This is a genomic window from Chitinophaga sp. SVR4-12A (genome assembly GCF_056754765.1).
Map to the genome: position 1 here is coordinate 1,268,774 of NZ_JBPGWP010000001.1, position 230,686 is coordinate 1,499,459.

The window sequence follows — 230,686 nt, forward strand, 5'->3', positions numbered from 1 at the left end:
TCTCGGAAATACTTTTACTGATCTGATCAGGAAATTTGATTCCTGGCAGATGATGAGGTAGATGGAAATCAGCCTTCAGCTATTAGCGCCTGGCTATTAGCAACAATCCTAACTAACTGAATACGAAGCACTAACTATTAACCTTTAACTAAAACCAACATGCTACCAGCATTTAGCTAAATGCCAACAGCTAAAAGCTAATAGCTTTCAAAAAGCCCTATACCTATGAAAACCGGTCTACTATTCAAACTAGCATGCCTGCTTATCGCAGCAATGGTCCTGTTCGTGCACTTAACCCGTAAAAACCTGGCTAAGTTGCGCGTGAAAAGCAAGTAATTGAGTGAAGAGTTACATGCTGTTCAATTACGCTGAATGCATAAGGCTGCATGCCGAACGCTCTCCTAACGGCGTTTAGCACTGGGCATTAAGTATTTGGCGTAATTGTTTTACCTGTTGTAGTACTTGTTGACCGCGTCTGTACGGCTTCTTACGTGCAGTTTTTCGTAGATATTGTGGACGTGCCTTCTCACCGTTTCTATGCTGATATAAAGATTGCTGGCGATCTCCTTATACAGGAAGCCTTTGGAAAGTTGGTCCAGGATCTCTTTTTCGCGGGAGGTCAGCGCCTCCAGTGCAGGGTTGGGTTTTGCCTGCTTCTGGAAATAAGCCACCACGCGGCGGGCTATCTGTGAGCTCATGGGAGAGCCGCCCTCATGAATTTCGCGTATCGCTTCCAGCAGTTCGCCCGGCGAGGTCTTTTTGAGAATGTACCCACTGGCGCCAGCTTCCAGCGCCTGGAAGATCTTGTCATCGTCCTCATACACCGTCAGCATCATAAATTGCATATCGGGAAATTCAGCCTTTAAGCGGGCGATACATTCAATGCCATTCATCCCACCGGGGAGGTTGAAGTCCATCAGGGCAACATTGGGTAACAAATGGGGGATTTGTTCCAGCGCAGTCTCTGCATTATTAAAGGCTCCGACACAGGCATAACCATCAGAACCATTTATCAGCAACTCCATGGCCGTACGGATATCATGGTTATCCTCCACGATGGCTACAGAAATAATATCCATACTGTCCTGGGATTTCTTTTTTGAGTACACAGTCATTGTCTTGGTCTTAGCGGTTACTTACACGAAAATGTTATTACGCAAAAGTAGATCAATTTAACGGGATATCTAGAAAAACTATCGTCCCGTTCTGGGAGGTGATATCCGCCTGGCCGCCTACCGCCTGCATCCGCTTCTGGATGTTCTTCAGGCCGTTGCCGAACAAACGTACTTTCTCCTGATCAAATCCTTTGCCATTGTCTTTTATCAATATGGTCATACTATGCTGCTGCATGGTCACCTCTATCATCACTTCAGACGCCTGGGCGTGCTTCACTACATTGTGTAGCGACTCCTTTACAGCCAGGTAAATATTACGGCGCGTTCCGCCGCTGAGTTTAACGTTCGGTATACTTTCGGGTATGGAAAACTGGTGCGTGATATGGGCATGTTCCAGGAAATCTGCTGCAAAACTGCGCATGTAAGCAATAAGGTTTTCCAGTGAGTCATTGGAAGAGTTCATAGCCCAGATGATCTCGCTCATCTTGTCTATCATCTCCCCCGCTGCCTCGGAGATACGTTCTATTTCGCGCGCCTGGGAAGGGTCTATCTTTTGCTTGGCAATTTCGCTCAGCAAACGTATGGTCGATAAGCCGGATCCGAGATCATCATGCATATCGCTGGAAATGCGCGCCCGCTCCTGGTCTACCGCCTGCTCCTTTTCCAGTTTCAGCTTCTCATGACGTATTTTGTAATCAAGATACAACGTAGAAAAATAATATGCAATGCCCAGTAACAGTAACAGCAATAAAAATCTGAACCACAATGATTGCCAGAACGGTATGCGTATAACAATCTCCAGCGTAGTGGGCGTTGCATTCCAGCGGTCGTCATTATTCGACGCCCTCACCTGGAAGGTATAAGTGCCCGGCCGCAGGTTGGTATAACGCGCCATTCGGAATGTACCCGCCTGTACCCAATCCTCATCCGCTCCTTCCAGCTTATACTGTACCTTGTTTTTCAGGGGATTGGTATACTCCAGCGGCACAAATTCTATAGCGATCGTGTTCTGGTTATAAGGTAATTCAATATGATGCAGCAGGGAAATGGCAGTATCAGATTCATAAGGCTTATCCAGTACCTCCATCCTTTTAATGATCACCTTGGGAACAAAAGGATTGTCCCTGAAATTGCGCGGGTAAAACCCATTCACGCCCCGGATACCACCGAAGAAAAGCTCACCGTCTACCGATTTAAAATAGGCGCCGGTGTTAAACTCATTGGACTGCAATCCATCTTCATGATTAAAGGTGGTAATGGTGTTGTCCACCGGGTTGATCTGCGACAGCCCCTTGTTATGGCTTACCCAGATACGGTCTTTATCGTCCAGCAGCACACCGTAGAAGTAATCATTTACAAGCGCCGGAAAATCATAGCTGTTGTAATGCTGCAGCTGGTTGTAATTGGCATCCAGTATAAACAGGCCCCTGGTAGTAGCCACCAGCAGCTGTTTATGGGCATTCTTATTAATGCTCTTTACCACGGTGCCTGTAGGCAGCGGTACGATCTTCCACCGCACATTGCCTACCTCTTTGGCGTACAGGGTAGCCTGCGTACCTACATACTGGTTACCCATGTAGTCTTCATAATAGCAGTTCAGGATCTCTCCCGGAAACCGGTGCACCAGCGAGGCCTTATACCCCTTGGTATCAGGACTGATAGACAAAAGGTACTCTCCATAATTAAAATACACCTCCCCGTTCACCCGTCTGAAAAGGAAAGGAGAGAAATAATCCCGCTGTTCCGGTAACCCCAGGCTGTCTACCACCGGTGTCAGGTTCTCAAACTTTTTGTTCTGTACGTTGAACAGGCCCAGGTATTTGCCCTCGAAATGCATCCACAGGTATTTGTAGTTTTCCCTGCAGATCGCATCGATGGTATTGACGGTGAAATGGTTCTTATCCGCAAAGTCGGAGATCCGTTCCAGGAAACGGCCGCCCTCTTCATATATATCCAGCCCGTCGCGCCAGAGGCCTACATACAGCTTACCGTCGTCATGCTTGTACATAGACCGCACCATGTTATGCGTAATGAAAGGGGAACGGTACAGGTTAAACACTTTCTTGTGCGGAGAATATTTCTTGATGCCGTCGCCATTGGTGCCTACCCACATATTGTCTGCCGCATCGCGGTACAGGTAGCGCACATTGTTCAGGGACCGGGTCTCAAATGTATTGAAAGTAGTGATGTGCTGCAGGATCTCGTTGCGGCGGATGCTGTATATCAGTACACCGTCGCTCCCCCCTATCCAGATGTTCCCGTCATGATCCTCTTCCATTACCACCGGTTCAAAGGGCTCTCCCTTGTCTTCAAAGGGAAGGTCGGTATACTTATGCTGTTTTTTATTGAATACTACGATATGCCCCGGACTGGCAATGATCATGGAATCGGCATTCAGGTTACGCATCACGGGGTACTCTCCGATCACCGGCAGACAATAGGTGGCCAGCCGGAGGTTTTTCGTGTTCAGGGCCAGCAGCTCTCCCGGCTCAAAGTTCATCCAGATCTGCGAGCCGTCCATAATAATATCCCGGGGCACCAATCCGCGTTTAGACACCTGCGGCGGATACAGGATGATCCGCTTGATGGCGTAGCTCCGGTTATCCAGGGCGTATAAGCCCTTCAGCGGGCGCCATACCCACAAGCTGTTGCTGGCGGTATCCTCCCCGAGGATCTTGAATTTAACGCTCCAGTCGCGCTCCCGCTCATTAATATAGGAGCTGTCTTCCAGTACCATACGAAAGGTGTTACGGTAAGGATCATATACGCTGAGGCCGTTATTATGGGCCAGCAATAACTGCTGGCGGCTGTTCTTAAAAAAACTGTAGCCCTTATATCCCTTCAGGTCAAAACGGTTGATCACCGCCCTTACCCCGCTGGAGCTATTGGCTACCAGATTGCCTTTACCCTCTCCCTTATTGTTCTGTTCGCTGGTTTTGAAGCGGTATTCATTAAATACATAACCATCGAAACGGTTCACGCCGTCGCGGTTGGCTATCCACATAAAGCCTTGACTATCTTGGATAATATCGCTTACAAAACTCTGAGAAAGACCATCATTTACGCTATATGCATCGAAATTATACCGCCCCTCCTGTGCGAATAGGGAGTTCATTGCAAAAACAAATACACAAAGCAGCTGCAGTCCTTTTCTTATCTGGGATGGTAAATAGCGCACTGATGCAGGTTAGTTATTTGCAAATATATAAATCCGCATCACACTTTTGAATGATTTTGTAATTTTCTTGCTCACTAACAGACTGTATATAAATGAGCAAGACAGGCTTCCTTTATCTTTTATTCTGCTGCGGTGCGCTTTTATCGTCACAAGCTCAACAGAATCAATACCAAAAGTATAGCATTCACGAGCTCAGCAGGGGGCATCTGAAAAGTATCCGGGGCATGAGTGTGGTGTCTGAAAAACTGGTTTGGGTGTCCGGTACAGGGGGTATGGTGGGTAAAAGCAGGGATGGCGGACAGCATTGGCAATGGACCCAGGTACCCGGCTGCGACAGCTGCGACTGGCGGGATATTGAGGCGTTCAATGACCGGGAAGCCCTGGTGATCAATGCCGGGGAACCAGCCCATATCTTCCGCACGACAGATGGTGGAACCACCTGGGAACGGGTTTATTTTAACGATACCAAAGGGATTTTCTTTGATGGGATGGATTTCCGTAACACGAAAGAGGGTTGGGCCATCGGCGATCCGCTGGAAGGGCGGTTCACCATTATTTATACAAAAGACGGCGGCAGGCACTGGACGCCAGCTACGGATGCCCCGGCGGCCTATAAAGGCGAAGCGATCTTCGCTGCCAGTGGCACCAGCCTCCGCTCCCTTCCCGGGCAGGCAGACTGCTTTGTAACCGGCGGCGACACCGCCCGTTTCCTGAAATACCAGCACCAGCAATGGACCTCTTTCGCGCTGCCCATGATCCAGGGCAATGCCAGCTCCGGGCCTTTCTCCCTGGCTTTCCTCGACGCCCGCAAGGGTGTAGCAGTGGGTGGCGATTACCGCAATGATACCCTGCGCAGGCAGAACTGCTTGCTCACTTCAGATGGCGGTCAAACCTGGACCTACCCTATTGTACCACCTTCCGGCTTTCGTTCAGGCCTTAGCTGGGCGGGTACGCGGCTATTGATAGCTACCGGCACTTCGGGAACGGATGTTTCTGCGGATGGTGGGCTTCACTGGCAGCTGATCAGCAAAGAGGGGTTTCATGTAGTGCAAAGTGACCCTAAGGGCAAGGCGGTTTACCTGGCAGGATCAGATGGACGTATAGCACGTTTGGTGGGTGTGGAGTAACATAATATTATTTTCGCTGCCTTCTCCTTGCTCTCTCCATGCTTTCTCCATGCTTTCTCTATGCTTTTGGTATGCTTCGAAGCTTTTGGGTAAAATAGTATCATATTGGCTTAACCGACTGTCTTCCAGGCTTCCCTGGTATAAGTATAGCACGAAATATCCAAACTAGGAATATTATAAATTAATTATCTATGCAGTGAATTTATCAGAAACAAAAACGGTGCACAGGACATTGTGCACCGCTTACTGAGGACAAATAGGTTAAAGCAAAAAAGTACGTTTCGAAATAAATTTAACAAGTATTTGATATTTTTCCGGGCAGATTTAGCCAACACATCATTTTAACAGGTGAACGCCGGATTAACCATGTCCAACGTGAAAAAGCTGTGGTCACATCTTTTTTTTTAATTTAGATGATGTGTGCCAGGGCTACGAAGAAAGATTGGATTTTTTAAAAGCGAATTATGCAAGTTACCAGCTCGTCGAGTAAATATTCCGTTAAACACTATCCTGACGCAGTCAGGAAATGGCAGAAAGAAGGCAACTACTTCTATTTTCATACAGCAGAAACTATTTTGGAAGTAAGGATCATTTCAGACAAAATTGTCCGCTTCCGTTATGCCGCCGACGGCAAATTTCAACGTGATTTCTCCTACGCTATCAATCCCCGGATGGATGAGTCGCCCGTTAATTTCGGGATCCGTGAATTTGAAGAGGTGTTTGAGATCTATACCGATGCCATCCGTATCTGGGTGGCGCGGGACAACCTTCGCCTGACCATCACAGATATAGAGGGCCGCATCATCAACCAGGACGAAATGGGCTTCCACTGGCAGCATTACCTGCTGAAAGGCGGCAAGATCGTTTACTGCAGCAAGCAGATCCAGGAAGGCGAATGCTTTTATGGACTGGGTGATAAGCCTACCGACCTCAACCTGCGGGGCAAACGCCTGGAGAATTACGGCACGGATGCATATGGCTTCCAGAAAGACACCGATCCGCTGTACCGCAATATTCCTTTCTACTACGGCCTTCACCACGGTATCGGGTACGGTATTTTCTTCGACAATACCTTCCGCACCCTGTTTGACTTTGGCCACGAAAGAGAGGATGTATGCAGCTTCTGGGCCAGGGGCGGCGAAATGAACTATTACTTCATGTACGGTCCGGAGCTGTTGCAGGTGGCCGAAGCTTATACCAAAATAACCGGTACGGCAGAGCTCCCCCCTTATGGGCTTTGGGTTATCAGCAATGCCGCTGGAGCTACTACCCGGAGAAACGGGTACGTGAGATCGCCGCTGAATTCCGCAAAAGGCAGATCCCCTGTGACGTGATCCACCTCGATATTGACTATATGGACGGGTTCCGCTGCTTTACCTGGAGCAAGGAAGCATTCCCCAATCCACCGGCCATGATCAAAGACCTGGATGCCCAGGGCTTCAAGGTAGTAGTGATCATAGATCCGGGCATTAAATCAGACCCGGATTATGATATCTATAAACAGGGCATGGAACGCGACTTCTTCTGCAAACGGGCAGACGGCGCCCTCATGGAGGGCGATGTGTGGCCGGGCAAATGCGTGTTCCCTGACTATACCGATCCGAAAGTACGTGAGTGGTGGAGCAGCCTTTTCAAAAGCCTTGTAGAATCAGGCGTAAGAGGGGTGTGGAATGATATGAACGAGCCCGCCGTATTTGAAATGGGCACCTTCCCGGAAGACGTTCGCCACGACTATGACGGAGAGGATGTGAGCCACCGTAAGGCGCACAACATCTACGGTCACCTCATGAGCAAGGCTACGGCAGCCGGTTTACAGAAATACCTGATGCCTAACCGCCCCTTCGTGATCACCCGTTCCTGCTATGCAGGCGCCCAGCGCTGGGCTTCCGTGTGGACGGGCGATAACGTGTCTGAATGGGATCACCTGTGGCTGGCTAACGTACAATGCCAACGCCTGTCGGTATCCGGGATCTCCTTCGCGGGCAGCGATATCGGGGGCTTTATTGGCGAGCCGGATGGCGAGCTGTATACCCGCTGGATCCAGCTGGCCGCCTTCCATCCGCTGATGCGCACCCACTCTGCCAGCAATGAAACCGGCTTTAACCAGGAGCCCTGGAGCTTTGGCAGCAAATACGAATTTATCTGTAAACGCTTTATACAACTGCGGTACCGCCTGTTGCCCTACCTGTATACCACTTTCTGGCAATACCACCAGTATGGCACACCTATGCTGCGCCCACTGGCCTTCGTAGCCCAGCAGGACCCGCAAACCTATAACCGCTCGCATGAGTTCATGCTGGGGGATGCATTGCTCATCAGTCATGTAGACGCGCCGGGTGTAAAAGAAAAAGAAGTATACCTGCCTGCAGGGCGCTGGTACTACTTTTTCAGCGACGAGGCCTATGATGGCGGGCAGCTGATCAGGATACCCACGCCTTTGGATGAAATGCCGCTGTTCGTAAAGGCAGGTTCCGTGCTGCCCAACTATCCTGCTATCCAGTATGTAGGCGAAAAGCCGATCGACGAGATGATCCTGAACGTTTACTACAGCGATCAGCACACCAGCAGCACACTCTACGAAGACGCCGGAGACCACTACGGTTATAAGAACGGACAATCCAATATCATCCGCTTTAAACAGGTGTCTGACAAACAGCAATTCCGTCTTAAGAAGCGATTCTCTGGCGATTTCCAGGCTTCCTACAAAAAGCACCGGGTACAGGTGCATGGCCTGCCCTTCCAGCCTACAGAATGTGTGGTAGATGGCAAGGTATACAAGCTGAATGCGCGCAACTTCGCAGTAGGGATCGTGAAAGTAGTGGTGGAAAGAAAATTCGAGGAACTTATTATAAGATAGTTGTCAGTTGTCAGTCGTCAGTTGACTGTTATCAGTTGTCAGTTGACAGTTATCAGTTGACAGTTGTCAGTACCGGTTACTAGTGACTGATGGCTGACAACTGACAACTGATAACTGATAACTGTCAACTAAAAAAAAGGGCACTAACAGATGGATATCTTAGTGCCTTTTCATAACCTATGCCAACTTTAGAGTTTCGTCAAAAGTAAGTTGATTCCCCCTACAGGCAAAGCTTTGCAGCCGTCAAAGGCTAAAATGAATAAAATGAACAGCGTGAATAGTGGAGAATGGAAAATGGATAATGAACAGTACAGACCATGGCTCCCTCACCTATTCTTTATCAACTATAGCGCCAGAGCTATCAATCCGGGTACATAGTACTAATAATGCCACAACAAGGTGTGGATATTTTCTCTACACTGTAGAACCAGATACCCGGTATACCCCCCTCCCCATTCTTTCTCTATATATAATACCACCTTACAATACGAAGTCGTCCATGGCACAGTCCTTGTTCCCCTACTCCCGGTAAGCGCTTATATTTTTCTGTGAACGGAAACTATTTTCAAAAACATTAAAACTTGATGTTATGACAATGCAAAGCAGCCACTCGGCCCAGGAAGCAGCAACCTGGCAAAACGTTGTCGCCAATGAAGACCCCCAGGTACAGGACAACAACACAACTGAATCGGAAAAAGACACACAGCAGTCTGGCCGCCGTAAGGGTTTACGGGGTTTTGCAGCTATGGACGGCGAAAAGCAACGCGCTATCGCCAGTATGGGGGGCCGTGCCGCTCACCAGCAAGGGGTTGCCCATGAGTTTTCTTCAGACGAAGCTCGCATGGCTGGAAAAAAAGGTGGTGAGGCTGTAAGCCGTAACCGCGAACATATGGCTGCCATTGGCAAGAAAGGCGGTGAAGCAGCCCACGGGCGCAGACGCCAACGCCAGGAAAGCCAGCAATCAATGTAATAGTCACCCATTGAACCACTGAAAGTTTAAGGCCACCAGGTCACAAAGTTCGGATCAGCAGATCACGGGCCTTGTGATCTGTTGGTTTTTGCATTTATATCTGTCCGGTAACCGGTAAAAAAAGAGGTACAGGACCAATGCCCTGTACCTCCTGTAAAGTGAACGGATGATATTGTCTTATTTCCTGAGGATAATTTTTCCTAATTCTGTATTCCTGTTACGTTCTACGGTGATGTTGGTGAGCGTAGTATCCTGGTAACCATTGGAACCATTCACAAATACCTTATAAGTGCCGGCTTTCAGGCCACGTACCTTAAACTGTCCGTCTATCCAGGGCAGCGCAAATCCGGTATCCTTGTCGTTATACACGCTGATCACCGGCCACGCAGCCATCGGGCTAACCTTACCGGATACACTACCCGTCGCTTTCAGGGTAAACACCCTTATCACCGGTTTCAGTATGAACTTGCCATCCCATACTTTTACGATCGAACGATCCAGGTCAAAGTCCAGCCACAAACGGAAATCACCGCTGGCCAGTTCATCCCAGTCGTCGCTACGCAGTTTGATAATGATCTTCACCTGTCCGGAAGGTGATTTCAGCGGATATTTAACGCTGTCTTTCACCAGCGAGTTATTGTTGCCCAGCGTAATACGGATCTTCTTTACAACGCCTTTGGGAACAAAACCACCGGCCAGTAAAGTATCAGCACCATTTCTTAAAGAGAGGATATCATACACGCCGGGACGAATACCCAGCGAGTCCCAGGCCTGACAGGAATCCCGGTCATCACGGCGGTCTTCACCCCACCAGCAACGGCCCGCGCCACTCCAGTCATCATGATCATCATCATCATTTTTATCCCGGGCACAGGTGTCCACCAGTACTTCTACTTTGCGGATATCCAGGTATACGTTATCAAAAAACCCTGGATTGTCCGACATGTAGATGCTCAGCTTTTGCTGGTTGCCGGAAGGGTCTGGAGTAGAATTGTCTTTATTACAGGCATATACTACGAAGGCAATCAGGGCCAAAAATACCAGCGGCCATCTCAGGTTCCGGAGGTAGCTCTTCATAAATGAATGGTTTTTAGTGATTATTGAATTTATGTGTTTGGAAAGCGTACTTGGCAAGCATACACATTAGATATGGCGCATATAAAACGATCCTCCCCGCTATTATTTCATCTTTGAAACGCGCTATACTTGGATGGGAACTGTTAAGGAAAGTTTAAAGGCGGTAAAATTTTTTCGGGGAAGAGGGAGGGACAATTATAGTCGTAAGTCGTAAGTCGTTAGTCGTTAGTCGTAAGTCATTAGTCGTTAGTATAAACCGAATCTACTAATGACTAACAACTTACGACTAACGACTTACGACTAACGACTTACGACTAACGACTTACGACTATTAAACCTCAGATCTGTTTTATAACACTTATGCCTAATGGAGGCACTCTTAATGTAATAGTATATTCTTTTCCGTTATACTCCTGTTTATTAGCTACTATCGGCGCGGTGTTCACTACACCGCTGCCGTAAAAGCGCGGATCATCACTGTTCAGTATCTCTTTCCAGGTACCGGGTATGGGTATGCCCAGTATATATTCTTCCCTTGCCACGGGCGTCATATTCAGCACTATGATCAGGTTATCGGCGATAGTAGCGCCCTTACGCATATAGACCAGCACACTGTTCTCATAATCACTGGCATTGATCCATTCAAAGCCCTCGGGGTCAAACTGCTTCAGGTATAATGCCGGTTCGGATCTATACAGGTGGTTCAGCTCTTTTACAAACCGTTGTGCACCCAGATGGGTAGGATGCTCCAGCAGATTCCAGTTCAGCTCCGACTTGAAATTCCATTCCTGCGTTTCTCCAAACTCGTCACCCATGAATAAGAGCTTGGTGCCCGGGTGCGTGAACATATAACCATACATCAGGCGCAGGTTGGCAAATTTCTGCCAGTCATCCCCCGGCATCTTATACACCATTGGAGATTTTCCGTGCACTACTTCATCATGGCTCAGGGGCAGCATGAAATTCTCGCTGAAGGCGTACATGATGCTGAAGGTAAATTCATCCTGGTGCCACTTGCGGTGCAGCGGGTCTTTCTTGAAAAACGACAGTGTGTCGTTCATCCAGCCCATCATCCACTTCATACCAAAACCAAGGCCTCCCATAAAAGTGGGGCGCGATACCCCGTAGAAAGAGGTAGACTCTTCCGCGATGGTCTGCGTATCAGGGAACAGGTGATAAACCCTTTCATTCAGGTGCTTTAAGAAAGCGATTGCCTCCAGGTTCTCCCTCCCCCCTGTTCATTCGGCATCCATCCCCCGGCATTACGCGAGTAATCCAGGTGAATCATGGATGCCACTGCATCTACGCGCAGGCCGTCCAGGTGGTATTTATCCAGCCAGTAAATAGCGTTGCTCAGCAAAAAGCTCTTCACCTCGTTACGGCTGTAGTTGAAGATATAGCTGTTCCAATCCGGGTGGTAGCCCTTGCGCATATCCGCATACTCATACACATGCGAGCCGTCAAAGCGGTACAGGCCGTGTGCATCATAAGGGAAATGTGATGGCACCCAGTCCAGTATCACCCCGATGCCTTCATGATGAAAGGCATCCACCATCGCCATGAAATCCTGCGGCGTACCGTAGCGGGAAGTAGGGGCATAATAGCCGGTTTGCTGGTATCCCCACGAACCGTCAAAGGGGTGCTCCCCTACTGGCATTAATTCAACATGGGTAAAGCCCATCTCTTTTACATAGGGCGCCAACATCGCTGCTATTTCGCGGTAAGAATAGAACAGCTCATGGTTATTGGGATCCGGGCGCCGCCAGGAGCCAAGATGTACCTCGTATACGGAAAAGGGGCTTTGCAGGCTGTTGTGCTGGTGCCGCTTTTCCATCCATTTCTTATCCTTCCAGTGATAATCCAGCTGCCAGGTAATGGAAGCCGTTTTGGGCCGCTGTTCCCAGTACAGGGCAAAAGGGTCTCCTTTGAACAGCTCCTCTCCAGACTTTGCGCGGATGAAATATTTGTACAAAGCGCCCTTTTTCACCTCGGGAATAAATCCCTCCCAGATACCGGAATGGTCCCAGCGCGGTAACAGCGTATGAGAATACCGGTCCCAGTCGTTAAAGTCGCCCATAACAGACACGTAGGCGGCATTGGGCGCCCATACGGCAAAATAAGTTCCCTGCACCTCTTCGTACTCCAGTGCATGTGCACCGAACTTTTCATATAGGCGTTCATGTGTGCCTGCCTGGAACAATTCAATATCTTTCGCGGAAAACAGCGAGAAAGCCACAACAGGTGACAGTGAGCGGTTTGGTTCTGTAGACATCAGCTTACCGGATTACAGTTTTTCAGTTTGGGGAAATAGCCGTTATTTTCAGATGGAAAATAACGAAAAAGTCCTCCCGGCTACACCAGGAGGACTTTTTATTTTTCTGTGTCCCTGTCAGGGGATCAATATCTCTTTTTGAAACCAGGCCTGGGCGCACTGCTGTACCTTCTGCCGCCTTCCTCACGGGGAGGGCGACCGCCACCGCCACTACGGCGTTTATCTCCATCCTGCGACATTTCGATACGTACGCTGCGGCCATTGTATTCAGCTTTTTTAAACACTTGTACAAATTTCTCCACCACATCATTCTCCACTTCGAAGAAGGAATATACGCCTTTCAGGTCAATACGGCCTATCTTATTACCCCTAACTCCGCTGGTGTCACACAGGTATCGCAACATATCGCCGCGGGTAAAATCATCCACAGAGCCCAGGTTAATGAACAGGCGGGTGAATTTACCGGTACCGCGGTTGCTCATTGTATTTCCCTCGTAAGTACGTCTTTCCTCTTTCACATTCAGGTCAGGTGCATCCTGGTAGTATTCCAAAAACTCGTTGAATTCCAGCGAAGCAAAGCGCTTGATCAGCTCTTCCTTGCTCATAGCTGCAAATTCTTCGTATATACGCTCCAGGTAGGGCTCGATCTGTTCTTCGTTAACCGTCACATTGTGGATCTTGTGCACCAGGCCAAACAGCTGCTTTTCACATACTGCAAAACCATCCGGCACCTCTGCCTTTGTGAACTTCTTGCCGATCACTCTTTCTATCTGCCTGATCTTTCCAATATCCCTACCGGTAATGATAGCAATTGATATGCCTGATTTACCAGCACGGGCTGTACGTCCGCTGCGGTGGGTGTAGTTCTCTACATCATCCGGCAGTTCGTAGTTGATCACGTGCGTTACATTGTCCACATCTATACCGCGTGCAGCCACATCGGTGGCTACCAGCACCTGTATGGACCTTTCACGGAAACGCTTCATCACTTTATCACGCTGCTGCTGGGTAAGGTCGCCGTGCAGTGCATCGGCATTATAACCGTCGCGGATCAGGGATTCTGCGATCTCCTGTGATTCTATTTTGGTACGGGTAAAAATGATGCCGAATATCTCCGGGTTGTAATCCACAATACGCTTCAGTGCGGCATATTTTTCACGGGGGCGTACCACGTAATATTCATGTTCAATATTGACGTTACCACTGTTCTTGTTACCCACGGTCAGCTCAAAGGGATTGGTCATATAGTTCTGCGCTATACGGCGAACCTCCTGCGGCATGGTGGCAGAGAACAACCAGGTGGTCTTGCCTTGCGGGGTTTTTGATAAGATGTTATTGATATCTTCCTGGAAACCCATGTTCAGCATTTCATCCGCTTCATCCAGTACTGCGTAGCGCACCTGGTCAAAATTGATAGCGCCGCGTTCTATAATATCCAGCAGCCTGCCCGGGGTAGCTACCACAACATGCGCGCCTCTTTTCAGTTCGCGCAGCTGCTGTACAATGCTAGCTCCGCCATAAACGGCTACCACGCTAAGATCTCCCAGGTACTTGCTGAAATTCTTCAGATCATTGGTTATCTGCAGGCATAGCTCGCGGGTAGGGCATAATATCAGCCCTTGCGGTTGCCTGCGTTTAATGTCCAGTTGTTGCAATAAAGGCAGGCCAAATGCTGCCGTCTTCCCGGTCCCTGTTTGTGCCAGGCCCACAAAATCCCTGTCGCCGGACAGTAATACAGGTATCGCTTTTTCCTGTATGGGCGTAGGTGCAACAAATCCCAGGTCCAGGATTCCTTTCAGAATGGGCTCTTGTAAGCCCAGTGATTCAAATGTAGTCATTGATTTGCTTTAACAGGCTCCGTCCGGAGCCCTTGTATTTTTTTGTGCTGAACGCTCAGTGCTTAACGCCAAACGCTCTGTGTGTTTTCCATATACTGCAGCAGCAACGGACCGCCTCAGCGTTTAGCGTGCTGCTTTCAGCGTTTATACTAATTCTCCTTCAAGGTCGTAATCAAACGCCTTGGTGATCCTTACGTGTACAAAGTCGCCTGGTTGCAGACGCTTGCTGGTATTGATGATCACTTCGTTATCTACCTCTACGGAGTCAAATTCAGTTCTTGCCAGGTAACGGCCGGATTCTTTCTTATCCACGATCACCTTAAAGACCTTGCCGATCATTTCCTGGTTCTTTTCGTAAGATATTTCCTGCTGTACTTCCATGATCTCCTGTGCCCTTCGCTCCTTTTCCTCAGCCGGTATATTATCTTCCAGGCCATAGGCGCTGGTGCCTTCTTCATGGCTGTAGGTAAAGATACCTACGCGGTCAAAGCGCATGGCTTCCAGGAAACGTTTCATCTCTTCCACGTCCTCCAGCGTTTCGCCGGGGAAACCGGTAATGAGCGTGGTACGCAGACAAATACCCGGTACCTTTTCACGGATAGCATGGATAAGGTCTTCCATTTCGGTGCGGGTGATCTGCCTTTTCATGGCTTTCAGCATATTATCAGCTGCGTGCTGCAAAGGCATATCCAGGTAGTTGCAGATGTTGGAGTGCTCACGCATTACGTCCAGCACATCCATCGGGAACTTGTGCGGGTATGCGTAGTGCAGCCGGATCCATTCCAACCCGGGTACTGCGGCCAGCGCCTTGAGCAGCTCGGCCAGCTTGCGCTCCTTATACAGGTCCAGGCCATAATAGGTCAGCTCCTGTGCGATCAGCATCACCTCTTTGACGCCGAAACGCACCAGCTTCTTCGCTTCCTCTACGATCGCTTCAATTGGCTTGGATACATGCCCGCCCCGCATCAGGGGAATGGCGCAAAAAGAGCAGGTACGGTTACAGCCCTCGGATATTTTCAGGTAGGCATAATGCGCAGGGGTACTTAAAAGGCGTTCACCCAGCAGCTCTGCTTTATAGTCCGCGTCAAATTTCTTTAGTATCAGCGGCAGTTCCATTGTTCCGAACCAGGCGTCTACACCGGGTATCTCCTGTTCCAAATCGCCGCGGTAACGTTCGCTCAGGCAGCCGGTCACATATACTTTGTCCAGCCGGCCCCTTTGCTTCAGTTCCACCTGCTCCAGGATGGTGTTGATAGACTCTTCCTTGGCCTTGTCGATAAAGCCGCAGGTATTCACCACTACAATGTTATGGTCTTTCTTTTCACTTTCGTGAACCACATCAATGTCATTGGCTATCAGCTGTCCGCTGAGGACCTCTGAATCCACCATATTCTTGGAACATCCTAATGTAATAATATTGACCTTGTCTTTCTTTAAAGTTTTTGTCTTCATTTGCCGGTTGGGTTACCGCCACGAAGACAATTAAGACACGAACAAATAAAAACAGCAGACTTACTGTATGTGACTTAGCCTTAGTGGGGGCTTATATGAGAAGGTGCAAAATTAACAAAAAAAATTCACAATTAATAACTAATAAAGAATAATCATTACATAAAGACATCAGCGTCAGGCAAGACGCCCTTCGGGCCTCACAATGACGCGACTTCCATCAATTTGTTAACTATTCGTTACTAATCGATTCCAGCAAACGTTCCGCCTTGCGGTGGGCAGCCCGGCGCTTGTAGTAATACCACCATTGCGGCGCCAGCTTAATGAGGAGGTTATTCATTCCCCGCAGTCCTACGATGTGGTACAAGCCGTTCAGCTTCCCGCTGAGGCTCTGATCAAGCGCCCGAAGGCTCATGGCAAAGCCGCTATCCATATACTCCATGTGGTGCCAGTAACCGCCCGGCATAAAAAGCGTATCCCCATGCTCCAGGATGGCCGTATAACCGTTGGCGTATTCCAGTGCCGGGAACTGTTGCGTGTCCAGTGCCTGGTGCCAGTTCACAAAACTGGCTGCGCTTTCAACGGTGAATGGCATGCGGTAAATGTAGGGCGACTGCTTGTTCTCCAGCAGCAATACCCGTTTGCGGCCCAGGAACTGGGTGTGAAAGATGTGCGAAAGGTCAATGTCATAATGCATATGGGCTACCGAACCGGCGCCGCCCACGAAAAGCATGGGGTACTTTTTGAGCAGGCCTTTTACCAGGTGGTCTGGCCAGGTAAAATCCTTTGTGATCTCCGGGGCATGCTGGAAGATATTGAAGAGAAAGATGCGCAGGGTCACCGGTCCCCGCTGTATCATATCCAGGTAGTCGCCAAACCTGATGTAATCGTCCGCCCCGTTTACCGGCGTACCGGCGCTGGCCCTTTCATTGTTGTAAACTCCTACTGTTTGCTGGCCGACAATGGATTTAAAGTAATCCCAGGTCCATTTCTCCCGGGCAGGCCACCCGGCACTTAAGCTGGTAATGACCACTGGTTTACGTGGCTCATAATACTGCTTTCTGAATGCTTCCGGTGTTATCTTTTCAACTCTGTCTATAGTGGTAATATGCATATAAACGAATTGTGATGATATAAGCGGGTAAGGGTAAAACAAGAACTACGATACCAAATTTATAAAAAAAGGAGTTACAGTAAATAATACAAAGAACTTAGGCCCAACGCCTTATAACGTTGAAACCACTTTAATGGAATTTACATACAGCAACGGCAATATTGCTGAAAATCAGCCTTTTATGTTGAACAGCGAATCTACAAATTCCTCTTTATCAAAGATTTGCAGATCTTCCATTTTCTCGCCGATGCCAATGTATTTTACAGGAATTTTAAACTGGTTGGCGATGGCCAGTACTACCCCGCCTTTAGCGGTGCCATCCAGTTTAGTGATAGCCAGGGAAGTTACTTCTGTAGCAGCTGTGAACTGTTTTGCCTGTTCCAGTGCATTCTGACCCGTAGAGCCGTCCAGCACCAGCAATACCTCATGGGGCGCATCCGGCACTACTTTTTTCATAACGCGCCTGATCTTGCTCAATTCATCCATCAGGTGGGCCTTGTTATGCAAACGGCCGGCAGTATCAACAATGATAACATCCACATTCCTGGCCACTCCGCTCTGTACGGTATCAAAAGCCACTGCACCGGGGTCAGAGCCCATCTGCTGCTTTACGATCGGTACCCCTGCCCGCTCGCTCCAGATAGTCAGCTGGTCTACCGCCGCCGCCCTGAAGGTATCCGCAGCGCCTAACAATACAGATTTCCCTGCCTTTTTGAAATTATAGGCCAGTTTTCCGATGGTGGTGGTCTTACCAACACCGTTTACACCTACCACCATGATCACGTAGGGTTTCTTACCCTCCGGCAACTCGAAATCACGGAAACCGCTATCAGGCGCATCCACCAGGATTGCTGCAATCTCTTCTTGCAGTAGCCTGTTCAATTCACTGGTTCCCAGGTATTTATCTTTTGCCACGCGTTGCTCTATCCGCTCTATTATCCGTATAGTAGTATCTACGCCAACGTCTGCTGACACCAGCGCTTCTTCCAGGTTATCCAGCACCTCGGTGTCTACGGTTGACTTACCCGCGATAGCTTTACCTATCTTGGACAGAAAGCTTTCTTTGGTCTTCTGTAGCCCCTGGTCCAGGCTCTCTTTCTTCTCCCGGGAAAATAGTTTATTGAAAAAGCTCATAATAATAGTTTTGATCCACAGTCTATAGTTCCAGATCCATGCTATTCCTTTATATGAAAATAATACAAAGGCGCTGCAATTTACATATTAATGAGGAAACATATGGGGTTATACCGGTTATGGACTAAGCACAAACACAAAAAGCTGTCCGCCAGGAACGGAACAGCTTCTTGCAGTATAATTTAGTAAAGCCGAATTACTTTTGGTTCATGTACTCCTGCACTTTATCCTTGTGCACAATAGCTTCTTTAAAAGTATAGGCGCCGGATTTCGGAGAACGTACCGCTTTGATCACTTTGGTCCACACTTTTGCTTCAGCAGCAGCCTTAGCATCTTTTTTGATCGCGGTCTTAGCTTGTTTTGCCATTGGTTTATTGGTTTATTGGTTTAATTGTGCTTACTGGTGTGAAACAGTTGCATACAACAACCATTTCGCCATACCGACAATTCAACAAAATTATTTAATTTCTTTGTGTACAGTCACCTTCCTCAGGATAGGGTTGTACTTCTTCAACTCCATACGTTCGGGAGTGTTCTTTTTGTTCTTGGTGGTGATATAACGGGAAGTACCCGGCTGACCGGAAGTCTTATGCTCGGTACATTCCAGAATAACTTGCACCCTGTTACCTTTCTTTGCCATTGTATATACAATTAGTGAATTCCGTAATTAAATTTCCTGTCCGGCTGCACGCAATTCCTTCACTACTGCATACAAACCTCTTTTGTTAATAGTCCTTAAACCGTCCGCAGACACTTTCAAGGATATCCAGCGATCTTCTTCCGCCAGGAAAAAACGCTTTTTCTGCAGGTTAGGCAGAAATCTTCTCTTTGTTTTGATATTAGAGAAGGAAACATGGTGACCTGTTATCGGCTTCTTTCCTGTCACCTGACATACTCTTGCCATGATCTTAAAAATTTTGGACTGCAAAAGTCCACCTTTTTTATTTATTTCGCAAATATTGTTGCGTAAATTTATTAACATTATCCGAATGTGCAAAAAGTGTAAATGCACCGACTAATAAAAACCGCTTAAAATCAATTGTTTAATTCGGTTCACTTCAACTTTTCCACATCCTCCAGTTTTAAGCAATACTATTTTACCAGGTTCTTTCCCAGGCTTCTCATAGGCTTCACCCAGGCTCATCCTTGCTCCGGGGCATTTGTTAAAATAATACCGCCAGGCTCCTCAGCACTGCTCCCAGCCTTACGGCGTCCAGCACCCGCTGTTGCTCAGTACCATGTTTCAATACTGCTTCCTCGTGGGAGGTAACACACATCTCACAGCCGTTCAGGGCAGAGATCACCAGGCTTAACAGCTCAAAGAACTCTTTACCCAGCACCGGGTTGGCCATTATGCTCATCCGGATACCCGCAGGTGTGGTGGTATAGAACTCCTTATTAACAAAATGCCTGAAACGGTAAAATACGTTATTGGCGTTCATCAGGGAAGTACAGCTGATGGCTTCCGCAATTTCCTTGTCGTTAGCCCCTTCCTGCTGCGCCAGCTTTTCAAAAGCCGCCTGCAGCACTGCGTGTTTTTCGTTCACCGCCACGGCTACCCCGATCAGGTAAGCTTCCTTTTTGCTCAGGGTGGCTGCGCCCAGCGAATTGGTAACGTTCAGTTTCAGATCTTTCAGGTAACGGGCATCCGTAGTGGCGAGGGTCTGCAGGTTCACCGGCAGGGTGGTGTCGGTAATGCCTACCGTCTGTAAAAGCTGGATGGCCGTATCATTATTAGTTGTAGCAAACATAGTCTCTTAAGTTTCAATGATTTGAAAATTTGAGGGTTTGAAAATCTGAAGGTGAACGTGTCAAACCTTCAAACCCTCAAACCCCCGGGATGTTAAAGCGTTTATTAAGCAGTCAGCGTAGCTTCGCCTTTCTGCCAGTTGCAAGGGCACAGCTCGTCGGTCTGCAGCGCATCCAGTACACGTACCACTTCTTTCACGTTACGGCCTACGTTCAGGTCGTACAGGGATACCCAGCGTACAATACCCTGGGGATCTACGATGAAGGTAGCGCGGTAAGCGATCTTTTCGTTAGCTTCCAGGATACCCAGTTCTTCAGCCAGGGATTTGGAAGTATCTGCCAGCATCGGGAAGTGCAGGCCACGCAGGTCTTCGTGGTCTTTTCTCCAGGCTAGGTGCACAAATTCGCTATCAGTAGAAGCGCCGATCAGGATAGCGTCACGGTCAGTGAAGTCCTGGAAGTGCTTGTTGAATTCTGCAATTTCGGTAGGGCACACAAAGGTGAAATCCTTAGGCCACCAGAACATTACCATCCATTTGCCGGAGTTTTTGATCTCTTCAGAAGAAATCTCATAGAACTCTTTGCCTTTTTCTAAGGAAACAACTGCCGTTTTCTTGAACTCGGGGAACTGAGACCCTACGGATAAAGTGACATTTTTCATTTGTATTGCTGATTTTTAATTTACATTCTCTTTTTGCCAAGCTTTGCGTAACATCCACGCATTTTAAGAACAGGTGCAAAGTTCTTCGTCTGTGTATAATAAATCAAATAGATTTTCAAGATGAGGTATTGATATTTTCTATAGCCCCCGCCTTAAACTATAGACAAGCCATATAGGCCCCCGTCCAGTCCGCAATCCTGCACACCTCCGCTAAACGGCCTTTTAGCAGGCAACCTTTTGACACCCGTATTCGTAACATTTTGGCACGTTATTTAGTTATTATTAGAGAAAAATTAAAAATTTGGCAGGTATGAAACTTAAGCATGTACTCTTGGTAATCATTACGGTGGGCCTTGCTTTGATTCCGTTTATCAAAAACAGTCTCAACAGACAGGATGAATTTGACGCTACCCAGGATCTGTTCATCTAGCGCCCTCGGATAACTTCACACTTAAAACTGCCCTACCCCAGGGTCAGGAACCCATTTGTCCCTTCTCTCATAATGTTTCCAGATAATCCTTGATACCGTCCGCAGCAGCTCCCAGGCCTCATTATCACGGTCCCAGCGCTGATCCAGGTTCTCCTTGGTAATAATGCTGTATACATAGTCCCCATGTGGGGCATTTACCATCACCACCTCCGAACGCGATGCATCGACCGCCCCGTTCTTCGACGCCGTTCTTACCCGTGGCGGCACCTGCAGCAATCCTTCTGTATCCCAGTAATTACGGCAAAGGTTGCGGTACATCCGCTCGCTGGCCGCCTTGCTGATCACTTCTCCCTTATAGATCATTTCCATCAGCCGGGCCATTTCCCCCGGCGTGGTCTGCCCCCAGCCATACTGGCTTCGGTTGGCCTCCCTGCCGGGCGTACGGCTGTTCACCCGGGTGCTCACAAAACCATGCGCCGCCAGCCAGGCATTGATCTGCTGCCCCCCTCCTGCCAGCGACTGTAGCCAAAGACTGGCGGTATTGTCGCTCATCGTCAGCATCAGCATCATTACCTTATCCAGGTCAATTTTATGCCCCTCCTTAAATGCTCCTAAGATATCCTCCTCACCCGGGTACAATAATGAATCCTTGTAGATCAGCGGCTGGTGATATTGCAACTCCCCCTTTGCGATCTTGTCAAAGATGCCTATCATGATAGGTACCTTGATGGTGCTCGCGGTAGGAAACACCGTATCCGCATTAATAGCCACCACCTTGTTTTGCTTCAGGTGATGCACATAAATGCCCGCTATACCGTGATGCTTCTCCAGGTAAGGGCGCAGCAAAGCGGCCAGGCGCTTGTCCTCCTGTTGGGAGAAAACGGTGCTGCTGATCAGCAGCCCAAAAAGTAAAAGGAAATATCTCATGTACAGTTGTCAGTTACTGGTTGACAGTTATCAGTTGACAGTTGTTAGTTGACAGTTATCAGTTGTCTGGTATCCGTTGAAAGTTGTCATTGATCTCAGCGAACATCCGTTTGATACTGTTTACTTTCAACTGACAACTGTCAACTGATAACTGTCAACTGTTTATCATGTAACCTCGTTGATCAGGTCTGCAAAGCTCCTGATCCCTACCGCCTTGGCGCTGGTATAGCCCTCCGCATACTCTACGCCTACCATTTTGCCCAGCATTTTGGCACGGTAGATCACACTTTCAAAGAAGGATGGGGAAGATATATAGGTTTGCAGGTTTTCATGCTGGGGCGCCAGGAACTGCGTCTTGAAGCAGCGGATGGCGTCCAGCTTCTTTTCCATCATAGGGCTGATGTCTACCACAAAATCCGGCTCATGGTACCTGTCCTGTAAAAAGTGGAATACCTGCTTCGGGCGCCAGGCTTGCTGCAGCTGTCCGTTAAAGGTGGTTTCCACTCTGCGCAAGCCTGCCAGGAAGCAGCTGTCGGCCACCAGCTTCGCCGCCCTGCCATGATCCGGATGACGGTCATCTATGGCGTTGGTCAGCACAATGTCAGGCTGGTATTTTCGTATAGCCGTAATAACGGCCAGTTGTTCCATTCTTTCATTCTTGAAAAACCCGTCTGCCAGCTCCAGGTTGTCCCTTACCGCCAGTCCCATCAGCGTTGCCGCCGCTTTTGCCTCAGCGGCGCGTGTTTCAGGTGTGCCACGGGTGCCCAGCTCTCCGCGGGTAATGTCTGCCACACCCACTTTCATCCCCTGGGCGGCATGTACCATCAGGGTGCCGGCGCAGGAAAGCTCCACATCGTCGGGATGGGCTGCAATCGCAAGTATATCCAGTTTCATGGGTGCAAAGGAACGTAAAAAGTTCGAAAGGATAAATACGCGCCCCGCGGCTATAATATAAATCCCCCTCTACGCGTATATACATTAAAACAACCCTGATGAAAACACTATTCAGTACCCCGCTGTTAACCGTTACGGCCGTATGCCTGTTCAGTTTCGCCTGCAAAAAAGATGCTGCACAGCCACCCGCTCCGCCGCCTCCGCAAGACACGATAAACGTCACTCCCGAAGCCAAGACCGGTCCCCTGAACGTGGTCTATATTGAAGTGAACAATAACAACTTTGCCAATGCAGGTTGCTATACCCTTAAAACAGGCGGACAAGCCTTCTTCGATATCGCTATCATATTTGCCGCCAATATCAACTATGATACCCAGGCCAGGAAAGCCGTGCTCTATAACAATCCCAATGTAAGCACGGTGCTGAACAACCGCGCGTCCTATATTCAGCCCCTGCAGGCTAAAGGCATTAAAGTGCTCCTTTCCGTGCTGGGCAACCACCAGGGCGCCGGCTTTGCTAATTTTACCAGCCGTGCCGGAGCAAAAGCCTTTGCCCAGCAGCTGAGCAGCGCCGTTACTGCTTACGGCCTCGATGGTGTCGACTTTGATGATGAATATGCAGAATATGGCAAGAACGGCCTGCCCCAGCCTAACGACAGCTCCTTCATCCTCCTGCTGGATGAGCTGCGCAAACTGATGCCCACCAAGACCATTACGCTTTACAATATCGGTCCGGCCGCAGCACGTTCTTCCTGGAACGGTAAAAAGACCGGCGATTTTATCAACTATGCCTGGAATCCCTACTACGGCAGCTACGCCCCTCCCACCTTTGCAGGTATGACCAAAAGCCAGCTGGGGCCTGCCGCCATCTGGATCAACCATACGTCCCTGTCAACCGCTGCCAACCTTGCACAAAGAACCATGAACGACGGCTACGGCGTAGTATTATACTACGACCTGCCACAGGCAGATATGAAGAACCACCTTTCCCGCACATCCCTCATCACACAAAAGGACAGTGTAAGAACCACCCCGGGATGCCTGCAGGCAAAATAAGGTTTGAGGTTTGAAGTTTGAGGTTTGAGGTTCCGGAGAAAGTGCGTCTACCTGGCACATGCATGCTGTCCCTGCCACTTCCAACGAACCTCAAACCTCAAACTTCAAACTTCAAACTTTTAAAAGTATCTTTCCTCCCCTTCGGGAGTAAATATGAAAAGAGTATCCCTTAAAGACGTAGCAAAAAAAGCCGGCGTGGCGCCTTCTACTGTTTCGTTGGTGCTGAACGGTAAAGCCAAACAAAGACGTATCAGCGACACACTGGCCGCAAAGATCGAGAGCCTGGCCAAAGCAGCAGGTTATCAACCGCATCCGGTAGCCGTCAACCTCCGCACCGGGCAATCCAGGATCCTGGGATTGATCGTGGAAAGCATCTCCGGCAGCTTCTTTGCCGCACTGGCCCGTACAATTGAGGAAGAAGCAGAACGCCATGGGTATAAAGTGCTCTATTGCAGCACAGAGAACAATCCCCGGAAAGGAAAGGAAATGATCGAGATGATGCTCAAACAACAGGTGGACGGTTATCTCATCACGCCCGCCCCCGGCATGGAAACAGAGATACAACAGCTGATGCAGCATCACCGGCCCCTTGTGCTGATGGACAGCTACTTCAAAGATGTAAGCACACCCTACGTGCTGGTAGATAATTACAAAGGCATGCGCTCCTGTGTAGATCACCTGCTGGAAAAAGGATACCGCAATATCGGCCTCGTTACGGCCGATCTGGATCTTGTGCAGCTGCAACAACGGGAACAGGCCTACCGTGATGCCTGCAAACAATACAACATCACTGCAGCTAAACAGCATGTGCTCAAATTAAAATACGATACACCGCAGGATGCCATCATCCGCCGCATCAGCACTTTCATTAAAAGTAAGCGTCAACCCGACGCGCTGGTCTTTGCTACCAACTACCTCGGTGTAGCCGGCCTCGAAGCAATTGATCGTCTTGCCTTGCGTATCCCCGAACACCTCGCAGTAGTTTGCTTTGATGACCACGACGTCTTCCGGCTTTACCCTCCCGGCATCAGCGCTTTTGAACAACCTATCGCCAGCATCGCTAAAACCGCCATCGCCTTATTGATGGAACAATTGAAGAACAGCAGCGCTGATAAAACAAAAAAACCATCGCAACAGATCCTGCTCGAAGGAAAATTGATCATGCGACGCTCTACCTGATATCAGTAAACGATATGATTGATATTATTTTTTACACATCCATTTTGGATTGTGAAAAAGAGTACTATTTTTACGGCGAAAGTTTTTTATTGATAAACCGTTAAGATTCCACATCATCACGGGAACTGAAGCGAACTAAAATTAAAGCGAACTAAAACTTGTAAACTAAAACCTTAAACCACGATATCAAGCATGTAACATGTACTGGCTGAAGATCCGGAAGGGTCTTTTTAAATAACCAAATGCTAAATCGATTTTGCTGTTAATGGGGAGGGACGCCCACGTTATGGTGCTGCTTTGCTATAAAGCCATCATATCTCTTTTGCCGCGCAAAGATAGCGGTATTTCTATTCTTTATTCGTCCCTCTCATTTGTGCTGTAACACTGCAGAGTCGATGTCATTCCACCTTTTAAACAACCTAAAAACCAAAGCGTATGAAGAAAACAACCTTTCTTATGCGAAGTGGCCTCCTAAGCACGTTATGGATATTTATGTGTTTAATGGCCTTTTCCCAGTCCAGGAAAATTTCCGGACAGGTAACTGACGCCAAGGACAAAAGCCCCTTACCGGGCGTGACCGTTCAGGCAAAAGGTACTGCTGTAGGTACCCAAACTAAACCTGACGGCTCATTCTCCCTGGATGTTCCCAAGGGCGCCAACGCCCTCGTATTCTCCTTCGTGGGTTACTCTACCCAGGAAGTATCACTGGGTAGCGGTTCAGAACTGAACGTTACACTCTCCTCAGATGTACGATCACTGCAGGACGTTGTAGTAGTAGGTTACGGTACGCAGAAAAGATCCGACATCACCGGCGCCGTAGCTACCGTTAAAACAGCACAATTACAGGAACGCCAGGTGCCTTCCGTGAACCAGGCGCTCGCCGGCCGTATCCCGGGTGTGAATGTAAGCGTAAACTCAGGTCGCCCAGGTGGCGCCACCCGTGTACGTATCCGCGGTTTCAGCTCCATCAACACCACCAGCAACCCGCTGTACATTATCGATGGTGTGATGCTGCCCGTAGGCACCCAAACACAGTTCTCTAACGCGATCGACTATATTAACCCGTCTGATATCGGGTCTGTAGAAGTACTGAAAGACGCTTCTGCGACGGCTATCTACGGTTCACGCGGCGCCAACGGCGTAGTGCTGGTAACTACCAAACGCGGTACCAAAGACGGTGGTCATATCAATTATGATGTTGACTTCAGCGTGCCTACCATCGGCCCGCATCGCGTAAAAATGCTGGATTCAAAAGAGTTCCTGTGGGTAGAAGAACAGGCGTATAAGAACGCACAGACCTACGATCCGGAAGGCTGGGCCAAAGGCAACTATTCCGATCCCGTAGTAAAAAGAAGAGACTACCTGGTAGGCAATACCCTCGGCAATCCTGAGCTGTTCAAAGTGGGCGCCGACGGTAATCCTGAGCCGCTGTACAATACAGACTGGCTGAAGGAAGCTACACAAAGCAAACTTTCCCAGAATCATCAGCTGTCTTTCACCAACGGTACGGAGAAAGGCTCCTATGGCGTCTTCCTGGGCTACCGCGATGATAACGGCCTGCTGCTGAACTCTTACCTGAAACGTTATTCTGCCCGCTTCACTTTTGATACAGAACTGAAAGACTGGATCTCTGTAGGCGGTAACCTCAGCTATAACAACCAGAAAGAAAATTTGGTGGATATCGGTACCGGCGGACTGAACTCCGTGCGTATGATCACAGAAGGCCTGCCTATCCTGCCGGTTAAATATACCAGCGGTAAATATGCAGGTACCTACGCAGGTAACTGGCAGTACAAAGGCATGGAAGGTGGTGAAAACCCGGTGAACATCATGAACAACCGCTTCTATGAGCTGTATACGCAAACCCTGCTGGGTAACGTGTATGTAAACCTGCACCTGGCGCCGGGACTGGAACTGCGCTCCGTATTAGGCGCTGATGTGGTTACACGCCAGCGTAACGAATACAGCGGCCGTAACCTGAACCAGATCTCCCAGGGCCAGAAAGGCCGTGCTGTGCTGGATGACAACCGCGAAACTTTTTATTCTTCAGAAACTTATCTGACCTATAACAAGAAGTTTAACGAGATCCACAACTTTACCGGCATGGTGGGCGCCTCCTGGTATGAAACCAATGTGAAAGGTTTCACTACCTACGGCGAAGGCTTCCTGACAGACTACTTCAAGTATAACAACTTAGGCTCTGCCTCCACTTTACCAACACCCGAATCACGCAATACCAGGTTCGCCTTCAACTCTTACTATGGCCGTATCAACTACGGTTTGATGGATAAATACCTGGTAACGCTGACCGGCCGTATAGACGGTTCTTCCAAGTTCGGTGAATCCAATAAGTATGCGTTCTTCCCCTCTGCAGCATTTGCCTGGAGAGCGTCTGAAGAACCTTTCCTGAAAGGCAATCCAACCGTTTCACACCTGAAGCTGCGTACCAGCTATGGTCTCACAGGTAACTCTGAAACCAGTCCCTACGCTTCACTGGGTGCGCTCGGTCCCCGTTATACCGGCTTCGGTGGCGGCGCCAACTTTGACTATACTGCTATCTTCAATGGTAACAGGGCTACCGGTATCGGTATCAACCGCCTCTCCAATCCTGACCTGAAATGGGAAAAAACCCAGCAGGCAGACTTGGGCCTCGAGCTCGGCCTGTTCCACAACCGCATCTCATTTGAAGCCGATATCTACTACAGGAAAACAACAGACATGCTGCTCGAAGCGCCCCTGCCCTTCTCCAGCGGTTATTCTGTAGTAGTCAGCAACGTAGGCAGCATGGAGAATAAAGGTTGGGAATTAGCGCTGAATACTATCAACATCGACAGCAAAGACTTCACCTGGAATACCACCTTCAATATCGCCGGCAACAAGAACAAAGTGCTCTCACTGGCCACTCCGGCGCCTATCTTCAGTGGTAACCCGAACTTCACCAACTTCACCGGTATCATCAAAGTGGGCGAATCTGTAGGTTCCTTCTGGGGCCTGAACCGCATCGGTACCTGGAGCGACAAAGACGCAGCTGAAGCAGCTAAATTTGCCAGCTACCGTTCCAGCAAGACCATCCTGCCCGGTGACATCAAGTATGAAGATGTGAATGGCGACTACCAGATCAATGATGCTGACCGTAAGATCATCGGTAACAACAACCCTGATTTCTACGGTTCATTCATCAACTCTTTCCGTTATAAGAACTGGGACCTGACACTGGACCTGCAGTTCACCTACGGCAACGACGTGCTGAATATGACCAAACACTCCGGCGAAGACCGTGTGGCCATTGCCAACAGCTATAAAACAGTGCTGAACGCATGGACGCCGCAAAACCAGAACACCCCCATCGCTGCTTTACGCGATACCAGGGCTGGTTATGTAACCAACGTAGATACCCGTTGGGTAGAGGATGGCTCCTTCCTCCGTGGCAGGAACCTGCTGCTGGGATACACTTTCAAAGAAGGCACACTGAAAAGATACCACCTGAGCAAACTCAGGATCTATGGTTCTGTGCAGAACTTCTTCCTCGTAACCAGCTACAGCGGCAACGATCCGGAAGTAAGCACCTACGACCAGGCATTTACGCAGGGTCAGACCTTCTTCGACTATCCCAAGCCCACCACCTTTACACTGGGCCTGAACGTTGGACTGTAATTCATTGCTAATTAAAAAGATTATTATCATGCAACTGACAATAAAACGATTCTGTCTGATACTGGTTTGTGGGGCGATGCTCGCAGTGTCCGGTTGTTCGAAGTTCCTGGAAGAGGAGGATCCCTCCACCCTCACACCGGATAACTTTTATACACTGCCCGAACATGCTGATGCAGCAGTGGCTGCCATCTATGCCAACCTGCGCTTTATCGGCAACGGAACCGGCATCTTCTCCAACAACTATCAGCTGCTGGAAGCGCCTACAGGCACTACCACTTCCGAGACCGGTCAGAACTCCGATCTTAATAACCTGATCAACCTCGCTTACAACCCGGATAACCTGCACGTAAGACAATGGTGGCAGAACCTGTATCTGAACATTGCCAACTGTAACCAGGCAATCGAGAAGATCCCGGGCATTCCTACCTTTACTACCACAGATGAAAACCTGAAGAAAAAGTGCCTCGGTGAAGCGCGCTTCCTGCGTGCACTGCACTACTTCTGGCTGGTAAGACTGTGGGGAGATGTGCCGATGGTGACAAGACAGATCCAGAGCAACAAAGATCCTGAACTGTATCCTAAACGTGCTTCCCAGGATAGCATCTATTCCCTGATAGTAAGCGATCTTACCGCAGCAGAAACCGCTGGCTTACCGCAGACAGATGCAAGCGGAAGAGCATCCCTCGGCGCCGTTAAATCACTGTTGGCCAGCGTATATCTTACTATGGCAGGAGAACCGCTGAAGAAAGCCGGTTATTACAAACTTGCTGCAGACAAAGCAAAAGAAGTGATCGACAATGGTAGCTTTCAGCTGTTTGCCAGCTACGATGCGCTGCACGACCCTGAAGATCAAGAACACCGGTGAGCTGATCTTCGAAGTGCAGTATGCGCAAGGCATCGTAAACAATCCTTTCCAGGAAAGCATGTTACCTAACTTTGGCGGCATTTCCGCCTATGGTACACAGGTAGGCAGCACCATTCCTACAAGGGCCTTCTACGATTCTTATGAAGCAGGAGATAAACGTGTACAGGAACAACAATTCTTCTACACCAAATATTATGTAAACGGATACGAATCCACCGTAAAGGAGCTGAACAAGCCCTACATCTTCAAGCATTTCGACAAGGTGGCTAACGGTACGCTGGGTACAAAAGGTACCTCCCAGAGTGGCATGAACTGGCCCCTGATCCGTTACGCAGAAGTACTGCTTACCTATGCTGAAGCGCAGAACGAAGCAGACGGCGCACCGAATGCCCAGGCTATCGCCGCGCTGAAAGCGATCCGCGACCGCGCCGGGCTAACCACACCTGCTACTTTCACGCAGGCCGACTTCCGCCTGGCTGTATGGCGCGAGCGTTGGCACGAGCTGTGCTACGAAGGCAAAACCTGGTTCGACATGGTACGTCTTCGTAAAGCATATAACGAAACAACCAACAATTTCGACAACTTCGTAGGTCACAAGTTCAACTACGGTACCGCTAACGCGCCTACCCTGCAGGAAAAGCACTTGCTGTTCCCGCTGCCTACGCTGGAGTATAACAACAACCCGAACCTGCGCCCGCAGAACCCGGGATACGTGCAGTAATTAACCATACCACATAAAAAAAACCCAGGAACGGTAATCGTTCCTGGGTTTTTTATTTCTGCTTTATGACGTTTTCTTTTGTCTTGATAATGACCCTTACCTCCTCCTCCCTTATCTTCGACACCTTCTTGGCGGATGCCTGCTGTCCCCCCTCTACCCTGATCTCCGCTATATCCTTCGGCGCTAAAGTAGCCAACTGCGATTCCCGGTTAATGGTCAACACACTGTCACCTATGATATACTGAAAGCTGCTGTCGCTGCCATAACGCTGCAAGGCAGCCGCATAAGCAGGCGAAAGATCACTGAACATCCGGTTATAACGCTTACGTGCAAACGCCTTTGTTTCTACATAAAATACTCCGCTGGCGGCCCGCTCCCCGAATTTCTCCACCGTCTTCTTTCCCCGCGCGATGGTGATCATGGCGATCTGGTCAGGGCTTAGCCCGTTCATCGCTTCAGCCCCTACTTCCACACTGTCAATTATAAATACCTGTATCGGCTCGTCTGTTTCTTCCTGCGCCAGCGCCGCCATTCCCGGCAGCAATAAGAATAATAGCGTTATCAATGGTTTCATACCATCAAACTTAACCAATAATTCAACAGGAAAAATAGAAGGAATGTTAAAATGAGGGGTTAATTATACGCTCTGTAATACCTGTACATCTCTATCTCCTGCACAATCTCCTCTATATCATGATCTTCCTCGGTATCATACTCGCTCTTCAGGTTTCCGCCAAAGAAGAACGCCACCGTCTGCCATAAACGGGCGTTAAAACCGCCTTTCAGCTCCTTGATGATCTCGTAACAATTCTCACCCGTTTCGCGGTCTATCAGTTTCATCAATACCTTTCCCTGGTAAATAGAGAGATTTTCCAGCTTATCCCCGAACTCGGCCTTCAGCTCCTTTTCCTTGGTAGCCAGGTAAGCCTTACGTGCCTTTTTATTATCCAGGGAGGCCAGGTGCCCGTTCACATCTTTCAGTATGCGGGCGGCTGATTTTGCATAGGGATACGTTACATATACCGCATTCCGTAAACGCGTCCAGCGCTCCCGCTGTTTGCGCAGCTTACGCGGCAGCTTTTCCGTTATCTCAAATATCTGGAGGGTAATGGAAGGAAGGGTATCCGTGCCGACGATCACCGCTCTCACCTGCATACCTCCCTCCTGCGCAGTTTGCGCCAGGGCATCATTCCGGTATAGGAAAGTGCACATAAGCATGGTGAGGAATAAAGTGATCTTAAGACGGCACATGTAAACTTTAACGAAATTTTATTTATTAAAGTTACACATTTCGCGTAATGAATGGCATTCCGGGGGCAAATTCATTTCACTTTCCATCTAAGGGCTTTAATTTCAATACCTGTTCAGAAAAATTAAAAATAGCCCGCTCTACACCCGGCACATCATGCGATACCAGTGAGCTTCCCAGCACATGGGCGCCCGCCCCCGGTATAGCTACTGCCGCTTTCCGGTCTTCCGGCGTGCCTAGCTCCTTTTCCATGTTCAGGATAGCAGCTACCCTTACAGTGGGGTCCTGGTGCTGCTCGTCTTTATAATAATAGAGGTTCAGGATGGGTTGATGTATTTTCCTGAAAGTGGAGCTTGTCATGGTGGTTTCCAGCAGGTTCTGTAATTCAGACACTGCTTCCAGGCGGTAGGTCGTATTCCAGTATCTGGACACCTGCGGGTCGCCGGCGCCGCTGGTGTGATTATACAAGCCGCCTTTTACCTGTCGCGCCAGTTGCAGTCCCCAGGGATTATTGGCCAGGAAAGCGAGGCGGTCGTTGATCTCAATATTGGGCGACATATTGATCAGGGCATATACCTCCTTCGGATACTCCGCCGCCAGCTTCAGCGCCAGCGTACCACCGGTGGAAGTACTCATTACGATCACCTTATCACCCAGTGCACGCCCGATGCTGAGCGCTTCCCGGGCATCCCGCCACAATCCGGCGGCGGTCATGGTCAGCAAAGGTTCGGAAGTGTCAATACCGTGACCATCCAGGCGCGTGTAGAAAATATTACAGCCATATCTAGCGGCAAAATCAGCGGCTACCGGATCGCCTTCGCGGCGGCTGGCGGAAAAACCATGCAGGTAAATAACGCTGTAGGGAGTTTTGCGGTGCAGGGAATCGTGCCATACAATGCGGGCCTCATTATCGGGCTTCAACCGGTGACGGCTTTCCCGGGCTGTTACATATTGTTCCAGTCCAACGGAATCAGCCGGTACTACTGGCAGGGATATTCCATACTTTGGTGTAGCTGGTTCAGGGCCAAACCAGTACACGATAGCGAGTATTGCTATAACCGCCAGGGTTATACGCAACCATCTGCGTTTCATAGATAATTAATAATTAAGAATTAACAATGAATAATAGCATTCACAAGTGCCAGGCTTGACACTAATGTACTTATATTATTAATTATTCATTATTAATTATTAATTGCGCAGCCGCACCCGCTGATAGATGCTCATTAAAAATCCCGCTATCATGATCAGTATCCCTATCCACAACACATTGATAAAGGGGAAAATGAACGCCTTCAGCACTATATAGTCATCGAACGTCGCAGATTCCTTCACCTCCAGCTCGATCTTGTTCTCGTTCGGAAGTATCTTGGCAAAACGAACATACAAGGATAACTGATGGGCGGTATCCGGTACGTTATATTGATATGTATTGTTACGGATAAAATATACCGGCTCCAGGGTAGACTGCATGCCGTCCTTGGTATGCACCTGCAATTGCGCGCCTACGGCCAGGTCGCCTTCCTGGGCCGCCGCCTGGTAGTTCTTGTTCTGCGGAGATTTCTGCAGGCCGCTGTACACAATATAGCCGTTGGAGAAGAAAACGGAATCTCCCTCCTTGATCTCATGATGGCTATATTGCGCCGTATCGCTGCCCTCATCCTTACGTGGTACCGCCGTTACATAAGTAAAGATGTCGCGGGTCAGGTAATGACGGGAAGACGGGTTAGGCGTCAGCCCCTCCTGTCCTTTGGTATTGATGAACGCATCCGGGTACAGGGTGAAATTCTCCAGTGGTTGTCCCGTAGCAGGGTCTTTCTTCTCATACCTTACCACGTAATAGGTTTTCGGATCGCCTGCTGCCGTAGAGTCGCCTGCGTAGGTCACATGGTAATCGCCCATCTGTATCGGGAAATTCCTGGGCAGCATCAGGTTCTCGCGCGGGTTCTCCTTGCTTTCCTTGCCAAAGAAACCGCCGTCCAGCATCTTCATACGGTCTATGGAGATCACTTCCCGCTTGGAGGCAGAGATCAGGATGCCCAGCAATACCAGGCCAAAACCGATATGCGCAATTGAAGCACCGGCAGATTTCATCTTGCCTTTCAGGCCTTTGAAAATATATACGCCGTTACCCACTACCGCATATACACTGGCAAACAGCATAATATACAATGCGGTCAGGTAACCGGCCCCGTACAAATTATAATTGATCTTGCCCAGCCAACCGATCAGCACTGTTGCTACCAGTGAGATCACCGTAGGCCATAACAGGTTCTTACCTGCTATCTTACGCGGCGTGTCTTTATATTTCAAGAACTGTACAATAGCGGTGAGCAGGCCCACCACGATCGCCACCCATACCTGGATCTTGTTGTAATGGAACACCGGCTCCAGTGGCGGCGCCAGGTTCAGCTTAAACATTTTGTTCCACACGGGGATGGAAGTAGTGAAGGTGATCTGGATAGCCGCGATCAGCAATACCAGCGCGCCTACAAACATCCAGAACTCGCGGGAGTAAGTGCTTTCCTCTTTCTTCACGTCCGGGATCTCTTTTCTGCGCACGATCAGCATCACAAAAGCCGGGATGGTGAATACCGCCATATATACCAGCAGCTGTCCGCTCATGCCCAGGTCGGTGAAGGAGTGCACGGAAGTTTCTCCCAGCACACCGCTCCGGGTCAGGAAAGTAGAGTACAGGATCAGTACAAAGGAAATAAAGAAGAAGAAGAAGGTAGATTTCAGCGCATGCCCGGTAGACTTGAACGCCAGCAGGGTATGAACGCCGGCTATCAGCGTGAGCCAGGGCACCAGGGAGGCGTTCTCCACTGGGTCCCATGCCCAGTAGCCGCCAAAGGTAAGCGACTCATACGCCCAGGCGGCGCCCATCATAATACCGGTACCCAGCATCATGGCGGCAAACAAGGCCCAGGGGAGGGCTGGTTTGGTCCACTCTTTATATTCACGGGTCCAGAGCCCGCCAAAAGCAAATGCAAAAGGAACGATCATAGAGGCAAAGCCCAGGAACAGCACCGGCGGATGTATCACCATCCAGTAGTTCTGCAGCAGCGGGTTCAGCCCGTTACCGTCTGTGATCCTTTCCAGGTAATTGGGCATGCTTACCCAGGGCAGGTTAATATTCTCCTCCGCCTGCCTTAACAGCAGGAAAGGATTGCTGCCTACACGGTAGCCCAGTATATAGATCCCCAGCAGCATACTGGCCAGGCAGACCTGTGCAAAGGAAAGTACTGTCATTACAGGCGCTTCCCAGCGTTTGGAAGTAAAGATCAGGATGATCCCCAGCACGCTGTGCCAGATGCTCCAAAGCAGGAAACTACCCTCCTGGTCGGCCCAGAAGCTGGACAGCAGGTATTTTACCTCCAGTGTGCGCGATGAGTTGCGCCACACATACTTATATTCAAAGAAGTGATTGTACAGTACGTAGTATAAAATGCCGAATACGGCAAAAACAGAGGCAGCTTCTATGATAAATGCCCAGCGGGCCAGCAGCTTCCAGGAGGATTGCAGCTGTGCTTCCCTGGCCCTGACAACGTTGAAGTAAGCAATGGTGGCTACCAGTGATGCTATAAAAGAGAGTACTGCAAAGAAATGTCCCAACTGTCCGGGCAGCAGGTGTTCCCCTATGTATTTTGTTTCCAAGATGTTACGCTGAATTAGTAATGAATGGTGGCAGCCTACATTTGTTTGGTGCCCATGGCAATCTGGTCGTCTTTATACTTGGAAGGGCACTTCATCAGTATCTTGTTGCAGTGGAACTCCTCTCCCTCGATCTTACCGGTCAGCACCAGCTGCTCGGCCTTCTCGAAATCTGTAGGCTTGGTGCCGTAGAATATTACCTTGCGGGTTTCACCTACCTTATCTTTCACGTAGAATGTGAAATAGTTGGCATCCTTTACAGGATCGTATGTGAGCTGCTGGGTTTTGTCCAGCACCCCGATCACATGATATTCCTTACCTTCTTTTTCCTTCGCCGTAGCAAATGTTTCATAGGTACTGAAATCCCCTACCATTGTAACAATTACACCGATGGCCACTGCGATCACTATCAGTAAGATGATGTTTGTTTTCTTCATAGCTTAAAATTTCGGCCTGCTTCCTGTTTTGTTCTAATCCGTTGATTTACTGTAACCGGTTCGATTTTCAGCGCAAAATTAACGCAAAAACAAGTTCCCTGTCCTTAATTTTTATATAAAAGGCATTTCACAGGGCACAGATTCCTATCTTTGCGCCGGAAATGAAAATGAATCATTAGTATCATGGCCGATCTAACACAATTTGACCCTAATTCGGTAGGGTTACTGTCAAACAACGTATTTGGGCTGCCTTTCAGCGAGGAAGATGCAAAACTGGTGCTGCTGCCCGTTCCCTGGGAAGTGACCGTATCCTACAGCAACGGTACCGCCCGTGGCCCGGAGCAGATCTTTAAAGCCTCTTTCCAGGTAGACCTCCTCGACCCGGATGTAAAGGATGGATGGAAAAAAGGCTTTTTTATGCGGGAACCCGACAAGCACCTCCTCCTCCGCAGCGATTACCTCCGCAAGGAAGCTGAACTGTATATCAAGTTCCTGACAGAAGGCGGCGAGATCAATGAGAATCAATTCCTGAAAAAGACCCTGGTAGACGTTAATACCGGCACCAAGGTGATGAACGAATGGGTCTATAACCAAACCCTTGCCCTGCTTAACAAAGGCAAGCTGGTAGGCCTCGTTGGCGGTGATCACAGTACCCCCCTGGGCTTTTTTAAAGCCATCGGCGAAAAGAAAGGCGATTTCGGCATCCTGCAGATTGACGCCCACTGCGACCTCCGCGACAGCTACGAAGGTTTCAAATACTCCCACGCCTCCATCATGTACAACGCCCTCAATGAGGTGCCCCAGCTGCAGAAACTGGTACAGGTGGGAATCCGCGACTACTGCGAGGAAGAGCTGGATTACATTGCCGCCAGCAATGGCCGCGTAGTTACCTTCTTCGATAAAAATATCAAGGAACGTCAGTTCGAAGGCGAGACCTGGCGCAACATATGCGACAGCATCATCGAAGCGCTGCCGCAGCAGGTATATATCAGCTTTGATATAGACGGCCTGGATCCCAAGCTCTGCCCGCATACCGGTACCCCTGTTCCGGGCGGATTTGAGGCAGAACAGATCTTTTACCTTTTCAAACGCCTGCTGGCCTCCGGCCGCAAGCTGATCGGTTTCGACCTGAACGAAGTAAGTACCTCCCACGATGAATGGGATGCCAACGTAGGCGCCCGCATCCTCTTTAAATTGTGTAACTTACTGGTAAGCTGCAATTGATGTATAAGATCCGGATCCTCCATCCCAATACACTCACCCGCCTGCGTTTACAACCGGTAATGCACGGAATGGCAGGAATATTATTCCTGTTCAACGCCATCGGCGTGTACAACAGCCGCACGCCCAACTGGGCCATGGTGGTATTTTTCCTGGTAGTGGGCTTTATCAGCCTGCTGTTCCCTTTCGTAATACGCCGTATGCGAAATTTCTCCGGCGCCAACAGCATGATGCGCCTGCTGCAGGTATTTGTGTGCTGTAGCGGCGCCCTGTATTTCCTCTCGCATATGCAGCCCCTCATAGGCTTGCTGCAGCTGCTGATAGGACTGGGACTGGCCTACATCGGCTGGGTGGAGCACAATATTTTCAAGCCCGTTTATATCTCCATGGATATCACCGGCATTTCTATTCCCACCACCTTTTCAAGCCGGATAGTGGGCTGGAACCAGCTCAATAACGTAATTTTGCGGAATGACCTGCTGACGGTAGACTTTAAGAACAATAAAATACTGCAGCTGGAAGTGCTGGATAATATTCCGGATATCAAAGAAGATGAAATAAACGGGTTCTGCAGGAGCCGGTTAAATAGCTAAGTAGTTGTCAGTTAACAGTTGTCAGTGGTTAGTCATTAATCATTAGTCGTTAGTCGTTAGTGATTGGCGCGAAGATTATATTCGCTGCATTTACTAACGACTAACCACTAACGACTAACCACTGACAACTGTCAACTGTCAACTGACAACTTTCGACTAATGAAACCATACATATTATACTCCGACGGAAAGGGGAACATTTTTGAGGATACTTCGCTGCACGTCACCGGCCGCAGCGGCTGGGACGCAATGCCTATCCCTGACGAAGAATGGATTGAGCTGCCCGAAGGAGGCTCTTTGTACGAACTGCCCGGCCGCCGTGGCATCGGTATCGATGCTGCTACCGGCGACATGGCGCTGTGCGACAAAGGCTGGGCTGTAGCGGCTTTCATTCCCCCCGCCCACACCGGCTTTTACCTGGCCGCCTACGAAACACTGCCCGATGCCCCCACCCTGCCCTTGTTCTGCTATACCGCAGTAGGCTGGCTGGACGGCAAATTCTATGTGCCCGCCACCCGTATCGAACAGGATATCCGCCAGGAATGTGCGGGTTTCGACGATAAGAAGGTAAAGCAAGGCGTAAAAGACCTGCTGCAGGCGTACCCGCACAACCGCCTGGTAAAGCACCTGGCAGAAAACTGCGCGCTCACCTATCATTGCCCGGCTGCCCGTAACTATTTCATGGGACGCTGGGAATGCCCGATCCCTTCTTCTCCTGCCTGTAATGCCAACTGCGTAGGCTGCATCTCCTTCCAGCCGGAAGAAGAAAGCATCGTTTCCACGCAGGACCGCCTCCGCTTCAAGCCCTCGGCAGAAGAGATCGTGGAATATACCGTGCCGCACCTGGAAACCGCTCCCTTCCCCATCGTCAGCTTCGGACAAGGCTGCGAAGGTGAGCCCCTGCTCATGTGGGAAACCATCCGTGAATCCATCCTGGAGATCCGGAAACATACCCCCAAAGGCAGCATCAACATCAATACCAATGGCAGTAAGCCCGACGCCGTACGCGCCCTCTGCGAGGCGGGGCTTAACAGCATACGTGTAAGTACCAACTCCGTACAGGAAAAATGGTACACGCCCTACTACCGGCCCAATAACTATGCTTTTGAAGACATCGTAGAAAGCCTGAAAGTAGTACGCAGCTTCGGCGGCTGGAGCTCTATCAACTATTTCGTGTTCCCCGGCATGACCGACAGCGTTTCTGAATACGAAGCCCTGCGCAAGCTGATCAAAGACACTGGCTTAAGCATGATCCAGTGGCGCAACTTCAACATCGATCCAGATTGGTACCTGGGTAAACTGGGCATCACCGAAACCGAAGAATGCCTTGGCATGCAACAGCTGCTGGACCTCATCCGCGAAGAATTCCCCCACCTGAAATTCGGCTATTTCAACCCGCCCATGGAAAGGATCAAAGGGGACTACGCAAATGATTTTGCACATTTTTAGTTGACAGTAATAGTCGTTAGTCGTTAGTCGTTAGTCGTCAGTCGTCAGTGATTGGCGCGAAGATCATATTCGCTGCATTTACTAACGACTAACGACTGACGACTAACGACTAAATTAATTACCTTTGCGCTTCCCTTAAACCCGCTGTTCCTTGCTCTCTTTATACAAAAAAGCCTTTTCTGGCCTCAGCACCTCCACCTGGTGGTTATCCGTTGTCCTGCTCATTAACCGGAGCGGCAACATGGTAATGCCCTTTCTTACCATTTACCTCACCCAGCATCAACATTTTTCCATTAGCCAGGCAGGCATCGTTCTCGCCATCTGGGGCGCCGGCTCTATACTGGGCGCACTGCTCGGCGGCCGGCTGGCAGACCGTATCGGCTTCTATCCCGTACAGTTCTGGAGCCTCTTTCTCAACGGGATATTATTCATTGTGCTGGAGCAGATGCGCACCATGACGCAGATCAGCATCTGCGTATTCGTATTAAGCCTGGTGGGAGATGCTTTCCGTCCCGCTAACGCAGCGGCTATCGCAGCGTACAGCAATCCTGAAAACCGCACCCGCTCTTATTCGCTGCACCGGCTGGCCATCAACCTGGGCTTCTCCGTAGGTCCCGCGCTGGGCGGTATCCTGGCTGCCATCAGCTACCGTTTCCTGTTCTGGGCAGATGGCCTTACCTGTATCATTGCCGCCCTGCTCATGCGCCTGATCTTACCTCCGGTAAAAGTGGCGAAACCCGCTGCCGGCGATGGAACCGCAGCTGTTAAAGGCCCTCCTGCCTACAGGGATGGATTGTACATGTTCTTCATCGCACTGGTGTGCATGTACGCGATGTTCTTCTTCCAGCTTAGCTCCCTGGTGTCCTTATACTTTAAAACGGTTGTTCACATGCCCGAGCTCTATGTGGGGATGACAATAGGCCTGAACGGGCTGCTCATCGCCCTGCTCGAAATGATAACGGTTTATAAGCTGGAAGGTAAAAAAGCACCCCTGGATTTTATCTGGAGAGGGGTGCTGGTGAATGGCCTTGCGTACCTGAGCTTTAATCTGCTCCCTGCTTCCTTCGCAGTGGCCATATTGTTCATACTCCTGTTCACCGTCAGCGAAATAATGACCGTGCCTTTCATGAATACCTTCTGGACCAGCCGCAGCGCAGACCATAACCGCGGTCAGTACGCATCCCTGTACACGGTAGCATTCTCAGTGGCGCAGGTGATCTCGCCCACTTTAAGCACCAACATTGTACAATACCTCGGCTTTGCTTACTGGTGGTATATTGTAGCCGGCTGCTCTGTGGTGACGGCAGCAGGGTTCTGGTACCTGAATAAACGCGTTACCGCTGCATAGATCATTCCCCTAAAAACAATATTTTTGCCCCCGTGATAACAACCGACCTCGTCCTGCTCTGCTGCTTCTCGCTCTGCGCAGGTTTTATAGACGCCATTGTTGGCGGCGGCGGATTGATCCAGACACCCGCCATTCTCTTTACCTTTCCGCAATACCCGGTAGCCACACTGCTGGGCACTACCAAAATACCTTCATTTTCAGGCACCAGCATGGCAGCCTGGCAATACGCCCAAAAGGTGAGCTTTCACCGCGGCCTGCTGGCTGTAACAGCTGTTACGGCCTTCTTTGCGGCTATGTTGGGGGCTTCGCTGGTGACTTATCTCCCCAACCAGTTCCTCAAGCCCATTATGCTTTGCCTGCTGGTTGCAGTAGCGATATATACCTGGCTTAAAAAGGATTTCGGTCAGCAAACACAGGAGGCCTTCCTGCCCGCAGGCAATACATGGGTGTGGGGCGCCGTTATTGGAGGAGTAATTGGCTTTTACGATGGCTTTTTCGGGCCCGGAACCGGCAGCTTCCTGATCCTGGCCTTTATCAGCCTGATGGGCTTCGATTTCTTACACGCCAGCGCCCATGCCAAAGTGGTGAACCTGGCTACCAACATAGCGGCCATCCTGTATTTTGCCCTTCACGGGCATATTTTATGGCCGGTAAGCCTGGCAATGGCGGTCGCTAACCTGACCGGCTCATTTTTTGGCGCGCGTTTGGCTATATTGAAAGGCAACAGTCTGGTTCGCAGGTTTTTCCTGCTGGTGGTATGTGCAACGATATTGCGTTTCGCATATGAAATATTTAAATAGTCAGGAAAAATATTATTTTTGATCATTATGCAAGAGCGGAATACTCAGAAGAACTTAACGGCCCTTGGCACAACGATTGGCGTACATGCATTACTGCTTGTTGGACTGCTGTTTGCCGGTTTTTCTGCCCCGCCGCCCCCTCCTGATCAGGACCTGGGCATGGAAGTGAACCTGGGTACCTCCGACGATGGAATGGGTGATGAACAACCACTCAACCCTAACCCGCCCAGCAACGCAGCGCCTGAGGCCTCATCCCCACAAAACCAGCCGGCCCCGTCCCAGGACGCAGCTCCTGCAGAAGATATTGCTACCCAGGACGAAGAAGAGGCCCCTGAGATCACCAAACCGGAAAAACCGGAGGAGAAGCCAAGGGAACACCGCAGGAACCTGGAGCCCAAGCCTGAAAAAACGCCCAGGAAGACAACGGAAGCGCCTCCCGCACCCGCACCGCCTGCTCCCAAGCCCAAAGCGGTATACAGCGGCGGCACTGCCAATAGCGCCAACAGCGGTAACAACGCCAATGGCTCCAATAATTCCACCGGAGAAGGTAATACCGGCCGCCCCGGCGACCGCGGACAGATCAATGGAGACCCTAACGCCAGCGGTTATACGGGTGGCGGATTAGGTGGTGGCCGTAGCGATTTCCGCCTTCGCGGACGATCCCTGGTGAGCAGGCCACAGCCCACTTACGAAGGCAATGAAACCGGCTATATCGCCGTTAATATAAAAGTAGACAGGCAGGGCAACGTAGTAAGCGCCGCCCATAGCCTCCGCGGCTCTACGCTCAATAATCCAACCCTTATCGAGATTGCAAAAAGAGCCGCCCGGGAGATTAAGTACAATGCAAGCCCTGATGCCCCGGAAGAGCAGTTTGGAACCATAAGGTTTTATTTCAAAGTACAATAAGAGGACAATACAACTGTTATATTAAGATCACGATCACAGGAGAGAGCGAACGGTGAAGATGCGTCATAGCCCAGAATAATACTATGCGAAAACTTTTTATTGCCACTTTAGGTCTGCTGCTCTCCTTGCAGTATGCGCAGGCCCAATCTTTTGCCGGATACCATACCAGTCACTATGCGGGCATTTATGGCGTACTTACCAATCCTGCATCTGCTGCAGGATCCAGGTACAAATGGGACGTCAATATCATCGGTGTGGACGTGAAGGCAGGCAACACCTACGCCAGCATTCCTAAATCCAATATCTTCAGCCCGCCCGATAAGTGGGTACGCGACCAGGATTATTTCCTGGACACCGCCTCCTCCAGCCGCCAGTACGGCTGGGCCATGGGCGAAGTGATGATGCCTTCCGTGCTCTATTCTATCGACGAAAAACAGGCGGTCGCTTTTACCTGGCGCGTACGCGGCATCGCCAACGCTGGTAACGTGGAAACCGTGATCGCCAACTTCTTCGGTATCGATTATCCTAACCCGCGCTTCGTGGGAAAGAATTTTTCTATAGACTATGGCAGCGTATTTTTTCACAGCTGGAATGAGATAGGCCTTACCTACTCCCGCGTGATCAAAGACGATGTGACCAGCCGCTGGAAAGCAGGCGTCACCCTTAAATACCTGAGCGGTACCGCCGCGGGTTACGGTGTGGTAAATGACGCCACCTTCATCCTGAACAACCGCCGCAACGCCGCTATCAATACAGGCACGCTCAAATCTGCCTATAACGAAGACCTCGATACCTGGGGCCCGACCAACGCCGGGAACTTCCTCAAACTGACCGGTAGCCCCGGTATAGGAGCAGACATCGGCGTGATCTACGAATACCGCCCCGATGGCGATGGCTTCGGTGGTTACGAGTCCGATTCCTGGAACCCGGATGCGGATACCTACAAGTTTCGTTTAGGAGCTTCCGTTACAGACATCGGCGGTATCTTCTATAAAAAATCACCCGCTAACAGGGACCTCGATCTGCGTACCGAAAGCATTAACCCGGACTCCATCACACGCAAGAAAAATGAAGACCTGCGTGTCTATTACCGCCGCGTGATCCAGAACTTTACTCCCGTCACTACCTATGATGGCTTTTTCATGGCCCTTCCTACCGCCCTCCACCTGAGCGGCGATTATAATATCGACGGCCGCTTTTTCCTGAGTGCCAACGCCGTTATCGGCCTGTTCTCCGGACAAAGCAACGTTAGCAAGAACTACATGATCACACAGCTGCAGGTAACGCCCCGTTTTGACAGCAAACATTTTGGCGCCTACCTCCCTATAACGCTCAACCGCTTCGGCCAGGCCGACGCTGGTGTAGGCTTCCGTGCCGGACCGCTTATCATCGGCTCGTCCAGCATTTTCTCTAACCTCATGCGCGCTAACCTCAACCATGCAGACGCTTTCATAGCCCTGCGGGTAGTGCCCATCCGCTTCAAACGCGGTGAGCGTGACGGCGGCGGAGGTATCTTCCGCAAACAGCGGCGCCAGGTAGATTGTCCTCCTTACTAAAATTCCAAACAGCGGTTCCAATTCCAAAATTGTAGTTCCGGCATCCTCCTTTTATCAGGGTGCATGAATTACTTTTTGGGATTTGAGATTTTCTTTGGAATTTGGATGCTGGAATTTCGGATTTATGAACTATCAGCAAACCGTCGATTACCTCTACCAGCACCTTCCCATGTTCACCAGGGTAGGCGCCGTAGCATTAAAACACGACCTCTACAACACCCTGGAGTTATGTAAGCTCCTTGGCAACCCACAGGATAAATTCAAATCCGTGCACATCGCCGGCACTAACGGCAAAGGCTCCACGAGCCATATGCTGGCCGCAGTACTGCAACAGGCCGGTTATAAAACAGGCCTCTATACTTCCCCGCATCTCAAAGATTTCCGGGAACGTATACGCGTGAACGGTCAAATGGTGCCCGAAAGCTTCGTCGTAGAATTTGTAGAGCAGATGAAGAACGCCGTCAGCACCCTGGAGCCTTCCTTCTTCGAGCTTACCGTAGCCATGGCCTTCCACTACTTCGCGCTGGAACAGGTGGATATCGCCATCATCGAAGTGGGCCTGGGCGGCCGCCTCGACAGCACCAATATCATCACGCCGGAGCTCTCCGTGATCACCAACATCAGCTACGATCACATGCATATATTGGGCAATACCCTGCCCGAAATTGCAGCAGAAAAAGCAGGTATTATCAAGAAAGGCATCCCGGTAGTGATCGGCGAAACACAACCCGAAGTACAGCAGGTGTTCAACGAGAAGGCAGCCGCTATGGAAGCGCCTATCTGCTTTGCAGATCAGCAATGGCTGATCCAGGAAAGCAGCCTGACGCCTGCTAAACCTGCCGCCGGACTGAAACTGGGCATTGTTCCCAAACATAAGCCACAGCAAGACCTGAAGCATATCACCCTCGACCTGGTAGGCCAATACCAGGAAAAGAACGTGATGACCGTATTAAGCGCCATTAAGATCTTACAGCAGCAGCAATGGGAAATATCTGAACAGGCCATCCATGAAGGCCTTGCGCATGTAAGAAAGCTAACCGGCCTGCGTGGCCGCTGGGAGGTGATCAACACCCAACCGCTCACCGTACTGGATGTTGGCCATAACGAAGCCGGTATTACCGAGATCATGCAGCAGCTGCGTCATACCGTTTACCAGAAACTGCACATTGTAGTGGGCTTTGTAAAAGACAAGGCGATCGATAATGTACTGCCCCTGCTCCCGGTAACTGCCACTTACTATTTCTGCAAGGCACAGATCCCCCGCGCGCTGGACGAACATACCCTTGCAGAAATGGCCAGCCGTCACGGCCTTAAAGGACATGCCTACGAAAGCGTACAGCAGGCCTTGCAATCAGCCCGTTTACACGCCCATAAAGATGATCTGATACTGGTATGCGGCAGCTTCTTTATTGTTGCGGAAGCAATGTAGTGTTCAGGTGCTGCAACGCATAGTAGATACAGGTTACATGCAGCGCCTGCCTGATCTGGTTGGCTTTCAGCAGCTGTTGCAGCTCTTCCATGCTGATGATCACGATCTCTATCTCTTCATTCTGATCCAGCTTTTGTTCCTGTACCTTTTTGCCGCCGGTTGCCAGGAACATATAGGTAACATTATTGCTGGAGGCCGGGTTCGGACAAATATCCCCCAGTGGTATGAGCTGGTCAAAAGCATATCCTGTTTCTTCCAGCAGTTCGCGCCGCATAGCTACTGCTGGCGAAGCATCTGCAGGGTCCATTGCGCCGCCCGGGATTTCCAGAATCGTCTGCCCGTAGCCGTGACGGTATTGCCGTACCATGATCACCTTGCCATCTTCTGCAATGGCAAGCGCATTCACCCAGCCCGGATATTCTAAAACATAATAAGGGTCTACTATCTTACCTGCTGGCGTCAGGCAGCGGTCTTTACGTGCAGTAAGCCAGTCACTTTTGTAGATATACTCCGAATGCAGCAGTTTCCAATCTAACGAAGCCATAATTGAGTTTGCTGTTTGATGTTTACCAATTCTCCCGCTCCTTCAGGTTAACCACATGCGCCAGGTGATGCATACTATGCCATGCATACATTGCCGCAATGGTTTTAAGCCCAAAGGTTTTCCCGCTCTCCGGGTGTATGAAGGTCCGCTCCCACTCTGCGGCTGTCAGGTGTTCCAGCAGCTGTACCCAGCGGGCATGCAGGCCATATAGTATTGTAATGGATACATTCACCGGTGTATGGCGCACATCCGGCAGATTAGCCCAGGCGGCTTCATTATAAGGTTTAATGACGGGCGCATCTTCTGTCAGTGCCCATTTAAAACGGGTAACCGCATTCATATGGCTGTCTACCAGGTGATGTACCACCTGTGCTACCGTCCATCCGCCGGGACGGTAAGGCGTATCCAGCTGCCAGGCGTCCAGGCCCTGCACCGCAATTTCTATCAGGTTGGGTAAATGGCGTATATCGTTGATATAGCCTTTCAGTTGAACATCCGTGACAATGTCCGGGGATTTGAACCGGCCAATGGGGTATTGTAAGTCCTCCATCCGTATAAGGTTTATTATTGGAAGCTATTAGCTATTAGCTTTTAGCTTTTAGCTTTTAGCCTTTAGCTGCAGACAGTTGGCTTCGGTCTCCAAACGGCTTCACGAGCTAACAGCTAAATGCTAAAAGCTAATAGCTGTTTATTATTCTTCTCTTAACTCTCTTCCCGTCAGGTGCAAAAACACATCTTCCAGGTTAGCCTTCTTCACTTCCTTCTTGCGCTCAAAGCCTCCTGCCACCAGTTTGTCGATCAGCACATCCGGGGAGTTCAGGGCAATGATCTCACCTTTGTCTACAATAGCGCAGCGGTCGCACAGGAATTCCGCCTCATCCATATAGTGGGTGGTGATCACTACGGTAGTGCCCTGCGATCTTACCTGCTGGATCAATTCCCACAGGTTGCGCCTGGCCTGGGGGTCCAGACCGGTGGTAGGCTCGTCCAGGAAAATGATCTTGGGCCGGTTGATAAGGGTGGTAGCGATGGAAAAACGCTGCTTCTGGCCGCCGGACAGCTCCTTGTATTTCGCATGGGCTTTATCCTCCAGGTTAAAGCGGGCCAGCAGCTCTTTAGCATTTGTAGGCTGGTTATACAACCCGCTGAACAGGGCGATCAGCTCTGTCAGGTTCAGGTTGGGATAATAGCCTGAGCTTTGCAGCTGCACGCCGATGATGTTCTTAATGCTTTCCGGGTCTTTATCCAGGTCAAAACCGTCAACGATCACCTGCCCCGACGTCTTCTCACGCAAGGTCTCAATGATCTCCAGGGTACTGGATTTACCCGCTCCGTTAGGGCCCAGCAGGCCAAATATCTCGTTCTCATACACCTCGAAGCTGATCCCTTTTACAGCCGTAAAATCCCCGTATTGCTTCACCAGGTCGCGGACGGTAATGATGGTTCTCTTTTCCATGGAGAACAAAGTAAAACGTAAAAAAGCAAAAAAACAATTAAAAACGGACATCAGGCGTCCGCAATTGAACAACAGCCTGCTTTAGCGGCGTACAGAACACATTATTTCTCAGCACATTTCGTGAAGGGCTTGGATTGGTAGTATATTTGGTATCACAAGTACCGTCATGAAAACAACTGCAATGAAAATCAAGTATCTTTTCTTTGTTATCCTGTTAACGATCATCAGCGCTAAGGCAAACCTGGCAAAAGCACAAGACACCGTTTGGAGAGTATTCGACGTAGGAAGGCTCGACTCCATCAACTCCGGCATCTTAAACCAGAAACGGCTTTTCCAGGTATTCGTACCCCAGAATTATAAACCGGGAAGCGCTGATAAATACGATGTGCTGTATGTGCTTGACGGCGGTAATTGGAATACAGGCTTAATAACAAAGGTACAGCGGTTTGTAGAAGGAGAAAGCTATATGCCGCCAACCATCATTGTCAGTGTAATGGGCATCGATCGCGTTAAAGACCTCACCCCAACACATATGGATGATTGGAAGACCTCCGGGGGAGCAGCTGATTTCCTTCGTTTTATTAAAGATGAATTGATCCCCCATATCAATAAAGAATACCCCTCTAATGGCGATAATACGTTATGGGGACATTCACTGGGCGGCCTGTTTGTTATCAATGCGTTGCTGAATGAGCCCAAAACCTTTAAATCCTACATTGCAGTCGATCCCAGTCTTTGGTGGGACAACGGCTATATACAAAAGATAGCACCGGATAAATTGCCTGCATTAGCTGATTCAAGCATTACACTTTTCATAAGCGGCAGAGAAGGAGAAGCGGGCGCAGGCATGAAGATCGCTTCCATGGATACCATCCTTCATAAATGGGCTCCTGCAGGCTTAACCTGGAAGCATATTGATTACCCTGATGAAACACACAGTTCAGTAAGGTTTAAAAGTATCTACGATGGCTTGAAATTTTCTTACGGATGGCATAACGGGCTCATTGAATTTCATCCGATGAGTGGTATCGTTTTGAAGAATAAGCCCGTTAAAGTATGGTACTTTGGAGATACGGCAAGGGCCTATTATACGCTCGATGGAACGGAATCCACAGTACTATCTCCGAAAGTGCAGCCCGAGATCACGATTACTCACCCTGCCACGTTCACGGTAAAACAATTTACCAACAGAGCGCGTTACGATAAGGTGAAGACCGCCGATTTCACAGCCGGGAAAGCGCTCAGCCCTTTGTCAAAACAAAAGAATGCCCGGCCCGGAGGTTTTCACTACGCCTATTATGAAGGAAAATGGGATAGCACTGCCAACTTCCGGAATTTAAAACCGGAGAAAGAAGGAACAATAACTGCAGATTTTGACCTGGATAAACTACCCCGGAAAAATGACTTCGCCCTTGTTATTGATGGACTACTGGAGACAAAAGAAGACGGCTATTATATATTTATTCTGGACGCAGATAAAGATTCAAAACTGTATCTTAACAACCAGCTCCTGATACGATGGGAAGGCTCTTACAGCAACCGCACGTATTCCTACATATTGCCCCTGCAAAAAGGATTTTATCCTTTTCGCCTGGAATACCTGCATAAAATTGAAGACTTTAAATTAAAGCTGTCATACCTTACGCCAGGTATCATGGACACTAAAAAACCTATTCCGATTCCTTTAGATCTTCAATACAGCAGCAGCCTGGAACCCAGGTTATCTCATGCAGGAACAACTCCTTAATGGAGGAGTGCAGGCAGTGCTGACTTGGCTTCACAAAGCCCGGGACCTCCTGGAGAAATATTTATCCAAAAAAACCAGTCCCAGCAAAATATTCAAAAAGAGCAGGCTATTAAGGGTGTTATGCGTAAAATACTGGCTGAAGTTCAGTTTCCTAAGCGCTACAGGTGAAATCAATTTGCCCGCTGCAGACCAGTCGAAAGCAACGAGCCCCCAAACCAGGGCCGCCGCGATCAGCAGCAAAAAGAACAGCCCAACGCCATACACCACCCTGCGATTGATATAAGTGCGGGACGGTGGCGCAATACGCACGCCGTCAATTGCCCCCATTACTTTTTTAGAAAAGTCAGGCGAGGGAGCTATAAGCTCCAGCTCTTCCCGCAAATGTTTTTCTATATCAAAATGTTGCGCCATATCAATTCACTTAAGCAGTTCGAACACTAATGTATGATTTCTTTTATCTCGTCTGCAAAATACAATTCCAGTTTCTCCTTTAGGCGTAAGCGCGCCCTGTGCAATTTCACCTTTACAGCATTGGATGTGAGGCCCATGATAAGGCCGGTTTCTTCAATGCTTTGCTCAGCTTTATAGAACAGGGTGATGATCATGGCATCATCCGGGCTTAACAACCCGATCACCTGGTTGATCAGCTGGCGGGTAGAGCGCTGTTCCGTCAGATCGGCGCCATTTCCGGTATGCCCTGCGTTCACCGTTTCAGCGGCCCTGGTAGTATCCAGGGGATCAACAGGTGGTTTTGCCTTCCGTAAAAAAGTCTTCGTAGTATTGATAGCGATAGTATACAACCATGTACTGAACTTCGCAGTCCTTTTAAAATCCGCTAATGAGCGATAAGCTTTCACAAATACATCCTGCGCGATCTCCTCAGCATCCTCGCGGTTGCGGACATAGCGTAGTGCAATGGTAAATACAAAGCGCTGATACCGTTTTATCAATTCCTCAAAACTTTGCTGATCACCTTGTAGTACCTGGTTGATAATCTGAATGTCATCCATTCCAGCGTGCATAGATGAGCAATATGACTACTGTTTTAACGCGGAGGTTACACCCGAATTTAAAATAATTACCGCATTTCCTGTAACCTGGTCTTTTTACCCGTAGTCATAATTGCTACAAACAGGCTAAATTTTAATATTCACAACAATTATTATCATGGGTAGTAATGAAATGCTCACAGCCATCCTGGTGCCCCTGGGCGCCATGGCTTTAATTTTCGGAATAATTTATCTTTTAAGGAAAGAGAACCTGGCAATGATAGAAAAGGGCATGAACCCTAAGGTTCACCGGCCGGCTCCCTATACCAGCCTGAAATATGGCTTGCTGCTGACAGGTGGCGGTATTGGTTTATTACTGGCATACCTCGTAGATGTGGCCTCATCCCGGATCGACGGAGAAGAGAATGCCTCTATATATTTTGCGCTCATAGCCATCTTCGGAGGTATTGGCCTTATTGCATCTTACCGCATCGAAAAAAAGGAAGTACTGGATAGAAATCCTGAATAACCCTTAAAAACAGACTATGAAAATTTTCAATTACCGGGTGCTGCTTGGCTGCATGTTGCTGATACCGTTTACTGCAGCGGCACAGCCTAAAGACAAATTATTGATCATCCATGCCGATGATGCGGGTGTTTCCCACTCAGTAAATGCGGCTATCATCGCCGCTTTTGAAAAGAAAGCCATCAACTCCGCCGCCATTATGGTGCCATGTGCCTGGTTCCCGGAGATAGCTGCCTATGCAAAAGCCCACCCTGAACTGGATTGGGGTATCCATATCACCTTAACTTCAGAATGGAAAAACTATAAATGGGGTGGTGTTTCTTCCTCCAACGAGATCTCAAGCCTCCTGGATAAAGATGGATACTTCTATGCTTCTGTGGAAGAATTTAACAAGCATGCCAAACCCGAAGAAGTACGAAAGGAGATCCGTGCGCAGATCCGCAAAGCAATGGCCGCCGGCATCAGGTTATCCCACCTGGATACACACATGGGTAGCCTCTTTGGATCCCCGGAAATGGTGAAGATATACCAGGAGCTGGGAAAAGAGTTTAGCTTACCGGTCATGATCCCCATGAACCTGATACACATCATGGCCCCGCAAATGCTGCCCTATGTTGACACCGTAAACAACGTGGTCGTCAACCAGTTTATCACCGCCTTTAAAGCCGCTCCTGCCGATAAATGGCATGAGTATTATGATCAGGCATTGCAACGGTTAAAACCCGGGCTGAACGAGATCATCTTCCACCTGGCTTATGATAACGACGAAATGCAGGCCGTTGCCATCGATCATCCCGATTTCGGCTCCGCCTGGCGGCAGAATGATTTCAATTATGTGACGAGTGAAGGGTTTAAGAAATTGCTGGAGAAGGAAAATATACGGCCTGTCACCTGGAAAGAGGCCTCCTCTTCACATTAAGCCTAAGGCTGTCTCAAACCCTTCAAAAATACTATTTATTCGCGTCCCCGCTTTAACCTATATGGATAAATGTGATATATTAGCGCTTGCCATTTAGGGTAGCAAAACCGATCAGATTGTCAGCAAACCGGGGATATAACGAAAGAGAGCTCCTTGCGCGCATAGCGGAAGGGGACGAAGCAGCCTTTTCGATCCTGTTTGAATCCTATTTAGAACGGCTGAAACCCTTTATTGAAAAGCTAACAGCTTCTACAGACGATACCCGGGAGATTATCCAGGAAACATTCGTACGGATATGGCTCAGCAGGGACAAGCTGCAACACGTGGAGCACCCGGCCGCCTATATTTTCCGCATAGCCGCTAACCAGTATCACATGTATATCAGGCGGCGCCTGTCGCAGGAAAGAGCGGTCTCAGGATACGAAGAAACACTGCCGCAGTCTACCAATATCACCGAAAACACCCTACGGCTGAACGAACTGCAACGCCTGGTGCAGGATGCCATCAGCAGACTCCCGGAAAAACGCAGGCTCATCTTTCAAATGAGCAGGAATGAAGGCATGAGCATCCGGGAAATCGCCACCGCCCTTGATCTTTCCCCTAAAACGGTCAAGAACACACTCTCCACAGCCCTCACTACTATCCGCCAGTACCTGGCCGCCGCAGGCGAAGCCGGTTGGTGGCTGATACTATTCCTTTTATTCCGGTAATTTTTTTTTAAACGCAATAGGCCCATGCCTGGGCGAGACGCATCTTCTTATTATAGTTTATGGAAAAACAACGGCTATTTTACCTTTTGTCCGCCTATGCAGCAGGCCGCCTTACTGAAGAAGAGCGGCAGGAGCTTGCTGCCTATGCCATGGATCCGGCGATGTCCGATGAGCTGCAGCAACAGCTGGCCGCCATGATGGAGGATGCGCCTGCGGAGCCCGTAGCAGCCGCTGAAGAGTGGAGGCCGCTGCTAATGGCCGTGATGGATACGGATAAAGCCCCGGAAGCAGATCCTGTCCCGCTTCGCCCTATACCATCTTTTTTCCGCAGATGGGCCTGGGCTGCTGTTTTGATCCCTCTTATAGCAGCAATAGGCATTTATTTCCTGCTGCCTGGAAGAAAAGACCGGCTGCAGCCTCCCGTGCAAGCAAAGGCGGCGGATATTGCCCCCGGCAGGAATGGAGCGGTACTTACGCTGGCAGATGGTTCGCAGGTAGTGCTGGATAGCCTGGGGAACGGTGTTATTGCTACCCAGAAAGGAGCAAAAGTGTTGCTGACAGAAGGCCGCCTCTCCTATACACCCCAGCAGGGAGAAGGTGTGGACTATAACACAATAAGCACCTCCAAGGGCCGCCAGTTTAAGCTGGTATTGCCAGACGGCACAGGAGTATGGCTGAATGCCGCCAGCTCGCTTAGGTACCCTACTGCATTCACCGGGAAAACCAGGCTGGTAGAAGTAACAGGCGAAGCCTACTTTGAAGTGGCCCGGAATGCAAATATGCCATTCCTTGTAAATGTGAACGGCTATATGAACATAGAAGTGCTCGGAACGCATTTTAATGTGAATGCCTATGTGAATGAACAGCACATTAATACCACGCTGGTGGAAGGGCGTATAAAAGTAAGCACCCGGACTGCCGCTGCTGCTCTGGTGCTGAAGCCCGGGCAGCAGGCACAGACAGACAGCCGCTCAGCTACAACGATCAAAATGCTCAGCCATGCAGACATTGAAAAGATAACAGCCTGGAAAGACGGACTATTCAATTTTAATGGCGCCACCCTGCAGGAAGTAATGAGACAGCTTGAACGCTGGTACGATATCGAGGTGGTGTATGAAAAGGGCGCGCCCAACATTACCTTCTGGGGAAAGATGACAAAGGACATTTCCCTGAATGGCCTGCTGATAGGCCTTCAGCAATCGGATGTGCACCTGCGGCTGGAAGGAAGGAAACTGATCGTATTACCATAGGGGGACATCAGCCAAACGGCTATATTGTTAATTTAAAACTACGTATGACTAACTGAAAATGAAAATGTACAAAACAAACATTCCATGTTATCACTATCGGGCAAATACGCCTGAATAAGAAAACGGACCGGCTGATTAAATAAAAAACCGCCACGGGTGACGACCGTGACGGTGGAATGATTTAGTCGCTTCCAAAACAGCTGTCAAACCATTTTTTCAAATCCTAAATCACTTGCAATTTATGCAAAAAAACGACTGTTGGCTGCCCATCAGCCCGGGGGCACATCCATGCCTTCTCCTAACTAAAATGCTAAGGGCTATGAAACTTGCCGTCATCTTACTATTTGTTGCTTTTATGAATGTGAAGGCAGCTGTAGTAGCACAGAATGTTACGATCTCTGCGAAAAATATCAGCCTGAAACAGATTTTTAACATCATAGAAAAGCAAACAGGCTATGTTGTATTTGCAAATGAGCAGCTGCTTGCCAATACTGGCGCTGTATCCGTGAATGTTACGAATGCACGGCTGCAGGATCTTTTAGACCTGGTACTGCGGGACCAGCCCCTGGGTTATACTATACAGGGCAAGACCATATTCCTTTCGCGAAAGGCGCCCGCACCCACCCGTGGGTGGAAGACATTTGCGCTGGCGCCTCCGCCCGCTACCGGCCGCATTGTAGATGCCGACGGGCAACCGCTTGCCGGGGTAAATATCGTCATCAGGGGAACGCATAAAGGCGCTACTACCGCGCCGGATGGCTCTTTCTCGCTGGACGTAAGCGAAGGTGAAGTGCTGCAGATCAGCTTTGTAGGCTTTGCTCCCCTTACCCTCCGTTTTGTAAATGGCTCTTTCCAGGAAGAAGCGGCTGCTCCCGCCACCGGCCAGCAGCATACCAATACCGCCGCAAGGTCAAAGCTGGTGAATGGTGCTGCTTCCGGCGTACTGGTGTCGCTTGCTTTGAGCGCTTCCCCACTGGATGAGATCCAGGTAGTAGGTTATGGAACACAACGTAAAGGCGATGTAACGGGCGCTATTTCTTCCGTGAGCTCAAACGTGCTGAAAGATCAGCCGGTGACCAACCTGCAGGGCGCCCTGGAAGGTAAAACAGCCGGTGTGCAGATCACCCAAAACTCCGGCGCTCCGGGGGCAGGCGCCCAGGTACGCATCAGGGGTTTAACGTCTATCAATAACTCCGACCCGCTGTATGTGGTGGACGGTATTCCGCTTGCATCCAACGATATCAATATTATCGATCCTTCGAACATTGAATCCATCGACATCCTGAAAGACGCATCCGCACAGGCTATCTACGGTTCCAGGGGCGCTAACGGTGTAGTGCTGATCAAAACCAAAAGAGGTCACCGCGGAGAAGCAGAGATCAGCTTCGGCACTTACCAGGGCATTGCCCAGGTGCGTAAAAAGCTGGACATGGTCAGCGCTTCAGACTATGTGATGCTGAATAATGAAGCTTACAAAAATGCCAATCAACCCTCTCCCTTTACAGATCCTCCCTCTGCTTATACCCGCACAACAGACTGGCAGGATGAACTGTTCAGGAACGGATACATACAGAACTATAATCTCGCTATCAGCGGTGGCGGAGAGAATGTCACCTACAGGGTAAGCGGTAATTATCTCAACCAGCAAGGCACCATCGTAGGGTCTGATTATAACAGGATCAACGTGTCCAATAACATTACCTTTAATCCCAAACCAGGGCTTGAATTCGGGGAAAGCCTCGCGTTCAACAGGTCAGTGAGCCATAGCGTGGCAACAGAATTCGGTGGTAACGTGATCAACGATGCCTTTGCAGAAGATCCCACCATCCCTGTAAAGGATGAAAATGGTAACTACACCGCCACAAAGTATTCCGATATCGTAAACCCGCTGGCAAAGATCCACTACCTCTATGGTAACTGGCCCTATACACAATACGGCCTGCTGGGCAACACTTACCTGCAATACAAGCCTGTAAAAGGGCTGACGCTGAAAAGCTCTTACAGCCTTGATCTTAAGTTCTCAGATAACAAACAGTTTACGCCTACCTATAACGTAGCGCCTAACTTTAACAATCCCAACGCGCGCCTCTATCGTCAGAAAGACCAGGTAACAAACTGGACCTGGGACAATACAGCCACCTACGAATTTGAGCTCAGTAATGATCATCATTTCAATATACTGGCCGGTATGTCTGCAGAACGGTTCACTTACAACTATATCAATGCATCCAACCAGGGACAACCGGGAAACGATCCTTATCTCCAGTACCTGGATGCAGGTATCAGTAACCAACAGGTGGGCGGCAGCCAGCAGCAATGGGGTTTGCTGTCCTATATGGGCCGCCTGAACTATAATTTCCGCGGTACTTATTTCCTGACAGCTACCCTTCGCCGTGACGGTTCTTCCAAGTTTGGCTCCAATCACAAATACGGTAATTTTCCTTCTGCATCATTGGGATGGAATATCACCAACGAGTCATTCTTTCCTAAAAGCAACAAGCTTACTTACCTGAAAGTACGGGGCAGCTGGGGCATTGTAGGTAACCAGGCCAGTGTTGGATATTATGATTACTCAGCCGGTATCAATACGTATTACTATGCTATAGGTACACCTGCTACTGCATTTCCTACCGCAGATCCCGCCGGGCTGGCCAATCCGAACCTGAAATGGGAACAGGTGCAGCAGTGGAATGCAGGCTTTGACTACAGCTTGTTTGATGACCGGCTTACAGGCTCTTTCGATTATTATCAGAAGAAAACAAAAGATATGCTGCTCAACCTGAATATCCTGTCCGTGTCGGGCTTTACCCAGAGCCCACGACAGAATGCAGGCACCATGCAGAATTCCGGTATAGAATTCTCTGCAGACTATAAACAAGCTGTCAGTAAAGATTTTACCCTGAGCGCTGGAATACATTTTGCCACCATCCGTAACAGGATGCTGGACCTGCTCAGGAATGGACAAAGGATCTATAGCGGCAATATCAAACCAGGTCAAACCGAGCTGACACAGGTAGGCCATCCCGTAGCCTCCTTTTATGGCTATGTGACCGATGGTATCTTCCAGACGCAGGAGGAAGTGAACAGTGCTCCCAAACAACAGGCGGGCACCGCACCGGGTGATTTCCGGTATAAAGATCTGAATGGTGATAAGGTGATCAATGAAAATGACCAGACCTTCCTCGGATCGCCCATCCCCAAGCTGACATACGGGTTCAACCTGCGCGGTAATTACAGGAATTTCGACTTCAGTATGTTCTTCTCCGGGGTATATGGCAATAAGCTGCTGGCAGCTTATAAGTACTACACCAACGGCTTCTTTATTTCCAACTACAATATGGAAACAGAAGCGCTGGGCAGATGGACTGGCCCCGGTACCAGCAATACCTTACCGCGCCTGATAGCCAGCGATCCGAATAACAACTCCCGTGTATCGGACTTCTATCTCGAAAGCGGCTCTTATCTGCGCCTGCAGAACCTCACAATCGGGTATACCATTCCGAAATCAGCCATAAAGGGCATTAAATCACTGCGTGTATACGCTGCTGCACAGAACCTGCTCACATTTACAAAGTATAAAGGTTATGATCCGGAAATCGGTCAGCAATACAGTGGTTCCGGCGGCACACTTGATATTGGGGTAGACAACGGTACTTATCCCCAGAGCCGTACTTTATCTGCTGGTGTAAACTTGTCTTTCTAAAACAACGTACAAAATGAAATATCAAAATATACTACCCGGTGCACTGCTGATCATCAGCCTTGGTGCATGCAGCAAATTTCTCGATGAGCAGCCTACTGCCCATCAGTCCACCTCCACCTACTATGTAACGGCCGATGATGCAGTAAGGGCGGTTACAGACGCCTACCGTATGCTGAAAGACCAGGCTTACGGCGGCTATTCACCCTCCTCCTTCGGAGATATCATGGCAGACGATGCCAATAAAGGAGGCGGAGGCGCCTCTGACCAGGAACTGATACAGCAGCTGAAACTGTTCACTGCAAAATCGGATAACGGTTATGTATACAATGCCTGGCGCGATAACTATAAAGGCGTATACCTGGCAAACCTGGTATTACAGAAAGTGCCGCCTATTCAAATGGACAACGCCCTCAAAACACGTGTGCTGAGTGAAGCCAAATTCCTGCGGGCTTATTACTACCTGCACCTGGTAAGGCTGTTTGGGCGTATACCGCTTGTAAAGCAACCAATTGATGATGGTAACTACAATGTTCCGCAGTCTGAAGAGCCGGAAGTGCTGGCCGCTATAGAGCAGGATGCGGGCGAAGCGATGGCCGGACTGCCTGAAAAGAACCAGCAGCCCGTTTCAGACCGTGGACGAGCTACTAAAGGCGCCGCGCAGGCCCTGCTGCTGGAAGTATCTATGTGGCAGAAAAAGTGGCCACAGGCACAGCAGATCGGAGATGCTATCATCAGTTCACAACAGTATGCGCTGGCAACAGATGTTACAAAGATCTGGACGATAGAAGGCGAATTTGGCCCGGAATCGATCTTTGAATTGAACTATGAAAACATTCCCGGCAAAAACACAGGAAACCTGCTCAACCTCTTTGATGCGCCCAGGAATACCTGGGGATACGGTTTCGTGGTGCCCTCTCAATCCCTGGTGAATGAATTTGAGCGCGGCGACCCCAGGCTTAAAGCAACCGTCATCTCCAATAATCAGCTTATGCCCGATGGAACCACCGCCAATACCGCTACCAGCGAAAGCGGATACTGGAACAGGAAATATTGGCTGCCTGTTAGCCAGATACCTACCAACAATGGTGGCGGTGCAGGTGACGGACCTACCAATGACAGGATCTTTGGCCTTGCACAAGTAATGCTCTGGACGGCCGAAGCCGCCTTTCATAATGGAAATGTAAGCCATGCAACAGACCTGGTGAACCAGGTCAGGACACGCGCAAGAAATAGCGGAGGTAATACGGATATGACCATCCTGCCCAACCGGGCAACCCTTACCCTGAATGATATCTATCATGAGATGAGGGTGAGAAACGGCCTTAGGCGAGCATCGCCGGTTCTATGAGCTGGTGAGAACAGGCCGCGCAGCATCCGTGCTGCCTAATTTCAAAGCAGGAGTGAATGAGCACGTGCCCATCCCGCTGAATGAGATCCAGTTGAGTGGAGGAGTGCTTACACAGAATCACGGGTACTGATCCGAAGGAAATAAAAAAATAGCCGCAGGAACAAAAGTTCTTGCGGCTATTTTTTTATCTGTTACCTGGAGACACAGACTGACCTGCAGCAGAACTTTCGGTCAATGCTAACGCGATGGGTTTTATAAAATGAAGGAGAGAATACGGAAATTCCATAAATTCACCATCAACACACCATATCAGCATTTCAAAACGCAATAAATGAACTTTGATATCATACAACCAACGCGACCACTTGCTGACTATGTAAAGTTTTTTTGGTTTTTAGAAGCCAATGCTTCCCAGGATAAGCCATTTTCCCATCATGCATTTGCCTATCCCTGTCCGGAGCTTATCTTTTGCTACAAAGGCCAGTTCAGGTATTCATCAGCGTTTGAAGCGGAAAGGATCCTGGTTCCGGGCATTTACGGACAGACGCAAACTTTCAGCAATGTGGCAGCCAACACAGATTTCGGCATCTTTGGGTTCTATCTGTACCCACACGCCCTTCCGCAATTATTCTGCTTACCGGCAAATGAGCTCACCAATCAGTCAGCAGATATTAAAACGCTCTGCGGTAAAGAGGGTGAGATCTTTGAAGAAGAAATAATGTTGGCATCTGACAATTACCAACGCGTTAAAATTGCATCTGCTTTTTTAGCAGCACGCTTGAAAAATGTCAATACAGCATACACAAATATTCATTCATCCATCAAAGCGATCTCGAACTCCTACCAGGCAACTTCTGTAAAAGCATTAGCAAATCATAACTTTTTATCCCTGAGACAATTTGAAAGAAGATTCAAAGAATTTTCCGGTTTCAGCCCAAAATTGTTTTTGCGGATTACAAGGTTCAATTCCCTGCTCAACAAAACTTTCAAAAATAAATCTTTGCTCCAGATCGCTTATGAATCCGGGTATTACGATGAGTCTCATCTCATTCATGATTTCCAAAAATTTTCCGGCCTTAACCCTAAAGAATACTTTAAACAGGGAACGATAGCTGCGAGTGATAGAGGAACGGTCGAATTCAACCAGTAAAATGTCGCGTTTTTACAGTGGTATTGTTTCCCCAGGCAGTAGTTTTGCTCTCAAACAACAAAGTTGTTATGCAGAAATATATTCCGTACATCTTATTAGCCTGGTTAATCACAGGATTTACATGTTTGGTACCCGAAAAAGTATTTTCACAAACAGCTCCAAAAGAAAACGCGACAACATTATCCGGTCAATCTTCACCGCCTGTTAAGGGCATCACCCCCGGACGGGCCTGGGCGCTTGCAGGAGTTGGAGTGTGCTTTTTGAGTGTGGGCATTGGTATGTGGGCAAAAAAACACGCCACCGGCGGAACAGGCAATAAACGAACCGCCGCCATTGTGGCCTTGCTATTGGGAATAATCGGCATTATCCTTAGTGTAGTGCATCTGAGCATCACAGCTGGCGCTGTTTTCGGCTCCGGCAGTGGAAAAGCAGGGGCCATCTTTGGATTGGTGCTCGGCTTGCTGGGTATAACGCTCGCTGGGCTAACGCTCCGTTCCCGTAAAATCAGCTAAGCTGCTGCGCGCCGGAAACGTATCTGACAAAAAAGCCGGAAGATGGTCTTCCGGCTTTTTTCTTTGCTTTATTACTTCTGTATAAACACCTGCGTAAAGAAAATAATATTCCCTTTCCCCTTCGCCGCTCCTATTCCTATCAGATTATAGCTCCCCAGCATATTCCTCCTATGCCCCGGGCTCTTGATCCATCCATTCACCACGCCTTCCGCATCCAGGTTACCATAAGCCACGTTCTCCGCTGCAGATGCCACCCTGCCCAGCTTCTTGCTTACATGGTCTACCCGCTCTTCAAATCCTTCATGCCCAAACCCTGTCCGGCCATTAGCCATATCCTTACTATGATCTCTTGCCTCAACACTGATGATCTCCACCAGTTTCAGCGGAGCCAGCCCTTTAGACGCCCTGAACTTGTTCGTGTAATACAGGATCTGCTCTTCCATGCTTCCACCCGGCTCCCTGGCGCCATCTCCTGGTACGCCCGCCCGATGACAAGCCCATACCTGAACACTCATAAAAAGGGAGCATAATAACAGTACAATCTTACGTTGCTTACTGATAACCATATACTTATTAATAGTGAATAATAAAGACTTAAACCTTAGACTATTTAAAACGCCTCAGGTTTAGCAACTATTGTACCTATTTTTAATTTGTCCTGGCTCCCTGCTGACCGCCTCAAAGACTAATGCAATTTTACCCCGGATCAAGTCCATCTCATGTCCACCTCATGTCCACCTCACCTTCAGTTCTACATAGGTTTTACTGGCCGTTTACATGCCGAATGCTCCTGGTGTTAATTTAGTACCAGCTTAGTAAGAGTTTAGTGAGTACTTAGTAAGGGTATAGTGAATACTTAGTAAGTGCTTAGTCGTACTTAGCAAGCGTTCCATTTGAGCGCCATCTGGTCCTACCTATACTAAAAGCGTATGCCAGCCCGGATAAAAGCGCATCTCTCTAAGATAAAAGCGCATTTACGCAAACTGGCAACCGACAACTAATAACTGATAACTGATAACTGATAACTGATAACTTATTTCGTAACAATTTGCTGCCACGTATCCATCATCGCCTTCGATCCTATAAAAATAGGCACCCGCTGATGCAGTTGGGCAGGCTTCAGCTCCAGCAGCCGCTGACGGCCATTGGCCATCGCTACCCCACCGGCTTTTTCCATAATGAAGGACATCGGATTACATTCATAACAAAGGCGCAAACGCCCGGCAGCAAATTTGCCAAAGGCAGGATACATGAAAATACCGCCCTGTATCAGGGTGCGGTGTACCTCCGCCACCATACACCCTACAAAACGGTGACGGTAGATCTTGTCGTGGTCGGTCCGGGCCAGGAAATGATCAATAGACTTGCGGATCGGCTGGTCATACAGGTGGTAATAACCGATGTTCACTGAAAAGATATCGCTCTCCTGCGGGCATTTCAGGTTGGGGTGCGACAAACAGAACTCGCCGATAGAAGGGTCCAGCGTAAAGCCCTGCACACTGCGCCGGGTAGCATACACCAGCATGGTAGAAGAACCGTAAATAATATACCCTGCCGCTATCTGCTGCGTGCCCGGCTGCAGGAAATCCTCCAGCTCGCAACGGCTGCCGTTGGGGCTCAGGCGGCGGTATACAGAGAAGATAGTGCCGATGGAAACATTCACATCGATATTGCCCGACCCGTCCAGGGGGTCCAGCAGCACCACGTATTTGGATTGTTTGGAATATTCGTCCTCAAAGGGGATAAAGCTCTCATTTTCTTCGGAGGCCACCCCGCAGCAGTAAATGCTGGTCTGCAGGGAGCTGATAAACTGCTCATTGGCAAATTCGTCCAGCTTTTTCACAGATTCCCCCTGCACATTGGTCCTCCCGGCCTCTCCCAGTATATCCGCGATACCGGCCTTGTTCACTTCCACATTCACCCTTTTGGCCGCCAGTCCAATATCCCGTAATAAACCGGATAATTGTCCTGTGGCGCCGGGATAGTTCCTTAGCTCCTGGATAGTAAATTCATCTAAGGTCATTACTTTCTGCTTGTTGTTCATAGCGTTATACGGGTTTGAGTAGAACGAATATAACGTAAATACCAATTTTAACGAAACTGTCATTTCTCATAAAACAGATTTTTAAACAATTTCAAAGTTGCCGTACTTTGCGAAATATTTTTTTAACAGAAGAAGTTTTGCCCTATGAAGGTTTTCAAATTTGGTGGTGCAAGTTTAGAAAGTATTGAACGCATCCGGAACGTGGGTGCCATTGTGCAGTCGTTCCCCGACGAACAGCTGCTGATCGTGATCTCCGCCATGGGCAAGACCACCAACGAGCTGGAGAAGGTGGCCCAGAACTTCTTCCTGCGTAAAAGGGAGATCGCCGCCCAGCTGCTCTATAATATTGAACAACAGCACGTAGAGATAGCCGCCGCCCTCCTGGGTACCCGCGAACATCCCCTCTTCCAGCAGCTGCAGCAGTTCTTTACCGAGGCCGAATGGACCCTGGGAGAAAAGCCCCTGCGCACCTACGATTACTATTACGACCAGCTGGTAAGCCTGGGTGAGCTGCTGAGCACCGCCATCGTAAGCGCCTGGTTTAACCACGCCGGGATCCAAAATACCTGGCTGGATGTGAGGGATATCTTCCGTACCGACGACAATTTCCGTGACGCCAATATCGACTGGGCCTTTACCCAGCGTAACATCACCGAAAAAGTACTGCCCCTCTTCAAAGACGTCAATATCGTGATCGCGCAGGGCTTTATCGGCAGCACCGACCAGAACGAAAGCGTAACACTGGGCCGCGAGGGCAGCGACTACTCCGCCGCCGTATTCGCCAACATGCTCGACGCCGAAAGCCAGACCATCTGGAAAGATGTGGAAGGGCTCAAGAACGCCGATCCCAAACAGTTCGCGAACACCATCAACATACCCGAGATCGGCTATAGCGAGGTGATAGAAATGGCCTACTACGGGGCGCAGGTAATCCACCCCAAAACCATCAAGCCCTTACAGAACAAGCAGATCCCCCTGTATGTAAAATGCTTCCTGAACAAAGACCTGCCCGGCACTGTGATCCGGGAAGATGTGGACCATACCAAGCTGCCCCCCATCATCGTGCTTAAAAAGAACCAGGTGCTGATCACCCTTACCTCCCGCGATTACGCCTTTATTACAGAAGATAAGATCAGTGACATCTATGATATCTTCCACAGCCTGAAGATCAAGATCAACCTCATGCAGAATGCCGCCATCAGCTTCTCCTGCTGTATAGACAACAACCCGGAAAAGATAGAACAGCTGATAAAAGCCATCCACCATGACTTTAAACTGTCCTATAACGAAGGGCTGGAGCTCCTCACCGTACGCTATTCAAAAGACGGCCTCCTGGATGAGCTGAGCAACGGCAGAACGGTGCTGCTGGAACAGAGATCAGCCATTACCGTTCAGCGCATTTTAAAGTGAGGGAGGTCCTCCATCAAACCATCCTTCATAATCCGCTGTTCATCCCGTCCGTACTACATTTTATCACTTTTTTCCGCAACCAGTGCAACCTTTCTTTAACTTGCTCGTCTTTAGTATAAACAGCAAAAAATGCGAAAGGTAATGCTCCTGTTATTGCTATGTATAGTTATCCTGGCATTCAGTACCTGGAGAGATCGCTCTATTCAGTCACCAACCCCTGTCAGTGAAGAGTTGCGCCCCGAAATGGTGCCTTTTTATATGGTCTCTTTCAGCATTACCAAATTCAATTCAATACCTAAAAAATGCAACGGTACCAACACACTTAACAAGATCTGACGACCAACAAGCAATTATCTAAACTGTAGGCTTTATAACATTAAGACATCACTCCTATCATTGGTGAAATTATGACCAGAAGTATACTTAGCGGGCTTTTGCTGCTCCTGACATTCCATACATTGTTTGGGCAGACAAAGCCACAAGGAAAGATCACGATTAAAATAACAGACGACAAGAACGCACCCCTCGCCTTCGCAAATGTGCTGGTACGCCAGGTGAAAGATACCTCACTGGTAAAAGGTGAGCTGAGCGACGAAAAGGGCAATGCCACTATCGACAATATCCCCGCTGGCCACTATTTCGTCCAGGTAACCCTGATGGGATATACGCCCGGAAAAAGCGCGCCTTTCACCATTGACGCATCCCATAAGACCATCGCACTCAACGCATTGCAGCTGAACCAGCAGGCTAAGAACCTGCAGGCAGTCAACGTTACGGCACAAAAGCCCTTCATAGAGCGTAGCGCCGGTAAAACCACCCTTAACGTGGAAAGCAGCGTTACTTCAGCAGGCAACAGCGTACTGGACCTGCTCAGGAAAGCTCCGGGCGTTACCATCGATAAGGATGATAACGTGCTCATTAAAGGCAACCAGGGCGTAACAGTGATGATAGACGGCAAGCTCACCTATCTCTCCGGCGAGCAGCTGGCCAACCTGCTGAAAAGCACACCAGCCGAAACCATCTCCCAGATAGAGATCATTACCACCCCCAGCGCCAAATACGACGCCGCGGGCAATAACGGTATCATCAACATCAAAACAAAAAAAGGACAGCTCACCGGTACCAATGGCACCGTCAACGCCAGCATGGGCTTCGGCAGGTATCCTATCTACAACGCAGGCACCAATCTCAACTGGCGTACCACGAAGTTCAACCTCTTCGGTAACTTCAACTATGGCGACCGCCGCTTCTTTACCCTGCGCGAGCTGTACCGCAATATCTCCGGCGATGAACCGATGCTCTTTCACCAGAATATCTTCCAGCGTAACCGCTTTAACAACCGCAACTTCAAAACCGGTTTCGACTACTTCATCAATAAACAGCATACGGTAGGCGTGCTGGTGAACGGCTATTTCAACGCCTTCCGCAACAGCATGTACAGCAATACCGATATCGGCGATCCTATTGGTAAGGTAGATTCCACCCTCAATACCCTGACCACCAACAACAATCGTTTCAATAATATAGCGGTGAACCTGAACTATAAAGGTCAGCTGGACACCAGCGGCACGGAGATCAGCTTTGATGCAGACTTCAGCCGTTTTAACAACCACCGCAAGCTCAACCTGTCAGACAGCCTGTTCGACTATCACCTGGATAAAATACGTAACCCCAACGGTATCCGGAACGATGGCCGTACGCGGGTAACCATCAAAAGCCTGAAAACAGACCTGGTACTGCCCTTTAATAAGAAGTCTAAACTGGAAGCCGGCCTGAAAGCCAGCTTTGTGGAAACTGATAACAAGCTCCAGTACGACTCCCTGAGAGGAAAGGACTATGTGCCCGCTCCCTCGCAGAGCGATCGTTTCATCTATAAGGAGAATATCCTCGCCGCTTATTCCTCCTACAAGATCACCCTGGGTAAATTCGACGTCGTAGCAGGCCTCCGCCTGGAAAAGACCATCTCAGAAGGTACTTCCGTGAGCCTGAAGAGCACGATCAAACGTAATTACCTCGACTTCTTCCCCAACTTTTCTGCGGATTATAAGTTCACGGAAGATCATAAACTGGGGATCGCCTACTCCCGCCGCATAGAACGCCCGGGATACAACTGGCTCAATCCCTTCCTGTTCTTCCTGGACAAATACACCTATTTCCGCGGTAACCCTTACCTGAAGCCGGAATACACGGATAACACAGAACTTTCATACACCTTTAAGCAAAAGTATATCTTCACCATAGGCTATGCCTATACCCGGAACCTGATCAACGAGATCCTCCTGCAGGACGATAGCACCAAGATTACAACCAGCACCAACCTCAATTTCAACAACCTGAGAAACTATAACCTGGCGCTTACCCTGCCCTTTGACGTCACCAAATGGTGGAACTCCAGTACTAACCTGAGCCTGTTCTACAACGTATACGACCTGACAACAGACAACATTAATTATAGCGGCAACAAGCTGCAGTATTATTTTAACACCACCAATACCTTTACCCTTCCCCACAACATGAAGGCGGAAGTAGGGGGTTATTATTACTCCAAGTTCCTGGAAGGCATCTTCCATGGCAAAGCCCAGTACGACATCAACCTGGGCCTGCAAAAAGAGCTGATGAACAAGAAGCTCACCATCAAAGGGAATGTCAATAACATCATCCGCCGCGGCAGCCAGTTCAACGGCTACGCCCTCTACAACAATGTAGACACCCGGATCAAAAATACCTGGAACACTACTACCTATACGCTCTCCCTCACCTACCGCTTTGGTAACAACGAGATCAAAGGCGCCAGGGAACGGCAGACGGGCAGCTCAGATGAGCTGAAGAGAGCGGGGAATTAATTTGGTTTGAGGTTTGAAGTTTGAGGTTTGAAGTTCGTTCCAGGTTGAATGTCTTGGACGACTGTGCCAGGCAGACACGCCTGTCCGGAACTTTTAACCTTTAACGAACTTCAAACCTCAAACTTCAAACCTCAAACTTTTTTTTATTTCTTGTAAGTATTTTTCCCAATTTCGCTGTCTATAAAAGAAATCCACCTCCCAGCAGGGCTATGAACAGTGCTAACATTCAAGAGTGGCAGCAACAAATTGCACGTTATGGTAACGAACAAGCCTTTTCGGAACTGTTCCGCCATTTCTATGACCGCCTCCTCCGCTTTAGCATGCAATACGTTCACGTCCGCGAAGCCGCCGAAGAGATCGTCTCCGACGTATTCGTCAAGATCTGGAACCGCCGCCAGGCCCTCGAAGAAGTAGCCAACCTGGAAGTCTACCTCTTCATCGCCATCAAGAACCACTCCCTCAATTACCTGGAACAATATTCCGCCCTCCGTATCGCGCCCCTTACCGATACCGGGATCTCCCAGCTCACCAACAGCATCGATCCTGAACGCAGCATGGAATGGAAAGAGATCCTCTTCAAGCTTGACCAGGAAGTAGACCGCCTGCCCGACCAATGCCGTAAAGTATTTAAGCTGATCAAAGAAGAAGGCTTCAAATATAAAGAAGTCGCCGAGATCCTTAACATCTCCCCGCGTACCGTGGAAACACAGCTCTTTCGCGCCATGCGCCGCCTCAATGAAACCATCGGCCCTTATCTCTCCAACAACAAACCCGGCGGAAAAAAAATATTTCCCTTGTAAGTAATTCTTTCAGTTTCGCTGTCCTTCTCATGGTTGCAGTTTGAAGTTTGACGTTTGATGTTTGAAGTTCAGAACAGGTGTGCCTTCATGGCGCTTTGATGCTGAACCTTCAACTTCCAACGAACCTCAGACCTCAAACTTCAAACCTCAAACCAAAAACATCTATGTTAAACGAAGACCCATTCATCACACTCGTCACCAAAAAACTTGCAGGAGAAGCCTCTCCGCAGGAACTGCAGCTGCTCGACACCCTGCTGCAATCCGACGAACATTTACGAGAGCGTTACACCATCCTGCAGCAATACTTTGCAGAAACCGCCCAACGTTCCTCCAGCAATGCCGAACAGGCATTACAACGTACACTGGCCCGGATCCAGCCATCTGCTGCTCCTGTGCCTATCACCCCATCAAAGCACCGCAAGACCTTAAAACGCAGCATCTACATCGCCACCAGCGTGGCTGCCGCCGTAGTGCTCTTACTGGGCGTATCCTGGCTGCTCCGCCGCCAGCAACCCACGAGGCAATACACAGCAGCGCACAACGACACGTCCACCTGGCAAAACCGCCAGAACGGCAAAGCCACCAAAGCCATCCTCGAGCTGACCGATGGCAGCAAGATCTGGCTTAACGCAGACAGTAAGCTCACCTATCCCGAAGTCTTCGCCGGCGCTTCGCGCGAAGTATTCCTGGAAGGAGAAGCTTTCTTTGAAGTGGCCAACAACGAAACAAAGCCCTTCATCATCCACCTGCACAAAGGTACCATCAAAGTGCTCGGCACCTCCTTCAATATACGCGCCTATGAGAACGAACCGGTACAAACCTCCGTTACCACAGGCAAAGTAGCCTTCATTCCTAAATATGATGACAGTAGTAAACACCAGCCTGACACCATTCTCATCACGCCCGATGTAAAAGTGACCTTCACCCAGCAAACCGGCAATATTGTGAAAGAGAACACCACCAGCGAAGATGATAAAGCCTGGACAGAAGGACGCCTGGTATTCCGCAACGCCACACTGGAAAGCATTACCATGGAACTGGAAAGGACCTTCGGCAAGAAAGTAAAGTTCAATGCCGAAACACCGAAACAGTATCGCCTGACAGGTTCCTTCCAGCATAATTCCCTGGAGGAGATCATGTTCTACCTGGCCAGGTCACGCGCATTCCACTACGAAATCACCGACACCACATTGACCATAAACAACTAATTATTCACTGTTCATTATTTATTATTTAATGCTAAAAGTCCACGCTATGAGAGTAAAATCTCTACTTGCACTCCTTTCGCCTTCTATCCGTTCATGGTGCTTACCGCTGGTCACTTGCATGGCATTGCTCAACATGCTCGACCTTAAAGCGCAGGTGGCATATGCTTACAGCATGCCGCCGCCGCACCGCGACCAACAGGAAAAACACAATGAAAGGCCGCTTGAAAGCCGCATCAGCCTTCAGGTAAAGAACGAGCACCTCGCACAGGTGCTGGAAAAGATCGAGCAGCAAACCACCTACGTGTTCGTTTACTCAAACGATCTTGTCAAAACCGCCCAACGCATCTCACTGGATGTAAAAGACAAACAGCTGAGCGAGGTACTGCCCATGCTCCTGTCCCCACTCAACGTGAGCTATGAGCTGATCGATAACAAGATCATCCTCCGCCAGGGAAACGAGCCAGCAGCTGAATTTCAGCAGCAGCAGGAAGTTACCGTCAACGGCCGCGTGGTAGACGATAAGGGAGAAGGTATCCCGGGCGTGAACATCCGCCTGAAAGGCGCTACCATCGGCACCACAACAAACGAAGACGGTTTTTTTACGCTAAAGGTCCCCAGTGGGCAAGCCAATGGTACCTTGGTATGCTCTTCCATTGGCTACACGGCAACGGAAGTGGGGATCAACGGCAGAACTAACATAACCGTGGTATTGGAGTCAGACTCCAAGGAATTGGGAGAAGTGGTGGTAACCGCCTATACCACACAGAGAAAAGGACAGGTAACCGCCGCTATCAGCACGGTGGCCACCAAGGATATCACCAGCCGTCCCAGCGCCAACATGTTCCAGGCATTGCAAGGCCTCGCGCCTAACCTCACCATTCAGCAGAACACCGCTGAACCGGGCGCCGCGCTCAACCTGAACATCCGCGGTGTAGGCAGCCTCACCGGCAACGCGCCGCTCATTATCATCGATGGAGTACAGGCAGGCCGTACAGGCTTACAGAACCTGAACCCTTATGATGTGGAAAGCATCTCTGTATTGAAAGATGCTGCTTCTTCCGCTATCTACGGTTCACAGGCGGCCAATGGCGTTATCTATATTACCACCAAAAGAGGTAAGACAGATCAGAAGCCCAGCGTGCAATACAACGGTATGTACGGCTTGCAGACGCCCACTACCCTGCCCCGCCAGGTAGAAGCATGGGAATACATGACCATGAAGAACGAAGCCCTGGTGAACTCTGGTAAAACACCACAATACTCTTCACAGGATATTCAGTACTGGCATACACGTGGCTCTGAACCAGCCATGCTCCGTGAGCTGATCCGCAACACCACGCCACAGCAAAACCATAGCGTGAGCGTTACCGGCGGCGGTAAAACCAGCAGCTACCTCCTCTCCCTGGGATATGTGAACCAGGGTAATATGCTGCAGAACAAATGGCTGCCGGCCGACCAGGATTTCTACTACAAACGCTACAACGCCCGCGCTAACATAGGCATCGACGTTAGTAAGTATGTAAAAGTAGCCGCCAACATCGCCTACACAAAATCCTACTTCCGTACCCATCCCTTTGATATGGGCATCCTGATGCGCGACGCCATGCGCGTGCCCCGCACCAATCCCGTGAAAGATTCACTGGGCAACTGGGTTGTACCCTCCCTCACCAGCAACAGCGTATTTGCCCAGCTGGCAGAAGGTGGTTACAAACTGAATGAAGTAGATAACCTGATGGGCGGTGTAGATATCACCATCACACCGGTGAAGAATTTCAGGCTGAACTTCAATGCATCCGGCGTGTACAACATCGATAACGAGACCCGCCGCATCAACAGGTTCACTTATGCGCCTTACTATACAACGGCCAACCCGCCACAGTTTGACGAGCTGCATAACCAGGAATACAAAGACCTGAACACCAACGTATACGCTACCGCTGAATACGAGAACACCTTCTTCAAGCAGCATTACGTAAAAGCCCAGGTAGGCGCCCGTAGTGATGCTATCAACGAGAATTACGGCCTGCGTGCAGACCGTATCGGCACCACCAACCTGGATGACGACTGGGCCATCGGCGGCGGCTACCGCCCCAAGCCCGACGGCACTTTCGACTACGGCAGCCTCAATGACTATAACGAGATCCGCAACCCGAACCTCTACGCGCTGAACTCTCTCTTCGGCAGGGTGAACTACGCTTTTGATAACAAGTACCTGGCAGAATTCACCTGGCGCTACGATGGTTCTTCCAAGCTGGCCCCTGGCCACCGCTGGCAGTTCTTCCCTGCATTCTCGCTGGGATGGCGGGCTACCGACGAAGACTTCCTGCAGTACGTAAAGGACAATATCGGCAATGTGAAGTTCCGCTTCTCCTGGGGCCAGGTGGGCAACTCCAACATCGGTGGGTTTAACTACCTCGCAAGGGTGAACCTGAACCAGGGATACTATTCCTTTAACAATGCTCCTGTAACAGGCGCGGTGTTCTCTACCTACAATGATCTGCTGCAGTGGGAGATCTCTACCATGACCAACTACGGTATTGATGCTGATTTCTTCAACGGCAAGCTGACCGCTTCCTTTGACTATTTCAACAAAAACACCACCGGTATCTATCTCTTCCAGACCGTGCCCGGTACCGCAGGCGTAACTACAGACCAGGAAAAGTCTCCGCTGGAGAACGTAGGCACCGTCAACAACAAAGGCTGGGAACTGGCCCTTACTTACCGTACCAACACCGGTCCTGTAAGCCATTCCTTCGGGTTCAACATATCGGATAACCTGAACAAGGTGGTGAAGTTTGGACAGCAATCCGTTCGTGGTAGCGACTATGCCTATATCATCAAAGAGGGCTTCCCGATCGCTTCCTACTACGGCTACAAATCAAACGGCCTTTATCAGAACCTCGATGATATCAAGAATGCGCCCAAAGTGCCTTTTGCTTACAACCAGCAGGTAATGCCCGGCGATATCCGCTACATTGACCGCAACGGCGATGGCGTGATAGATGCCGACGACCGCTACATCTTCGGCAATCCATTCCCACGATACACCTTCGGTTTCACTTACAACGTAGCATGGCATGGCTTTGACCTCAGCATGTTCTGGCAGGGCGTAGGCAAACGCTCCCAGTTCCTGCGCGGCGATATCGTGGAAGCTTTCCACAACAACGAAGACCACGCCTTTGTACAGCACCTGGATCGCTGGACGCCCACCAATCCTGGCGCCAGCTATCCCCGCCTCACCATCGGTACCGCAGATGCCAACAACTTTGCTTATTCAGATTACTGGATGTTCGACACAAAATATCTCCGCCTGAAAAACCTGCAGCTGGGTTATACCCTGCCTCGCTCCATTACAGGCAAGGTCAATATGGAAAGCTTAAGGATCTACTTCACCAGCCAGAACCTGATCACCATCATGCCTAAACGCTTCCGCGAACTGGGTGTGGATCCGGAGTTCACACAATATGATGATAAGCTGAGCAACAGCGCCTATAACCCGATCGCGGGCCGTAACTATCCCAATGCTGCTACATACGCCATTGGCCTGGATGTAAAATTTTAAAGTGTAAAGCATGAAAAAACTACTCATAATATCCTGTTTCGCCTCAACGCTCTTCTCCTGCCGCAAGCTGGACCAGCCGATCACGCGCGAGTTCACCGAAACAGCCTACTGGCGGGATGCAAAAGATGCACAGGACGCCCTCGCCGCCTGCTATGAACATCTCTCCAAAGATGATTACTTCTTCGGCAACGAAGGCCTGAGCGATAACGCCTACGTGAACGGCAGCGGCTACCAGAATGTTACCGCCATTGCCAACGGCGGCTATGACCCTTCCAACGGAAGAGTAACAGATACCTGGGGCTACTATTATACCACCATCCGCAGGTGCAACAACCTGACAGAGAACATCGGCAAAGTGCCTTCACTGGACAGCACGCTCAAACGCCGCATCACCGCAGAGGCCCGCTTCATACGCGCCTACGCATATTTTGAATTACTCAACTGGTATGGGGACGTACCTTTTTTCACCAACGTGATCTCTATGGATGATTCACGTACCATCAGCCGTACCGCCAAAAACCAGGTGCTGCAATTCGTGCAGACCGAGCTGGCAGGCATCCGTAACGATCTGCCCACCAATGATTACAGCGGTGCCCCCGGCGGATACGCTGAATCAGACAGAGGCCGTATTACCCGCGGCGCCGCCATCGCCTTCAGCGCCCGTGTGCACCTTTACGCTGGCGAATGGCAGGCCGCAGCTTCCGACTGTGAGCTGCTCATGAACAGCGCCAGCAACGGCACCTACAGCCTGATGAGCGATTACAGCAGCATCTTCACCGTTGCCAATGAATACAACCGCGAAGTGGTGCTCGACCTGCAATACGGTGGTGGCCGCACTTACGACCGTCAACGCTCGTTCATGCCGCAAACAGTAACGCAGTTAAGGAGCGTGCTGGTGCCCACACAAGACCTGGTGGATGACTACATCATGCTGAATGGCAAAGGCATTAAAGAAGCCGGTTCCGGTTATAACGAAAGCGCTCCCTACACCAGCAGGGATCCCCGCTTCGAAGCCACCATCCTGCATCACGGCTCTACGGTAACAGACTTCACCGGTGCACAGCAAACCATTCTTACACAGCCTGGTTCCAACCCGGCAACTAATACCGTGGATGACCAGGGCGCCTCTCCTACCGGTTATTATTTCCAGAAATATTACGACCGTTCTGCTACGAACTATCAGTCTTCACTCAACCTCATCATGATCCGCTACGCAGAGGTACTGCTTACGTATGCCGAGGCCAAGAATGAGCTGAACCAGATGAACGCAGCGGTATGGAATCAAACTATCCGCGCTTTACGGGTACGCGCCAAATTCACTGACGCAGGCGCTACCGAGTTCAATGCAGCGCTGACGCAGGCACAGCTGCGCGATGTGATCCGCCGCGAAAGAAGAGCAGAACTGGCTTTTGAAGGCCTCCGCATCTTCGACATCCGTCGCTGGAAAATAGCAGACCAGGTAATGAACAAACCTGTAAGAGGCATTAAAGTAACATCAGGCGCTTTCAATAAAGACCCTAACGGGTACATCATCGTGGAGAACCGCGGGTTTAACAACCCCAAACACTACCTGTGGCCGGTGCCCACATTTGAACGCGACCAGAACAATAATCTCGGACAAAACCAGGGTTGGTAACAATTGTACTACTATTAAAATTCCGTTTATGCAAAAACGTTTGATACATACTATCGCTATACTTCCTTTCGTGATGGGCATGCTGCTGAGCGCCTGTAAAAAAGACGACTATAAGCTGAACACAAACCTGCAACCGGTGAGCAGGCTCACTGCGCCTGCAGATAACAAATTTGTAAAGCTGCAGCCCGCCACCAGCGCCACTGTTAGCTTTGAATGGGACCAGGCCCGTGCAGAAGATGGCTCTCTCGTACTGTATGAAGTAGCCTTTGATAAGGAGAGCGGCGACTTCTCCAATCCTATCGCTAAATACACCTCTGATGGCGGAGGCGTGCAGAATAAACTGTCTCTCTCCCACAAAGAGCTGAACAGCATTGCAGGCGCAGCCGGCATTCCTGCCCTGGGCACCGGTAAGCTGAAATGGACCGTACTGGCCGCCAAAGGATATAATGTACAGCAAGCTGCTGCCAGCCGCCTGCTGGAGGTGGAAAGGCCCAACGGCTTTGCCGAGATCCCGGTAGACGTGTTCCTCACCGGTGATGCCACAGAAGCAGGTGCAGACCTGTCCAAAGCTATCCGCATGAAGATGATCACCAGCGGCGTGTTTGAACTGTATACTTCCCTGAAGGATGGTAAGTTCCATTTCACCGACCGTAACACCGGTACGCCTACTACTTATTCGCTGGAAGGCACCGTGCTGAAAGAAGGCGGTGAATCCACCCACACCGGCGGCACCAAAGTATACCGCCTGCGGCTCGACTTTAACAACACCGTTGTTACCGCCACGGAGATCACCGGTATGGGCCTCTGGTTTGCGCCTAACAACCAGATCATGTTCGACCTGACCTACTCCGGCAATGGTACCTTCTCTGCTTCCAACCAGGTGATCACCTTCAAACAGGAATCCTGGGGCCGCGATGAGCGCTATAAGTTCCGCATCAACACCAAGACCGCCGATGGCGCCGACGCACAGGAATGGGTAGGCAGCTCCAATGCTGACAACTCCCGCCCAACTGCCGCTACGCCCCTGTCGTTCTGGAACCTGTATCCCATCACCAACAACGACCAGTGGAACTACTGTTATAAATTCAAAACAGAAGTGGATACAAAGGCCTGCGATGTAAAAGTGTACTTCTATAACGACAAAGCCTATACCCACGAAGTAATAGTTCTTTAACAGTTGCCAGTTGCCAGTTGTCAGTTGTCAGTCGAAAGTTGACAGTCATCAGTGATCCACACTCGCTGCATTTAAACTTACGACTTACGACTTACGACTGACAACTGACAACTGACAACTTACCACTGACAACTTACAACTGATAAACATGAAATATTCTTTTCTAATAGTACTACTCTCCCTCGCCTTCACTTCCTGCTTGAAAGAGCCGAAAGATGAAGGCCCCGGACCGGGCGCAAACAAAGCAGTGTACAAATTCGACTGGCCTGCCATCGCAGATTCAGCACAAGCTTCGCTGACCGGCAACTTTTACAATGCCGGCGGCAAATATTTCAACGCCAACAATGCAGGTAACCTTACCTTCAATTACTGGCCCAATGCACATGCACTGGATGTGCTGCTGGATGCTTACATCCGTACCAACAACGACGCCATTAAAGGCAAAATGAGCGAGCTGCTGGATGGTATGAAAGCAAAGAACGGCAACACCTATATCAATCACTTCTACGATGATATGGAGTGGATGACACTTGCCTGCCTGCGGGCCTATGAAGCCACGCGGGACGACCGCTATAAAGCCACTGCGCAGCTCTTATGGAACGATATCAAAGGAGGCTGGGATGATACCTGGGGCGGCGGTATTCACTGGAATAAAGACAAAAGCAAGAACTACAAGAACACCCCTGCCAATGCGCCCGCGGCCATCATCGCAGCCCGTATGTACCAGGTAACCCACGATGCGGCCGACCTGGAATGGGCCAAAAAGATCTACCAGTGGCAGAAAACCACCCTCGTAGATCCTGCCAGCGGCCTGGTTTGGGATGGCATCAACCGCGAAGGCAACGGGGCCATTGACAAGAACTGGAAATTCACCTATAACCAGGGCGTTTTTATCGGCGCAGGGGTAGAGCTCTATAAGCTCACCGGCGAACAGGCTTACATCAGCGATGCGCTGAAAACTGCCAACAATGCGCTGGGCGGCGATTTCACACAAAATAACATCCTGAAGGCGGAAGGCGGTGGCGACGGCGGCCTGTTCAAAGGCATACTGGTACGCTATCTCATGCTGCTCATCACCGATGGTGACATCAGCAGCACAGACAAAACAAAGTTTGCCAACTTCCTGAAGCTGAACGCTGAAACGCTCTGGCTGCAAGGCACTACCAGGCCGCAGGTGCTCTTTAATACCGCATGGAACAGCACAGCTACCACTACCGATATGACCACGCAGCTAAGCGGTTGTATGTTGCTCGAGGCAGTAGCCAGACTTGAGGAATAGTTGGTTTGAAGTTTGAGGTTTGAGGTTTGAGGTTTGAGGTTTGAGGTTTGAGGTTTGAAGTTCGTTGGAGGTTGCAGGTTCCGGACAAGTGGACCGTCCTGTAACTAGCGCCTGAGCTTATAACAGTTATTGAACCTCTAACTTCTAACGAACTTCAAACCTCAAACCTCAAACTTCAAACCTCTAATCGTTGTTGCCGGCTTTTCATCCATCGAAAACTGTTATTGGTCCCCTTTATGCAGTAATACCCGTCTTTTTTACGATTTTTGGATCGCATGAAACGGGTATTGCTGCATATTTTATTTTGGGTGGTCTACATACTGCAGGACTCTCTGCTGGAATTCCTTTGGGTAGGCCCCGCCCTGCCAGGCCTTTCTGAAGGCGCACGCTTTTCCATGGCCCTGCAGGCCGCTATCTCTGTGGCCATCCTGAAAATGCTGTTTGCCTATTTTGTGATCTATGTGTCCGTGAACCGCCTGCTGGAGGACAAAGCCCGCCTCTGGCAGGAAGTGGCCAAAATAGCGGGTGTCTTTCTCGTTATATTGGTGCTGTACCGGCTTACCTACAATTACTTCATTTACCCGCGCGTTTACAACGGACTGCTGAAAACCAAGCCCCTTTTTGCCATAGCCAGCGTGCTGCTGGGCATTATGGACATGGGCTTTGTGAGCGGCACCGTTGTGACCCTCCACCTGTTGCGCATCCAGCTAAAAGGCAAGGAACGGGAAAAGAACCTGGTAAAGGAAAAGCTGGAAACAGAGCTGAAGTTCCTCCGTAACCAGATCAATCCCCACTTCCTCTTTAACACCCTGAATAATATCTACGGACTGGCCCGTAAAAAATCAGACCATACCGCCGAGATCGTGATGAAGCTCTCCAAGCTGCTGCGCTTCATGCTCTACGAAACAGGCAAAAGCAACATCCCGGTTTGCGATGAGATCAAAATGCTGGACGATTACCTGGAACTGGAAAAGATCCGCTACAACAAAAGACTGAGCGTTACCTTTAATAAAGAAGTGGATAACGGCAGCTACCCTGTAGCGCCGCTCCTGCTGCTGCCTTTCGTGGAAAATGCCTTTAAACACGGCGTCAGTGAATCGCGCATGGATGCTTTTGTTTATATTGACCTTCGCTTACAGCAGGGCGTGCTCACCTTCCTGGTAGAGAACAGCAAAGAGAACGGCAACGGCAATGCCATCACCGATAACATTGGCCTGAGCAACGTACGGCGCCAGCTGGAGCTGATGTACAAGGAATATAAACTGGATGTGCAGGACCAGCAGAACAGGTTCAAAGTGCACCTTACCATAAACCTGGACAGCCATGCAAAAATATAGTTGCATCATCGTGGAAGACGAGCCCCTGGCGGCCGAAGTACTGGAAGACTACATTAAACAGGTTCCTTTCCTGCAGCTCAAAGGCATCTGCAGCGATGCCATCTATGCCATGGATATGCTGCAAAAGGAGAAAATAGACCTTATTTTCCTCGATATCCATCTGCCCAAGCTCAAGGGCTTCGACTTCGTAAAAGCGCTTAAAAACCCGCCCCAGGTGATCATTACGTCCGCCTACCAGGAGTATGCCCTGCAGGGCTATGAGCTGAATGTGGTGGATTACCTGCTGAAACCCATTGAGTTCAGCCGCTTCCTCATGGCGGTCAATAAACTGAAGCAGGCCGCAGCCCCCGTCTCGCCTGCCGCCACAACAGCTGCCAGGCCAGAAAGACTGCACCTCTTCTTCAACGTCAGCAAGAAGAAAGTAAGGGTCTACCTGGATGAGATCCTCTACATCGAAAGCATGAAGGAATACATCCGCATCGTCACGCGCGACAAAACCATTCTTACCAAGTTCCAGATCGGGCAGATCGAAGAGCTGCTGGCCCGTAATAATTTCCTGCGGGTACACCGCTCCTTCATCGTCGCCAAAGACAAGATAGAGGCCTTTACCGCTACCGACGTAGAAGTGAACGGAAAGCCCATCCCCATCGGCAGAAGTTATAAAGAACTGGTAGTAAGTGTATTGGAACAACCCTGAGGCCTATACGATATTACCCTTCCTTTTAAACAAAAAGGTATTATATTTACGAAAAATATAATACAACACATGGACGCGATCACTCCCGAGCGGCTTTTGTCATTAGGCTTTCATTTCCTGGAAGGTAACAAGTACTATAAGATAGAAGTAGGTAAAACCGCCTTTGGCGTAGTACAGAAAGGCGGCACCTGGATGTGCTCTCCCATTCCCATGCAGTTTGCATCACTCCTGAGCGTAACCACTATAGACGACATAGACAGCATTATTTTTCACAATACCGGTATTCATCTGCCCTCCATCAACTGATCAGGGGCGCCCACCTGCTATTTCCAACCTCCCACCGTTGCTTTGCAACGGACCAACGCCGCACAGGGGCTGCAATCCCCCTTATAATACTCCCTGCCTGTTCCCCGTTGACTTGTCTGCATTCCTTGCAGGCCCATCCCTACATTTGTACTGCCAAAATGCTCGTTCAGCCAGCTGCATCTCTCCTTCCGCCGGATGTAAAGTGCTGAATCAACAAACAAGGTATCCTGTATCGCTCATAACAAAATCTGAATCTGTTACGGGAACCATGCCCTTTAAACCTATTTGAATATGCCTTCATTTTCATTCAACATTGTTCTGCGTACCGGCCTTATAGCCGGTACACTGGATATTCTCGCTGCCATCATCGTTTATGCCGTGATCCTGGACAAAGCAACCGCTGTGCAGATACTGCAAGGTATTGCCAGCGGTATTTTTGGCCGGGGAGCTTACGCAGGCGGCACTGCCATGGCAGTCACCGGGCTGCTGTTCCACTACATGATAGCCATGCTCTTTACCATTGGCTACTACCTGGTGTATCCCTACCTGCCCTTCCTGCATAAACAGGCCATCCTGAGCGGTGTGCTGTACGGCGCCATCGTCTGGACGATCATGAACGTGGTGGTCCTGCCGCTGTCCGCCTATAATCGCCCTCCCTTACGGTTCGGCCCTTCCCTCCTGGGTATGCTGATCCTTATGCTCGCCATAGGGATCCCGGTGGCTACCATGGCCGCCAGGTATTTCAGCCGCCAAACCAACGCTCATACATAAATTTATTTTTACAATATGAAGATTTGGTATATTTGTCCAATTCCTTGGGACAATTACTATGAAAAGATATCCCTGTTACCTGATCTTCAGTATCATACTGACAACCAATACGCTAATTACAAACGCTAACCCTGATGACAATACGAACATTACCATCCGGGAGAAAACAGAGAACATACACTTTCACCACGGGCGATGATGAGCACCCGGTACAAATAAGACAGGAAAGCCGTACGGTTTACAGCTGTAATGAGTTCCGAACTTCGGTGCCATACGTAGCTTTCTACGATGATCTGAGCCGGATCGACGAGCTGCGCGTGTATGTGAACGGCAGCCGTAATAAGTACATCAATCCGCAATACCAATACTATTCCGTCGATAACATCTTTTACTCCGACGCGCGGGTCTGCTTCTTCAGCCTGCCCCTGGAGAAAAAGGGCACGGAAAGCGTGGTAGAAATGGAGAAAACCATGCTGGACCCACGCTATTTTACCAGCATCTATTTCAATGAAGCATATACCACCGGGCAGAAAGAAATAAAGCTGGTTGTGCCCCGCTGGATGAAAGTAGAGCTGAAAGAGATGAACTTCGCTGGCGCAGCCATACAGCAACAAAAAGAGTACAACGAAAAGGCCGACGCCGACATCTATACCTATCGCGCATCCGGCCTGAAAGCCCGCGTAAGCGAACCGCAGTCGCCCGGCCCCTCCTACGTATATCCACACCTGTTAATCCTCTCCCGGTCTGCCGAAAATAAAAAAGGTAAACAGCAGTATTTCAATAAAGTAGACGACCTCTATGCCTGGTACAAAAGCCTGGTACAGAAGATCGGTAACGATCCTGCCGCTATAAAGACCAAAGCCCTGGAGATCACGAAAGGCGCCGCCACTGATCTGGACAAGATAAAGATGGTGTATAACTGGGTGCAGGATAATATCCGCTACATCGCTTTTGAAGACGGCATCGCCGGCTTTAAACCGGAGAAAGCACAGGAAGTGCTGCAACGTAAATACGGCGATTGTAAAGGCATGGCCAACCTTACCAGCGAGCTGCTGAAAGCCCTCGGCTTTGACGCCCGCCTCTGCTGGATAGGCACCAATCACATTGCCTACGATTACAGCACTCCCTCCATGGCAGTAGACAATCACATGATCTGCGCCGTGAACTATAACAACAAACGCTATTTCCTGGATGCCACTGAAACCTATATCGGCTTCGACCAATACGCAGAACGTATCCAGAACCGCCAGGTACTGATAGAGAACGGCGACGCCTTCATACTGGACCGCATCCCCTCCGGCAGCTATCAACAGAACCTGCAATATGAAAAACGCACTTTACAGGTTGACGGCGCCAGCCTGAAAGGTAAAGCAGAACAACGCTGGACAGGCGAAAGCAAAGAGTTCCTGCTCACACAGGTACATGGCATCAAGACCGAAAAGCTGCAGGACGCATTGCTGCAATACCTGTCTGATAGCGACAGCAAATACGTGCTGGGCAAGCTGCAAACTTCCGATCTCCACAACTGGAACACTGATATGCAGATCTCCTATGAGCTGCAGCACCAGGACGCGGTTACCAGCTTTGGCAATGAAATGTACATCGAGCCCGATTTCCGCAAAGAGTTTTCGGGGATGGATATCGATACCGCTAAAAGAACACAGGACTGGCTGTTCAGCTACAAATATCATGTAGTGAATGAAACCAGTATTGACATACCTGCCGGGTACAAGATCCAGGCGCTACCGGAAGCACTGCACATCGATCATAATGGCTATGCGTTTTCCATCAGCTATCAGCAGCAGGGCAATAAGATCGTCTATAAAAAAGACCTGTCCATTCGTAATACCCGCCTGCCCAAAGCAGCTTTTCCGCAATGGAACCAGGATATTGAGCAGCTGAAAAAGACCTATGAACAACAGATCATATTCACTAAAAAATAAGACCTATACATTTCATCCGCTAATCATTTCACATGAGATCATTTATACGTTTATGCCAGGCAACAATAGCCGCCTTACTGTTGTTATCCCCCTACCTTGTTTCCGCACAGCAACGGAACAATGAACAGTATAAAAAATACGCTGCCCAGGTACAGAAAGAAGTATGGGCATGGGATATTCCTGCCTTCAAAAAGCCTGACCTGGCCGCTGCAGACAGCAAGGCTTCTGCTGTTATACTGGCCAAACATGAAGAGATCAAAGGCACTACCCAGAAAAAGCTGAGAGGGATCTCGCTCGTCGTGATCAAAGACCTTATTTATATCAGCACCGTAAGGCAAATGGTGAAGATCAATGATAAGGCTGCACTGGACGACTACTCTGAACTAAGCTATCAGCAATTTGAAACTGACAACGCTTATTTCAAATGGCGGGGCGCTACCACCACCGTAGGCGCACGCATCCTGAAACCGGATGGAACGATCAAAGAAGTGAATATAGATGAGGCGGTATCAGTGAAAGATGAAAGAACAGATAAGCAACGCAAGCTCGCCATCCCCGATCTGCAGGTAGGCGATGTGCTGGACTATTTTATAAGAGTGGAAAAACAGACGGATACCTACAACGAAGAGAAAGAGATCTTTGTTTTTGGCGATGATAAACCAATTCAGCATTACTCTGTTCACTGCGAATTCTCTGATCAATATGCCATCGAATACCGCTCCGTGAACGACGCGCCTGAATTCAAGGTAAAACGCAACGACGATGACGATATCATCATGGACATGGAAATGAAGAACATTCCTGCCCGCCCTATCAGCTTATGGATGTCGCCCTACCGCCAGCTGCCCATTGTGCGCATGAATGTGATGAAAGGCGGCGTTGGCAAGAACGGCCGCAAATCCGGTGAAGTGTACCACAACCCGGCGATAGACGAGTTCAAGGATGATGTTCGTCTCGAGCTGGCCTCCAGGAACACCTATTCATTAGCCTCCCAATACCATGGCCCCATAGAAGACCAGATCAAGCTGTATAACCGCGAACATAAAACAAAGCTGCCCAAGGATAGCCTTCCCTACTTTGTATACTACGGGCTGCGTTATATGTTCTTTTACCGCGTAAAGCCGCAGGATCCCATCGTGGTAAACCAGCAGCGCAACTACTGGACGCCTAAAGACAACTGGTTCATCTATTACCTGGCCAGGATCTTTAACGGCTTCGATATCCCGCATGAGATCGTATTGGCTACCTCTAAATATGGCCCTGCCCAAAAGGATGTAATGTCTGCAAATGATTATGTTTACCTGGTAAGGACCAAGACCGATAAACCGGTGCTGATGGGATCTGACGGCGTGTTTACAGACGCTACAGAGATCCCCTACCAGTTCGAAGGACAAAAAGCCCCCACGGTAGATACCAGGCGCTTAAAAGTAGATAAAGAGCACGACAACGAGCTGCCGGTCACTATATCAGAAAGCCAGGCGGCTGATAACATACACACAGAAAAGCTGAGCATCAGCCTGGAAGGCAATATGCAGCAGGCTCTGGTAAAACGTACCACTACCCTGAAAGGTCATATGCGGGAAGACGGCCAGAAAGCCCTGCTGCTGTTCGAAGATTATTACGATGTGGAACGCAGGGCCCTGAGCGTAAAGGAATCTTTCATGGAAGAATTTGCAGACAGCCGGAGGAACAGGAGCCTCGCGGAAGAATATACCAACGCATTTGAGAAGGCTCGTAAAGACGAGAAAGAGCAGTTCACCAGCGAGATCAAATCCCAGTTCGACATTGCGCCTAAAGAAGTAAAGGCCTTCCATATCAGCAAAATGGGACTGCGCCATACCGATCCGGATTTTGAATATACTACTGAATTTACCATGGAAGGCTGGGTAAAGAAAGCTGGCAATAACTACATCCTGGATGCAGGCAAGCTGATTGGCGGACAGCTGCAGTTAAAGCCTGAACAACGTAACCGCCAGGTAGATATCTACATGCCCTTTGCCCGTACATTGGACTACAACATTGAATTGCTGATACCCGCCGGATATAAGCTGGAAGGGGTAGAACAGCTGAACCAGCAGGTGGATAACGACTGCGGCAGCTTTATTGTTACCGCTACTACCGCACAGAACAAACTCTTATTAAACGTAAAGAAAGTATATAAGCATGCCTTTGAGCCGGTGGCTAAATGGCCCGAGCTCCTGAAAGTGCTGGATGCCGCTACTGATTTCGGCAGCCGTAAACTGCTGCTTAAAAAAGCATAATCATGCGATGATGGCGCTGATCATTTGATCAGCGTCATCATCTGCTGTATCAGCTGCATCATGGCGGTGGGATACACCCCCAGCCCTACCAGCAGCAATACCACCAGCCCAAGTGTAATATTACCCGCCAGCGGCAGGGAAGGCTTGATAAAGGTACGTTGTGGGCTCTCCGTTGTACGGAACATCATGGCCACAATACGGATATAATAGTACAGACCAATAACACTGTTGATCACCAGCATCAGCAACAGGAACCAGCGGTTCCCATCTGCTCCCGCCATTACGATATAGAACTTGCCGATGAAGCCCGCCGTCAGCGGGATGCCCGCCAGCGAAAGCAACATCACCGTAAATGCCAGCGCCACCCAGGGATAGCGCCAGAACAATCCGCGATAGTCGTCCGCCGTCTCCGCATCCTGCACGCTGCTGCTCATTACGATCAGCACACCGAAGGCGCCTATACTGGTAGGAAAATAAGCAACGAGATAAAACGCGATGGCCTCCAGTCCGGATTGCTTGCCCGCGAGAAAAGCCACCAGCAAATAACCCAGATGCGCAATAGATGAATAGGCCAGCATACGTTTGATGTTCTGCTGGGTTAGGGCCAGCCAGTTGCCCACAAACATAGAAGCCACGGCAGTGATAGCCAGGATCCACCATAGCATCGTGTACTGCGTGCCGTTCACATCCTGGAAGAAGCGGATCAGCACCACCAGCACCCCGCCCTTGGAGATCGTAGCTACAAACGCTGCCACGGGCAATGGTGCGCCTTCATAAATATCCGGCGCCCACATATGGAAAGGCACAATGCCCAGCTTAAAACCAATACCTATCAGCATCAGCCCGAAACCTGCCACCACGGGTAACGGCACCGCGCCTGCCTGCTGCAGGTAAGCGCCGATGCCTGGGAAATCCATATGCCCCGTAAACCCATACACCAGCGCCATACCAAACAGCAGGAATGCGGATGAAATGGCGGCCAGGATCAGGTACTTAATCCCTGCTTCATCCGAACGCTGCCTGGCGCGCAGGTAAGCGATCAGCCCATAGAGGCTGATGCTCAGCATTTCAAGCCCCAGGAACAGCGACATGAAATGCCGGCTGATCACCAATACCAGGGCCCCCGCAGTAGCCAGCAGCAATAACAGGTAGTACTCTTCCTTCCGCTCCTCCCGCTCTTCAAAATAGTTGTAGGATAACAGTACGATGATCAGTCCCGAACCAACAATGGCCCCGCTGTTAAACAGCGCGAACATATCTATCACCACCAGCGGCGCAATGATATGCGGCAACAAGCTCGCCACTGGCACTACAGAGGCCAGCGCCAGCGCATAAGCCAGTAAGGTAAAGTAGTACACCAGGCGGTGATTACGCCAGATAGCTACCAGCAGCATGGCAATCACCGCAGCGCCGCAGATGTTGAGCAAAGGGCCCAGGCTGAGCAGATCGTCGAAGGTCATGATAAATCAATTTATGGATTACGCGAAACGCTGAATACTGAAGGCGGAACGCTGTTTGTATGATCCGGTGCATTGCGGGCGTTCAGCGTTATGCTTTCAGTCTTCAGCATCTTCAATACCGGTTTCGGATATACGCCCAGCCAGATGATCGCCAGCACCAAAGGCGCCAGCATCACCCATTCCCTGAAACCAAGATCAGGCAGGCCAAACTGCCTTTCTGTTTGCCCGAAAAATACTTTTTGCATGATCCGCAGCGAATATATAGTAGCCACCACTAAACCCACTGCAGCCAATACGGTCAGCGCATGGTTAGCCTGCCAGCTGCCTACCAGTATCAGGAACTCGGCAATGAAATTACCCAGTCCGGGCAGCCCCAGAGAAGCCATCACAAAGATCATCGTCACTGTACCCATCGCCGGCAGCGTGGGCCACAACCCTCCCATCCGGCTCAGCTCACGGGTATGGATCCGCTCGTAGAGAACGCCCGCCAGCATGAACAATGCCCCCGTGCTGATACCATGCGTGATCATCTGCATCACTACACCCTGGTAAGCCACTTCGTTGAAAGCAAAAGCACCGAGCAATACAAAGCCCATATGACTTACACTGGTATAGGCCACCAGCCGTTTAAAATCCGGCTGTGCAAAGGCCAGCTGTCCGCCATAGAGGATGCCCACTACTCCCAACAGCATGGCCCAGGGGGCAAACTCCTGGGCCGCTGCGGGAAACAGGGGTAATACAAAACGTAATATGCCATAAGCGCCTGTCTTTAACAGTAGCCCCGCCAGTATTACACTGCCGGCTGTTGGCGCTTCTGTATGCGCGTCTGGCAGCCAGGTATGAAAGGGCACAGCAGGCAGCTTTACCACAAAGGCGATGAGGAAACCCAGCATCAGCCATTGCGCCAGGCCGCGCGCCATTGGCGTATGAAGAAGGTCGAAGTAGTTGAACGTATATACGCCGGTGTTAGCGGCATGTACAAAATACAGTCCCAGGATAGCCAGCAGCATCAGCAAACCTCCTGCCTGGGTAAAGATGAAGAACTTATAGGCAGCATACTCCCTGCGCTCATGGCCCCAGATACCGATCAGGAAATACATGGGTATCAGCATCACTTCCCAGAAGAAGTAGAACAGGAACAGGTCCATGGTCAGGAAAACGCCTGCGATGCCCGTGATCACAAACAGCAGGTTGAAATGGAAAAAGCCTGTACGCGACCTGATCTCATTCCAGGATACCAGCACCGACAATGCGCCCAGGAAAAAGGTCAGCACCAGCATTACCAGGCTAAGCCCGTCCATTGCCAGGTGCAGGGTGATACCAAAACGAGGGATCCATGGCGCCTGCCAGTTATACAGCCATCCACCGCCTGCATCTCCCTGGCTGACCCAGATGCCCGTTACAATAACAAAGTCCAGTAAAAGGCTGGCTAAGGCGATCCAGCGGCACAGCGTTATGCTCCTCGCTGATACCAGCCAGGAAAGCATGGCGCCTATAAGGGGGATGAGTATAATATATAACAGGATCATGCTGCTGTGTTTTTAAACGTAAACTCTCCAGATAAGTACGCTCAGTATTACTACCGCTCCTATTACCACGCCCATTACATAATAGCGCAGTATACCATTCTGCGTACGGGCCAGTATATCATGGAACCATTGCGTAATAGCGGCGATGGAAGTATAGATACGGTCAACGATATCACGGCGGTTCATGCGGGCGGTCTGCACAAAGGGCTGTACAAACAGGGCATTGTACGCATCATCAAAAGCCCAGCCCTTCATCCAGAACTCACGCAGCCATTGCATAAAAGGCATCTGTGCAAAACGCTTCATACCCTCCGGCTGCCGTATCACCCACAACCAGGCAATATAAATGCCCAGGAAGGTAAGGCCTGCGGCCAGTAGCTGGGAGGTCCACTCCAGCGCTGCAGACTCCTGCAGCAGGTGTACAGAAGGCAACATGGGCTGCAGGAAGTTGCTGAACAGCGTAACATGCCCCAATGTATGCGGCAGCTCTATAAAACCTGCCACCGTGCTCAATACCGCCAGTATGTACAGCGGTATCATCATAGCGGGACCAGGCGTATGCGGATGCTGGTGGTTTCTCGCTGCTCCATAGAAGGTAAGGAACACCATGCGAAATGTATACATGGCCGTAAGAAAAGCGCCTGTAATAGCGCATACCCAGTACAGCGAATGCCCCTGCGCCGACGACCAGGCCAGCCACACGATCTGGTCCTTACTATAAAAACCGGAAGTAATAAAGGGGATAGCCGCCAGCGATGCAGACCCAATCAAAAACACCCAATACACTGCAGGCAATTGCTTTCGCAGCCCGCCCATCTTCATCATATCCTGTTCATGGTGCATGGCCACGATCACAGCCCCCGCGCCCATGAACAACAATGCTTTAAAGAAAGCATGTGTTACAAAATGAAAGATAGCGGCCGACCATGCGCCTACTCCCAGCGCCAGGAACATATATCCTATCTGGCTGATAGTAGAATAAGCCAACACCCGCTTGATATCCCGTTGCACCAGCGCGCTGCAGCCCGCCAGTAATAAAGTGACAGCTCCTACAATGGCAACGCCAGTCTGCGCAGCCGGCGCTAATTCAAACAAAGTATGCATACGCGCTATGAGGTACACCCCTGCCGTTACCATGGTGGCCGCGTGTATCAGCGCGCTCACCGGTGTAGGGCCTGCCATTGCATCGGGCAACCAGGTTTGTAAGGGCAATTGTGCCGACTTACCTACCGCCCCGCCCAATAACAGGAAAGCTATCCATACCACCGTTGCATCGCCCGTTGCCCACAAAGTGGGTGCTTTATCCAGGATGCCCTGGATCTGCAAACTGCCTGTGAACTGGAACAGCATAAACAATGCAATGGCCATCGCCGTATCGCCTACACGCGTCACCACAAATGCTTTACGGGCTGCATACCCATTGGCCGGATCCTTATACCAGAAACCGATCAGCAGGTAGCTGCAGAGGCCAACACCTTCCCATCCGAAATACAGCAACAGCAGGTTATCAGCCAATACCAACATCAGCATAGCCCCTACAAATAAATTCATACATGCGAAGAAACGGCCGTAATCCGCATCTTCTGCCATGTAGCCGGTAGAATATATATGGATCAGGAAACCTACAAAGGTGATCACAAACACAAAGCAGAGCGACAACGCATCCAGCCGCAGATCAGCCCCTGCGCTGAAAGTACCCGCCTGCATCCACTCCCACAAGTGTTGCGTGGCGCTGGTCTGGCCCGATTGCATAAATTCAATCCCCAGCATGATGGTCAGCAATGCGCTCACGCCAATGCTGCCACAACCGATAATGGAAACAGCCGCACGGGTAAAAACACGCCAACCCAGTATGAGCATCAGTGCGGAAAAGAATGGCAATGCGGGTATTAACCAAAGCATAACAAAAAGTTTGAGGTTTGAAGTTTGAGGTTTGAAGTAAGTTCGATGTTTGAGGTTCATGAGAAGTATGTCAACAAGGCAGATATACTTGTGCGAAACATCTAACCTCTAACTAACTTCAAACCTCAAACTTCCAACCTCAAACCAAAATTATCCCTTCATCCTGCTCGCTTCATCACTATCCAGCGATTTCAGCTGATGATACAGCTGCAGGATCAGCGCCAGGCCTACAGACACTTCTGCCGCGGCCATAGACAGGATGAACATAAACATCACCTGTCCGTCGGGTTGTGCCCAATGCGAGGATGCCACGATGAAGGCAAGCCCGGCCGCATTCAGCATGATCTCTACCGACAGCAGCATAAAGATCATATTACGGCGTATGAGTATGCTGATCAATCCCAGTACAAACAGGATCCCTGCCAGCGTCATACCTGCGGTTGTAGGATGTATGTTCATGATACTTTACTTTCAAGAAAACGGTGTAAGATCTTTTTCTTCTGGCGACCCAGGTGATATGCACCTACGATGCCAGCCATCAGCAGCATGGCGCTTAGCTCTACCGCCAGCATATACGGCCCGAACAGGCTGCGCCCTACTTCCTTGGGTGCTATCGGCGTAATCCCGGTAGCAGGCGCTTTATGCTGTGCAATGAGATAGGCCAGCTCTATCAGCAATATCAGGCAAAGAAAGGCAGGCAGGATCCACATACCTGGCTTTAGCCATTTCTTTTCATCGCGTGTGGTCTCCGCCCCCAAATTCAGCATCATTACAAAGAAGATGATCAGCACCATGATAGCGCCTGCATAAATGATCACTTCCAGCGCAGCCATGAACGGTGCGCCATACAGGTAGAAGATTACCGCTATGGATAACAGCGACACGATCAGGTACAGCAGCGCGTGCATGATATTGAAACGCGTGATCACCATCACGGTGGAGAAAACGGCAATAGCCGCAGCTATATAGAATGCAATGCTCATGGCAACAGGCTTTTAATGTCAACCGGCGGTTCTTCCTGTTCGGCTTCCCCTTTGTCTTTCCCCTGGATAGACATACCTGCCACACGATAATAATTATAGCCAGGGTATTTGCCCTGGCTGTTGATCAGCAGGTCGTCTTTTTCATACACCAGGTTCTGGCGGTTGTATTCCGCCATTTCAAAATCAGGTAACAGTTGTATAGCGTAGGTAGGGCACGCTTCTTCACAGAAACCGCAAAAGATGCAGCGCGAGAAATTGATACGGAAGAACAATGGGTAACGCCGCCCGTCTTCTGCTTCAGTAGCCTGTAATGAGATACAGTCTACCGGGCAGGCAGCAGCGCACAGGTAACAACCCACACAGCGCTCTCCTCCATCCGGATCGCGGGTCAGCGCGATACGTCCACGCCAGCGCGCCGGTAAAGGCGCTTTGTGTTCAGGATACTGGTATGTTTCCCTTTTATGGAACATATGCAGGAAAACCAGCCACATACTGCGCAACAAACTAAACATGATCATTAATTTTACAGAAGTAATTTAATAGCTGCCGTTATCATCAGATTGAGCAGCGACAAAGGAAACAGGATCTTCCATCCGTATTCCATCAGCTGATCATATCTTGGCCGCGGCATGGAAGCGCGCAGCAGGATGAACAGCATGATGAACACAAAAGTCTTCAGCACAAACCAGATCACCGGCGGCAGAAAAGCAGGGCCCAGCCATCCGCCGAAGTACAATGTTACCACCATAGAAGAGATGAGCGTAATGCCCATGTATTCGCCAATGAAGAACATACCGAACTTCATCCCGGAGTATTCAGAGTGAAAACCGGCCACCAGCTCGCTTTCTGCCTCCGGTATATCGAAAGGCAGCCGGTGCGTTTCAGCGATGCCTGCTACCAGGAAAATGAAAAATCCTACACACTGCGGCAGGATATACCAGCCGCCGCGCTGTGCCTCCACGATCTCCCGCAGGTTGAAGGAACCACTGAGCACTACTACGCCCATGAGCGACAAACCCATGAACACTTCATAGCTGATCATCTGCGAAGCGCCACGCATAGCGCCCAGCAAGGCGTATTTATTATTAGACGCCCATCCGCCCAGCACAATGCTATATACCCCCATGGAAGACATGGCCAGGAAGAACAGCAAGCCTATATTCAGGTCGGCCACCATCACATTCGGCGCGAAGGGAATGATGGTAAAGCTCATGAGCACACTGGCCACTACCACTGCCGGTGCAAATACAAACACGACCTTATCTGCAAAGGGCGGTATCCAGTCTTCCTTGAAGAATAGCTTGATCGTGTCCGCCAGCACAATGAACAGCCCGAAAGGCCCTGCACGGTTTGGTCCGTAACGGTCCTGCCACAGGGCCAGGGCCCTGCGTTCCAGCCATATCAGCCCGGCTGCGGTGTTCAATATTACGAACAGTACGCCGCCAATAACCAGCCAGTATTGTCCTGTGCTCATAATTTATAGTTTGAGGTTTGAAGTTTGAAGTTTGAGGTTCATGAAGCGTTTGAAGCCCAGGATAATTGTTCCAGGAAGATACACTTGTCAGGAACCTTTAACCTCTAACTAACTTCAAACCTCAAACTTCAAACCTCAAACCTTGTTATACCTTCGCCATTTGCGGCATATCTACTATCCCCGTTCCCGGCAATCCTGCCGGTAAGCCTGCCATGCCGCGTTGCAGGGCGGGGTTGATCTTCACCATGAATGTATATGGATGACCATCGATCGCGATCTGTAGCTGATGCTGCTCTGCCACCTGGTAACGCTTCGCGTCTTCAGGGCTCAGCATGATGTAAGGCGCAGGCATCCGTTCTGCAATACCCGGTGTGTGTACGCTCAGCTCTTCTGATCCGTAGATATGATATAAGGGCACTAATTGCAGGTGCCCGGCGCAGGGCACAAAATGGCCCGGCACTTCGGTAAAGAAGGTAAGCTGACCATTGCCGCCCGGCTCTATCAGTCGCAGACCAGGGTCACCATCATGCAGGGAGCCGCCTATCTCTTCCTGGAATTTGTTAATAGCCTGTACAGAGTTCCATCCCGGCCACCAGAAGAAGGGGATCACCGAAGAAGGGGGTTCTCCGCGATATCCCTCCATCGTGAAAGAAAGCGGCGTATCGCCATCTACCGGCGGCTTGGGCTCACTCACATTGATGTTGGCCAGCATGGCGGTCCTGCCGCTGTAGCGATGCGGCTCACGCGGTATTTTTTGTCCGGCGATCCGGAAATCCGCCGGAGGCGTCAGCTTGTCTATCCCTGCAAAGCAGCGTACCTGTTGTGTCAGCGCGTGGATCACATCATCAAGGAACTCCATCTTCCGCAACCTTTCACAGTTGGTCACCCGGCCCACTTGCAGCAGCCAGCGCCAGCTTTCCTGGATCCCGGAAGTAGCAGGCGCATATACCTGCAGAAAGCGTTGTGCCCTGCCTTCATTATTCACCATCGTGCCGTCTGATTCTGCAAAAGTGCCTGCAGGCAGCAGTACCGTTGCCTTTTCAGCAGTAGCGTTATAAAGGTGATCTATCAATATTACTTCTTTGCAGCGGCGGAAAAAGTTATCCGCCACATGTTTATCCAGCTTCCGGTAAAGATCGTTCTCCAGTATGATCACGGTATCGGCCTCTCCGTTCATCACCACGTTTACAGCAGAATCCAGGCGAAGGCCGCCCAGCATTTCAAGTCCCATACTGTTACATTCCGGGGTGGTGAGCACCAGCATGGAAGGTTTTGCATGTTGATGCAGCGCTTCGCAGATATTGGACGCCGCGCGCAGCACTCCTTCGAAGGCGCTGCCGTAACCGGCGATGATCAGTGGACGCGCAGCATTCATCAATGCAGCTGCCATCTGGTCTACCAGCTGATGTTCTTCTTCTGTAAGGTTGTTGATCTCAGCAAGTGGCGCACCCAGCTGACGGGCCAGCGCAAAGCCAATGCGGGCAATAGTTTCCGGCGCGGTATAGTAGGTCCTGGTAGCCAATTCATCCAGCTTGGTAGGCTGTACGTTCAGAATAAAACAGGGACCGTGCTTGTCCTGCATGGCCTCCCGCAGGGCCGCATCCTGCCAGTCCATTACGTGGGCAGTGTTCATGGCTTCCTGTGCGGGCTGGCGGTTCACGGCCTGCCTTACAGACAACGCCATCATCGGCGCTGTGTTCAGCAGGTCTTCTCCCAATATCAGCACGGCATCGGCGGTAGCCGCTTCCTGCATGGAAGGCGTGCGTACGTGGCCCTGCCGTAATATCTTCAATGCAAGCGTGGTAAGATCATGTTCTGTGTCGCTCATGCCCAGGTAAAAATGATCCCGCCCTACCAGCTGCTGCAGTGCGAAATTAGATTCCAGCGAGGCGCGCGGAGAGCCAATGCCGATCACCTTTCCCGACGCAAGTTTATCTTTCACCTGCTGCAGGGCTTCGGCGGTTCCAATAACCGTATCCGTAAGGCCGCGTACAGCCGCCTGCTTTATTCTTCTGTCACTGTTCACAAATTCATAACCATAGCGCCCGCGGTCGCAGAGGAAATAACCATTCACCGCACCATTATAGCGCGTAGTGATCTGCCGCAATGAACCGTAACGTTCACCGGCAATGATATTGCAACCCAATCCGCAGCCCTGGCATACGGACGGTGCATAAGTCATATCCCATTTGCGGGTATAATGCTGTTTGAGTGTTTTATCCGTAAACACACCTGTCGGGCATACTTCCGCGAGATTACCACTGAACTCGCTTTCCAGGATCCCATCCTGGTGCCGTCCGAAGTACACGTGGTTATGCGCCGCAAATACATCCATGTCCTTACCGCCTGCAAAGTCCTTATAGAAGCGCACGCAGCGATAGCACTGGATGCAGCGGTTCATTTCATGGTTCAGGAAAGGGCCCAGGTACTGGTTCTTATGTGTACGTTTGGTGAAGTGGTAGTTGCGATAGCTATGTCCTGTCATCACAGTCATGTCCTGCAGGTGGCAGGAGCCGCCTTCATCGCATACCGCACAGTCATGCGGGTGATTGGTCATCAGCCAGCCGATCACCTGTTCGCGGAAAGCGGCGGCTTCTTTATCGCTGATGGATAAACGCAGTTGGTCTTTTACCGGCTCCATGCACGACATTACCAGGCGTCCCTTTGTATCCTGCTCATCCTTGAAGGTTTTTACCGCGCACTGGCGACAGGCGCCTACAGAGCCCAGCGCCGGGTGCCAGCAGAAATAAGGCAGGTCCAGTCCCAGCGACAGGCAGGTTTCCAGCAGGTTCCTGCCTTCCTTTACCTGGTAGGTCTTACCGTCAATGTGTATAATTGCCATACGGACATTTTTTTTCGTGAACATGCTGTTCAAAATCTTCCCTGAAATATTTCAGCGCACTTTGCAAAGGTTCCATAGCGCCGGGCGCCAGCGCACAGAAAGTATTACCAGGGCCTAAAAGGCGTGTGTGCAGGTCCAGCTGCTCCAGGTCGGCTTCTGTGCCTTCTCCCCTTTCCAGGGCATATAATATCTTTTCTGTCCAGGGCAGGCCTTCCCTGCACGGCGTGCAGAACCCGCATGATTCCTGGGCAAAAAAATGTTCAAGGTTATGTACAAAACCTACCGGACAGGTATGATCGTCCAGCACCACCATGGTGCCTGTGCCCAAACGGCTACCAGCGGCGGCTACAGAGGTAAAGTCCATCGGCACATCCAGGTGGGCCGCGGTGAGAAAATCAGTAGAAGCGCCGCCGGGTAAAGCGCCGCGGAAGTTATAGCCATGCTGCATACCGCCTGCATGCTCTTCCAGCAGCTCGCGCATGGTAACACCCATGGGCAGTTCCCAGGCGCCGGGTTTATTTACGCGCCCGCTCACGCCGTAGATCTTCGTACCCCCGTCGCCGGTACGGCTGAGCGACTGGAACCAGGCAACGCCTTTATTCACAATATGCGGGATAAAGCAAAGGGTCTCTACATTATTAACTATAGTAGGCTTGCCAAACAAACCGCTGATCTGCGGAAAGGGCGGCTTGGCGCGGGGCACGGCCCGCTTGCCTTCCAGTGAGTTCAGTAAGGCGGTTTCCTCTCCGCACATATAGCGACCCACGCCCGTGTGCAAATGCATTTCAAGATGAAAGCCTTTGCCTAATATGTTATTGCCCAGATAACCGGCTGCATAAGCTTCTGCAATGGCCCTGCGGATCTCCTGGGCAGCCTGTTTATAGGCCCAGCGCAGGAACACAAAAGAAGTAGTGGCCTGTATTGCATACGCGCTGATGATCATGCCTTCTAACAGCTGGTGAGGATTACCTTCCAGCAGCCAGCGATCTTTAAAGGTGCCCGGTTCCATTTCATCTGCGTTGCAGATCAGGTATTTGGGCCCTTCTACATTCATCGGCACAAAGCTCCATTTCATACCGGTACTGAAACCTGCGCCTCCCCTGCCCCGCAGGTTTGACTCCTTTACGAGGGCCGTTATTTCCTGCGGCGTCATTTCCATGGCCTTGCGTAATCCCTGGTAACCGCCGGTGGCTTCGTAGGTCTTAATGTCGAGCGACACGCCGGGCTTGATGTTGGATGTTAGTGGAGCCTCCATTTTTACATGTTTGAGGTTTGAAGTTTGAGGTTTGAGGTTCGTTAGAAGTTTGAAGTTCAAGGTATATGTTCCAGGCAAACATACTTGTCCGGAACCTCCAACCTTTAACTAACTTCAAACCTCAAACTTCAAACATATTTATCTAAAATATCCTTAAGCATATCCTTGTTAAGATCTCTGTACAGATCGGCATCAACCATCAGTGCAGGCGCATGGTCACAGGTTCCGAGGCAGGCATTGGGCAATAAGGTAAAACGCCCGTCGGGTGTGGTTTGGCCGTATTTGATCTGCAAATGATCCATCAGCGCCTGTTTGAGATCTTCGTATCCCATCACCCAGCAGCTGATGCTGTCGCATACCAGGATCACATGCCTGCCTACCGGCCGGCGGAAGATGAGGTTATAAAACGTCGCCACGCTGTCTACCTCGTCTGCGCTCATACCCAGCAGGGCGGCAATATCGTGTACATTCTCATCGCTTACCCAGCGCCGCTCCTGCTGCACGATCTTCAAAGCCTCTATCACCGCCGCCTTCTTTACAGGCACCTGTTGCAGCTCATGTTCGATCTTTGATATTTCTGTTTGTGTCAGCATATAATAAAAGGTCAGTAAGTAGCTTGTTCATCGGTCGATATCAGCCAGCACATAATCCATTCCGCCCAGGATAGACAACAGATCCGCCACGGTATAACCACGGCTGATGTATGGGACCATCTGCATGTGCGGGAATGAAGGTGTGCGCACTCTCACCCGGTAGGGAGATGTGTTGCCATCGCTGACCAGGTAATACCCGTTCCATCCCTTCGTAGCCTCAATACAGCTCATAGCTTCGCCGGCGGGTATTACAGGCCCCCAGCTTACGTTCAGGAAGTGGTGGATCAGCGTTTCAATATCGTGCATGGTGTATTGCTTCACGGGTGGAGTGGCCAGGGGATGGTGCGATTTAAAATCGCCTTCCGGCATAAACTCCAGGCATTGTTCAATGATGCGCAGGCTTTGCCGCATTTCTTCCACGCGCACCAGCGCACGGTCGTAACAATCGCCGTTGGCAGCGGTGGGCACTTCAAAGGCGAAGTTCTCATAACCGCTGTAGGGGCGCATCTTGCGCATATCCCATTCCATGCCGCAGGCACGGAGACCGGGACCTGTTACGCCCCAGTCGATCGCTTCTTCCAGTGTATAGATGCCGATGCCCACGGTACGCGCTTTGAACAGCGCATTCTGCATCACCATCTTATCATATTCCCGTAGTTTGGGAGGGAAGTATTTCACGAAATCGCGCACCATTTTATCCCAACCCCGGGGCAGGTCTTGCGCTACGCCGCCAATGCGGAACCAGTTTGGATGCATACGGCCGCCGCAAACAGCTTCGATGATCTCGAAGATGCGCTCACGGTCAGTGAACATGTAGAACACGGGCGAGAGCTGCCCTACGTCCTGTGCAAAGGTGCCGTACCAAACCAGGTGGCTGGCAATACGAAATAGTTCACAGAGCATCACCCGGATCACCTGTGCCCTTAAAGGCACTTCTATCCCTGCCAGCTTTTCTACGGAAAGCAAATAGGCCAGGTTATTCATCACGCCACCCAGGTAATCTATACGGTCTGTATAAGGAATATAAGTGTGCCAGGACTGCCGTTCGCCCATCTTCTCTGCACCGCGGTGGTGAAAGCCGATATCGGGCACGGCGTCTACAATATCTTCACCGTCCAGCTGCAGGATGATGCGCAGTACACCGTGCGTGCCGGGGTGCTGCGGACCGATATTCAGGAACATAAAGTCTGAATCCTCGCTCTGCCGTTTCAGCCCCCATTCTTCCGGGTTGAATTGCAGGGCCGCCTGTTCTTTGTCCTCCTTCTCTTCGAACAGCCGGAAAGGGCCCATTTCCGTAGCGCGTGCAGGATGTTCTTTGCGCAGGGGATGTCCTTCCCAGGTAGGCGGCATCAGTATGCGTTTCAGCAGCGGATGCCCGTCAAAGCGGATGCCGAACATATCGAACACTTCCCGCTCGTACCAGTTGGCAGCGGGCCAGGTGTGGGTGATGCTTGGTAGTGATGGGTATTCTCCGCGGAGTCCTGTTTTCAGGCGAAGGAACTGGTTGCGCTCGAAAGAGAAGAGATGGTATACGACGGTGAAATCAAAGGGTGCATGTCCGTTCTGAGGTCTTTTATACGCACGCTCATCGATGGCCGTGAGGTCGTAGAGCATGCGGTAAGGCATTGATATTTCTGATTTTAAGAATTGGAGGATGGTGACGTTCTTGTCTGACGGCATCCATAATGTAAGGGTACCGTCCCTCGCCACCTCATCTTTAAAGGTATGTTCCCCGAAACGGGAGCGTAACTGTGTTGTGATATCTTCGATCATTGTTGCTATTTCATATTTCGTCAGGTGTTTTGAATTGCGTCATTTGCTGCCGCTGATCGCGCAACACCTCTTTCATGGATATCTTTTCAGGCCTGATCACGCCCTGGTCGCCGATGGTCCAGCTAAGCGGGCGTTTTTCCTTACCGACGGAATCACGTAATAACATCAGGCCCTGCATGAAGGCATCGGGCCGTGGAGGACAACCGGGCACATATACATCTACGGGCAGGAATTTGTCTACGCCCTGCACTACGCTGTAGATATCATACATACCACCGGAATTGGCGCAGGAGCCCATGGAGATCACCCAGCGGGGCTCCATCATCTGTTCATACAAACGCTTGATAATAGGCGCCATTTTAATGAATACGGTACCGGCGATGATCATCACGTCTGCTTCACGGGGCGTGCCGCGGATCACTTCCGCACCGAAGCGGGCCACATCATATTTAGGCGTCATGGAGGTAGCCATTTCCACAAAACAACAGGAGAGGCCGAAATGGAAGGGCCAAAGGGAGTTCTTACGGCCCCATGCCAGCAGCCGGTCTACAGAACTTAATATCATGCTTTGCTGCATGGCCTCTTCGAGTGATCCATTACCGTTTACTTTACCGGTATGATCCTGCGCTTTGCTTAACCACCAGTCCATAATAAAAATTATTACGAATTACAGATCATCATGCAACATCGCGCTGCATGAAAACTCAAAAAATGTTGGAGAGATAAACGCTGTAGTGATTCAATGACAAACAGCAACACAAACAACAAATGGCGATCCCATTCGTAATCCGTAATTGTCTGATCGTTATTGAGTCCTGTTCCTGGCTGTAGAAGATGTACCAGTCGTTTTTTGTAACAAGATCCATTCTGGCTGTTGAGGAAAGTATGGCCAGTCTTATTATTAGATCCGTGGAATAAAAATTAATACCGTTCGCTTTTCAGCTAATCCAGATATCTAGTCGTAAGTCGTTAGTCGTTAGTCGTTAGTGTACCAGTGCGTAGTTTGTATTTGCCTCAATTACTAACGACTTACGACTGATGACTTACGACTAATCACTTTTATCCTTTAGCGGGTTGCGTGGTGTGCAGCGGCGGTAAACCAACATCCGTCTGCCTGCCCTTGCGCAGCTTCTTATATGCCCGCAGTATCTTTTTGCCGTCCGGCCCGAAATCCAGCGCACCATTGCGCCATTCGTAGATCAGCACTACCAGGAGGATAAAGATGAATATGCCCACTCCTATATAGCCTGCCCAGCCTAGTTCTTCAAAAGCAATGGCCCATGAGATAATGAAAACCGTTTCAATATCAAAAATCACAAACAACATTGCAATAAGGTAAAATTGGGAAGGGAAGCGTAAACGTGCAGATCCGGTAGAGAGGATACCGGATTCATAGGCCTCGCCCGTAGCGCGGTCTTTATGCCGCTCTCCGAGCACATAGGACAGACCCAGTATGGCACCAACCAGTACCAGTACGATGGCCCCGAATACGAGGAAGGGCCACAGGGGAGCCGTTTCAACTACTGAACCTTGCAAAATATATCGCCCTCCAAGCGATTAAAATTCAGTCCTTAATCTGTCAAAAAGCAATTTGCTAAGCTACCGTTAATTTCCTGACGCCTATTCTTAAACCCTACAATACGCTGTTGGCAGGCGAAAGATATCCTTACGGTATCGGATATATGTTATGAATTTACAAAAAATTATTCAAAACATCAATACCCGGATTTTTTTCCTCAGGTATGTGTGCCGTTAATATAACATTCCAGGTTATTGATAATATAACGCTGTTCATCTATGATAAACTTCACCACGTCACCTATGGATATAAGGCCTACCAGCCTTTGTTGCTCATCTGTCACCGGCAGGTGGCGGATACGTTTGTCTGTCATTTTCACCATACAGTCTTCAATCGACTCGTTCTCTGTTACTGTAATTGGGCGCTCCGTCATGATCTCCCGGATCAGGGTTTCCTTAGAAGCCCTTCCTTTCAATATCACCTTGCGGGCATAATCGCGCTCGGAGAAAACGCCCAGGAATTTGTCCCGTTCGTCTACTACCAGTAATGCGCCCACATTTCTTTCAACTAAAACCACCAGTGCATCATACACGGTATTATCCGGATGGATGGTGTAAACTGCGTGTCCTTTAGATTGCAGGATGTTGCGTACTGTTCCCATAACGAGGCCGTTTTTAGCGTTGAGAGTCGTAAGTAGTCCGTGATTTGTGGTTAATTGCCAGTCGGTAATGAAAGGTAGTTATTGCTCGGTTACTGTTGATGAAAAAAGACTACTTATCGTAAGTTAAGTGTTTCCTTTGGAAAAAGCAAATGCAGTTAAGTAAAGGTTGTCAGTTGACAGTTGTCAGTTGACAGTTGTTAGTCGTTAGTCGTTAGTCATTAGTCGTTAGTGCGTGCGGCAGTTATATAAACCAGGGACTAACAATAGTAAAAAAAATACCATCTGACAACTGATAACTGACAACTGATAACTGACAACTGATAACTGACAACTGACAACCTCACTAACAACTAACGACTAATGACTAACGACTAATGACTAACGACTAAAAATTATTCCAGCGTCCTCGCCCCGCTTACCGAAGCGGGCGCCGTTTGATGCAGGTCAAATACCACGATCTCATTCGTCCCTTTTTTCAACCAGGGAGCCGGGCAATACAGGCGTTTTTGAGGGCCTATCTCCCAATATCTGCCCAGGTTATGGCCATTTACCCAGATGACGCCCTTTTTAAGCCCTGAAACATCTATATAGGTGTCTGCTACCCGCGAGAGCTTAAACGTGCCTTTAAGGAACTGTCCGGGCCTTTCCTGGGCACCGCTGGTCGACTTCAGCCCCTGCACATATTCCTCCGTCATCGGCAGGCCGAATACCTCCCAGTTCATCAGCGTCATGCCGTTCAGCGTTACACGGTCGGTAATGCCCTTACGGTCTATCAGCTGCTGCGCAAAATTGATACGGCCCATGCCTTCCACCAGGATCTCCAGCACAGGGTCCTTCACATCCGTTTTGGGCAGATCGATGCTGTTCTCTCCCAGCCGGCGGTCTATCTTGCCGATGTACCGGCCGTTCAGGAACACAGTCGCGTAGTCATGCAGCTCTGTTACCTGCAGCCTGCCGCTCTTGTGCCCGATCAGCGTGGTGCGGTACAGCATAAACCCATAGTCCTGCCCGTAAGCCTCAAAAGCTTTAGGCTGTACAGAAGGCACCGCCTGTGGGAGATGTTCCCATACACTGGTAAAAGGGATCAGCGGAATAGCCGGGATGGTGATCGTAGGAATGGGCGCGGGGATCTTCAACGGCGCTTTCCCGGAATAGGAGGCGATCAGCTTGCGCAGCTCCATATATTTTGGCGTAGCATTGCCTTGCTCATTAATTGGCGCATCATAATCATAGCTGGTGAGGTCCGGCTCATAGCCCTTGCCTCCCGAGTTAGCCCCGGCAGAGAAGCCGAAGTTGGTGCCGCCGTGGACCACATACAGGTTGAAAGAATGTTTCTTATCCATCAGGAACTTCACTTCCCGGAGGATCCCTGCAGGATCAGGCCTGGCCCATTTTTCGCCCCAGTGTGTCAGCCATCCCGGGTAGGACTCGCTGCTGAAAGCAGGCACATCCGGGTTCTGGCGATTGGCGGCGGCGAAGTCGGCATCAGAGCTGCCGGAGTCAAGACCGATGGCAGCGCTGTCTACCGTTCCGGCTTCCAGCATAAAGGCCGTCGGACCATCCGCGGTATAAAAAGGTACATCTATGCCGTTCTGCTGCCATAGTTCTTTCAAACGGCGCAGGTATTGTTTGTCGTTACCATAGCTGCCGTACTCATTCTCCACTTGTACCATAATAATGGGACCTCCCTGTGATACCAGCAGCGGCTTCACCTGGGCCGACAACGCTGTTACATAACGCTCCACGGCCTCCATATAACGGGGATCCATGCAACGCACCTTGATATCCGGCGTACGCAGCAGGTAAGGCGGCAATCCGCCAAACTCCCATTCCGCACATACATACGGACCGGGACGCAGCAATACCCACATCCCTTCTTCCTGCGCCAGTTTAATGAATGCAGCGATGTTATGGTTGTCGCTGCTGAAATCGAAATGGCCCGGCTCCTGCTCCTGGTAATTCCAGAACACATAAGCCGCTATCGTATTACAACCCATAGCCTTCGCCATCTGTATACGGTGTTTCCAGTACTGATGCGGGATACGCGCAGGGTGCATCTCACCGCTGATGATCTGGAAAGGCTTGCCATCCAGCAGGAATTCTGATTTAGCTAATTCAAATGTGTGTTTGCGCTGTGCAGAAACAGGGCTTGCGATCCAGCAGGCTAACAACAGCAGGTGCCCTAGTAAAATTTGCTTCATTATTACCGATTAATAAGTTTGAGGTTTAAAGTTTGAGGTTTGAAGTTTGTTAGACGTTAAATGTTTTATGCAAGCAGTCTTGCCGTCGACTTTTAACCTGTAACGAACTTCAAACCTCAAACCTAGAACCTCAAACATTTATTAAATATTCCCCTTCTTCAACTCACTCACCGCATGATCACATGCCCTTGCTGTCAAAGCCATATACGTAAGAGAAGGATTCTGACAGGCAGAAGAAGCCATGCAGGAACCGTCTGTTATAAAGACGTTCTTCGCCGCATGCACCTGGTTCCAGCCATTCAGCACAGACGTCTTCGGGTCTTTACCCATACGGGCGGTGCCCATTTCATGGATACAGTGGCCGGGAGGCGGCATTTCATCAAAGCCGCTCACGTTCTTCAGTCCTGCCGCTTCCAGCATTTCCTTGGCGCTCGCCAGCATATCTTTCCGCATGGCCAGCTCATTCTCCTTAAACTCACAGTCGATATCAAGGGTGGGCAGACCGTACTTGTCTTTTTTATTTTTGTTCAGTGTGACCTTATTCTCGTAATAAGGCAGATGCTCTCCCCAGGAGCCGATGCTCATATCCCAGGGACCTAAGGCCAGCTGCGATTCCTTGAAGTCTTTACCTACCCCGTCTACCCCGGGGATACCGCGGCCACGGCCCGCGCCGCCCTGGTAGCCGAAACCACGCACATAATCCTTTTGTTTGGTAGTGTCGCTCACATTACGGAAACGCGGGATGTAAATGCCATTAGGACGACGCCCGCTGCTATAATACTGATCTTCGAAACCTTCATACATGCCCCATGCGCCCACGCCAAAATGGTGGTCCATCAGGTTATGGCCTACCTGCTCGCTATCATTGCCAAAACCATTCGGGAAACGTTTGGAGATAGAATTCAACAGGATAAAGCTGGTGCCCAGGGTAGAGCCATTCAGGAAGATCACCTTTGCGTAATAGTCTACGGTCTGCATAGTGTGGGAATCCAGCACCCGTACACCGGTGGCTTTACCTTTGGCTTCGTCGTAGATCACTTCCGTTACGATGCTATCCGGGCGAAGGGTCAGGTTACCGGTGGCCGCTGCGGCAGGCAGCGTAACGCCGTTGCTGCTGAAATACCCGGTGAAGGGACATCCGCGGGCGCAGAGGTTACGGTATTGGCATTGGCGGCCGTTATGCGGTTTGGTGGCATGCGCTGCACGCCCCATGGTGATGATACGGTCCTTATATTTTTCTTTGATACGGGCGGCTACATGCTTCTCCAGGCAGTTCATCTCCATAGCAGGGAGGAACTCGCCATCCGGCAGCTGGGGCAGTCCTTCCGCCTGACCGCTTACGCCGATGAATGACTCTACATAGAGTACCAGGGCGCAAGATCCTTGTAGCGGATCGGCCAGTCTACCCCATGTCCGTCTTTTGCATTGGCAGTGAAATCAATATCGCTCCAGCGGTACGCCTGGCGGCCCCACATGAGGGAACGGCCACCTACCTGGTAACCCCGCAGCCAGTTGAAAGGCTTGATCTCGTTATAGGGATTTTCCTTATCGTTCACCCAGAACTGTTGCGTCGCCTCGTCAAATGCGTAGCAACGGCTCTGAATAGGGAAATTCTCCTTCATTTCATTGGTAAACTGTAAACGGTGGGCGAACTCCCAGGGCGCCTTCATGGCGGTTTTATAATCTTCCACGTGTTTTACATCACGTCCCCTTTCAAGTACCAGTGTTTTGAGCCCCTTCTCACACAGTTCCTTGGCGGCCCAACCGCCGCTGATTCCTGAACCTACTACTATGGCGTCGTAGGTGTTTTCCTGTTGTGCCTTAATGTTGAGATGCATAGCTTGTATTAGTTGTCAGTTGTAAGTTGTCAGTCGTAAGTAAATGCAGCGAACATTATCTTCGCTATAATCACTGACGACTGACAACTTACAACTGACAACTATGTTTTAAATATTCCCTTTCTTCAATTCCTTCACCGCGTAATCCGCTGCCCTGGCGGTTAACGCCATGTAGGTCAGTGATGGGTTTACACAGGCGGCAGAGGTCATACAGGCGCCATCTGTTACGAACACGTTCTTTACTGCATGCATCTGGTTCCAACCATTGAGGATGGAGGTTTTAGGATCGCGGCCCATACGTGCGGTGCCCATCTCGTGGATGGCCATACCGGGGAAAGAGCCGTTGTCGTAGGTCTTGATGTCTTTAGCGCCTGCTGCTTCCAGCATTTCGGCGGCATCGTTCATCATGTCCTTACGCATTTTCATTTCGTTCTCTTTGAACTCTGCGTCGAACTTCAGTACTGGTTGTCCCCAGGCGTCTTTCACAGAGTTATCGAGCGTAACGATATTGTCTTCATAAGGCAGGCATTCGCCGAAGCCACCGAGGCCCATGCTCCAGTTGCCGGGCTCTGTGAGCATATCCTTGAAGTCTTTACCTACGCCCATTTCAGCTATGCCGCGTGCCCAGCTGCTGCGGCTGGCGCCACCCTGGTAGCCAAAGCCACGGAGGTAATCGCGTTTGTCGGAACCGATGTTGCGGTAGCGCGGTACATAGATACCGTTGGCGCGGCGGCCGTAGAAATATTTATCATCAAACCCTTCCACAGTGCCGGAAGCGCCGGTACGGAAGTGGTGATCCATCAGGAATTACCCAGTACGCCGCTATCGTTGCCCAAACCGTTCGGGAAACGTTTGGAGATAGAGTTCAGCAGTACGAAGGTGGTGCCCAGGGTAGAGCCGTTCACAAAGATGATCTTTGCGTAATACTCCGTCATCTGCTTGGAGTGCTTGTCTATCACTCTTACACCGGTAGCTTTACCTTTTGCTTCATCGTAAATAATGGAATTCACGATGGAATCAGGCCTTAAGGTCAGGTTGCCGGTGGCTACGGCTGCAGGCAGCGTAGACGATTGCGTGCTGAAATAAGCGCCAAAGGGACAACCGCGGCTGCACAGGTTACGGAACTGGCAGGCGGTACGACCGGGCAAAGGCTTGGTGATGTTAGCCACACGGCCCATGGTGATCTTACGGCCGGCGAACTTTGCTTCCACTTTTTTCTTAACATCTTCTTCCACGCAGTTCATGGGCATAGCGGGCATGAATTGTCCGTCGGGCAGCTGGGGCAGGCCTTCTGCCTGGCCGCTGATACCGGCGAAGCGCTCTACATAATCATACCAGGGCGCGATATCCCTGTAACGGATCGGCCAGTCAACAGCAATGCCGTCTTTCAGGTTGGCCTCAAAATCAATATCGCTCCAGCGGTAAGACTGGCGGCCCCACATAATGGATTTACCGCCTACGATATCAGGACGGTACCAGTCAAACCTTTTTACTTCGTTATACGGACTTTCAATATCCTTGATCCAGTATTTTTCGTTATGCTCGCTGTAGGGATAGTCGCGTTTCAGCTTGGGATGCGTTTCGCGCTGCTCTACCGTGATACGGCCCCTATGCGGGAACTCCCAGGGATCTTTTGTTGCCGTGTCATAATCTTTTACGTGTTCCAGTTTCTTGCCGCGATCCAGCATTAACACTTTCAGACCCTTTTCGGTCAGTTCTTTGGCAGCCCAGCCGCCGCTTACACCCGAGCCTATTACAATGGCGTCAAATGTATTCTGATCCTGCGCTTTTATATTCAGATTCATGGAATTCAATTGAGGAATCAGCCGCTAGCTGCTAGCTATTAGCACCTAGCTGTTAGCTGAAGGTTACAAATAATAAATAAGATCACAATTACCGGAGGCAAACCGCATTAACTAATAGCTAAAAGCCAATAGCCAGCAGCTCCATTATCAGGTCGCCCATGCCTTGTCGCCTTTTTTGTAAGGCACACAGCCCTCATACCTACCCGGTACGGCTACGTAGCGCAGGGCTTTGGTAGCGCCTGGCTCAGAGGTGAAGTAACCCAGCAAGGTCAGTTCTTTGATATACTGGAAATAATGGGTAGGATCTTCCTTCTGCTTGTTCTCTCTTTTGTTATAAGCCACGCGCTCCTTGTCTATCTCCGTCAGCACGGCTGTTTTCTCTTCGGGGCTCAGGTCCACGAATTTTTTCTTGTACTGCTTGTCGCTGGCCTCGTCTACCTTTTTCAGGCCGTCCAGCAGGATTTGCTGGTCTTTCTGATCATAGCAGTCGCTCATCATGGTAACGATGAATTCCTCTACCTTCGCGGCTTTTGCGCCAGGCGTATCGGTCTCGGGAATAATGGTTTCCGCTATTTCAGCCAGGATAGATTTGGTCTCCGGCGCCTGCAGGGCGTAGTTCTTTGGCGCCGAGCTTTTACAGCCTTCCAGGGCTGCTAACGTGGAAGCAGAAATGGCGCTGCCGAGGAGGATGGCAACGTTCTTAATGGCATCTCTTCTATTCATAAACGTAAATTAATTTGACCTTTGGCTCAAGTTTCGAAAAAAAAGTGATAAAACAAACACCGCTTGTAAAATAATCAATAATTGACAATTAATATTGAATAAATACAAAAGGCCGTTTCCCCGCCGGAAAACAGCCTTTGAAATGACGTTGTGGATCCCCCTGCCCTTACATTACGTATTTGCCCTTGTTATCCACCAGGACAACCGGCAGGCGGTGATGCTTCTCAAAATAGTCGTAGGCGCTTTTCAGCTCCACCCAGAATTGCTGGGAAGAGTTGTCTGTCAGCGATACACCACCGAGATAGTCCATAGAGCGGACATTGCCAAACTTCACCGGGTACACATGCACCGGTATGAAGTCTTGTCCGGCGTTCTTGGCGTTCACGCACAGGATATACACCTCCTCTATAAACTCGTCTGTAAGCGGGATACAGCCTATGGTCAGGCAGCTGCCATGGATATAGATGTCGCCGCCCGGCTTTTTCGGATCGCTCAGGATCTTGTCCGAATAATTAGGATAGTTCAGCCCCAGTGAAAGATGGTAATTGCTGTTGGGATTGAAGTCGTTGATATAATAGAAGCCTTCCGGTACCTGGCGGTCCCCTTCCTTGCGCTTGGGGCCCATTTTACCTGATAAGGTACAAACCCGGTAGGATTTGAACAGGCGGAAAGTATCGTTCACATTGTTCTTTACCCACACCTCCAGCTCGCTATCCAGCTTAAAGGAGCGTAAAAAGATATACTTGGCAGGGTAAGTCAGGCCCTTCTTTTCAAACTCCTTCTTCAGGGACTCCTCCTTCTCCCGGAAAGCCATCCCTACCTTGGGAAACAGCTTCTGGTTCTCCAGGAACGATTGTTGGGCCCTTACACCATAAACACTCAACATCAGCAATACCGCTACAATGATCCGCTTCATATTCTTTTTAACAAAATTTTAAAATGTCGTCTGTGACTAGAACAAGTTTATATAAGCAAGTAAAAATAGTACCAATGCAAAAATAATATATATAATCATACCAATTTTACGGTTGGCAAATCGTAAAACATAATGCTCATGGCCCTGGTAGATAAGATAGGCGGTAATAGACTGAAAAATCCCTCCCAACAGGAACAAGATACCGAATAATGTTTGTGTTCTCATAAAACTAACGTGCTATAATAAAAGATATTGCTTATAACCATGCGCCCGCCAAAATACAAAAAGGCTGTTGCAATGTAGCAACAGCCCCCGGAGATTTAACTACAACGGAAACAGCATCACAGATCAGATGCGGAACGGATAACTTTATAAGTTCCCTCTAAGCGCCTGTTCCCTTTCTATTGATTCAAATAATGCCTTGAAATTGCCTTTACCAAAGGATTTGGCGCCTTTGCGCTGGATGATCTCAAAGAACACCGTAGGGCGGTCCTGGATTGGTTTCGTGAAGATCTGCAGCAGGTAGCCTTCTTCGTCCCGGTCTACCAGTATGCCCAGTTCACGCAGGGGAGTAATATCTTCGTCGATCTTCCCTACCCTGTCCAGCAGCTCGTCGTAATAAGAGCCGGGCACTTTCAGGAATTCCACCCCTCTTTGCTGCAGTGCACTTACCGTATGGATAATATCGTTGGTAGCGATGGCAACGTGCTGTACACCGGCGCCGCCATAGAAATCCAAATATTCTTCTATCTGTGATTTCTTCTTGCCTTCGGCCGGCTCGTTAATGGGAAACTTAACGCGGCCGTTGCCATTGCTCATTACCTTGCTCATTAAAGCGGAATACTCCGTAGAGATATCTTTATCGTCAAAGGAGATCAGGTTATGAAAACCCATGGTGTTGGCGTAATAGTCCACCCAGGTATTCATCTCATGCCAGCCAACATTGCCTACGCAGTGGTCTACGTATTGCAGGCCGGTTTCTTCAGGGTTGTACGCCGTCTTCCATTCTTTATAGCCGGGCAGGAAAGGCCCATTGTAATTTTTCCGTTCTACAAAGATGTGCACGGTATCGCCATAGGTGTGAATACCGCTACGCACTACTTCTCCAAACTCATCCTTTTCCACGGTAGGTTTCATAAAGGGTTTGGCCCCTCTTTTAACGGTCTCTTCAAAAGCTGAACGGGCATCGTCTACCCACAGCGCCAGCACTTTTACGCCGTCCCCATGCTTTTCAATATGGGCGGAGACCTCGTTACCGGGCTTCAGGGGGGTGGTCAACACAAAACGTAATTTGTTCTGTACCAGCACATAGGAGGCCCTGTCTTTCACGCCGGTTTCGGGGCCCGCATAAGCGGCAGACTGAAAACCGAAGGCGGTTTTGTAGAAATGCGCCGCCTGTTTGGCGTTGCCCACATAAAATTCAACGTAATCAGTGCCATTCAGGGGCAGGAAATCCTGTGCCTGGGTATTAACGGCATTAGCAGTAGCTATATCCATATCTGTAAGCTTTAGATAGATTGTTTTGGTGTATGAGATCGTATAATTGAATCAGATGTAAAGGTGTATGACAATAACAGGCAGGCGCTGGTGCTGTGGGAGTAATGGAAAGATGGCAAATAAGAAAACAGAAGATCACTACCCGCAGGCAGCACGGCGCCTTATCAGGCGATAAACGAATCCATGGCCAGGGTGGCCATGAGGAAGTAGTATTTAATATGGCGCTGGTCAGCGCTGTTATATGTGTGCAGGTTTAGCATGAAATAGTTGCTAATGCAATTATACGAAAAAAGTTTGAAGTTTGAAGTTTAAGGTTTGAAGTTCAGGAAATGTATGCCATCCCCGCTTACTATCCCTGAACTTCTAACCTCCAACGAACCTCAAACCTCAAACTTCAAACTTCAAATTCCATTACGCTGGCTGCACCAGGTCCACCTTATACAGCCTTTCATTAATAAAATTAATCTCCTCCGGGCTCAGCCTCACTTCAATCGCTTTCGCATTTTGTATCGCCTGGTTCGCATCCCTCGCTCCTACCAGCGCCACTGTAATACCCGGCCTTTCAATGGTCCAGCGGATCACCAGCTGCGCCAGGGTAGCATTCTTACTTTCCGCCATGGGTCGCAGCTCATCCAGGAAGGCATTGATACGCGCCAGGTTCTCCGGCTGGTAGAACTTGGTCGTGGGGCGATGATCGCCTTCTCCAAAAGAATGCCCCGGTTTGATCTTTCCAGTGAGGATACCTCGCTGCAGCGGGCTATAAGCCAGGATGCCTTTCTTATTTTGAATACAATACGGCACTAACTCTTCTTCAATCGTTCTCTCCACCATGCTGAACGGCACCTGGTTGGAGGCCAGCCTGATGGTTTGCTCCGCTTCCTTCATCTGCGCTACATTGTAGTTCGACACTCCGGCTTCCAGGATCTTACCCTGCTCCTGCAAACGCAGCAAAGCTTCAAAAGTTTCAGCAATGGGCGTGGTCACATCGGGCCAGTGGATCTGCAGCAGATCGATATAATCGGTGCCCAGTCTCCGGAGGCTGTCTTCACATTCTTTGATCACGCTTTCCTTGCCTGCATATTTGTAGATGTCGATATCCTTACCGCTGTTATCCTGACTTTTGAAAGCCAGCGTACCCTTGGTCTCATCCCAGCGCATACCGAATTTGGTGAGCACCTGTACCTTATCCCTGGGAATACTTTTCAGGGCTTCGCCCACGATCTCCTCGCTCAATCCCTGGCCATAGATGGGGGCGGTATCTATTGAAGTCACACCATGATCCACCGAAGCCTGTATGGCTTCCAGTGCGTCTTTGCGCTCTGCGCCTCCCCACATCCATCCACCAATGGCCCAGGCGCCAAATGTAATAGCCGATACTTTTAATTTGCTCTCTCCTAATTGTCTGTATTCCATATGATTTGAAGATTTATTAACAGAAATGGGTTTCCTGAACAATGGTACCAAAGATAATCTGGAAATACATGCCTGCGGCAGGGGGAAAAGGTATTTTTTTTGATAGGACTATTATATTTAATCGGATAGCTGCTTTACAATGGAAACTATACTCCAACAGGTACGGGATTTTGCAGATCAGGCGCATGGAGAACAGATGCGGAAGTATGCTCCTGAACGGTATATCGAGCATCCACTGAGGGTGATGGCCATCGTCCGGGAATATACTTCCAATGTCTCTATACTCGCAGCCGCGCTGCTGCATGATGTGCTGGAGGATACACCAGTAAATAAGCAAGGCATCACAGATTTCCTGCAGCCATTGATGCCGCCACAGCAGGTAGCCCGTACGGTACAATTAGTAGAAGAGCTGACAGATGTGTATGTAAAGGCGAATTATCCGCACTGGAACCGTCGTAAAAGAAAAAGTAAAGAAGCAGAAAGAATGGAGCAGACAAGTGCAGATGCACAGACCATTAAGTATGCCGATATTATGGATAACGCCGCACAAATCGTTGAGCAGGATCCTGATTTTGCTAAGGTATTCCTTTCTGAATGCAGGGCGCTGCTGATAAAAATGAATAAAGGCCATGCAGGCCTGCGGGATAAAGCTGCCGCAATAGTAAATAATGCGCTCTCCCGGTTAAAAGCTACTGAATAAGTGATTTTTTTGAATAGTGCATTTCATACGAGGCTGACCGGGTATCAAGGTCAGCCTCGTAAAAAATTTGCTGTACAGCTACTCCGCCCAACTCATCACATACTTCGTATCCTCTATCTTCAACGCCTCTTCCGTGATCTGCAAGGGATGAAAAGTATCCACCATCACCGCCAGCTCTTTCGTCTCCTTCGCACCAATACTCTTCTCCACCGCGCCCGGATGCGGCCCATGCGGTATCCCACCGGGATGCAAGGTGATCATCCCCCTCGTTACATGCTTGCGGCTCATAAAATCTCCATCCACATAATACAACAGCTCATCACTGTCTATATTGCTATGATTATACGGCGCGGGAATAGACTGCGGGTGATAATCAAACATCCTCGGACAAAAAGAGCACACCACAAAATTACTTCCCTCAAAGGTCTGGTGCACCGGCGGCGGCTGATGCACCCGTCCCGTGATCGGCTCAAAATCATGAATAGAAAATGCAAACGGATATTCGCATCCATCCCAGCCAATCACATCAAAAGGATGATGCCCATAATGGATCGGGTACATCATGCCCTTCTTCTTGATCCGGATCAGGAAATCACCTGCCTGGTCTATCGTTACCAGGTCCTGCGGCTGGCGGATATCCCGCTCGCAGAAGGGCGCATGCTCCATCAGCTGGCCGTATTGGCTCAGATACCGTTTAGGGAAACGGATAGGGCTAAACGATTCTACGATGAACAGGCGGTTCTCGCTGCCTGCAAACGCTATCTGGTAAATGGTGCCCCTGGGGATCACCAGGTAATCACCATAGCCAAAAGGCAACTGCCCGTATTGTGTATGTAAAATACCGGAGCCCTCATGTACGAAGATCAGCTCATCGGCATCTGCATTTTTGTAGAAATAATCCTGCATGCTCTGCTGCGGCGCTGCCAGCGAAATATGACAATCGCTGTTCACCAGCACCGGTTTACGGCTCGCGAGGTAATCTGCCACCGGCCGGATCTCAAAGCCCTGGAAGCTGCGGTGCTTCAGCATCTTCTCTTCCGCTATGCGGGGCGCTACGGAATAGGGCTCATCCACCCGCGTGATCTCTGTAGGCGGATGACAATGGTACAGCAGGGAATAGTGGGATGAAAAACCTTCCGTAGAGAACAGCTGCTCTGAATACAGGCCGCCGTCCGGCTTACGGAACTGGGTATGACGTTTATGGGGAACTTGTCCCAGTCGATGATATTGAGGCATGTTACAATGATTTTGATGTATGATGAATGAAGCGGGTATCTGGTTATGCAGCATAAGCTGCTAGCTGCTAGCTGCTAGCTGCTAGCTGCTAGTAGCTAGAAGCTAGTAGCTAATATCTGGCAGCTCCACCTATAACCGAATCCATCGCCAGCGTGGCCAGCAGGAAATAGTATTTCCATTTCCTCTTGTCGATGTGATATGTGAAATTGCGGAAGTAAGTCATAACGTTCAGCAAAGATAAAATATTAGTTTGAGGTTTGAAGTTTGAGGTTCAGGATAGGCATGCTGAAACGGCATATCTGTCCTGAACCTCAAACGTTTAACAAACCTCAAACCTCAAACTTCAAACCTCAAACCTCAGACTTCAAACTTCAAACCTCAAACCTCAGACTTCAAACTATTTCCCCCCGTTTGCCTTCAGATCAGCCAGGCAGGCATTATCAAAATTTGGGATGACACCGCCCAGGGAACCCAGTATATCAGTTGTTTCAGCGGCGTAATACATCAGGCAGTCCTCGTTGCTGCAGTGGTTTCCATGCTGCGCATCCTTATGGGGCGTTTGCATGGGAGAGCCGATATCTACCAATCCCAGTAAATGCCCCAGCTCATGCTCCATGACGGTAGACTCCAATACCGTACGGCTGGACTGCCCTATCCCGCCAGAGTGCTCAGCTACCGTTTTGCCAAAAAGACACATAGAGGTGTTGCGATAGGCGATGCCCAGCACACCGTTTTTGTTATAAGCCCCGCTGGTAAAGAGAAAATAAATGCCCATTTCCGCCCCCCGGGTGTACACCGTGCGGTACTGCTTTTCCAACATGGCCACCTCGTCTAACGACAATACCTCCTTGGTGCTGGCAGGTATTTCCTTATACACCACCTGTACGCCCCCGGGCTTATTCAGGCGGGTGTTGATCAGGGACAGCAGATGATTCACCGCCGCATCCTCCGGCCGGAAACCCGTCATATACTGGATCTCGATCCTCATGGAACCGTAGGGCGCCCCGCTGAGCAGGTCGTGGGCAGCAGCTCCTGTGCCTTTGTTGTTGTAATCTACCGGTAATGCGTTGCCTGGTTTGTCGTCGGACTTACTGCAGCTGAATAATGCCGCCAGCATAAACAGGAGTAACAGTTTTTGCCTCATATGATCACAGGAGTATTAATAATAATATGCACCCGCCCCAATAATTGTCAATTTCTCTTAACAACGTAATTTTATTTAAATAATTTCAAAACTTTGACAATTGTATTGTTTTTTAAAGATTAAATGTTCACTTTTGTTGTCGGAAAGTAAAATCTCTTTAATAGTGCTACTGAAATCCACATATTTCACTTCTGCTTCCCGCTCCTGCTCCGGAGCTGGCACCAGCACTATTACAACAACCACAATTACAACCCCGCTCCGGGGTTAATGTTAACATATCACCCAGCGACCACTAGTTAAGTGGTAAGTTCCCGGAAGGGAGATCACCTTTTGTACGCACAAATACTCTTTCACATGCAGGTATTAAAATTTGGAGGTACTTCCATGGGCAGTACCAGAGCCATAGAACAGGTTTGTAATATTATCCTTCATCAGAAGCCCCAGGGCCGCTTTGTTATTGTGGCTTCCGCGATGAGCGGCATTACTGATAAGCTGATCCGCTGCGGACAGCTGGCCGGACAAGGACAGGAGCAGTATAAGGACGCGCTCGGGGAGATCGAGGCCCAGCACCTCGATACCATCCGTGGCCTCTTCCCTATTACCGTCCAGAGCAGCCTGATAAGCCAGGTAAAGAAAAAGCTCAATGCCCTCGAGATCCTTTGCGATGGTATCTTCCAGGTGGGAGAGCTGAGCAAACGTTCGCTCGACAAGATCATGAGCTTCGGAGAACTGATGTCTTCCTACCTTCTCGCGGAAAAGCTGAAACAGCTGGGCGCCCCGGCCGTATGGAAAGACAGCCGGGAGCTGATCCTGACAGACGCCCACTTCGGCTCCGCACACGTTAACTTTTTAGCTACCAATCACCAGATAGGCGAATATTTCCAGGAAGAAAGAGCCGATTATGTAGTGGTACCGGGCTTTGTGGCCGCTACTCCCGAGGGAGAGACCACTACCCTGGGCCGTGGCGGTTCTGATTACACCGCCGCCATTATGGCCGCCGCCCTCAACGCGGAAGTACTGGATATATGGACCGACGTTAGCGGCATGATGACCGCCGACCCGCGCCTGGTATCCCAGGCAATCCCCATCCCCTATATCAGTTACGAAGAGGCCATGGAGCTGTCCCACTTCGGCGCCAAAGTGATCTATCCGCCCACCATCCAACCGGTAATGAATAAACGCATCCCTATCTGGGTAAAGAACACTTTCGTTCCCGAAGATCATGGCACCCTGATCCATATACAGGACGGGCATAACCGCAGCTACCCGGTAACCGGTATCTCCGGTATCCAGCACATTGCCCTGCTTACCCTGGAAGGCAGCGGCATGATCGGCATCCCCGGCTTCTCCAAACGCCTCTTTGATGCGCTCCTGCAGGAACGCATCAACGTGATCCTGATCACCCAAAGCTCCTCCGAGCACTCCATCACCGTAGGCATACACGAAGCGGATATGCTGAAAGCCAAAACCACGGTGGATAGCGAGTTTGCACAGGAAATACAGGAAAAGCAGATAGAACCGCTGCTCGTGGAAAGAGATATGTGCATCGTAGCCGTTGTAGGCGACAAGATGAAGAACCACCACGGCACCAGCGGAAAGCTGTTCGGCGCACTGGGCCGCAATGGCGTAAATGTACGCGCCATCGCACAGGGCTCTACTGAAAAGAACATCTCTGCCGTGATCAACAGGGCCGATATTAAAAAGGCCCTGAACGTGATCCACGAGGCTTTCTTTGAAGAGCCCCTCAAGCAGGTGAACGTGTTCATTGCGGGCGTAGGGAATGTAGGCGGCAAACTGCTGGAACAGCTGGAGCAGCAGCACGATTACCTGCAACAGGAGCTGGGCCTGCAGATCAGGGTAACGGGCATTGCCAACAGCAAGAAAATGCTGTTCGGGCATGAGACCATTAACCTGTCTCAATGGCGTGAGCAATTACAGGAACAGGGCGAGTCTTCCGATATGTGGGCTTTTGTACAAAAGATCAAATCCCTCAACCTGCGCAACAGCGTATTTGTTGATAATACCGCCAGCCCGGATGTAGCGGCCGTTTACGGCGAGTTTCTGCAGCATGGCATCTCTGTGGTGACCTGTAACAAGATCGCCTGCTCAGCAGACTATGCTGCCTATAAAAAGCTGAAAGACCTGGCCCGCCGCTATAACGCTTCCTTCCTGTTCGAAACCAATGTGGGCGCCGGCCTCCCGGTGATCAACACCCTGAACGACCTGATACGCAGCGGCGACAAGGTGAACAGCATAGCAGCCGTATTATCGGGCAGCCTCAACTTCGTATTCAATCATTTTGTTGGCGATGCTTCCTTCCGCGAAGTAGTACAGGCAGCGCAGGACGAAGGCTATACCGAGCCCGATCCGCGTATAGACCTCAGCGGTACAGACGTGATGCGCAAGATCCTGATCCTGGCGCGCGAAAGCGGCGCTGTAATGGAGCTGGACGATATCACCAACCACTCCTTCCTGCCAGCCGCCGCCCTGGAAGCGCCTTCCGTAGCGGAATTCTATGAGCAGCTGGATGTGCATGCAGATCATTTCAAACAGCTGCGCCAGCAGGCCGATAATGAAGGTAAACGGCTGAAGTTTGTAGCCAGTTATGAGAACGGTAAAGCATCCGTAGGGCTGCAGTCTGTTGCGCCGGATCATCCTTTCTTCAAGCTGGAAGGCAAGGATAATATTGTACTTTACACTACTAACCGGTATTCCCAGCAACCGCTGATCGTAAGAGGCGCCGGAGCAGGCGCAGATGTAACGGCATCCGGGATCTTTGCAGATATTATCAGAACAGTGAGATAAATGAACCAACGCTTAAACCAAACCAAATGGACTGTATAAAAGTATTTGCCCCCGCTACCGTTGCCAATGTAGCCTGCGGGTTCGACGTAGTAGGACTGGCCATGGATGCACCCGGCGACGAGATGATCATCCGGAAAAGCGACATACCGGGTGTGCAGATCAAAGCCGTCCACGGCGCCCGTCTCTCTACCGACGCCGCGCAGAACGTGGCTGGGGTAGCACTGCAGGCATTGCTACAGAAGTATGACAACCCGGAAACCGGTTTCGAAGTAGAGATCTTCAAAAATATACAGCCCGGCAGCGGCATCGGCTCCAGCGCCGCCAGCTCTGCAGGCGCCGTGGTTGGCGCCAACCACCTGCTGGGGCAACCCTTTACATCCAAGCAGCTGGTACGCTTTGCCATGGAAGGCGAAAGACTGGCCAGCGGCGCCGCCCACGCCGATAACGTAGCCCCCGCCATCATGGGCGGCTTTACCCTGGTAAGAAGCTACAAGCCGCTGGACATTACTGGTCTGCACACACCGGATGATCTCTGGGTAACCGTGATCCATCCGCAGATCGAGGTAAAAACCTCCGACGCCCGCGAGATACTGAAACAGAAAGTCCTGATGACAGACGCCATCCGCCAGTGGGGCAATGTAGGCGCCCTGGTAGCAGGCCTGTACCAACAGAACTATGGCCTGATCAGTCGCGCACTGGAAGACGTGATCGTGGAACCCGTACGCGCCATCCTCATCCCGGCCTTCTATGAGCTGAAGCTGAAATGCAAGGAAACAGGCGCGCTGGGAGGAGGCATCTCCGGCTCAGGCCCTTCCGTATTCATGCTGAGCAAAGGAGAAGCCGTTGCCCGGCAGGTAGCTGCTACCATGGATAGCGTATATGCGCCTTTGGGCGTGGATTATAAAGTACATGTTTCACCGATCAATAAAGAGGGAGTGAAAATTATAAGTCATTAGTCGCAAGTCGTTAGTCGTAAGTAATTAGGCCGAATTATTTTCGCTTTATTCACTGACGACTGACAACTGACGACTTACAACTAACAACTGGCATGCAATATTTCAGCTTAAACGATAAACAACACCAGGTATCTTTTGAACAAGCCGTGGTAGCCGGTCTGGCGCCCGATAAAGGGCTCTATTTCCCGGACCATGTTCCTGTTTTGGAAAAAGACCTGGTGAATTACCTGGAGAACTATGACGATCTTGACATTGCCTACAGGGCCATCCAGCCTTTTGTTGGCAACGAGATCCCCAGCGCCACCCTGCAAAGTATCATACACGACACGCTCAATTTCCCTTTTCCACTGCAGCAAGTGGAGAAAGACATCTATGCACTGGAACTGTTCCATGGCCCCACCCTGGCCTTCAAAGATGTAGGCGCCCGCTTTATGGCAGGCTGCCTGGGCTATTTCCGCCGTAATGACGAAAGGCCGGTCACCGTGCTGGTGGCCACCTCGGGCGATACCGGCGGCGCGGTGGCCGCGGGGTTCCATCACGTACCGGGCGTACGGGTAGTGATCCTCTATCCCAGCGGTAAAGTGAGCACCCTGCAGGAGAAACAGCTGACCACCCTGAACGGCAATATCACGGCCCTGGAAATACAGGGTACTTTTGACGATTGCCAGCGCATGGTGAAGACAGCCTTCCTGGACCAGGAGCTGCAGCAGCGTTGCCTGCTCACCTCGGCCAACTCTATTAACGTGGCGCGCTGGCTGCCGCAGATGTTCTACTACCTGCTGGCCTGTAAGCAGGTGAACGTGGAGGGAATGAACCCGGAAATCGTGTTTTCTGTGCCCAGCGGCAATTTCGGCAACATTTGCGCCGGTATCATGGCCACGGCTATGGGATTGCCCGTACGGCATTTTGTAGCCAGCACCAATGTGAATGATACGGTGCCCCGCTTCATGCACAGCGGACAATATGAGCCGCACCCGGCCACCCCTACCCTGTCTAACGCCATGGATGTAGCGGATCCCAGCAATTTTGTGCGCATCCTGCAGCTGTTCTCCAACAGCCTGCCCTCGCTGCAGCAGAAAATGTCGTCCTACAGCTTTAACGACCACCAAACCGTGGCCGCTATGGAGCAGGTATGGAAAGCTCACGGTTATATGCTGGACCCCCACGGGGCCGTAGGCTACCTGGGCTTAAAACAATACCTGGAACAAGCGGGCAGTCCCGCCACCGGCATCTTTCTGGAAACCGCCCACCCGGTAAAGTTTGCAGATACTGCTCCAAAAGAACTACAGGCGGCTATTGAAATCCCGGAGAGGGTGAAGGCGCTGTATGCACTACCTAAGCATGCCGTGCTGCTGCCAAATGACTACGGAGCGCTCAAAGAATGGATGATGCAATTCTAGCTAATTTTAGATAATTTCTCTTAAAAAGCTGGCAAAATTGCCAGCTTTTTCTATTTATCAGCCCTTTCATAGTTAAAACCTATTACTCTTTGCTGCTAGTTCGGCTGGAAAGCTGTATGGCTGCGGCTTTTCAGCAGGATATCTGCCCTATATAAGCCTGTTATCTGGGAGTTATAAGTGAGATATAAGCCCTTTTTATAGATCGCAGTTATCTCCGATATATCCTGGATGGCTCTCGTAGAAAGATATGTGAACCCATAAGATCCTGCATGGATTCCAGCCGGTCATTTGCAACGGTTCTTTCCAGCCGCCCAGATCCCCGATATTATTTTTTTTCCCTATCCTTCTTATTTTCGTGCCTTGTTTAGACTGATCTTATGAAATATCTGCCACTGTTATTTTTGCTCCTATGCCTTGCTTGTCAGCAAAGCGGTACCCGCCAACAGGCGAACCAGCCCGGGGATTCTGTATTACACAGCCCCCTGTTGCTGCCGCTGACGGACTCCATCCGCCAGTTCCCGGACAATGCCAACCTGTATTTCCGGCGCGGACTGCTGCTGTTCAATACCGATCCGGCGTTGGCCCTGAACGATTTTGAGAAGGCGGCACAGCTGGATCCCAAGGCTACCGACCATTGGGCAGGTGCAGGGGAAGCCGCACTGGTAACAGAGCAGTATGAAAAGGCAGGCAATTTCTTTGAGAAGGCCCTGCAAACCGTTCCGGGGAATACTTATTTGCAATACCGCCTGGCCACAGCCTGGATAGAAAAAGGCCATTATGAGCGGGCAGACAGCCTGGCCGGGGTGATGGGCGAAAAGCCTGAATCTGTGCCGCAATCTTTTTACCTGAAAGCCCGTATTGCAGAAGACAGGAAGGATACCACGCAGGCCATTGCCCACCTGAAAGCAGCCGTAACGGCCGGGGGCAAGGAAAGTGAATACAATGCCGTACTGGAGCTGGCAGACCTGCTGCACAGCCGCCATGCCACGGATGCGCCTAAATATTACGAGCTGGCCCTTGAGCTGGACCCAACCAATGCTGATCCCCTCTTTGAGCTGGCAAAATATTACGAGGAGCTGGGCAAAGCAAAAGAGGCCACCGCTACGTATAAACGCTGTGTGGAGACCGATCCCGGCTATGCCCCGGCCTATATTGCCCTGGGTAAACAGGAAACCGCCCGCCAGCAATGGAAAGCGGGGCTCTCTTATTTTAACCTGGCCGCCAGGGCGCGGCCCAATGAGGCGGAAGCATATTACTATCGCGGTGTGTGCTATGAGCAGCTGGGCAATAAGGCAGCGGCTGCAGATGACTACAGGAAAGCGATCTCATTTAAAAAAGATTACCGGGAAGCAAAGGAAGCCCTGGAGAAAATTGCAAATTCCAAATAACAAATTCCAAACAGACGACAGATTAGCGCTTGCAACTTTGGAATTTGGGATTTGGAATTTGGGATTCGAGATTTGCCCCTTAGATTTACAGAATGGAAAAGAAGCACGTAATAGTAGCGCCATCCCTGCTGGCTGCTAACTTCCTGGAACTGGCGAAAGAAGTGGATATGGTGAACCGCAGCGAGGCTGAATGGCTGCACCTGGACGTAATGGACGGGCAGTTTGTGCCCAATATCAGTTTTGGCCTTCCCGTTATATCGCAGGTAACCAAACGCGCAAGCAAGGTCTGTGATGTACACCTGATGATAGAACATCCTGAACAGTATGCTGAAGCCTTTCAGAAGGCCGGCGCCAATATACTCACCGTACATGCGGAAGCCTGTGTGCACCTGCATCGTAATATACAGCAGATAAAATCGCTGGGCATGAAAGCCGGTGTGGCGCTGAACCCACATACGCCCGTGCAGATCCTGGAGAACGTGATCAAAGATATAGACGTAGTGCTGGTAATGAGCGTGAACCCGGGCTTCGGCGGACAATCCTTTATTCCGCAAACCCTTCCCAAGCTGCGCCAGCTGAGGGCGCTGATCAATGAGCACCAGGCCCATGCCCTGATAGAGGTAGACGGCGGCATCACAGTAGATAACGCGGCTACCATTGTGGAAGCAGGTGCAGATGTGCTGGTGGCGGGCAACACGGTATTCTCCGCTCCGAGGCCGGAAGAAGTGATCAAACAACTTAAGAATTGTCTGGTTTGAGGTTTGAAGTTTGAAGTCTGAGGTTCGTTGGAGGTTGGAGGTTCAATGCCAGTAACGGGCCTTGGAAGGCTAATCCAACTTCAAACTTTTAACGACCCTCAAACCTCAAACTTCAAACTTAGCTTTCTGCTAACTGTAAGATGATGTCCCTTGACAACGGTTTGGTCAGATAGCCTTTCACAAAAGAATAGGCGTTTACGCGCTCGCGGTCATTCTCGTCAATAGAGGAAGTTAACACGTAGATGCTGATGTCCCTGGACAGGGAGGTGTAAAATCCTGCATATTCCTCCAGGAAGTCCCACCCATCCATAACGGGCATGTTAAGATCCAGTAGTATTACGTCCGGAAGCTGTTCACCGTTCTGGCGGTGATCCCGCAGATAACTCAATGCCTCCTGGGCGTCCGAAAAAGTCCTCATGGCGTTACTGATCCCCTGTCTGTCTATCATGATCTTGGCAATCTGCTGGTGGATCGGATCGTCATCCACGATAAAAATCAAATTGAGCCGGTTCATAGATGGGGCTTGTTCAAAACTTAAATGTAAGAATAATTTGCTAGTCCACGGTCCATAGTCAATGGTCCATAGCAAGTTATGTTGTTCAGCTGCCTGAGAAACGATGTAGTCTATGGACCATTGGCTATGGACTACCGACTAAAAATTTCGCTCACATCCACTATCTTTGCCCGCAAAAACAACAACAGATGAAGGTATTGATTCTCATGGGTTCAGAAACCGACAAGCCTGTAATGCAGGAAGCGCAGAGCTATCTCCAGTATTTTAACATCACCGGCGACATGGTAGTGGCCTCTGCCCACCGTAATCCGGAGAAGGTAAAAGAAGCGGTGACCAACGCCCCGCAGAATGGCTATGGCCTGATCATTGCAGCGGCCGGTATGGCGGCGCACCTCCCCGGAGTAGTAGCTGCCTATACGCATTTACCTGTATTAGGCGTACCTTTGGAAGGTGGATTACCCGGCGGCATAGACGCCTTATATTCAATTGTGCAAATGCCTTCAGGCATACCTGTTGGAACGCTGGCAGTAGGCAAAGCAGGCGCCAGGAATGCAGCAGTACTGGCGGCACGTATATTCGCCCTGGGCAACCCGGCAGTAGCAGAGCGGCTGGAAGCCTTTAAGCAGAATGGCTTCCGAATTTAGTAATTGCTTAACACCTAATGCTATCCGGTTTGCACAGAAATCATTTATATTACAAATCATTCGTTAAAACCGTACTATAATTGACAGAATCAATCATCAACCTCGATAGTATTAACCCTATCGAGTTTTTCGGAGTTAACAACGGAAAACTCGATCTGCTCAAAAAGAAATTCCCACTGCTGAAAATACTTTCCAGGGGCACACAGCTGAAATTATCCGGGGCGCCTGAAGAGGTAGCCACTGCTAAGGATAAGATCGGCCAGATCGTGAAGTACCTGGAGCGTAACGGCAACCTGACAGAAGGTTATTTTGAACAGCTGCTGGGCGACGAAGAAAGCGTGGACAATTTCACAGAGCGTAACCCGAACGATGTACTGGTGTTTGGTCCCAACGGACGTACCGTAAGGGCCCGGACAGCCAACCAGCAGAAGATGGTGGCCCTGGCAGAGAAGAACGACGTCGTGTTTGCCATCGGCCCCGCCGGTACTGGTAAAACCTATACAGCGGTAGCATTGGCGGTACGCGCCCTTAAGAACAAGGCCGTACGCAAGATCATACTCACCCGCCCGGCGGTGGAGGCAGGCGAAAGCCTCGGCTTCCTGCCCGGGGATCTGAAGGAGAAGATCGATCCCTATCTGCGCCCGCTGTACGATGCGCTGGATGATATGATACCGGCTGATAAGCTCAGCTATTTTATGACCAATCGCGTAATTGAAATAGCGCCTCTCGCGTATATGCGTGGCCGTACACTGGACAACTCCTTCATTATCCTGGATGAGGCCCAGAACGCTACGGACCTGCAGCTGAAGATGTTCCTGACCCGTATAGGCGCCTCTGCCAAAGCGATCATCACCGGCGACCTTACGCAGATAGACCTGCCCAAGAACCAGAAATCCGGCCTGGAAAAAGCCACCCGGATCCTCCGGAATATCGATGGCATCGGCTACCTGCAGCTGGATGAAGAAGATGTGGTAAGGCACCGCCTGGTAAAGGCCATTATCAGGGCATACGAGGGAGCCAAGGAAAGGGAGGAGCATTAGTCGATGGTCCATAGTCCATGGTCCATGGTCCATAGCATATACAGTTGTTTTAGTATGCCGCCTAAAGGATAACTGAAATAACAGGATATGCTATGGACTATGGACCATGGACTTTAGACTGTAGACTTTATCCACAATTAACACTTCGTTAACAGCGTTTATAGTATGTTCAACGCCTGAAATTCGGGGACGTTGTGCCGGGTAGGTTGCATTTGTCAAACATAGCATGCTGCTTTCTTTTGTAGATTTCGACTTTCCCCCTATTTTTGTTAATGATATTTTAATTCAGCGACTGCATGACCAATTATTTGCGAATTCTTACCCTGGCCTTTATTACGGGAATTATGTTGAGCGGTTGTAAAAAACGGGCTACTCCTCAGGAAGTTGCCCTCGAGTTTATGCATGCGATACAGGAATCCAATTTTGAACAAGCCAGGGAATACGCCACCAAAGAGTCGCAACAGGTAATACAACTCTACTCCTTCTTTGACGCCCGCCGCAATGACACCGAGCGTGAAAAGATCAAGAATGCAAAAATAGAGGTGATCGACAGCAAGGAAAATGGCGACAAGGCAACTGTTACTGTACTCAACTCATCTTCCAAACAGAAAGAAATGTTGCAGCTGGTAAAGGAGCATGGGCAGTGGAAGATCTCCCTCACCTTTGAGAGCATTATCCCTAACTATATTCCTCCTGCTACTTTTGATTCCAGCGCGATTATGCAGCCTGATACCTTAATGCCGCCTGTACCAGTGAAATGAATTAATAATTAAGAATGAATAATTAATAATGGGGGTAGCCGTGTCTGGCAGGATACGGGCGTTCCGCTATTATTAATTCCTTAGTTCAGGAATTTGGAATCTGGATTTAGAGCTTTATTTTTGCCAGCGCTTAACAGTACTGCCGGAAAAGCTTATGGCCAACCATTTATACGTCAGCCGTTTACGGCAGGGCAAACAGTGAAACAAGCATCGTAAGTTATTTATCAATTGGAGAAACAATAAAAGAAAAGCAGATTATGACAACAAATCCATGGCATAGTGTTAGTCCCGGATCAGAAGTGCCTCACATCGTAAATGCAATCATCGAAATTCCGAAAGGCTGCCGTGCCAAATACGAACTGGATAAAGAGAGCGGGCTTTTGAAGCTGGACAGGGTGTTATATTCTTCCGTTTATTACCCGGCCAACTATGGCTTTATACCACGCACCTATTGCGATGATCACGATCCGCTGGATATCCTCATCCTCTCCCAGGTAGACGTAGTGCCCCTGTGCATCATGGAAGCCAAGGTGATCGGCGTAATGCAGATGATAGACAGCGGCGAGGCCGACGATAAGATCATTGCTGTTGCCGCCAATGATATGAGCGTGAACCATATTAACGACATTTCGGAACTGCCTCCGCACTTCATAGCAGAAATGCGTCACTTCTTTGAGGAATACAAGAAGCTGGAAAACAAGACCGTGAAAGTGGAAGAGTTCCAGAACAAACAGGTAGCAGAGCGGATCATCGAGGAAAGCATCAAATTGTACGAACAAATGTTCACCAATAAATAATTGCGCATGTCCCTTCCCATTATCCTGGGGTTAATTATCCTGGGCGTGCTGGCAGGCGTTTTTAGTGGTGTAGTAGGCATCGGGGGCGGTATTATCATAGTACCGGCCCTGGTGTATCTCTTCGGTCTCTCGCAACACCAGGCGCAGGGCACCACCCTGGGATTGCTGATGTTCCCGGTTGGCATTATGGCCGTGCTGCAATATTACAAACAGGGCTATATTGATTACCGTTATGTGCTCTTCATTGCTGCCGGCTTTGTGGCGGGCGGATACCTGGGCGGGAGGCTGGCTGTAAACCTGCCTGACCACCTGATCAAAAAGATCTTTGCGCTGCTGATGATGGCCATTTCGCTCAAGCTATTGCTTGAGAAATAACGAATGCCGGATATCATATCCCCCACCCCAAATACTCACACGCCCCAATGTTAGAAAAATTTTACGCCAGCAATCGTTTAATGATCCTGAGCTTGTGTGTACGCAGGCCGGTGTCTTTGTTAATGATGCCCTGGTTATCGATCGGATCGATCCTTACCTTGCCGGATGCATGGATGATCTCCTGATCGTTCAGCAGGATGCCCACATGCGTAATGCGGCCTTCGGCATTATCAAAGTAAGCCAGATCGCCCGTACGCGCTTCCTGCAGGAAATCGACCGTAACGCCCTGGGTAGCCTGCTGGTAAGCATCGCGCAGCAAAGGAATATTGAGGATCTTAAATACAGACTGTGTGAAGCCCGAACAGTCGATCCCGAACACAGAACGGCCGCCCCAGAGATAGCCGGTATTGAGGAACCGGGAAGCAATGCGCATCAGCTGCTGCTGCACGTCTCCGGCTGCGGGGGAAGCGAGCGGGTGTATTTCCTCAAACTGTACCTCAGCCTTTCCCCAGGTTGTTCGTTTGGCCCCTGGCTCCGCCTTGATCAGGCATCCGTAGGGAATGTACATGGGCCATCCGTTCAGGCTCACCGGGCTTACCCAGTGAGGCGCGTAATGGGTGTAAGGCGCATCAAACAACTGCTGGTCAATGGCTTCGAGATGACTGCCGGTTGTCCAGCCTTCATATCCGTCGTATTGGGTCTTTATTTTTACCCATCCGTCGGCCCCGGTTTCGAGGAGTGTTACGCATTCTCCCCATAACCCCTGGGAAATCATTTCACTACGATGAGACGGCTCCGCACGCAAGGGACTAACCGGCACTACGATGATGGCGTATGGCATATTAATTGTAAATAGTATGTTATTATTTTATGGAATAATGCGAAAATAAATGAACCATTTTTGCATTCATACGTAAATATATATAATAAGGCAATGTACCAACAATTAAGTAATCTTTCCGACAAAGAGTTGATATCCCGGGCCAGGAAATTGAAGGACCGGGAGGCCGAAGGCGTGCTGCTGGAAAGGTACAGCCACCTGTTGGTTGCGATCTGTTTGCCTACATTGAAAAATAACCCCGGCACAAGTGCTCAGACCCTTTTTCCTTCTCTGCTCCAACGCCTGAGCAATGGCCTGAAAACCCAAAGCATTCAGAAAGCCAGTGAATGGGTACACCAAACCGCCAGAACTTATTTTGCCCATCCAGATAAGCAGATTCCCTATTACCCTTCGAGGGAAGCGAGAGAACAGCTGCATACTGAAAACAGGGTAGAAAAAGCCGCTTCTAATACGATAGAAAAACAGACACTCATCACCCAGATACAACAGGCGCTTGCAGGGCTTAGCACAGACGACCGGTACCTGGTGGAACAATTTTATCTGGAAAATAAAAACTTTGCCGATCTGGCTGCTCAAAAAGGATATACACCCGAAAAAGTCCGGCATCTCCTTAAAAAAGCCAAGAGCAGACTGGCCATGCAACTCACGAATCAATCCCATGTCAAATAGTATCAGTTATAATGAACGATTGCTGAAGATCTTTGCGGGTGTACGTTGCCTTAATAAAGATCAGTTGCCCAGGTACCTGGAAGGCAGGCTGACCGATATTGAAAAGCACCTGGTGGAACAGCACCTGGTAGACTGCAACCTGTGCTTCGACGCCTTACAGGCGCTGCACAAGGAAGGACAGCTGGAGAAATATGTGAGCCTGTCCACCGGCATCCAGCAATATATCCGGGACAGCATCAAACCCGTATCCCAGCTGCAGAAAATGGAACGTTATGTGCGCAGGGCGAAAAAACGGGAAAGCCTGCTGATCTATTTCTGGCTGGTAGCTTTTGTTGCAGGAGGCGGCAGCCTGCTCTACTTCATGCAGCAATATAACCGAAACAAACCTGTGATGGCGCGGCCCGCAGCCGTACCGGTGGTACCTGCAGCCGCCATAGCGTCTGCACCACCGCCAGCTGCAGACAGCCAGACCTTGCAATCTAAACCGGTGATACTGGCGTCCACACCAGGCGCCAATACAACGTCCGCTAATACAGTGCCCGCCGCTACGCCGCCGCCCGCGGTAAAAGACAGCGCTAAAGCTGCACTTGCTAAAAAGGCAGCTGCAGACAGCGCTACCAGAAAGGCCGCTGCAATTGCTGCAGCTAAAGCAGCAGACTCCCTCCGGCTGAAAAAGGCAGCCGCTAAAGACAGTGTTGCCAAACCCCAGGTGAAGAAGGATACCCCTGTGATGGCAGCAGCCGCCGCCGCAGATAAAACAGACAAGAAAGACGACAGCAATAATAACAGCAAGGGCAAGGAGAAAGACGAAAATAACAACACTGCCAGCAAACCGGCCGCTGCAAAGACTGCCCCCTCCTCCTCTGCCATAGTGGACACAGATGAATACCTGTACAAGGCAGCCATGGTGTACCAGCAACAGGGCAACCTGGATGAAGCTATTTCCCGCTATAAACGCCTCACTGCCAATAATGGCCGTGTAGGCGAAATGGCCCGCTACCAGATGGGCGTTTGCTATCGCAGCAAAGGCCAGACAGGAAAAGCCAAACGCATGTTCAAGGAAGTAGTACGCATGGACGGAACAATGAAGCAGGCCGCACAACAGGCACTGGATAACCTCTGATATCAAGAGTTTGACACAAACATGCTATGCCAACAGTCACCGCTTAATTGTGGAATTTAATAGCTTTGTTCATCTATTTGATAAGCATTCTTACTTAACCTGTGAATAACAACCTGCCACTAACTGACGAAGATTTATTACGGCGATACAAGACGGACGGGAATAGTGAATGGATCGGCATCCTGTTTGACCGTTATGCTGTACTGCTGCTGGGTATGTGCATGAAATACCTGAAAAATGAAGAGGACGCCAGAGACAGCGTACAGCAGGTATTCCTCAAAGTACTGTCAGAGGTCAATAAACACGAAGTACAGTTCTTCAGGGCCTGGATCTACCAGGTAGCCAAAAACCATTGCCTGATGCAGCTGCGCCAGAAACATACACGGTACCAGGAGGAAATAACGGACAAGCATATGCCAGGCACGGCAGCGCAGGAAGACACTGCAGGGTACGTTGAGAAAGACCAGCAGCTGGAGAATATGGAGCATGCACTGGAAATGCTGAACAAAGAACAACAAACCTGTGTGAGGCTCTTCTACCTGTCAAAGCAGTCGTATCAGCAGATAGCCGCCCAGACAGGCTACAGCCTGCTGCAGGTAAAAAGCTATATACAGAACGGAAAACGTAACCTGAAACATTTGCTGGAAAAGCAACCAACCCATAAACGTTAATTTGAAATATTGTGAAAGCGGATCTTAACGAAATATTTGTAAGTACCAGGCAATGTCCCGGGCAGCAACAGCTGCTGGATTATATACAAGGGCGGCTCAGCCCGCAAGAGCAGCATGAAGTAGAGAGACATATGGCGGATTGTGAGCTTTGCAGCGACGCGCTCGAAGGACTGGCGGCCATCGACCAGAAAGAACGTATACCCTACTGGGTTAGAGAAATGAAATGGGACCTGTTACGCAAGCTGCGGAGAAGAAACAGGCGCAGAAGGCCGGCGGATTATTATATACAGCTGGTGCTGATCGTGCTGGCGGTGTTGTTTTTGTTGCTGGCGGGGTATTGGACCATGTATTTTGTGATTAAATAGTTTGAGGTTTGACGTTTGAGGTTTGAGGTTTGTTAGAGGTTGGAGGTTGAAGACAAGTAATTTGCCTGAAGCAGATAGCTGGACTTCTAACTTTAAACGAACTTCAGACCTCAAACTTCAAACCTCAAACTTTAGTAAAGTGTCTTATCCCCTTTTTCTTTCCACTCCCTGAACACCTGCAGCGCACCGGCATCAGAGAAAGAGATAAAGGGGATCTTTTTATCGCTGTGCGGCACGGCTATTTCCTTGTAAATGAATGAATCGTCAAAGCCGATAGCTGCTGCATCATCTTTGGTGTTGGCAAAATACACCCGCTGTGGCCTTGCCCAGTAGATAGCGCCCAGGCACATGGGACAGGGCTCGCAGGAGGTAAAGATCTCACAGTCATGTAACTGGAAAGTGCCCAGCTGTTTGCAGGCATCCCGGATAGCCACCACTTCTGCATGCGCCGTAGGATCATTGAGCAGCAACACCTGGTTCCAGCCCCTGCCTACCACTTCCTCTCCTTTTACCACTATTGAGCCAAAGGGGCCGCCGTCGCCGTTCTCCATTCCCTTCCTGGATAAGTCGACTGCCATTTGCATGAACCGTTTTTCTCTTTCACCTATCATAATTGATCTGTTTGATCCAAATTTAAATAAAAAACCCGGGCGATGAGTCGCCCGGGTATTACCTGTAACTGTATATTGTCTTATTTTCTATGCAATCGTTTAATGCTGGCCGTTACCGTTGTTCCTGATCACCACTACGCCGTCAAACACGTCTACCAGTACCGGCTTCGTTTTATCGATCTCGCCTGACAGGATCTTCTTGCTTAAGAGGTTTACGATCTCTTTCTGGATCAGGCGTTTCAGCGGACGGGCGCCAAACTGCGGGTCATAGCCCTGTACCGCCAGGTATTCCAGCGCATAATCGGAGAACTGCAGGCTGATACCACCGTTGCGGGCTACCAGCTCTTTCAGCTGTTCCAGCTGGATGTTGATGATACCTTTGATCTCCTGGCGCATCAGCGGCTGGAACATGATCACTTCATCCACCCGGTTGAGGAACTCAGGCCGTATGGTTTGCTTCAGGAGGTTGAGCACTTCTTCACGGGTACTCTCTACTACTTCCTCGCGGTTCTTATCATTGATCTTTTCGAAGTTCTCCTGTATAATATGGCTGCCCATATTGCTGGTCATGATGATGATGGTGTTCTTGAAGTTCACCACCCGCCCCTTGTTATCGGTGAGGCGTCCATCGTCCAGCACCTGCAGCAGGATGTTGAAAGTATCCGGGTGCGCTTTCTCTATTTCGTCGAGCAGCACTACAGAGTAAGGCTTGCGCCGTACGGCCTCTGTAAGCTGACCGCCTTCTTCGTATCCCACATAGCCCGGAGGTGCGCCTACCAGGCGGCTCACGGCGTGTTTCTCCTGGTATTCGCTCATGTCTATGCGTGTCATCATTCTGTCGTCGTCAAACAGGTATTCTGCCAGCGCTTTGGCCAGCTCTGTTTTACCAACGCCGGTAGTTCCGAGGAAAATGAAAGAGCCTATCGGGCGTTTGGGATCCTGCAGGCCTGCGCGGCTGCGGCGGATCGCATCTGCCACGGCGATGATCGCTTCTTCCTGTCCGACTACGCGTTTGTGCAATTCATCTTCCAGGTGGATCAGCTTATCGCGCTCGCTTTGCATCATGCGGGTCACCGGTATGCCGGTGGCCTTGGCTACGCTTTCTGCAATGTCTTCTGCGTCTACTTCTTCTTTCAGGAGGCGTTTGTGGTTATCAGACAGCTTGTTCAGCTCTTCTGTGGATGTAGCCACCTGCTCTTCCTGTTCTTTGATCTTGCCGTAGCGGATCTCTGCCACCTTACCATAATCACCGTTACGTTCTGCCTGTTCAGCTTCCTGTTTCAGGTTCTCGATGGCGGCTTTTGCATTCTGTATTTTGTCTACGATCTCTTTCTCCTGCTGCCATTTAGCTTTAAAGGTGTTCCTTTCTTCACTCAGCCGTGCTATTTCCGCATTCAGTTCTGACAGTTTGATTTCGTCGTTCTCCCGTTTGATCGCTTCACGTTCTATTTCCAGCTGGCGGATCCTTCTTTCCAGTTCGTCTAATTCTTCCGGCATGGAGTTCATTTCCAGGCGCAGCTTGGCCGCGCTTTCATCTATCAGGTCTATGGCTTTGTCGGGCAGGAAACGGTCGGTGATATAGCGATGTGACAGCTCCACTGCGGCAATGATCGCTTCATCCTTTATACGCACATGGTGATGGCTTTCGTAGCGTTCCTTCAAACCTCTCAATATAGAGATGGCGTCTTCCACGGTAGGCTCGTCCACCATTACCCGCTGGAAGCGGCGTTCCAGCGCTTTATCTTTCTCAAAATATTTCTGGTATTCTGTCAGCGTGGTGGCGCCGATAGCACGCAGCTCACCGCGGGCCAGCGCAGGCTTCAGGATGTTGGCGGCGTCCATGGCGCCTTCCATAGCGCCGGCGCCTATCAGGGTATGGATCTCATCGATGAACAGGATGATCTGTCCTTCGCTTTCGGATACTTCCTTCACCACTGATTTCAATCTTTCTTCAAACTCACCGCGATACTTGGCGCCGGCCATCAAAGCGCCCATATCCAGGGCGTAGATGATCTTACTGCGCAGGTTATCGGGCACGTCGCCGTTGATGATACGGTGACCCAGGCCTTCAACGATGGCTGTTTTACCTACACCCGGCTCACCTACCAGGATAGGGTTGTTCTTGGAACGGCGGGAAAGAATGTGGAGGGTTCTCCTGATCTCTTCATCGCGGCCGATCACGGGGTCCAGCTTACCAGCCCTCGCCAGCTCGTTCAGGTTCTTGGCGTACTTCTGCAGCGCGTTGTATTGGGTGTCTGCTGTTTGTGAGTTAACGGTATTGCCTTTACGCAATTCCCTGATGGCTGCTTTCAGGCCTTTTTCCGTTAAACCGGCGTCCTTCAGTAGTTTGGCGGTATCATCGCTGCCGCCCAGAATACCGAGGAGCAGGTGCTCCACGCTCACGAATTCGTCTTTAAATTCCTGGATGGCGGCGCCTGCACGCAGCAGGGCATTATTCGCCTCCCGGCTTAAGGTTTGTCCGGGCTCAGTGCCGCCGGATACCTTGGGGTACCTGTTCAGTTGTTCATCCAGCTTGCCTGAGATGAAGCCAACATTCACATCATTCTTCTTCAACAGATATTCTATGGCGTTGTCGTCATCATCCAGCAAAGCTTTCAGGAGGTGCCCGGATTCGATGGCCTGTTGCTGGTTATTGAATGCCAGTTGTTGGGCCTTTTGCAAGGTTTCCTGAGATTTGATGGTAAAATTGTTGAGATTCATTATTGTAAAATTTCTCCTTTTAAGTTGATTTGTTTACCGGCCTGCTCATTTGCACATTACCAGGATCATTGCAAGCCGGTAAACTGGTATGAGTATTAACAAAAGGCGATCCAAGCTTGTTGACCAGTTATTTTGACAGGTTTAAAGAGAACGTGCTGCTCTTTTTTCAGTTTTATAAGCGCCTGACTGTTAATTTTTCAGGAAAAACTATTTTAAACAAATCTGATATAGCGGTGTTTTAAAAGTTAGCTATTAGCTGCTGACTCCTGGCTATCAGCAAAGGAGCTGGCTGGCAAGCGCTAGGGGCTAATGGCCAAAAGCTAATAGCTCAATTTGTTCACCTCTAAAATCAGCAGCTCATGTCTTTTGACTTACTAAACACCGTTAAGGGGCTTTTCACCAATGATGTTATTTCCCAGGCTGCCGCGCGGCTGGGCGAGAGCGAGCAGGGCGTTCAAAAGGCGGTTAACAGCATTATACCTACAATACTCACCGGCCTTTTATATAAAGCCGGGCCGCAGGGCGAGGCCAATGGGGCGCTCAATATTGCAAGAGAGGCCGTTGGCGCCAATTCCACGTCTACCATCCTCAGCTCATTGCAAAGCGGAACAGATAGCTGGGTAAGCAGGGGAATGGAATGGCTGCAAAGCCTGTTTGGCACTAAAGTAAGTACCGTGGTGGGCGCTGTCTCCACTTATGCAGGGATAAAAGCCGCATCTGCCAATGCCCTGCTGAATGCGGCCACACCAGCCGCGCTCGGCGTAGCAGGCGAATATGCCGCTGATGAGAACCTGACCGGCGTGGATTTCCTGGCCTACCTGAATAGCCAGAGGGACAGGATACTGGAAGCAGTGCCTTCCGGTTTTAACCTGGCCGGTCTGCTGGGATTGGGAAGCCTTTCAGAACTGGGCAGGCGGCTATCCGGCTTAACGGGGCATGGCGCAAGAACAGCGGATGTTGGCCGTGCGGCCAGGCGCTCTGCGGGAAGTAGCCGCTGGATCTGGTCACTGCTGCTAATATTGGTGGCCATTATCCTGCTATGGTACCTGGCCAGGGGTTGCGGAGGCAGCCGCACCACAGAATCTGTTACCGATACAGTAGCAACCGATAGCATGATGGATACGGCGGTAGCACAGGTGGCTACCCCCAGCGCCGAACCTGCCCGCGAAAGCATCAAGGTGACGCTGCCCGACAGCGTAACCCTGGACGCTTACAGGGGAGGCATTGAAGACCAGCTGGTGGCCTTCCTGAAAGACGACAGCAAAAAGGCAGGGAAAGACGTGTGGTTCGATTTTGATAACCTGAATTTCAAGACCGGCAGCGCTGAACTAACGGAGGACAGCCGGCAGCAGGTAAACAATATTGCCGCCATCCTGAAAGCTTTCCCTAAAACCAAAATTAAAATAGGCGGGTATACTGACCGTTCGGGCGACAGCCTGGCTAATCTACAGTTATCCCAGGCCAGGGCAGACACGGTGCTGGCGTCCCTGAAAAAGCTGAATACCGCTGAACGGCAGCTGCAGGGAGCGGAAGGCTATGGCTCCAAATTCGCGAAGGCGGCCGCTACGGCGCCTGATGAGGAGAGAAGAAAGGACCGCCATATTGCTGTGAGTGTACGGGAGAAATGATAACTTTATGAAAAAAAGAGATGGGCGCATCCAAACTCCCTAAGAAGATACTGGCAAGGCAGCAGGAGATCACTGCTGCCTTCCTCTTGCATGTTGATCAGCACCTGGATGACATCCTCAGCGGAAAGGCGGCAGATATGTTCGAGATCAGGGACTTTGCCGCGCTGCAATTCATACACCCCACCCATTTGAGCAATACCATTAAGCTCAGCACCGGTAAATCGCCTTGTGATTTCGTGGAAGCCAAGATCATGGATATTAGCCGGGCCCTGCTGCGGGACACCCATCAGCCGGTAGCCGAAATAGCGGCCAGGCTTACTTACGATCCTTCCAATTTCACCAAGTTCTTCAAACGTTTTGCCGGCCTCACGCCTAAACAGTACCGGGAACAGTGCTGGCAGCAAGCCCATGCTCCGGCCGAAAAAACGGAAATAGTCACCATTTAATCTGAAGTAGTCACCATCATTGTGCGGGCGTTCTGTCGCAATTTTGTGCCATCACTTTTAAACATTACAAGTTATGGCAGCTAAGAACAAAATTGCCTTGGTAACCGGCGGCAGCCGCGGATTAGGAAAAAATGCGGCGCTGCGTATTGCAGAGAAAGGATTTGACGTCATCATTGCTTACCGGGCTAACCGGAAAGAAGCGGAAGAAGTAGTTGCGACCATTAACGGAATAGGCAGGCAGGCGGCCGCTATTCAGCTGGATGTAGCTGATATCGCATCGTTTGATCGTTTTATTGCGCAACTGTCTCAATTGTTGCAGGATAAGTGGGGAACCGGTCAGTTTGACTTCCTGGTGAACAATGCTGGGATCAACCGTCCTTCTTTAATTCCTGAAACCCAGGAAGCAGCATTTGATGAGTTGCTGAATGTGCATTTCAAAGGCGTGTATTTTCTTACGCAGAAGGCTTTACCGTTGATAGCGGACCATGGCCGTATCATTAATCTTTCTACCGGGCTGGCACGGTTTGTTACACCGGGATATGCGGCGTATGCTGCTATGAAGGGTGCGATCGAGGTGTTTACGCGTTACCTGGCGAAAGAAACAGGCAGCAGAGGGATTACTGCGAATGTAGTAGCGCCGGGGATCATTAAGACCGATTTTACCAGTGAGGCATTTAATTCACATGAGGGCTTTGAGGATATGATCGCAGGGCATATTGCGTTGGGACGTGCAGGAGTACCGGAGGATATAGGCGGTGTGATAGCGTTCCTGTGTACGGAAGATGCGAGGTGGATAACGGCGCAAAGGATTGAGGTATCGGGGGGAATGTTGTTGTAAAGAGCCTCAAGCTGTTAGCTCCAAGCTACAAGCCGTAAGCCGTAAACTACAAGCTGCAAGACGAGTACTTGCAGCTTGTAGCTTGTAGCTATTCTTTCTTCACCAACACTACCCGGCATCTGTCCGCTTTATAAATATCATCATAGAACTTTTCCAGTTCTCCAATGGTATTGGCGGGATAATCGCCGGCGTTGTGCTGTGTGGTACGTATATAGATAACCGTGTTATCCTTTACAGTGATGGCAGAAGTATAAGTACCGAAACGCGTGCTCAGTGTTGTTCCTTTTGGTATAGATTCCGGCGTGTATCCTGCAGGCAGGGTAATGTTGACGGTATCTTCATCTCTGAAGGAAAAAGGCAGATGAATAACAGAACGGCGCGCTGTTTCCGTGGCGATACGCGACCTGGATTTGGCCAGGATATTGGGCTCCAGGAACATGCGCTTGCCGCTGGTACTGGCATAGTTGCGGGCGGTCAGCGAAAGCTGCTCCCGGATGGCGGGAATGGCGCCTTCCTCTTCTTCGTAATCATACTGTGCTACGTCGTAGCTGGGCAGGGAAAGAGACGTGCGGATCCATTCCATGATCTTCTCTTTTGACTGGGAGTGAAAACGCATCATCAGGCCATCCTGCTGTTCGCCGGTAGAAAGTGTATGCACCTTTGTCTGCAGGTTGCCCTCAGGGGTAAGCTGCGCGTCTATACGGCGGAGCTGCAGGTTTTGCTCTGCCTTGTAATACGGCGTATGCACCAGCTTTCCGCCCTGTTCAGTCACCAGCAGTACGGGCCTGTTGGCAGTGGCGCCGCTGAGATAGCCGGGCTGCAGATACTGGCTGGTACACTCTAACCAGGTAGTATCTTTACCCTGGGGCACACAAAGGATCATGTGATTAAACTGGTTGGAAGAAAAGGTCTCGTCAAAATCAGTTTCTCCCTGCCCTGCGAATACGAGGGCGCAATGCGAGGGAATCCCCGCTTCTTTCAGCAGGGAATACATATAGTTAGCGAGCGCCTTACAGTCGCCGTAACCTTTGCTGGCGACATAAGCAGCGTCAAATGTTTGCCAGCCGCCAATGCCCAGCTGCACGCTCACATAGCGGGTGTTCTGCTGCAGGTAGCGGTACAGGCGTTTGATCTTCTCTGCAGGATTGCTTACTCCATCCGTAAGCTGATGTACGGCTTGTTTCACTGTTTCCGGCAGCTGGTCGCGGCCCTGGTTCAAGGTATACATGAACTTTCCATAGTCTTCCCAGGTGTTCAGCTTACCCTTGTAACGCTCCATCTCAAACTCGCTGGGCGAGAAGCGGATACAGGCGGTGCGCCGCCACCACGCAGGCGAAAAGGTTTCATCTGGCGGCGCTGTCATATTCTTTGCCTCCCAGGTGTAGGTACGCAGGTCTTTTTCTGTGCTTACCTGCGGAGCGCCGGAATAATTGTACTGCTGGTACCTGAGCTGGTAGTTCTGCGGAACGGTGACCACCATACGGCTTTGTTCCACCGCCATATCGGAGCCCGACTGAGGCAGCCAGTAAGGGAATATGAAAGTGCAGTTATAGCGCATCTCAACTTCATACTCCACCGTGTATGGATACACGTTATATTTGAAGCTATGTCGTTTTAGCCGGTCGTCTGTTGCCAGCGAAAAGCCGTCGCTACTGGCCAGGTCTTCTATATCAGACTGCTTCAGCTTCTTAACGGTTTTACCGAAAGCGTCATACAATACCCCCCTGATGGAACGGATCTCGCGCAGCTTATCATAGCCTGCAGTGAGCTCCGCCTCCTCATCACCGTGGGCGTCGAGCACAGTGATCACATAGTGTTCTGTAAGGCGGGCTTCTCCGTCGCCTGTCAGCCTGAAATTGATCTCTTCCCAGCGTTTTACGGTATGGGCGCTGGCTTTCAGTTCAGCGGGAATTGTTAATGCCGGGTATACGGGATCTCCTGCGAATGCTGTTCCCGTGAGCATTAACAGGCATAAGACGTTTAATAGTCTGTACATCGTATAATTACTTTTTCTTTTTGAGTACGATCTGTTCTCCCTGCTTCTTCACAATCATATCAAAAAAGTCGCGCAGCGTAGCATATTCCTCTGGTGGGAAATTAGCTTTGTTCAGCTTGATGCGGGAGCGGAACTGGATGATGTTCTCTGTTCTGGCGATCATATACTGGAACAGGCCTTCATCTTCATTGTATTTTACCAGGGTGGATTTAGGGAGTTCCTCCACGTCATAGCCTTCCGGGATCTCCATGTTCAGGGTATAGATCTCATCCACCGTGCTAGGCATTTCTACCGGGTACTTACGATCAAGGGATTTAAAGGGATTGGTCTTGGTGGCCTCGCTGAACATAGGGTTCAGGTATACCATGTCTTCACCATTGGTCTCGTATTCAAAATCATATTTCACCATTACAGGTCCTTCGAGGCTGTCGAGATCAGTGATGGCGGTATTGCTTACTTTCGAAAACACTTTTTCCAGCGGTTTGAAGTATTCTTCCTTTCCTTTGTCCTTTACCTGGCCACGGAGCGCGTAAGATTCGAAGTAAGTGGGGCGCTGCTGGAGGGAACCTTTCAGCACACCGTTCTCCGGCCGCAGGATGATGGAGGTCAGCTTTTGTTCGAGGAGTGAATCTGCATCAAACTGCACAGGTGTAACGTCTTCATCGAGAATACGTGCATGACCGTTATAGCAGGAAGCATGCAGCTTATCAAATCCCAGCGGATAGGAGGCATCCAGGAAATGTACCCGGTCGCCTGTGCTTACTTCAGCAATCGTATAGTTAAAGCGGTTGATCATCGGGTACAGGGGGTTGGCAAAGCCGTGACCGCGTGTACTGAGGATCACCGGGTAAGCGTTGAGCCCTGCCTTACGCAGCATTGCCACCAGCACCATGTTGATCTCTGAAACATTACCGCTCTTGCTGTTGAACACTGTTTTGAGCGGTTTATCCATACCCAGGCTGGAATGGTCTGTACAGGAATAGTTGTTGCGCACATAATAATAGATCCTTCTGGCCTTTTCTTCGTCTGATGCAGCGCCGGCGGTGATCGTTTCTACCTCGTCTCCCATAAAGCCGTTGTTCTTGCCGAGCGCAATACCATATGACTCATCCTTCATCAACAGCTCTCTCAGCTTAGGCCAGGTGGTCATCACCGGTTCTACCGGCTGACCAGGAAATTTACGGGCCGATTGCTGGAATTCTATACGGGTAATGTGGTTGGCAATACTGGTAGTGAAATTCTCATCCTTCAGGGCAGGTACATCTTTGGCTACCCAGCGGTACATACTTACGTTAGCGCCAACGGTTTGTGATTCTGTAGCGCCGGTTTTGGTACCATAAGCCCCTTCCTGTTCAAAGCGGAACGTAAAGCTTTTACGCACATCCTCCCGCGTTTTGGATTCGAATTTATGGTAACCCTGTGCAATAAAGATGTAATCGAAGAACTCGGGGATGCCAACGGTATATTCGCTCCACAGCGCGGGATATTCTCCCTGGAAATTCCAGGCCCGCAGGTATTGCGTGGAGGGGGAATAAATCGTATAGGAATACTCAATAATGGAGCCTTCCTTTACTGCAGGCAACGTAAACTTTTTACGGATCACGTCCTCATCCAGGTTCTCTGTAAAGATGCTTTTGCTCTCCAGCTCTGTTTCTACCACCTTTCCGTTCTCCAGGTTATAGGTGGATGCCTTAAGATTGGATACCTTGTCTTCCCGGTTGCTGCCGTATTTGTACAGGTACAGTTCTTCTGTAGCGGCATCGTAACCTGTTTTGTCCAGTATTTTCACGCGGCGGTGCCGTTTGTACACCAGCCTGAAATAGCTCTGCTCCGCTTCAAACTCTGAAGAGCCGATGTCGGCCAATATTACGGCATGTGCGCCGGTGTCCAGATCATAACTGGTTTTCTGAAAATCTTCGGGGGATATTTTTCCGAATCTGATCTTGTTTTTCTCCTGTGCTGTGCCCAATACGGTTAACAAACAGCCGGCCAGGATCATGACCTTTGTTTTAATTTGCATATAGCTAGGGATATAATGACAGAATACGGGGGCGAAAGTAGGATTTTTCTGCTAAACCCGGTATGGCACGAAATAGTTACATGATTCGTAACTTGCGGCCGGAATGACGCCTACGGAGAAAAATACCGCCTTTATCAAGCAGGCTGCCGCCGCCCTGGGATTTGACCACTGCGGCATTGCCCGCGCTGTGCAGCTGGACGAGGATGCCCGGCGGCTGGAACAATGGCTGCACAAGGGTATGCACGGCACCATGCGATACATGGAGAATTATTTTGACAAGCGTATAGACCCCCGTAAACTGGTAGACAATGCGCAGTCTGTGATCACGCTGCTGTTAAACTACTACCCTGCGGAACAGCAAAGGCCAGACGCTCCCAAGGTGGCTAAATACGCCTATGGGCAGGACTATCACGAGGTGATCCGTTCGAAACTCAATACCCTGCTGCTGCAGATGAAAGAAAACATCGGCGAGGTGAACGGGCGCGGGTTTGTTGACTCAGCTCCCGTGCTGGAACGCAGCTGGGCGCAGCGCAGCGGATTGGGATGGATCGGTAAGAACGGCAACCTGATACATAAACAGGCGGGCTCGTTCTTTTTTATCGCTACACTGATCACTGATCTGCCACTGGAATATGACGCGCCTACAGGTGATTATTGCGGCAGCTGTACCCGCTGCCTGGATGCCTGTCCAACCGGTGCGCTGGTACAACCGGGTGTGGTAGACGGCAGCCGTTGTATCTCTTATTATACGATCGAGCTGAAAGAGATGCTGATCCCGGAAAACATGCAGGGCAAGTTTGAGCACTGGATGTTTGGTTGCGATATCTGCCAGGATGTATGCCCATGGAACCGTTTTTCAAAGCCGCATTCCACCATAGAATTCACGCCTGTACCAGCGATCCTGAACTTCAGCACAAGCGACTGGGAGGAGCTTACAGAAGATGCTTTCAAAGAAATATTCCGTCATTCACCGCTTAAAAGATCAAAGTTTAGCGGCATTCAACGTAATTTGAAGTTTATTGGTTAATATGTTACATTTGTATAAGATGACATACCTGCAGCAGTCGCTATCCCACTTCTCTATCTGCAAAGTCTGACATTGTAACTAAAAATATTTTGCTAAGATCTTATGGACCTGAGTGCCATAACGTGGAATTTTTAGCATTAAAAAGGCCGAATTCCTTCGGCCTTTCTCTTTACCGCTCTTTTGCGTACATTGTATATCCATGTTCAAATATCCACGCTAACTATGGAGATTAAAGTTCTGACTGCCCCGGGGCTGGGCAGTTCTGGTCCGTCACACTGGCAAACGATCTGGGAGCAGGAACCCGGCATTTTACGAATAGAGCAGCAAAACTGGGATGCGCCTGTATGTGCAGAGTGGGTGGCTGCCATTGAAGCATCCATTGCGGAAGCAGGGCCACAGGTAGTAGTGGTGGCCCATAGCCTGGCTTGCATTGCACTGGTGCACTGGGCGGCAAAAACCAAATTGCATATCAGGGGCGCCTTACTCGTAGCGCCTGCCGATGCAGAACGTCCTTCTTTCCCTGCTGCAGCAAAGGGCTTTTCTCCTATTCCTTTGCAGGCGCTTCCTTTTAAAAGCATTGTAGTAGGCAGTACAAATGACGGTTATACCACGATGGAGCGCACGAAGTTCTTTGCCCAGGCATGGGGCAGCCGCTTCGTGAATACGGGCCCTAAGGGACATATCAACGCCGAATCGGGCTTAGGTGACTGGCCGGAAGGCAAGAAATTGTTAAAAGAGTTGCTGCACGACTGGCATACGCTGTGAGCATGTGGATAACTTATTTTATTCTTGTACTTTTGCAGGATCGGAGGCTTATAGCTAAAATAGTATTACCATGGACACAAAGAAAGTAGAAAAGATCTCTAAAGCCCTGGCAGATCCAAACCGCTTATTGATACTCAAAGAATTGAGAAAGAGCCAGGATTGTTTGTACTGTTCTGACGTGTATGAATTTATCGATCTCACGCAGCCCTCCATCTCCCATCATCTTAAACAATTGACTGACGCAGAGCTGGTTATTTCAGTAAAGGAAGGACGACAGGTGAAGTATAGACTGAACAGCAAAATGCTGGACCAGTACGTGGAATTTTTACAGGCTTTAAAAAGCTGACAGTTTTTTTACAGTCGACATATCGAAACATTTCTATTAATCAATAGCTTTGTACCTGGAATAAACTTTGAAGGTTCTTCAGGTTTATACCTATCGAAAGATTTCAATGATTCAATAAACATGTTCCCTTATGCAACGATTATTATTAACACTAAGATCCAGTACCCACCTGCTGCTCTTGTCTTCCCTGTTTGTAATTATACTACAGGCCTGCGCCAGTAAGGCCAATGAAAAGGAGGCGCCCGTTACCGCCGCTGCTCCTGCGGGCGTTCCGGCAGACGGCCATATTGTAAAGCCCAGCTCTTTCAGTGATGACCTGCAGATCACCGGCTCGCTGGTAGCCAACCAGGAAGTAAGCATTGTGAGCGAGCTGCCCCGGAAAGTGGTACAGGTACATGTAAAAGAAGGCAATGTAGTGGCCGCGGGCACCCTGTTGTTCCAGCTCGATGATGCCGACCTGCAGGCACAAATGGAAAGACTGCGGCAGCAGGAAAAACTGGCCGCCCTCAACGAGGCCAGGCTGAAAGACCTGATTGAGCATGACGCTGCCGTACAACAGGATTATGACCAGGCCATCACCAACCTGAAAGTACTGGAGGCCGAAATCCGCCAGCTGCAGGTGACTATCAGCAAAACACGCATCCGCGCGCCTTTTAATGGCCGCATCGGTATTATCCATGCTTATCCCGGCGCGCTGGTATCTGCCAATACGGTGCTGACCAATATTGTGGACGACAGCCGTATCAAAGTGGAATTTGCCGTACCTGAAAAGTATGCGCACCTGATACCGCTGGATAAGGACCAGGTATTTACCGTAGCATCGGACACGGCACAATATCATGCCACCATCGTTGCCAAAGAGGCTACTATGAATGAGCAGACCCGCACGCTGCTGGTAAGGGGCATTACGCCCAATGCAAAGCATACGCTGGTGCCCGGACAAAGCGCCCGGCTGAACCTGGCCCTGCGCACTGCAGACAACGCGCTGAAGATACCCAGCCAGGCGCTGATGCCATCATCAGACGGTTATGCGGTGTATGTTACCAAGAACAAGACCGTTCAGATCACGCCTGTGCAGATCGGCCAGCGTGGCGCTCATGATGTTCAGATATTAAAAGGATTGAGTGCAGGCGATACCGTGATTACCAGCAACCTGCTGCGCCTCACACCCGGCGCCGCTGTAGAACTGGTGAGTGTTAAGTAAAAAGTAAAAAAGAAAAAAGAAAAAACGAAGCGACCATCAGGACTTCGCCATTTATCACTGCTCTTCACTTTTAGCTTTTTACATCTCTGCACTTTTTGATTTCTCATTTTTAATTTTTTCTTTTTTATGAGTGCTATTTCTCAAATGAGCATCTCCAGGCCTGTATTGGCTGGGGTGATGTCTGTACTGCTCATCCTTTTCGGTATCGTAGGATATACGTTCCTGGGCACACGGGAGTACCCCGTTACAGATTCGCCTATCGTTACTGTTACGACGGTATACCCGGGCGCGAGCGCCGATATCATTGCCTCGCAGGTAACTAAACCACTGGAAGAGGCGATCGCAGAAGCCAACGGCATCCGCGCCATGTCTTCTGTTTCCCGCGAACAGGTGAGCGTGATCACCGTTGAATTCAACCTGAACGCCGACCTGGAAGCAGCTGCCAACGATGTACGCGATAAAGTATCGAAATCAAGGCAGCAGCTGCCTACGGATATCGAGCCTACCATCGTTGAAAAATCAGGCCCTCCGGAGTTCCTGGTGTTCCTTACCGTAAAGAGCGCCACCAAGAGCCTGGAAGATATTACCGACTTTGTAAACATCAATATTAAAGAGCGTTTACAATCTATCCCCGGCGTGCGCATCGTAGACTCCTATGCGGGCCGTAAACGCGCCATGCGCCTGCGTATGGACCCTGTGAAGCTGGCGGCTTACGGGCTCACGCCTTCAGATATACAGACTGCCTTGCAGCGTGAGAACGTGGACCTGCCCAGTGGTCGTATAGAAGGCCAGAATACCGAAGTTACCCTGCGCACACAAGGGCGGCTGGTAACGGAAGAAGATTTCAATAACATGATCGTTAGTCAGAAGGATGGCGCCATCGTGAGGTTCAAAGACGTAGGCACGGCTGTTATGTCCTCTCAGAACGAGAGAACGGCTATGATAGAAGTAGAAGGCAAGACCGCCCTGTACGGCGTAGGCACAGGCGTTCAGCCGCAACGCGGCGCCAATTCCCTGGCTATTGTGGATGAGTTCAAAAAGCGTTTCGATGAGATTGTGAAAACGGCCCCGAAAGAGTATATCATTTCTCTGGGTAAAGACTTTACCGTACCGGTGCGCAACTCTTTATCGGAAGTGGAAGAAACGCTGATTATCGCATTCGGGCTGGTTACGCTGATCATCTTTATATTTCTGCGCGACTGGCGAAGCACGCTGATCCCTATTGTAGCCATACCTGTATCCATTATATCGGCCTTCTTCATCATGTACATCGGTGATTTCTCCATCAATGTGCTGACGCTGTTAGGCCTCGTACTGGCCATCGGGCTGGTGGTGGACGACGCCATCGTGGTACTGGAGAACATTTATAGTAAAGTGGAGCAGGGCATGCACCCGCTGGAGGCCGCCAGGAAGGGATCCAATGAGATCTACTTTGCGGTGATCTCCACCACCATCACACTGGCCGCTGTGTTCCTACCCATACTGTTCCTGGGAGGAATCACCGGGCGGCTCTTCAAGGAGTTTGCGATCGTGGTAGCCGGTTCTGTACTGGTGTCTGCATTCGTGGCCCTTACCTTGTCTCCCATGATGAGCGCTTACCTGCTGAAAGCCGGCGCCACGCACGGCTGGTTATACCGTAAAACAGAGCCCTGGTTTGAGGCGCTGAATAACGGTTACGCACGTTCGCTGAAATGGTTCTTTAAATGGAGATGGCTGGGTTTTGCCTTATTGCTGCTCTCCTTTGGTATCGCTTACGTGCTGCTGCCCAAGCTACCCTCTGAGCTGGCGCCACTGGAAGACCGCTCTATGATAGGCCTGGCGGTAATTGCACCGGAAGGCACTTCTTACGAGAGCATGAACGAGACCATGAAGGAGATCGCCAACTATGTAGCCGACTCCATTCCCGACCTGAACGGCAGCCGCACCTATGCGGGTATCGCCGCCAGCGTGGGTACCCTGGTACAACCGGTGAACGGCGGCTTCCAGTGGATCTTCCTGGAAGATCCGAAAAACCGTAAGAGCAAGCTATCGCAACAGCAGGTGTACCAGAAACTGATGGGCGCTGTAGGCAGGTTCCGCAATGTGCTCTGTATTCCCATCCAGATACCAACCATTGGCGGTTTCGCCACCACCCAGCCCATCCAGTATGTGATACAGGCGCCTGACCTGCAGCAGCTGATCAAGGTGATGCCCCAACTGATGGGAGAAGTGTACAAGAGCAGTAAGCTGAGCTTCCAGGATCCTGACTTTAAAGTGAACCGCCCGGAGATCGGCATTTCGATTGACCGTCAGCGTGCCGCACAACTGGGGATCTCCACACAGGAGATTGGCCGTACGCTGCAGCTGGCCCTGAGCGGAAGGCGTTACGGGTACTTCATTTACAACGACCGCCAGTATGAGGTGATCGGGCAGCTGGACCGTGAAGAAAGGGCTGCGCCGGAGAACCTGCGTTCCCTCTTTGTGAAAACCGCCAGCAATGAAATGGTGTCGCTGGACAACCTCGTGTCTTTGAAAGAAGGTATCAGTCCGCCCGCTATTTACCGTTACAACCAGGCCTATAGTGTGACCATCTCTGCCACTCCGCCTCCCGGTGTAAGCCTGGGCGAAGCGATCAAGGAGCTGGATAATATCACAGCCAAAGTATTGCCGAAAGGCTTTAGCACCGACCTCGCCGGACAAAGCCGCGACTTTGCGGAAAGCAGCTCCAGCCTTGTGTTTGCGTTCATCTTCGCGATCATATTGATCTACCTGGTATTGGCTGCGCAGTTTGAAAGCCTGATAGATCCGTTCATTATCCTGCTGACTGTGCCGATGGCGGTAACAGGCGCGCTGTTAAGCCTCTGGTTCACCGGGCAATCTGTGAACATCTTCAGCGAGATCGGTATCATCATGCTGATCGGTTTGATCACGAAGAACGGGATCCTTATCGTGGAATTTGCGAACCATAATAAAAAGGAAGGGCTCAGCGTGCGGGAGGCCGTGATATCGGCCGCTGTATCGCGGTTCAGGCCCATATTAATGACAACACTGGCTATGATCTTCGGTGCATTGCCGATTGCGCTTTCGCTGGGCAATTCATCCGGCAGCCGTACTTCTTTGGGCATTGTAGTAGTAGGAGGCCTGATCTTCGCCGGTGTGCTGACATTATATGTGATCCCTTCCGTTTATTCTTATTTCTCCAGGCCTGCTAAACAAAAGCAGGCTGACATTAACGGATCGCATGTGAAACAATTAGTTGCGGAGCATACGGAGGCGTAAGGTTTGAGGTTTGAAGTTTGAGGTTTGAGGTTCGTTAAAAGCTAGAGGTTACTGCTACATATAAGATAGCCTGATTTGAACATCAAACCTTCAACGAACCTCAAACCTCAAACTTCAAACCTCAAACTTCAAAACCTTTAAACTTTTAATTCTTTTTATGATAAATAAAAGATCCATAGCATATAGCAGCCTCCTGGCCGTATCCCTGCTGTTGAAGGGCTTGAGCGGCCATGGGCAGGCGCTTGACCTGTCGCTACAGGATGCTGTGTCGTTAGCAATAAAACATAACCGTACTTTAAAATCATCCGGTATAGATATAGCGATCGCGCAGGAACAGCGGAGAGTGGCCAAAAGCCTCTCCCTGCCTGTTGCGAGCCTGGGGGGCCAGTATGCGCACTATTTCGAGCTGCCTGTGTTCTTTGGCTTTGGCGAGACCACTGACAAGAATAAGATCCCTTATGGCCGGTTTGGCGGAAGGGACCAGGTGTCTGCTACCCTGGCCGTTTCGCAGCCACTCTACAATCCCGCGGCCAAACCGGCGCAGCGGGAGGCCGCCTTACAAGAGAAGGCCAGCCGCGCCAGCTATACTTTTAAGGAGATAGATATCACTGCCGCTGTAAAGCGCACTTACCTGGGCCTGCTGGTGTTGAACGAGCGGCTGAAGCTGCAGCATGAAAGCCTGCAGCGTAATGAGAAAGCGTTGCAAGATGCGCGATCATTACTGGCACAAGGCCGTGCGCTCAGGGTAGACACATTGCGTGCATTCACTTCCGTTAAGAACCTGGAGCCGGATATTCTGCGGCTAACCAAGGCAATTGATGTGGGCAAGCTGCAGCTGGTGACCCTTATCGGCGTGGATTCACTGCAGGCGGTAACGCTGACGGATACACTGTCCCACCCGGAGCAGGGAGCGATCCCGCAGGAAAGTGCGCTGTATGAGGAAGCACGCAGCAACCGCCAGGACCTGCAGCAGCTGCGCCTGAACCAGCAGATCAGTGAAGCCGGTATTGACCTGGCCAAAGCCAGACGGCTACCGGTGGTATCACTGGTGGGGCAATACCAGCTGCAAAGCCAGGCCCGGAATTTTAAATTCTTTGATGCTTCCTGGCCCGGCGCGTCCTTTGCAGGTGCGCAGGTAACGGTGCCGCTATTCAGCGGTAACAGCAACCTGGCAAAGATTAAACAGGCGAAGCTGAGCTATCAGCAATCCGGTATTGATCTCACAGATGCTTATGAACAGCTGAAAACGGAAGTAAGACAAGTGATCGCCAACCTGCAGGAAACATTTGAGCGGGTGAAGACGCAGGCGCAGGTGAAGGAAACGGCCCGTCAAAGCTATGACATCATACAGTACCGCTACCAGAAAGGAGTTGCTTCGCGGCTGGAATTAACGGATGCAGAGCTGGCGCTGACAACCGCACAACTGAACTACCTGGAAGCCGTATACGATTATCTGACAGCAAGTATAGAACTGGATAGAACCAGAGGGAAACAGTAACAGGAGTTTATGTGTTTAGTGTTTATGTAGCGAGGGCCGGAGTCGTCCGGCCTTTTTTAAATAGATAAGCAAAAGGCAAAATAAAAAGGCCGGAGGAATCCGGCCTTTTGTTATTCCACGTCATCAATGGCTGATTAATCAGCAACAAAGTTTACTATTATGATAATTCAGTTTGATCATTTATTGTTCAGTTGGTAATATACTTCATTCCAACGCAGTTCGTTGCGAAATTGGTGCAATTTTGTTTCATTGTCAATACGCACATATTCAATGCCAGCCATATCCGCAAAATCCTGCATATGCGCTGCCGTTAGATGCTGACTGTAGCAGGTATGGTGGGCGCCACCGGCATAGATCCAGGCTGCGCAGGCTGTGCCCATATCGGGCAGTGGCTTCCACAACACGCGGGCTACCGGTAATTTAGGCAGCTCATGCTGTGGTTTAACGGCCTGTACCTCATTTACCAGCAGGCGGAAGCGGTTACCCATATCAATTACAGATGCATTAATGGCAGGGCCAGCCGCTACGTTGAACACCAGCCTCACGGGGTCGGCCTTGCCGCCTATACCCAGGGGATGCACTTCGCAGGAAGGCTTACCGTCTGCAATAGAAGCACATATTTCGAGCATGTGCGCACCCAGCACCATACGATTATCCGGGTCGAAAATGGTAAGTATAGTCTTCCATAAACGAGGTGCCGCCGGGGAGGCCGCTACCCATTACTTTCATTGCACGTACCAGGGCGGCTGTTTTCCAGTCGCCTTCACCACCGAAGCCGTAGCCATCTGCCATCAGGCGCTGCACGGCAATACCCGGCAGTTGATCGAGGCCATGGAGGTCTTCGAATGTATCAGTAAATCCTTTAAAGTTACCTTCTTCCAGGAAAGCACGCAAGCCTAATTCTATCCGCGCAGCAGTTTTAAGAGAATTATAACCATTTGCTCCTTTGTGGAGGGATGGCGCCAGCTGATAAGAATCAGCGTATTCTTCTGTAAGGCGCACTACTTCGGCATCGCTGATGGCGTTCACTTTGGCTACTACGTCGCCTATGCCGTAACCGTTCACAGCATAACCGAAGCGCAGCTCTGCCTCTACCTTATCTCCTTCTGTAACGGCTACCTGGCGCATGTTGTCGCCTATCCGGGCAAAGCGGGCGCCCTGCCAGTCGTACCAGCCAGCGGCAGCGCGTAACCAGGTCTCCAGCTCATTCAGTACGCCTTTTTCCTGCCAGTGTCCTACTACTACTTTGCGGTCCTGGCGCATACGGGACTGGATGAAACCGAACTCACGGTCGCCATGGGCTGACTGGTTCAGGTTCATAAAGTCCATATCAATATCCGACCATGGAATATCACGATTGAACTGTGTATGTAAATGCAATAAAGGTCGTTGCAACACTTTTTAATCCACCGATCCACATTTTAGCGGGAGAGAAAGTGTGCATCCAGGCTATAACGCCGATACAGTTGGGGGTGGTATTGGCTTCCTGGCAAATGCGATAAATTTCTTCCGGCGTTTTCACAACGGGCTTGAATACGATACGAACGGGAATGTTGGGGGCTGCGTCCAGCGAAGCGGCGATGGTTTGGGCATGCGCTGCCACCTGCTTCAAGGTCTCCTCTCCGTAGAGATGCTGGCTTCCGGTAATGAACCAAGCTTCTAGTGTCTTAAGTTGTATCATTCAGTTTAGATTATATGGTACATGTTAACATCCCTGGCCATAGTAGGCGCCGGGACCGTGTTTACGCTCAAAATGCTTTTGGATCAGTGTCGGCTTCAGCCTGGGCGCCTGCGGATTGATCTGTTCCGTGAGCAGGGCCATACGGGCTACTTCTTCAAGTACCGCCGCATTGTATACTGCCTTTTCCGCTGTTTTGCCCCAGGTAAAGGGGGCGTGATTGCCTACCAGGATCATTTCCACTTCCTTATAGGACAGCTTGCGTTCCTTAAAGCAGTTGATGATCTGGAAGCCGGTCTGGTGCTCATAATCCCCAATGATCATCTCATCGCTCATCGGCGGCGCACAGGGCACGTCTGTAGTCAGGTGATCGGCATGTGTGGTACCGAAGATGGGAATATCGCGCTGCGCCTGTGCCCATGCGGTAGCATAGGTGGAATGTGTGTGCACGATCCCTCCTATCTCCCAGTGTTTATATAACACTGCATGCGTTTTTGTATCTGATGAAGGACGACCATTGTCTTCCACTATTTTGGCGTCGAAGTCTACCACCACGATCTTATCGGGGGTAAGCTCGTCGTAGGGCACGCCGCTGGGCTTGATCGCAAATACGCCTGCTTTATGGTCTGCCACGCTTACGTTGCCGAAGGTGAACAGTACCAGGCCTAATTTAGGCAGCTGCATATTTGCTTCATACGCCTGTTCTTTTATGGTTTTATACTGGCTCATGCGTATAACTTTTCTGTGAATGCGCCCAGTTCGAGGAACTTCGGATAACGTTTAGCATAGTGTGCCACCTGTTCGGGCCTGGGATGCCAGCTGGTTTCAAAGCCGGATGACATGGCTGTTTGCGCTGCTGCCACATCGGGATGGATGCCCGCACAAACTGCGGCAAACATGGCTGCGCCCAATGCACAGGCATGTTCACTGCGCACTATTTTAATAGGACGGTTCAGCACATCTGCCAGGACCTGCATGGCGTATCCTGATTTCTTGGCTACGCCGCCAAGGGCCAGTACTTCATGAATAGGCACGCCTTCTTTTACAAAGCGTTCTACTATGCTGCGGGCGCCAAAGGCCGTTGCTTCTACCAGGGCCCTGAACAGCTGTACCGCATCTATGCCCAGGTGCAGGCCTACTACGGAGCTTTTCAGCGTATGGTTGGCATCCGGTGTACGGCGGCCGTTGAACCAGTCCAGCACCAGGGGATCCTGCTCTTTCAGGGGTAGTTGCTGTGCCTGTTCTGCCAGGTAGCCCAGCAGCTTGCTTTCTACTGCCGCCAGCTGTTCTGCATCATCTTTCATCAAGGCATACAAGGGCTGCATGATCAGCTTACGCAGCCAGGCGTATACGTCGCCATATGCTGACTGTCCAGCTTCCAGGCCCAGCATGCCAGGCACTACAGAGCCGTCGACCTGGCCGCAGATACCTTTTACGAAGAGATGACCTGCTTCTTCCATGGGAGCCATGAGAATATCGCAGGTGGAAGTGCCGATCACGCGGCAAAGGGCGTAAGGCTGTATGCCCGCTCCTACGGCGCCCATATGCGCGTCGAAGGCGCCGGTGCCGATCACGGTATCTGCAGGGATACCCAGGCGCGCTGCCCATTCGGGGCTGATAGTGCCCGCAGACACAGTAGCCACCACGGTATCGCTGAACATATTTTCGTATTTGCGCAGACAGGGATGCAGTTTTTCTAGGAAGTCTGCCGGGGGCAGGCCGTTCCATGCTTCATGCCACATGGCTTTATGGCCGGCGGCGCAGCGGCTGCGTGGCAGGGAGGCCACTTCGTTATGGCCGGTGAGCACGCCGGGGATCCAGTCGCAATGCTCTACCCAGGAAACGGCGTTCTCCCTGACGGCTGCATCTGTTTTGACAATGTGCAGGATCTTGGCCCAGAACCATTCGCTGCTATAGATGCCGCCGCAATATTTGGTATAATCTATTCCGTTTGCGTGTGCTACTTCATTGATCAGTGCCGCCTCTTCATTGGAAGTGTGGTCTTTCCAGAGAACGAACATGGCGTTGGGGTTCTCTTCAAAGCCGGGCAACAAAGCCAGCGGGGTACCCTGCTCATTCACGGCTACCGGTGTAGAGCCGGTGGTATCCACTGATATGCCTTTTACCAGTGCAGCTGTACCGGGAGGGCATTGCTGCAGGGCGCCTTTAATACTTTCTTCCAGCCCTTCGAGGTAATCCAGGGGGTGTTGGCGGTATTGCTGCAGGGCTGCATCGCAGTACAAGCCCTGTTTCCAGCGGGCGTAGTAATGAACGGCGCTGCCTGCCTCCTGGCCTGTAGTGGCGTTCACTACGAGGGACCGTACTGAGTCTGTACCAAAATCCACTCCTATTACAAAGACGTCTTTTTTCATAACGATGTGCTAAGTGCTGTATTTATTGTCGTGGTGACATTTATAAAACAGTTGTCAGTTGTAAGTCGTCAGTTGTAAGTAATGAGCGCGAACGCTACTCCGATCAAATACCAATAACTAACGACTGATGACTAATGACTAACGACTTAATTTAACTTGCCCGGGTCGGCTACAAAGTTGAGGAAGGCGTGGAATTTGGCGCTGTATTTCCTTTTGTCCAGCTTATAATAGAACGCCCCTCTTTTTGAGCTGGCCCTTTCCTTGTCCTTCTGCTTTACCAGCAGCCCCGTGGATAATACCTTTCTGCTGAAGTTACGCTTATCGAATACGGTATCGTAAACTGCTTCGTACAGGATCTGGAGCTGCGGGATGGTAAACTTCTGCGGCAGCAGTTCAAACAGTATGGGATGAATTGCCGCCTTGTACCGCAACCTGGCCTGTGCCTGGGCTACCATTTCAGCGTGGTCGAAGATCAGTTTGGGCAATTTTGACAGGGAGATCCATTCTGCCCTGTACTCATCGCTCAGCTGCTGCTTATAGTCATTGATGTCTATCAATGCGAAATAAGCGACTGAAATGGTTCTTTCCATGGGGTCGCGGTCAGGGTTACCGAAAGCAAAGAGCTGCTCCATGTAAACGCCTTCCAGGCCGGTGAGTACCTTTAAGATCCGTGATGCTGCCTCCTCGAAACCTTCATCCGGCTGTACAAAGCCTCCCATGAGGCTCCATTTACCTTTTTCCGGCTCAAACCCACGCTTTATCACTAATAGTTTCAGGTCCTGCCCGTCAAATCCGAAAATAATGCAATCAATAGCTACCAGCATTCTTGTTTGCCGGGAATAACGTGTCATACACCCAGGTGTTTTAGTTTATACGCTAATATATGTCACCTGGGTGATATTTACACTAATTACCTAATTAAAACATAGAGGCCCTTCCGCCGGGGCAGGAAGTTTCCTCATTTCCTCCACAAGATAGGTAATTAAATGTCATTTATACAATTAATTGACAAGAATAATTCGTGAAGCGCTCAAATGCTTAACAGGCGCGCAATCTCAGGCGAAGTATAATCGTCTGCAAAGGCGATAATATTGTTATAGGCCGCAAACTCTTCCCGGGCGTGCATGGTGGTGAGCACCACGCTTTGCATACCTGCGTTGGCGGCAGCCTCCACCCCTTTGGGCGCATCTTCGAAGACGATACAGGAGGATGGCGGCACATCCAGCAGCCTGGCGGCCATGAGATAGGTTTCCGGGTGGGGCTTGCTCAGCTGAACGCTTTCGGCGCTTACGATAGCCTTGAAGTAATGGCGGATATGAAGGTTATCCAGCACAAAGTTGATATTGAAGTTAATGGCGGCAGAGCCGATGGCCATGGGAATACTCTGCTGGCGGGCACTTTCCAGGAATTGCGGCAGACCGGCTATCAGCTGTAAATGAGGCAGGTAGACCTCCTGGTAGCGCTTTTCCTTTTCCATGGAGATCTCTGCCATCCGGGCGGGAGAAAAACGGCCTTCGCCGAATACCCTTACCAGGAGCTCTTCGTTCTTGCCGTACATTTCCTTTTTTACCGCCTCGCGGTCCAGGGAGCCGCCCAGGTCATTGTTGATCATGTAATGCCAGGCGTCCAAATGATAGCCCATGTCGTTAATCATGGTTCCGTTCAGGTCGAATAAGAATGCTTTCATGGAACAAAAGTATAAAATAGTCGTAAGTCGTTAGTCGTAAGTCGTTAGTCGTTAGTCGTTAGTCGTAAGTCGTTAGGGTAGGCAATGGAAGGAACGGATCCACTAACGACTTACGACTAACGACTGATCACTCTTCCTCCGCGGTGTTCTTTAGTTTCATTAGAAGTGAGTAAGCGCCTTTGGTGACGAAGTCCAGGCGACTGAGGTCATTACCGTCCGGGGCGGAGACCTGCATGTAGCCGTTCTCCCGGGCGCCGGTTTTCAGGGGCAGCATTTCAAAGATGTTGCTGTCTTTGCGTACAAAGGCGTATTGCTGGTTTTGATAGCGTACGATGGCTTCTTCGGGCAGGGCCAGGACAGAATCAGCCGCGGTTTCTATGAGGGCGTTCATGAAGGTGCCGGGTATCAGGGCCTTGTCGTAAGACTCAAAGTGGCAGTGTACCTGTACGCTCCTATCGGCCTCCACATCCTGGCCGATGAGGATCACTTCACATTCATATTGTTTCGAGCTGTCGTTATTGGTGAAGGCTATTACCCGCTGGCCAACGGCCAGTTTACTGATGTCCTTTTCGAAGACGGTAAGGGCCAGGTGAATGTCGGCCGGATTTACTATTTCGAACAGTACGTCAGTAGGGTTGACGTATTTGCCGATGTTCACATTCACCTTTGTGACAAAGCCATTGATGGGCGAATAGATGTTCACGCTGCGGGAGATGCTGTTCTCACTGAGGCGGCCGGGGTTTACGCCGATCAGCTGCAGCTTTTCGGCGAGGGCGCGAAGCAGGATCTGCTGGCTTTGATAGTCAGCTGCGGTTTGCTGGAACAGTTTATCGCTGCTGGCTTTGCTGCGGTTTAATACCTGTTGCCGTTCATATTCTTTTTCAAGGAAGGACAGGCGGGCTTTCGCGGTAAGGTAGTCCTGTTCCAGCTGGATGTATTGCTGGTCTTCCAGCACGCCGATAACCGTTCCCTTGTTGACATGCATGCCGGGCAGCAGGTTAGTGGATTTGAGATAACCGCCTAAAGGGAAGCTGATGCTAACGATGTTCTGCGGCGGCACGTCTATACGGCCGCTTACCTTCAGCGCAGTGGCGATGTTCCGTTTTTCGGCCCGGGTAGTGGTGATACCGGCATTCTTTAACTGCGCGTCTGTTAGCTGTACCAGGTTGCCTGTTGGCTGTTGCGCGGGCTCCTTTTTTTCAGCCGTCTTTTGCTGGCCGCAGGCCAGGATGAAACATAAGACGGGGGCGTAAATTATATGTCTTATCATAAGTTTAAAGTTTGATGGTTTGAGGTCTGACGTCTGAGGTCTGAAGTTCGTTAAAGGTTATAGGTTCCGGGCAAGTATTCAGGCAGATACACATGTCTCAAACCTCCCACTTCCAACGAACTTCAAACCTCAGACGTCAAACTTCAAACTTTGTTTATCTGTTCATTAAAGCATTGATGTCAATGGTAGCGCTGTTCAGGTTCCTGAGCGCGTCTATGTATTCGTTACGGATGCCTACGGCCTGGTTCATGAGCAGCACCCATTCCAGGTAATTGATCTGGCCGTTAATGAATTGTTCATTAGCGCCGTTGATGACGGTTTCCGCGTTCTGCAGGGCGGTGTCTTCATAATAGCGAACCGCCTGCTGTGTTTTGTAGTACTGTTTTAAAGCCTGGTCATATTGAGCCTGTACCTGTTGTACACCGGCCTCGTAATTGTTCTGCGCCAGCGTTTGGTTGACCTTCTGTGCGCTGATGCGGGCTTTTTGTGCATGGAAAAAGATAGGGATCCCCACGCCTAGTTGCACAGACTGAAAACGCGTGCCTGCTGAGTAATATTTATCATCTGCACCGGTGCCTTTAAAGCTCTGGTTGTTGTAGGCAACAATAAGATCCGGCAGCAGCTTTGCTTTTTCTACGCCGTATTGCATAGCGCTGATCTGTTGTTGTTGCGCCAGGAGCTGCAGATAAGGATGTTGGGCCAGGGCGCTGGTATCGGCGATGGCGGGCGCTGGTATCTTCAATGCTGTGTGATCGTCGGGCACTACATCGGTGGTGGTGTTCAGCAGCAGCTTAAGTTTTGATTGCAGAATGCTGTAGTCCTGTTCCAGTTGCTTCAGCTGTTGGTTTACCTGTCCGCGTTGAGTGGTAGCTGTTGCTTTCTCTACGATATTGCTTTCTCCCTGTTCAAAACGAAGGGTAGCTTTATCGAGGAAGGCAGCGTAGAGGCTATCTGTATAATGCAGCAGCTGTTGCTTCTGCTGCAGGTACAGCATCTCATAGTAAACAGCTGTTACTTCCTTCTTCAGCTCCTTTTCCTTTAAGGCCACGCTGAGCAGGCCATGCTTCCATTCTGCCGCCAGCAGGGCTTTCTGCCGGGTATAGATGGTAGGGAACTTCATGCTTTGCGAGATGCTGAACTTTGTATCGTTATAGGCGCTGTTGATCTGTCCATAGTCGCCGGTGACTATTGTTTGATTCAGATCCCAGCCGCTGCCTTTCAGCTTTTGAAGGTAATCTGCATACAGTTTATCATTGCGCAGCGAAAGATTATGCTGCAGGGCAGTATCGATGGCTGCCTGCAGGGAAACAGGTGTTTGCGCATGGGCAGACGGCGCCAACAGGAACAGCAGCGGTATCAATACAGCACTTACTGCGGCCTTTGGCGTACGTGTATGTACGCTTTTTTCGAAGAGCATATACAATACGGGCAATACAAAAAGGGTGAGGAAAGTGGCCACCAGCAAACCGCCTATCACTACGGTAGCCAGGGGGCGCTGCACCTCCGCTCCTGCCCCACGGCTTAAAGCCATTGGCAGGAAGCCCAGGGAGGCTACGGAAGCGGTCATTAACACCGGTCTTAAGCGCAGCTTCGTGCCTTGCAGCACCACCTGCTTAAGATCTGTGAGGCCTCCTGCTTTGAGGCGGTTAAATTCTGCTATGAGCACAATACCGTTCAATACGGCTACGCCAAACAAGGCAATAAAACCAACGCCCGCCGATATGCTGAAAGGCATTCCCCGCGCCGCCAGGGCCAGTATGCCACCGATGGCCGACAAGGGAATGGCAGAATAAATGATCAGTCCCTGCCTGAAAGAATGAAAGGCAAAATACAGCATTAATAAGATGAGCAGCAGGGCCAGGGGAACGGCTATGCCTAACCTTTGCTTGGCTGCTTCCAGGTTCTCGAAAGCACCACCATAGGAAACGCTGTAACCAGCGGGCAATTGGATATGCTGCCGCATTCTCTGCTGTACTTCTTTTACAATGCTCTGCACATCGCGGCCGCGCACGTTAAAGCCCACGATGATCCTGCGGCGGGCATCTTCCCGTTGGATCTGGTTAGGCCCTTCTTCTATGACTACATTCGCTACCTGGTACAGCGGGATCTGTGAACCGGAGGGCGTGGGTATCAGCAATTGCTGTACATCGGCAACATCTTTACGTTGTGTGCCGCTCACGCGCACTACTAAATCAAAGCGCTGTTCGCCTTCGTATACCAGTCCGGCGCTTTGCCCCGCGAAAGCAGCGTTCACCACTTTATTGATGTCTGCGATGTTCAATCCATATTGAGCGATCGCATCGCGGTTATAACGGATGACGATCTGCGGCATACCGGTCAGCTGTTCTATATACACATCGCGCACGCCTTTGATGCCGCGGGTAATGGCGCCCAGGCGGTTTCCCAGGCTAGCCAGGGTATCTAGGTTGTCGCCGTAGATCTTACATACCACATCCTGCCGGGCGCCTGTCATGAGTTCATTGAAGCGCATTTGTACCGGATACTGGAAGCCGAAGGTGACGCCCGGCACTTCTTCCAGGGCCTCAGTCATTTTCTCTGCCAGCTCATTGAAGGAACTGGCGGAGGTCCATTCGCTTTTATCTTTGAGGACCACGATCATATCGCTCGCGTCCAGTGGCATGGGATCCGTGGGGATCTCGCTGCTGCCTGTTTTGCTGACCACCTTCTCCACTTCGGGAAACTTTTGCAGGAGCACTTTACTGCCCCGGGACACGGCGTCTACAGAGGCTTGCAGACTGCTGCCCGTGAGCACGCGGGTTTCTACCGCAAAGTCGCCTTCTTCCAGTTGCGGGATAAATTCGCCACCCAATGAGAACAGGATCATGACGGCGATGGTCAGCAGCGCAATGGCAGAACCGATCACCATCCGCGGATAGCGCAGCACTTTATCCAGGGTGCGCTGGTAGCGGTTAGCCAGCTTGTCCATCATCCTGTCTGACCAGCTTTCTTTCTGAGGGATTTTCTTGCTTAAGAAGAGGGCGCTCATCATCGGCACATAGGTAACAGAAAGCAGGAAGGCGCCTATTAACGCAAAGGCCACTGTCTGCGCCATGGGTTTGAACATTTTACCTTCAATACCCGCCAGCGCAAAGATAGGCAGGTATACGATGAGGATAATGAGCTCGCCAAACACCGCTGCATTCAGCATCCTGCCGGAAGTTTCCTTTACGAGGCCGTCCATCTCCTTTTGTGTGAGGCGGGTTTGGGAGGAATGATGCAGGCGATACATACAGCCTTCCACAATAATCAGGGTACCGTCTACGATCAGGCCGAAGTCGAGCGCGCCGAGGCTCATCAGGTTACCGCTCACCTTGAAGATATTCATCAGGATCACGGCCACCAGCATAGACAGCGGGATCACGGACGCTACCAGTAAGCCGGCGCGCACATTGCCCAGGAACAATACCAGTACGAATACCACGATCAGCGCGCCTTCCAGCAGGTTGCGCTCTACGGTGCCGATAGCGTGTTTCACCATTTTGGTACGATCCAGGAAAGGATCTATGATTACGCCTTCGGGCAGTGTTTGCTGGATCTGTGCTACCCTGTTCTTGATATTACGGATCACTTCATTGCTGTTGGCGCCTTTGAGCATCATGACCACGGCGCCCGCCACCTCACGTTCACCATTATACGTCATAGCGCCGTAGCGGGTGGCGTGGCCCAGGCGTACTTCCGCCACATCTCTAACAAGTAAGGGAGCGCCGCCGGCTGTATGTTTGATGACGATCTTGCCAATGTCTTCCGGGCTGCCTACCAGGCCTTCACTCCTGATGAAAAGGGCGATGGGACCTTTTTCAATGTAGGCGCCGCCGGTGTTCTGGTTATTGTTTTCCAGGGCGCTGAAGATCTCGCTGATGGTGAGACCATAGGCGCTTAATTTCTCGGGCGTTACGGCAATTTCATACTGTTTCAGGAGGCCGCCGAAACTGCTTACCTCTGCTACTCCTTTCACTCCCAGGAGCTGACGGCGCACGATCCAGTCCTGTATGGTACGCAACTCCATAGGCGAATACTTATCCTCATAACCCTTTGCGGGCCTCAGGGTGTACTGGTAGATCTCCCCCAGCCCGGTGGTGACAGGCGCCAGTTTGGGCATACCCAACCCCGGTGGGATCTGCGCCTGTACTTCCTGCAGGCGTTCTGCCACCTGCTGGCGTACCCAGTAGATGTCTACATCATCATCAAATACAATGGTGACCACAGACAGCCCGAAGCGGGAAAAGCTGCGCATTTTCTTTAGCCCGGGAATATTGCTGTTGGCCTGTTCTATCGGAAAGGAGATCAACCGTTCCACATCGGGTGCGCCTAATGAAGGGCTGACGGTGATCACCTGTACCTGGTTCTCTGTAATGTCCGGAACTGCATCTATGGGCAGCCGGGTGATCTCGTAGATGCCGTAGCTGATGAGGCCCAGCATAAAGAGGCCCACGACCAGTTTATTACGGATCGAAAAACGTATGATATAGTTAAGCATGATCTTCTTATGTGCAAACAGAATAATAGGACGGACGCGGCCTGCAGCTAACAAGCCTTCATCTGTCATCCGTGTATATATAAAGCACATTAAGCTTTGGGCGGCTGGAAGATATCGGGATGGTAGATCAGCGGATGGAACCTGTTAATGTAAGCGGGATAGATGACGGTTACCTGGCGCTGCACGGCAATGGTCAATTGCGGCTGGGTAGGCGGCGGAGGCACCAGGTTGGTATACGTAAGGTATTCGTGTGATTTGAAGGGCAGCTGCATGTCGCGCTCGTAATCGGCATCATGTGGCTGCTCCATGAGATAGTGCTCTGTAATAAAACCCCATAGGGAAGCGTAACGGTGCTCGGCCATGTGTTCCTGTACGTGGGCAAAGAAGATGGGAATTTTGAGCAGCTGGTTACATTCCGTGGCATTGCACAGATAGATGCAGAGGAGTAATATGCTGATCGTACGTCGCACCAGGGCAAAGGTAGGAAAAAAGTCGTAAGTCGTTAGTCGTAAGTCGTAAGTAATTGGAGCGGATTTTAATCTTCGGCGTCTGGACTAATGACTTACGACTAACGACTTACGACTAATGACTAACGACTTACGACTATTTATTTAAGCGCTTCCAGCCAGGCGTGTGCCATCAAGGCATTACCGGCTATGCTGGGATGCACACCGTCACCCGTCCAGTAGGCGCCGGGCGCCATTTTCTGTGCTTTGTCGAATATGGTTTGGTAAGGAATGAATTGCGCGTTGAAGGCAATGGCGATCTCGCGGGCGGCTGCGCGGTAGTCATTAAAAGCGGGATACCATTTATCATCCACTGCTCTCACACCGGTTACGGCAAAGGGCTCGCCGATGATCAGCTTTACATCGGGCAGCTTGTCTTTGGTGCGGGTAAGCAGCGCTTTAAAGTCGTCGCGATATTTCTGAACGGTACCGGTGTAACCGTTGGTGAGCGTATGCCAGAAATCATTTACACCTATGAGGATGCTCAGTATATCGGGTTTGATATCCAGACAATCGGCATCCCAGCGTTCGGCCAGCTGGTATACTTTATTGCCGCTGATGCCTTTGTTATAGATCTGCAGATTTTTATCGGCGTGCTTTTCAAGCAGATCAGCGGCAGCCAGGAAGGCATAGCCACGGCCCAGCGAACCAACGTCATTGGGTTTGGAGTCCTCCCGTTTACGGCCGGCATCGGTGATGGAATCACCCTGGAACAATATTACGGCGTCTTTCTTCAGCCCTAATTTAGGGCCTTTGGCGGCGGGTTCCTTTGCAAAGGCAGCGGATACGATCTCGGGCATGCTCAGGGCCATCATACTGCCCATGGCGGCTTTCTTTAAAAAGCTTCTGCGATCGGATTGTGGAATCATTATTATGAGTTATTAGTTGTCAGTTAACAGTTGGCCGTTATTAATGCCATATTTTCATCAATCAAAATACAATAGTTCTTATTTTTATCAAAACTAATATCATGAACGGCACTTTCCTGAAGAACTACGGCAATATGATCTGGTTATTATGCGGTATTATTGCCGGTAGCGTACTGGGATTGATATTGGGGCCTCGTGTGACCATCCTGAAGCCGATCGGTGATATTTTCCTGAACCTCTTATTTACGGCGGTGATCCCCCTGGTGTTCTTTGCGATTGCCACTGCTATTGCTAATGTGGATAGATCGCAGAAGCTGGGTAAGATCATGTCTGTCATGGTGATCGTGTTTCTTGCTACGGTGCTAATATCTGCTTTCTTTACGATCGTGACCATCTGGATCTTCCCGATACACCAACAGATAGACACGCAGGCGAGGCTGACGGAGACGGTGAAACAGATTCCCCTGGGAGAGCAGATCACGGAGCTGCTGACCACGGGCGAGTTCTTTGAGCTGTTATCGCGTAAGGCCATGCTGCCGCTGATCATCTTCTCCCTACTGATGGGCTTTGCGGTATTAAAAGCAGGCGAGGCCGGAGAACCTTTCCGCCGATTCCTGAATGCGGGGAATGAAGTAATGAAAAGCCTGGTGATCCTGGTGATGAAGGCGGGGCCTATTGGCCTGGGCGCCTATTTTGCGTACCAGGTGGGCACGCTGGGGCCGCAGCTGTTTGGAATCTATGGCCGTTCTATGGCCGTGTATTATGGTTTCGGGATCTTCTACTTTTTTGTGGGCTTTACCTTGTATGCTTTTGTTGCCGGTGGTTTGCGCGGCATTAAAACCTTCTGGCGTTATAATGTAGTGCCTTCGCTGACGGCGCTGGGCACTTGCAGCAGCATTGCCACTATTCCTGCAAATCTGGATGGCACGGCCAAAATGGGCGTGCCGCAGCATATCCGCAATATTGTAGTGCCGCTGGGCGCTACGCTGCACAAAGATGGTTCCAGCATTTCCTCGATCGTGAAAATAGCGGTGGTGTTCACCATGTTCGGCAGGTCGCTGAACACGGCTGATGCGGTGCTGCTGGCACTAGGCATTACCGTTATAGTGAGCATGGTGGAAGGCGGCGTACCCAATGGCGCTTATATTGGCGAGCTGCTGATGATCTCTGTATATGGGTTTCCGCAGGAGGCCTTGCCGCCGGCGATGATCATCGGCACACTGGTAGACCCCCTGGCCACTGTGCTGAATGCCACGGGAGATAATGTGTGCGCGATGATGGTTACCCGGTTTACGAATTCCAAAGCCCAAATCCCAAATTCCAAATTCCAGGTTCCAAATTCCAAATAAGTGGATGGTTAGTAAGTACGGTCCATCTTTTTACCCCCTCTCCACACTTCCAGGATCTTCCGGGTATTGCGGATATCTACGGTAGGATCGCCGCCCAGGACGATGAAGTCTGCAGCCTTTCCCGGCTGTAAAGTACCGTACTCGCTGTCTATACCCAATACCTGCGCACCGGTGCGGGTAGCAGCGGTAATGGCTTCCAGCGGCGTAAGACCTGCTTCCACCATCAGCTGCAGTTCCAGGTGCTCTGAAAAGCCCTGTGCACGCACGGGGAAAGCGCCGGAGTCGGTACCCAGCAGGATTTTGATACCAGCGCTGTCCAGTTTATGAAGATTGCGCTGGGCGGTAGCGAATGCCTTCATTTTCTTTTCGCGGGCAGGATCATTTTGCTGTTGTTGTTTATACTCGGCGCTGATCAGCATTTCCCACACATCCGGTTCCAGGGAGGCTTTAAAGAAGGGATCATTGAGCCACTCGGGCTGACCTGCATATACGAAATTATATTCGTCCAGCGAGAGGGTTGGAATATAATAAGTGCCTTTGGCTTTCATGGCGCTGATGAGCGCATTATCTATTTCCTGGTCGCGTATGCTGTGCGCCAATACATCTATACCCGCGTTCACCAGGCGGCGGGCATCTTCCAGGAAGTATACGTGGGCGGCTACACGCAAATGCTGTTTATGCGCTTCGGCGATGGCTGCTTCGTATACTTCTACGGGTACTTTGGGCTGTGTGCCTCCCCCATCGTCTACCCAGATCTTCACGAAATCCACTTTAAGGGACGCCAGCTGCTGGATAGCTTTCACGGCTTCATCCGCCGTGCCGGGACGCAGCACCTTATCCGCCAGGGTGGCGGGAGGCGCGCCGCCTTGTGCACCTATACCGTAACCGGCGGTATAAAAGGTAGCGCCTGGTATCAGGCCTTTATGAGAAGCATTGCGCAGCTGGAAAATGATCTCGCGGTCCATACCCAGGCTCAGCACCTGGCTCACGCCATAGGCCTGGTATTTTTTCAGCTGGCTGATGATGTTGCTCTGGGAATAGTTCTCCGGGCCCGACTTATTACCTTTCAACAGGCCCAGGTGCCCGTGCATGTTGATCAGGGTAGGCATTACTGTTTTGCCCGTACCATCTACCACTCGGACGGCAGGCGGTGGTACCGCGGTAGCAGGCAGTATTTTGGAGATATTACCGTCTTGTACCAACAGGCTCACTTTCTTTTTAGGAGCAGCACCGGTGCCGTCTATCAGCGTAATGTTCTTGAGCAACATGGGCTTGGGCTTCGGCTCAGCAGGGCGCTGTTGGGTGAATGCGCTGCCCGGGCAGCAAAGCAAAAGCAATGGCAGATAGCGGCACAGGTTCATAAGATAGCTGTTCATATGGAGATGGGTACTGGTTTAGCATCAATAGACGCCAGTACCGACTGCCGAAGTTAGTTTTTTCCCTGCTTTTTTAAAAGCCTGTTCCAGGTCGGCTACCAGGTCTTCCGGTTCTTCCAGCCCGATAGATAAACGGATGAGGCTATCTGCCACACCGGCGGAGCGGCGTTTTTCGTCGGGGATGGATTTATGGGTCATGGAGGCAGGATGGCATAAGAGGCTTTTAATACCACCCAGGCTTTCTGCCAGCTTGAAATAGGCCGTGCTGGTGACAAATGCCTGCGCTGCTTCTTCTGTATCATTTTTCAGGGTAAAGGAGACGATGCCGCCAAAACCTTTTTGCTGCTTACGGGCGATGTCATGGTTGGGATGCGAGGGCAATCCTGGATAGAATACCTTATCCACCCCAGGATGCTGTTCCAAGAATTGCGCTACTGCCAGGGCATTCGCGCAATGCTGTTTTACCCGGAGGTGAACGGTTTCAATGCCGCGGATGAGCAGGAAGCTATCGAAGGGAGAAAGCACTGCGCCGCAGGCATTCTGATAGAATTTGATCTCGGCGCCCAGCTCGCGGGTACGGGTAACCACGACGCCGGCAATGAGATCACTATGGCCGCCGAGGTATTTGGTGGCGCTGTGCACTACAATGTCGGCGCCTAATAACAGCGGCTGCTGCAGCACGGGAGAAGCGAAGGTATTGTCTACACAGAGCTTACAATTATGCGCTTTGGCGATGTCTGCGATGGCGCTGATATCGGAGATTTTGAGTGTAGGATTGGTGGGCGTTTCCAGCCATATCAGGCGGGTGGCGGGCGTGATGGCGTTTACGATGGCGTGCAGGTCGGAAGTGTCTACGTAGTGGACTTTGATCCCGAACTTTTCATATACTTTGCTGAATAAACGGAACGCGCCTCCGTAGATATCATCTACTGCTACGATCTCATCGCCTGTGTGCAGCAGTTTCAGGATAGCATCTATGGCTGCAAGGCCGCTGGAAAATGCGATACCGGTTTCGCCGCCTTCCAGTCCGGCTACGATGGTTTCAAGGGCCTGGCGGGTAGGATTGTTGGTACGTGCGTAATCAAATCCTTTGTTAACGCCGGGCGCTTCCTGTACGAAGGTGGAGGTTTGGTAGATGGGGACTGCGATAGCGCCGGTCAGCTCATCTACAGGAATGGAATGGATCAGTTGTGTGATTGTGCTCATCTCTTTTTTGTTTTTGAGTTTGATGAAAATGTTGATTAGACAGGTTCTTAGTCGTAAGTCGTTAGTCGTAAGTCGTCAGGAATTAGCGCGGTATTTTAATCGCTGCATTTACTTACAACTGATGACTTACGACTAACGACTAACGACTGATGACTTACGACTGATGACTTTTTTCAAGAAAAGAGAGTGAGCTGGATAAGGATTGCCTTAAAACAAAAAAACTCACCTGGTAGTCAGGTGAGTTTTCTTTATGGTGTAAGAATTTAAAGCAAACTATTACTGACTTATCTGCCCCGGTTGTGTACCGGGATGGATGTAGCACCTTGTTCGCCATGGTGGTGGCGACTGGTTGCTAAGGCTTCATCGGGCCAATTCCCTCTGCCTTTCTTGATAAGTGATCTAAAGAACTGGGTGCAAAGATAGGGGTGGAAATGAGAAATGCAAAAAAAAAATTTGGAACGCTGATTTTCCGTTAACATCAGATTCGCCTTTCTGTTAACATCTGATTAATGTGTTTTTAACCCTAAGCGGCGTAATCTTGCATCGACAAATTGTAGTGTAAATTCTAGGCAAAGTTGTTGAACCGCCCAGTCCTGGGTGGTTTTCCTTTTTTAAAAGGTTTGAGAGGTTCTATACTCGTTAGGAGTAAGCCCTACTTTTTGTTTGAACAGGCGGGTGAAATGCTGCGGGTATTTGAAGCCCAGCTCGTAAGCTATTTCACTGACGGACTTGCTGGCATCGAATATTTTGTCTTTGGCAATGTCGATCACTTTGGATTGAATATATTCCTGCGCGGATTTGCCTGTTTCTTTCTTCACCAGGTCACCTAAATAATTGGAGGAGAGATTCAGCTTGGCGGCGCACCATGCCACTGCAGGCAGCCCTTCTGTCAGCGGCTCATCGGTGGAAAAGTAATCATTCAACAAGGTTTCTAATCGCTCCAATACGCCTTTATGGGCGTTATCGCGCGTGATAAACTGCCGGTCGTAAAACCGGATGCAGTAGTTGAGGAATAATTCAATATTGGATGCAATGAGCATTTTACTGTGCTTGTCTATCGCATGGTCTAATTCATATTGAATTTTCGCGAAGCAATCCAGCACCAGCTGCCGCTCCTTTTCTGAAAGGTGCAGGGCCTCATTTACTTTATAAGAGAAAAAGGAATAATCCTGGATATGCTTTCCGAGGGAAGTACCGCGGATCAACTCGGGGTGGAACACCAATGACCATCCCCTGGGGCTGAACGCCTTTCCTTTGGGCTCAACGCCCAATACCTGTCCGGGTGCGATGAACACCAGCGTACCTTCCTGGTAGTCATACAGGTTGCGCCCGTATTTCAGGTCGCCACATTTTACCTCTTTCAGGTACACGGTGTATAATCCGAAATTGAATTTGCCGACGGGCATCGGCTGCGCCGTAGACAAGTCCAGCACGGAGACCAGTGGATGTTGTGTTGATACGCCACGCATGGCATTATACTTTGCAACGCTGTCCAGTTTTATTATTTCTTCCATAATAGCCTGTTTCTGAAAACAAAATTACCACATAAAAGCGGGCCGTGAGCAGGCTAGCGATCCAATCAGTAATTTTGGTAGGTGAATCCGTAATAGATATACCGAAGGACACCCGGATCACAGCGACCTTTGCGTCGGAATATTTGAATGATCAACAGTATTAACCGTAAATAAATTCACATGAAAAAGAGATTACTGGGTAACAGCGGCCTTGAAGTATCTGCACTTGGCCTGGGTTGTATGGGATTAAGCTTTGCATACGGCCCCGGTGTTGAGAAGCAGGAAGGCATCAAATTGTTACGTGCCGCCTTTGAAGCAGGCGTCACCTTTTTTGATACAGCCGAAGCTTATGGCCCGCTGGCCAATGAAGAGCTGCTAGGCGAAGCGCTGGCGCCTTTCCGCAAAGAGGTGGTGATCGCTACCAAATTTGGCTTCAAAAATGGCGTACCAGCCCAGGGAACCGACAGCAGACCGGAAAATATCAGGGCCGTGGCAGAAGCCGCTCTAAAAAGGCTCAAAACGGATTATATCGACCTCTACTACCAGCACCGTGTAGACCCGGCTGTGCCGATTGAAGATGTAGCCGGTACCATCCAGGATCTGATGAAGGAAGGAAAGATCAAGCATTGGGGACTTTCAGAAGCAGGAGCCGCCACCATCCGTAAAGCGCATGCTATACAGCCGGTAGCCGCATTGCAAAGCGAATATTCCCTGTGGTGGCGCGAGCCCGAACAGGAGATCCTTCCTCTGCTGGAAGAACTGGGCATTGGCTTTGTGCCCTTCAGCCCCTTGGGAAGAGGGTTCCTGACAGGCGCTATCGATCAAAATACCCAATTCGACAAAACAGATTTCCGCAACTCCCTGCCCCGTTTTGCAGAGGAGAACAGGAAGGCTAACCAGGCTTTGGTAGACCTGATAAAAAACATTGCCCAGGCAAAGCAGGCCACATCTGCACAGATCGCGCTGGCCTGGCTGCTGGCACAAAAGCCCTGGATCGTGCCAATACCCGGCACCACCAAGCTGACCCGTTTACAGGAAAACATTGGCGGGGTGGATATTGCGCTTTCTGCCGATGATCTTCAGCAAATAGACACTGCTGCTGCGAAGATCGATATCCAGGGAGCAAGGTATCCCGAACAAATGCAGAATATGGTGGACAAGAAATAACCAACAACAGAAAGCGGACCGGTGATGACGGTCCGCTTTCTGCTTTTAGCTTGTTGTATTATATCGTGTTATTCCATGCTTTCCGCTGATGTTCTTGCTATTGGTTTCTCTGATCAACCTAATTTCAATTTCTTCTTCAAGAAAAACACCGGGCTTACGCCCAGTGAATTCCGGAAAACGACTTATTAACTGATCCACTTACCTGGATGCTGCAATCGTATCAGCCAATCCTTTCTCGTAGGTAGTGGGCTTGAAATTGAAGCGCTGCTCAAACTTTGTGGAATCGAAGATATAAGGTGCTGTATTCTGGTACAGCATTTCATGCAGCTCGCCGATGGTGGTATTAAAGAAACCGGCCAGCTTTACCATGAAGCCGTTGAGCTTTGAATAGGATGGATTAACACCGAGCTGCGAGGCAATCAGGCTGATGTACTCCTTACCAGTGAGCGCTGGATTGTAAGTAGGCATGTGCCATACCTGGTTATCACTGGAAGGATCGCTGCCCAGGAGGTACATGGCTTTACCGGCGTCTGGCGTATAGGTGTAACTGTGAGGTACATCATCGCGGCCCAGCCAGTTTGCTTTCTGGCCTTTCACCAGCTTTTGCACAACCAGGAGATTCAGGACACTGGTGGTATCGGCGCCAGGGCCATAGAAATCAGCGGCGCGGGCGATGCTGGCCTGGATATTACCTGCCTTTGCTTCGTCCATCAGCTGTGTGGCGATACGCGCGCGGATCTCCCCTTTCTTACTGATGGGATGATAAGGCGTGCTTTCTGTCATAGCGCCTTTTACGAGGCCGTACATATACACATTATCAAAGAAGATGAGCCGGGCGTTAGCCGCCTTGCAGGCGTCTATAGCATGCTGCATGATCCTGGGCCAGGAAGCGGCCCATATTTTCCGGTCGTATGTGAGGCCCGCACAAAGATACACGACCGAAGAACCAGCGACGGCGGCCTTTGTCTGTTCATAATCCGTCAGGTCTGCCGCTTTTGCCTCTGTGTTAACAGCAATGGCTTTAGGCTGGCGGCTCACCAGCCTAATCTTCTGGTTGTTGGCCAATAATTCTTTCGTTAATTCCCTCGCGATAATCCCTCCTGCCCCTAAAATAGTGTGTATCATAGTGATATGTTTATATGTATAAGCCTTTGGTTTTTGAAGACGATGCAAAGTAGAAAATATTGTCAAAAGAAAAATTTGGTTTACTGAACACTGTTCAGTAAGTTTGCATCGTAAATAAAATAACATGGGCATAGCAGACAGGAAAGAAAGGGAAAAGCTGGAAATGAAGCGTCTTATCATGGACGCGGCCATGCGCATGTTCGTGGAAGCAGGCTATGAGAAGACCTCGATCAGGAACATTGCAGAAAAGATAGAATATAGTCCGGCTACTATTTACCTCTATTACAAGGATAAGGACGAGCTGTTATATGATGTACAGGCGCAGGGCTTTGCCCAGCTGTTGGAGATCTTCCAGCAGAAAGCCACTGCTAAGGACCCGTTTAAGAAACTGGCGCAGATTTCAAAGGCCTATGTGACGTTTGGTATGGAGCACCCGGATATTTACGACCTGATGTTCATTATACGCTCGCCCATGAACAAGATAGAGGAAGAAGGCGTTAAATGGGAAAATGGAGAGGCTTGTTTCCAGTTCCTGGTAAATATCCTGGAAGAATGTATGACAAAAGGCCTGATCAAGTTCACAGACATCATGGTAGGGGCATTATCAGTATGGTCTATGGTGCATGGCCTGGTATCATTGAATGTACGCTGCCGGATGAAAGTATCTAACCTGAATGAGGCGGATATCCCGGCAGTGCTGGATATGACGATCGATAATTACATGAGTATGATCAAGGTATAAACGATAATTAGTTGTCAGTTGATAGTTGACAGTTATTAGTGATTGAAGCGGATAAAATCAAAACGGCATAACTGACAACTGACAACTGACAACTGTCAACTGACAACTGACAACTGACAACTTTTTTAAGGCTTTGTAACAAAAGCTTTTTTTTAGCACATTAACTAAACAGTGTTCATTATGTCAACAAAGGTTATCAAGTTACTGGCATTTATATTAATAATGCTGATTATCAGCGCTGCTGCATCACCGGCAGTAGCGCAGAACGGAGCACTGGAGGGATATATACGGGAGGCCTTTACTCACAACCAGGCCTTGCAGCAAAGAAATTTTCAACTGGAAAAGGCAATGTATGCACTGGATGAAGCCAGGGGCATGTTCCTTCCGCAGGTGAGCCTGCTGGGTAGCTATACGAAATCCAGCGGAGGCCGTACCATCGATGTGCCGATCGGCGACCTGATGAATCCTGTATATGCAACGCTGAATGATCTGACGGGCAGCCAGAAGTTCCAGTCTGTGAGCAACCAGTCTATTCAGCTGAACCCTGATAATTTTTATGACGCGAAGTTGCGCACCTCTCTCCCACTTATCAATAGCGAGATCTGGTATGCAAAGCAGATCAGGCAGGAGGATATCACCCGGCAGCAGGCAGCGGTGAATGCGTATAAACGCCAGCTGGTGAAGGAGATCAAGAGCGCTTATTACCGTTACTTCCAGGCGGCAAGATCAGTGGATATTTACCTGAATGCGCTGGAACTGGTGCAGGAGAACATCCGCGTTAATGCAAGCCTGCTGAAGAACGGCGTACGCAACAGCACAGCGCTTACCCGTGCAAAGACAGAACAGCAGCGGACTTTAGCCGCTATTACTGCTGCCAGGAACAATCAACAGAATGCAAGGAGCTATTTTAATTTCCTGCTAAACCGCGAGCTGACAGACAGCATTGCAACCGACAGCGCAGCGCTGGCAGTTGTTAGTGATCAGTCGTTAGTAGTAAGTGATGGACGCGGCGGGCCTGACCAGGTGAATATTAGCGGCCGGGAGGAACTATTACAGCTGGACAAAGCAAAACGCATCGCGCTGCTGCAGCAGAAGCAACAGCAGTCCGGTATCATCCCCAAGGTGAACACTTTCCTCGATCTTGGGTCTCAAGCCTACAACTGGAACTTCAATCATAATTCACGCTATTACCTGTGGGGCGTTAACCTGCAGTGGGATCTTTTCACCGGCGGGCAACGCCGCGCCAAAGCCAGGCAGGCCTCTTCAGATGCTGCCAGCGCACAGGCCATGTATGATGAGACGGCGCAGAACCTGCGGCTGGAACTGACCACTGCCCGGAATAATTTTCAAACGGCACGCAGCAATTATCAAAGCGCACAGACACAATTGCAGCTGGCAGAAAAATATTATACTGACCAGGTGAAAGTATACAAAGAAGGTCAGCTGTTATACCTCGAGCTGCTGGATGCACAGCAACAGCTCACCAACGCCAGACTGGAAGCATTACAGGCTTACGCACAGGTACAGATCGCAGAGGCTGAGATAGAGCGGGCACAAGCCACTTACCCATTACCGAACCAACAATAATTTAATCAGCTTTTATATGAAGACTATTCATGCTTTACTGCTGTTATCGGCCAGCGCTGCCCTGCTGAATGCATGCGGCAGCAACTCCGCCGCTTCGGAAGTTCCGACCGAAACGACCATCCCGGTACAGCTGCAGGCGCTTAACGCCGAATCGCAGGCGCTGAGCATCCCGGTATCCGGACAATTTACTACAGATGATGAAGTATTTCTGTCGTTCAAAACAGACGGCATCATACAACGCATCCTGGTGAAAGAAGGGGATGCGATCCGCCAGGGACAAACCGTAGCGATACTGGATCCTACCGAAATAGATGCACAGGTTCAACAGGCGCAGCTGGCGCATGAAAAAGCGCAGCGTGATTACCAGCGTACCAATAACCTGTACAAAGACAGCGTATCTACGCTCGAGCAGCTACAGAATGCCAAGACCGCGCTGGATATGGCCCAGCAGCAATTGCGTACGGCACAATTCAACCGCAGCCATTCTGTGATCACTGCACCCCGTAATGGGTATGTGCTGCGTAAACTGGCCAGTGAAGGACAACAGGTAAAATCAGGCACTTCGGTGATACAAACCAACGGTGCATTGTCTGGTAACTGGCTGCTGCGTGTAGCCGTAAGCAACAAAGAATGGGCGGCCATTCACCTGCAGGACAGCGCCGATGTGGAAGTGGAATCAGTGCCCGGTAAGACCTTCCGCGGAGTGGTATCCAGGAGGGCGGAAGGTATAGATCCCGTCAGTGGTTCGTTCATGATAGACATCCGCCTGGCGGGAGAAAAACCCGGCGCGATCGCATTCGGAATGTTTGGTAAAGCGAATGTGCATACCAAAGGCGCGGCTATTACCAGTGGCAGCGTGGCAGGCCCCTGGAGCATTCCTTATGACGCCCTGCTGGATGGGGATGATGGCGCCGGCTATGTATTTGTTACCAATGACGGCAAGATTGCCAGGAAGGTAAAGGTAAGCGTTGCTGCTATGGAAAAGGATAAAGTGATCATCAGCAAAGGACTGGAAGGTGTGAAAGATCTTATCATATCCGGAAGCGCGTATCTGACGGATAGTAGTAGTATACGCGTGGTGAAACCCTAGCTGTTGGCTATTAGCTGTTAGCTTTTAGCCAAAGAAACAATAGACGAACCGACAACAAACGATTTGCTAACAGCTAGTAGCTAAACGCTAATAGCTTAACCAATCAACTTTCTTCAAAATGAAAATATCTGATTACGCCGTAAAGAACTACCAGTTTACCCTGGTGATCTTTATCATGATCATAGCGCTGGGCCTTACTACCATTATGAATATGCCCCGCTCCGAAGACCCGGAGATGCATGCCCCCGCCTACACGGTGATCGTAGTGTATCCCGGCACCAGTCCGAAAGATATGGAAGAGCTGGTGGTAGATCCGCTGGAAAAAGAAATATACGGGCTGGAGGATATCAAGCATATCCGCAGCACCATCAGCGACGGACTGGCGGTACTGCGCGTAGAGTACAAGTACAGCAGCGATGTAGACAACAAATACCAGGAGATTGTAAGAACGGTGAACAATAAACGGCGAGACCTGCCGCAGGACAATCTCAGCATCGATATACAAAAGCAGCAGCCGTCTGATGTGAACATCATGCAGATAGCCCTGATCTCTGAGAATGCTCCGCGCGACAAGCTGAAGTACTATGCTGAAAAGCTGCAGGATGAACTGGAGAAGCTGACACCACTGAAAAACGTAGAGATCTTCGGTTTACCTGAACAACAGGTGCGCGTGGAACTGGACCTCGAAAAGCTAGCCCAGATCAACCTGCCTGTGGGCAATGTGATCAACAGCCTGCAGAATGAAACCATCAGCATACCGGGCGGCAGCGTGGACGCTGGCAACCGGGTGTTCAATGTGAAGACCAGCGGTAACTATCATACCCTCGAGGAAGTGAAGAACACCATTGTATACAGCAGCAATGGCAGGAACCTTTTCCTGAAAGATATTGCGAAGGTCTATTATGGTTACGACGACGTATCCTACCAGACACGCCTGAACGGATTTCGCTGCATCTTTGTGGCCGCCGCACAGAAGGAAGGCGAAAATATCAGCAAAACACAGCAGCTTTATAAACCGGTGATCGAAAAGTTCAAAAAGACATTACCTGCCAATATAGACCTGGTGCAGCATTTTGACCAGGCAGATAATGTGAACCGTCGTTTAGGCAGCCTGGGTAAGGACTTCATCATCGCGATCCTGCTGGTGGCTATTACGCTGCTGCCACTGGGCTTCCGGCCTTCACTGATTGTAATGATCTCTATCCCCCTCTCCCTTGCTATTGGTGTTATCCTGCTGCAGCTGCTGGGCTACAACCTGAACCAGCTGAGTATTGTTGGACTGGTAGTGGCGCTTGGCCTGCTGGTGGATGACAGCATTGTGGTGGTAGAAAATATCGAACGCTGGATCCTGGAAGGGCACAGCGCGATGGAAGCCACGCTGAAGGCCACTAAACAGATAGGCATGGCCGTAGTAGGTTGTACGGTAACGTTGATCATTGCCTTTATGCCGCTGGTATTCCTGCCGGAAGGCTCAGGGGATTTTATCCGCAGTCTGCCGCTGGCCGTGATCCTCAGCGTGCTGGCCTCTATGCTGGTATCGCTGACCATTATTCCTTTTATGTCCAGCAAACTGCTGAAAAGCCATACCGGTCATCCGGATGGCAATATCTTCATGCGTGCGCTGAAACGTTTGATCCATGGGAGCTATTCCCGCCTGCTGGACAAGGCCTTGCAGCGCCCGGCGCTTACATTGATCGCGACGGTGGTGATCTTTACAGGCGCGCTCTATTTGTTTGGTGTGATCGGCTTCAGCCTGTTCCCCGCATCGGAGAAGCCGCAATTCCTCATCAACATTACCGCTCCACCGCAATCCAATTTACAATACACCAATAGCGTAGCGCGCGATATAGAAGCGATATTAAAGAAAGAGCCTACCGTGAAATACTTTGCCACGAACGTAGGCAGGGGCAATCCGCGGATCTATTACAACGTGATACCGGAGAACGAGCATAGTGATTTTGCAGAGATCTTTGTACAGCTGGATGAGCATACCAATCCTGAAGATAAACTGGCGTTGATAGAAAAGTTGCGCAAGCAGTGGACGCCCTACCCCGGCGCCAAAGTGGAAGTGAAGAACTTTGAGCAGGGACCACCGGTAGCAGCGCCCGTGGAAGTACGCCTGTTCGGCGACGACCTGGACACCCTCAGGGCCATGGCCAGCAAGGTGGAAGCGATGCTGCAGCGCACGCCCGGTACAATGTATGTAGACAATCCTGTAAGCCTGCTGAAGAGTGATATACGCGTGGCCATCCAACAGGAGAAAGCACAGCTGCTGGGCATTCCATCCGTAAACATAGACCGTACGGTACGCCTGGCCGTAGCAGGATTGAACATCGGGCAGTACACCGATAATAACGACAATGATTACGACATCCTGCTGACCCGCAGCCGGGAAGGACGGCCTACCCTGGATGCCTTCCGCAACCTGTACGTAAGCAATACACAAGGCAAGCCTTATCCCCTGGGACAAGTGGCCGATCTCAAACTGGAAGCATCGCCGGTGAATATCAACCACCAGGAAAAGAGAAGGGTGGTATCTGTGAAAGCCTTTGTGCAGAAAGGTTTCCTGGTAGACCGCGTGATCAATGATGTGATCGGAAAAATGGATAAGATGGCCCTGCCTGTGGGATATAGCTATGAGATGGGCGGTGAAGTGGAATCCAGGAACAATTCTTTCGGTGGCTTTATGAGCATTGTGATCGTTACCATCTTCCTGTTTGTGGCGGTGCTGATCCTGGAGTTCCGGACCTTTAAGAGCACACTGATCGTGTTATCGGTTATTCCCCTCGGTGTTGTAGGTGCGGCTGTGGGGCTGTGGCTGACGGGTAATTCGCTTTCCTTTGTGGCGATCATCGGGATGATCGCGCTGGCGGGTATCGAGGTCAAGAATACGATCCTGCTGGTGGACTTTACCAACCAGCTGAGAGAGCAAGGCAAATCACTGGAGGAAGCGATAAGGGAAGCAGGCGAAGTACGATTTCTACCTATTGTGTTGACATCACTGACGGCGATCGGGGGTTTGACACCGATTGCGATATCGAGTAACCCGCTGATAGCGCCGCTGGCGATTGTGCTGATAGGTGGATTGATCAGTTCTACTTTGTTGTCGAGAGTGGTGACGCCGGTGGTGTATAAGTTGATACCGCCGAAGGTGTAAGGGTTTGATGAGGAGAAGTAAACGGTCTCCATCCCCGCCGTTGCAAGGAGCAGTAGAGCACTGTGCGTGGGGCGCGACGAAGCAATCTTTTAGTTAATCTTCGCGGAGGTTTTATTAAAAGATTGCTTCGTCGCGCTCCCCTCTTTGCTCTACTGCTCCTCGCAATGACGGGAAGGAAAACATTTATTATTTTGCGCTATCTCTTTTGCTATATTAGCGTATATGATCCACAGATTGTTCGTTTTTATCTTTTGCCTGGCCGGGCTGATTGTCCCCGGTTTATTGCAGGCTCAAAACCAGCCTACTTTTGATCCCGCTTACCAGTTTGTACAAAGCGGAAACCTGGTGCAAGACAAAAATTTCTATTTGCTGACATTGTTTGAACAGGAGCCCGCTTTACAAAAAGCCATCCGGGGCAACAAGGCGCTGCAACAGTACCAGGTGTACCCTGAACGGGGCGCCAAAATTGCAAAATCATGCCCGGATGCGGCCTGTTTTGCGGAATCGCTCGTATTCAGCGATCAACAGATCATCGCTATCAGCCAGACTTTACAGGAGATGTATAATAAGCAGCCGGCATTTCGCGAAACCCTGCAACGCCATCTGCGGCCAAGCGGCGTTTTTATGCGATACGCTTCCTTGCCGGAAGACAAGCTGCTGGCGCAGCGATGGAAAGAGGAGGCCTATGGACTGAACTACGTTTTGACCGCTTATACAAAGAACACGGGCTTGCGTTATCCTAAAATAGACTCAGCAGCCTATGATGTGCACAGCGCGGATTATACCAGGGAGGTGCGAAAGCGCTGGACAGAAGAATTGGAACATAAAGATCCTTCGGGACTGTTCTTCTCGCCGGTGTTCCATTTTGCAATGGACTTGCTGGCGCTGAACAAGAAAGACCATGCCGCCAGGCACGAGCCGCTGAGCGCCCTTAACCACGCTGCCTATCAGCAAATACCGGGCACCCAATGGGCCAACTACCCCTACTCTGCCATCCTGGTATTGGGCGCAGGCCCTTCTGATGACCAGCCTATCAGTGAAATGTGTAAAGAGCGCTGCCGTACCGGGGCTGCTATCTACCGGGATAAAAAAGCTCCCTTCATCATAGTATCCGGTGGATATGTACATCCTTTTGGCACGAAATACAGTGAGGCCATTGAAATGAAAAAGTTCCTGGTTGACAGCTGCGGGATCCCGGAGACGGCCATCATCGCGGAGCCGCATGCCAGGCATACTACTACCAACATCCGCAATGCCAACCGCATCCTGTTCCGTAATGGGTTCCCAATGGATAAGAAAGTGTTGTGCACAAGCAGCAAAGCCCATATCACTTATGTGAACAGTATCTTCTTTGACAAAGTATGTGATAAAGACCTGCGGTATCATCCCTATAAAAATGTGAAACGCCTCGATGACAATAGCGTGGAGTATGAGCCGGTGGCGGAGAGCTTGCATGAGGATCCTTTTGATCCACTGGATCCGTAAAGAAGTGGTCAGTTGTCAGTCGTTAGTTGTCAGTGATTGAAGTGGATGATTTTGTCATTTTGTAGTGTAAGTAAGGTAATCCCACAGGCGGATCTCGTAGTTGTCTGAGGGTGATTGGACGCTGATGCGGATGCGGTGCTTTTTGTTTTCCAGCTGGTACTTCCAGCAGAGCTCATAGCGGCGGGTGAGGAAGCTGGTGGGCAGCTGAATGGTTTCGCCTGGCTGGTCGTCAACGTAGAGGGTGAGGGCGATGGCAGTATCTGGTAGCACAGCATCCTTTTTGCGCGATTCGCCGCGGAGCGCGAAGGCAGTACCTTCAAATTCAAAGGAGAAGTCTTTCACGTTTTCCTGGTAACAATTCTTTTTATCTAATGGGTGCAGCCCTTCGAAGCACTGTTCCAGCTTTACGGGACGGGGAGATTGAACGGGGATAGTAATTGTATTGTTTTTGACCTTACCGCCGTTACGGCGGATCATTTCGAGAGCGTGGCGATAGCTGATATCGTATACCTTTTCCAGCGACAGGTTGGTGTATTTGAAGTTGATAGATTCGGCTTCTTTCAGGCCCATTTTCCAGTGGGCAGGGATATTCTTATACCCTAACAGGGCGCCAAGGATCCCCGCGGCAGAAGACGGATTGCAATCCGCATCCTGCCCGGCGCGGGTAGTAATCTCGAGCGTACGGGTAAAATCGCCACGGCCGTATAAGAGGCCAAGCACGATATAAGCGGCATTCAGCTTGGCATCAATGTCTAAGGCTGCGAAAACCCCTTCAGGACAGCCGATTTCGCTGGACCATTTTTTCTGGATCTCGAACCAGGTAAGACGCCAGTCTGTAGGATACTGGCTATGCCAGCGGATCACATCTGCTATACAACGGTGAAAAGTACTGCGGGCTGGTATTGTTTTCAGGGCCTCTGTCACCACGTAGTCAATGTCTGAAGAAGTGAAGGCCAGGGTATACATGGCGCCAACGTAAACGCCGCCGTACCAGCCGTCGCCGTAGTTCATAATATGACCGATCTTATCGCTGATAGCAGCAGCCTGGTTGGGCATACCGGGACACATCAAACCCGCGAAATCTGATTCTATCTGGTAGTCAATATCATCCGCATGCGGGTTGTTGACCCAATGGCCGGAGGCGGGCGCATTGATACCGTTCAGGATGTTGTAGCGGGCCGCCTGGTTGGCGTGCCACAGTGGATAACTGGCACGGGCAAACGCCTGGGCGAATGAATCGACAGGCGCATCAATACCGGCGCGTTCAAAGACCCCGATGAAGGTAAGGTCCATATAGATATCATCGTAAAGGCCGGGATGCTGCAGCATGGTTTCTTTCAGGTAGCCGTCGTACCAGCTAAGCGGCTGGTAATCCTGGATATAGGTGCCATTGAAGCGGAATTCATAGGGACCGCCGAAGGTAACGCCGATGGCCTGACCAGCCCAGCCGCCCATGATCTTGTCTTTGAGCTGCGCCGTTGACAGTGTGACAGCGGGAGAATGATGTTCAACGCATTGCAGGGAAAGGAGGGCGATGAGGGCCGCTACGACCTGGTGTTTCATATCCGTGGAATTAAATAACAATAAATTAATCAAAAAACGGCACATTTCGTTTCCTGATCATCCATAAATTTCCCGGTATCATGGTTTTAAACAGCCCAATCATCTATTAGCTGCTGCAGATCCGTTCGCGGTATACTTTATTTGTATCTCCATATTGACGTATCTATGATCAACAGACTACTACTGACCATTACTGGTTTTTTGTTGCTGACAACAGCTGCTTACAGTCAATCCTTCCACTTCGGCCTGAAGGCGGACCTGAGCTTTAACTCCCTGCATGGCGATGGCCTGGCGGGTACTTTTAAGCCAGCCTTTAATGCGGGCGCTTTCGGGGAGCTGAACATCACGAAGAAGTGGGCGATACAGCCGGAAGTACTGTTCACTTTGTACAACAACAAGGCCGGGGCGGATTTTACAAAGTATTATGTAAACAGCGGGGCCAGCGATGCCAACAACAGCAAGATCCAGCTGGGCTACCTGAGTATTCCTGTGTTGCTGACGTATAACGTAAATGAGTTCCTCAGCCTTAACCTGGGGCCACAGTACAACCTGCTGGTGTCTTATGATGAGACGCTGCTGCAGAGTGGCCGGAGAGCTATTAAGAAGAATGACCTGGGCGCTGCGGCGGGATTGACCGTTCATGTATCACAGATACGGTTCTACGGCCGTTATGTGATGGGCTTGAATGATATCAATGATATTGATAACCGATATTCCTGGAAAACTCACCAGATACAACTTGGATTAGGCATCTTGATCAAATGAGAAGCTACAAGCCAACAGCTGCAAGCTACAAGCTATTGAAGCGAATGATCATGACATGGCAAGCACTTAACACTCTTCGCACAATAGCCTGCAGCTTGTAGCTTGCGGCTTGCAGCTATTTTGACATTTCCAATGCCTTCGTGGTAGTGTAGTATTTAGCAAGCATATTTGGCACTTCCCAGTCAGGCAGCTTACCATCTTTCAGGTATTGCAGGTAGCGTTCCATCACCTGGGCGAAATGCGCTTCATGCCCATTTTTATATTTAGCCGGAATGGTGATTTTCCAACCTTTAGCGCTCTTCTCTGTTCCCAACCCGGGATATTTTGCTTCCAGCTGTTTCAGGGCTGCCTGCAAAGCCGTTTCAAAAGCAGGATCATTATTGCCTGCGGCTGATTCTACGTACAAGGTAGGTTCATACTTTTCTTCTTTACCCTGGCGGATGACCAGGTTGCTTTTAGTACCGCGGAATAAAGAATAGTGGGTATCCCCTCCCCCTTCGGGTGCTGCGTAGCGCCATAAGGCGGTTACTTTCACATGCACACCTTTAAGCGTATAAACGGCTTCGCCATTGGCGGCCACGTTCAGCATGGTATCTTTTGCATACTCCTGTAAGAAGGCAGGAAAACTATCCAGTCCGGTGATGATGCTGAACTGCAACCGTGTTATTGGCGTAGGCCAGCGGCGGGCGGATTGCAGCTGAATGTCTGTTTTATAATCCAGTGCTACACCGGGGAAGCATTCCCATTGCACGAGGTCTACCAGGTGGGTGCCTACATCTACGATAGCGTCGCCCTGTTGTTTAGGATCAAAGAACCAGGAGGGCCGTTTGAGGGCTTTGCCGGATACGAATTTATAGAAGTGGTGAACGCTTTCCATTACCACAGCAGGATCTTTTTCACTGCCTTTTTGCAGCTCGCCGAACACTTCGTTTATGCGTGAGAGCTCGCCCTGGAGGATGTTGGTGATCTCGGAGCGTTCGGTCATAATATCATAGAGCAATACTTTCTTTTCCTTTGCATCGGCGAAGGTTTGCTGCAGCTTATCGAAACCGGCGGTGCTGATCGCCATGGGCTTGTCGGCCAGGACGTTCATACCTGCTGATACGGCCTGCTGGATGTATTCTGTTTTACGTTGATTGTTGCCTGCCATGACTACTACGTTGCCTTTTTTATCGGCGACCATCTTTTCCAGGAAGTCGGGCCCTTTGTAGATGTCTTCATGCCAGTGTGTGGGGGCATCGGCGCGGGTGTTGTACTGGTTGATAAAGCGCAGTTGTTCCTGCAATTCGGGACCATCGGGCGCGTAGACATGTACGACGGAGTCTATACCGGGGTACATGGATTTCTGGACGAGGGCTGCGTGAAAGTGGCCGGGGTCCAGGGTGATGAGGTGGATTTCCGTGCTATCGGCGGACGTTTCTTTTTCGGAAGCGCCGGAGTTGCATGCGTAGTTCATGACGGTTAGGAGGAGCAGAGGTGTAATGAGTTTCAATTGGTTCATTCGTATGTTTAGTTTGTAGTTTCATGATTGAGATCAATCCAATGTATATGGCCAACGTTGCGGACGTGTAAGCAGGGTGTTGGCTTCGTCGTCGTTCTTAAAGCGTTCTTTTACGGGATCCCAGTAGAGTTTGCGCTGCAGCTTCATGGCGGCATGGTTCAGCAGGCAGACCGTGCAGGCGCGATGCCCTACTTCTATCGGTGTGATGGGTTGGCGGCGGGCAGCGATGCTCTCCAGCCAGTTGCCGTGGTGATCTTTACTTTCATAAAGATGTATTTCATCTGTCCCTATAACGGAATCGAGTATACGCGGGTCGCTGGCGTCTAGCGGTTTATCTTTCTGGTCTTTAGCTACAGGATCGCTGGCAGTAGCGGCGTAGTTGCCGCGGGTAACGAAGATCCAGCCATCAGAGCCGACAAATTTTACCCCGTTGGGATACTCGTTGCTGGCGAGCACTTTCACGCCGTTGCCGAAGATCGTTTCGGATTTAAAGGGCCCGTGCACATCCCATAGATTACCTGCAGGCGGGAATTGCGCGGTGGCAGTAATTTCTACGGGACCGGTATATTCCGTATCCATTCCCCAATTTACAATATCAAAATGGTGAGCGCCCCAGCCGGTGATCATGCCCGCGCCGAATTGTTCACAACGCAGCCAGCCTGGCCGGGAGAAATCGTTTAAGGGATGCACTCTCTTCAAGGTATAAGGAACGTAAGGTGTTTCTCCCAACCATTTCTCATAATCCAGTCCGGCGGGTAAAGGCATTTCTTTTTCTACAGTGCTTTCTTTAGGATCATCGATGGGCAGGCCAACGTATACCGTATGCAGCTTGCCGATTCGGCCATTGCGCACCAGTTCACAGGCGCGTTTGAATTGCGGCATGGAGCGTTGCTGGCTGCCGATCTGTAGTATTCGTCCGCTATGGTGCACTTCATCACTCAGGGCACGGCCTTCGGCGATGGTGAGTGAAGCGGGCTTTTGCATATAAACATCTTTACCAGCGCGCACCGCGTGGATGGCTGGTATCACATGCCAGTGGTCCGGCGTGCTGATGATCACAGCGTCGATATCTTTATTGGCGAGGAGCTCCTGGTAATCGGAATATGTTTTTACACCATCGTAAGCTTTACCGGTTTTCTTCGTGTAGTATTCATTAACGAGGCGTTTGGCGGCATCGAGGCGATTGCTGTCGAGATCACATACCGCCACAATACGGGCGAGATCGTGTTTCCAGACGCCGGGCATGTCGTGACCGCGGGAGATGCGGCCATTGCCGATAGCGCCTATATTGATACGGTTGCTGGGCGCAAGCGGACCGCTTAATACATGTGCAGGGATAATAGCGGGGAAAGAAGTGAGGGCCAGGGCGCCGGCGCCTTTGACAGTGTCTTTCAGGAATTTCCGCCTGGATGGGTTTTTCTGATGCTGCATAAGAAAGGATGTTTGAAGATGAGGAAGAAATTATGTTAATAGGGCAAAGGATCGTCGGGATGGAGGGCCCGGGCTTTGGAATAATCCAGCTTTCGTTGTTTGCTAACTACCCATTGCAGGCCACCGAGCAGGTGGCGCTGGAAAGTAGGGTCTGCATATATTTTTGCGTCGTGGCCTAAGGCGGTGTACCATTGACGGCCGCCGTCAAATTCATGGCACCATACAGAGGGAAAGACGGAACCATAGAAATCCGGTTTCTCCTTATCGTTGATGCCGGAGAGATCGTGAACAACCAGCACGTGGATGTCCGGGTTCACTTCTTTGACAAAGTAGCACTCGTCGGACAGCTCCCAGGTTTTAGGTAAAAAAGCAGTAGATGGATGGCTGTCGTCTATAATAATTTCTTTCAGCGGCTGGAATGGCGGGTGGCGTACAAAGGTGCCGCCAACCATGCGTTTGAACCAGGGCCATTTGCGTTCTGTGCCTACCGCGGAGTGAATGCCTACAAAACCGCCGCCTGCCTGGATGAAGCGCATGAGGGCCAGCTTCTGGCCATCGGTATGGAAGACGTCGTTATTTGTATTACAGAAAATGAGGGCGTTATATTTCCGGAGGTTCTCATCGGTAAAATCCGCCGGGGTGTCGGAGACGTCTACCTGGAAACCATGCTCCATGGCGAGCTGACGGATACCAGCAATGGCGGCGGGGATGTTCTGGTGAACGTAGCCCTGGCCGTTCCTAGTGTAAACAAGGACACGGATATTCTTCCAATTAAAACCAGGAGGAATGGCGGAAGTGGAAATGATGAATAATAGTAATAAGATGGATAGTTTTTTCATACGTGTCATGCGTGGATAGATTACTAGCGGGCAGAAAATACAACATTTAGGAATGGGATGCAAGTGGAAGGAAGCGGGAGAACGCTTTTAGCCCGGGGGCGGAACGCCTTTACCCCGGGAGGAGTATGGGATGCAGGTGAAGAACAAGCGTTCTAAAGGTGAATTGTGATGATTTGTTATGTTTTGTGACGATCTGGGTGGTTTTTGATGATTTGTTGCCATTTCCGCCAAAAGCGCCAAAAACGCCATGAGATTTGGAGAGGGATAGCAAGCGTATTTAGATTTGCCGGAGACCTTAAAATTACAGCAATATGGGAAAACAAGCCGGCCCGAATTATATCACCGGGACGATAGGCGATCTAACCTACTACCGCTTGAATGGTCAGTACCTGGTGAGGGCAAAAAGTACATTAAGTAGAAAGCGGGTGAAGCGGTCGCCCGCTTTCAGGAGGACCATGGAGTATGCGGGATGGCTGGTAGCGGCATCGAAGCTGGCGGCGGCCGTATATGGGATGATGCCAAGGGATCAACGTAAAGTGAAGGAGTACCGGGAGATGACCGGTCGGGCAATGGAACTGATCAGGCAGGGAGTGGATGAAAGTGAGGTAAAGGAACGGCTGGTGGCGCAATACCTGGAGAAACCGAAAGCCGTACAGCCGGTAGCGGTACATGTGCCTCTGCAAAGAAGAACGGTACCTGAGCGGCCGCGGAAACTGCTGCCCTTGTTTTGTACAGGTCAGCGTGTGCAGCGGCGCAAAGCTATCCGGCCGGCGGGCATCCGCAGTGGACAATTAAAGCGCAAGCGGGCCTGCCAGCGCGAATGAGGCCGGTGATCCTTTATGGTATTATAACGGGGGTTGCTTTGCCGGTAGCCAGATCAACCGGCATCGAAATATGTTCATGTGCGATCAGCCATTTGCCGTCTATCTTACGATAGCCGGCTGTAACGCGTACGGTACGATCCACCGTGTGCCCCTGCAGGTCGGTACCTTTGGTATTCACGAAGCTGTGACCAAATGCAACATTACCATCTACCGTGATGCGGAGGTCAATGATGCTTAGTATTGGCGTGCCTTTGAAGCGGGAAAAGAAATCTTCCCAATCTTTACGATAAGCGTCCGCTCCGAAATATTCCTCGCGGGGCACCACGTCGAAAACAACGAGGCTGTTACCTGGTACGTAGTTCTTCATGACTGCGTCAACATCGCCGGCGTTGATCGCGGCCGCGAAGTTGTCCTGCAAGGTGCGGATCGCAGCTTCATCATCTTCGCTATCTATTGAGGCCGGTTGAAAGAGCTCGATGGGATTTCCGGAGGGATCATCCAATATCACCTGGGCGCCGCCCGGTCCGCTTACGATCTCATTGCGGAACTGCAGCTGAAACGCACGGAGCCTGGCCATTTCTGCTGCGAGATCTTCTACGGGGATGATGAGCCGGTTCCAGCCTCCTGGTGTTGCTTTGCGTCCATCTGACATAGGCTTGGCAGCGCCGCCCGGTCCGAAGGTTGTGCTTAGCACCAGCTCCACGTTATCCCGTGATAGCCTGGCAAAATAGGGCCCTGCCTGCTGTCCGGTTTTAAACCCCAGATGTTTAGTGTAAAAGGTGACTGCAGGATCGAGCTCGTTGACCATGTATCGAACCATTATCCTTGCCATATCCTGTTTTTGCTAAAACTGCTCAAAACACGTACCGCAATTAACAGGAATGTATGAAGGTTTTTTTGGCAATTAAAAATTTCCCTATATTAGCATATAGGTATAGAATAGCTAATCAACCAAAGCGATAGTCCAAAGCACCTGTAATTCCAAGTTAGAAATGCCAATTTTATAATTGATGTCATGATCAGTACAGTGACGCCCCATTGAACTTTTCATTTTGCTTCCTTTACCCTTTTTGCGTTCGGAATACGTTTCGGCGGAAATTGTTGTATGTGCTGTTCCGCCTGCAAATAACCTTAAACACAGACTAAGGAGCTGTTTATGCGCTTAAGTGATTTTTTCTCACAGACAGATGTGATCAGGGATGCTGACTTTGCCTGGACCATGTTTCCGGCTACTCCCCTCCCCGGGTCCCTGTGCTACGCGCTTTCAGAGGCGGTAGTTGATCGTGTTAATAAAAACACCAATGTAAAGGCGGTGATCACCAATACGTCTATGGCTCATCGTATAGCGGTGGACAAAGGTATTGTCGTCAGTGAAAAAGCGGAGCTGGACTATTATCAACTGCACAACCGCCTGGTGGATTCGCAGCAAATGCCTTTGCTGGTCAGCAGAAACTATATTTCGGGAGACACCTGCATTGATCCCAGTGCATACATTGGCAGGAACGTGCATATTGAAGATGGCGTGGAAATATCAGCGTTCGCGTATATAGCCGATAACAGCATTATCGGGGCGAATACGTTTATCGGTCCGCATGCCGTGATCGGCGCCCGCGGAATGCAATGCCTGAAGATCGATGGGAAGTCGTTTAACATCCGGTATGCGGGTGGTGTACGCCTGGGGAGCAATTGTGAAGTATTGGCCCATGCGGTTGTTCAAAAGCCTTACCAGCCATTCTTTACTGATATCGGCGATAACACGAAGATCAGTGTGCGGGCCAATGTTGGGCATGGCTGCCGTATCGGGAAGAACGGTATGATCGCAGGCAATGTAACGATCGCGGGAAATGTATGTATGGGCGACAATTTATGGATAGGCCCATCCTCTACGGTAGCCGATGGATTAAGCATTGGAGAAAATGTAAGGATCATTCTTGGCAGCGTAGTGATTAACCATATTGGCGACAACCAGACGGTTTCCGGCAACTTCGCGATCGACCATCAGCAACACCTAAAACATCTTGCGAGAATAAGAAAGCTATGACAGACAGCACTGCTATTCATTTCTGCTTTAAGGGCAACAGAGACTACGTGCATGGAACAGACATCTTTAACAAGACGATGCAGTCCATCACTGTACATGGCCAGGATCAACAGTTTGACCAGGTAGATATGGTGATACGGGGAGTAAGCCGTCATAATATGGATCTGTATGCGGAAGCCAGGGCGCCGGTGGACCAGGCAGCCAAAGTGACCCTGTCGCTGCACTGTGGCAATGAGCGATTAGGCCTGGTACTGATGGAGAACCATGAACGCATTCAATGCAATTATGCCTACCCGGAGCATGAAATTATCAGTGCGGCCAAACTGGATAAGGATCAGCAACAGATCGAGCTAAAGAATTTTTTTGGTCATACACTGATTGAAAAAATAGTAGCCTTAAATAAAGGATTGCTACAGGGCTTATACCCGGAGGCTCCCGGAAAATGGTATTTCACCAGGATCAAAATAAGCGCTTATCAACTGTTTGGCTTAGGCGGAGATGATGTTCAACTCCGTTTAAGCCTCAAACAAAACCTGCAGTTTAAGCTTACGAATACGATGTTCTATATAAACGATCATTTTGCTGGCAATATTTATTTCTCATTGGTATGATTGGAATAGAAAACATAGGGGTGTACATCCCGGGAAATTTTAAGTCAAATTACGAGCGCAAAGAAGCCTTCGGCATTGATGATTTTTTCATTGAAGAAAAAATAGGCGTACGACAGGTGAGCGTGAAGTATGCGACGGAAGATACTTCAGACCTTTGCCTGAAAGCATGGGAGGCGCTACAGGCCAGGCAGCCGGTGAATATAGATGAGATTGACTGCCTGATTGTGGTTACGCAGAACCCGGACAGTAATATTCCTCATGTATCGGCAAAGGTACATGGAATGGCGGGGTTGAACGAATCCTGCGCCTGTTTTGATATTTCATTGGGATGTTCGGGGTATGTGTATGCCTTGTCGGTGATCGAGTCTTTTATGCGGCAGAATGAATTCAGAAAGGGATTGCTGTTTACCTCTGACCCTTATTCCAAAGTTGTTGATAAGAACGACAAGAATACGGCGTTGTTATTCGGGGATGCCGCGTCGGTTACCTTATTGGGGAATGATCCTGTATGGACTGCGAAGAAATACACTTTCGGCACTATTGGGAAATCCAACCAGGAGCTTACCTGCTCAAATTCTGTGCTGTACATGAATGGGCGCGCTATTTTCGATTTTGCCGCCAGGTACATCCCCAAAGATATTGCCGATCTGTTAAGCAAGAACAGCCTAAGCATGGAGGATATTGATATTTTCCTGATGCACCAGGGCAGCAAATATATTATAGACACCATTGCCAAAAGGCTAAAAGTAGATAATGAGAAGGTGCCTTTTATGGCAGCTGAATATGGTAATACTGTCAGCTCTACTATACCGATCATGCTTAACTCCTATTTCCAGGATGGCAGCAAAAAGCGAGCTGTTATTTCCGGGTTTGGCGTTGGGCTTTCATGGGCAAGCACCGTATTGGAAAGAATAAAATGATTATACCACCAAATCGATCATTATGGAAATTACGCTGGAAAACATCAAAGCAATCTTTAAAAAAGAGGTTGACCCCAGGGTTGACGTTGACAATTTCAATCCCGATCAATCCATTATGCAGCAGGGAGTGGATTCACTTGACCGCTCATCTGTGTTCCTGGCAATAGAGGAAGCCTTTAATGTAAAGATCACGGATGGACAGATAGAACAGCTGGGAACCCTGAACAGCATACTGGATTTCCTGCAGCAATCAACGCAGCAAGAGAGCATGTCTTAGTCTTTCGCAAACGTATTACCATTTCCGTTACCTGGAAACAACTGCGGGCTGGTTTCTTCTCACCGGGGACTACCAGGCGGAAAGGGCCTTTGCCTACAGGTAAGGGGCCGCCGTCGAGGGTATCGGAGAGAATAATCACACGGTCATTAGTAATGATTTAGGAATGGATTTGAAAAGCGTTTATCCGCGTTATATATTTAAATACACAACGTAAAGGTAATGAAATATAGCATTGGTAGATAGTAGGCGGAGCGCTGAACTTTTGCGTATCTTAATAAAAAAACATGAAACTCCGGCTACTGATAATATTGGGTGTTCTTTTTCTCCTGGGTGCTTTAACTGCCAGGAGCCAGGATATTGATACATTGGTAGATGTAGGTGGATATAAGCTGCATTTTCATGTTATCAAGGGGAAAGGGATACCTATTCTATTCGAGGCTGGCGGAGGGGATGACGGAAGCGCCTGGAATAGTTTGTTGCCAGCTGTCAAAGATACCCTGGGAACAACTTTAATTACTTATGACCGCGCCGGTTTTGGGAAAAGTGAGCTGGATAGTAATCATATGGGGATCCTGAATGAGATCAAAGGCCTGGAAAGGGGGCTTTCCAAATTAGGGTATGGTGATGAGATCATATTGGTGGCACATTCCATGGGAGGGTTCTATGCTACTGTATATGCTGCCCGTCACCCGAAAACGGTGAAGGCGGCCGTGCTGATTGATACGAATACTTCCTGTTTCTTTACAGATGCTTTTGTAACACAGGCTTTGCTGAAGATAAAGTCGAAAATGGAAACGTTTAAACGGGAGAACCGCGGAGCGTATTACATATTCACCTGCCTCCGTGAAAACTCGGATTTCATGAGGCATACGCCTTTTCCGTTGAATATTCCGGTAACAGATATTGTTGCGGAGAAAACACCTTTTGAGGGAACGCCGGATGCAAAGGAATGGATACGGTGTCACCGGCAGTTTGCGGCGGCTTCGCCGAAGCGGAAAGGTGTGACGGCGCGTGGGAGCGGTCATTATGTTTATAAGGAAAAGCCTGAGCTGGTGCTGGAGGCGATTGTACAGGAATATTTTCCGCTGGTGGTCAATGCAAAACGGTTTGAAGAAGTGCATTCTAAATAAATACTGTTATGATCCGGCAACTGGTAGAACGAGCTGCGTTGAAGAAAATAAGCCCTTTCCGCGAGCTGGACGGCTGGCTGACGGATAAGGAGGCAGTAGGGCTTTACCTGACGGCAAGGAAGCTACCGCGTAATGCGACGATCGTGGAGATTGGCAGCTGGCAGGGAAAGAGCACGTATGTGCTTTCAAAAGGGCTTACATCCGGTAAGGTGTATGCTATTGATCCTTTTAATGCAGATGCGGGCGCGGATGAGGGCAGCAGGGAAATATATATTAGCAAGAAGGGGGATCATAACTTGCTGGAGCAGTTTAAGAAAAATATGGAGGGCTTGGGTGTGATGAAGAACATTGTGATCAAGCAGGGGTATTCTTACCAGTTTCATCATGAGTTTGAGAAGATCGATTTCTTGTTTATAGATGGGGATCATTCTATTGAAGGGTGTAAAAAGGATTTTGAATTGTATGCGGGGAAGGTGGTGCGGGGAGGCTTTATAGCGTTTCATGATTTTTATGAGGCAAGGGAGGAATTGGGGCCGACGTGGGTGATCAAGCATATGGTGATGGGGGCAAGGGAGTTTAGGTTTTATGGGAGGTATGATACGTTGTGGGTGGCGAGGAAGGTGAGGTAATAATGAGATCAGTTTGATTTTGTAAAATATTTTTGAAGTGATGAATGTTAATGTGCAATTAGCGCGCAGGAAAAATATCCCAAATATTATGAACAAAACCCTATTAGTAATTGCAACTCTCCTTACCGCCATTTGTCCAAAACTTAGCACGATAGTGGATCTGGTCGTCTAAAGCAAGCGCAATTTCAGTTGCGTTACTTCGTTGACACGATTGAATTCGTCTTCGGTGAGATAGCTGGTAACGAAGCCCTGACCTTCGGAGAAATAAGTAAGCCGGCCTTTTTTGTTGTATTGGCGACACAGATCCTGGATTTTGTCAAATAGACGACTATCTACCCAGTCGTCGTCCACTTCCAAATCCCATTTATATTTCTTTCCGTGGAATTCAAAAGATATCCATGCCTTGCCATCTTCATCATCGTTGCAATAGTCAGTGATATTTTGGAAGTCGAGGTCTCCGTTTGAGATACGTTTCAGGTTTTCCAATATTTCCACATAAGAACCTTCCCCTTCTACGGCCTCCAGGTCTAAGTGCCAGCAACTGTCTGAAAAACTAGTATAGGGTTCATACTCAGTGCTATCACCTAACGTAATATACAACGCTTCTATTGGGCCATAACTAGCTAATACTTCTTTCCACCGCTCAAATATGTCAGCTTCCCGGATTTCCGGGTTTATTTTGATTCCTGCAGTTATCACCTTATCAAGTGCCGCTTTGAATGCAGTGGTGGGATCTCGGTGTGCTTTATACGACCTTAGCCAGGAAAAAATTGCATAACCAATATATACGAGAATTGCCGATGCGGCAACGATCAGGAACCTAGGGATTCTCATCATACTAACGGCGTATAACGGTTTGTGTTAATTTAGTGGTCACAATATACAGTTTTTCCCAGGCATCATATGCGCCGGTTATAAAGTTTGGCACCCATCAGTACCAAAGAACAGCAGCATCTTCTTCTATTTATATAGATTTAATGAAGCTCAATCTTCCTGCGAAATAACAAAATGTCCAATATATATGCGAGCGCCCGTTAAAAGTAATCTACCCAAACTTCGCTTCTTATCTGCCTTCATTTGCTTTATTTTGATCTTCCCTGCCAGTTTGTTTGCACAGAAGGACAGGATTGATACCTTCATTGAAAACAGCATGGCGAGGCAACGTATTGTTGGTTTGGCGGTGGGTTGCCGGATGAGCAGACGGCGGTGGTAGTGTTGACGAATTCGGAGCCGACGAATGCGTTATCGATTGCGAAGGGAGTGGTTGATATTGTGTTGGAGAAATAACAAGGAGGGCTAATGAATGTCCTCCGGCTGTTTCATGAAAGTAAAATCTTCAGCAATAAGATAGGTATCGCCCATCAACAAAACTTTAAGCTCCTTTTCAGGGATGAATTGCTGGTAGTGCCAACTTCCAGCCGGTCGCTCACCGAGGAAGGTAAAGTCAAGTCCATTTTTTTTCAAGCAGGCCCCATATTTTTCCATTAGTTTTTTAGACCCCTGCGCTAGCATGCCGTTGGTGTATTGAAAAGGCCTAAAGTGATTGGATGTTTTAAACAAGGAGACATCAAAGCATTGATGTTCGTTAAAGGTATCATTATGGGTTAGATAGAGATCGTAGAAAAGTTTCTCAATGTTTTGGCACTGTCCTGCGAAATAGAGCTGACATTGTGTGTCAGTAAACTCCCAAAGTAAGGGATGATCATTCTTGATTGCTATGAACGAAGCAAAACCGAACGAAACTTTGTGTTTTCTGGGTCCGGATGCTATAATTGCCCACTTCTGATAAGCAAACCCCGCATTTTCAATCTGGGGATTCAGCACAATTTCGATAATAAAGTCGCCTCCGGTATAGTCAGCTTTCACAATACGGAGATCGAAGTCCCCTTCATATTCATCGAAGATGTGTTCTAAATCCTTGGGTAGCACGAAACGAAAGTTTTTGGTTGTCAATATACGAAAACCGGTCATTCTGGGCCATACCCTTTGGGTATGGCCCCATAGAAGCTTGAATATGGGAACCGGTTCTCAGGATCACTTAAATACCTGTGATATCCTTGCGATTTAGAGATCATCAAACTTACTCCACTGCCTGGACCGCTGATTAATACTAATCACCGCCCAGCCTACTACCCCCAAAACCAACAAACACATGAGAACAATCAATGTTACAATCATAGCTTTCAATTACTTTAACAAATCGGCCTCTTTGCAGGAGGCTAGCACCTCCTCGATATTATTCGTCTGAAATTTACGCAAAATATTCAAACGATGGGCCTCTATCGTGCGGATGCTCACATTCAGGGATTCAGCAATCTCCTTATTGCTCAGGTCATTATCTATCATCCGCAAGATCTGCTCTTCCCGTTTTGAAAGAGAAATATCCACATTAGCAGTTGATTTTTGGCCGGACGCACTCCGCATGTCCATATACTTCTTCACCAGTATGTCAGTTACATCACCGATGAAATAGAACTTACCGCTATATACGGTACGGATGGCATTCAGGAAGATCTTGTTACTGGTGTCTTTCAGGATATACCCGCTGGCTCCCATTTCCAGCGCTTTGGCTACATAGTCCGGGCTATCATACAAACTAAAGAAAAGGATCTTCGCCTGCGGCTGACGGCTCAATATCGCCTCGCTGGTCTCTATGCCATTGATCCCCGGCATACGGATATCCATGATGATCACATCAGGAGCAACAGTATGCAACACCTGCAATGCTGTTTCACCATCGCCAGCCTCACCAACCACTTCCATATCAGGCTCACTGTCTACTAATTGCTTCAATCCATTCCGGAATATCTCGTGGTCATCTACCAAAAAGACCTTCATTTTTGCGCTCATAGTTATAAAGGTATTTCTAATTGTATAATTGTCCCTTTTCCAGGTTCAGTACTAATGTTAAATGCACCGTTCAGCAGCTCTGCCCGTTCCTTCATACCACGTATGCCGTTCATCTTACGGGCCAGATCTTTCAGGTGCAATTGATGATTGTTAAAGTAAAAACCTTTGCCGTTGTCCTTGATCATCATGTTCAGGTAATCGCCAGAGGTATCTACATAAATCTCCACCAGGGAAGCCTGCGAATGTTTTACCACATTGTTAAGCCCTTCCTGCAGGATGCGATATACACTCATTTCCAGCTCACGGGAAAGCGGGGACACACGTATGTTAGCATCAACCAGGACTTCCATTTTACGATCGGCATCCTTTACGCTTTTCACGAGATCGTCGATGGCGGATCGCAGACCGAAATCTTCCAGCACGCTGGGCATGAGGTCGGAACAGATGCGGCGTGTTTCAGTGATCAGCTTTGACAGCATATTGTTGACCATTACCACTTCCGGATCAGGCGTAGTGCTGCGGTCTTCTATCTGCTCCAGCTTCATGCGGAGACTGGTGAGCATCTGGCCGATACCATCGTGGATCTCGGCAGCGATGCGCTTGCGTTCCTTTTCCTGTCCATTGATGATGGCATAAGACTTGATCTTCTGCTCAACACCTTCACGACGCATTTTCTCTTCATTCAGCATCCGGTTCTCACGCTCCGTGTTCTTACGGTTGGTAACGTCGTTACCGATGATCAGATACTGGTAGAGATTCCCGGCATTGTCAAATACGGGGATCAACGTTACATCCAGCCAGAAGCCGGTACCATCCGAAGCGTAGTCGAAGATCTCGTCCTGCCACACTTCCTCGCGTTTCTGTTCATCGCGGATGTGATCGTAGATCACGCTTTCTTTGCCGCCCATGTTGTTATAAAATACCGGCTTGTTACGCAGCTCGGACATGGTATATTTAGTGAGATGGCAATATTTATCGTTTGCGTAGATGATCCTTCCCTGGGGATCTGTTTTTACCAGGAACGTGGCCTTATCCAGGGCAAAGTTCATTTCGCGCAGCTCGTTGTAGGATTTCTCCATACGGTCGTTGGCGGCTTGCAGCTCGTCTTTGAGGCTCTTGGCCCGTTCTTCGGAAGAGATTAATCCCAGCACCACCTTCTTGATGTGGATGGCCATGGGATAGAAGATGAAACCTGCTTCCAGCAAAAGCGTGAGCAAAACAAGGCTCAGCATGAGGTAGTCGATCTGCTTCAGCTGGCGGATACGTTCTTTGGAAAAGCGATCGTAGTCAAATACAATGAGGTCCATTCCGAGTAGGTAGGATTGCTCATAGTCCATGATGGTTTTTACGTAAGGACGGATCAATGCGGGATTGAAAGGCCTGGCGGTATCAAGGATAGTAACGATATGCTCTGCCGCACGCATCATTTCTGCACGGGGATGGCTGATGAGCTCAAACATTTCGTTGATCTCCTCCATATCCTGGGTGGGCAGGTTCAGGAACTTACTGCCCGTTTGGAGGCCCTCCTGGGCCTTTTCCCATTGCCGTAATGTATTGACGAACTCTTTGCCGTTGTTCTCGAATTCCACACCGTTCTGCAGCTGTAAAGCTGCTTTACTCAGAATCTGGCTGTACGTACGCAGTCTCGCAGCGAAATTGATCACGTGCGAGTCGTCCATAGAACGGTTGAGGTGTTGCTGGATACGAACCTGGCTGAGGATGGAGAGAACGGCAATAAAGGTAAGGGCGATACCATAGCGGATAGTAAAGTACTTGAAGAGCTTGCGGTCCTCTGATATGATACCCAGGTCGTGATTCATTCTTCTAAAAATAGAGATTATAACATCCGAAAACAACTACACCGCAATATGTTCCTGCAATTCCCTGAAATCCAGGCTGAGGGCCGCTCCTTCTTTCACCATTTTGCCCCGCTCCATAAAATAGAAATAGTCCGTTACCTGCCTGGCAAAGTCGATCTTCTGCTCTACCAGCAGTACGGCAATGCCTTTCTCTTCTGCCAGCTGACGGAGGATATTCCCTATTTCGATGGCGATGGATGGCTGGATCCCTTCCGTGGGCTCGTCCAGCAATAACAGGGACGGACCACTGACCAGCACACGGGCAATGGCCAATTGCTGTTGCTGTCCGCCGCTGAGGTTACCGCCCAGGCGGCGGCGGAATTCTTTCAGGATGGGAAACAGGGCATAGATCTCCTCTTCCGGGAAGGCGGCCTTTCTACCGTTAGCAGCTTCCAGTCCCAGTTGCAGATTTTCGTAGACACTGAGCTTCGGAAAGATCTCGCGGCCTTGTGGCACGTAACCAATACCAGCCCTGGTAATTTTATGAGACGGCCAGTTGGTGATGTCCCGTCCGTTGAGGAGTACATGTCCTTCTTTGGCTTTTACCAGTCCCATGATCGTTTTCAGAAGGGTGGTTTTGCCTACGCCGTTACGTCCCATTACAGTGGTGATGGCGCCTTTCTTTACAGAAAGACCGGCGCCCCATAAGATGGTGCTTTCGCCGTAGGCGGCTTTCAGTCCGCTGACTGCCAGGATATTTGCATCTTTCATACCGTTATAATTTTTCCAGTTGCGCATTTGCCCGTCCGAGGTAGCAGTCGATCACGCGTTGATCATTCCTTACTTCCTCGAAAGAACCTTCCATTAGTAATTTTCCGTTCACCAGCACGCTGACACGGTTGTTGGCGATCTGGCGAACGAAATGCATATCGTGTTCAATGACAATAACGCCGTGTTGTTTGGAGAGCTCCAGGAGCAGCTCACCGGTGCGTTCTGTTTCGCGGTCTGACATACCGGCGGCGGGTTCGTCAATCAGCAACAGCTTCGGATCCTGCAGTACGACAATGGCGATCTCCAGCCATTGTTTTTGTCCGTGGGAAAGTGCGCCCGCTTGCTGGTGGAGAACGGATGATAGTCCAACCCGTTCGGCTACTTCTATAATGCGCTTTTTGAAAGCGGGCGACATTTTAAAGAAGAGCGAAGAGAAGACGTCTTTCTTCATGCGGGCAGCGAGGGTCATGTTCTCAAATACCGTGAGGCTGGAGAAGACGGTGGGTTTCTGGAACTTTCGGCCGATGCCCAGTTCGGCGATCTCTACTTCGGTGAGGCCCTGGGTAGATTTGCCGTTGAATAATATTTCTCCGGTGTCGGGTTTTGTTTTGCCGCAGAGGATGTCCATGAAAGTGGACTTACCGGCGCCGTTAGGGCCGATGACTACGCGGAGCTCTTTGTCTTCCAGGTGAAAGTGGGACAGGTTGAGTGCCTGGAGGCCACCGAACGAGACGGAGAGGTTGTTGACTGATAGTAGCATGGTGTGAGTTCTACGATGATTGTTTAACGTTTGCGTTTAAAAGATTGCTTCGTCGCGCTCCACGCTAAGCTTTGCGGCTCCTCGCAATGACGGTGCAGAAGACCCTGGCGTCCTCTCCCCGACCCGGTTACGAATCAAGGCAGACAGCTTGTCAAACAATCCTGTAAAGCCTTTATCAAAGTATAATACTGTTAAGATGTAGAGGATGCCCAGTACAAACAGCCATCCTTCGGGAAAAAGGCTGGTGCAAAGGCTGTAGAGGCAGTTCACCAGTAAAGCCCCGATGATAGCGCCCTTCAGTCTGCCGCGACCACCTAATGCCACCCACATCAGCATTTCTACTGAAGAAGTAACACTCATACGACCGGGTGTAATGATACCGGTTTGCGGTACGTAAAGCATACCAGCCAGCCCAGCTAGTACGGCGGCTACTATAAAGACGGCCAATTTATAGTGTAATACACGATAGGCGGTATAGCCTACACGAGGCTCGCTATCGCGGATAGCCTGCAGTACTTTACCGAATTTGGAACTGACGATCTTACGGCAAAGCATATATGAAACACAGAGCATGGCCACTGCAGCGAAATATAAACCCAGTTTGGTAGCAGGCGCAGACAGATCAAACCCCAGAACTGTTTTGAAATTAGTGAGACCATTTGTACCACCCAGCTTTGTTTCGTTACGGAGGAACAATAAGTACATGCCAAGGGCGAGCGCCTGGGTGATGATCGCCATGTAAACGCCTTTGATACGGCTCCTGAATACAAAAAAGCCAATGATAAAAGCGATGACCGCCGGTACTAAGAGCGCCAATATCACAGCGGGAACGAAGCCATGGAAAGGCTGCCAGAAAGCAGGCAATGAGGAAAAGTTATTCCAGACCATAAAGTCGGGCAGCTGCTGCCCCTGGAGGGCAGTAGCTTTCAGTAACAAATGCATGCCCATACAATAACCACCCAGGCAGAAGAAGAAAGCCTGGCACATAGACATGATACCGGTATAGCCCCAGATCAGGTCTATTCCCAGCGCAGCGATAGCAAAGCAGCAGTACCTGCCCCACAGTGAAATGGTATTGATAGAGACAATGCCCAGCAGGTGCCCGGTCGGCAGCACTATTGCAAAGAACAGCACAAACAGCAGGGTGACCAGTTTAGATGATTTATCAGGCATGGTGTATAATAGTTTTGTTATTATTCTTCAGCGATCCTTCCTTTATCAGGAAATAAGCCCCTGGGTTTAAACTGCATGTAGATCATGATCAGCAGCAGGATGAGCACCTTTCCGTAAACTGCCTGGAAGAAAGCTTCCAGCACTTTGGAGAAAATGCCGATACCCAAGCCTGCGGTGATGGTGCCTACCAGCTTGCCTACGCCGCCGGTGACTACCACCAGGAAGGAGTCGACGATGTAGGTCTGACCCATGTCCGGCACTACGTTGCCGATCAGCGTCATGGCACAACCTGCCAACCCGGCAAGGCCTGCGCCGATAAAGAACGTGAAAGCATCTACGCGACGGGTATCGATACCCAGGCAGGCGCTCATACTACGGTTCTGGGTAACGGCGCGGATCTGCATCCCAAGGCGGGTGCGGAACAACATGCCGTAGAGGGCGATGACGACTACGATGGTAAGCAGGATGATAAAGATGCGACTGTAGGGCAGCACCAGGTGCGGCGATACCTGCCATCCGCCAGCCAGCATGTCGGGCAGCTTTACGGCGGTGAGATCACCGAAGATGGTACGGGCTGTTTGGATCAATACTAAACTTACTCCCCAGGTGGCCAGCAGGCTTTCTAGGGGACGCGCATACAAACGGCGGATGATGAGCCATTCCAGGAACAGGCCCATTAAACCGGCAGCAATAAATGAGACTGGCAGCGCGGCGATAAAGAACCAATTGCTGTTCTGTATATGCAGCACATTTGCGAAAAGCATTTCCGTACAATAGGTTGCATAGGCGCCTATCATCAGGAATTCTCCGTGAGCCATGTTTATGATGCCAGCCAGGCCGTATACAATAGCCAGTCCCAGGGATACCAGGATAAGGATACTTCCCAGGCTGATACCGCTGAACAGGTTCTGTATACGCTGCAGCCAGGCATAATTACTATCCAGCTTGTCTGCCTGCTTTGATGCGTAAGCAATAGCTTGCTGTATTGCCCCTGTTTTCTTCGCATAGGCTCGTAATAAGGCAGCAGCGTTATCGCCGCTGTTAGCTGTAAGTGAATCTATGAAGAGCTTTGCGACGCCAGCGTCGGTCGTATTATTTAATTGGATGGCGTACCATGCTTCTTTACCGGCGCGTAAGGCGGCAGCGTTGGTTTCCATTTGCAGGGCAAGGGCTAAAGCATTGATCTGCGAGCTATCTGATGTTTGCTGTAATTGTCCGTAAGACATAACCCGCTTCTGCGGATCTGCACTGAAGATGCCCAGCCAGGAAGATAAGGACGCCAGCTGCAGGCGTTGCACACGGCTGATCTGTACCTGCTGCAAAGAAGAAGCAGGCAGCATCAAAGGCTGCCCGCTTTCGTCTTTCAATAATTGATGCGAAGGAAATACTTCATATACTGTAAATAGCTCCTCTGCACCGCTCTTTTTGCCGCCCAAAGTGACGGCTTTATCTTTTAATAAATAAAGGCTGCTACTGTTGACTGCTTCCAGTAAAGGAAGGGCCGCCGGTGGCTGTAATGCAGCCAGGCGTAACAGGGCTTGTCCGCGCATACTGTCATGCTGTGGATGCAATACCTGCCCGATGTATATGCTGGTGCTGTCCTGTGCATGGGCAATACCCCAGCACAGGCAGCATAGCAGCATGCATAGTCTTAACTTGATTCCCGTTTTCATTTCTTCCCTATAGTAGTAATGCGGATCTTATTTTTTTGCGGTGGCGTCCAGTGTAAAGAAAGGCTGGGGAGCAATAAGCCCCTGCGATTTCCAGATCACGGAAAATTGTCCGTCGGGTTTAATCTCACCAATCATGGCAGATTTGGCGAGGTGATTGATCTTGTCATCCATTTTCACGGTGCCTGCAGGCGCGTCGAAAGACAAGCCCAAGAGCGCGCCGCGTACTTTATCAACATCGAAAGAACCGGCTTTCTCTGCAGCTTTGGCCCAGAGGTATACATCTGTATAGGCCCAGCAGATAGGATCGTCGGTTACTCTTTCTGCGCCGCCGGGCAGATTCTTTTTCTGGCAATAAGCTTTGAAGCTTTCTACGAATTTTTTATTCTCAGGAGAATCGTTTGACTGGAAGTAGTTCCAGGCGGCGAGGTGACCTACCAGGAATTCGGTATCCATCGCGCGCAGCTCATCTTCCGCCACAGAAAAAGCCATGATGGGACAGGTAGCAGCTGTAAGGCCCTGGTTAGCGAACTCTTTGTAGAAAGGAATATTGGAATCACCGTTGATGGTAGACAGCACGCAGGCTTTACCGCCGACAGCGAACTTTTTAATTTTTGATACGATGGTTTGATAGTCCTGGTGATGGAACGGCGTGTATTCTTCAATGATATCCTCTTTGGCGATGCCTTTGGAAAGCAAATAAGCTTTCAGGATCTTGTTGGCCGTACGGGGAAACACATAATCGGTACCCAGCAGGTAAAACCTTTTGTAGCTGCCACCTTCAGCACTCATCAGGTAATCAGCGGCAGGGATCAGTTGCTGATTAGGCGTGGCGCCGGAATAGACTACATTCTTTGAGCTCTCCTCCCCTTCGTACTGTACGGGATAGAACAGCAGGCCATTGTTCTCTTCGAAAACAGGCAGCACGGATTTACGGGAAACGGAAGTCCAGCAGCCGAATACAGCGGCCACTTTCTTATCCATCAACAGCTCTTTTGATTTTTCTGCAAAGAGATCCCAATCAGATGCGGGGTCTACGATCACGGGCTCTATCTTTTTGCCCAGTACACCGCCGCTGGCATTGATCTCATCCACCGCCATCTGTACAGCATCCCGTAAGGATACTTCAGAGATGGCCATGGTGCCACTGAGTGAATGCAGCACACCGATCTTCACGGTGTTGGCATCGGCCGCCTTATCATCTGCAGCAGCTGGCTTATTGCCGGAATTACAGGACGCAATGGCTAACAACAGCAGGAAAGCGGCTAAGCCAATCATTAATTTTTTAAAAGAGGCGATCATTGTAATGCGTTTTATATAGTTAAATAACTTTTGTTAAAAAATGAAGATCTGTACCTGGGCCCAGACCTGGCCGTATGTTTTCTTATCAAATCCTTCTGTGTTGGCTACATTATAGGAACGGGCGGTGTAGGACAAGCGCAGGTTGGTACCCAGGCCATTGAAAAAGTAGTTGATGCCGCCACCGTATACGGAGCTGGAACTGATCTTATTGAAGGCTTCCTTATCCAGGCCACCGGTTTGCACTGCATCGGCGGATATATCCTGGTTCTCGAACTTCAGCCAGGGCTGCAGCTTTGCTTTCCTGAAATAATATCCCAGCTCGAGAAACTGCACTGTTTGTTTAGGGATGAGGGATACGAAGGAATATTTTGAATCCAGGTTCGTACCGCCGGTCATATATTGAAACGCGCCGCTCAGGGTGATGGAACCTGTTGCGGATAAGGGCTTATCCAGGAATACATCTGTGCTCAGGCTATAATAGGAACCTTGTTTATCAACGCCTGCACCCCAGGTGAGGGTGTTGCCTTTACCCAGGTTGGTGCCTGCGTAATAGTAGTCCTTTTCAGGATCCAGGAAACTGTAGGCAACGCGGCTTACCAGGCGAAGGGGACCTTTACCGTCTATATTACGCCCCGTAAATACACCGGCACGGTATTCGAACTTGTCGTTGAACAGGAAACCGCGGGCGTTCACGCCAAGGTCGCGGCCGAAGTTGCCCTGCAAGGGACTGTTCTCAAAAAGGTTATATGGATACTGGAAGAAGGAGAAATCGTTCGTCAGCATCGCGGCAGCGCCCTGCAGCCCATTACGGTTATTAGATACCAGCTGCTGACCCGCGATGACCTGGAAAGCATTGCAGAAGTTGTACTGGAACTGGGCGTCCAATATAATAGGCGCTACTTTCACGTTCTTGGTACTGTCAGCATTAGGGCCACCGATAGCGGAGGGTAGCTCGGTCTCCATAAAAAAGCTGGCCTTAGGCGTGAGCTGGCCACCTACCAGTACGCGCGCCCGGTAGAGGGTAAAGCCCCTTTTCCAGGAAGAAGGTGAAGCCGCGGCGTGTGGGTTGGTAAACCCATCCTGTTCCGCGGACGCAAACATATGGATAATGGCGCCCAGCTGGATGGATGGTTTGAAAGGAAGGGTGTCGCTGAAGACGGCCTTTTTATTCATCTTCAGGTAGGAGTACTTACGTAGTTCCGGAAAATTCGGGATCTCAGGTAAGAGGTTACGATCCCCGGTGACTTTGGTGGTGTCAGTAATATTCACCGCCCTGGCGACGGTATCAGGCAAGGGCTTTCTGTTGCCCAAAGGCAACTCCGGAGCTTTAGCTCCCGCCCAGGCAAGGTTGGCGATACATAAATGGCTGGTTAGAATCAAAGAGGTGACTTTCATAGCAACGATAGTTTTTAAATTAGTACCTACGTACTAGATTTTGGTTCTTGACACAAAATACGTAAGTGTTTTTAAGATAAAAACTAATTAAAAGTATATTTTCAGAGACAAACTATGTCATTTTTTAATTAATTACGCGAAAAAAGAATATATAGTTAAAATTATAATTTGAATGAAAGGAAAAGGGAGGGTGTTTGATCCCTTTTAAAGCAGAAACCTGTATCTTTTTATTAAAACTCCTGCTATGCCATCCAATACCCCTCCGGAAGTGATCTGCGAACATGTTTTTCCGCTCATGCCAGTGAGCGATGTAAGCGCCGCTGTTGACTATTACACCCGGCAACTTGGTTTTAAGCTGGGCTTCACCTGGGGCGATCCGCCCGGGTTTGCGGGGGTGAACCTGGGAGAAGTTTCCATACACCTGTCGAGCAATGATCCGGGAACGCCGAGCAGCTCCGCCTATTTTGTAGTGGGAGATGCGGACGAACTATTTGATTTTCATAAGGCTAAGGGGGTAGAGATGGTAGAAGCACCGGAGAACCGGGACTATGGCTTACGGGATTACCGGATCAGGGATCCCTGGGGGAATGAATTGGGATTCGGGCATTATATATATAGTGTAGGTCCGCCAGTGAAAATAGAACGGGTGGACGTGCCGCTTCGTTTAGAGAAACGGTTGGCGGCATTAATGCGGGACCTGGCGGAGCATAAGCGCATGAGCCTGAACAGCTGCATGGAGGAAATACTATTACATACGTTTGAAATAGCAGGCGATGGGGTGGCCAGCCCTCATACCATGCGTACGCTTAAGTATATACAGGAGCTCAAGCAAAAGCACGGGATCGATTATGATACCCATGACAGTTACCGCTTTCAGGAATGAGGCCTTTGGAAATACACTTTCTGTAATAGTTTATTGGCTAACTGAACCTGTATGTTGGCTGGGCGTTGTCAAAAGCTTAATAAGACTGTCGGTGTCAACATTGTATTCATATACATCCCTGGACAAAGTATCTACGTATAGCCAACCGGCCGTTACAAATCTCTTGAATCCCTTCTTATCATCTTCCTCATGCCCCACATGGAGCGAAATATATGTAGCGGTGTCGGAAAACACCAGCTTGTCCCACATCCAGGTAATGCTGCTGTCTTTCAGTTCGTACCGGATCAGTGGATTGGCAGATGAGTGGAGGGCGAGGGATGCAAGAGAGTCTATCCAATTGAGACGGGCAGCCATGGCGCTGTCGATATATACAGTGCCTTCCGAGAGGTGTTCAGGTGGCTGCGGTATACTGTCACCTTTGGCGGCGGCTATGCTATCTGCAGAAGACGGCGAAGACGCTGGCTGGTGGTCGGGTTGTTTGCAGGCTGCAATAGAGAGGATACTCAATAGGCATAGGAGTCTGTGTTTCATTATTTCCTGGTTGGAAAGGGAGAAGTATCATACCTACTTCTCCCCGGTTATATTGTAATGATTAGTTTTGTTTTTTATACTGGTTAGGGCTAACCCCCACCTCCCTTTTAAACAGCCTTGAAAAATAAGGCAGGTTCTCAAAGCCCAGCGTATAGGCGATTTCCGCTACCGAGGTATCAGTACCTTTCAGCAGGTTCTTTGCTTCAGATATGAGAAAGATGTGAATGAGCTCGATGGCAGTTTTACCCGTTTCCTGCTTCAGGAGATCACTTAAATACCCAGGCGACATATACAGCTGGTCTGCCATGTACTTTACAGTAGGCAAGCCCTTTTCAGATAAAAGCCCGCCATCAAAGTAAGAAGATAGTGTGTCATTGAACTTTGACACTACCTTACCAGAAAGCTCCGTGCGGTTAATGAACTGCCGCTTGTAAAAGCGCTGGGAATATTTAAGGATGGCGTCGATGTGAGAAAGCATGATGATCCTGCTGTATTCGTCCGGGTTGTTATGATATTCCGTTTCGATCTTATGATATAAGTCCCAGATGATCTCCTCTTCTCTTGGCGACAGGTGTAAGGCTTCATTCGCCTCATAATCGAAATAATGATACTTCTTTATCTCGTTGTGCAGGGGATGGCCGTTCAGGTAGTCCTCATGAAAATAAATAGCAAACCCGTCTTCCTCCAGCTCAATATTTCTCATAGCCACAGCTTGCCGTGGTTTGGTGAAATACAGGCTTCCATTGTCGTTATCATATTTTGTTTTGCCATATTCAATGACGCCGGCCTTCAACTTCTTAAACCCGATCATATAGAAATCGCTGGTATACATATCTCCCCCTAAAGGACAATGCTGGGTACAGCGCAGTAAACTTAACATGGGGTTCTCCGGCGGTGGATAACCGTTCTCCCGGTGCATCTCGCTCAAGCTCTTAAAGTGGTACATATGCTCATACCTTTTGTGACAAAGTTACTTACCATGCGCGGTATCTGCAATTTCGGCCCATTCTTCCCAGGTGGCCAGGCGTTCTGCATACAGCTGTTTTGCCCAGGGCAAACCTACTTTACCAAGGAATAGGCGTAAAGGAGGATTGGGACTGTCTACTAACTGCAGGATGGCGGGGGCGGTAGCTTCCGGCTCGCCGAAATTACCGGCTTTTGCTCCTTCCTCAAAACCTTGCTGGAATGCCGCTTTTACCGGATCATAAGCTGACATTGAAGTAGCATGCACCGCGGATGCGCCTGCCCAGTCTGTTGAAAAGCCATTGGGCTCTACCAGGGTGACGTTGATACCGAATCCCTTTACTTCCTGTGCCAGGGTCTCGCTTAAGCCCTCTACCGCAAATTTTGAAGCATTATATATTCCCAGTACCGGCAGTGTGCCGATGCCTAAAATGCTGGATAACTGGATAATATGACCATGGCCCTGTGCACGCATAACAGGCAGCACCGCCTGGGTAACCCATAAGAGGCCGAATACATTGGCCTCAAACTGGTCGCGGGCTTCCTGCTCGCTGGTTTCCTCGATAGCGCCAAAAAGGCCGTAACCAGCGTTGTTGATCAGCACATCGATGGTGCCGAAATGCTCTTTCGCCTTGTTAACTGCGGCGAAAACAGCTGGTCTGTCAGTTACATCCAATTGTATCGGCAGCAATGCATCGCCATACTGCTGGCTAAGTGTTTTGATCGAATCCAGGTTGCGTACGGTGGCCGCTACCTTATCGCCACGTTGCAGAAAAGCTTCTGCCCAGATCTTCCCAAAGCCTCTTGAAGCGCCTGTAATAAAAATTGTCTTTGCCATTGCATCTGTTTTTAAGTGATTGAATGGTACAAAGTTACAAGCGGGCAACAGGCGGCTCCTTATACAAAAAAGGGGGAAAATGATACATTTTAAGGAAATGAGTACAGCTGGTTGAATAATAGTTTAAACGTGCTGTGAGATTGCCCGCGGAAAGTGATCTCCGGGCCAAAGGCATACAGCTTTCCCTTGCCCACCGGTGCAGCAAAAGCAGCGATGCTGTTCTCCAGGTATTGTTGTCCCCAGGCCCAGCCGCTGTGCAATGGTTTGGGGGTAGAGAACCAGATGAGCTTCTTTAGTTGAGTGCTGCCGGGATTAAATTTAAATACCGGGCTGCGGTCAAAGTATACATCATTTTTAGCAGCCATGCCGTAGTTCTCTGCAGCAGTGGTATCCAGGTCGGCGGTGAGCAGGCTGCCTGGGATGTAGTATTTGGAACCGGCCAATGGTTTTAACTCGCCTTTGCTGTTCTTCTCCATTAATGCACTTTGTACGGGCAGGCCGAGATGGTAGGCCAGGTTGGTGCTGGTGCCAATAGTCACTATGTGTCCGCCGGCTTCCAGGAAAGCTTTCAGCTGCGGAATAGAAGTATCTGCTGTGATTTTCCCTAACCAGGGACGGAATTGTGCAGGCAGCTCTTCCGGTTTAGGGGGCTTGCTTTCAGCGCCGCCACGGTTATTCTTCTTTGGTTTGGCGGTATCGGGGATAGCGCCGCTCGGGAAGATGATCATGTCGTATTTCCTGCGCAGGTTACCGGCGTCTATGGCTTGTGAGTAAATGAACTCGTAGGGGAAATGATACTGCTCCATCAACCAGCTCATCCAACCTGCAGCAATAGAACCGCCGTAGTTGTTCCAGATAGCGATGCGCATGGGCGATAGCGGTGTTGTAACAGCAGGCGCCCGATCTATACCGCTAACGCTTATACCGAAATCAGCAGCGCTCTTTTCAAGGATGGCCTGTGCTTTGGCAGCGGGAGGAATATAGAATGCGCCTGCAGACTGTGGCAAGCGGTATACTTTGACACCAGCCTTCAGTAGATCGTTTACGGCAATAAATGCATTGTTAATACGTGGATCGATGAGGTAACCCGCTTTTCCTGCGACTACTTTCCCTTTGGGAGCGCTTTGCAGCTCACCATAAGGCAGCTGCTGGAAAGGCCCTTCAAATCCATCCAGCACACGGTCAAATTGCACACCCATCTGGAAGGCGAGGGTCCAGCCGGCCGCATCGTAAGGACGAATAGGCGGACCACCCGGATATTGGAAATCATTGGGATGATCCTGGGGTTCGAACATGTCTATCACGTGCGGGCGAAAGGCTTGCGCAGTCTTGATAACGTAAGAACCTGCAGGGTACTGCTTACCCGCTACCGTAAAGGGAGCGCTGGCCTTTTGCACTTCAATACCTGATAAGATCAGCGCATTCACAAAACGCACGACGGTAGGAAAATCCGGTTGATCTGCAGGCAATATATACCCACGGGCGTCACGGAGGCGCGGCTCTTTCAATACGCTATTAAAATACTTTACAGCGATGGTATCTTCACGGCCGAATGAGAACTCACCGCCACCTTCGCCTGCAGCGCCTGTGTCTTCTTTCTTCTCTGCTTTGCTTGCCAGTTTGATAGTATCTATGAAACGGGGATAGAATGTCCAGTTATCTTTTTCGCCACGCTCAATGGAGTTACGGCCCATGCGATAGATGTTGTACAGGAGCTGGTTCCTGTAACGCGCTGCATAATCCAATACAGCGTAGTTGAGCGAAACAGAATAATCGATCGACTGGCGGAAATGCCATTCCTGCGGCACCACGGGATTGGGCGTGGCGCTGTTGGGAATGAGACGATCAGGTACCAGCGGTACTTTCTCGGGCGTAGGGCTGCCGATAATCTCCGTAAGCAACCCGATCATGTTATGAAAGTACGGCGTAGTACGCAGTCCGCCGTTCCACCAGGTAGAAAACTGGGAGCCGGCGCGCTGTGTATAACCCGGCTTGCCTTCAACGTTCAGGCGATTGTTCATAGCAGCGCCTACAGCATCTATACTGGTTACGATTAAAGGATCGTATACATAGTTGAAAGGATCGCGATAAGGAGGGCCAGCCAGCACTGAACCTGCAGGACCGCGCTGATGGTGGTTATACATGATCTGCGGGATCCATTCAACAAACAGCTGGCGGCTGATGTTCTGGCTTTCCTTCATGTTCATCATGTAGAAGTCGCGGTTGTTATCATGCCCTACATACTTTTCGTACAGGCGCGGGATATTAGTAGCTCTTTTCTTAGGATCTGGCTCACGCATGTACCAGTCAGACACCAGTTCCTGTCCATCCGGGTTAGCGTGCGTGAGCAGCACGATGTCGTTTTCGAGAATAAACATCGTTTCCGGGTCGGTACGGGTCACCAGCTGGTACATGGTTTCAATGAGCTGGTGAGTGCCTACGACTTCTGTTGCATGCAGGCCGCCGTCGATCCATATGACGGATTTACCTTCGGCAGCGAGGCTGCGGGCCTGTTGGTCTGTCAGCCCCTTTGCATGCGCCAGCTGCTGAGAAATTTCTTTATAGCGTTTTAGCTGTTTGATGTTCTCCGGCGATGAGACGATCAGCATATACTGATGGCGGCCTTCTTCTGTAAGGCCGATGTCTACCAGCAGGGTTCTGTCTGAGGCTGACAGCTTTTTAAAATAAGCTGCAGTTTGTGTATAGTTGGCCAGTTTGTAATCATCGCCAATGTTAAAACCGAAATGCTCTTTTGGTGAGGGAATGGGCTGGGCAAAGATGACGTATGTTATAAGCAATAAGGCTACAGAGAGAAAGAAATGTTTCATAGCAGATCCTGGGTTGATTTATTTTGCGATGCCTGCCTCCGCCAGCAGTACTAATAAGGTACGCTGCGTAGCCAGGTAGGATTTATCATCTATCCACCACTCGTCCAGCGCGTGCGCATTGCCGCCTTTACCGCCACTACCCATGGTGATAGCGGGCACGCCTTTGGAGATAGGGATGTTCGCGTTGGTAGAACTTACGCCTAATTTCGGCTCGCCTCCCACAAATGCAATAGCAGATTTGGCGTACTGGATCAGGGGCAACGTGCTATCTGATCCACCGGAGGGACGATCGCCTATCAGCTTCACATCTACCGTCAGTGCAGCGCCGCTGCGTTTCATTTCGTTCTCTTCCTGCAGGGCACGTTGTACAGCATCCTGCAACAGCTTGTCTATACCCGACAGGCGCTCGGGGCTTTCGGAGCGCATATCTACTTCCATCCAGGATTCGAAAGGGATGGAGTTAACGGATGTGCCGCCGCCAATCACGCCAACGTTATAGGTTACACGCACTCCTTCTGCACGCGTAAAAGAATCCGCCGCAACCGACCAGTAGTGAATAGCACGCCCTAATGCATTATGCGGGTTGGCCAGGCCAAAAGCGCCGGAAGAGTGGCCGCCGGGGCCTTTAAAGGTAATGCGGTAACGATGAGAACCGAGGCCGCGGTGGGTGATGCCTTCCATGTTCCAGCCATCTATAGCGATGTAGGAATCTATCTTACCAGGGCCCTGATTGCTGAAGAGGTTTTTTACCCCGCGGAGATCGCCCAGTCCTTCCTCTCCTACTACACCGCAGAACAATACGTCTGCTTCTGTTTCAATGCCTGTTTGCTCCATGACCCTGAGGATGGTGTGCACCAGGGACAGTGCGCGGGTATCGTCTATGATGCCGGGTGCGTACAATGTATCGTTCCTGTGCTTTACTGTTACATCGGTACCTTCGGGAAACACGGTATCCAGGTGAGCTTCCAGCACTACCGTTTTTTTACCGGAGCAACCTTTACGTTTGGCGATGACGTTGCCTACCTGGTCGATCCAGACAGAATCGGCGCCTGCCGCTTTCATCATGGAAGCATATTTCTCGGCACGTTGTGTTTCCTTATAGGGAGGCGCCGGTATTTCCGTTAGCATGATATGATCGCTCAGGGTCTGCGGCTGCATGTCGATAATAGCCTGCATGGCTTTCTTTACCGCGGGTTTGGCGGCAATGGCTTTAATCTCCTTGTCTTTCTGAGCCTGAGCTGCCAGTGATGCAATAATCATAGGAGCCGTAACCAATATTCCTTTTATAAAGTGTTTCATAATGTGGAATGGATTATACGTTTTCATAAGTATGGTAAAAATATAAAAAAAGCCGCCCGGTTTATCATCCCGGGCGGCGTCATTTTTTATCAGTCAAGCTGCGCTATGCGCCCTTATTTGACCTGGTAAAATTTCCAGCTGGTTTTAAAGTCTTTAGTGAGTTGCTGATTGGTCAGGATGGCCCTTATCATTTCCACGGGCAGCTGGTTTTCTTTCAGCACGGCATCGTGGTATTGCTTGATGGTCATTTTACCGCCGTCGACCAGCTCTTTCTTCAGCGCGTAGAACTGTAATCCTCCTATCATATATGCCAGCTGGTAAAGGGGGCTGTATCCCAGGCCGGCGACAAAAGAACGGCGTACTTCGCCTTCGGCGTTGGCCCTTTCATGCCCTACCCTGTCTACCAGGAAATCTATACATTGCTGGGGCGTCCATTTGCCCAGGTGGAAGTTAAGGGAAAAGATAATGCGCGCACAGCGGTGCATGCGCCAGAACAGCATTCCCACACGATCTTCGGGAGAGCGGGGGAAGTGCAGATCCCATAAGAGCATTTCCCAATAGAGTGCCCATCCTTCTATCCAGAAAGGCGTATTGAAGTTGCGGTATGCTTTATAACGGTCGCACATGAACATCTGCAGGTGATGGCCTGCTATCAGTTCGTGATGTACGGTAGCGCGGGAGAAATGCGGGTTGTTGCCGCGCATGCTCATCAGCTTGTCGCTTTCGCTCATGTCATCTGTAGGATAGGAAATGCTGAGCACTTCGCCACCCGTAAAGAAAGGATTGACACGTTGCCTTTCCGGCGTCATCATGATCATGCGCCAGGTTTCTTCTGCGATGGGCGGTATGGTAACAAGGTCATTCTTCTTCAGGAATTCGATAGACTGGTTGTAAAGATCCATGATGGCTTCCGGTTGTTTACCGGCGGGCACGTAGGTGTTCTTCACTTTCTCCAGGGCCTTTTTCCAGTCGTCGCCGAAGCCCATCTCGCGGGACGCTTTCAGCATTTCGGCATCACACCAGGCAAATTCTTTATTGGCGATAGCGATCAGCTCTTCGGGCGTGTAGGGGATCAGCTCATTCTGCAGCTGACGTATCAGTTCATCTCTTCCGATGGGGAAGCCGACTATATCGCTGCTATCTTCCTTGCTGCCCGGCGCTGTTTTCTCCGTGGCCTTCCAGGCGCGGGCGTACAAGCTCAGCGCGGAGTCCAGCTCTTCGCCAGGCGCGGCTGTCCACCAGGTGTACTGGGGGTCATAACCGTTGTAGAAAGTGTTTACACTTTGCAATGCCTGCTGCAGGCCTTTCACAATTCCTTCACCGCGGAGTATGAGATTGATGTCGAGCGTGTTCTGCTTACGTAATTCTTTTGTTTTCTTACCTACTTCGATGGCCATATCATGAAAGCTGGCGGCGAGTTGCTGCGCATGCTGCTCTGTGCCGCGGCGGCGGATCTTCTCTATGGCATAGACCTTATCTGCAAAAGGGAACCAGGAACTGAGGCCCTTGTATTGTGTTTCTTCCTCCTGGTATTGGTGCAGCTGTTCCTGCAGCTTTTTCCTGAACAGGATATAATCAACCCGGGAGCCAACAGGTAGGGTATTAAAATCCGTCTGCTCCAGCTGGCGGAGATAATCGTTGTCGAGTTTCTGCAGCTGCTGGCGGCGTTCGGGTGAATTCACTACAAAATAGAACCTGCCAATACTACCCTTGTCAGCCTGGTAACGAACCATCAGATCATTGATCTCGCTGGTCTGGGCGTAGAGGGAGGATGGCTGCTGTTGCTGTGCCCTGGCAGGCTGATAGCTGCTGGTAAGGGCAAGCGTTGCCCATAGTAATGCTATTACTTCCTTTTTGTAGTTCATATGTTGTGCGGTTTTACTTACAACCGTTCCGGGTTGAAAGGGTCTATATTCATAGATGCAGGCACACCCTGCACTAATTCGCTTACCAGTTTTCCGGTACCGGCGCCCAGGCTGATGCCTAACATGGAATGGCCGGTAGCCACTGTGAGATTCGTATACTTCTTAACGTTACCTATGTAGGGCAATCCGTCGGCACTGCAGGGGCGATAGCCGTACCATACCCTGTCTTCTGCTGGCATGGGAATATCGTATTCCGGGAAATAACGTTTTACTGATTCCAGTATGCCCTGAACCCTTTGCATGCGGGGCGGCGCATTGAGCGAAGTGATCTCCATGGTGCCGCCAAAGCGGATCTTGTTGCCGTCCATCGGTGCAATGGCCACCCTGGCTTCGCTGAGTATGATAGAGTGATGCAGTTTGTAGGGCGCATCTTCGAAGGTAACGCTGTATCCGCGTCCGCCTACCATGGGCAGGCGCAGGTTGAGCTGTTTGGCAATATTGCTGCTCCATACCCCCGCTGCCAATATAATATGATCGGCAGTATATTCCTTCCCTCCTGCTTTTACGCCTTTGATGCGGCTACCGTTTGTGGAAAAGCCGCTTACTTCCTGCTTGCATTCAAAGCGCACGCCTTTCTGCTGCAGGAAAGCGAGGAGGCTGCTCATCAGCTTGTTGGGATAAAGCTGTGCATCGCAGGCAAAGAACAGGGCGCCGAGGGCGTCTATTTCCGCATCCGGCTCCATGGCTTTCAGTTCTTCTTTAGTTACCAGGCGAGCATCCAGGCCCAGGTGCAACGATTCTTTCAGTGTTTCTTCTGCGTGGTGCAGGTTCTCTTCTGTTTTGAAGAATTCGAGCATACCTTTCGGCTCATAGGCGAAATCCATTCCCGGCAATTGTGCCCATTCTTCGTACAGGCGTTTGCTTAACAGCGCAATGTCGCGCAGGGGAACGGCAGAGCGTTCCACATGTTCGCGCGTAGCGCTTTTCATGAATTTCAATCCCCAGGAAATGAGCTCGCCATTCAAACGCGGCTGCACATAAAAGGGGCTTTTCTTGTTCAACATCCATTTCAGGCCCTGCTTTACGATACCGGGCGTAGCCAGGGGCACAAAGTGGCTGGGGCATACGTAACCGGCATTGCCGTAAGAACAGCCCTGCCGCATATCGCTACTATCTATTACGGTTACACTATAGCCTGCCTGTTGGAGGTAGAACGCACTGCTCAGGCCAATGATCCCTCCACCTATGATTATTACTTCTTTTGCCATGTATGTTTTTTAACCCTCCACGGGTTTAAAGCCCCTGGAGGGCTTTAATAACTTTTAAATTACCTGTAAACCGTATGCATACGGATCATCTTCCGGATCGATGGTGATGGTGTTGTAGCCGTAGATCCTTGCCCATCCTTCTATGCTGGGGCGGATAGCCGGCTTGCCGCCGATAGTTGTTTCCTCTTCGATACGGCCGATGAATTTAGAGCCGATGATGCTTTCGTGTATAAACTCGTCTCCTTTCTTCAGTTTCCCTTTTGCGTACCATTGCGCCATACGGGCAGAGGTCCCGGTGCCACAGGGAGAGCGGTCAATAGCTTTATCGCCATAAAACACGGCATTGCGGGCGGTGGAGGTACTGTCTAACACGGCGCCTGTCCACAGCACATGGGAACAGCCATTGATGTGCGGGTTATCCGGATGCACAAAGGTGTATTTTTCATTGATGCGTTTCCGCATTTCCCTGGCCCAGTTAATGAGCTGGGAAGCGGGATAATGTTCCAGGCCTTTGAAGTTCTCCTGCACATCTACAATGGCGTAGAAGTTACCGCCATAGGATACATCCACTTTCAGCGGGCCAAGCTCGGGACAATCCACTTCCAGGTCTCTTGCCTCCAGGTAGGAAGCTACGTTGGTGAGGCGAACGCTTTTCACTTTTTTACCTTCCTGGGTGTAGGTGATGGTTACCAGTCCGGCCGGCGCCTCCATTCTTACCACGCCGGGTGTTTTAGGCGTGATCAGGCCTTCTTCAATGGCGATGGTGATGGTACCGATGGTACCGTGGCCGCACATAGGCAGGCAACCACTGGTTTCAATGAAGAGCACTGCTACATCGTTGGCAGGATCATGCGGGGGATATAAAATGCTGCCGCTCATCATATCATGACCACGCGGCTCAAACATCAGCCCTTTCCTGATCCAGTCATATTCGCGTAAAAAATGGTTACGCTTTTCACTCATGTTGTTACCTTCCAGTACCGGTCCTCCGCCGGCTACCAGTCTTACAGGATTGCCGCAGGTATGGGCATCTATACAAAAAAACGTCTTCTTTGCCACTAGCGCTAGTCTTACGAATTATCAATGATTGTGAACGAATGCTTTGCTTACCTTACAATTACAGGCTTCGATGGCATCCGGATCATAACAAAAATATCCGAAAGCAATGAACACACCATTGCAGGTATTGATCAAAGGTTTGCAAAAATTAACATAAATTATGGGATTTCGTAGCAGGATAGGGTTAAAGAATGGCCGACGAAGCAGTTCCAGCCACCGGATTTTAACCCTAATCAGCCTGTTCGGGAACGGGTAATTCCTGTGTTGCGGCAGACTCCGATCCCTGAATGGAACGATGCTGCTGCCTGCCCCATACCAGGTAATATACCGGGATACCCAGCAACACCAGGCCGAGACCAGGCCAGGTGAACATAGGCTTATAAGCCAGCAGCGCCAGGCAGATCACTGTTGCGGACACAATATAAAAAAGCGGTAATACCGGGTAGCCAAAAGCTTTGTAAGGCCTTGGCAGGTCCGGACGTTTTTTACGGAGGCGGAAAATGCCAATGATGGTAAGGATGTAAAAGATGAGCACAACGAAGATCACATAATCCAGCAGCTGGCCGTATTTGCCGCTCAGGCAAAGCAGGCAGGCCCATACGCACTGCAGCCATAAAGCTTTGGAGGGAACAGCGTTCTTGTTTAAGACGGCCAGTTGTTTAAAGAAGAGGCCATCGGTTGCCATGGTATAATATACGCGGGCCCCGGCGAGGATCAGGCCGTTATTGCAACCAAAGGTAGATACCATGATCAGGGCAGCGATGATGTAGGTGCCTACGCTGCCAAAGATATGTACGGAAGCGGCTACCCCTACCCTGTCGCTGTCTGCAAAGGCAATTTCGTGCAGGGGCATAACGCTGAGGAACATCATGTTGGTGGATACGTAAATGATGGTCACCAGCAGGGTTCCCAGGAAGAGCGCGAGGCCGATATTCCTTTCGGGGCGTTTGATCTCACCGGCAATAAAGGTTACGTTATGCCAGGAGTCACTGCTAAACAGGGTTCCTACCATACTGCCAGCGATAGCGCCTAATACGGCTAACCCGGCATAGGGCAATAAGCCTTCGGGCTTCAGCTGCTGTAAGGTAAATCCCGTTTGCCAGTTGGCCTGCCATACGTCTTTACGGGCGGCGAGTAGCAGTCCGAAGATAATCAGTCCAAACAGGGCGGCGATCTTGGTAAGGGTAAAGGTGGTCTGGATCAGCTTTCCTTCTTTTACGCCGAGGGTATTAATATAAGTCAGTAAAATTACGAGTAAGACGGAAGTGAGCTGCGCCGCCGTAAGCTGCATAAATCCCAGATCGGCCAGCACATTCTTTTCGCTTAACATGGGGAAGATATAGGCCGCGAACTTGGCAAAGGCCACCCCTACTGCGGCAATGGTGCCGGTTTGTATCACGGTGAAAAAACTCCAGCCGTAGAGAAAACCTACCAGCGGGTTAAAAGCTTCTTTGAGGTAAACATATTGGCCTCCTGCTTTGGGAAACATAGCGCTGAGCTCTCCGTAGCTCAGTGCGGCCGTGAGTGTTAGTATGCCTGCAAACAACCAGACCAGCGTTAGCCAACCTGCTGAACTGACATTTCTTACAATATCTGCGCTGACGATGAAGATACCGGAACCGATCATAGAGCCGGCTACAATCATGGTGGCGTCCAGCAGGCCGAAAGACCGCTTGAAAGATGTTGGTTGATCTGACATAAACTTATTAAAGGGTTTGAGGTTTGAAGTTTGAGATTTGAGGTTCGTTGGAGGTTAAAAGTTTAGCGCTACGATCCAGGCCTGACGCCTGAACGAAACGTTCAACTTCCACCAACCTCAAACCTCAAACTTCAAACCTCAAACTTTTAAATGATGGCGTCTTTAGTAAACTCTCCATTCACCAGCCTCCAGATGCCTAAAGGATTTTCATTCTTCAGTGTGTCAGGTAACATAGCGTTGGTGAATCCCTGGAAGCATACGGGGCGTACCCAGCGTTTGATGGCGCTGGTGCCTACGGATGTGAAACGGGCGTCTGTTGTGGCCGGGAAAGGACCACCGTGCACCATGGCATTGCATACTTCTACGCCAGTGGGCGGCGCGTTAAGGATGACACGCCCGGCCAGGGTGGTTTGCAGGGCGATCACATCGCCGTTTGCCGCCACATCTGCCTCGGTGCCTACTACCGTAGTGGTAAGCTGGCCTTTCAGGCTTTTTAAAACGGTTTTCAGCTCTTCCTTGTTGTCGCATACAATGAGCAGAGAAGAGGGACCGAACACCTCTTCATGCAGGAGGTGGTTGGCGAGGAAATCTTTTGCCGTTACACTGGCCAGCGCCGGGTAGGCTTCCATTTCTGCAGGCGCCTGGGCAGACTCGCTTACGAGCGTTACGCCCTGCTGGGAGAGCAGGCGGCTGCGGCCCTGTTCATAAGCCTGGTGAATGCCTGCGTGCAGCATTTTCTGCGGCGCGCACTGCGCAATGGCTTCGCCCAGCAGTGATGCAAACTGTTCCTGCGCCTTGCTGCGGATGGCCAGCAGCAGGCCCGGGTTGGTACAGAATTGTCCCATGCCCAGGGTAATAGATCCGCCAAAGGTCTGCGCCAGTGATGCTGCATTCTTTTCGAGGGTATCTGGCAGGAACACCACCGGGTTTACGCTGCTCATTTCCGCAAACACCGGTATGGGCGTTTCCCGCTGATTGGCATAGTTGAATAATGCTTTTCCACCCTGGAAAGATCCTGTAAAGCCAACACCTGTAGTGAGGGGATGCATTACCAGGTCTTTTCCTATGGTATTGCCGGGAGCTGATACGTGCTGTACCGTATACTCCGGCATTTTTGTCTTGCTAATGGCGGCCTGTATTGCCCCGAACACCTTCAGAGAGGTGATCTCATGGGCAGGATGGCCTTTGATCACTACCGTTGCGCCTGCCGCTAATGCGCTGGCGGTATCACCGCCTGCGGTGGAGAAGGCGAAAGGGAAATTGCTGGCGCCGAAAACCACTACCGGCCCTACAGGCAGCAGCACTTTACGGATGTCGGGCCGGGGCGGTGTACTGCCGGGGTTGGCTGTATCTATCACAGCTTCTGCCCAGCTGCCTTCCCTGATCAGACTTGCAAACAGTTTCAGCTGGTTAGTGGTGCGGGTGAGCTCACCATTCAGCCGTGCGGGCGGGAGATTGGTCTCCTGTCCGGCTGTTGTTACCAGTGATTCACGAAGGCTTTCCAGTTCTTCGGCTATTGCTTCCAGGAAACCTGCCCTGCCAGCGGCGGGTACCAGTTTGTATGCTTCGAATGCGGCAGCGGACTGCTGCATAACTATATCCACGTCTGTCATGGTCATGTTTTTTAAGAGTTTGAGGTTTAAAGTTTGAAGTTTGAAGTTCGTTGGCAGTTAAAAGTTCAGAACGGTGTTCCAGGGCAGATCACTGGCTTCGAACCTCCAACTTTTAACCAACCTCAAACTTCAAACCTCAGACCTCAAACTTAATACTTTCAAACATTAATTTACGCCTTCCAGCTTGCCTATGGAAAGGTAATCAGGCAGCTCAGGCCTGTTGGCCAGCGCTGTATTAATGACAGATAATATACGTTCGCGCTCTTCCCCTACGAGGGTGAGGCGGGGCGCCCTTACATATTCGCTGCCCAGTCCGGCCTGTGTTTCAGCCAGCTTGATGTATTGTACCAGCTTGGCGTGAAGGTCCAGCTCCAGGAGGGGCAGGAACCAGCGGTAGATTTCCAGCGCTTCGGCGTAACGGCCAGCTTTTGCCAGGCGGTAGATGGCCACTGTTTCTGCCGGGAAGGCGCACACCAGTCCGCCTACCCAACCGGTGGCGCCCAGCATTAATTCTTCGAGGGCCAGGGTATCTACCCCGCATAATATTTTGAAGCGGTTACCGAAGCGGTTGATCATCCGGGTAACGTTGGATACGTCGCGGGTAGATTCTTTTACCGCCTGTATATTCTTATATGCAGACAATTCTTCGAAAACATCCAGTGTAACATCTATCTTATAATCAACCGGGTTGTTATAGATCATGATGGGAAGGTCGGTAGATCCGGCTATTGCTTTAAAATAAGCGGCTGTTTCGCGCTCATCGGTCTTATAACGCATGGGCGGGAGCAGCATCAGTCCGCGGGCGCCCCAGGCCTTTGCGTCTGCGGCCAGCTTTATGGCTACAGCGGTAGAGCCTTCGGCAATATTCAGCACTACAGGTATTTTGCCTGCAACTTTCTCAACGGTATATTTTACAAGCGTTTCCCTTTCGGCATTGGTGAGTGTGCTGGCCTCTCCCAGGGAGCCGCCCAGGATAATACCATCTATACCGGCAGCCATTTGCGCTTTCAGGTTCTTTTCAAAAAGCGGCAGGTCCAATTCATCATTGGCCGTGAACTTAGTGGTGATTGCAGGAAATATCCCTTTCCATTCAATAGACATATTACACAAATTTTTGTCAAAAATATCTCAAACCGGAGACGCGTACATGCCTTATTATAATCAATTATTACCTTATATTAACCTGTTTTCCCAAGGGATGGGGTAAAATTTGTAATATTGGGCAAGAGGTATCCATCAACCTGGATTAACCATTGTCAACCAATCGACGCAACCTGAAATTAATGTAAAGGGAGTAATTTATGAAAGTGTTACAATTCACTATTCCTGTGCCGTTAGATAAGTCTATTATTGTGCAAAAGGATGTTCTTCCCCATTTTTATCCACACCTGCACCGGCACCAGGAGGTACAACTTACCTGGATACAGAAAGGCGAAGGTACGCTGGTGGCTGACAATAACATGCATTCCTTCCGTTCTAACGAGATCTACTGGATCGGGGCCAACCAACCACATATCTTTAAGAATGAAGCTTCTTATTTTTTGCCCAAGAGCAAAAAGAAGATCGTGGCCTGGATGATCTTCTTCAATCCCAACGGGCAGCTGGCCTCTTTCTTTAACCTGCCTGAGCTCAAACTGCTGAAGAATTTTGTACAGCAACACCAGTCTGGCTTTAAGCTGCCGCCGCAACATGTAACGGAAGTATCCAACCGGATGCTGCGTATTGCGCAAAGTTCCGGCGCGGATCAGCTGATGCATTTTTTAGATATGCTGAAGCTGATGAGCAGCTATCCCGAACTGACGCCGTTGAGCTCCGGCAATAAAACGCCTATGTTCAGCGAGCATGAAGGCATCCGTATCGGCAATATCTATAATTATATCATGCAGCAGTATGATAAACCTATTACGCTGGAAGATGCGGCCCGGCAGGCGCATATGACGCCGCAGGCCTTCTGCCGCTTCTTCAAGAAACATACGCTGCATACGTTTGTGTCTTTCCTCAACGAGGTACGTATCAATGAAGCTTGTAAAAAGCTTACAGACGGGGCTTATGATAATATTGCCACAGTAGCCTACACCTGCGGGTTTAACAGCATTACCAATTTTAACCGCGTGTTCAAAGGCGTTACCGGGCAATCCCCCAGTGATTATGTTAACAGTTATTTCCAGAATGTAGAACATTAAAATTCTGTGATCAAACCTACTTGTTTATGCAACGTTTCTCCTATCGCCGCTCCTTCATGCAGCTGTCGCTGCTCCTTCTATTGACTGGTTATTGCGGGCTGCTGCAGGCCCAGGGCACTGCAGACGATTATCGTCGCGCTAATGACTGGAGCAATGCCATTAAGAACAAACTATATTACACCCCTTACAATGTTAACTGGATCGGGGAAAGCCACCGCTGCTGGTATTACCAGCAAACACCCCGCGGCAAGGAGTTTATCATGGTAGATGCGGACCAGCGTAGCAAACAGCCGGCCTTTGACCATGAGCGGCTGGCCAAGGCCCTTTCTGCCCTGCTGCAACGCCCTTATGAGGCCTCCGCACTGCCTTTCAATGCTATCAGCTACAGCTATAACCGGGATACCCTGCACTTCAGCGTTGGAGATACACTTTGTCGCTGTCTGCTCTCTGACTATAGCTGCCAGGTAGTTTCTGAAGGGAAAAAAGAAAAGAACACAGAGCGGTACTGGGGAGCCGAGCGGGATGAACAATCGAATGACCCCGAGCCATCACCGGATAGTAACTGGATTGCCTACATCAAAAACTTTAACGTTTATATTAAACACCGCAAAACGCAGGCGGAATACCAATTGAGCTATGACGGCGCAGAAGGGGAATTCTATTCTTCCTGACATAATATGGTCGCCGGACTCTAAGAAGCTGGTGGCCAATAAAGTGCGGCCTAACAAGAAACGTTTACTATATCTTATTTCTTCTTCTCCGGAGGATCAGCTGCAGCCTAAGCTTAGCACCCGTGATTACCTCAAACCAGGTGATGCCCTGCCTGTTAAAGTGCCGCAGTTATTCCTGGTAGATGGTAAAAAACATATACCGCTGGATCCATCGCTTTTCAACCAGCAATACAGTATTACAGACCTCTCGTGGAGAAAAGACAGCCGTGCCTTCACTTTTGAATACAACCAACGCGGGCACCAGTTATACCGCGTGCTCGAAGCAGACGGTAATACCGGTGCGATAAAAGTACTGGTTGAAGAAAAGAGCCCTACATTTATTGATTACAGCAGCAAGCAATACCGTTACGATGTGAACGATGGCAAAGAGATCATCTGGGCATCTGAACGTGATGGCTGGAACCACCTGTATCTCTATGACGGTAAAACCGGGCAGGTAAAGAACCAGATCACCAAAGGGGAATGGGTGGTACGCAACGTAGTAAAAGTGGATGAAAAGAACCGTACCATTATATTCACCGGCAGCGGCCGCGAAAGCGGACAGGACCCTTACCTGCTTCAATATTATAAAACAGATTTCGAGGGCAAACACCTCCAGGCGCTGACCAGCGAAAACGCACAGCATACGGGCAAGTTCTCTAACGATTACCAATACTTTACAGATACTTATTCCCGTGTGGATATGCCGCCGCTTACCGTGCTCAGGGATGCCAACGGGAAAGTGGTAATGGAACTGGAGAAAGCAGATATTAAAGCTTTACAGCAAAACGGATGGCGTATGCCTGAAGTATTCTCTGCCAAAGGCAGGGATGGTAAAACCGATATCTGGGGGATCCTGATCCGGCCTTCTAATTTTGACGCAGGCCGTCAATATCCTGTAATAGAATATATTTATGCCGGTCCGCACAGTTCGTTCGTACCCAAAGCTTTCCAGGCCAGCTACCGTGGCATGCAGGAACTGGCAGAGCTGGGCTTTATCGTGGTACAGATAGATGGCATGGGCACTTCCAACCGTTCCAAAGCCTTCCATGACGTTTGCTGGAAGAACCTGAAAGATGCAGGCTTCCCCGACAGGATATTATGGATGAAAGCGGCCGCGGCAAAATATCCTTATATAGATCTGACACGTGTAGGCATTTACGGCACTTCTGCCGGCGGACAGAATTCAGCGGGTGCAGTATTGTTCCATCCTGAGTTCTATAAGGTAGCAGTGTCCTCCTGCGGCTGCCATGACAACCGGATGGATAAAATGTGGTGGAATGAGCAATGGATGGGTTATCCTATAGGCCCGCATTATGCCGAGTGCTCTAACGTAACCAATGCCTGGCGTCTGCAGGGCAAACTTATGCTGATACTCGGGGAGATGGATGATAACGTGGATCCTTCTTCTACCCTGCAGCTGGTGAATGCGCTGATTAAAGCGAACAAGGATTTTGAATTTGTAATGGTACCTGGTATGGGGCATTCTTCAGGAGGAGATTATGGAGAAAGAAAGAGAAGGGACTTCTTTGTGAAGAATTTACTGCAGGTGGCGCCCCCGGCATGGAATGAAACGAAACTGGAGAGTAAGATATTGGGGAGTAAATAAAGTCGATAGTCGATAGTCGTTAGTCGTTAGTCATTTATATTGTCGCGATTTTAGAGCTGATAGTTTTGAGAGTAATATTAACTAATGACTAATGACTAACGACTAACGACTATCGACTTCACCATAGCTTACGATGGCCTTCTGGCCCTTACTATCTCACGCTTTCCCGGCGGGCCGGGCAATTTCTCCACTATAAAACCTGCTGCCTGCATTGCTTTCCTAACAATACTTTTACTACAATAAGTAAGCAATACCCCACCTTCGTACAGGCGGGCAAACAGCTGTTCGAACACAGGCTGCGTCCATAATTCCGGTTGAGCAGCAGGATCGAATGCATCGAAATAGATGAGATGGAACGGCTCCTGCAGCGGGCTTTCAAGGTATTGAAGAAGGGACTGCTGTTTTTTATGTAATGTAAATAATGGCGCTACGTGTGCATCAACATCCCAGGGCGCGGCGTGCAAATCCTCCAGCAGATAGTATTCCTGGCCGCTATTTAACAAAATGTTATAATTCAGCGACTCTACCTCAGCAGTAGAAAGAGGGTACAGTTCTACTGTTTCGTAATATACCCGTTGGTGTTGCATACCCGCGTGTTGCAGTGTGAGCAAGGCATTGAGGCCGGTGCCCAAACCCATCTCGAATATACGCAGTAGAGGATGTGTCCCCAGCAAGTGATGCAATCCTGACTGAATATATACGTGCATACTCTCCTGTAAGGCGCCGTACATACTATGATAAGTAAGCTGTAAGCTAGGAATAGCAAGGGTATGCGAGCCATCTGCGGTAATTTGTATATGCCGTTCCATGATGTAAAGATAATTAACGCACAGCCATACACTGATAAAAACGTGTGGACATAGTCAACAAATTACACTACCTGTGGGGGCTGGGTCTACAAAAATACGTCTGTTAAAAAAATGGCATTTTAAATTCCCTATCGCTGAAACGCCCTATTAACAGAGGGATTGCGGCGTTTTAACAATTCTTTTTCAATTTTCGCAGGGTTTTTGCACTTCTAGCCACAAGAACAAACGAAATATGGTTCACACTTTAGTTTTTATCAGTTAACCATAAAATTGAAAGACTATGAGAAAACAAATCATCAAAATTGGCCTTATTGCAGGCGTTGGAGCACTGGTGCTCACACAGGTAAATGCTAAGGGTGTAATGAGCTCGGGCAATTCTAATCGCGACACAGCATCTGTTGCCGCTGACACTGCCTTTCTGAAAGGAGACACCGCTTTTCTGAAAGATACTGCGTCTTTTGCAGTTGATACCGCCGCTTTTGCAGTAGATACTGCTCTTGCAACGGATACCGCTGCTTTCGCAATTGACACAGCTGCATTCAAAGTGGATACTGCTGCATTTGCAGTTGACACTGCCGCTTTTGCAAAAGACACGGCAGCTTTTGCAAAGGACACCGCTGCTTTCGCAACATCTGACACTGCATTCTTTAAGGATACTGCATCATTTGCAGTTGACACTGCTGCATTCAAAAAAGATACAGCTTCTTTCGTAAAGGATACAGCTTCTTTTGCAAAAGACACCGCTTTCTCTTTCCGTAAAGATACTGCAGCAATGCGCGATACTTCCTTGTTTGTAAAGGACACTGCTTCCTTTGTAAAAGACACTGCTAACATGCGGGACACTGCCGTGATCCGCGACACTACCGCCACCCGCGCAGTGGATACTACAGCAACCAAGGCAAAACATGCTAAACACAAAGGAGCAAAACCAGCTAAAGACACCGCTCAGCAACAGTAACCTATAAGAGGTACCTGTAGCCCAAGCGAAAAAGGTATTTTCCTCCGGAAAGGCAGTGCATAGACACTGCCTTTTATTTTTTAAATACCTTTATAAAAAGCTATACACGTGATGAAAAATCTTGCCCCCGATATCTTCCGTAAACGACTCCTGGTGGAAGGCTACTTTACTATTGAAGTGAATGAACAAACACTCGTGGATTTCTTTACTTACATCACCTCCGGGCTTTCACTGAGAACTTATGGCCAGCCCATTGTGCATGCTACCAGCGGCACCGGCAAGGATGAGAACCAGGGCTACGATGCATTTGTGCCATTGATAGATTCAGGCATTTACATCGCCATATGGCAACAGCAAAAGTTCCTCTCCCTTATTATTTATACCTGTAAAGATTTTCGGGAAGACCAGGCAATCGAGCTTACTCAATCATATTTTAAGGTAGCAACAACAGCGCATTCGCTATTCTAACTAAGCCGCCTTTAGCTTATAATTAGGCACATTGGTAAACAGCACTCCCACCAAAATGACCAGCAGCGCAATTACCTGCAGGAATGAAATATGCTCGTTAGCGAAGGCCCAGCCGATCAACACCGCAACAACGGGGTTCACATACGTGTGGGTGCTTACCAATGCGGGCGGGCGGATGGTAATTAACCAGGTAAAAGCCATATAGGCTACCAGGGATCCCATGGTGATGAGATAGAGCAATCCACCCCAGGCGGCTAAAGGTACCTGCTGGATGGAAAAGCGGGACCACTCCCCGTTCACCCCGGCTACCAGGCCGCTGAAAAGGCCTGCAGCCAAAAGCTGCAGGCCGGTTGTCATGGTATTAGAATGGCTGTGGTTTACTTTATTACGTGCATACAGGGAACCTACCACCCAAAATATGGCGCCCGCCAGCAGTACCAGGTTACCTATCAATAACATGGCGCTATCAGTTGAGTCCTGAGCGTCTCCGCCTGTATAATGGAAGAACAGTATAATACCTGCAAAGCCTACCAGCAGGCCGAACAGCACCCATTTATTGGAGAAATATTCCCCCCATTGCTTTTTATCCAACAACACAAAGAAGAAGGGCTCTGTAGCCATAATAATGGCGGCATAGCCGGAGTTCACATGCTGCTCTGCCCAGGTTACCAGTCCGGTACCACCTACCAGCATCAGGATACCGCTTACAGCGGTATTGCCCAGCGTAGCCCTGTCAGGTAACTTTTCACCACGGGCCAGGCACCAGGCCAGCAGGATGCCCCCTGCAATAATGCCCCGGAACGCGGTGAGCACAAATGGCGGAAAACCCTTCAGTCCAAAGGCGATAGCCAGGTAGGTTGTGCCCCAAATGATGTAGATGGCCAGGAAGGCCAGTATTACCAGCACCTGAGAAGCTTGCTTTGGTTTCATGTACGTGATTATTAATACTACAGATAAAAGTGGCCAATTACCGGCAAAATCACTTTTGCCGGTATAAATCTACACATTTATTTCTTACCATCAAAAGTAATTTTACTGGTAAAAATTACGTATCTTTCCCTTGACAAGCTATGAGCAAGGAGAGAAACATAGACACCCTGCCCCTGGATGGAGGCGTACTGTGCTTCGATTTTATCAATACCGTACACTCCTGGAAGGAAGAGAACGAGCACGAATACCTGGACAACTACTCAGCATTGCTACAATGGAGCGCTAAAGTGGAGATACTGTCTGCTCAAAGGAGGAAACAACTCCAACAACACGCGGCGCGGCATGCAGAACAGGCCGGTAAGGCACTGGAGGAAATCAAACGCGTGCGACAACTGCTTTACCAGTTCTTTGCTGCCATTGCTGCCGGCAATATAGCAGCCCTCCCCGATGAATTGTTATATGCATTTAATTCGGTACTGTCAGACGCCCTTTCTCATATAAGGTTCAGTAAACACAACACCCATCTCGAACAGGACTGGCAAGAGGACAATACAGATCTGCTGCAACCTTTATGGATCGTCATGAAATCCGTTTATGACGTATTGACCGGCGAAGATCCTCAGCGGATCAAGGAATGCCCCGCCTGCGGATGGATGTTCCTGGATCATACCAAGAACAACAAACGGCGCTGGTGCAACCCACATTCCTGCGGCAGCATTGAAAAAACGAAGAAATACTACCAGAAGAAAAAACAGGAAACCTCGAACACTTAGACAAGCTTCATGGATCAGGCAGATGTAATCATCATAGGCGCAGGCGCTGCAGGACTGATGGCTGGCAGGGAACTGATAAAAGCTGGCAAAACGGTACTGCTGCTCGAGGCGCGTAACCGCACCGGCGGCAGGATCTACCAGCATACCGGCGCGGAGTTCGTTCATGGGAATTTACCTATTACCCAGGCCTTGTTAAAAGAAGCCGGGATTCCCTATTACCCTATTCCCGACCCTGATATTGACATGCCTTACTGGAATGATTTTGCCGAGCAACTGAAGGCATTGGAGGAAGACATGCCACTGGAGACTTTCCTGCAACAATATTTTCCCGATAACAAATACACCGCGCTGCGGGAGACGATTAAAAACTTCGCTTCCGGCTACGATACCGCCAACCCTTTCGATGCCAGTACAATGGCCATGCGCAAAGAATGGCTGGCTCCCGAAGAAACTCAATACCGGATTGCCGGCGGATATGATCTACTGGTGGCTTTCCTCGCAAATGGTATTACAAAGGCCGGCGGCCAGATCCAGCTATCCACTATAGTGAAAGAAATCCATTGGAAGCCGGGCCATGTAGAGATCATTACCGATAACGAACAACGCTATACCAGCCGTCAGGTATTGATCACCGTGCCACTGGGCGTTTTACAGGCTCCTGATACAGAAAAGGGCAGCTTGCAGTATTTCCCTCCCCTGCCCGATAAACAGGAAGCCCTCCGCAAAATGGGTATGGGCGGCGTAATAAAGATCCTGTTAAACTTCCGCGAAGCATTTTGGGAACACCCCAATACGGCGCTTCCCCAACCCGTTACTTTCATCTTTTCAAAGGAAGCCGTTCCTACGTGGTGGACCCAGCATCCGGAAAGGTCCACGCTGCTTACCGGCTGGCTGGGCGGTCCTGCAGCCAAAATGCTGAAGGATGCCAGCGACGACAGCATCTTACAAATGGCATTGGCATCGCTGGCGGCCATTTTCCACCTGCATACCGCCACACTGGCGTCCATACTGGAAAATGCAAAAGTCATTAACTGGACCGCCGATCCGTTTACACGCGGATCATATTCCTACGCCACTCTGCATACTAAAACCGCACAACCGGTATTAAGCACACCGGTAGCAGATACACTGTTCTTTGCAGGAGAAGGCTTGTTTGAGGGCACTTTAATGGGTACAGTAGAAGCTGCACTGGTGAGTGGTAAGGAGGTTGTAAAAAAGATGGTTTAGTACATGCTGCGTAACTTTTGTCACGCTGCCATTGCGTTACTCAGCCTAAATTACATTCTTTTATGCCCGACATAAAAGTAAGCATACAACAGCATTTCCCTTCCTTTGAGGAAGCGCTGGTCGAAGAACTGGTTCAAGAGCTGAATTCCTCCCGGGAAGTGATCTCCCGGTTGATGAAAAAGCTGTCTGACAGAGGTCTTATACGTCTGCACAAGCAATATATCAAGATCCTTAACCTGGATCAGTTGTTATCGTGATAAGGGTGACTTTGGTCACGTTTTAAGCCGTGCTATACCAATAACTTTGTATCACAAAAATGCCAACCATGAAAATTGAACAGATCTATACAGGCTGCCTGGCACATGGCGCCTATTACATCGAAAGCAATGGAGAAGCAGCTGTTATTGACCCCCTGCGCGAGGTACTGCCCTATACCACAAGATCAGAAAGGAACGAGGCGCAGATCCGTTACGTTTTTGAAACACATTTTCATGCAGACTTTGTTTCCGGTCATTTAGATCTTGCGAAAAAAACGGGGGCTGACATCGTTTACGGGCCTGGCGCCCAGCCGGCCTTTAACGCGCATATAGCCCGGGACGGAGAGGTATTCCCGATAGGAAACGTCAGCATTGAAGTGCTGCATACGCCCGGGCATACGTTGGAAAGCGCCTGTTACCTGTTAAGGGATGAAGATGGCAAGCCGGCTGCCCTGTTCTCCGGTGATACATTGTTTATCGGCGATGTAGGCCGTCCTGACCTGGCCCAGAAAGCAGCAGGCATGACACAGGAAGAGTTGGCGAGCCTCTTGTATGATTCTCTTCAAACCAAGATCCTGCCCTTAGCAGATGATATTATCGTTTATCCCGGGCATGGCGCCGGCAGCGCCTGCGGAAAAAATATGAGCAATGCCACTACCGATACCCTGGGGCATCAGAAGGCCACTAACTACGCCTTACGACCAGGATTGAGCAAAGCTCAATTCATTAAGGAGGTGATCACCGGTCTTACAAAGCCTCCTGCCTATTTTCCCCTTAACGCCATGCTGAACCGGCAGGGATATGAAAGCATGGATACCATACTGGAAAGAGGCAGGCGTGCGCTTAGTCCGGCAACGTTTGAGGCCGCCGCCAATGAAACCGACGCGCTGATACTGGACACCCGCGACCCGGAAGTATTTGCTGCAGGTTTCATTCCCAATTCCATCAACGTGGGTGTAAACGGCAACTTTGCGCCCTGGATAGGCGCCCTGATACCGGATATTAAACAACCTATCCTCCTTATCACCGAGCACGGACGCGAGGAAGAAGTGATCACCCGTATGGCCCGTGTAGGTTACGATGGCACGATAGGCTACCTGGAAGGCGGTGTGGCCGCCTGGAAGAAGGATGGCAGGGAAATCGACCAGGTACCGGCCATCAGCGTGGAAGACCTGGCAGAACTGATGAACAAACAGCCGGTCAATATATTGGACGTGCGTAAGAAAAGCGAATATGACAGCGAGCATGTAGTGGGCGCTGAAAATGTTCCTCTGGATTATATCAACGATAATATGGCCGAAGTAGCCGGGGATAAAACCTATTACGTACATTGCGCAAGCGGATACCGGTCGATGATATTTAATTCCATTTTACGGGCAAGGGGATATGAGCACCTGGTAAATGTTAACGGAGGCTTTAAAGCAATGAAAGACAGCGGACTGTTTAATATAAGCGACTATATCTGTCCAACCACCTTACTATAACCTTCAAACATCGAATATGCCTGAATTACTGAAACAGCCCTGGCCCTGGTATGTGGCCGGGCCGCTGATCGGGCTGGTGGCGCCGGCCTTGCTTCTGCTGGCAATAAATCCTTCGGGATCTCCGCCAATTTCCGTCATGCCTGCGCTGCCTGTTTGCCTGCCGGTATTTCCTTCTTCCGGTATGACTGGAAAAAGGAAGCATGGAACTTCTTTTTTATCCTTGGAATTACAACAGGGGCTTTCATTGCCACCCAATTGCTGCAAAACCCGGCGCCTATACAAGTAAATCCTGCACTAGCGGCGGAGCTGGGGAGGCACGGCATCAGCGACTACAGCCAGCTAGTGCCGAAAGACATCTTTACATTCTCTTCCCTGTTGAGTGCACGGGGTTTTATCATCATGGTGATAGGTGGTTTCCTGGTAGGCTTTGGCTCCCGTTATGCCGGTGGTTGTACCTCGGGGCATGCCATTACCGGGCTGGCCACTTTGCAGTGGCCATCGCTGGTGGCTACCTGCTGTTTTATGGCTGGTGGATTTTTAACAGCGAACTGGATACTTCCATATATCCTTTAATGTTACTATTATGTCAAACGTTCAACAACTGGTAAAAAATACAGATTTCGAAGTACGGTCGCTGGATACGCTTACTACAACGGCAGCTGCACCTGCTCATTCGCGATGGCACATGCTGCGGTATATGGCGGTTGGCCTGCTGCTGGGAATCGTTTTTGTTAAGGGAGAGATCATATCCTGGTTCCGTATACAGGAGATGTTCCGCTTACAAAGCTTTCACATGTATGGGGTGCTCGGATCGGCGGTGGCCGTCAGCGCGCTTGCTGTGTGGCTGATCAAACGCTTTAGTATCAGAACGGTTGATGGTGAAAAGATCAGTTTTCCCAAGAAACAATTTCATAAAGGACAGGTGATAGGAGGCCTGATCTTTGGCCTGGGCTGGGCATTAACAGGCGCCTGCCCGGGGCCCTTTTTTGCGATGATCGGTACCGGCGCATTTGCCGCGGCTATCATGATATTCAGCGCCATTGCAGGCACCTGGATATATGGATTGTTAAGGGAAAAGCTACCTCATTAGGAGAGCGGGGGATCCTCAGGCATAAATCATTCCCTGGTGGTGGTCTATTGGAAATAACTGAGGCATGCGTGTAGTTTATAGATCATGAATAGGAACAGGAGCGGGTTAGGTCGTCATAGGCCCCACGCCCCACATGCATCTCAGACGAGCTTCACCTCTGCGAGCAACTCCGTGGGAGCGATATCCAATATGCGTGCTACTTCACAGAGCCGGTCTATGGTCATAGGTATTTTTCCTGTTTCGAGTTTGCTATATGCATTCTGGGATATATCCAGATGGGCGGCCATGTATTCCTGGGAATACTCTTTTTTCTACGTAAATGCCGGATAAGGACTACAACTTGCTGGGTGCATCTTAGTTTTCTACCTTCCATACCAACGCAAAATTGATTAATAGGGTGTGGATAGTGCCTGGAGCGCTAACCTGGTTACTGATAGTTGTATAATTATATTAACGGGCAAACGGCTTTTACGGATTGCAGGAGCAGTAATTTTCCGGGATTTCCCGGTTATAAAGGTGTAATAATGACTGGTTTTAGTAATAAAACGGGCAAGCGCCCCGGCCATCTTTAAGGACCAGGGCGCTTTGAGCCAGCTGTATGCTATCTTGACGACAGCACACAAAATAACTATGGCGAACAAAAACCTCGAGTTGTAAATTATAGCCGATAGTTTTGTGAAATCGGCCATCATGTTGCTAAAACTTGAAAATACTGTCGTTACAAAGGATTTCCTTTAGCTTACGCAACACAGCTGTTATCTTACATCGAATACATTCGAGCTGACAACAAAATGTTGTCAGTTTGCAAAAAAGTTCTTTCGTTTTGCAAAGTGCATTTACCGGATAATTTAAAATTATATTTTATGTGAGATTTTTACAAAATTGCATTACGAAAGCAAATTATTACGTTCAACAGCTCAATTCTAGTACTGCATGACCGGGACGATCTATTACGCCACCTATCCTATGCCCTTGGCGTCCGCCACTTTTGAGGCGTTGCTGGAACCATTGCCTGTTTATATGCAAAAGAAAATAGGTCAGTTCAGACGCTGGGAAGATGCCCACGCCTCCTTGCTGGGCAAACACCTTTTATTAATCGCCCTCAAGGCATACGGCAGCAGCGCCAACCTGCATGATATGCGTTACAGTGGTTTCGGGAGGCCTTATCTTGAAGGTGGTATTGATTTCAATATTTCGCATGCCGGCCGCATGGTAGCCTGTGTTGTGAGCCCACAGGCCCGCGTTGGTATTGATGTGGAACTGATCAGGCCTATTGAGCTGAATGATTTCAAGGGACAATTCTCAGACAGGGAATGGAATATTATTAAAACTGCCGCTAATCCCCTGCAGGCCTTCTACCGCTTCTGGACCTGCAAGGAAGCCGTGCTGAAAGCAGACGGCAGCGGATTAAGCACGGCGCTCACCGCACTGGATGTAGCCGATAAGAAATCTGTTATGCTGGAGGGCCGCTCCTGGCACCTGCAGGAGATCACTGCTTTCAGAGATTATGCCTGTCACATAGCCACTGATAAAAAGGGACTGGAAGTAAAGGTAGAGGAAGTAAAATTCTGACCTACTTCACGAGTTTATGCTCCATGGCAAAGCGGATGAGCAGGGCCGTGTTCTTCACATCCAGCTTGGCCAGCAGACTTTTACGGTGCGTATCTACCGTGGCGGAGCTGACAAATAATTTCTCTGCTATCTCCGGGTTGGTATAACCTTCCGCTATCAGCTGCAGCACTTCTTTTTCCCGGCGGGTTAAGGGAGGTAACAGCTTCTTTGCGTTGTTGCTTTCCTTTCTTGCCGCATGCCCGGCCTCAAAACAGAGGTAAGTTCTTCCTTTGTTCACCTCATAAATGGCCTGCAGCAGTTCTTCCTTATCTGCATTCTTGATTACATACCCGCTGGCGCCTTTTTCCATCATGGCATTAATATAATGCCCTTCGTTATAAGAGCTGAGCGCCAGCACCATCACCTCCGGGTGCCTGGTTTTAATGGCTTCGCAGAGGTCTATACCGCTCATATCCGGCAGGCCGATATCCATCAGGATCACGTCGGCGGTATTATTGGTAAAATAATCGATACACGATTGGCCGTTCACGGCATACCCGGCCAGTTCAATTTCTTTCTCGTTGCTGAGCAGGGATCGCAAACCTTCGAGGACGAGGGGGTGGTCGTCAGTAATAAAAACGCGGATCATAATTGCATTGTCTCCTTCAAATCTACAAATTAGGTCTCATTTCCACAACCGCTCAGGAGAGCAGCAGGCATCTGTCCCAGGCCGGGGCAGCATCCTCATCAACGGCAGCCATTAATGCCAGCCCGATCCCGGTAACGCCTTCCAGCAGGTTAAAAGTATTTATATATCCATTCAGGGTATGCGTTTTGAAGCCCGCGGGACCGTCTTCCCAGGCGCCCAGCTCAAAGGTATGTTCCATCCATCTACCAGCCCCAGGCTGCAGGCGTTCGTCCCCGCTGCCGCTATAGACCCGCCTGTAGATATGCGCAATACCCGTGCTGCCGTGGCACAATCCGGCATCCCTGACCGTACCGTTGTGGCTATCGCGGTGCAAGAGCGTATGTGCAAGGATGTCTACCGCCTCTTTCTTCCAGGCTTCCTTTTCCAGCCGGCCGCCGATGTTCCAGAGAGTGATGGCGATGCCCAGGTCTCCATAACACCAGCCCAGGCGGCTTTGCGAACTGCCGATAGCGGTATTGTTACCCGTGACCATGGTGGGATACCAGGAACCGGCTTCCGGTTGGTTCCTGGTGGACAATAGCCATTGCACGCCCTTTTCCAGCAGGGGAAGCGTACGTTCAACGCAGATCCCTTTTTCATACAGCATAGCGAGGATGGCCAGGATAGCAGGTACGCCGTGAGCCAGGCCAAGGTTGTAATGATCTTCGGTATTATCCTTTCTTACAAACTGGTCTTTCCAGCTGATACCGGTGTCCAGCGTAATGGCCGCCTGTTCCAGCTGTGCCACCATTGCTTCCAGGCAAGCGCCTGCAGTGGCATTCATAGGCCCTTCCAGGAAGTAAAGCGCGGCGCCCAGTCCCTGGTGCAGGAAATCATACCGCTGCTGTTCCATCTCCTGCTGCAGGTAGCGGGACAGCATCTCATCTGTTTCCCCGAAGGCGTCGTCTATTTCTGCTCTTTCAATGAAGCCCTGGTTCGTTAAATGCTGCAGGCACCAGGCAATGCCAGCGATACCGCTGCAATGGGAAGCGGTTAGTTCTTGCTCTGCCAGTGCGCCTGTCATCTTTTGCAATACCTGCTGCAAGCGGCGCAGGTGCTTTTGCTTTCCGGTCAGGCGGTAATAGTATGCATAGAACAAGGCGCATCCACTGTAACCGCTCAACAGGCCGGGATCGTCTTCCCGGCGGATGAAATGATCCAGCTCCATGTTGATCTCCTGTAGCTTCTTATAGATGTGTAATGATTGGGACATAAGAAAAATATTCAATCGTTATGAAACACAAAACACACTTCAAATGCATGAAGTGTGTTTTGTTTGGCTCGCTGCGTTTCCTTACAGCGTGCGGCACTGGGCGTTGATATCACTTGCACAACATGCATCCGCACAAACGCTCCTTTTCGTAAAATCGATCGGCAGGCCGCCTTTCACCATTTGCTGATCTGCTTTGCTCAGGCTGGCAACTTTAATCTTTCCGAGGGCTAACTTCTTTGGGGTTTGCTTTTTCATTTTATAAGCTGCTTTTGTAATCTTAAAAAGCAGTAAAAACTTTTGTTTGGTGGTTAAAAAATCAAATTGACATGACAAAGGTATGCCCGGCGCATAGGCATCCACCTCACCGGAAAAGGTGATTTTTTAAAACTGCTGGTAACTTTTTTTTCTGCTCCGGAGAAAAATCACCTTTTCCGGTGAGCCGCCAGGATAAGCAGCCCTGCTACATTTGCGGTTGATCTTTTATTTTATGCGTTTCCCCATATACAAACAACTAGACACCATGGATTGCGGCCCCACCTGCCTGCGGATGATCGCCAAACATTATGGCCGCAATTATTCTCTGGACAGTTTAAGGCAAATGAGCCACATGAGCCGGGAAGGTATCTCGCTGTTAGGCATCAGCGAAGCCGCCGAAAAAATAGGCTTCAGAACACTGGCTGCTGCCGTGAGCTTTGAACAGCTGGATACAGAAGTCTCTTTGCCCTGCATCATTCACTGGAACCAGCAACATTTTGTTGTAGTGCCACCCCAAAATTATGATGGCAGCCGCGCTAGTGACAAACTGCTGATTGCAGACCCGGGGCATGGATTGGTAAAAGTAGACAAGGCCTCTTTTTTACAAAGCTGGGCAGGAAAAAATAATGAGCAGGGTATTGTATTAATGCTGGAACCCACACCCATGTTCTACCAGCAGGAAGATGAAGCTGCCGCAGCGGGCGGTTTCCGCTTCCTCTTTCAATACCTGCGGCCATATCATAA

The 230,686-nt window shown here is 50.0% G+C and carries 198 protein-coding genes, 3 pseudogenes and 1 riboswitch (1 of these 202 only partly in view); of the genes and pseudogenes, 96 read left to right on the forward strand and 105 right to left on the reverse strand.

All coding sequences use genetic code 11. The features are described 5' to 3' along the window. Positions 1–446 precede the first annotated feature (446 nt). On the reverse strand, positions 447–1,079 hold the full coding sequence (locus tag ACR9Y8_RS05065) for a response regulator transcription factor (RefSeq protein ID WP_481212150.1): 633 nt from the start codon (positions 1,077–1,079) through the stop codon (positions 447–449). Between the two features lie 88 nt (positions 1,080–1,167). Further along, a complete protein-coding gene (locus ACR9Y8_RS05070; RefSeq protein ID WP_481212151.1) occupies positions 1,168–4,230 on the reverse strand; it encodes a sensor histidine kinase in 3,063 nt (1,020 codons plus the stop codon). A gap of 155 nt (positions 4,231–4,385) precedes the next feature. Between ACR9Y8_RS05070 and ACR9Y8_RS05075 the strand changes: the two genes are divergently transcribed. The 4 genes from ACR9Y8_RS05075 (at position 4,386) to ACR9Y8_RS05090 (ending at position 9,247) form a co-directional block, all read left to right on the forward strand. Then, complete coding sequence (locus ACR9Y8_RS05075; RefSeq protein WP_481212152.1) at positions 4,386–5,420, forward strand: WD40/YVTN/BNR-like repeat-containing protein; 1,035 nt, start codon at positions 4,386–4,388, stop codon at positions 5,418–5,420. Between the two features lie 464 nt (positions 5,421–5,884). Continuing rightward, the gene (locus ACR9Y8_RS05080) at positions 5,885–6,754 is read left to right on the forward strand and encodes a hypothetical protein (protein ID WP_481212153.1); all 870 of its coding nucleotides are present in this window, start codon (positions 5,885–5,887) and stop codon (positions 6,752–6,754) included. Then, positions 6,658–8,277 (forward strand): glycoside hydrolase family 31 protein, encoded by a 1,620-nt coding sequence (locus ACR9Y8_RS05085; RefSeq protein ID WP_481212154.1) that lies wholly within the window; start codon positions 6,658–6,660, stop codon positions 8,275–8,277. Before ACR9Y8_RS05080 ends, ACR9Y8_RS05085 begins: the two co-directional genes overlap by 97 nt. Positions 8,278–8,866: 589 nt before the next feature. Beyond that, positions 8,867–9,247: a KGG domain-containing protein gene (locus tag ACR9Y8_RS05090; RefSeq protein WP_481212155.1), complete on the forward strand. Its 381-nt coding sequence runs from the start codon at positions 8,867–8,869 to the stop codon at positions 9,245–9,247. A 177-nt stretch (positions 9,248–9,424) separates the two neighbouring features. On the opposite strand, the gene ACR9Y8_RS05095 is transcribed toward ACR9Y8_RS05090, so the two are convergent. The 14 genes from ACR9Y8_RS05095 to bshB1 all read right to left on the reverse strand — a co-directional run bounded on the left by ACR9Y8_RS05095 (position 9,425) and on the right by bshB1 (position 22,792). Next, on the reverse strand, positions 9,425–10,324 hold the full coding sequence (locus tag ACR9Y8_RS05095) for a DUF4382 domain-containing protein (RefSeq protein ID WP_481212156.1): 900 nt from the start codon (positions 10,322–10,324) through the stop codon (positions 9,425–9,427). 338 nt (positions 10,325–10,662) lie between these two features. Then, complete coding sequence (locus tag ACR9Y8_RS05100) at positions 10,663–11,427, reverse strand: alpha amylase C-terminal domain-containing protein (RefSeq protein ID WP_481212157.1); 765 nt, start codon at positions 11,425–11,427, stop codon at positions 10,663–10,665. A 95-nt stretch (positions 11,428–11,522) separates the two neighbouring features. Then, positions 11,523–12,596 (reverse strand): alpha-amylase family glycosyl hydrolase, encoded by a 1,074-nt coding sequence (locus ACR9Y8_RS05105; protein ID WP_481212158.1) that lies wholly within the window; start codon positions 12,594–12,596, stop codon positions 11,523–11,525. A 125-nt stretch (positions 12,597–12,721) separates the two neighbouring features. After that, a complete protein-coding gene (locus ACR9Y8_RS05110) occupies positions 12,722–14,434 on the reverse strand; it encodes a DEAD/DEAH box helicase (protein ID WP_481212159.1) in 1,713 nt (570 codons plus the stop codon). A gap of 144 nt (positions 14,435–14,578) precedes the next feature. Further along, entirely contained in the window at positions 14,579–15,886 is a 1,308-nt protein-coding gene (gene rimO / locus ACR9Y8_RS05115; protein WP_481212160.1) for a 30S ribosomal protein S12 methylthiotransferase RimO, read from the reverse strand. Positions 15,887–16,115: 229 nt separating this feature from the next. Further along, on the reverse strand, positions 16,116–16,997 hold the full coding sequence (locus ACR9Y8_RS05120) for a cupin-like domain-containing protein (RefSeq protein ID WP_481212161.1): 882 nt from the start codon (positions 16,995–16,997) through the stop codon (positions 16,116–16,118). A 171-nt stretch (positions 16,998–17,168) separates the two neighbouring features. Continuing rightward, entirely contained in the window at positions 17,169–18,131 is a 963-nt protein-coding gene (gene ftsY, locus ACR9Y8_RS05125) for a signal recognition particle-docking protein FtsY (protein WP_481212162.1), read from the reverse strand. 196 nt (positions 18,132–18,327) lie between these two features. Further along, positions 18,328–18,498, reverse strand: a complete 171-nt coding sequence (locus ACR9Y8_RS05130; RefSeq protein ID WP_481212163.1) for a DUF4295 family protein — start codon at positions 18,496–18,498, stop codon at positions 18,328–18,330. 90 nt (positions 18,499–18,588) lie between these two features. Then, the gene (gene rpmG / locus ACR9Y8_RS05135) at positions 18,589–18,771 is read right to left on the reverse strand and encodes a 50S ribosomal protein L33 (RefSeq protein ID WP_481212164.1); all 183 of its coding nucleotides are present in this window, start codon (positions 18,769–18,771) and stop codon (positions 18,589–18,591) included. Positions 18,772–18,798: 27 nt separating this feature from the next. After that, on the reverse strand, positions 18,799–19,035 hold the full coding sequence (rpmB, locus tag ACR9Y8_RS05140; protein WP_145715343.1) for a 50S ribosomal protein L28: 237 nt from the start codon (positions 19,033–19,035) through the stop codon (positions 18,799–18,801). Positions 19,036–19,294: 259 nt separating this feature from the next. Next, complete coding sequence (locus ACR9Y8_RS05145; protein WP_481212165.1) at positions 19,295–19,882, reverse strand: carboxymuconolactone decarboxylase family protein; 588 nt, start codon at positions 19,880–19,882, stop codon at positions 19,295–19,297. Between the two features lie 104 nt (positions 19,883–19,986). After that, positions 19,987–20,541 carry a peroxiredoxin gene (locus ACR9Y8_RS05150; RefSeq protein ID WP_481212166.1) on the reverse strand — a complete coding sequence of 185 codons (555 nt, stop codon included), beginning with the start codon at positions 20,539–20,541 and terminating at the stop codon, positions 19,987–19,989. A gap of 451 nt (positions 20,542–20,992) precedes the next feature. Then, positions 20,993–21,898 (reverse strand): serine hydrolase, encoded by a 906-nt coding sequence (locus tag ACR9Y8_RS05155; protein ID WP_481212167.1) that lies wholly within the window; start codon positions 21,896–21,898, stop codon positions 20,993–20,995. Between the two features lie 165 nt (positions 21,899–22,063). Further along, a complete protein-coding gene (bshB1, locus tag ACR9Y8_RS05160; RefSeq protein ID WP_481212168.1) occupies positions 22,064–22,792 on the reverse strand; it encodes a bacillithiol biosynthesis deacetylase BshB1 in 729 nt (242 codons plus the stop codon). A gap of 98 nt (positions 22,793–22,890) precedes the next feature. Between bshB1 and ACR9Y8_RS05165 the strand changes: the two genes are divergently transcribed. From ACR9Y8_RS05165 to ACR9Y8_RS05185, 5 genes are all read left to right on the forward strand, one after another. Continuing rightward, the gene (locus tag ACR9Y8_RS05165) at positions 22,891–23,847 is read left to right on the forward strand and encodes an endo-beta-N-acetylglucosaminidase H (RefSeq protein ID WP_481212169.1); all 957 of its coding nucleotides are present in this window, start codon (positions 22,891–22,893) and stop codon (positions 23,845–23,847) included. 153 nt (positions 23,848–24,000) lie between these two features. Then, positions 24,001–25,026 (forward strand): substrate-binding domain-containing protein, encoded by a 1,026-nt coding sequence (locus ACR9Y8_RS05170; protein ID WP_481212170.1) that lies wholly within the window; start codon positions 24,001–24,003, stop codon positions 25,024–25,026. A 435-nt stretch (positions 25,027–25,461) separates the two neighbouring features. After that, entirely contained in the window at positions 25,462–28,680 is a 3,219-nt protein-coding gene (locus tag ACR9Y8_RS05175) for a SusC/RagA family TonB-linked outer membrane protein (RefSeq protein ID WP_481212171.1), read from the forward strand. 28 nt (positions 28,681–28,708) lie between these two features. After that, a complete protein-coding gene (locus ACR9Y8_RS05180; protein WP_481212172.1) occupies positions 28,709–29,545 on the forward strand; it encodes a RagB/SusD family nutrient uptake outer membrane protein in 837 nt (278 codons plus the stop codon). Next, on the forward strand, positions 29,508–30,266 hold the full coding sequence (locus ACR9Y8_RS05185) for a RagB/SusD family nutrient uptake outer membrane protein (RefSeq protein WP_481212173.1): 759 nt from the start codon (positions 29,508–29,510) through the stop codon (positions 30,264–30,266). The genes ACR9Y8_RS05180 and ACR9Y8_RS05185 overlap by 38 nt, the downstream gene beginning before the upstream one ends. Before the next feature lie 52 nt (positions 30,267–30,318). Here the strand turns inward: ACR9Y8_RS05185 and ACR9Y8_RS05190 are convergent, their stop codons facing one another. The 5 genes from ACR9Y8_RS05190 to ACR9Y8_RS05210 form a co-directional block, all read right to left on the reverse strand. Beyond that, the gene (locus ACR9Y8_RS05190) at positions 30,319–30,840 is read right to left on the reverse strand and encodes a hypothetical protein (RefSeq protein ID WP_481212174.1); all 522 of its coding nucleotides are present in this window, start codon (positions 30,838–30,840) and stop codon (positions 30,319–30,321) included. 59 nt (positions 30,841–30,899) lie between these two features. Then, positions 30,900–31,517: a DUF4294 domain-containing protein gene (locus ACR9Y8_RS05195; protein ID WP_481212175.1), complete on the reverse strand. Its 618-nt coding sequence runs from the start codon at positions 31,515–31,517 to the stop codon at positions 30,900–30,902. Positions 31,518–31,593: 76 nt separating this feature from the next. Further along, positions 31,594–32,607, reverse strand: coding sequence for an alpha/beta hydrolase (locus tag ACR9Y8_RS05200; RefSeq protein WP_481212176.1), 1,014 nt, complete (start codon positions 32,605–32,607; stop codon positions 31,594–31,596). A 99-nt stretch (positions 32,608–32,706) separates the two neighbouring features. Beyond that, on the reverse strand, positions 32,707–35,172 hold the full coding sequence (gene ccsA, locus ACR9Y8_RS05205) for a cytochrome c biogenesis protein CcsA (RefSeq protein ID WP_481212177.1): 2,466 nt from the start codon (positions 35,170–35,172) through the stop codon (positions 32,707–32,709). Between the two features lie 35 nt (positions 35,173–35,207). Next, complete coding sequence (locus ACR9Y8_RS05210) at positions 35,208–35,606, reverse strand: cytochrome c maturation protein CcmE domain-containing protein (RefSeq protein ID WP_481212178.1); 399 nt, start codon at positions 35,604–35,606, stop codon at positions 35,208–35,210. Positions 35,607–35,789: 183 nt separating this feature from the next. Between ACR9Y8_RS05210 and ACR9Y8_RS05215 the strand changes: the two genes are divergently transcribed. From ACR9Y8_RS05215 to ACR9Y8_RS05250, 8 genes are all read left to right on the forward strand, one after another. Then, a complete protein-coding gene (locus ACR9Y8_RS05215; RefSeq protein WP_481212179.1) occupies positions 35,790–36,830 on the forward strand; it encodes an agmatinase family protein in 1,041 nt (346 codons plus the stop codon). Further along, the gene (locus ACR9Y8_RS05220; RefSeq protein WP_481212180.1) at positions 36,830–37,420 is read left to right on the forward strand and encodes a hypothetical protein; all 591 of its coding nucleotides are present in this window, start codon (positions 36,830–36,832) and stop codon (positions 37,418–37,420) included. Before ACR9Y8_RS05215 ends, ACR9Y8_RS05220 begins: the two co-directional genes overlap by 1 nt. A gap of 159 nt (positions 37,421–37,579) precedes the next feature. Then, entirely contained in the window at positions 37,580–38,869 is a 1,290-nt protein-coding gene (locus ACR9Y8_RS05225) for a radical SAM family protein (RefSeq protein WP_481212181.1), read from the forward strand. 151 nt (positions 38,870–39,020) lie between these two features. Further along, positions 39,021–40,217 carry an MFS transporter gene (locus ACR9Y8_RS05230; RefSeq protein ID WP_481212182.1) on the forward strand — a complete coding sequence of 399 codons (1,197 nt, stop codon included), beginning with the start codon at positions 39,021–39,023 and terminating at the stop codon, positions 40,215–40,217. A 32-nt stretch (positions 40,218–40,249) separates the two neighbouring features. Then, a complete protein-coding gene (locus tag ACR9Y8_RS05235; RefSeq protein WP_481212183.1) occupies positions 40,250–41,017 on the forward strand; it encodes a sulfite exporter TauE/SafE family protein in 768 nt (255 codons plus the stop codon). Between the two features lie 27 nt (positions 41,018–41,044). Next, entirely contained in the window at positions 41,045–41,923 is an 879-nt protein-coding gene (locus ACR9Y8_RS05240) for a cell envelope integrity TolA family protein (protein ID WP_481212184.1), read from the forward strand. Positions 41,924–42,006: 83 nt separating this feature from the next. Next, complete coding sequence (locus ACR9Y8_RS05245) at positions 42,007–43,479, forward strand: DUF5723 family protein (RefSeq protein ID WP_481212185.1); 1,473 nt, start codon at positions 42,007–42,009, stop codon at positions 43,477–43,479. A 124-nt stretch (positions 43,480–43,603) separates the two neighbouring features. Further along, positions 43,604–44,908, forward strand: a complete 1,305-nt coding sequence (locus ACR9Y8_RS05250) for a bifunctional folylpolyglutamate synthase/dihydrofolate synthase (RefSeq protein ID WP_481212186.1) — start codon at positions 43,604–43,606, stop codon at positions 44,906–44,908. On the opposite strand, the gene ACR9Y8_RS05255 is transcribed toward ACR9Y8_RS05250, so the two are convergent. The 3 genes from ACR9Y8_RS05255 to ACR9Y8_RS05265 all read right to left on the reverse strand — a co-directional run bounded on the left by ACR9Y8_RS05255 (position 44,886) and on the right by ACR9Y8_RS05265 (position 46,908). Continuing rightward, positions 44,886–45,452, reverse strand: a complete 567-nt coding sequence (locus tag ACR9Y8_RS05255; RefSeq protein ID WP_481212187.1) for an NUDIX hydrolase — start codon at positions 45,450–45,452, stop codon at positions 44,886–44,888. The genes ACR9Y8_RS05250 and ACR9Y8_RS05255 overlap by 23 nt on opposite strands. A gap of 22 nt (positions 45,453–45,474) precedes the next feature. Continuing rightward, the gene (locus ACR9Y8_RS05260) at positions 45,475–46,002 is read right to left on the reverse strand and encodes a YfiT family bacillithiol transferase (RefSeq protein ID WP_481212188.1); all 528 of its coding nucleotides are present in this window, start codon (positions 46,000–46,002) and stop codon (positions 45,475–45,477) included. Positions 46,003–46,143: 141 nt separating this feature from the next. Further along, positions 46,144–46,908, reverse strand: coding sequence for an ABC transporter ATP-binding protein (locus tag ACR9Y8_RS05265; protein WP_481212189.1), 765 nt, complete (start codon positions 46,906–46,908; stop codon positions 46,144–46,146). Positions 46,909–47,089: 181 nt separating this feature from the next. Between ACR9Y8_RS05265 and ACR9Y8_RS05270 the strand changes: the two genes are divergently transcribed. Then, complete coding sequence (locus ACR9Y8_RS05270; protein WP_481212190.1) at positions 47,090–48,655, forward strand: alpha/beta hydrolase-fold protein; 1,566 nt, start codon at positions 47,090–47,092, stop codon at positions 48,653–48,655. Between the two features lie 30 nt (positions 48,656–48,685). On the opposite strand, the gene ACR9Y8_RS05275 is transcribed toward ACR9Y8_RS05270, so the two are convergent. Both ACR9Y8_RS05275 and ACR9Y8_RS05280 read right to left on the reverse strand, forming a co-directional pair. Next, on the reverse strand, positions 48,686–49,066 hold the full coding sequence (locus tag ACR9Y8_RS05275; protein ID WP_481212191.1) for a hypothetical protein: 381 nt from the start codon (positions 49,064–49,066) through the stop codon (positions 48,686–48,688). A 26-nt stretch (positions 49,067–49,092) separates the two neighbouring features. Then, on the reverse strand, positions 49,093–49,665 hold the full coding sequence (locus ACR9Y8_RS05280) for an RNA polymerase sigma factor (protein WP_481212192.1): 573 nt from the start codon (positions 49,663–49,665) through the stop codon (positions 49,093–49,095). A gap of 157 nt (positions 49,666–49,822) precedes the next feature. Between ACR9Y8_RS05280 and ACR9Y8_RS05285 the strand changes: the two genes are divergently transcribed. The 9 genes from ACR9Y8_RS05285 (at position 49,823) to ACR9Y8_RS05325 (ending at position 59,762) form a co-directional block, all read left to right on the forward strand. Then, positions 49,823–50,173: a DUF6249 domain-containing protein gene (locus ACR9Y8_RS05285; RefSeq protein ID WP_481212193.1), complete on the forward strand. Its 351-nt coding sequence runs from the start codon at positions 49,823–49,825 to the stop codon at positions 50,171–50,173. Between the two features lie 16 nt (positions 50,174–50,189). Further along, positions 50,190–51,089, forward strand: coding sequence for a polysaccharide deacetylase family protein (locus ACR9Y8_RS05290; protein ID WP_481212194.1), 900 nt, complete (start codon positions 50,190–50,192; stop codon positions 51,087–51,089). A 116-nt stretch (positions 51,090–51,205) separates the two neighbouring features. Beyond that, positions 51,206–51,799: an RNA polymerase sigma factor gene (locus ACR9Y8_RS05295; protein ID WP_481212195.1), complete on the forward strand. Its 594-nt coding sequence runs from the start codon at positions 51,206–51,208 to the stop codon at positions 51,797–51,799. A gap of 59 nt (positions 51,800–51,858) precedes the next feature. After that, positions 51,859–53,049 (forward strand): FecR domain-containing protein, encoded by a 1,191-nt coding sequence (locus tag ACR9Y8_RS05300; protein ID WP_481212196.1) that lies wholly within the window; start codon positions 51,859–51,861, stop codon positions 53,047–53,049. A gap of 319 nt (positions 53,050–53,368) precedes the next feature. Continuing rightward, on the forward strand, positions 53,369–56,752 hold the full coding sequence (locus ACR9Y8_RS05305) for a TonB-dependent receptor (protein ID WP_481212197.1): 3,384 nt from the start codon (positions 53,369–53,371) through the stop codon (positions 56,750–56,752). 13 nt (positions 56,753–56,765) lie between these two features. Then, the gene (locus ACR9Y8_RS05310; RefSeq protein ID WP_481212198.1) at positions 56,766–58,100 is read left to right on the forward strand and encodes a RagB/SusD family nutrient uptake outer membrane protein; all 1,335 of its coding nucleotides are present in this window, start codon (positions 56,766–56,768) and stop codon (positions 58,098–58,100) included. Between the two features lie 4 nt (positions 58,101–58,104). Then, a complete protein-coding gene (locus ACR9Y8_RS05315) occupies positions 58,105–58,230 on the forward strand; it encodes a hypothetical protein (protein ID WP_481212199.1) in 126 nt (41 codons plus the stop codon). A 201-nt stretch (positions 58,231–58,431) separates the two neighbouring features. Continuing rightward, the gene (locus tag ACR9Y8_RS05320; protein ID WP_481212200.1) at positions 58,432–59,250 is read left to right on the forward strand and encodes a DUF6597 domain-containing transcriptional factor; all 819 of its coding nucleotides are present in this window, start codon (positions 58,432–58,434) and stop codon (positions 59,248–59,250) included. Positions 59,251–59,318: 68 nt separating this feature from the next. Beyond that, positions 59,319–59,762, forward strand: a complete 444-nt coding sequence (locus tag ACR9Y8_RS05325; RefSeq protein ID WP_481212201.1) for a DUF6223 family protein — start codon at positions 59,319–59,321, stop codon at positions 59,760–59,762. A gap of 71 nt (positions 59,763–59,833) precedes the next feature. On the opposite strand, the gene ACR9Y8_RS05330 is transcribed toward ACR9Y8_RS05325, so the two are convergent. Further along, on the reverse strand, positions 59,834–60,277 hold the full coding sequence (locus ACR9Y8_RS05330) for a CAP domain-containing protein (protein WP_481212202.1): 444 nt from the start codon (positions 60,275–60,277) through the stop codon (positions 59,834–59,836). 518 nt (positions 60,278–60,795) lie between these two features. Then, positions 60,796–61,806, reverse strand: a complete 1,011-nt coding sequence (fbp, locus tag ACR9Y8_RS05335) for a class 1 fructose-bisphosphatase (RefSeq protein ID WP_481212203.1) — start codon at positions 61,804–61,806, stop codon at positions 60,796–60,798. 144 nt (positions 61,807–61,950) lie between these two features. On the opposite strand from fbp, the gene ACR9Y8_RS05340 reads away from it, so the two are divergent. From ACR9Y8_RS05340 to ACR9Y8_RS05410, 15 genes are all read left to right on the forward strand, one after another. Beyond that, positions 61,951–63,216 carry an aspartate kinase gene (locus ACR9Y8_RS05340; protein WP_481212204.1) on the forward strand — a complete coding sequence of 422 codons (1,266 nt, stop codon included), beginning with the start codon at positions 61,951–61,953 and terminating at the stop codon, positions 63,214–63,216. Positions 63,217–63,345: 129 nt separating this feature from the next. Beyond that, a complete protein-coding gene (locus ACR9Y8_RS05345) occupies positions 63,346–63,552 on the forward strand; it encodes a hypothetical protein (protein WP_481212205.1) in 207 nt (68 codons plus the stop codon). A gap of 71 nt (positions 63,553–63,623) precedes the next feature. Beyond that, the gene (locus tag ACR9Y8_RS05350; RefSeq protein WP_481212206.1) at positions 63,624–66,059 is read left to right on the forward strand and encodes a TonB-dependent receptor domain-containing protein; all 2,436 of its coding nucleotides are present in this window, start codon (positions 63,624–63,626) and stop codon (positions 66,057–66,059) included. Positions 66,060–66,268: 209 nt separating this feature from the next. Further along, positions 66,269–66,859, forward strand: coding sequence for an RNA polymerase sigma-70 factor (locus ACR9Y8_RS05355; RefSeq protein ID WP_481212207.1), 591 nt, complete (start codon positions 66,269–66,271; stop codon positions 66,857–66,859). Between the two features lie 164 nt (positions 66,860–67,023). Then, positions 67,024–68,067 (forward strand): FecR family protein, encoded by a 1,044-nt coding sequence (locus tag ACR9Y8_RS05360; protein WP_481212208.1) that lies wholly within the window; start codon positions 67,024–67,026, stop codon positions 68,065–68,067. A gap of 46 nt (positions 68,068–68,113) precedes the next feature. Next, positions 68,114–71,629, forward strand: a complete 3,516-nt coding sequence (locus tag ACR9Y8_RS05365) for a TonB-dependent receptor (protein WP_481212209.1) — start codon at positions 68,114–68,116, stop codon at positions 71,627–71,629. Between the two features lie 10 nt (positions 71,630–71,639). After that, positions 71,640–73,265 (forward strand): RagB/SusD family nutrient uptake outer membrane protein, encoded by a 1,626-nt coding sequence (locus tag ACR9Y8_RS05370; protein ID WP_481212210.1) that lies wholly within the window; start codon positions 71,640–71,642, stop codon positions 73,263–73,265. Between the two features lie 28 nt (positions 73,266–73,293). Continuing rightward, positions 73,294–74,439: a SusE domain-containing protein gene (locus tag ACR9Y8_RS05375; RefSeq protein ID WP_481212211.1), complete on the forward strand. Its 1,146-nt coding sequence runs from the start codon at positions 73,294–73,296 to the stop codon at positions 74,437–74,439. Positions 74,440–74,587: 148 nt separating this feature from the next. Then, positions 74,588–75,718 carry a glycoside hydrolase family 76 protein gene (locus ACR9Y8_RS05380; protein WP_481212212.1) on the forward strand — a complete coding sequence of 377 codons (1,131 nt, stop codon included), beginning with the start codon at positions 74,588–74,590 and terminating at the stop codon, positions 75,716–75,718. Between the two features lie 275 nt (positions 75,719–75,993). Continuing rightward, on the forward strand, positions 75,994–77,055 hold the full coding sequence (locus ACR9Y8_RS05385; protein ID WP_481212213.1) for a sensor histidine kinase: 1,062 nt from the start codon (positions 75,994–75,996) through the stop codon (positions 77,053–77,055). Next, positions 77,042–77,752: a LytR/AlgR family response regulator transcription factor gene (locus ACR9Y8_RS05390; RefSeq protein WP_481212214.1), complete on the forward strand. Its 711-nt coding sequence runs from the start codon at positions 77,042–77,044 to the stop codon at positions 77,750–77,752. Before ACR9Y8_RS05385 ends, ACR9Y8_RS05390 begins: the two co-directional genes overlap by 14 nt. 69 nt (positions 77,753–77,821) lie before the next feature. Then, positions 77,822–78,058 (forward strand): hypothetical protein, encoded by a 237-nt coding sequence (locus tag ACR9Y8_RS05395; RefSeq protein ID WP_481212215.1) that lies wholly within the window; start codon positions 77,822–77,824, stop codon positions 78,056–78,058. 291 nt (positions 78,059–78,349) lie between these two features. Next, complete coding sequence (locus ACR9Y8_RS05400; RefSeq protein WP_481212216.1) at positions 78,350–78,829, forward strand: hypothetical protein; 480 nt, start codon at positions 78,350–78,352, stop codon at positions 78,827–78,829. Between the two features lie 134 nt (positions 78,830–78,963). Next, positions 78,964–80,772 carry a transglutaminase domain-containing protein gene (locus ACR9Y8_RS05405; protein WP_481212217.1) on the forward strand — a complete coding sequence of 603 codons (1,809 nt, stop codon included), beginning with the start codon at positions 78,964–78,966 and terminating at the stop codon, positions 80,770–80,772. Positions 80,773–80,804: 32 nt separating this feature from the next. After that, on the forward strand, positions 80,805–83,033 hold the full coding sequence (locus ACR9Y8_RS05410; protein WP_481212218.1) for a DUF3857 domain-containing protein: 2,229 nt from the start codon (positions 80,805–80,807) through the stop codon (positions 83,031–83,033). 20 nt (positions 83,034–83,053) lie between these two features. Here the strand turns inward: ACR9Y8_RS05410 and ACR9Y8_RS05415 are convergent, their stop codons facing one another. The 20 genes and pseudogenes from ACR9Y8_RS05415 to hppD all read right to left on the reverse strand — a co-directional run bounded on the left by ACR9Y8_RS05415 (position 83,054) and on the right by hppD (position 108,004). Further along, positions 83,054–84,493, reverse strand: coding sequence for an NADH-quinone oxidoreductase subunit N (locus tag ACR9Y8_RS05415; RefSeq protein ID WP_481212219.1), 1,440 nt, complete (start codon positions 84,491–84,493; stop codon positions 83,054–83,056). A gap of 11 nt (positions 84,494–84,504) precedes the next feature. Next, positions 84,505–86,022 carry an NADH-quinone oxidoreductase subunit M gene (nuoM, locus tag ACR9Y8_RS05420; protein WP_481212220.1) on the reverse strand — a complete coding sequence of 506 codons (1,518 nt, stop codon included), beginning with the start codon at positions 86,020–86,022 and terminating at the stop codon, positions 84,505–84,507. A 12-nt stretch (positions 86,023–86,034) separates the two neighbouring features. Further along, a complete protein-coding gene (gene nuoL / locus ACR9Y8_RS05425; protein ID WP_481212221.1) occupies positions 86,035–87,924 on the reverse strand; it encodes an NADH-quinone oxidoreductase subunit L in 1,890 nt (629 codons plus the stop codon). 150 nt (positions 87,925–88,074) lie between these two features. Continuing rightward, on the reverse strand, positions 88,075–88,383 hold the full coding sequence (gene nuoK / locus ACR9Y8_RS05430) for an NADH-quinone oxidoreductase subunit NuoK (RefSeq protein ID WP_481212222.1): 309 nt from the start codon (positions 88,381–88,383) through the stop codon (positions 88,075–88,077). Further along, positions 88,380–88,907 carry an NADH-quinone oxidoreductase subunit J gene (gene nuoJ, locus ACR9Y8_RS05435; RefSeq protein ID WP_481212223.1) on the reverse strand — a complete coding sequence of 176 codons (528 nt, stop codon included), beginning with the start codon at positions 88,905–88,907 and terminating at the stop codon, positions 88,380–88,382. Before nuoJ ends, nuoK begins: the two co-directional genes overlap by 4 nt. After that, the gene (gene nuoI / locus ACR9Y8_RS05440) at positions 88,904–89,419 is read right to left on the reverse strand and encodes an NADH-quinone oxidoreductase subunit NuoI (RefSeq protein WP_481212224.1); all 516 of its coding nucleotides are present in this window, start codon (positions 89,417–89,419) and stop codon (positions 88,904–88,906) included. Before nuoI ends, nuoJ begins: the two co-directional genes overlap by 4 nt. Before the next feature lie 11 nt (positions 89,420–89,430). Next, positions 89,431–90,381 carry an NADH-quinone oxidoreductase subunit NuoH gene (gene nuoH / locus ACR9Y8_RS05445; protein ID WP_481212225.1) on the reverse strand — a complete coding sequence of 317 codons (951 nt, stop codon included), beginning with the start codon at positions 90,379–90,381 and terminating at the stop codon, positions 89,431–89,433. Between the two features lie 145 nt (positions 90,382–90,526). After that, a complete protein-coding gene (gene nuoG, locus ACR9Y8_RS05450) occupies positions 90,527–93,223 on the reverse strand; it encodes an NADH-quinone oxidoreductase subunit NuoG (RefSeq protein ID WP_481212226.1) in 2,697 nt (898 codons plus the stop codon). After that, on the reverse strand, positions 93,204–94,478 hold the full coding sequence (gene nuoF / locus ACR9Y8_RS05455; protein ID WP_481212227.1) for an NADH-quinone oxidoreductase subunit NuoF: 1,275 nt from the start codon (positions 94,476–94,478) through the stop codon (positions 93,204–93,206). Before nuoF ends, nuoG begins: the two co-directional genes overlap by 20 nt. A 128-nt stretch (positions 94,479–94,606) precedes the next feature. Continuing rightward, positions 94,607–95,071 carry an NADH-quinone oxidoreductase subunit NuoE gene (nuoE, locus tag ACR9Y8_RS05460; RefSeq protein ID WP_481212228.1) on the reverse strand — a complete coding sequence of 155 codons (465 nt, stop codon included), beginning with the start codon at positions 95,069–95,071 and terminating at the stop codon, positions 94,607–94,609. 27 nt (positions 95,072–95,098) lie between these two features. Then, on the reverse strand, positions 95,099–96,844 hold the full coding sequence (gene nuoC, locus ACR9Y8_RS05465) for an NADH-quinone oxidoreductase subunit C/D (RefSeq protein WP_481212229.1): 1,746 nt from the start codon (positions 96,842–96,844) through the stop codon (positions 95,099–95,101). Between the two features lie 10 nt (positions 96,845–96,854). Next, the gene (locus ACR9Y8_RS05470; protein ID WP_481212230.1) at positions 96,855–97,493 is read right to left on the reverse strand and encodes an NADH-quinone oxidoreductase subunit B; all 639 of its coding nucleotides are present in this window, start codon (positions 97,491–97,493) and stop codon (positions 96,855–96,857) included. A 410-nt stretch (positions 97,494–97,903) separates the two neighbouring features. After that, positions 97,904–98,380 carry an NADH-quinone oxidoreductase subunit A gene (locus ACR9Y8_RS05475; RefSeq protein WP_481212231.1) on the reverse strand — a complete coding sequence of 159 codons (477 nt, stop codon included), beginning with the start codon at positions 98,378–98,380 and terminating at the stop codon, positions 97,904–97,906. A 200-nt stretch (positions 98,381–98,580) separates the two neighbouring features. Then, positions 98,581–99,024 (reverse strand): CBS domain-containing protein, encoded by a 444-nt coding sequence (locus tag ACR9Y8_RS05480; protein WP_481212232.1) that lies wholly within the window; start codon positions 99,022–99,024, stop codon positions 98,581–98,583. Between the two features lie 392 nt (positions 99,025–99,416). Next, positions 99,417–101,225: a glycoside hydrolase family 35 protein gene (locus ACR9Y8_RS05485; RefSeq protein WP_481212233.1), complete on the reverse strand. Its 1,809-nt coding sequence runs from the start codon at positions 101,223–101,225 to the stop codon at positions 99,417–99,419. Positions 101,226–101,366: 141 nt separating this feature from the next. Continuing rightward, positions 101,367–103,063, reverse strand: a pseudogene (locus tag ACR9Y8_RS05490) (GMC oxidoreductase). A 108-nt stretch (positions 103,064–103,171) separates the two neighbouring features. Next, positions 103,172–104,868: pseudogene (locus tag ACR9Y8_RS05495) on the reverse strand (GMC oxidoreductase). Between the two features lie 147 nt (positions 104,869–105,015). Further along, positions 105,016–105,591: a gluconate 2-dehydrogenase subunit 3 family protein gene (locus ACR9Y8_RS05500; RefSeq protein WP_481212234.1), complete on the reverse strand. Its 576-nt coding sequence runs from the start codon at positions 105,589–105,591 to the stop codon at positions 105,016–105,018. A gap of 166 nt (positions 105,592–105,757) precedes the next feature. After that, positions 105,758–106,507 (reverse strand): L,D-transpeptidase family protein, encoded by a 750-nt coding sequence (locus ACR9Y8_RS05505; RefSeq protein WP_481212235.1) that lies wholly within the window; start codon positions 106,505–106,507, stop codon positions 105,758–105,760. A gap of 369 nt (positions 106,508–106,876) precedes the next feature. Beyond that, positions 106,877–108,004 (reverse strand): 4-hydroxyphenylpyruvate dioxygenase, encoded by a 1,128-nt coding sequence (gene hppD / locus ACR9Y8_RS05510; protein WP_481212236.1) that lies wholly within the window; start codon positions 108,002–108,004, stop codon positions 106,877–106,879. Positions 108,005–108,108: 104 nt separating this feature from the next. On the opposite strand from hppD, the gene ACR9Y8_RS05515 reads away from it, so the two are divergent. Then, entirely contained in the window at positions 108,109–108,261 is a 153-nt protein-coding gene (locus ACR9Y8_RS05515) for a hypothetical protein (protein WP_481212237.1), read from the forward strand. Between the two features lie 154 nt (positions 108,262–108,415). On the opposite strand, the gene ACR9Y8_RS05520 is transcribed toward ACR9Y8_RS05515, so the two are convergent. Further along, positions 108,416–109,417 carry an aldo/keto reductase gene (locus tag ACR9Y8_RS05520; protein ID WP_481212238.1) on the reverse strand — a complete coding sequence of 334 codons (1,002 nt, stop codon included), beginning with the start codon at positions 109,415–109,417 and terminating at the stop codon, positions 108,416–108,418. A 139-nt stretch (positions 109,418–109,556) separates the two neighbouring features. Between ACR9Y8_RS05520 and ACR9Y8_RS05525 the strand changes: the two genes are divergently transcribed. Beyond that, entirely contained in the window at positions 109,557–110,117 is a 561-nt protein-coding gene (locus ACR9Y8_RS05525; RefSeq protein WP_481212239.1) for an HD domain-containing protein, read from the forward strand. 78 nt (positions 110,118–110,195) lie between these two features. Here the strand turns inward: ACR9Y8_RS05525 and ACR9Y8_RS05530 are convergent, their stop codons facing one another. Together ACR9Y8_RS05530 and ACR9Y8_RS05535 are read right to left on the reverse strand one after the other, a co-directional pair. Beyond that, positions 110,196–111,353, reverse strand: coding sequence for a homogentisate 1,2-dioxygenase (locus ACR9Y8_RS05530; RefSeq protein ID WP_481212240.1), 1,158 nt, complete (start codon positions 111,351–111,353; stop codon positions 110,196–110,198). A gap of 397 nt (positions 111,354–111,750) precedes the next feature. Continuing rightward, complete coding sequence (locus ACR9Y8_RS05535) at positions 111,751–112,497, reverse strand: M12 family metallo-peptidase (RefSeq protein ID WP_481212241.1); 747 nt, start codon at positions 112,495–112,497, stop codon at positions 111,751–111,753. A gap of 354 nt (positions 112,498–112,851) precedes the next feature. On the opposite strand from ACR9Y8_RS05535, the gene thrA reads away from it, so the two are divergent. The 5 genes from thrA to rpe all read left to right on the forward strand — a co-directional run bounded on the left by thrA (position 112,852) and on the right by rpe (position 119,804). Then, entirely contained in the window at positions 112,852–115,302 is a 2,451-nt protein-coding gene (gene thrA / locus ACR9Y8_RS05540; protein WP_481212242.1) for a bifunctional aspartate kinase/homoserine dehydrogenase I, read from the forward strand. A 26-nt stretch (positions 115,303–115,328) separates the two neighbouring features. Continuing rightward, the gene (locus ACR9Y8_RS05545; RefSeq protein ID WP_481212243.1) at positions 115,329–116,258 is read left to right on the forward strand and encodes a homoserine kinase; all 930 of its coding nucleotides are present in this window, start codon (positions 115,329–115,331) and stop codon (positions 116,256–116,258) included. Positions 116,259–116,350: 92 nt separating this feature from the next. Next, complete coding sequence (gene thrC / locus ACR9Y8_RS05550; RefSeq protein ID WP_481212244.1) at positions 116,351–117,658, forward strand: threonine synthase; 1,308 nt, start codon at positions 116,351–116,353, stop codon at positions 117,656–117,658. 377 nt (positions 117,659–118,035) lie between these two features. Further along, the gene (locus ACR9Y8_RS05555) at positions 118,036–119,046 is read left to right on the forward strand and encodes a tetratricopeptide repeat protein (RefSeq protein ID WP_481212245.1); all 1,011 of its coding nucleotides are present in this window, start codon (positions 118,036–118,038) and stop codon (positions 119,044–119,046) included. A gap of 92 nt (positions 119,047–119,138) precedes the next feature. Next, positions 119,139–119,804 (forward strand): ribulose-phosphate 3-epimerase, encoded by a 666-nt coding sequence (gene rpe / locus ACR9Y8_RS05560; RefSeq protein WP_481212246.1) that lies wholly within the window; start codon positions 119,139–119,141, stop codon positions 119,802–119,804. Between the two features lie 118 nt (positions 119,805–119,922). On the opposite strand, the gene ACR9Y8_RS05565 is transcribed toward rpe, so the two are convergent. Then, on the reverse strand, positions 119,923–120,318 hold the full coding sequence (locus ACR9Y8_RS05565; RefSeq protein ID WP_481212247.1) for a response regulator: 396 nt from the start codon (positions 120,316–120,318) through the stop codon (positions 119,923–119,925). A 188-nt stretch (positions 120,319–120,506) separates the two neighbouring features. On the opposite strand from ACR9Y8_RS05565, the gene purE reads away from it, so the two are divergent. From purE to ACR9Y8_RS05590, 5 genes are all read left to right on the forward strand, one after another. Beyond that, positions 120,507–120,962: a 5-(carboxyamino)imidazole ribonucleotide mutase gene (gene purE, locus ACR9Y8_RS05570; RefSeq protein WP_481212248.1), complete on the forward strand. Its 456-nt coding sequence runs from the start codon at positions 120,507–120,509 to the stop codon at positions 120,960–120,962. 80 nt (positions 120,963–121,042) lie between these two features. After that, complete coding sequence (locus ACR9Y8_RS05575; protein ID WP_481212249.1) at positions 121,043–122,002, forward strand: PhoH family protein; 960 nt, start codon at positions 121,043–121,045, stop codon at positions 122,000–122,002. A 296-nt stretch (positions 122,003–122,298) separates the two neighbouring features. Continuing rightward, complete coding sequence (locus ACR9Y8_RS05580; protein WP_481212250.1) at positions 122,299–122,763, forward strand: DUF4878 domain-containing protein; 465 nt, start codon at positions 122,299–122,301, stop codon at positions 122,761–122,763. 257 nt (positions 122,764–123,020) lie between these two features. Further along, a complete protein-coding gene (locus ACR9Y8_RS05585; RefSeq protein WP_481212251.1) occupies positions 123,021–123,560 on the forward strand; it encodes an inorganic diphosphatase in 540 nt (179 codons plus the stop codon). 6 nt (positions 123,561–123,566) lie between these two features. Then, entirely contained in the window at positions 123,567–123,935 is a 369-nt protein-coding gene (locus ACR9Y8_RS05590) for a sulfite exporter TauE/SafE family protein (RefSeq protein WP_481212252.1), read from the forward strand. A 61-nt stretch (positions 123,936–123,996) separates the two neighbouring features. On the opposite strand, the gene ACR9Y8_RS05595 is transcribed toward ACR9Y8_RS05590, so the two are convergent. After that, positions 123,997–124,776, reverse strand: coding sequence for a C40 family peptidase (locus ACR9Y8_RS05595; protein ID WP_481212253.1), 780 nt, complete (start codon positions 124,774–124,776; stop codon positions 123,997–123,999). A 93-nt stretch (positions 124,777–124,869) separates the two neighbouring features. On the opposite strand from ACR9Y8_RS05595, the gene ACR9Y8_RS05600 reads away from it, so the two are divergent. From ACR9Y8_RS05600 to ACR9Y8_RS05615, 4 genes are all read left to right on the forward strand, one after another. Beyond that, positions 124,870–125,445, forward strand: coding sequence for an RNA polymerase sigma factor (locus tag ACR9Y8_RS05600; RefSeq protein ID WP_481212254.1), 576 nt, complete (start codon positions 124,870–124,872; stop codon positions 125,443–125,445). Further along, the gene (locus ACR9Y8_RS05605) at positions 125,435–126,568 is read left to right on the forward strand and encodes a tetratricopeptide repeat protein (RefSeq protein ID WP_481212255.1); all 1,134 of its coding nucleotides are present in this window, start codon (positions 125,435–125,437) and stop codon (positions 126,566–126,568) included. Before ACR9Y8_RS05600 ends, ACR9Y8_RS05605 begins: the two co-directional genes overlap by 11 nt. A gap of 101 nt (positions 126,569–126,669) precedes the next feature. Next, complete coding sequence (locus tag ACR9Y8_RS05610; RefSeq protein ID WP_481212256.1) at positions 126,670–127,239, forward strand: RNA polymerase sigma factor; 570 nt, start codon at positions 126,670–126,672, stop codon at positions 127,237–127,239. A gap of 11 nt (positions 127,240–127,250) precedes the next feature. After that, a complete protein-coding gene (locus ACR9Y8_RS05615) occupies positions 127,251–127,604 on the forward strand; it encodes an anti-sigma factor family protein (protein ID WP_481212257.1) in 354 nt (117 codons plus the stop codon). Positions 127,605–127,735: 131 nt separating this feature from the next. On the opposite strand, the gene ACR9Y8_RS05620 is transcribed toward ACR9Y8_RS05615, so the two are convergent. Then, positions 127,736–128,215 carry a nucleoside deaminase gene (locus ACR9Y8_RS05620; protein WP_481212258.1) on the reverse strand — a complete coding sequence of 160 codons (480 nt, stop codon included), beginning with the start codon at positions 128,213–128,215 and terminating at the stop codon, positions 127,736–127,738. A 99-nt stretch (positions 128,216–128,314) separates the two neighbouring features. Beyond that, positions 128,315–130,936, reverse strand: coding sequence for an ATP-dependent chaperone ClpB (gene clpB, locus ACR9Y8_RS05625; protein WP_481212259.1), 2,622 nt, complete (start codon positions 130,934–130,936; stop codon positions 128,315–128,317). A gap of 359 nt (positions 130,937–131,295) precedes the next feature. On the opposite strand from clpB, the gene ACR9Y8_RS05630 reads away from it, so the two are divergent. From ACR9Y8_RS05630 to ACR9Y8_RS05640, 3 genes are all read left to right on the forward strand, one after another. Further along, a complete protein-coding gene (locus tag ACR9Y8_RS05630) occupies positions 131,296–132,564 on the forward strand; it encodes a DUF937 domain-containing protein (protein ID WP_481212260.1) in 1,269 nt (422 codons plus the stop codon). A gap of 20 nt (positions 132,565–132,584) precedes the next feature. Continuing rightward, on the forward strand, positions 132,585–133,010 hold the full coding sequence (locus ACR9Y8_RS05635; protein ID WP_481212261.1) for a helix-turn-helix domain-containing protein: 426 nt from the start codon (positions 132,585–132,587) through the stop codon (positions 133,008–133,010). A gap of 73 nt (positions 133,011–133,083) precedes the next feature. After that, positions 133,084–133,848: an SDR family NAD(P)-dependent oxidoreductase gene (locus ACR9Y8_RS05640; protein ID WP_481212262.1), complete on the forward strand. Its 765-nt coding sequence runs from the start codon at positions 133,084–133,086 to the stop codon at positions 133,846–133,848. 88 nt (positions 133,849–133,936) lie between these two features. On the opposite strand, the gene ACR9Y8_RS05645 is transcribed toward ACR9Y8_RS05640, so the two are convergent. Both ACR9Y8_RS05645 and ACR9Y8_RS05650 read right to left on the reverse strand, forming a co-directional pair. Next, on the reverse strand, positions 133,937–135,844 hold the full coding sequence (locus tag ACR9Y8_RS05645; RefSeq protein ID WP_481212263.1) for a DUF3857 domain-containing protein: 1,908 nt from the start codon (positions 135,842–135,844) through the stop codon (positions 133,937–133,939). Positions 135,845–135,851: 7 nt separating this feature from the next. Next, the gene (locus ACR9Y8_RS05650; protein ID WP_481212264.1) at positions 135,852–137,864 is read right to left on the reverse strand and encodes a transglutaminase domain-containing protein; all 2,013 of its coding nucleotides are present in this window, start codon (positions 137,862–137,864) and stop codon (positions 135,852–135,854) included. Between the two features lie 103 nt (positions 137,865–137,967). Here ACR9Y8_RS05650 and queG point away from each other — a divergent pair, with 103 nt between their 5' ends. From queG to ACR9Y8_RS05680, 6 genes are all read left to right on the forward strand, one after another. After that, positions 137,968–138,891, forward strand: coding sequence for a tRNA epoxyqueuosine(34) reductase QueG (gene queG, locus ACR9Y8_RS05655; RefSeq protein ID WP_481212265.1), 924 nt, complete (start codon positions 137,968–137,970; stop codon positions 138,889–138,891). A gap of 222 nt (positions 138,892–139,113) precedes the next feature. Further along, a complete protein-coding gene (locus ACR9Y8_RS05660) occupies positions 139,114–139,656 on the forward strand; it encodes an RBBP9/YdeN family alpha/beta hydrolase (RefSeq protein ID WP_481212266.1) in 543 nt (180 codons plus the stop codon). 70 nt (positions 139,657–139,726) lie between these two features. Continuing rightward, positions 139,727–140,002 (forward strand): ArsR/SmtB family transcription factor, encoded by a 276-nt coding sequence (locus ACR9Y8_RS05665; protein WP_481212267.1) that lies wholly within the window; start codon positions 139,727–139,729, stop codon positions 140,000–140,002. Positions 140,003–140,132: 130 nt separating this feature from the next. After that, positions 140,133–141,206: an efflux RND transporter periplasmic adaptor subunit gene (locus tag ACR9Y8_RS05670; protein WP_481212268.1), complete on the forward strand. Its 1,074-nt coding sequence runs from the start codon at positions 140,133–140,135 to the stop codon at positions 141,204–141,206. Positions 141,207–141,332: 126 nt separating this feature from the next. After that, positions 141,333–144,464: an efflux RND transporter permease subunit gene (locus ACR9Y8_RS05675; protein ID WP_481212269.1), complete on the forward strand. Its 3,132-nt coding sequence runs from the start codon at positions 141,333–141,335 to the stop codon at positions 144,462–144,464. Between the two features lie 157 nt (positions 144,465–144,621). After that, the gene (locus ACR9Y8_RS05680) at positions 144,622–145,962 is read left to right on the forward strand and encodes a TolC family protein (protein WP_481212270.1); all 1,341 of its coding nucleotides are present in this window, start codon (positions 144,622–144,624) and stop codon (positions 145,960–145,962) included. Between the two features lie 176 nt (positions 145,963–146,138). On the opposite strand, the gene ACR9Y8_RS05685 is transcribed toward ACR9Y8_RS05680, so the two are convergent. From ACR9Y8_RS05685 to ACR9Y8_RS05735, 11 genes are all read right to left on the reverse strand, one after another. Then, complete coding sequence (locus ACR9Y8_RS05685; RefSeq protein ID WP_481212271.1) at positions 146,139–146,609, reverse strand: hypothetical protein; 471 nt, start codon at positions 146,607–146,609, stop codon at positions 146,139–146,141. 4 nt (positions 146,610–146,613) lie between these two features. Beyond that, complete coding sequence (locus ACR9Y8_RS05690; RefSeq protein WP_481212272.1) at positions 146,614–147,342, reverse strand: L-arabinose isomerase family protein; 729 nt, start codon at positions 147,340–147,342, stop codon at positions 146,614–146,616. After that, positions 147,314–147,643, reverse strand: coding sequence for a hypothetical protein (locus tag ACR9Y8_RS05695; protein ID WP_481212273.1), 330 nt, complete (start codon positions 147,641–147,643; stop codon positions 147,314–147,316). Before ACR9Y8_RS05695 ends, ACR9Y8_RS05690 begins: the two co-directional genes overlap by 29 nt. A gap of 24 nt (positions 147,644–147,667) precedes the next feature. After that, complete coding sequence (locus ACR9Y8_RS05700) at positions 147,668–148,369, reverse strand: L-ribulose-5-phosphate 4-epimerase (RefSeq protein WP_481212274.1); 702 nt, start codon at positions 148,367–148,369, stop codon at positions 147,668–147,670. Then, complete coding sequence (locus ACR9Y8_RS05705; protein ID WP_481212275.1) at positions 148,366–150,012, reverse strand: ribulokinase; 1,647 nt, start codon at positions 150,010–150,012, stop codon at positions 148,366–148,368. The genes ACR9Y8_RS05700 and ACR9Y8_RS05705 overlap by 4 nt, the downstream gene beginning before the upstream one ends. Before the next feature lie 146 nt (positions 150,013–150,158). Continuing rightward, on the reverse strand, positions 150,159–150,863 hold the full coding sequence (locus tag ACR9Y8_RS05710) for an NUDIX hydrolase (RefSeq protein ID WP_481212276.1): 705 nt from the start codon (positions 150,861–150,863) through the stop codon (positions 150,159–150,161). Positions 150,864–151,042: 179 nt separating this feature from the next. Then, positions 151,043–151,699 (reverse strand): HAD family hydrolase, encoded by a 657-nt coding sequence (locus ACR9Y8_RS05715; protein WP_481212277.1) that lies wholly within the window; start codon positions 151,697–151,699, stop codon positions 151,043–151,045. Between the two features lie 127 nt (positions 151,700–151,826). Beyond that, the gene (locus ACR9Y8_RS05720) at positions 151,827–152,969 is read right to left on the reverse strand and encodes an efflux RND transporter periplasmic adaptor subunit (protein ID WP_481212278.1); all 1,143 of its coding nucleotides are present in this window, start codon (positions 152,967–152,969) and stop codon (positions 151,827–151,829) included. 154 nt (positions 152,970–153,123) lie between these two features. Next, entirely contained in the window at positions 153,124–157,536 is a 4,413-nt protein-coding gene (locus ACR9Y8_RS05725) for a CusA/CzcA family heavy metal efflux RND transporter (RefSeq protein WP_481212279.1), read from the reverse strand. Between the two features lie 20 nt (positions 157,537–157,556). Next, the gene (locus tag ACR9Y8_RS05730; RefSeq protein ID WP_481212280.1) at positions 157,557–157,937 is read right to left on the reverse strand and encodes a hypothetical protein; all 381 of its coding nucleotides are present in this window, start codon (positions 157,935–157,937) and stop codon (positions 157,557–157,559) included. Between the two features lie 137 nt (positions 157,938–158,074). Next, positions 158,075–158,842 (reverse strand): SGNH/GDSL hydrolase family protein, encoded by a 768-nt coding sequence (locus ACR9Y8_RS05735; protein ID WP_481212281.1) that lies wholly within the window; start codon positions 158,840–158,842, stop codon positions 158,075–158,077. A gap of 101 nt (positions 158,843–158,943) precedes the next feature. Here ACR9Y8_RS05735 and ACR9Y8_RS05740 point away from each other — a divergent pair, with 101 nt between their 5' ends. Then, positions 158,944–160,191, forward strand: a complete 1,248-nt coding sequence (locus tag ACR9Y8_RS05740) for a dicarboxylate/amino acid:cation symporter (RefSeq protein WP_481212282.1) — start codon at positions 158,944–158,946, stop codon at positions 160,189–160,191. 8 nt (positions 160,192–160,199) lie between these two features. On the opposite strand, the gene ACR9Y8_RS05745 is transcribed toward ACR9Y8_RS05740, so the two are convergent. From ACR9Y8_RS05745 to ACR9Y8_RS05755, 3 genes are all read right to left on the reverse strand, one after another. Further along, positions 160,200–161,567 (reverse strand): amidohydrolase family protein, encoded by a 1,368-nt coding sequence (locus tag ACR9Y8_RS05745; protein WP_481212283.1) that lies wholly within the window; start codon positions 161,565–161,567, stop codon positions 160,200–160,202. A gap of 24 nt (positions 161,568–161,591) precedes the next feature. Further along, positions 161,592–162,773, reverse strand: a complete 1,182-nt coding sequence (locus ACR9Y8_RS05750; protein ID WP_481212284.1) for a trans-sulfuration enzyme family protein — start codon at positions 162,771–162,773, stop codon at positions 161,592–161,594. 281 nt (positions 162,774–163,054) lie between these two features. Next, a riboswitch (SAM riboswitch) is annotated at positions 163,055–163,170 on the reverse strand. Between the two features lie 214 nt (positions 163,171–163,384). After that, positions 163,385–164,287: a helix-turn-helix domain-containing protein gene (locus ACR9Y8_RS05755; protein WP_481212285.1), complete on the reverse strand. Its 903-nt coding sequence runs from the start codon at positions 164,285–164,287 to the stop codon at positions 163,385–163,387. 180 nt (positions 164,288–164,467) lie between these two features. On the opposite strand from ACR9Y8_RS05755, the gene ACR9Y8_RS05760 reads away from it, so the two are divergent. After that, positions 164,468–165,454, forward strand: coding sequence for an aldo/keto reductase (locus ACR9Y8_RS05760; RefSeq protein WP_481212286.1), 987 nt, complete (start codon positions 164,468–164,470; stop codon positions 165,452–165,454). 198 nt (positions 165,455–165,652) lie between these two features. On the opposite strand, the gene ACR9Y8_RS05765 is transcribed toward ACR9Y8_RS05760, so the two are convergent. Further along, entirely contained in the window at positions 165,653–166,579 is a 927-nt protein-coding gene (locus ACR9Y8_RS05765; RefSeq protein WP_481212287.1) for an NAD-dependent epimerase/dehydratase family protein, read from the reverse strand. A gap of 124 nt (positions 166,580–166,703) precedes the next feature. Here ACR9Y8_RS05765 and ACR9Y8_RS05770 point away from each other — a divergent pair, with 124 nt between their 5' ends. The 5 genes from ACR9Y8_RS05770 to ACR9Y8_RS05790 all read left to right on the forward strand — a co-directional run bounded on the left by ACR9Y8_RS05770 (position 166,704) and on the right by ACR9Y8_RS05790 (position 174,640). Beyond that, positions 166,704–167,321: a TetR/AcrR family transcriptional regulator gene (locus ACR9Y8_RS05770; RefSeq protein WP_481212288.1), complete on the forward strand. Its 618-nt coding sequence runs from the start codon at positions 166,704–166,706 to the stop codon at positions 167,319–167,321. A 180-nt stretch (positions 167,322–167,501) separates the two neighbouring features. Then, on the forward strand, positions 167,502–168,908 hold the full coding sequence (locus ACR9Y8_RS05775) for a TolC family protein (protein ID WP_481212289.1): 1,407 nt from the start codon (positions 167,502–167,504) through the stop codon (positions 168,906–168,908). Between the two features lie 16 nt (positions 168,909–168,924). Next, positions 168,925–169,998 (forward strand): efflux RND transporter periplasmic adaptor subunit, encoded by a 1,074-nt coding sequence (locus ACR9Y8_RS05780; RefSeq protein WP_481212290.1) that lies wholly within the window; start codon positions 168,925–168,927, stop codon positions 169,996–169,998. Between the two features lie 118 nt (positions 169,999–170,116). Then, complete coding sequence (locus tag ACR9Y8_RS05785; protein ID WP_481212291.1) at positions 170,117–173,155, forward strand: efflux RND transporter permease subunit; 3,039 nt, start codon at positions 170,117–170,119, stop codon at positions 173,153–173,155. Between the two features lie 222 nt (positions 173,156–173,377). After that, positions 173,378–174,640: a YdcF family protein gene (locus tag ACR9Y8_RS05790; RefSeq protein ID WP_481212292.1), complete on the forward strand. Its 1,263-nt coding sequence runs from the start codon at positions 173,378–173,380 to the stop codon at positions 174,638–174,640. A gap of 54 nt (positions 174,641–174,694) precedes the next feature. Here the strand turns inward: ACR9Y8_RS05790 and ACR9Y8_RS05795 are convergent, their stop codons facing one another. Next, positions 174,695–176,203 (reverse strand): ADP-ribosylglycohydrolase family protein, encoded by a 1,509-nt coding sequence (locus ACR9Y8_RS05795; protein ID WP_481212293.1) that lies wholly within the window; start codon positions 176,201–176,203, stop codon positions 174,695–174,697. 165 nt (positions 176,204–176,368) lie between these two features. On the opposite strand from ACR9Y8_RS05795, the gene ACR9Y8_RS05800 reads away from it, so the two are divergent. Further along, entirely contained in the window at positions 176,369–176,968 is a 600-nt protein-coding gene (locus ACR9Y8_RS05800; RefSeq protein ID WP_481212294.1) for a porin family protein, read from the forward strand. A gap of 115 nt (positions 176,969–177,083) precedes the next feature. Here the strand turns inward: ACR9Y8_RS05800 and ACR9Y8_RS05805 are convergent, their stop codons facing one another. Genes ACR9Y8_RS05805 through ACR9Y8_RS05815 form a run of 3 tightly spaced genes read right to left on the reverse strand, consistent with a single transcriptional unit; the run spans position 177,084 to position 180,748 of the window. Next, complete coding sequence (locus tag ACR9Y8_RS05805; RefSeq protein WP_481212295.1) at positions 177,084–178,469, reverse strand: putative oxidoreductase C-terminal domain-containing protein; 1,386 nt, start codon at positions 178,467–178,469, stop codon at positions 177,084–177,086. A gap of 33 nt (positions 178,470–178,502) precedes the next feature. Further along, positions 178,503–179,900 carry a Gfo/Idh/MocA family protein gene (locus tag ACR9Y8_RS05810; RefSeq protein WP_481212296.1) on the reverse strand — a complete coding sequence of 466 codons (1,398 nt, stop codon included), beginning with the start codon at positions 179,898–179,900 and terminating at the stop codon, positions 178,503–178,505. 35 nt (positions 179,901–179,935) lie between these two features. After that, on the reverse strand, positions 179,936–180,748 hold the full coding sequence (locus tag ACR9Y8_RS05815) for a ThuA domain-containing protein (protein WP_481212297.1): 813 nt from the start codon (positions 180,746–180,748) through the stop codon (positions 179,936–179,938). A 302-nt stretch (positions 180,749–181,050) separates the two neighbouring features. Here ACR9Y8_RS05815 and ACR9Y8_RS05820 point away from each other — a divergent pair, with 302 nt between their 5' ends. Next, a complete protein-coding gene (locus tag ACR9Y8_RS05820; protein WP_481212298.1) occupies positions 181,051–181,563 on the forward strand; it encodes a hypothetical protein in 513 nt (170 codons plus the stop codon). Between the two features lie 13 nt (positions 181,564–181,576). Here ACR9Y8_RS05820 and ACR9Y8_RS05825 read toward each other — a convergent pair whose 3' ends face one another. Further along, the gene (locus ACR9Y8_RS05825) at positions 181,577–182,395 is read right to left on the reverse strand and encodes a nuclear transport factor 2 family protein (protein ID WP_481212299.1); all 819 of its coding nucleotides are present in this window, start codon (positions 182,393–182,395) and stop codon (positions 181,577–181,579) included. 324 nt (positions 182,396–182,719) lie between these two features. Between ACR9Y8_RS05825 and ACR9Y8_RS05830 the strand changes: the two genes are divergently transcribed. The 6 genes from ACR9Y8_RS05830 (at position 182,720) to ACR9Y8_RS05855 (ending at position 187,171) form a co-directional block, all read left to right on the forward strand. Continuing rightward, positions 182,720–183,604 carry an LbetaH domain-containing protein gene (locus ACR9Y8_RS05830; protein ID WP_481212300.1) on the forward strand — a complete coding sequence of 295 codons (885 nt, stop codon included), beginning with the start codon at positions 182,720–182,722 and terminating at the stop codon, positions 183,602–183,604. Beyond that, a complete protein-coding gene (locus ACR9Y8_RS05835) occupies positions 183,601–184,215 on the forward strand; it encodes a hypothetical protein (protein WP_481212301.1) in 615 nt (204 codons plus the stop codon). The genes ACR9Y8_RS05830 and ACR9Y8_RS05835 overlap by 4 nt, the downstream gene beginning before the upstream one ends. Then, complete coding sequence (locus tag ACR9Y8_RS05840) at positions 184,212–185,135, forward strand: 3-oxoacyl-ACP synthase III family protein (RefSeq protein WP_481212302.1); 924 nt, start codon at positions 184,212–184,214, stop codon at positions 185,133–185,135. Before ACR9Y8_RS05835 ends, ACR9Y8_RS05840 begins: the two co-directional genes overlap by 4 nt. Before the next feature lie 22 nt (positions 185,136–185,157). Further along, positions 185,158–185,412, forward strand: coding sequence for an acyl carrier protein (locus ACR9Y8_RS05845; protein WP_481212303.1), 255 nt, complete (start codon positions 185,158–185,160; stop codon positions 185,410–185,412). A gap of 284 nt (positions 185,413–185,696) precedes the next feature. Next, positions 185,697–186,542: an alpha/beta fold hydrolase gene (locus ACR9Y8_RS05850; protein WP_481212304.1), complete on the forward strand. Its 846-nt coding sequence runs from the start codon at positions 185,697–185,699 to the stop codon at positions 186,540–186,542. Positions 186,543–186,550: 8 nt separating this feature from the next. Further along, positions 186,551–187,171: a class I SAM-dependent methyltransferase gene (locus ACR9Y8_RS05855; protein ID WP_481212305.1), complete on the forward strand. Its 621-nt coding sequence runs from the start codon at positions 186,551–186,553 to the stop codon at positions 187,169–187,171. A gap of 168 nt (positions 187,172–187,339) precedes the next feature. Here the strand turns inward: ACR9Y8_RS05855 and ACR9Y8_RS05860 are convergent, their stop codons facing one another. The 10 genes from ACR9Y8_RS05860 to ACR9Y8_RS05905 all read right to left on the reverse strand — a co-directional run bounded on the left by ACR9Y8_RS05860 (position 187,340) and on the right by ACR9Y8_RS05905 (position 198,891). After that, a complete protein-coding gene (locus ACR9Y8_RS05860) occupies positions 187,340–188,008 on the reverse strand; it encodes a hypothetical protein (RefSeq protein ID WP_481212306.1) in 669 nt (222 codons plus the stop codon). Between the two features lie 459 nt (positions 188,009–188,467). Beyond that, complete coding sequence (locus tag ACR9Y8_RS05865) at positions 188,468–189,100, reverse strand: hypothetical protein (protein ID WP_481212307.1); 633 nt, start codon at positions 189,098–189,100, stop codon at positions 188,468–188,470. A 258-nt stretch (positions 189,101–189,358) separates the two neighbouring features. Then, positions 189,359–190,021 (reverse strand): response regulator transcription factor, encoded by a 663-nt coding sequence (locus ACR9Y8_RS05870; RefSeq protein ID WP_481212308.1) that lies wholly within the window; start codon positions 190,019–190,021, stop codon positions 189,359–189,361. A 2-nt stretch (positions 190,022–190,023) separates the two neighbouring features. Then, positions 190,024–191,841, reverse strand: coding sequence for a PAS domain-containing sensor histidine kinase (locus ACR9Y8_RS05875; RefSeq protein WP_481212309.1), 1,818 nt, complete (start codon positions 191,839–191,841; stop codon positions 190,024–190,026). A 36-nt stretch (positions 191,842–191,877) separates the two neighbouring features. Beyond that, positions 191,878–192,591 (reverse strand): urea ABC transporter ATP-binding subunit UrtE, encoded by a 714-nt coding sequence (urtE, locus tag ACR9Y8_RS05880; protein ID WP_481212310.1) that lies wholly within the window; start codon positions 192,589–192,591, stop codon positions 191,878–191,880. A 4-nt stretch (positions 192,592–192,595) separates the two neighbouring features. Further along, complete coding sequence (gene urtD, locus ACR9Y8_RS05885; RefSeq protein ID WP_481212311.1) at positions 192,596–193,351, reverse strand: urea ABC transporter ATP-binding protein UrtD; 756 nt, start codon at positions 193,349–193,351, stop codon at positions 192,596–192,598. A gap of 36 nt (positions 193,352–193,387) precedes the next feature. Next, positions 193,388–194,524 (reverse strand): urea ABC transporter permease subunit UrtC, encoded by a 1,137-nt coding sequence (gene urtC / locus ACR9Y8_RS05890; RefSeq protein WP_481212312.1) that lies wholly within the window; start codon positions 194,522–194,524, stop codon positions 193,388–193,390. A 20-nt stretch (positions 194,525–194,544) separates the two neighbouring features. Continuing rightward, entirely contained in the window at positions 194,545–196,197 is a 1,653-nt protein-coding gene (gene urtB, locus ACR9Y8_RS05895; RefSeq protein ID WP_481212313.1) for an urea ABC transporter permease subunit UrtB, read from the reverse strand. Between the two features lie 27 nt (positions 196,198–196,224). Then, entirely contained in the window at positions 196,225–197,496 is a 1,272-nt protein-coding gene (gene urtA, locus ACR9Y8_RS05900) for an urea ABC transporter substrate-binding protein (RefSeq protein ID WP_481212314.1), read from the reverse strand. A gap of 33 nt (positions 197,497–197,529) precedes the next feature. Next, positions 197,530–198,891, reverse strand: a complete 1,362-nt coding sequence (locus ACR9Y8_RS05905; RefSeq protein ID WP_481212315.1) for a hypothetical protein — start codon at positions 198,889–198,891, stop codon at positions 197,530–197,532. Positions 198,892–199,135: 244 nt separating this feature from the next. Between ACR9Y8_RS05905 and ACR9Y8_RS05910 the strand changes: the two genes are divergently transcribed. After that, positions 199,136–199,774: a VOC family protein gene (locus ACR9Y8_RS05910; protein ID WP_481212316.1), complete on the forward strand. Its 639-nt coding sequence runs from the start codon at positions 199,136–199,138 to the stop codon at positions 199,772–199,774. A 30-nt stretch (positions 199,775–199,804) separates the two neighbouring features. On the opposite strand, the gene ACR9Y8_RS05915 is transcribed toward ACR9Y8_RS05910, so the two are convergent. The 11 genes from ACR9Y8_RS05915 to ACR9Y8_RS05965 all read right to left on the reverse strand — a co-directional run bounded on the left by ACR9Y8_RS05915 (position 199,805) and on the right by ACR9Y8_RS05965 (position 214,838). Beyond that, positions 199,805–200,305 carry a hypothetical protein gene (locus tag ACR9Y8_RS05915; protein ID WP_481212317.1) on the reverse strand — a complete coding sequence of 167 codons (501 nt, stop codon included), beginning with the start codon at positions 200,303–200,305 and terminating at the stop codon, positions 199,805–199,807. Between the two features lie 61 nt (positions 200,306–200,366). Then, positions 200,367–201,251 carry a helix-turn-helix domain-containing protein gene (locus ACR9Y8_RS05920; RefSeq protein WP_481212318.1) on the reverse strand — a complete coding sequence of 295 codons (885 nt, stop codon included), beginning with the start codon at positions 201,249–201,251 and terminating at the stop codon, positions 200,367–200,369. Positions 201,252–201,275: 24 nt separating this feature from the next. Next, on the reverse strand, positions 201,276–202,106 hold the full coding sequence (locus ACR9Y8_RS05925) for an SDR family NAD(P)-dependent oxidoreductase (protein WP_481212319.1): 831 nt from the start codon (positions 202,104–202,106) through the stop codon (positions 201,276–201,278). An 89-nt stretch (positions 202,107–202,195) separates the two neighbouring features. Then, the gene (locus ACR9Y8_RS05930) at positions 202,196–204,934 is read right to left on the reverse strand and encodes a M14 family metallopeptidase (protein ID WP_481212320.1); all 2,739 of its coding nucleotides are present in this window, start codon (positions 204,932–204,934) and stop codon (positions 202,196–202,198) included. Positions 204,935–204,952: 18 nt separating this feature from the next. Further along, positions 204,953–206,233: a M20/M25/M40 family metallo-hydrolase gene (locus ACR9Y8_RS05935; RefSeq protein ID WP_481212321.1), complete on the reverse strand. Its 1,281-nt coding sequence runs from the start codon at positions 206,231–206,233 to the stop codon at positions 204,953–204,955. A gap of 113 nt (positions 206,234–206,346) precedes the next feature. Beyond that, positions 206,347–208,098, reverse strand: a complete 1,752-nt coding sequence (locus tag ACR9Y8_RS05940; RefSeq protein WP_481212322.1) for a DUF885 family protein — start codon at positions 208,096–208,098, stop codon at positions 206,347–206,349. A 17-nt stretch (positions 208,099–208,115) separates the two neighbouring features. Continuing rightward, positions 208,116–209,366 carry an NAD(P)/FAD-dependent oxidoreductase gene (locus tag ACR9Y8_RS05945; protein WP_481212323.1) on the reverse strand — a complete coding sequence of 417 codons (1,251 nt, stop codon included), beginning with the start codon at positions 209,364–209,366 and terminating at the stop codon, positions 208,116–208,118. A gap of 54 nt (positions 209,367–209,420) precedes the next feature. Next, the gene (locus tag ACR9Y8_RS05950) at positions 209,421–210,425 is read right to left on the reverse strand and encodes a 4-hydroxyproline epimerase (RefSeq protein ID WP_481212324.1); all 1,005 of its coding nucleotides are present in this window, start codon (positions 210,423–210,425) and stop codon (positions 209,421–209,423) included. Positions 210,426–210,654: 229 nt separating this feature from the next. After that, complete coding sequence (locus tag ACR9Y8_RS05955) at positions 210,655–212,124, reverse strand: APC family permease (protein WP_481212325.1); 1,470 nt, start codon at positions 212,122–212,124, stop codon at positions 210,655–210,657. A gap of 146 nt (positions 212,125–212,270) precedes the next feature. Further along, on the reverse strand, positions 212,271–213,743 hold the full coding sequence (locus tag ACR9Y8_RS05960) for an aldehyde dehydrogenase (NADP(+)) (RefSeq protein ID WP_481212326.1): 1,473 nt from the start codon (positions 213,741–213,743) through the stop codon (positions 212,271–212,273). Between the two features lie 159 nt (positions 213,744–213,902). Next, positions 213,903–214,838 carry a dihydrodipicolinate synthase family protein gene (locus ACR9Y8_RS05965; protein ID WP_481212327.1) on the reverse strand — a complete coding sequence of 312 codons (936 nt, stop codon included), beginning with the start codon at positions 214,836–214,838 and terminating at the stop codon, positions 213,903–213,905. A gap of 200 nt (positions 214,839–215,038) precedes the next feature. Between ACR9Y8_RS05965 and ACR9Y8_RS05970 the strand changes: the two genes are divergently transcribed. From ACR9Y8_RS05970 to ACR9Y8_RS05980, 3 genes are read left to right on the forward strand one after another with little or no spacing between them, the layout of a single operon-like run. Further along, on the forward strand, positions 215,039–215,920 hold the full coding sequence (locus tag ACR9Y8_RS05970; RefSeq protein WP_481212328.1) for an AraC family transcriptional regulator: 882 nt from the start codon (positions 215,039–215,041) through the stop codon (positions 215,918–215,920). A 26-nt stretch (positions 215,921–215,946) separates the two neighbouring features. Then, the gene (locus tag ACR9Y8_RS05975) at positions 215,947–216,591 is read left to right on the forward strand and encodes a DPP IV N-terminal domain-containing protein (RefSeq protein ID WP_481212329.1); all 645 of its coding nucleotides are present in this window, start codon (positions 215,947–215,949) and stop codon (positions 216,589–216,591) included. Further along, entirely contained in the window at positions 216,557–218,239 is a 1,683-nt protein-coding gene (locus tag ACR9Y8_RS05980; protein ID WP_481212330.1) for a S9 family peptidase, read from the forward strand. Before ACR9Y8_RS05975 ends, ACR9Y8_RS05980 begins: the two co-directional genes overlap by 35 nt. Positions 218,240–218,367: 128 nt before the next feature. Here the strand turns inward: ACR9Y8_RS05980 and mnmC2 are convergent, their stop codons facing one another. Further along, on the reverse strand, positions 218,368–219,048 hold the full coding sequence (mnmC2, locus tag ACR9Y8_RS05985; RefSeq protein WP_481212331.1) for a tRNA (5-methylaminomethyl-2-thiouridine)(34)-methyltransferase MnmC2: 681 nt from the start codon (positions 219,046–219,048) through the stop codon (positions 218,368–218,370). A 280-nt stretch (positions 219,049–219,328) separates the two neighbouring features. Between mnmC2 and ACR9Y8_RS05990 the strand changes: the two genes are divergently transcribed. Both ACR9Y8_RS05990 and ACR9Y8_RS05995 read left to right on the forward strand, forming a co-directional pair. Continuing rightward, on the forward strand, positions 219,329–220,006 hold the full coding sequence (locus ACR9Y8_RS05990) for a hypothetical protein (protein ID WP_481212332.1): 678 nt from the start codon (positions 219,329–219,331) through the stop codon (positions 220,004–220,006). Positions 220,007–220,117: 111 nt separating this feature from the next. After that, positions 220,118–220,474 carry an S-adenosylmethionine decarboxylase gene (locus ACR9Y8_RS05995; protein WP_481212333.1) on the forward strand — a complete coding sequence of 119 codons (357 nt, stop codon included), beginning with the start codon at positions 220,118–220,120 and terminating at the stop codon, positions 220,472–220,474. Here ACR9Y8_RS05995 and ACR9Y8_RS06000 read toward each other — a convergent pair whose 3' ends face one another. After that, a complete protein-coding gene (locus ACR9Y8_RS06000) occupies positions 220,475–221,404 on the reverse strand; it encodes an EamA family transporter (protein WP_481212334.1) in 930 nt (309 codons plus the stop codon). Between the two features lie 140 nt (positions 221,405–221,544). Here ACR9Y8_RS06000 and ACR9Y8_RS06005 point away from each other — a divergent pair, with 140 nt between their 5' ends. From ACR9Y8_RS06005 to ACR9Y8_RS06020, 4 genes are all read left to right on the forward strand, one after another. After that, positions 221,545–222,177 carry a CGNR zinc finger domain-containing protein gene (locus ACR9Y8_RS06005; RefSeq protein WP_481212335.1) on the forward strand — a complete coding sequence of 211 codons (633 nt, stop codon included), beginning with the start codon at positions 221,545–221,547 and terminating at the stop codon, positions 222,175–222,177. A 9-nt stretch (positions 222,178–222,186) separates the two neighbouring features. Then, positions 222,187–223,404: a flavin monoamine oxidase family protein gene (locus ACR9Y8_RS06010; protein WP_481212336.1), complete on the forward strand. Its 1,218-nt coding sequence runs from the start codon at positions 222,187–222,189 to the stop codon at positions 223,402–223,404. A 62-nt stretch (positions 223,405–223,466) separates the two neighbouring features. Beyond that, positions 223,467–223,661 carry a helix-turn-helix domain-containing protein gene (locus tag ACR9Y8_RS06015; protein WP_481212337.1) on the forward strand — a complete coding sequence of 65 codons (195 nt, stop codon included), beginning with the start codon at positions 223,467–223,469 and terminating at the stop codon, positions 223,659–223,661. Positions 223,662–223,729: 68 nt separating this feature from the next. Beyond that, a complete protein-coding gene (locus ACR9Y8_RS06020; protein ID WP_481212338.1) occupies positions 223,730–225,145 on the forward strand; it encodes an MBL fold metallo-hydrolase in 1,416 nt (471 codons plus the stop codon). 3 nt (positions 225,146–225,148) lie between these two features. On the opposite strand, the gene ACR9Y8_RS06025 is transcribed toward ACR9Y8_RS06020, so the two are convergent. Then, the gene (locus ACR9Y8_RS06025; RefSeq protein WP_481212339.1) at positions 225,149–225,283 is read right to left on the reverse strand and encodes a hypothetical protein; all 135 of its coding nucleotides are present in this window, start codon (positions 225,281–225,283) and stop codon (positions 225,149–225,151) included. 15 nt (positions 225,284–225,298) lie between these two features. Here ACR9Y8_RS06025 and ACR9Y8_RS06030 point away from each other — a divergent pair, with 15 nt between their 5' ends. Then, positions 225,299–225,718: a YeeE/YedE family protein gene (locus ACR9Y8_RS06030; protein WP_481212340.1), complete on the forward strand. Its 420-nt coding sequence runs from the start codon at positions 225,299–225,301 to the stop codon at positions 225,716–225,718. A gap of 10 nt (positions 225,719–225,728) precedes the next feature. Further along, the gene (locus ACR9Y8_RS06035) at positions 225,729–226,235 is read left to right on the forward strand and encodes a DUF6691 family protein (RefSeq protein WP_481212341.1); all 507 of its coding nucleotides are present in this window, start codon (positions 225,729–225,731) and stop codon (positions 226,233–226,235) included. 140 nt (positions 226,236–226,375) lie between these two features. Here the strand turns inward: ACR9Y8_RS06035 and ACR9Y8_RS06040 are convergent. Continuing rightward, positions 226,376–226,531: pseudogene (locus ACR9Y8_RS06040) on the reverse strand (helix-turn-helix domain-containing protein); the annotation flags it as partial. Between the two features lie 637 nt (positions 226,532–227,168). Between ACR9Y8_RS06040 and ACR9Y8_RS06045 the strand changes: the two are divergent. Beyond that, positions 227,169–227,807, forward strand: a complete 639-nt coding sequence (locus tag ACR9Y8_RS06045) for a 4'-phosphopantetheinyl transferase family protein (RefSeq protein ID WP_481212342.1) — start codon at positions 227,169–227,171, stop codon at positions 227,805–227,807. A gap of 1 nt (position 227,808) precedes the next feature. Here ACR9Y8_RS06045 and ACR9Y8_RS06050 read toward each other — a convergent pair whose 3' ends face one another. From ACR9Y8_RS06050 to ACR9Y8_RS06060, 3 genes are all read right to left on the reverse strand, one after another. Beyond that, complete coding sequence (locus tag ACR9Y8_RS06050; RefSeq protein ID WP_481212343.1) at positions 227,809–228,435, reverse strand: response regulator; 627 nt, start codon at positions 228,433–228,435, stop codon at positions 227,809–227,811. A 52-nt stretch (positions 228,436–228,487) separates the two neighbouring features. Next, a complete protein-coding gene (locus ACR9Y8_RS06055; RefSeq protein ID WP_481212344.1) occupies positions 228,488–229,687 on the reverse strand; it encodes a lanthionine synthetase C family protein in 1,200 nt (399 codons plus the stop codon). An 81-nt stretch (positions 229,688–229,768) separates the two neighbouring features. Beyond that, positions 229,769–230,047, reverse strand: a complete 279-nt coding sequence (locus tag ACR9Y8_RS06060) for a class I lanthipeptide (protein ID WP_481212345.1) — start codon at positions 230,045–230,047, stop codon at positions 229,769–229,771. Positions 230,048–230,174: 127 nt separating this feature from the next. Between ACR9Y8_RS06060 and ACR9Y8_RS06065 the strand changes: the two genes are divergently transcribed. Beyond that, positions 230,175–230,686 carry the beginning of a peptidase domain-containing ABC transporter gene (locus ACR9Y8_RS06065; protein WP_481212346.1) on the forward strand. It continues 1,702 nt past the right edge of the window, so 512 of the gene's 2,214 nt are visible here — the first part of the coding sequence; it begins with the start codon at positions 230,175–230,177; the stop codon falls past the right edge of the window.

Excerpts from the sequence above, each read along its gene's own strand:
- ACR9Y8_RS05190 (WP_481212174.1), bottom strand. The coding sequence starts at position 30,840 with ATGAAACCATTGATAACGCTATTATTCTTATTGCTGCCGGGAATGGCG.
- ACR9Y8_RS05745 (WP_481212283.1), bottom strand. The coding sequence starts at position 161,567 with ATGAACAGCTATCTTATGAACCTGTGCCGCTATCTGCCATTGCTTTTG.
- ACR9Y8_RS05670 (WP_481212268.1), top strand. The coding sequence starts at position 140,133 with ATGCAACGATTATTATTAACACTAAGATCCAGTACCCACCTGCTGCTC.
- ACR9Y8_RS06035 (WP_481212341.1), top strand. The coding sequence starts at position 225,729 with ATGTCAAACGTTCAACAACTGGTAAAAAATACAGATTTCGAAGTACGG.
- ACR9Y8_RS05145 (WP_481212165.1), bottom strand. The coding sequence starts at position 19,882 with ATGTTTGCTACAACTAATAATGATACGGCCATCCAGCTTTTACAGACG.
- ACR9Y8_RS05915 (WP_481212317.1), bottom strand. The coding sequence starts at position 200,305 with ATGAAACACAGACTCCTATGCCTATTGAGTATCCTCTCTATTGCAGCC.
- ACR9Y8_RS05845 (WP_481212303.1), top strand. The coding sequence starts at position 185,158 with ATGGAAATTACGCTGGAAAACATCAAAGCAATCTTTAAAAAAGAGGTT.
- ACR9Y8_RS05925 (WP_481212319.1), bottom strand. The coding sequence starts at position 202,106 with ATGGCAAAGACAATTTTTATTACAGGCGCTTCAAGAGGCTTTGGGAAG.
- ACR9Y8_RS05170 (WP_481212170.1), top strand. The coding sequence starts at position 24,001 with ATGAAAAGAGTATCCCTTAAAGACGTAGCAAAAAAAGCCGGCGTGGCG.
- ACR9Y8_RS05375 (WP_481212211.1), top strand. The coding sequence starts at position 73,294 with ATGCAAAAACGTTTGATACATACTATCGCTATACTTCCTTTCGTGATG.
- ACR9Y8_RS05760 (WP_481212286.1), top strand. The coding sequence starts at position 164,468 with ATGAAAAAGAGATTACTGGGTAACAGCGGCCTTGAAGTATCTGCACTT.
- ACR9Y8_RS05535 (WP_481212241.1), bottom strand. The coding sequence starts at position 112,497 with ATGAGGCAAAAACTGTTACTCCTGTTTATGCTGGCGGCATTATTCAGC.
- ACR9Y8_RS05820 (WP_481212298.1), top strand. The coding sequence starts at position 181,051 with ATGGGAAAACAAGCCGGCCCGAATTATATCACCGGGACGATAGGCGAT.
- nuoC (WP_481212229.1), bottom strand. The coding sequence starts at position 96,844 with ATGATCGAAGATATCACAACACAGTTACGCTCCCGTTTCGGGGAACAT.
- ACR9Y8_RS05525 (WP_481212239.1), top strand. The coding sequence starts at position 109,557 with ATGGAAACTATACTCCAACAGGTACGGGATTTTGCAGATCAGGCGCAT.
- ACR9Y8_RS05585 (WP_481212251.1), top strand. The coding sequence starts at position 123,021 with ATGACAACAAATCCATGGCATAGTGTTAGTCCCGGATCAGAAGTGCCT.
- ACR9Y8_RS05500 (WP_481212234.1), bottom strand. The coding sequence starts at position 105,591 with ATGAATAGAAGAGATGCCATTAAGAACGTTGCCATCCTCCTCGGCAGC.
- ACR9Y8_RS05600 (WP_481212254.1), top strand. The coding sequence starts at position 124,870 with ATGTACCAACAATTAAGTAATCTTTCCGACAAAGAGTTGATATCCCGG.
- ACR9Y8_RS05945 (WP_481212323.1), bottom strand. The coding sequence starts at position 209,366 with ATGGCAAAAGAAGTAATAATCATAGGTGGAGGGATCATTGGCCTGAGC.
- ACR9Y8_RS05825 (WP_481212299.1), bottom strand. The coding sequence starts at position 182,395 with ATGGCAAGGATAATGGTTCGATACATGGTCAACGAGCTCGATCCTGCA.
- thrC (WP_481212244.1), top strand. The coding sequence starts at position 116,351 with ATGCAATATTTCAGCTTAAACGATAAACAACACCAGGTATCTTTTGAA.
- ACR9Y8_RS06055 (WP_481212344.1), bottom strand. The coding sequence starts at position 229,687 with ATGTCCCAATCATTACACATCTATAAGAAGCTACAGGAGATCAACATG.
- ACR9Y8_RS05965 (WP_481212327.1), bottom strand. The coding sequence starts at position 214,838 with ATGTCTATTGAATGGAAAGGGATATTTCCTGCAATCACCACTAAGTTC.
- ACR9Y8_RS05930 (WP_481212320.1), bottom strand. The coding sequence starts at position 204,934 with ATGAAACATTTCTTTCTCTCTGTAGCCTTATTGCTTATAACATACGTC.
- ACR9Y8_RS05075 (WP_481212152.1), top strand. The coding sequence starts at position 4,386 with ATGAGCAAGACAGGCTTCCTTTATCTTTTATTCTGCTGCGGTGCGCTT.
- ACR9Y8_RS05715 (WP_481212277.1), bottom strand. The coding sequence starts at position 151,699 with ATGAAAGCATTCTTATTCGACCTGAACGGAACCATGATTAACGACATG.
- ACR9Y8_RS05785 (WP_481212291.1), top strand. The coding sequence starts at position 170,117 with ATGAAAATATCTGATTACGCCGTAAAGAACTACCAGTTTACCCTGGTG.
- ACR9Y8_RS05515 (WP_481212237.1), top strand. The coding sequence starts at position 108,109 with ATGGAAAGATGGCAAATAAGAAAACAGAAGATCACTACCCGCAGGCAG.
- urtE (WP_481212310.1), bottom strand. The coding sequence starts at position 192,591 with ATGAAAGATGCAAATATCCTGGCAGTCAGCGGACTGAAAGCCGCCTAC.
- ACR9Y8_RS05810 (WP_481212296.1), bottom strand. The coding sequence starts at position 179,900 with ATGCAGCATCAGAAAAACCCATCCAGGCGGAAATTCCTGAAAGACACT.
- urtD (WP_481212311.1), bottom strand. The coding sequence starts at position 193,351 with ATGCTACTATCAGTCAACAACCTCTCCGTCTCGTTCGGTGGCCTCCAG.
- ACR9Y8_RS05280 (WP_481212192.1), bottom strand. The coding sequence starts at position 49,665 with ATGGATGACATTCAGATTATCAACCAGGTACTACAAGGTGATCAGCAA.
- ACR9Y8_RS05175 (WP_481212171.1), top strand. The coding sequence starts at position 25,462 with ATGAAGAAAACAACCTTTCTTATGCGAAGTGGCCTCCTAAGCACGTTA.
- ACR9Y8_RS05090 (WP_481212155.1), top strand. The coding sequence starts at position 8,867 with ATGACAATGCAAAGCAGCCACTCGGCCCAGGAAGCAGCAACCTGGCAA.
- ACR9Y8_RS05685 (WP_481212271.1), bottom strand. The coding sequence starts at position 146,609 with ATGGTGCTGGGTGCGCACATGCTCGAAATATGTGCTTCTATTGCAGAC.
- ACR9Y8_RS05285 (WP_481212193.1), top strand. The coding sequence starts at position 49,823 with ATGGGTAGTAATGAAATGCTCACAGCCATCCTGGTGCCCCTGGGCGCC.
- ACR9Y8_RS05605 (WP_481212255.1), top strand. The coding sequence starts at position 125,435 with ATGTCAAATAGTATCAGTTATAATGAACGATTGCTGAAGATCTTTGCG.
- ACR9Y8_RS05265 (WP_481212189.1), bottom strand. The coding sequence starts at position 46,908 with ATGGAAAAGAGAACCATCATTACCGTCCGCGACCTGGTGAAGCAATAC.
- ACR9Y8_RS05680 (WP_481212270.1), top strand. The coding sequence starts at position 144,622 with ATGATAAATAAAAGATCCATAGCATATAGCAGCCTCCTGGCCGTATCC.
- ACR9Y8_RS05740 (WP_481212282.1), top strand. The coding sequence starts at position 158,944 with ATGAACGGCACTTTCCTGAAGAACTACGGCAATATGATCTGGTTATTA.
- ACR9Y8_RS05565 (WP_481212247.1), bottom strand. The coding sequence starts at position 120,318 with ATGAACCGGCTCAATTTGATTTTTATCGTGGATGACGATCCGATCCAC.
- ACR9Y8_RS05195 (WP_481212175.1), bottom strand. The coding sequence starts at position 31,517 with ATGTGCCGTCTTAAGATCACTTTATTCCTCACCATGCTTATGTGCACT.
- nuoI (WP_481212224.1), bottom strand. The coding sequence starts at position 89,419 with ATGTTTAGTTTGTTGCGCAGTATGTGGCTGGTTTTCCTGCATATGTTC.
- ACR9Y8_RS05960 (WP_481212326.1), bottom strand. The coding sequence starts at position 213,743 with ATGACCATGACAGACGTGGATATAGTTATGCAGCAGTCCGCTGCCGCA.
- ACR9Y8_RS05410 (WP_481212218.1), top strand. The coding sequence starts at position 80,805 with ATGAGATCATTTATACGTTTATGCCAGGCAACAATAGCCGCCTTACTG.
- ACR9Y8_RS05770 (WP_481212288.1), top strand. The coding sequence starts at position 166,704 with ATGGGCATAGCAGACAGGAAAGAAAGGGAAAAGCTGGAAATGAAGCGT.
- ACR9Y8_RS05905 (WP_481212315.1), bottom strand. The coding sequence starts at position 198,891 with ATGAAAGTCACCTCTTTGATTCTAACCAGCCATTTATGTATCGCCAAC.
- hppD (WP_481212236.1), bottom strand. The coding sequence starts at position 108,004 with ATGGATATAGCTACTGCTAATGCCGTTAATACCCAGGCACAGGATTTC.
- ACR9Y8_RS05795 (WP_481212293.1), bottom strand. The coding sequence starts at position 176,203 with ATGAAACACCAGGTCGTAGCGGCCCTCATCGCCCTCCTTTCCCTGCAA.
- ACR9Y8_RS05590 (WP_481212252.1), top strand. The coding sequence starts at position 123,567 with ATGTCCCTTCCCATTATCCTGGGGTTAATTATCCTGGGCGTGCTGGCA.
- ACR9Y8_RS05305 (WP_481212197.1), top strand. The coding sequence starts at position 53,369 with ATGAAACTTGCCGTCATCTTACTATTTGTTGCTTTTATGAATGTGAAG.
- ACR9Y8_RS05790 (WP_481212292.1), top strand. The coding sequence starts at position 173,378 with ATGATCCACAGATTGTTCGTTTTTATCTTTTGCCTGGCCGGGCTGATT.
- urtA (WP_481212314.1), bottom strand. The coding sequence starts at position 197,496 with ATGATCGCCTCTTTTAAAAAATTAATGATTGGCTTAGCCGCTTTCCTG.
- ACR9Y8_RS05595 (WP_481212253.1), bottom strand. The coding sequence starts at position 124,776 with ATGCCATACGCCATCATCGTAGTGCCGGTTAGTCCCTTGCGTGCGGAG.
- rpe (WP_481212246.1), top strand. The coding sequence starts at position 119,139 with ATGGAAAAGAAGCACGTAATAGTAGCGCCATCCCTGCTGGCTGCTAAC.
- ACR9Y8_RS05385 (WP_481212213.1), top strand. The coding sequence starts at position 75,994 with ATGAAACGGGTATTGCTGCATATTTTATTTTGGGTGGTCTACATACTG.
- purE (WP_481212248.1), top strand. The coding sequence starts at position 120,507 with ATGAAGGTATTGATTCTCATGGGTTCAGAAACCGACAAGCCTGTAATG.
- nuoM (WP_481212220.1), bottom strand. The coding sequence starts at position 86,022 with ATGATCCTGTTATATATTATACTCATCCCCCTTATAGGCGCCATGCTT.
- ACR9Y8_RS05665 (WP_481212267.1), top strand. The coding sequence starts at position 139,727 with ATGGACACAAAGAAAGTAGAAAAGATCTCTAAAGCCCTGGCAGATCCA.
- ACR9Y8_RS05080 (WP_481212153.1), top strand. The coding sequence starts at position 5,885 with ATGCAAGTTACCAGCTCGTCGAGTAAATATTCCGTTAAACACTATCCT.
- ACR9Y8_RS05390 (WP_481212214.1), top strand. The coding sequence starts at position 77,042 with ATGCAAAAATATAGTTGCATCATCGTGGAAGACGAGCCCCTGGCGGCC.
- ACR9Y8_RS05710 (WP_481212276.1), bottom strand. The coding sequence starts at position 150,863 with ATGACACGTTATTCCCGGCAAACAAGAATGCTGGTAGCTATTGATTGC.
- ACR9Y8_RS05630 (WP_481212260.1), top strand. The coding sequence starts at position 131,296 with ATGTCTTTTGACTTACTAAACACCGTTAAGGGGCTTTTCACCAATGAT.
- urtB (WP_481212313.1), bottom strand. The coding sequence starts at position 196,197 with ATGAAAACGGGAATCAAGTTAAGACTATGCATGCTGCTATGCTGCCTG.
- ACR9Y8_RS05850 (WP_481212304.1), top strand. The coding sequence starts at position 185,697 with ATGAAACTCCGGCTACTGATAATATTGGGTGTTCTTTTTCTCCTGGGT.
- nuoJ (WP_481212223.1), bottom strand. The coding sequence starts at position 88,907 with ATGAGCATTGCATTCTATATAGCTGCGGCTATTGCCGTTTTCTCCACC.
- ACR9Y8_RS05480 (WP_481212232.1), bottom strand. The coding sequence starts at position 99,024 with ATGGGAACAGTACGCAACATCCTGCAATCTAAAGGACACGCAGTTTAC.
- nuoF (WP_481212227.1), bottom strand. The coding sequence starts at position 94,478 with ATGGAGGCTCCACTAACATCCAACATCAAGCCCGGCGTGTCGCTCGAC.
- ACR9Y8_RS05290 (WP_481212194.1), top strand. The coding sequence starts at position 50,190 with ATGAAAATTTTCAATTACCGGGTGCTGCTTGGCTGCATGTTGCTGATA.
- ACR9Y8_RS05120 (WP_481212161.1), bottom strand. The coding sequence starts at position 16,997 with ATGCATATTACCACTATAGACAGAGTTGAAAAGATAACACCGGAAGCA.
- ACR9Y8_RS05875 (WP_481212309.1), bottom strand. The coding sequence starts at position 191,841 with ATGAATCACGACCTGGGTATCATATCAGAGGACCGCAAGCTCTTCAAG.
- ACR9Y8_RS05260 (WP_481212188.1), bottom strand. The coding sequence starts at position 46,002 with ATGGAGGACTTACAATACCCCATTGGCCGGTTCAAATCCCCGGACATT.
- ACR9Y8_RS05365 (WP_481212209.1), top strand. The coding sequence starts at position 68,114 with ATGAGAGTAAAATCTCTACTTGCACTCCTTTCGCCTTCTATCCGTTCA.
- ACR9Y8_RS05815 (WP_481212297.1), bottom strand. The coding sequence starts at position 180,748 with ATGACACGTATGAAAAAACTATCCATCTTATTACTATTATTCATCATT.
- ACR9Y8_RS06020 (WP_481212338.1), top strand. The coding sequence starts at position 223,730 with ATGAAAATTGAACAGATCTATACAGGCTGCCTGGCACATGGCGCCTAT.
- ACR9Y8_RS05345 (WP_481212205.1), top strand. The coding sequence starts at position 63,346 with ATGCGAAAGGTAATGCTCCTGTTATTGCTATGTATAGTTATCCTGGCA.
- ACR9Y8_RS05990 (WP_481212332.1), top strand. The coding sequence starts at position 219,329 with ATGAGAAAACAAATCATCAAAATTGGCCTTATTGCAGGCGTTGGAGCA.
- ACR9Y8_RS05955 (WP_481212325.1), bottom strand. The coding sequence starts at position 212,124 with ATGTCAGATCAACCAACATCTTTCAAGCGGTCTTTCGGCCTGCTGGAC.
- ACR9Y8_RS05635 (WP_481212261.1), top strand. The coding sequence starts at position 132,585 with ATGGGCGCATCCAAACTCCCTAAGAAGATACTGGCAAGGCAGCAGGAG.
- ACR9Y8_RS05675 (WP_481212269.1), top strand. The coding sequence starts at position 141,333 with ATGAGTGCTATTTCTCAAATGAGCATCTCCAGGCCTGTATTGGCTGGG.
- ACR9Y8_RS05695 (WP_481212273.1), bottom strand. The coding sequence starts at position 147,643 with ATGATACAACTTAAGACACTAGAAGCTTGGTTCATTACCGGAAGCCAG.
- nuoK (WP_481212222.1), bottom strand. The coding sequence starts at position 88,383 with ATGAACATACATCCTACAACCGCAGGTATGACGCTGGCAGGGATCCTG.
- ACR9Y8_RS05255 (WP_481212187.1), bottom strand. The coding sequence starts at position 45,452 with ATGGCTTCGTTAGATTGGAAACTGCTGCATTCGGAGTATATCTACAAA.
- ACR9Y8_RS05360 (WP_481212208.1), top strand. The coding sequence starts at position 67,024 with ATGTTAAACGAAGACCCATTCATCACACTCGTCACCAAAAAACTTGCA.
- ACR9Y8_RS06005 (WP_481212335.1), top strand. The coding sequence starts at position 221,545 with ATGAGCAAGGAGAGAAACATAGACACCCTGCCCCTGGATGGAGGCGTA.
- ACR9Y8_RS05650 (WP_481212264.1), bottom strand. The coding sequence starts at position 137,864 with ATGCAAATTAAAACAAAGGTCATGATCCTGGCCGGCTGTTTGTTAACC.
- ACR9Y8_RS05300 (WP_481212196.1), top strand. The coding sequence starts at position 51,859 with ATGGAAAAACAACGGCTATTTTACCTTTTGTCCGCCTATGCAGCAGGC.
- ACR9Y8_RS05870 (WP_481212308.1), bottom strand. The coding sequence starts at position 190,021 with ATGAGCGCAAAAATGAAGGTCTTTTTGGTAGATGACCACGAGATATTC.
- ACR9Y8_RS05240 (WP_481212184.1), top strand. The coding sequence starts at position 41,045 with ATGCAAGAGCGGAATACTCAGAAGAACTTAACGGCCCTTGGCACAACG.
- ACR9Y8_RS05840 (WP_481212302.1), top strand. The coding sequence starts at position 184,212 with ATGATTGGAATAGAAAACATAGGGGTGTACATCCCGGGAAATTTTAAG.
- ACR9Y8_RS05070 (WP_481212151.1), bottom strand. The coding sequence starts at position 4,230 with ATGAACTCCCTATTCGCACAGGAGGGGCGGTATAATTTCGATGCATAT.
- ACR9Y8_RS05520 (WP_481212238.1), bottom strand. The coding sequence starts at position 109,417 with ATGGAATACAGACAATTAGGAGAGAGCAAATTAAAAGTATCGGCTATT.
- nuoE (WP_481212228.1), bottom strand. The coding sequence starts at position 95,071 with ATGCTGACACAAACAGAAATATCAAAGATCGAACATGAGCTGCAACAG.
- ACR9Y8_RS05395 (WP_481212215.1), top strand. The coding sequence starts at position 77,822 with ATGGACGCGATCACTCCCGAGCGGCTTTTGTCATTAGGCTTTCATTTC.
- rimO (WP_481212160.1), bottom strand. The coding sequence starts at position 15,886 with ATGAAGACAAAAACTTTAAAGAAAGACAAGGTCAATATTATTACATTA.
- mnmC2 (WP_481212331.1), bottom strand. The coding sequence starts at position 219,048 with ATGGAACGGCATATACAAATTACCGCAGATGGCTCGCATACCCTTGCT.
- ACR9Y8_RS06045 (WP_481212342.1), top strand. The coding sequence starts at position 227,169 with ATGACCGGGACGATCTATTACGCCACCTATCCTATGCCCTTGGCGTCC.
- ACR9Y8_RS05940 (WP_481212322.1), bottom strand. The coding sequence starts at position 208,098 with ATGAACTACAAAAAGGAAGTAATAGCATTACTATGGGCAACGCTTGCC.
- ACR9Y8_RS05105 (WP_481212158.1), bottom strand. The coding sequence starts at position 12,596 with ATGTCTACAGAACCAAACCGCTCACTGTCACCTGTTGTGGCTTTCTCG.
- ACR9Y8_RS05415 (WP_481212219.1), bottom strand. The coding sequence starts at position 84,493 with ATGACCTTCGACGATCTGCTCAGCCTGGGCCCTTTGCTCAACATCTGC.
- ACR9Y8_RS05370 (WP_481212210.1), top strand. The coding sequence starts at position 71,640 with ATGAAAAAACTACTCATAATATCCTGTTTCGCCTCAACGCTCTTCTCC.
- fbp (WP_481212203.1), bottom strand. The coding sequence starts at position 61,806 with ATGAACAACAAGCAGAAAGTAATGACCTTAGATGAATTTACTATCCAG.
- ACR9Y8_RS05270 (WP_481212190.1), top strand. The coding sequence starts at position 47,090 with ATGAAAATCAAGTATCTTTTCTTTGTTATCCTGTTAACGATCATCAGC.
- ACR9Y8_RS05380 (WP_481212212.1), top strand. The coding sequence starts at position 74,588 with ATGAAATATTCTTTTCTAATAGTACTACTCTCCCTCGCCTTCACTTCC.
- ACR9Y8_RS05660 (WP_481212266.1), top strand. The coding sequence starts at position 139,114 with ATGGAGATTAAAGTTCTGACTGCCCCGGGGCTGGGCAGTTCTGGTCCG.
- ACR9Y8_RS05705 (WP_481212275.1), bottom strand. The coding sequence starts at position 150,012 with ATGAAAAAAGACGTCTTTGTAATAGGAGTGGATTTTGGTACAGACTCA.
- ACR9Y8_RS05700 (WP_481212274.1), bottom strand. The coding sequence starts at position 148,369 with ATGAGCCAGTATAAAACCATAAAAGAACAGGCGTATGAAGCAAATATG.
- ACR9Y8_RS05780 (WP_481212290.1), top strand. The coding sequence starts at position 168,925 with ATGAAGACTATTCATGCTTTACTGCTGTTATCGGCCAGCGCTGCCCTG.
- ACR9Y8_RS05210 (WP_481212178.1), bottom strand. The coding sequence starts at position 35,606 with ATGAAGAAAACAAACATCATCTTACTGATAGTGATCGCAGTGGCCATC.
- ACR9Y8_RS05640 (WP_481212262.1), top strand. The coding sequence starts at position 133,084 with ATGGCAGCTAAGAACAAAATTGCCTTGGTAACCGGCGGCAGCCGCGGA.
- ACR9Y8_RS05920 (WP_481212318.1), bottom strand. The coding sequence starts at position 201,251 with ATGTACCACTTTAAGAGCTTGAGCGAGATGCACCGGGAGAACGGTTAT.
- ACR9Y8_RS05485 (WP_481212233.1), bottom strand. The coding sequence starts at position 101,225 with ATGAAGCAAATTTTACTAGGGCACCTGCTGTTGTTAGCCTGCTGGATC.
- ACR9Y8_RS05765 (WP_481212287.1), bottom strand. The coding sequence starts at position 166,579 with ATGATACACACTATTTTAGGGGCAGGAGGGATTATCGCGAGGGAATTA.
- ACR9Y8_RS05320 (WP_481212200.1), top strand. The coding sequence starts at position 58,432 with ATGAACTTTGATATCATACAACCAACGCGACCACTTGCTGACTATGTA.
- ACR9Y8_RS05355 (WP_481212207.1), top strand. The coding sequence starts at position 66,269 with ATGAACAGTGCTAACATTCAAGAGTGGCAGCAACAAATTGCACGTTAT.
- ACR9Y8_RS05860 (WP_481212306.1), bottom strand. The coding sequence starts at position 188,008 with ATGATGAGAATCCCTAGGTTCCTGATCGTTGCCGCATCGGCAATTCTC.
- ACR9Y8_RS05805 (WP_481212295.1), bottom strand. The coding sequence starts at position 178,469 with ATGAACCAATTGAAACTCATTACACCTCTGCTCCTCCTAACCGTCATG.
- ACR9Y8_RS05095 (WP_481212156.1), bottom strand. The coding sequence starts at position 10,324 with ATGAAGAGCTACCTCCGGAACCTGAGATGGCCGCTGGTATTTTTGGCC.
- ACR9Y8_RS05245 (WP_481212185.1), top strand. The coding sequence starts at position 42,007 with ATGCGAAAACTTTTTATTGCCACTTTAGGTCTGCTGCTCTCCTTGCAG.
- ACR9Y8_RS05545 (WP_481212243.1), top strand. The coding sequence starts at position 115,329 with ATGGACTGTATAAAAGTATTTGCCCCCGCTACCGTTGCCAATGTAGCC.
- ftsY (WP_481212162.1), bottom strand. The coding sequence starts at position 18,131 with ATGAGCTTTTTCAATAAACTATTTTCCCGGGAGAAGAAAGAGAGCCTG.
- ACR9Y8_RS05910 (WP_481212316.1), top strand. The coding sequence starts at position 199,136 with ATGCCATCCAATACCCCTCCGGAAGTGATCTGCGAACATGTTTTTCCG.
- ACR9Y8_RS05065 (WP_481212150.1), bottom strand. The coding sequence starts at position 1,079 with ATGGATATTATTTCTGTAGCCATCGTGGAGGATAACCATGATATCCGT.
- ACR9Y8_RS05110 (WP_481212159.1), bottom strand. The coding sequence starts at position 14,434 with ATGACTACATTTGAATCACTGGGCTTACAAGAGCCCATTCTGAAAGGA.
- ACR9Y8_RS05340 (WP_481212204.1), top strand. The coding sequence starts at position 61,951 with ATGAAGGTTTTCAAATTTGGTGGTGCAAGTTTAGAAAGTATTGAACGC.
- ACR9Y8_RS05970 (WP_481212328.1), top strand. The coding sequence starts at position 215,039 with ATGAAAGTGTTACAATTCACTATTCCTGTGCCGTTAGATAAGTCTATT.
- ACR9Y8_RS05980 (WP_481212330.1), top strand. The coding sequence starts at position 216,557 with ATGACGGCGCAGAAGGGGAATTCTATTCTTCCTGACATAATATGGTCG.
- bshB1 (WP_481212168.1), bottom strand. The coding sequence starts at position 22,792 with ATGAAACTGGATATACTTGCGATTGCAGCCCATCCCGACGATGTGGAG.
- urtC (WP_481212312.1), bottom strand. The coding sequence starts at position 194,524 with ATGCCTGATAAATCATCTAAACTGGTCACCCTGCTGTTTGTGCTGTTC.
- ACR9Y8_RS06000 (WP_481212334.1), bottom strand. The coding sequence starts at position 221,404 with ATGAAACCAAAGCAAGCTTCTCAGGTGCTGGTAATACTGGCCTTCCTG.
- ACR9Y8_RS05150 (WP_481212166.1), bottom strand. The coding sequence starts at position 20,541 with ATGAAAAATGTCACTTTATCCGTAGGGTCTCAGTTCCCCGAGTTCAAG.
- ACR9Y8_RS05505 (WP_481212235.1), bottom strand. The coding sequence starts at position 106,507 with ATGAAGCGGATCATTGTAGCGGTATTGCTGATGTTGAGTGTTTATGGT.
- thrA (WP_481212242.1), top strand. The coding sequence starts at position 112,852 with ATGCAGGTATTAAAATTTGGAGGTACTTCCATGGGCAGTACCAGAGCC.
- ACR9Y8_RS05620 (WP_481212258.1), bottom strand. The coding sequence starts at position 128,215 with ATGATAGGTGAAAGAGAAAAACGGTTCATGCAAATGGCAGTCGACTTA.
- ACR9Y8_RS05835 (WP_481212301.1), top strand. The coding sequence starts at position 183,601 with ATGACAGACAGCACTGCTATTCATTTCTGCTTTAAGGGCAACAGAGAC.
- ACR9Y8_RS05400 (WP_481212216.1), top strand. The coding sequence starts at position 78,350 with ATGCCTTCATTTTCATTCAACATTGTTCTGCGTACCGGCCTTATAGCC.
- ACR9Y8_RS05130 (WP_481212163.1), bottom strand. The coding sequence starts at position 18,498 with ATGGCAAAACAAGCTAAGACCGCGATCAAAAAAGATGCTAAGGCTGCT.
- nuoG (WP_481212226.1), bottom strand. The coding sequence starts at position 93,223 with ATGGCAATTATACACATTGACGGTAAGACCTACCAGGTAAAGGAAGGC.
- ACR9Y8_RS05350 (WP_481212206.1), top strand. The coding sequence starts at position 63,624 with ATGACCAGAAGTATACTTAGCGGGCTTTTGCTGCTCCTGACATTCCAT.
- ACR9Y8_RS05165 (WP_481212169.1), top strand. The coding sequence starts at position 22,891 with ATGAAAACACTATTCAGTACCCCGCTGTTAACCGTTACGGCCGTATGC.
- ACR9Y8_RS05720 (WP_481212278.1), bottom strand. The coding sequence starts at position 152,969 with ATGATAAGACATATAATTTACGCCCCCGTCTTATGTTTCATCCTGGCC.
- ACR9Y8_RS05775 (WP_481212289.1), top strand. The coding sequence starts at position 167,502 with ATGTCAACAAAGGTTATCAAGTTACTGGCATTTATATTAATAATGCTG.
- ACR9Y8_RS05975 (WP_481212329.1), top strand. The coding sequence starts at position 215,947 with ATGCAACGTTTCTCCTATCGCCGCTCCTTCATGCAGCTGTCGCTGCTC.
- ACR9Y8_RS06050 (WP_481212343.1), bottom strand. The coding sequence starts at position 228,435 with ATGATCCGCGTTTTTATTACTGACGACCACCCCCTCGTCCTCGAAGGT.
- ACR9Y8_RS05215 (WP_481212179.1), top strand. The coding sequence starts at position 35,790 with ATGGCCGATCTAACACAATTTGACCCTAATTCGGTAGGGTTACTGTCA.
- ACR9Y8_RS05555 (WP_481212245.1), top strand. The coding sequence starts at position 118,036 with ATGAAATATCTGCCACTGTTATTTTTGCTCCTATGCCTTGCTTGTCAG.
- ACR9Y8_RS05995 (WP_481212333.1), top strand. The coding sequence starts at position 220,118 with ATGAAAAATCTTGCCCCCGATATCTTCCGTAAACGACTCCTGGTGGAA.
- ACR9Y8_RS05155 (WP_481212167.1), bottom strand. The coding sequence starts at position 21,898 with ATGAGATATTTCCTTTTACTTTTTGGGCTGCTGATCAGCAGCACCGTT.
- ACR9Y8_RS05220 (WP_481212180.1), top strand. The coding sequence starts at position 36,830 with ATGTATAAGATCCGGATCCTCCATCCCAATACACTCACCCGCCTGCGT.
- ACR9Y8_RS05180 (WP_481212172.1), top strand. The coding sequence starts at position 28,709 with ATGCAACTGACAATAAAACGATTCTGTCTGATACTGGTTTGTGGGGCG.
- ACR9Y8_RS06015 (WP_481212337.1), top strand. The coding sequence starts at position 223,467 with ATGCCCGACATAAAAGTAAGCATACAACAGCATTTCCCTTCCTTTGAG.
- ACR9Y8_RS05250 (WP_481212186.1), top strand. The coding sequence starts at position 43,604 with ATGAACTATCAGCAAACCGTCGATTACCTCTACCAGCACCTTCCCATG.
- ACR9Y8_RS05935 (WP_481212321.1), bottom strand. The coding sequence starts at position 206,233 with ATGAAACACTTTATAAAAGGAATATTGGTTACGGCTCCTATGATTATT.
- ACR9Y8_RS05405 (WP_481212217.1), top strand. The coding sequence starts at position 78,964 with ATGACAATACGAACATTACCATCCGGGAGAAAACAGAGAACATACACT.
- ACR9Y8_RS05725 (WP_481212279.1), bottom strand. The coding sequence starts at position 157,536 with ATGACAGATGAAGGCTTGTTAGCTGCAGGCCGCGTCCGTCCTATTATT.
- ACR9Y8_RS05330 (WP_481212202.1), bottom strand. The coding sequence starts at position 60,277 with ATGAGTGTTCAGGTATGGGCTTGTCATCGGGCGGGCGTACCAGGAGAT.
- nuoH (WP_481212225.1), bottom strand. The coding sequence starts at position 90,381 with ATGAGCACAGGACAATACTGGCTGGTTATTGGCGGCGTACTGTTCGTA.
- ACR9Y8_RS05225 (WP_481212181.1), top strand. The coding sequence starts at position 37,580 with ATGAAACCATACATATTATACTCCGACGGAAAGGGGAACATTTTTGAG.
- ACR9Y8_RS06025 (WP_481212339.1), bottom strand. The coding sequence starts at position 225,283 with ATGACGGAAATTGGCGGAGATCCCGAAGGATTTATTGCCAGCAGAAGC.
- ACR9Y8_RS05100 (WP_481212157.1), bottom strand. The coding sequence starts at position 11,427 with ATGGGAGGCCTTGGTTTTGGTATGAAGTGGATGATGGGCTGGATGAAC.
- ACR9Y8_RS05645 (WP_481212263.1), bottom strand. The coding sequence starts at position 135,844 with ATGTACAGACTATTAAACGTCTTATGCCTGTTAATGCTCACGGGAACA.
- ACR9Y8_RS05750 (WP_481212284.1), bottom strand. The coding sequence starts at position 162,773 with ATGAGCACAATCACACAACTGATCCATTCCATTCCTGTAGATGAGCTG.
- ACR9Y8_RS05275 (WP_481212191.1), bottom strand. The coding sequence starts at position 49,066 with ATGGCGCAACATTTTGATATAGAAAAACATTTGCGGGAAGAGCTGGAG.
- ACR9Y8_RS05530 (WP_481212240.1), bottom strand. The coding sequence starts at position 111,353 with ATGCCTCAATATCATCGACTGGGACAAGTTCCCCATAAACGTCATACC.
- ACR9Y8_RS05755 (WP_481212285.1), bottom strand. The coding sequence starts at position 164,287 with ATGGAAGAAATAATAAAACTGGACAGCGTTGCAAAGTATAATGCCATG.
- ACR9Y8_RS05200 (WP_481212176.1), bottom strand. The coding sequence starts at position 32,607 with ATGAAACGCAGATGGTTGCGTATAACCCTGGCGGTTATAGCAATACTC.
- ACR9Y8_RS05310 (WP_481212198.1), top strand. The coding sequence starts at position 56,766 with ATGAAATATCAAAATATACTACCCGGTGCACTGCTGATCATCAGCCTT.
- ACR9Y8_RS05855 (WP_481212305.1), top strand. The coding sequence starts at position 186,551 with ATGATCCGGCAACTGGTAGAACGAGCTGCGTTGAAGAAAATAAGCCCT.
- rpmB (WP_145715343.1), bottom strand. The coding sequence starts at position 19,035 with ATGGCAAGAGTATGTCAGGTGACAGGAAAGAAGCCGATAACAGGTCAC.
- ACR9Y8_RS06010 (WP_481212336.1), top strand. The coding sequence starts at position 222,187 with ATGGATCAGGCAGATGTAATCATCATAGGCGCAGGCGCTGCAGGACTG.
- ACR9Y8_RS05830 (WP_481212300.1), top strand. The coding sequence starts at position 182,720 with ATGCGCTTAAGTGATTTTTTCTCACAGACAGATGTGATCAGGGATGCT.
- ACR9Y8_RS05735 (WP_481212281.1), bottom strand. The coding sequence starts at position 158,842 with ATGATTCCACAATCCGATCGCAGAAGCTTTTTAAAGAAAGCCGCCATG.
- clpB (WP_481212259.1), bottom strand. The coding sequence starts at position 130,936 with ATGAATCTCAACAATTTTACCATCAAATCTCAGGAAACCTTGCAAAAG.
- ACR9Y8_RS05800 (WP_481212294.1), top strand. The coding sequence starts at position 176,369 with ATGATCAACAGACTACTACTGACCATTACTGGTTTTTTGTTGCTGACA.
- rpmG (WP_481212164.1), bottom strand. The coding sequence starts at position 18,771 with ATGGCAAAGAAAGGTAACAGGGTGCAAGTTATTCTGGAATGTACCGAG.
- ACR9Y8_RS05470 (WP_481212230.1), bottom strand. The coding sequence starts at position 97,493 with ATGGACTGGTGGTTAAGCAAAGCGCAGGATCATACCGGTAAAGTAAAC.
- queG (WP_481212265.1), top strand. The coding sequence starts at position 137,968 with ATGACGCCTACGGAGAAAAATACCGCCTTTATCAAGCAGGCTGCCGCC.
- ACR9Y8_RS05185 (WP_481212173.1), top strand. The coding sequence starts at position 29,508 with ATGCGCTGCACGACCCTGAAGATCAAGAACACCGGTGAGCTGATCTTC.
- ACR9Y8_RS05580 (WP_481212250.1), top strand. The coding sequence starts at position 122,299 with ATGACCAATTATTTGCGAATTCTTACCCTGGCCTTTATTACGGGAATT.
- nuoL (WP_481212221.1), bottom strand. The coding sequence starts at position 87,924 with ATGCTTTGGTTAATACCCGCATTGCCATTCTTTTCCGCACTGATGCTC.
- ACR9Y8_RS05325 (WP_481212201.1), top strand. The coding sequence starts at position 59,319 with ATGCAGAAATATATTCCGTACATCTTATTAGCCTGGTTAATCACAGGA.